At 44.6% G+C, this 230,686-nt stretch carries 222 protein-coding genes, 4 pseudogenes and 2 riboswitches (2 of these 228 only partly in view); of the genes and pseudogenes, 113 read left to right on the forward strand and 113 right to left on the reverse strand.

Annotation, left to right across the window (positions count from 1 at the left end; all coding sequences use genetic code 11):
- Together R8O10_RS04530 and R8O10_RS04535 are read left to right on the forward strand one after the other, a co-directional pair.
- On the forward strand, window positions 1-61 hold the 3' end of the coding sequence (locus R8O10_RS04530) for a LysE family translocator (protein WP_258475559.1). 560 nt of this gene lie to the left of the window's left edge; 61 of the gene's 621 nt are visible here — the last part of the coding sequence; its start codon lies off the left edge, out of view; it ends in the stop codon at window positions 59-61.
- Between the two features lie 15 nt (window positions 62-76).
- Entirely contained in the window at window positions 77-343 is a 267-nt protein-coding gene (locus R8O10_RS04535; RefSeq protein WP_005373566.1) for a hypothetical protein, read from the forward strand.
- Window positions 344-401: 58 nt separating this feature from the next.
- Here the strand turns inward: R8O10_RS04535 and secF are convergent, their stop codons facing one another.
- The 4 genes from secF to R8O10_RS04555 form a co-directional block, all read right to left on the reverse strand.
- The gene (gene secF / locus R8O10_RS04540) at window positions 402-1,304 is read right to left on the reverse strand and encodes a protein translocase subunit SecF (protein WP_054577769.1); all 903 of its coding nucleotides are present in this window, start codon (window positions 1,302-1,304) and stop codon (window positions 402-404) included.
- A 2-nt stretch (window positions 1,305-1,306) separates the two neighbouring features.
- Window positions 1,307-3,145, reverse strand: a complete 1,839-nt coding sequence (gene secD / locus R8O10_RS04545) for a protein translocase subunit SecD (RefSeq protein ID WP_005373570.1) — start codon at window positions 3,143-3,145, stop codon at window positions 1,307-1,309.
- A gap of 164 nt (window positions 3,146-3,309) precedes the next feature.
- Window positions 3,310-3,789: a hypothetical protein gene (locus R8O10_RS04550; protein WP_005373572.1), complete on the reverse strand. Its 480-nt coding sequence runs from the start codon at window positions 3,787-3,789 to the stop codon at window positions 3,310-3,312.
- A gap of 168 nt (window positions 3,790-3,957) precedes the next feature.
- Window positions 3,958-4,626 (reverse strand): SH3 domain-containing protein, encoded by a 669-nt coding sequence (locus tag R8O10_RS04555; protein ID WP_005373574.1) that lies wholly within the window; start codon window positions 4,624-4,626, stop codon window positions 3,958-3,960.
- A 103-nt stretch (window positions 4,627-4,729) separates the two neighbouring features.
- Here R8O10_RS04555 and R8O10_RS04560 point away from each other — a divergent pair, with 103 nt between their 5' ends.
- Window positions 4,730-5,278, forward strand: a complete 549-nt coding sequence (locus R8O10_RS04560; RefSeq protein ID WP_256900110.1) for an ATPase — start codon at window positions 4,730-4,732, stop codon at window positions 5,276-5,278.
- A 516-nt stretch (window positions 5,279-5,794) separates the two neighbouring features.
- On the opposite strand, the gene R8O10_RS04570 is transcribed toward R8O10_RS04560, so the two are convergent.
- Both R8O10_RS04570 and R8O10_RS04575 read right to left on the reverse strand, forming a co-directional pair.
- Entirely contained in the window at window positions 5,795-6,418 is a 624-nt protein-coding gene (locus R8O10_RS04570; RefSeq protein WP_170893131.1) for a class I SAM-dependent methyltransferase, read from the reverse strand.
- A 5-nt stretch (window positions 6,419-6,423) separates the two neighbouring features.
- Window positions 6,424-6,879: an Lrp/AsnC family transcriptional regulator gene (locus R8O10_RS04575; protein ID WP_005373581.1), complete on the reverse strand. Its 456-nt coding sequence runs from the start codon at window positions 6,877-6,879 to the stop codon at window positions 6,424-6,426.
- A gap of 148 nt (window positions 6,880-7,027) precedes the next feature.
- Between R8O10_RS04575 and R8O10_RS04580 the strand changes: the two genes are divergently transcribed.
- Complete coding sequence (locus R8O10_RS04580; protein ID WP_025767932.1) at window positions 7,028-7,954, forward strand: DMT family transporter; 927 nt, start codon at window positions 7,028-7,030, stop codon at window positions 7,952-7,954.
- Window positions 7,955-8,049: 95 nt separating this feature from the next.
- Complete coding sequence (locus tag R8O10_RS04585) at window positions 8,050-8,712, forward strand: flagellar brake protein (RefSeq protein WP_005373585.1); 663 nt, start codon at window positions 8,050-8,052, stop codon at window positions 8,710-8,712.
- 2 nt (window positions 8,713-8,714) lie between these two features.
- On the opposite strand, the gene R8O10_RS04590 is transcribed toward R8O10_RS04585, so the two are convergent.
- The 8 genes from R8O10_RS04590 to R8O10_RS04625 form a co-directional block, all read right to left on the reverse strand.
- Window positions 8,715-9,752, reverse strand: a complete 1,038-nt coding sequence (locus R8O10_RS04590; protein ID WP_017635179.1) for a DUF2955 domain-containing protein — start codon at window positions 9,750-9,752, stop codon at window positions 8,715-8,717.
- A 12-nt stretch (window positions 9,753-9,764) separates the two neighbouring features.
- Window positions 9,765-10,823 carry an HlyD family secretion protein gene (locus R8O10_RS04595; RefSeq protein ID WP_017635178.1) on the reverse strand — a complete coding sequence of 353 codons (1,059 nt, stop codon included), beginning with the start codon at window positions 10,821-10,823 and terminating at the stop codon, window positions 9,765-9,767.
- Between the two features lie 35 nt (window positions 10,824-10,858).
- Window positions 10,859-11,314, reverse strand: coding sequence for a transcriptional regulator SlyA (slyA, locus tag R8O10_RS04600; RefSeq protein ID WP_017635177.1), 456 nt, complete (start codon window positions 11,312-11,314; stop codon window positions 10,859-10,861).
- Window positions 11,315-11,609: 295 nt separating this feature from the next.
- Entirely contained in the window at window positions 11,610-14,186 is a 2,577-nt protein-coding gene (gene luxQ / locus R8O10_RS04605) for a quorum-sensing autoinducer 2 sensor kinase/phosphatase LuxQ (RefSeq protein ID WP_318191145.1), read from the reverse strand.
- Window positions 14,186-15,283 (reverse strand): autoinducer 2-binding periplasmic protein LuxP, encoded by a 1,098-nt coding sequence (locus tag R8O10_RS04610; RefSeq protein WP_005385634.1) that lies wholly within the window; start codon window positions 15,281-15,283, stop codon window positions 14,186-14,188. Before R8O10_RS04610 ends, luxQ begins: the two co-directional genes overlap by 1 nt.
- Before the next feature lie 331 nt (window positions 15,284-15,614).
- Window positions 15,615-15,932: a GIY-YIG nuclease family protein gene (locus tag R8O10_RS04615; RefSeq protein ID WP_005373593.1), complete on the reverse strand. Its 318-nt coding sequence runs from the start codon at window positions 15,930-15,932 to the stop codon at window positions 15,615-15,617.
- Window positions 15,929-16,579: a YceH family protein gene (locus R8O10_RS04620; protein WP_005373594.1), complete on the reverse strand. Its 651-nt coding sequence runs from the start codon at window positions 16,577-16,579 to the stop codon at window positions 15,929-15,931. Before R8O10_RS04620 ends, R8O10_RS04615 begins: the two co-directional genes overlap by 4 nt.
- Before the next feature lie 165 nt (window positions 16,580-16,744).
- Window positions 16,745-16,948, reverse strand: coding sequence for a hypothetical protein (locus tag R8O10_RS04625; RefSeq protein WP_031777159.1), 204 nt, complete (start codon window positions 16,946-16,948; stop codon window positions 16,745-16,747).
- 241 nt (window positions 16,949-17,189) lie between these two features.
- On the opposite strand from R8O10_RS04625, the gene R8O10_RS04630 reads away from it, so the two are divergent.
- Both R8O10_RS04630 and R8O10_RS04635 read left to right on the forward strand, forming a co-directional pair.
- Complete coding sequence (locus R8O10_RS04630) at window positions 17,190-17,504, forward strand: DUF496 family protein (RefSeq protein WP_005373603.1); 315 nt, start codon at window positions 17,190-17,192, stop codon at window positions 17,502-17,504.
- Window positions 17,505-17,625: 121 nt separating this feature from the next.
- A complete protein-coding gene (locus tag R8O10_RS04635; protein ID WP_025767935.1) occupies window positions 17,626-18,969 on the forward strand; it encodes an MATE family efflux transporter in 1,344 nt (447 codons plus the stop codon).
- A 68-nt stretch (window positions 18,970-19,037) separates the two neighbouring features.
- Here R8O10_RS04635 and R8O10_RS04640 read toward each other — a convergent pair.
- Window positions 19,038-21,673, reverse strand: a pseudogene (locus R8O10_RS04640) (ATP-binding protein).
- A 615-nt stretch (window positions 21,674-22,288) separates the two neighbouring features.
- On the opposite strand from R8O10_RS04640, the gene R8O10_RS04645 reads away from it, so the two are divergent.
- Together R8O10_RS04645 and R8O10_RS04650 are read left to right on the forward strand one after the other, a co-directional pair.
- Window positions 22,289-23,722 carry a glyceraldehyde-3-phosphate dehydrogenase gene (locus R8O10_RS04645; RefSeq protein ID WP_025767937.1) on the forward strand — a complete coding sequence of 478 codons (1,434 nt, stop codon included), beginning with the start codon at window positions 22,289-22,291 and terminating at the stop codon, window positions 23,720-23,722.
- Between the two features lie 240 nt (window positions 23,723-23,962).
- Complete coding sequence (locus R8O10_RS04650) at window positions 23,963-24,184, forward strand: hypothetical protein (RefSeq protein WP_005373607.1); 222 nt, start codon at window positions 23,963-23,965, stop codon at window positions 24,182-24,184.
- Between the two features lie 125 nt (window positions 24,185-24,309).
- Here the strand turns inward: R8O10_RS04650 and R8O10_RS04655 are convergent, their stop codons facing one another.
- The 4 genes from R8O10_RS04655 to R8O10_RS04670 all read right to left on the reverse strand — a co-directional run bounded on the left by R8O10_RS04655 (window position 24,310) and on the right by R8O10_RS04670 (window position 27,103).
- A complete protein-coding gene (locus R8O10_RS04655) occupies window positions 24,310-24,639 on the reverse strand; it encodes a hypothetical protein (RefSeq protein WP_318191146.1) in 330 nt (109 codons plus the stop codon).
- Between the two features lie 329 nt (window positions 24,640-24,968).
- Entirely contained in the window at window positions 24,969-25,583 is a 615-nt protein-coding gene (locus R8O10_RS04660) for a LysE family translocator (RefSeq protein ID WP_005385618.1), read from the reverse strand.
- Window positions 25,584-25,692: 109 nt separating this feature from the next.
- Window positions 25,693-26,607: a LysR family transcriptional regulator gene (locus tag R8O10_RS04665; protein ID WP_005385616.1), complete on the reverse strand. Its 915-nt coding sequence runs from the start codon at window positions 26,605-26,607 to the stop codon at window positions 25,693-25,695.
- Window positions 26,608-26,647: 40 nt separating this feature from the next.
- Entirely contained in the window at window positions 26,648-27,103 is a 456-nt protein-coding gene (locus R8O10_RS04670; protein ID WP_005373615.1) for an Lrp/AsnC family transcriptional regulator, read from the reverse strand.
- A gap of 327 nt (window positions 27,104-27,430) precedes the next feature.
- Between R8O10_RS04670 and yjeH the strand changes: the two genes are divergently transcribed.
- Complete coding sequence (gene yjeH / locus R8O10_RS04675; RefSeq protein WP_017635168.1) at window positions 27,431-28,693, forward strand: L-methionine/branched-chain amino acid transporter; 1,263 nt, start codon at window positions 27,431-27,433, stop codon at window positions 28,691-28,693.
- Here the strand turns inward: yjeH and R8O10_RS04680 are convergent, their stop codons facing one another.
- On the reverse strand, window positions 28,694-30,139 hold the full coding sequence (locus R8O10_RS04680; protein ID WP_318191147.1) for a PLP-dependent aminotransferase family protein: 1,446 nt from the start codon (window positions 30,137-30,139) through the stop codon (window positions 28,694-28,696).
- A 100-nt stretch (window positions 30,140-30,239) separates the two neighbouring features.
- On the opposite strand from R8O10_RS04680, the gene R8O10_RS04685 reads away from it, so the two are divergent.
- Window positions 30,240-30,896 (forward strand): pyridoxamine 5'-phosphate oxidase family protein, encoded by a 657-nt coding sequence (locus R8O10_RS04685; protein WP_005385609.1) that lies wholly within the window; start codon window positions 30,240-30,242, stop codon window positions 30,894-30,896.
- Here the strand turns inward: R8O10_RS04685 and R8O10_RS04690 are convergent.
- Window positions 30,877-32,199 carry an ATP-binding protein gene (locus tag R8O10_RS04690; protein ID WP_318191148.1) on the reverse strand — a complete coding sequence of 441 codons (1,323 nt, stop codon included), beginning with the start codon at window positions 32,197-32,199 and terminating at the stop codon, window positions 30,877-30,879. The genes R8O10_RS04685 and R8O10_RS04690 overlap by 20 nt on opposite strands.
- A 3-nt stretch (window positions 32,200-32,202) precedes the next feature.
- Window positions 32,203-32,895 carry a response regulator transcription factor gene (locus tag R8O10_RS04695; protein WP_171342616.1) on the reverse strand — a complete coding sequence of 231 codons (693 nt, stop codon included), beginning with the start codon at window positions 32,893-32,895 and terminating at the stop codon, window positions 32,203-32,205.
- Window positions 32,896-33,261: 366 nt separating this feature from the next.
- Here R8O10_RS04695 and R8O10_RS04700 point away from each other — a divergent pair, with 366 nt between their 5' ends.
- Together R8O10_RS04700 and R8O10_RS04705 are read left to right on the forward strand one after the other, a co-directional pair.
- Window positions 33,262-34,803, forward strand: a complete 1,542-nt coding sequence (locus tag R8O10_RS04700) for a hypothetical protein (RefSeq protein WP_031778832.1) — start codon at window positions 33,262-33,264, stop codon at window positions 34,801-34,803.
- Window positions 34,804-34,815: 12 nt separating this feature from the next.
- Complete coding sequence (locus R8O10_RS04705) at window positions 34,816-35,505, forward strand: hypothetical protein (RefSeq protein WP_031778833.1); 690 nt, start codon at window positions 34,816-34,818, stop codon at window positions 35,503-35,505.
- 86 nt (window positions 35,506-35,591) lie between these two features.
- Here R8O10_RS04705 and R8O10_RS04710 read toward each other — a convergent pair whose 3' ends face one another.
- On the reverse strand, window positions 35,592-36,593 hold the full coding sequence (locus tag R8O10_RS04710; RefSeq protein WP_053304538.1) for an AraC family transcriptional regulator: 1,002 nt from the start codon (window positions 36,591-36,593) through the stop codon (window positions 35,592-35,594).
- Window positions 36,594-36,700: 107 nt separating this feature from the next.
- Between R8O10_RS04710 and R8O10_RS04715 the strand changes: the two genes are divergently transcribed.
- The 14 genes and pseudogenes from R8O10_RS04715 to R8O10_RS04780 all read left to right on the forward strand — a co-directional run bounded on the left by R8O10_RS04715 (window position 36,701) and on the right by R8O10_RS04780 (window position 51,361).
- The gene (locus tag R8O10_RS04715; protein WP_017635162.1) at window positions 36,701-37,027 is read left to right on the forward strand and encodes an MFS transporter; all 327 of its coding nucleotides are present in this window, start codon (window positions 36,701-36,703) and stop codon (window positions 37,025-37,027) included.
- Window positions 37,027-38,250, forward strand: coding sequence for an HlyD family secretion protein (locus tag R8O10_RS04720; protein ID WP_047101169.1), 1,224 nt, complete (start codon window positions 37,027-37,029; stop codon window positions 38,248-38,250). Before R8O10_RS04715 ends, R8O10_RS04720 begins: the two co-directional genes overlap by 1 nt.
- A gap of 101 nt (window positions 38,251-38,351) precedes the next feature.
- On the forward strand, window positions 38,352-39,674 hold the full coding sequence (locus R8O10_RS04725; protein WP_258458158.1) for an ABC1 kinase family protein: 1,323 nt from the start codon (window positions 38,352-38,354) through the stop codon (window positions 39,672-39,674).
- A gap of 112 nt (window positions 39,675-39,786) precedes the next feature.
- Window positions 39,787-41,133, forward strand: a complete 1,347-nt coding sequence (locus tag R8O10_RS04730) for a magnesium transporter (protein ID WP_132937197.1) — start codon at window positions 39,787-39,789, stop codon at window positions 41,131-41,133.
- Window positions 41,134-41,938: 805 nt separating this feature from the next.
- Entirely contained in the window at window positions 41,939-43,177 is a 1,239-nt protein-coding gene (gene codB / locus R8O10_RS04735) for a cytosine permease (RefSeq protein ID WP_318191149.1), read from the forward strand.
- A 9-nt stretch (window positions 43,178-43,186) separates the two neighbouring features.
- Window positions 43,187-44,464 carry a cytosine deaminase gene (locus R8O10_RS04740; RefSeq protein ID WP_047101162.1) on the forward strand — a complete coding sequence of 426 codons (1,278 nt, stop codon included), beginning with the start codon at window positions 43,187-43,189 and terminating at the stop codon, window positions 44,462-44,464.
- Window positions 44,465-44,712: 248 nt separating this feature from the next.
- Window positions 44,713-45,351, forward strand: coding sequence for an HD domain-containing protein (locus R8O10_RS04745; RefSeq protein WP_047102732.1), 639 nt, complete (start codon window positions 44,713-44,715; stop codon window positions 45,349-45,351).
- Entirely contained in the window at window positions 45,352-46,110 is a 759-nt protein-coding gene (locus tag R8O10_RS04750) for a helix-turn-helix domain-containing protein (RefSeq protein WP_047102733.1), read from the forward strand.
- A 146-nt stretch (window positions 46,111-46,256) separates the two neighbouring features.
- Complete coding sequence (locus tag R8O10_RS04755) at window positions 46,257-48,110, forward strand: MFS transporter (RefSeq protein ID WP_318191150.1); 1,854 nt, start codon at window positions 46,257-46,259, stop codon at window positions 48,108-48,110.
- A gap of 117 nt (window positions 48,111-48,227) precedes the next feature.
- Window positions 48,228-48,845, forward strand: coding sequence for a hypothetical protein (locus R8O10_RS04760; protein ID WP_005373653.1), 618 nt, complete (start codon window positions 48,228-48,230; stop codon window positions 48,843-48,845).
- 104 nt (window positions 48,846-48,949) lie between these two features.
- Window positions 48,950-49,090: riboswitch (FMN riboswitch) on the forward strand.
- A 113-nt stretch (window positions 49,091-49,203) separates the two neighbouring features.
- Window positions 49,204-49,860 (forward strand): 3,4-dihydroxy-2-butanone-4-phosphate synthase, encoded by a 657-nt coding sequence (gene ribB, locus R8O10_RS04765; RefSeq protein ID WP_005373655.1) that lies wholly within the window; start codon window positions 49,204-49,206, stop codon window positions 49,858-49,860.
- 104 nt (window positions 49,861-49,964) lie between these two features.
- Window positions 49,965-50,510, forward strand: coding sequence for a glutathione peroxidase (locus R8O10_RS04770; protein ID WP_005373657.1), 546 nt, complete (start codon window positions 49,965-49,967; stop codon window positions 50,508-50,510).
- A 10-nt stretch (window positions 50,511-50,520) separates the two neighbouring features.
- Window positions 50,521-50,963, forward strand: a pseudogene (locus R8O10_RS04775) (DUF3429 domain-containing protein).
- A 152-nt stretch (window positions 50,964-51,115) separates the two neighbouring features.
- Window positions 51,116-51,361 (forward strand): hypothetical protein, encoded by a 246-nt coding sequence (locus R8O10_RS04780; protein ID WP_005373664.1) that lies wholly within the window; start codon window positions 51,116-51,118, stop codon window positions 51,359-51,361.
- A gap of 69 nt (window positions 51,362-51,430) precedes the next feature.
- Here R8O10_RS04780 and R8O10_RS04785 read toward each other — a convergent pair whose 3' ends face one another.
- Together R8O10_RS04785 and R8O10_RS04790 are read right to left on the reverse strand one after the other, a co-directional pair.
- Window positions 51,431-52,030, reverse strand: coding sequence for a thiol:disulfide interchange protein DsbA/DsbL (locus tag R8O10_RS04785; RefSeq protein WP_005373667.1), 600 nt, complete (start codon window positions 52,028-52,030; stop codon window positions 51,431-51,433).
- An 83-nt stretch (window positions 52,031-52,113) separates the two neighbouring features.
- Entirely contained in the window at window positions 52,114-52,494 is a 381-nt protein-coding gene (locus tag R8O10_RS04790) for a hypothetical protein (RefSeq protein ID WP_054577748.1), read from the reverse strand.
- Between the two features lie 278 nt (window positions 52,495-52,772).
- Between R8O10_RS04790 and R8O10_RS04795 the strand changes: the two genes are divergently transcribed.
- The 10 genes from R8O10_RS04795 (at window position 52,773) to R8O10_RS04840 (ending at window position 61,819) form a co-directional block, all read left to right on the forward strand.
- Complete coding sequence (locus R8O10_RS04795; RefSeq protein WP_005373671.1) at window positions 52,773-53,069, forward strand: isoamylase early set domain-containing protein; 297 nt, start codon at window positions 52,773-52,775, stop codon at window positions 53,067-53,069.
- A 213-nt stretch (window positions 53,070-53,282) separates the two neighbouring features.
- Window positions 53,283-53,996, forward strand: coding sequence for a response regulator (locus R8O10_RS04800; protein WP_005373673.1), 714 nt, complete (start codon window positions 53,283-53,285; stop codon window positions 53,994-53,996).
- On the forward strand, window positions 53,996-55,303 hold the full coding sequence (locus R8O10_RS04805; RefSeq protein ID WP_318191151.1) for an ATP-binding protein: 1,308 nt from the start codon (window positions 53,996-53,998) through the stop codon (window positions 55,301-55,303). Before R8O10_RS04800 ends, R8O10_RS04805 begins: the two co-directional genes overlap by 1 nt.
- A 119-nt stretch (window positions 55,304-55,422) precedes the next feature.
- Window positions 55,423-55,815 (forward strand): hypothetical protein, encoded by a 393-nt coding sequence (locus tag R8O10_RS04810; RefSeq protein WP_005385575.1) that lies wholly within the window; start codon window positions 55,423-55,425, stop codon window positions 55,813-55,815.
- A 127-nt stretch (window positions 55,816-55,942) separates the two neighbouring features.
- Window positions 55,943-56,299 carry a diacylglycerol kinase gene (locus R8O10_RS04815; RefSeq protein ID WP_017635149.1) on the forward strand — a complete coding sequence of 119 codons (357 nt, stop codon included), beginning with the start codon at window positions 55,943-55,945 and terminating at the stop codon, window positions 56,297-56,299.
- Window positions 56,300-56,320: 21 nt separating this feature from the next.
- Entirely contained in the window at window positions 56,321-57,976 is a 1,656-nt protein-coding gene (locus R8O10_RS04820) for a phosphoethanolamine--lipid A transferase (protein WP_318191152.1), read from the forward strand.
- A gap of 123 nt (window positions 57,977-58,099) precedes the next feature.
- Window positions 58,100-59,032, forward strand: coding sequence for a Gfo/Idh/MocA family protein (locus R8O10_RS04825; RefSeq protein ID WP_017635148.1), 933 nt, complete (start codon window positions 58,100-58,102; stop codon window positions 59,030-59,032).
- A gap of 218 nt (window positions 59,033-59,250) precedes the next feature.
- The gene (locus R8O10_RS04830; RefSeq protein ID WP_005373685.1) at window positions 59,251-59,682 is read left to right on the forward strand and encodes a YccF domain-containing protein; all 432 of its coding nucleotides are present in this window, start codon (window positions 59,251-59,253) and stop codon (window positions 59,680-59,682) included.
- Window positions 59,683-60,374: 692 nt separating this feature from the next.
- Window positions 60,375-60,713, forward strand: coding sequence for a hypothetical protein (locus R8O10_RS04835; protein WP_017635147.1), 339 nt, complete (start codon window positions 60,375-60,377; stop codon window positions 60,711-60,713).
- 257 nt (window positions 60,714-60,970) lie between these two features.
- Window positions 60,971-61,819, forward strand: coding sequence for a patatin family protein (locus R8O10_RS04840; RefSeq protein ID WP_005373688.1), 849 nt, complete (start codon window positions 60,971-60,973; stop codon window positions 61,817-61,819).
- Between the two features lie 142 nt (window positions 61,820-61,961).
- On the opposite strand, the gene R8O10_RS04845 is transcribed toward R8O10_RS04840, so the two are convergent.
- Window positions 61,962-62,810, reverse strand: coding sequence for a pirin family protein (locus R8O10_RS04845; protein ID WP_017635146.1), 849 nt, complete (start codon window positions 62,808-62,810; stop codon window positions 61,962-61,964).
- Window positions 62,811-63,211: 401 nt separating this feature from the next.
- Here R8O10_RS04845 and R8O10_RS04850 point away from each other — a divergent pair, with 401 nt between their 5' ends.
- The 5 genes from R8O10_RS04850 (at window position 63,212) to R8O10_RS04870 (ending at window position 66,105) form a co-directional block, all read left to right on the forward strand.
- Window positions 63,212-63,421, forward strand: coding sequence for a cold-shock protein (locus tag R8O10_RS04850; RefSeq protein ID WP_005373691.1), 210 nt, complete (start codon window positions 63,212-63,214; stop codon window positions 63,419-63,421).
- Window positions 63,422-63,661: 240 nt separating this feature from the next.
- A complete protein-coding gene (locus R8O10_RS04855; protein ID WP_005373692.1) occupies window positions 63,662-63,871 on the forward strand; it encodes a hypothetical protein in 210 nt (69 codons plus the stop codon).
- 50 nt (window positions 63,872-63,921) lie between these two features.
- Entirely contained in the window at window positions 63,922-64,062 is a 141-nt protein-coding gene (locus R8O10_RS04860) for a PA3496 family putative envelope integrity protein (protein ID WP_017633782.1), read from the forward strand.
- Window positions 64,063-64,299: 237 nt separating this feature from the next.
- A riboswitch (purine riboswitch) is annotated at window positions 64,300-64,399 on the forward strand.
- Between the two features lie 89 nt (window positions 64,400-64,488).
- Window positions 64,489-65,505, forward strand: coding sequence for an adenosine deaminase (locus R8O10_RS04865; protein ID WP_017819853.1), 1,017 nt, complete (start codon window positions 64,489-64,491; stop codon window positions 65,503-65,505).
- A 126-nt stretch (window positions 65,506-65,631) separates the two neighbouring features.
- Window positions 65,632-66,105, forward strand: coding sequence for a peroxiredoxin (locus R8O10_RS04870; protein ID WP_258662863.1), 474 nt, complete (start codon window positions 65,632-65,634; stop codon window positions 66,103-66,105).
- Window positions 66,106-66,155: 50 nt separating this feature from the next.
- Here the strand turns inward: R8O10_RS04870 and R8O10_RS04875 are convergent, their stop codons facing one another.
- The 3 genes from R8O10_RS04875 to yghU form a co-directional block, all read right to left on the reverse strand.
- The gene (locus R8O10_RS04875) at window positions 66,156-66,563 is read right to left on the reverse strand and encodes an SPOR domain-containing protein (protein ID WP_005373701.1); all 408 of its coding nucleotides are present in this window, start codon (window positions 66,561-66,563) and stop codon (window positions 66,156-66,158) included.
- A 212-nt stretch (window positions 66,564-66,775) separates the two neighbouring features.
- On the reverse strand, window positions 66,776-67,945 hold the full coding sequence (locus tag R8O10_RS04880) for a D-alanyl-D-alanine carboxypeptidase family protein (RefSeq protein WP_017819852.1): 1,170 nt from the start codon (window positions 67,943-67,945) through the stop codon (window positions 66,776-66,778).
- Between the two features lie 1,183 nt (window positions 67,946-69,128).
- Window positions 69,129-69,986, reverse strand: a complete 858-nt coding sequence (gene yghU / locus R8O10_RS04885; RefSeq protein ID WP_318191153.1) for a glutathione-dependent disulfide-bond oxidoreductase — start codon at window positions 69,984-69,986, stop codon at window positions 69,129-69,131.
- Between the two features lie 253 nt (window positions 69,987-70,239).
- Here yghU and R8O10_RS04890 point away from each other — a divergent pair.
- A pseudogene (locus R8O10_RS04890) lies at window positions 70,240-70,359 on the forward strand (dihydrofolate reductase); the annotation flags it as partial.
- 64 nt (window positions 70,360-70,423) lie between these two features.
- On the opposite strand, the gene R8O10_RS04895 reads toward R8O10_RS04890, so the two are convergent.
- The 3 genes from R8O10_RS04895 to R8O10_RS04905 all read right to left on the reverse strand — a co-directional run bounded on the left by R8O10_RS04895 (window position 70,424) and on the right by R8O10_RS04905 (window position 74,438).
- The gene (locus tag R8O10_RS04895) at window positions 70,424-71,878 is read right to left on the reverse strand and encodes a sucrose-6-phosphate hydrolase (RefSeq protein ID WP_318191154.1); all 1,455 of its coding nucleotides are present in this window, start codon (window positions 71,876-71,878) and stop codon (window positions 70,424-70,426) included.
- A gap of 31 nt (window positions 71,879-71,909) precedes the next feature.
- Window positions 71,910-72,833 carry an aminoimidazole riboside kinase gene (locus R8O10_RS04900; protein ID WP_053307218.1) on the reverse strand — a complete coding sequence of 308 codons (924 nt, stop codon included), beginning with the start codon at window positions 72,831-72,833 and terminating at the stop codon, window positions 71,910-71,912.
- Window positions 72,834-72,998: 165 nt separating this feature from the next.
- A complete protein-coding gene (locus R8O10_RS04905) occupies window positions 72,999-74,438 on the reverse strand; it encodes a sucrose-specific PTS transporter subunit IIBC (RefSeq protein ID WP_053307217.1) in 1,440 nt (479 codons plus the stop codon).
- 235 nt (window positions 74,439-74,673) lie between these two features.
- On the opposite strand from R8O10_RS04905, the gene R8O10_RS04910 reads away from it, so the two are divergent.
- A complete protein-coding gene (locus R8O10_RS04910) occupies window positions 74,674-75,660 on the forward strand; it encodes a LacI family DNA-binding transcriptional regulator (protein WP_005373712.1) in 987 nt (328 codons plus the stop codon).
- 63 nt (window positions 75,661-75,723) lie between these two features.
- On the opposite strand, the gene R8O10_RS04915 is transcribed toward R8O10_RS04910, so the two are convergent.
- From R8O10_RS04915 to R8O10_RS04940, 6 genes are all read right to left on the reverse strand, one after another.
- Window positions 75,724-77,097 (reverse strand): carbohydrate porin, encoded by a 1,374-nt coding sequence (locus R8O10_RS04915; RefSeq protein WP_318191212.1) that lies wholly within the window; start codon window positions 77,095-77,097, stop codon window positions 75,724-75,726.
- Between the two features lie 519 nt (window positions 77,098-77,616).
- Entirely contained in the window at window positions 77,617-78,345 is a 729-nt protein-coding gene (locus R8O10_RS04920) for a hypothetical protein (protein ID WP_025767960.1), read from the reverse strand.
- Between the two features lie 313 nt (window positions 78,346-78,658).
- Window positions 78,659-79,378: a 3-oxoacyl-ACP reductase FabG gene (fabG, locus tag R8O10_RS04925; RefSeq protein ID WP_318191155.1), complete on the reverse strand. Its 720-nt coding sequence runs from the start codon at window positions 79,376-79,378 to the stop codon at window positions 78,659-78,661.
- A gap of 300 nt (window positions 79,379-79,678) precedes the next feature.
- Window positions 79,679-80,473: a metal ABC transporter permease gene (locus R8O10_RS04930; RefSeq protein WP_318191156.1), complete on the reverse strand. Its 795-nt coding sequence runs from the start codon at window positions 80,471-80,473 to the stop codon at window positions 79,679-79,681.
- Between the two features lie 2 nt (window positions 80,474-80,475).
- Window positions 80,476-81,402: a metal ABC transporter solute-binding protein, Zn/Mn family gene (locus R8O10_RS04935; protein ID WP_258645519.1), complete on the reverse strand. Its 927-nt coding sequence runs from the start codon at window positions 81,400-81,402 to the stop codon at window positions 80,476-80,478.
- A complete protein-coding gene (locus R8O10_RS04940) occupies window positions 81,392-82,534 on the reverse strand; it encodes a hypothetical protein (RefSeq protein ID WP_318191157.1) in 1,143 nt (380 codons plus the stop codon). Before R8O10_RS04940 ends, R8O10_RS04935 begins: the two co-directional genes overlap by 11 nt.
- 208 nt (window positions 82,535-82,742) lie before the next feature.
- Between R8O10_RS04940 and R8O10_RS04945 the strand changes: the two genes are divergently transcribed.
- A complete protein-coding gene (locus R8O10_RS04945) occupies window positions 82,743-83,414 on the forward strand; it encodes a cupin domain-containing protein (protein ID WP_171345898.1) in 672 nt (223 codons plus the stop codon).
- Between the two features lie 73 nt (window positions 83,415-83,487).
- Here R8O10_RS04945 and R8O10_RS04950 read toward each other — a convergent pair whose 3' ends face one another.
- Window positions 83,488-83,727, reverse strand: a complete 240-nt coding sequence (locus R8O10_RS04950) for a YdcH family protein (RefSeq protein WP_053304577.1) — start codon at window positions 83,725-83,727, stop codon at window positions 83,488-83,490.
- A 227-nt stretch (window positions 83,728-83,954) separates the two neighbouring features.
- On the opposite strand from R8O10_RS04950, the gene R8O10_RS04955 reads away from it, so the two are divergent.
- Window positions 83,955-84,758 (forward strand): SDR family NAD(P)-dependent oxidoreductase, encoded by an 804-nt coding sequence (locus R8O10_RS04955; protein ID WP_318191158.1) that lies wholly within the window; start codon window positions 83,955-83,957, stop codon window positions 84,756-84,758.
- A gap of 77 nt (window positions 84,759-84,835) precedes the next feature.
- Here the strand turns inward: R8O10_RS04955 and R8O10_RS04960 are convergent, their stop codons facing one another.
- Entirely contained in the window at window positions 84,836-85,738 is a 903-nt protein-coding gene (locus R8O10_RS04960; protein ID WP_318191159.1) for a LysR family transcriptional regulator, read from the reverse strand.
- 80 nt (window positions 85,739-85,818) lie between these two features.
- Entirely contained in the window at window positions 85,819-86,688 is an 870-nt protein-coding gene (locus R8O10_RS04965; RefSeq protein WP_005387011.1) for an AraC family transcriptional regulator, read from the reverse strand.
- A gap of 125 nt (window positions 86,689-86,813) precedes the next feature.
- On the opposite strand from R8O10_RS04965, the gene R8O10_RS04970 reads away from it, so the two are divergent.
- Together R8O10_RS04970 and R8O10_RS04975 are read left to right on the forward strand one after the other, a co-directional pair.
- Window positions 86,814-87,962 (forward strand): PLP-dependent aminotransferase family protein, encoded by a 1,149-nt coding sequence (locus R8O10_RS04970; RefSeq protein ID WP_262657029.1) that lies wholly within the window; start codon window positions 86,814-86,816, stop codon window positions 87,960-87,962.
- A gap of 411 nt (window positions 87,963-88,373) precedes the next feature.
- Window positions 88,374-89,402 carry a hypothetical protein gene (locus R8O10_RS04975; RefSeq protein ID WP_318191160.1) on the forward strand — a complete coding sequence of 343 codons (1,029 nt, stop codon included), beginning with the start codon at window positions 88,374-88,376 and terminating at the stop codon, window positions 89,400-89,402.
- Between the two features lie 79 nt (window positions 89,403-89,481).
- On the opposite strand, the gene R8O10_RS04980 is transcribed toward R8O10_RS04975, so the two are convergent.
- Complete coding sequence (locus R8O10_RS04980; RefSeq protein WP_025767966.1) at window positions 89,482-89,808, reverse strand: DUF4156 domain-containing protein; 327 nt, start codon at window positions 89,806-89,808, stop codon at window positions 89,482-89,484.
- A gap of 42 nt (window positions 89,809-89,850) precedes the next feature.
- Between R8O10_RS04980 and R8O10_RS04985 the strand changes: the two genes are divergently transcribed.
- The 3 genes from R8O10_RS04985 to R8O10_RS04995 all read left to right on the forward strand — a co-directional run bounded on the left by R8O10_RS04985 (window position 89,851) and on the right by R8O10_RS04995 (window position 92,598).
- Window positions 89,851-90,006, forward strand: a complete 156-nt coding sequence (locus R8O10_RS04985; RefSeq protein ID WP_162171729.1) for a hypothetical protein — start codon at window positions 89,851-89,853, stop codon at window positions 90,004-90,006.
- A 27-nt stretch (window positions 90,007-90,033) separates the two neighbouring features.
- Window positions 90,034-90,744: a biotin/lipoate A/B protein ligase family protein gene (locus R8O10_RS04990; protein WP_005373753.1), complete on the forward strand. Its 711-nt coding sequence runs from the start codon at window positions 90,034-90,036 to the stop codon at window positions 90,742-90,744.
- Window positions 90,745-91,029: 285 nt separating this feature from the next.
- Window positions 91,030-92,598, forward strand: a complete 1,569-nt coding sequence (locus tag R8O10_RS04995) for a DEAD/DEAH box helicase (RefSeq protein ID WP_318191161.1) — start codon at window positions 91,030-91,032, stop codon at window positions 92,596-92,598.
- Between the two features lie 106 nt (window positions 92,599-92,704).
- Here the strand turns inward: R8O10_RS04995 and R8O10_RS05000 are convergent, their stop codons facing one another.
- Window positions 92,705-95,584, reverse strand: a complete 2,880-nt coding sequence (locus R8O10_RS05000; protein ID WP_318191162.1) for an MGH1-like glycoside hydrolase domain-containing protein — start codon at window positions 95,582-95,584, stop codon at window positions 92,705-92,707.
- Between the two features lie 220 nt (window positions 95,585-95,804).
- Between R8O10_RS05000 and R8O10_RS05005 the strand changes: the two genes are divergently transcribed.
- A complete protein-coding gene (locus R8O10_RS05005) occupies window positions 95,805-96,716 on the forward strand; it encodes a LysR family transcriptional regulator (RefSeq protein WP_158173387.1) in 912 nt (303 codons plus the stop codon).
- Here the strand turns inward: R8O10_RS05005 and R8O10_RS05010 are convergent.
- Entirely contained in the window at window positions 96,669-97,604 is a 936-nt protein-coding gene (locus R8O10_RS05010) for a LysR family transcriptional regulator (protein ID WP_053304585.1), read from the reverse strand. The genes R8O10_RS05005 and R8O10_RS05010 overlap by 48 nt on opposite strands.
- A gap of 199 nt (window positions 97,605-97,803) precedes the next feature.
- Here R8O10_RS05010 and grxB point away from each other — a divergent pair, with 199 nt between their 5' ends.
- Window positions 97,804-98,433 carry a glutaredoxin 2 gene (gene grxB / locus R8O10_RS05015; RefSeq protein WP_054729335.1) on the forward strand — a complete coding sequence of 210 codons (630 nt, stop codon included), beginning with the start codon at window positions 97,804-97,806 and terminating at the stop codon, window positions 98,431-98,433.
- 10 nt (window positions 98,434-98,443) lie between these two features.
- Window positions 98,444-99,568, forward strand: a complete 1,125-nt coding sequence (locus R8O10_RS05020; protein ID WP_171342634.1) for an alkene reductase — start codon at window positions 98,444-98,446, stop codon at window positions 99,566-99,568.
- An 82-nt stretch (window positions 99,569-99,650) separates the two neighbouring features.
- Here the strand turns inward: R8O10_RS05020 and R8O10_RS05025 are convergent, their stop codons facing one another.
- The 3 genes from R8O10_RS05025 to R8O10_RS05035 are packed head-to-tail and all read right to left on the reverse strand — an operon-like array spanning window position 99,651 to window position 102,028.
- Window positions 99,651-100,709, reverse strand: a complete 1,059-nt coding sequence (locus tag R8O10_RS05025) for a zinc-binding dehydrogenase (RefSeq protein ID WP_064369391.1) — start codon at window positions 100,707-100,709, stop codon at window positions 99,651-99,653.
- Window positions 100,710-100,713: 4 nt separating this feature from the next.
- Window positions 100,714-101,226, reverse strand: a complete 513-nt coding sequence (locus R8O10_RS05030) for a 2,4'-dihydroxyacetophenone dioxygenase family protein (RefSeq protein WP_053304588.1) — start codon at window positions 101,224-101,226, stop codon at window positions 100,714-100,716.
- A gap of 40 nt (window positions 101,227-101,266) precedes the next feature.
- Window positions 101,267-102,028 carry an SDR family NAD(P)-dependent oxidoreductase gene (locus R8O10_RS05035; RefSeq protein WP_104980454.1) on the reverse strand — a complete coding sequence of 254 codons (762 nt, stop codon included), beginning with the start codon at window positions 102,026-102,028 and terminating at the stop codon, window positions 101,267-101,269.
- A gap of 131 nt (window positions 102,029-102,159) precedes the next feature.
- On the opposite strand from R8O10_RS05035, the gene R8O10_RS05040 reads away from it, so the two are divergent.
- Window positions 102,160-103,182 (forward strand): helix-turn-helix domain-containing protein, encoded by a 1,023-nt coding sequence (locus tag R8O10_RS05040; protein WP_053307197.1) that lies wholly within the window; start codon window positions 102,160-102,162, stop codon window positions 103,180-103,182.
- A 20-nt stretch (window positions 103,183-103,202) separates the two neighbouring features.
- Here the strand turns inward: R8O10_RS05040 and R8O10_RS05045 are convergent, their stop codons facing one another.
- The gene (locus R8O10_RS05045; RefSeq protein ID WP_318191163.1) at window positions 103,203-104,636 is read right to left on the reverse strand and encodes a PLP-dependent aminotransferase family protein; all 1,434 of its coding nucleotides are present in this window, start codon (window positions 104,634-104,636) and stop codon (window positions 103,203-103,205) included.
- Window positions 104,637-104,907: 271 nt separating this feature from the next.
- On the opposite strand from R8O10_RS05045, the gene doeA reads away from it, so the two are divergent.
- The 6 genes from doeA (at window position 104,908) to R8O10_RS05075 (ending at window position 111,575) form a co-directional block, all read left to right on the forward strand.
- Entirely contained in the window at window positions 104,908-106,095 is a 1,188-nt protein-coding gene (gene doeA / locus R8O10_RS05050) for an ectoine hydrolase DoeA (protein WP_005373780.1), read from the forward strand.
- A gap of 54 nt (window positions 106,096-106,149) precedes the next feature.
- Window positions 106,150-107,157: a N(2)-acetyl-L-2,4-diaminobutanoate deacetylase DoeB gene (gene doeB, locus R8O10_RS05055; RefSeq protein ID WP_115386511.1), complete on the forward strand. Its 1,008-nt coding sequence runs from the start codon at window positions 106,150-106,152 to the stop codon at window positions 107,155-107,157.
- 124 nt (window positions 107,158-107,281) lie between these two features.
- Window positions 107,282-107,761 carry an Lrp/AsnC family transcriptional regulator gene (locus R8O10_RS05060; protein ID WP_005373784.1) on the forward strand — a complete coding sequence of 160 codons (480 nt, stop codon included), beginning with the start codon at window positions 107,282-107,284 and terminating at the stop codon, window positions 107,759-107,761.
- Between the two features lie 154 nt (window positions 107,762-107,915).
- On the forward strand, window positions 107,916-109,436 hold the full coding sequence (locus R8O10_RS05065) for an NAD-dependent succinate-semialdehyde dehydrogenase (protein ID WP_318191164.1): 1,521 nt from the start codon (window positions 107,916-107,918) through the stop codon (window positions 109,434-109,436).
- 41 nt (window positions 109,437-109,477) lie between these two features.
- Entirely contained in the window at window positions 109,478-110,881 is a 1,404-nt protein-coding gene (locus tag R8O10_RS05070; RefSeq protein WP_318191165.1) for an aspartate aminotransferase family protein, read from the forward strand.
- 172 nt (window positions 110,882-111,053) lie between these two features.
- The gene (locus tag R8O10_RS05075) at window positions 111,054-111,575 is read left to right on the forward strand and encodes a DUF2058 domain-containing protein (RefSeq protein WP_053307193.1); all 522 of its coding nucleotides are present in this window, start codon (window positions 111,054-111,056) and stop codon (window positions 111,573-111,575) included.
- Between the two features lie 92 nt (window positions 111,576-111,667).
- On the opposite strand, the gene R8O10_RS05080 is transcribed toward R8O10_RS05075, so the two are convergent.
- From R8O10_RS05080 to R8O10_RS05090, 3 genes are all read right to left on the reverse strand, one after another.
- Window positions 111,668-112,282, reverse strand: coding sequence for a LysE family translocator (locus R8O10_RS05080; protein ID WP_318191166.1), 615 nt, complete (start codon window positions 112,280-112,282; stop codon window positions 111,668-111,670).
- 77 nt (window positions 112,283-112,359) lie between these two features.
- On the reverse strand, window positions 112,360-112,752 hold the full coding sequence (locus tag R8O10_RS05085; RefSeq protein ID WP_054577722.1) for a ribosome recycling factor family protein: 393 nt from the start codon (window positions 112,750-112,752) through the stop codon (window positions 112,360-112,362).
- Window positions 112,753-112,771: 19 nt separating this feature from the next.
- Window positions 112,772-113,641 carry a LysR family transcriptional regulator gene (locus R8O10_RS05090; protein WP_005373812.1) on the reverse strand — a complete coding sequence of 290 codons (870 nt, stop codon included), beginning with the start codon at window positions 113,639-113,641 and terminating at the stop codon, window positions 112,772-112,774.
- A gap of 105 nt (window positions 113,642-113,746) precedes the next feature.
- Between R8O10_RS05090 and R8O10_RS05095 the strand changes: the two genes are divergently transcribed.
- Window positions 113,747-115,003 carry an adenylosuccinate synthase gene (locus R8O10_RS05095; protein ID WP_047102761.1) on the forward strand — a complete coding sequence of 419 codons (1,257 nt, stop codon included), beginning with the start codon at window positions 113,747-113,749 and terminating at the stop codon, window positions 115,001-115,003.
- A 371-nt stretch (window positions 115,004-115,374) separates the two neighbouring features.
- Complete coding sequence (gene ansB, locus R8O10_RS05100; protein ID WP_318191167.1) at window positions 115,375-116,439, forward strand: L-asparaginase 2; 1,065 nt, start codon at window positions 115,375-115,377, stop codon at window positions 116,437-116,439.
- Window positions 116,440-116,515: 76 nt separating this feature from the next.
- On the opposite strand, the gene R8O10_RS05105 is transcribed toward ansB, so the two are convergent.
- Window positions 116,516-117,352: a pyruvate, water dikinase regulatory protein gene (locus R8O10_RS05105; protein ID WP_005373820.1), complete on the reverse strand. Its 837-nt coding sequence runs from the start codon at window positions 117,350-117,352 to the stop codon at window positions 116,516-116,518.
- 251 nt (window positions 117,353-117,603) lie between these two features.
- Between R8O10_RS05105 and ppsA the strand changes: the two genes are divergently transcribed.
- From ppsA to tyrS, 4 genes are all read left to right on the forward strand, one after another.
- Complete coding sequence (gene ppsA / locus R8O10_RS05110; protein ID WP_318146604.1) at window positions 117,604-119,976, forward strand: phosphoenolpyruvate synthase; 2,373 nt, start codon at window positions 117,604-117,606, stop codon at window positions 119,974-119,976.
- 170 nt (window positions 119,977-120,146) lie between these two features.
- Window positions 120,147-120,926 (forward strand): hypothetical protein, encoded by a 780-nt coding sequence (locus R8O10_RS05115; protein WP_005373824.1) that lies wholly within the window; start codon window positions 120,147-120,149, stop codon window positions 120,924-120,926.
- Window positions 120,927-121,119: 193 nt separating this feature from the next.
- Entirely contained in the window at window positions 121,120-121,926 is an 807-nt protein-coding gene (locus R8O10_RS05120; RefSeq protein WP_021707696.1) for a response regulator transcription factor, read from the forward strand.
- A gap of 81 nt (window positions 121,927-122,007) precedes the next feature.
- The gene (gene tyrS / locus R8O10_RS05125; protein WP_054577720.1) at window positions 122,008-123,267 is read left to right on the forward strand and encodes a tyrosine--tRNA ligase; all 1,260 of its coding nucleotides are present in this window, start codon (window positions 122,008-122,010) and stop codon (window positions 123,265-123,267) included.
- Between the two features lie 106 nt (window positions 123,268-123,373).
- Here tyrS and R8O10_RS05130 read toward each other — a convergent pair whose 3' ends face one another.
- Both R8O10_RS05130 and R8O10_RS05135 read right to left on the reverse strand, forming a co-directional pair.
- Window positions 123,374-124,408 (reverse strand): ABC transporter substrate-binding protein, encoded by a 1,035-nt coding sequence (locus tag R8O10_RS05130; RefSeq protein WP_047102765.1) that lies wholly within the window; start codon window positions 124,406-124,408, stop codon window positions 123,374-123,376.
- Window positions 124,409-124,545: 137 nt separating this feature from the next.
- Window positions 124,546-124,911 (reverse strand): DUF6559 family protein, encoded by a 366-nt coding sequence (locus R8O10_RS05135; RefSeq protein ID WP_054576155.1) that lies wholly within the window; start codon window positions 124,909-124,911, stop codon window positions 124,546-124,548.
- A 166-nt stretch (window positions 124,912-125,077) separates the two neighbouring features.
- On the opposite strand from R8O10_RS05135, the gene R8O10_RS05140 reads away from it, so the two are divergent.
- On the forward strand, window positions 125,078-125,332 hold the full coding sequence (locus R8O10_RS05140; RefSeq protein WP_086047535.1) for a hypothetical protein: 255 nt from the start codon (window positions 125,078-125,080) through the stop codon (window positions 125,330-125,332).
- Between the two features lie 101 nt (window positions 125,333-125,433).
- Here the strand turns inward: R8O10_RS05140 and R8O10_RS05145 are convergent, their stop codons facing one another.
- Window positions 125,434-127,842 (reverse strand): beta-mannosidase, encoded by a 2,409-nt coding sequence (locus tag R8O10_RS05145; RefSeq protein ID WP_318191168.1) that lies wholly within the window; start codon window positions 127,840-127,842, stop codon window positions 125,434-125,436.
- Window positions 127,843-128,145: 303 nt separating this feature from the next.
- Between R8O10_RS05145 and R8O10_RS05150 the strand changes: the two genes are divergently transcribed.
- Window positions 128,146-129,732 (forward strand): BCCT family transporter, encoded by a 1,587-nt coding sequence (locus R8O10_RS05150; RefSeq protein WP_005373846.1) that lies wholly within the window; start codon window positions 128,146-128,148, stop codon window positions 129,730-129,732.
- A gap of 62 nt (window positions 129,733-129,794) precedes the next feature.
- On the opposite strand, the gene R8O10_RS05155 is transcribed toward R8O10_RS05150, so the two are convergent.
- Window positions 129,795-130,523, reverse strand: coding sequence for a UTRA domain-containing protein (locus tag R8O10_RS05155; RefSeq protein WP_005387087.1), 729 nt, complete (start codon window positions 130,521-130,523; stop codon window positions 129,795-129,797).
- A gap of 210 nt (window positions 130,524-130,733) precedes the next feature.
- Here R8O10_RS05155 and R8O10_RS05160 point away from each other — a divergent pair, with 210 nt between their 5' ends.
- The 9 genes from R8O10_RS05160 (at window position 130,734) to R8O10_RS05200 (ending at window position 141,256) form a co-directional block, all read left to right on the forward strand.
- Window positions 130,734-131,801, forward strand: coding sequence for an ABC transporter substrate-binding protein (locus tag R8O10_RS05160; protein ID WP_005373851.1), 1,068 nt, complete (start codon window positions 130,734-130,736; stop codon window positions 131,799-131,801).
- Between the two features lie 12 nt (window positions 131,802-131,813).
- On the forward strand, window positions 131,814-132,638 hold the full coding sequence (locus R8O10_RS05165) for an alkaline phosphatase family protein (protein ID WP_005373854.1): 825 nt from the start codon (window positions 131,814-131,816) through the stop codon (window positions 132,636-132,638).
- On the forward strand, window positions 132,635-133,525 hold the full coding sequence (locus R8O10_RS05170) for an ABC transporter permease (protein ID WP_318191169.1): 891 nt from the start codon (window positions 132,635-132,637) through the stop codon (window positions 133,523-133,525). Before R8O10_RS05165 ends, R8O10_RS05170 begins: the two co-directional genes overlap by 4 nt.
- Before the next feature lie 2 nt (window positions 133,526-133,527).
- A complete protein-coding gene (locus tag R8O10_RS05175; protein ID WP_318191170.1) occupies window positions 133,528-134,316 on the forward strand; it encodes an ABC transporter permease in 789 nt (262 codons plus the stop codon).
- Window positions 134,313-135,332, forward strand: a complete 1,020-nt coding sequence (locus R8O10_RS05180; protein ID WP_005373862.1) for an ABC transporter ATP-binding protein — start codon at window positions 134,313-134,315, stop codon at window positions 135,330-135,332. Before R8O10_RS05175 ends, R8O10_RS05180 begins: the two co-directional genes overlap by 4 nt.
- A 2-nt stretch (window positions 135,333-135,334) precedes the next feature.
- Window positions 135,335-135,994, forward strand: coding sequence for an HAD family hydrolase (locus R8O10_RS05185; protein WP_238762630.1), 660 nt, complete (start codon window positions 135,335-135,337; stop codon window positions 135,992-135,994).
- A gap of 192 nt (window positions 135,995-136,186) precedes the next feature.
- A complete protein-coding gene (locus R8O10_RS05190) occupies window positions 136,187-136,843 on the forward strand; it encodes a TetR/AcrR family transcriptional regulator (RefSeq protein ID WP_021707693.1) in 657 nt (218 codons plus the stop codon).
- Window positions 136,830-138,158, forward strand: a complete 1,329-nt coding sequence (locus R8O10_RS05195; RefSeq protein WP_318191171.1) for an HlyD family secretion protein — start codon at window positions 136,830-136,832, stop codon at window positions 138,156-138,158. Before R8O10_RS05190 ends, R8O10_RS05195 begins: the two co-directional genes overlap by 14 nt.
- Complete coding sequence (locus R8O10_RS05200; RefSeq protein WP_318191172.1) at window positions 138,155-141,256, forward strand: efflux RND transporter permease subunit; 3,102 nt, start codon at window positions 138,155-138,157, stop codon at window positions 141,254-141,256. Before R8O10_RS05195 ends, R8O10_RS05200 begins: the two co-directional genes overlap by 4 nt.
- A gap of 505 nt (window positions 141,257-141,761) precedes the next feature.
- Here R8O10_RS05200 and R8O10_RS05205 read toward each other — a convergent pair.
- The 5 genes from R8O10_RS05205 to R8O10_RS05225 all read right to left on the reverse strand — a co-directional run bounded on the left by R8O10_RS05205 (window position 141,762) and on the right by R8O10_RS05225 (window position 148,930).
- The gene (locus R8O10_RS05205; RefSeq protein WP_318191173.1) at window positions 141,762-142,601 is read right to left on the reverse strand and encodes a DNAase; all 840 of its coding nucleotides are present in this window, start codon (window positions 142,599-142,601) and stop codon (window positions 141,762-141,764) included.
- A 164-nt stretch (window positions 142,602-142,765) separates the two neighbouring features.
- Window positions 142,766-143,614: a hypothetical protein gene (locus R8O10_RS05210; protein WP_005387103.1), complete on the reverse strand. Its 849-nt coding sequence runs from the start codon at window positions 143,612-143,614 to the stop codon at window positions 142,766-142,768.
- 395 nt (window positions 143,615-144,009) lie between these two features.
- Window positions 144,010-144,276: a hypothetical protein gene (locus tag R8O10_RS05215; RefSeq protein ID WP_005373876.1), complete on the reverse strand. Its 267-nt coding sequence runs from the start codon at window positions 144,274-144,276 to the stop codon at window positions 144,010-144,012.
- Window positions 144,277-144,600: 324 nt separating this feature from the next.
- Window positions 144,601-147,759, reverse strand: coding sequence for an efflux RND transporter permease subunit (locus tag R8O10_RS05220; protein WP_318191174.1), 3,159 nt, complete (start codon window positions 147,757-147,759; stop codon window positions 144,601-144,603).
- 13 nt (window positions 147,760-147,772) lie between these two features.
- Window positions 147,773-148,930 (reverse strand): efflux RND transporter periplasmic adaptor subunit, encoded by a 1,158-nt coding sequence (locus R8O10_RS05225; RefSeq protein ID WP_318071631.1) that lies wholly within the window; start codon window positions 148,928-148,930, stop codon window positions 147,773-147,775.
- Window positions 148,931-149,448: 518 nt separating this feature from the next.
- Here R8O10_RS05225 and R8O10_RS05230 point away from each other — a divergent pair.
- Together R8O10_RS05230 and R8O10_RS05235 are read left to right on the forward strand one after the other, a co-directional pair.
- Window positions 149,449-150,966 carry a phospholipase D family protein gene (locus tag R8O10_RS05230; RefSeq protein WP_222716441.1) on the forward strand — a complete coding sequence of 506 codons (1,518 nt, stop codon included), beginning with the start codon at window positions 149,449-149,451 and terminating at the stop codon, window positions 150,964-150,966.
- A gap of 90 nt (window positions 150,967-151,056) precedes the next feature.
- Complete coding sequence (locus tag R8O10_RS05235) at window positions 151,057-151,644, forward strand: class I SAM-dependent methyltransferase (RefSeq protein WP_222716442.1); 588 nt, start codon at window positions 151,057-151,059, stop codon at window positions 151,642-151,644.
- Window positions 151,645-151,698: 54 nt separating this feature from the next.
- On the opposite strand, the gene R8O10_RS05240 is transcribed toward R8O10_RS05235, so the two are convergent.
- Window positions 151,699-152,169 carry an ASCH domain-containing protein gene (locus R8O10_RS05240; protein ID WP_318191175.1) on the reverse strand — a complete coding sequence of 157 codons (471 nt, stop codon included), beginning with the start codon at window positions 152,167-152,169 and terminating at the stop codon, window positions 151,699-151,701.
- Between the two features lie 200 nt (window positions 152,170-152,369).
- Here R8O10_RS05240 and R8O10_RS05245 point away from each other — a divergent pair, with 200 nt between their 5' ends.
- Entirely contained in the window at window positions 152,370-153,215 is an 846-nt protein-coding gene (locus R8O10_RS05245; RefSeq protein WP_005373890.1) for a tetratricopeptide repeat protein, read from the forward strand.
- 13 nt (window positions 153,216-153,228) lie between these two features.
- On the forward strand, window positions 153,229-153,624 hold the full coding sequence (locus R8O10_RS05250; RefSeq protein ID WP_005373896.1) for a DUF2391 family protein: 396 nt from the start codon (window positions 153,229-153,231) through the stop codon (window positions 153,622-153,624).
- 9 nt (window positions 153,625-153,633) lie between these two features.
- Here the strand turns inward: R8O10_RS05250 and soxR are convergent, their stop codons facing one another.
- On the reverse strand, window positions 153,634-154,068 hold the full coding sequence (gene soxR, locus R8O10_RS05255) for a redox-sensitive transcriptional activator SoxR (protein ID WP_005373898.1): 435 nt from the start codon (window positions 154,066-154,068) through the stop codon (window positions 153,634-153,636).
- 201 nt (window positions 154,069-154,269) lie between these two features.
- Between soxR and R8O10_RS05260 the strand changes: the two genes are divergently transcribed.
- The 5 genes from R8O10_RS05260 (at window position 154,270) to fusA (ending at window position 160,981) form a co-directional block, all read left to right on the forward strand.
- On the forward strand, window positions 154,270-155,478 hold the full coding sequence (locus R8O10_RS05260) for an MFS transporter (RefSeq protein ID WP_042523295.1): 1,209 nt from the start codon (window positions 154,270-154,272) through the stop codon (window positions 155,476-155,478).
- 154 nt (window positions 155,479-155,632) lie between these two features.
- On the forward strand, window positions 155,633-156,514 hold the full coding sequence (locus R8O10_RS05265; protein WP_085569193.1) for a LysR family transcriptional regulator: 882 nt from the start codon (window positions 155,633-155,635) through the stop codon (window positions 156,512-156,514).
- 101 nt (window positions 156,515-156,615) lie between these two features.
- Window positions 156,616-157,620, forward strand: a complete 1,005-nt coding sequence (dgcN, locus tag R8O10_RS05270; protein WP_158159504.1) for an N-acetyltransferase DgcN — start codon at window positions 156,616-156,618, stop codon at window positions 157,618-157,620.
- A 50-nt stretch (window positions 157,621-157,670) separates the two neighbouring features.
- Window positions 157,671-158,663, forward strand: a complete 993-nt coding sequence (dgcA, locus tag R8O10_RS05275) for an N-acetyl-D-Glu racemase DgcA (protein WP_318191176.1) — start codon at window positions 157,671-157,673, stop codon at window positions 158,661-158,663.
- 293 nt (window positions 158,664-158,956) lie between these two features.
- A complete protein-coding gene (fusA, locus tag R8O10_RS05280) occupies window positions 158,957-160,981 on the forward strand; it encodes an elongation factor G (protein WP_104980430.1) in 2,025 nt (674 codons plus the stop codon).
- A 75-nt stretch (window positions 160,982-161,056) separates the two neighbouring features.
- On the opposite strand, the gene R8O10_RS05285 is transcribed toward fusA, so the two are convergent.
- Window positions 161,057-161,251, reverse strand: coding sequence for a hypothetical protein (locus tag R8O10_RS05285; protein WP_005373920.1), 195 nt, complete (start codon window positions 161,249-161,251; stop codon window positions 161,057-161,059).
- A gap of 187 nt (window positions 161,252-161,438) precedes the next feature.
- Between R8O10_RS05285 and R8O10_RS05290 the strand changes: the two genes are divergently transcribed.
- Window positions 161,439-162,251 (forward strand): aminoglycoside phosphotransferase family protein, encoded by an 813-nt coding sequence (locus R8O10_RS05290; RefSeq protein WP_318191177.1) that lies wholly within the window; start codon window positions 161,439-161,441, stop codon window positions 162,249-162,251.
- On the opposite strand, the gene nqrM is transcribed toward R8O10_RS05290, so the two are convergent.
- The 3 genes from nqrM to R8O10_RS05305 are packed head-to-tail and all read right to left on the reverse strand — an operon-like array spanning window position 162,229 to window position 163,233.
- The gene (nqrM, locus tag R8O10_RS05295; RefSeq protein WP_025768002.1) at window positions 162,229-162,438 is read right to left on the reverse strand and encodes a (Na+)-NQR maturation NqrM; all 210 of its coding nucleotides are present in this window, start codon (window positions 162,436-162,438) and stop codon (window positions 162,229-162,231) included. The two genes, R8O10_RS05290 and nqrM, sit on opposite strands and share 23 nt — an antisense overlap.
- A 1-nt stretch (window position 162,439) precedes the next feature.
- Window positions 162,440-162,946 (reverse strand): NifB/NifX family molybdenum-iron cluster-binding protein, encoded by a 507-nt coding sequence (locus R8O10_RS05300; protein ID WP_005373923.1) that lies wholly within the window; start codon window positions 162,944-162,946, stop codon window positions 162,440-162,442.
- Window positions 162,943-163,233, reverse strand: coding sequence for a DUF134 domain-containing protein (locus R8O10_RS05305; RefSeq protein ID WP_005373924.1), 291 nt, complete (start codon window positions 163,231-163,233; stop codon window positions 162,943-162,945). Before R8O10_RS05305 ends, R8O10_RS05300 begins: the two co-directional genes overlap by 4 nt.
- Before the next feature lie 500 nt (window positions 163,234-163,733).
- Between R8O10_RS05305 and R8O10_RS05310 the strand changes: the two genes are divergently transcribed.
- The 4 genes from R8O10_RS05310 (at window position 163,734) to ompV (ending at window position 167,648) form a co-directional block, all read left to right on the forward strand.
- Entirely contained in the window at window positions 163,734-164,633 is a 900-nt protein-coding gene (locus tag R8O10_RS05310) for an ABC transporter permease (protein WP_005373926.1), read from the forward strand.
- Window positions 164,626-165,855, forward strand: coding sequence for a quaternary amine ABC transporter ATP-binding protein (locus tag R8O10_RS05315; RefSeq protein WP_005387213.1), 1,230 nt, complete (start codon window positions 164,626-164,628; stop codon window positions 165,853-165,855). Before R8O10_RS05310 ends, R8O10_RS05315 begins: the two co-directional genes overlap by 8 nt.
- 261 nt (window positions 165,856-166,116) lie before the next feature.
- Entirely contained in the window at window positions 166,117-166,650 is a 534-nt protein-coding gene (locus R8O10_RS05320) for a copper resistance protein NlpE (protein WP_158155736.1), read from the forward strand.
- 221 nt (window positions 166,651-166,871) lie between these two features.
- Entirely contained in the window at window positions 166,872-167,648 is a 777-nt protein-coding gene (gene ompV / locus R8O10_RS05325) for an outer membrane protein OmpV (protein ID WP_318191178.1), read from the forward strand.
- Window positions 167,649-167,723: 75 nt separating this feature from the next.
- Here the strand turns inward: ompV and R8O10_RS05330 are convergent, their stop codons facing one another.
- The 3 genes from R8O10_RS05330 to R8O10_RS05340 form a co-directional block, all read right to left on the reverse strand.
- Window positions 167,724-169,391, reverse strand: coding sequence for an ABC transporter substrate-binding protein (locus tag R8O10_RS05330; protein ID WP_158155732.1), 1,668 nt, complete (start codon window positions 169,389-169,391; stop codon window positions 167,724-167,726).
- A gap of 160 nt (window positions 169,392-169,551) precedes the next feature.
- The gene (locus R8O10_RS05335) at window positions 169,552-170,166 is read right to left on the reverse strand and encodes an outer membrane beta-barrel protein (RefSeq protein ID WP_318191179.1); all 615 of its coding nucleotides are present in this window, start codon (window positions 170,164-170,166) and stop codon (window positions 169,552-169,554) included.
- A gap of 180 nt (window positions 170,167-170,346) precedes the next feature.
- Window positions 170,347-171,231, reverse strand: coding sequence for a LysR family transcriptional regulator (locus tag R8O10_RS05340; RefSeq protein WP_005387224.1), 885 nt, complete (start codon window positions 171,229-171,231; stop codon window positions 170,347-170,349).
- A gap of 93 nt (window positions 171,232-171,324) precedes the next feature.
- Here R8O10_RS05340 and R8O10_RS05345 point away from each other — a divergent pair, with 93 nt between their 5' ends.
- Entirely contained in the window at window positions 171,325-172,206 is an 882-nt protein-coding gene (locus R8O10_RS05345; RefSeq protein WP_005373940.1) for a DMT family transporter, read from the forward strand.
- A 63-nt stretch (window positions 172,207-172,269) separates the two neighbouring features.
- Here the strand turns inward: R8O10_RS05345 and R8O10_RS05350 are convergent, their stop codons facing one another.
- The 4 genes from R8O10_RS05350 to pncB all read right to left on the reverse strand — a co-directional run bounded on the left by R8O10_RS05350 (window position 172,270) and on the right by pncB (window position 175,943).
- Window positions 172,270-173,049 carry a methyltransferase domain-containing protein gene (locus R8O10_RS05350; RefSeq protein WP_054730619.1) on the reverse strand — a complete coding sequence of 260 codons (780 nt, stop codon included), beginning with the start codon at window positions 173,047-173,049 and terminating at the stop codon, window positions 172,270-172,272.
- A gap of 170 nt (window positions 173,050-173,219) precedes the next feature.
- Window positions 173,220-173,738, reverse strand: a complete 519-nt coding sequence (locus R8O10_RS05355) for a glycine zipper 2TM domain-containing protein (protein WP_064369415.1) — start codon at window positions 173,736-173,738, stop codon at window positions 173,220-173,222.
- 214 nt (window positions 173,739-173,952) lie between these two features.
- On the reverse strand, window positions 173,953-174,312 hold the full coding sequence (locus R8O10_RS05360) for a hypothetical protein (protein WP_005373947.1): 360 nt from the start codon (window positions 174,310-174,312) through the stop codon (window positions 173,953-173,955).
- 320 nt (window positions 174,313-174,632) lie between these two features.
- The gene (pncB, locus tag R8O10_RS05365; protein ID WP_021035923.1) at window positions 174,633-175,943 is read right to left on the reverse strand and encodes a nicotinate phosphoribosyltransferase; all 1,311 of its coding nucleotides are present in this window, start codon (window positions 175,941-175,943) and stop codon (window positions 174,633-174,635) included.
- A gap of 298 nt (window positions 175,944-176,241) precedes the next feature.
- On the opposite strand from pncB, the gene R8O10_RS05370 reads away from it, so the two are divergent.
- The 4 genes from R8O10_RS05370 to R8O10_RS05385 all read left to right on the forward strand — a co-directional run bounded on the left by R8O10_RS05370 (window position 176,242) and on the right by R8O10_RS05385 (window position 179,087).
- Window positions 176,242-176,967 (forward strand): NUDIX domain-containing protein, encoded by a 726-nt coding sequence (locus R8O10_RS05370; protein WP_005373953.1) that lies wholly within the window; start codon window positions 176,242-176,244, stop codon window positions 176,965-176,967.
- 32 nt (window positions 176,968-176,999) lie between these two features.
- Window positions 177,000-177,653, forward strand: a complete 654-nt coding sequence (locus R8O10_RS05375) for an isochorismatase family protein (protein ID WP_033906301.1) — start codon at window positions 177,000-177,002, stop codon at window positions 177,651-177,653.
- Window positions 177,654-177,682: 29 nt separating this feature from the next.
- On the forward strand, window positions 177,683-178,039 hold the full coding sequence (locus tag R8O10_RS05380; RefSeq protein WP_042523322.1) for a VOC family protein: 357 nt from the start codon (window positions 177,683-177,685) through the stop codon (window positions 178,037-178,039).
- A 154-nt stretch (window positions 178,040-178,193) separates the two neighbouring features.
- The gene (locus R8O10_RS05385) at window positions 178,194-179,087 is read left to right on the forward strand and encodes a DMT family transporter (RefSeq protein WP_025768008.1); all 894 of its coding nucleotides are present in this window, start codon (window positions 178,194-178,196) and stop codon (window positions 179,085-179,087) included.
- Here the strand turns inward: R8O10_RS05385 and R8O10_RS05390 are convergent, their stop codons facing one another.
- On the reverse strand, window positions 179,088-179,828 hold the full coding sequence (locus R8O10_RS05390; RefSeq protein WP_017635127.1) for a DNA-binding transcriptional regulator YciT: 741 nt from the start codon (window positions 179,826-179,828) through the stop codon (window positions 179,088-179,090).
- Window positions 179,829-180,045: 217 nt separating this feature from the next.
- Here R8O10_RS05390 and R8O10_RS05395 point away from each other — a divergent pair, with 217 nt between their 5' ends.
- Window positions 180,046-180,525, forward strand: a complete 480-nt coding sequence (locus tag R8O10_RS05395) for a peptide-methionine (S)-S-oxide reductase (RefSeq protein ID WP_054579244.1) — start codon at window positions 180,046-180,048, stop codon at window positions 180,523-180,525.
- Window positions 180,526-180,563: 38 nt separating this feature from the next.
- Here the strand turns inward: R8O10_RS05395 and R8O10_RS05400 are convergent, their stop codons facing one another.
- The 4 genes from R8O10_RS05400 to R8O10_RS05415 all read right to left on the reverse strand — a co-directional run bounded on the left by R8O10_RS05400 (window position 180,564) and on the right by R8O10_RS05415 (window position 185,511).
- On the reverse strand, window positions 180,564-181,619 hold the full coding sequence (locus tag R8O10_RS05400) for an NAD(P)H-dependent flavin oxidoreductase (RefSeq protein ID WP_054579243.1): 1,056 nt from the start codon (window positions 181,617-181,619) through the stop codon (window positions 180,564-180,566).
- Between the two features lie 187 nt (window positions 181,620-181,806).
- Complete coding sequence (eat, locus tag R8O10_RS05405) at window positions 181,807-183,210, reverse strand: ethanolamine permease (protein ID WP_213872737.1); 1,404 nt, start codon at window positions 183,208-183,210, stop codon at window positions 181,807-181,809.
- A gap of 11 nt (window positions 183,211-183,221) precedes the next feature.
- A complete protein-coding gene (gene eutC, locus R8O10_RS05410) occupies window positions 183,222-184,106 on the reverse strand; it encodes an ethanolamine ammonia-lyase subunit EutC (RefSeq protein ID WP_104980409.1) in 885 nt (294 codons plus the stop codon).
- Entirely contained in the window at window positions 184,099-185,511 is a 1,413-nt protein-coding gene (locus R8O10_RS05415) for an ethanolamine ammonia-lyase subunit EutB (protein WP_005388715.1), read from the reverse strand. The genes eutC and R8O10_RS05415 overlap by 8 nt, the downstream gene beginning before the upstream one ends.
- Window positions 185,512-185,695: 184 nt before the next feature.
- Here R8O10_RS05415 and R8O10_RS05420 point away from each other — a divergent pair, with 184 nt between their 5' ends.
- Window positions 185,696-186,646 carry a helix-turn-helix domain-containing protein gene (locus R8O10_RS05420; protein ID WP_318191180.1) on the forward strand — a complete coding sequence of 317 codons (951 nt, stop codon included), beginning with the start codon at window positions 185,696-185,698 and terminating at the stop codon, window positions 186,644-186,646.
- A 44-nt stretch (window positions 186,647-186,690) separates the two neighbouring features.
- Here R8O10_RS05420 and R8O10_RS05425 read toward each other — a convergent pair whose 3' ends face one another.
- Window positions 186,691-187,218 carry a TetR/AcrR family transcriptional regulator gene (locus tag R8O10_RS05425; RefSeq protein WP_005373975.1) on the reverse strand — a complete coding sequence of 176 codons (528 nt, stop codon included), beginning with the start codon at window positions 187,216-187,218 and terminating at the stop codon, window positions 186,691-186,693.
- Between the two features lie 122 nt (window positions 187,219-187,340).
- On the opposite strand from R8O10_RS05425, the gene R8O10_RS05430 reads away from it, so the two are divergent.
- Window positions 187,341-187,562 (forward strand): hypothetical protein, encoded by a 222-nt coding sequence (locus R8O10_RS05430; protein ID WP_017635120.1) that lies wholly within the window; start codon window positions 187,341-187,343, stop codon window positions 187,560-187,562.
- Between the two features lie 98 nt (window positions 187,563-187,660).
- Here the strand turns inward: R8O10_RS05430 and R8O10_RS05435 are convergent, their stop codons facing one another.
- Both R8O10_RS05435 and R8O10_RS05440 read right to left on the reverse strand, forming a co-directional pair.
- The gene (locus tag R8O10_RS05435) at window positions 187,661-188,032 is read right to left on the reverse strand and encodes a VOC family protein (protein WP_005373979.1); all 372 of its coding nucleotides are present in this window, start codon (window positions 188,030-188,032) and stop codon (window positions 187,661-187,663) included.
- A gap of 59 nt (window positions 188,033-188,091) precedes the next feature.
- Complete coding sequence (locus R8O10_RS05440; RefSeq protein WP_064369418.1) at window positions 188,092-188,982, reverse strand: LysR family transcriptional regulator; 891 nt, start codon at window positions 188,980-188,982, stop codon at window positions 188,092-188,094.
- Window positions 188,983-189,080: 98 nt separating this feature from the next.
- Between R8O10_RS05440 and R8O10_RS05445 the strand changes: the two genes are divergently transcribed.
- Entirely contained in the window at window positions 189,081-189,692 is a 612-nt protein-coding gene (locus tag R8O10_RS05445) for a LysE family translocator (protein WP_318191181.1), read from the forward strand.
- A gap of 131 nt (window positions 189,693-189,823) precedes the next feature.
- Here R8O10_RS05445 and R8O10_RS05450 read toward each other — a convergent pair whose 3' ends face one another.
- From R8O10_RS05450 to R8O10_RS05460, 3 genes are all read right to left on the reverse strand, one after another.
- Complete coding sequence (locus tag R8O10_RS05450) at window positions 189,824-190,033, reverse strand: hypothetical protein (RefSeq protein ID WP_005373984.1); 210 nt, start codon at window positions 190,031-190,033, stop codon at window positions 189,824-189,826.
- Between the two features lie 105 nt (window positions 190,034-190,138).
- A complete protein-coding gene (gene groL / locus R8O10_RS05455; RefSeq protein WP_005388702.1) occupies window positions 190,139-191,737 on the reverse strand; it encodes a chaperonin GroEL in 1,599 nt (532 codons plus the stop codon).
- Window positions 191,738-191,770: 33 nt separating this feature from the next.
- Window positions 191,771-192,061, reverse strand: a complete 291-nt coding sequence (locus tag R8O10_RS05460) for a co-chaperone GroES (RefSeq protein ID WP_005373989.1) — start codon at window positions 192,059-192,061, stop codon at window positions 191,771-191,773.
- Window positions 192,062-192,328: 267 nt separating this feature from the next.
- Here R8O10_RS05460 and R8O10_RS05465 point away from each other — a divergent pair, with 267 nt between their 5' ends.
- On the forward strand, window positions 192,329-192,679 hold the full coding sequence (locus R8O10_RS05465; RefSeq protein ID WP_151515805.1) for a rhodanese-like domain-containing protein: 351 nt from the start codon (window positions 192,329-192,331) through the stop codon (window positions 192,677-192,679).
- Window positions 192,680-192,775: 96 nt separating this feature from the next.
- On the opposite strand, the gene R8O10_RS05470 is transcribed toward R8O10_RS05465, so the two are convergent.
- The 4 genes from R8O10_RS05470 to R8O10_RS05485 form a co-directional block, all read right to left on the reverse strand.
- Window positions 192,776-193,174 (reverse strand): GFA family protein, encoded by a 399-nt coding sequence (locus R8O10_RS05470; protein WP_005373991.1) that lies wholly within the window; start codon window positions 193,172-193,174, stop codon window positions 192,776-192,778.
- A 252-nt stretch (window positions 193,175-193,426) separates the two neighbouring features.
- A complete protein-coding gene (locus R8O10_RS05475; protein WP_005373992.1) occupies window positions 193,427-193,690 on the reverse strand; it encodes a DUF3012 domain-containing protein in 264 nt (87 codons plus the stop codon).
- Window positions 193,691-193,884: 194 nt separating this feature from the next.
- A complete protein-coding gene (fni, locus tag R8O10_RS05480; RefSeq protein WP_318191182.1) occupies window positions 193,885-194,904 on the reverse strand; it encodes a type 2 isopentenyl-diphosphate Delta-isomerase in 1,020 nt (339 codons plus the stop codon).
- 238 nt (window positions 194,905-195,142) lie between these two features.
- Window positions 195,143-196,942, reverse strand: a complete 1,800-nt coding sequence (locus R8O10_RS05485) for a cation:proton antiporter (protein WP_169628649.1) — start codon at window positions 196,940-196,942, stop codon at window positions 195,143-195,145.
- Window positions 196,943-197,382: 440 nt separating this feature from the next.
- Between R8O10_RS05485 and R8O10_RS05490 the strand changes: the two genes are divergently transcribed.
- The gene (locus R8O10_RS05490) at window positions 197,383-200,046 is read left to right on the forward strand and encodes a DUF2339 domain-containing protein (protein WP_412035159.1); all 2,664 of its coding nucleotides are present in this window, start codon (window positions 197,383-197,385) and stop codon (window positions 200,044-200,046) included.
- 88 nt (window positions 200,047-200,134) lie between these two features.
- Here R8O10_RS05490 and R8O10_RS05495 read toward each other — a convergent pair whose 3' ends face one another.
- Genes R8O10_RS05495 through flgB form a run of 12 tightly spaced genes read right to left on the reverse strand, consistent with a single transcriptional unit; the run spans window position 200,135 to window position 210,125 of the window.
- Window positions 200,135-201,175, reverse strand: coding sequence for a flagellin (locus tag R8O10_RS05495; RefSeq protein WP_005373996.1), 1,041 nt, complete (start codon window positions 201,173-201,175; stop codon window positions 200,135-200,137).
- Window positions 201,176-201,193: 18 nt separating this feature from the next.
- The gene (gene flgL, locus R8O10_RS05500) at window positions 201,194-202,093 is read right to left on the reverse strand and encodes a flagellar hook-associated protein FlgL (RefSeq protein ID WP_005373998.1); all 900 of its coding nucleotides are present in this window, start codon (window positions 202,091-202,093) and stop codon (window positions 201,194-201,196) included.
- Window positions 202,094-202,106: 13 nt separating this feature from the next.
- Window positions 202,107-203,480 carry a flagellar hook-associated protein FlgK gene (gene flgK / locus R8O10_RS05505; protein WP_318191184.1) on the reverse strand — a complete coding sequence of 458 codons (1,374 nt, stop codon included), beginning with the start codon at window positions 203,478-203,480 and terminating at the stop codon, window positions 202,107-202,109.
- Window positions 203,481-204,029, reverse strand: a complete 549-nt coding sequence (locus R8O10_RS05510; protein ID WP_005374002.1) for a rod-binding protein — start codon at window positions 204,027-204,029, stop codon at window positions 203,481-203,483.
- A gap of 10 nt (window positions 204,030-204,039) precedes the next feature.
- On the reverse strand, window positions 204,040-205,176 hold the full coding sequence (locus R8O10_RS05515) for a flagellar basal body P-ring protein FlgI (RefSeq protein ID WP_086026720.1): 1,137 nt from the start codon (window positions 205,174-205,176) through the stop codon (window positions 204,040-204,042).
- A complete protein-coding gene (gene flgH, locus R8O10_RS05520; RefSeq protein ID WP_017635111.1) occupies window positions 205,161-205,832 on the reverse strand; it encodes a flagellar basal body L-ring protein FlgH in 672 nt (223 codons plus the stop codon). The genes R8O10_RS05515 and flgH overlap by 16 nt, the downstream gene beginning before the upstream one ends.
- A gap of 32 nt (window positions 205,833-205,864) precedes the next feature.
- Window positions 205,865-206,650, reverse strand: coding sequence for a flagellar basal-body rod protein FlgG (gene flgG / locus R8O10_RS05525; protein WP_005374008.1), 786 nt, complete (start codon window positions 206,648-206,650; stop codon window positions 205,865-205,867).
- Between the two features lie 24 nt (window positions 206,651-206,674).
- Entirely contained in the window at window positions 206,675-207,406 is a 732-nt protein-coding gene (gene flgF / locus R8O10_RS05530; RefSeq protein ID WP_318191185.1) for a flagellar basal-body rod protein FlgF, read from the reverse strand.
- Between the two features lie 12 nt (window positions 207,407-207,418).
- Entirely contained in the window at window positions 207,419-208,615 is a 1,197-nt protein-coding gene (gene flgE, locus R8O10_RS05535) for a flagellar hook protein FlgE (RefSeq protein ID WP_005374010.1), read from the reverse strand.
- Between the two features lie 27 nt (window positions 208,616-208,642).
- Window positions 208,643-209,326, reverse strand: a complete 684-nt coding sequence (gene flgD / locus R8O10_RS05540) for a flagellar hook assembly protein FlgD (protein ID WP_005384410.1) — start codon at window positions 209,324-209,326, stop codon at window positions 208,643-208,645.
- Complete coding sequence (flgC, locus tag R8O10_RS05545) at window positions 209,326-209,760, reverse strand: flagellar basal body rod protein FlgC (RefSeq protein ID WP_005374012.1); 435 nt, start codon at window positions 209,758-209,760, stop codon at window positions 209,326-209,328. The genes flgD and flgC overlap by 1 nt, the downstream gene beginning before the upstream one ends.
- A gap of 2 nt (window positions 209,761-209,762) precedes the next feature.
- Window positions 209,763-210,125, reverse strand: a complete 363-nt coding sequence (flgB, locus tag R8O10_RS05550) for a flagellar basal body rod protein FlgB (RefSeq protein ID WP_005374013.1) — start codon at window positions 210,123-210,125, stop codon at window positions 209,763-209,765.
- Between the two features lie 77 nt (window positions 210,126-210,202).
- Between flgB and flgA the strand changes: the two genes are divergently transcribed.
- The 4 genes from flgA to R8O10_RS05570 all read left to right on the forward strand — a co-directional run bounded on the left by flgA (window position 210,203) and on the right by R8O10_RS05570 (window position 212,597).
- A complete protein-coding gene (gene flgA, locus R8O10_RS05555; RefSeq protein ID WP_053304631.1) occupies window positions 210,203-211,000 on the forward strand; it encodes a flagellar basal body P-ring formation chaperone FlgA in 798 nt (265 codons plus the stop codon).
- Between the two features lie 136 nt (window positions 211,001-211,136).
- On the forward strand, window positions 211,137-211,418 hold the full coding sequence (gene flgM / locus R8O10_RS05560; protein ID WP_005374016.1) for a flagellar biosynthesis anti-sigma factor FlgM: 282 nt from the start codon (window positions 211,137-211,139) through the stop codon (window positions 211,416-211,418).
- Between the two features lie 20 nt (window positions 211,419-211,438).
- The gene (flgN, locus tag R8O10_RS05565) at window positions 211,439-211,876 is read left to right on the forward strand and encodes a flagellar export chaperone FlgN (protein WP_005374018.1); all 438 of its coding nucleotides are present in this window, start codon (window positions 211,439-211,441) and stop codon (window positions 211,874-211,876) included.
- Complete coding sequence (locus tag R8O10_RS05570; protein ID WP_318191186.1) at window positions 211,857-212,597, forward strand: lytic transglycosylase domain-containing protein; 741 nt, start codon at window positions 211,857-211,859, stop codon at window positions 212,595-212,597. The genes flgN and R8O10_RS05570 overlap by 20 nt, the downstream gene beginning before the upstream one ends.
- Window positions 212,598-213,032: 435 nt before the next feature.
- Here the strand turns inward: R8O10_RS05570 and R8O10_RS05575 are convergent, their stop codons facing one another.
- Window positions 213,033-213,551, reverse strand: a complete 519-nt coding sequence (locus R8O10_RS05575) for an NUDIX hydrolase (protein ID WP_005374021.1) — start codon at window positions 213,549-213,551, stop codon at window positions 213,033-213,035.
- Window positions 213,552-213,828: 277 nt separating this feature from the next.
- Between R8O10_RS05575 and R8O10_RS05580 the strand changes: the two genes are divergently transcribed.
- Both R8O10_RS05580 and R8O10_RS05585 read left to right on the forward strand, forming a co-directional pair.
- Entirely contained in the window at window positions 213,829-214,095 is a 267-nt protein-coding gene (locus R8O10_RS05580; RefSeq protein WP_005374023.1) for a DUF333 domain-containing protein, read from the forward strand.
- Window positions 214,096-214,344: 249 nt separating this feature from the next.
- Window positions 214,345-215,001 (forward strand): hypothetical protein, encoded by a 657-nt coding sequence (locus R8O10_RS05585; protein WP_005374025.1) that lies wholly within the window; start codon window positions 214,345-214,347, stop codon window positions 214,999-215,001.
- On the opposite strand, the gene R8O10_RS05590 is transcribed toward R8O10_RS05585, so the two are convergent.
- Window positions 214,991-215,833, reverse strand: a complete 843-nt coding sequence (locus R8O10_RS05590; RefSeq protein ID WP_054579234.1) for a YdcF family protein — start codon at window positions 215,831-215,833, stop codon at window positions 214,991-214,993. The two genes, R8O10_RS05585 and R8O10_RS05590, sit on opposite strands and share 11 nt — an antisense overlap.
- A gap of 131 nt (window positions 215,834-215,964) precedes the next feature.
- On the opposite strand from R8O10_RS05590, the gene R8O10_RS05595 reads away from it, so the two are divergent.
- Window positions 215,965-217,335 (forward strand): L-serine ammonia-lyase, encoded by a 1,371-nt coding sequence (locus R8O10_RS05595; RefSeq protein WP_005374028.1) that lies wholly within the window; start codon window positions 215,965-215,967, stop codon window positions 217,333-217,335.
- Window positions 217,336-217,456: 121 nt separating this feature from the next.
- Here R8O10_RS05595 and R8O10_RS05600 read toward each other — a convergent pair whose 3' ends face one another.
- On the reverse strand, window positions 217,457-217,693 hold the full coding sequence (locus tag R8O10_RS05600) for a hypothetical protein (RefSeq protein WP_054579233.1): 237 nt from the start codon (window positions 217,691-217,693) through the stop codon (window positions 217,457-217,459).
- A 248-nt stretch (window positions 217,694-217,941) separates the two neighbouring features.
- Between R8O10_RS05600 and R8O10_RS05605 the strand changes: the two genes are divergently transcribed.
- On the forward strand, window positions 217,942-218,817 hold the full coding sequence (locus R8O10_RS05605; protein WP_005384388.1) for a LysR family transcriptional regulator: 876 nt from the start codon (window positions 217,942-217,944) through the stop codon (window positions 218,815-218,817).
- Window positions 218,818-218,885: 68 nt separating this feature from the next.
- On the opposite strand, the gene R8O10_RS05610 is transcribed toward R8O10_RS05605, so the two are convergent.
- The 5 genes from R8O10_RS05610 to R8O10_RS05630 form a co-directional block, all read right to left on the reverse strand.
- On the reverse strand, window positions 218,886-219,755 hold the full coding sequence (locus R8O10_RS05610) for a LysR substrate-binding domain-containing protein (protein ID WP_115386473.1): 870 nt from the start codon (window positions 219,753-219,755) through the stop codon (window positions 218,886-218,888).
- A gap of 136 nt (window positions 219,756-219,891) precedes the next feature.
- Window positions 219,892-220,872, reverse strand: a complete 981-nt coding sequence (locus R8O10_RS05615) for an OmpA family protein (protein ID WP_065275126.1) — start codon at window positions 220,870-220,872, stop codon at window positions 219,892-219,894.
- A 455-nt stretch (window positions 220,873-221,327) separates the two neighbouring features.
- Complete coding sequence (locus R8O10_RS05620; RefSeq protein WP_115386472.1) at window positions 221,328-222,452, reverse strand: M14-type cytosolic carboxypeptidase; 1,125 nt, start codon at window positions 222,450-222,452, stop codon at window positions 221,328-221,330.
- A 113-nt stretch (window positions 222,453-222,565) separates the two neighbouring features.
- On the reverse strand, window positions 222,566-223,966 hold the full coding sequence (locus tag R8O10_RS05625; RefSeq protein ID WP_115386471.1) for an FAD-dependent oxidoreductase: 1,401 nt from the start codon (window positions 223,964-223,966) through the stop codon (window positions 222,566-222,568).
- A 218-nt stretch (window positions 223,967-224,184) separates the two neighbouring features.
- Window positions 224,185-224,544, reverse strand: coding sequence for a DUF3316 domain-containing protein (locus tag R8O10_RS05630; RefSeq protein WP_064369428.1), 360 nt, complete (start codon window positions 224,542-224,544; stop codon window positions 224,185-224,187).
- 412 nt (window positions 224,545-224,956) lie between these two features.
- On the opposite strand from R8O10_RS05630, the pseudogene R8O10_RS05635 reads away from it, so the two are divergent.
- Window positions 224,957-225,884: pseudogene (locus tag R8O10_RS05635) on the forward strand (VirK/YbjX family protein).
- A 12-nt stretch (window positions 225,885-225,896) separates the two neighbouring features.
- On the forward strand, window positions 225,897-226,448 hold the full coding sequence (locus tag R8O10_RS05640) for an outer membrane beta-barrel protein (protein WP_085569210.1): 552 nt from the start codon (window positions 225,897-225,899) through the stop codon (window positions 226,446-226,448).
- Between the two features lie 68 nt (window positions 226,449-226,516).
- On the opposite strand, the gene R8O10_RS05645 is transcribed toward R8O10_RS05640, so the two are convergent.
- The 4 genes from R8O10_RS05645 to R8O10_RS05660 all read right to left on the reverse strand — a co-directional run.
- On the reverse strand, window positions 226,517-227,422 hold the full coding sequence (locus tag R8O10_RS05645; RefSeq protein ID WP_085569211.1) for an EamA family transporter: 906 nt from the start codon (window positions 227,420-227,422) through the stop codon (window positions 226,517-226,519).
- 66 nt (window positions 227,423-227,488) lie between these two features.
- Window positions 227,489-228,193 carry a phosphonate utilization transcriptional regulator PhnR gene (gene phnR / locus R8O10_RS05650; protein ID WP_005442366.1) on the reverse strand — a complete coding sequence of 235 codons (705 nt, stop codon included), beginning with the start codon at window positions 228,191-228,193 and terminating at the stop codon, window positions 227,489-227,491.
- A 9-nt stretch (window positions 228,194-228,202) separates the two neighbouring features.
- A complete protein-coding gene (locus R8O10_RS05655) occupies window positions 228,203-229,927 on the reverse strand; it encodes a putative 2-aminoethylphosphonate ABC transporter permease subunit (protein ID WP_318191187.1) in 1,725 nt (574 codons plus the stop codon).
- 8 nt (window positions 229,928-229,935) lie between these two features.
- Window positions 229,936-230,686, reverse strand: the 3' portion of a protein-coding gene (locus R8O10_RS05660) for a putative 2-aminoethylphosphonate ABC transporter ATP-binding protein (protein WP_318191188.1). Its footprint extends 356 nt past the window's final position; only the last 751 of its 1,107 coding nucleotides appear in the window; its start codon lies off the right edge, out of view — the gene reads right to left on this strand; it ends in the stop codon at window positions 229,936-229,938.

Consider the following 230,686-nt stretch of genomic DNA (forward strand, 5'->3'; position numbering starts at 1 on the left):
AATGAACCGTATCGCAGGCACTTTAATGATGGGAGTTGGTGTCTGGTTGCTACTAAGCTAAGGCAAACTGGAAACAATGAAAAATATTCTGAATAAAATCGCTAAAGTCATGGGTGAAGTATTGGACTTTCAAGCCCGAGTTTGGGTTGTGAACGTCTATAGCGGTGAGCATAAAGGCGAGTCTTATGTCGTTAATGAAGATGCTTTCTCTGTACCTCTTCAGTGGATGAAGAAGAAAGGCTACCAAGAGCCAATGTTGAATAAAGTCGAAGCAATGAAGCGCTCACAAGTCTTAGAGTTCGATTTGGGACTTGTGAAACATCGCTTGATGCGCGTGAAATAAGCACAAAAAAGCGCCACTCAAGATGAGTGGCGCAAGCACTTTTACCTTAAAAATAATGCTACGGCGCAGCGTCGATCTCAACTGGAAGATAATGTTTCGGCTCCAGTTTCAACCACTCAGGCAGCACAGTACCAATCGAAATCGAAGACCATGTCCCCGACAGAACGCCAATAAACATGGCGGTTGAGAAACCAGCCAAAGGCGCTCCTCCCATAATCCATAATGCACCAACAGTGATCAATGTCGTACCAGATGTCACCATAGTGCGTGAAAACGTCGCGATAACAGCTTGGTCATTGATGTCTTCTGTTTTCCAACTCTGTTTCGCAATCAACAGCTCACGGATTCGGTCTGCAATGATGATAGAGTCATTCAATGAGTAACCTAAAATTGCTAACACCGCTGCAAAAACGGTTAAGTTGAACTCCATTTGAGTAACTGCAAAAAAACCAAGCACTAAGATCACATCATGGGCCAAAGCAAACAGTGAACCACTGGCCAAACGCCACTCAAAACGGAAACACAAGTAACCGAGAATACTCAACACACAAATCAACAATGCTAAGCCACCTTGTTCAAACAAGTCTTGGCCAACTTGAGCGCCAACTATACTGTTGCTGACAACATCAACTTGGTGAGAGATTGGCTTCAACACCTCTTCTACACTTGGCAACGTTTGTCCATCTTCCGGCGCAGAGTAACGAATCACCCAACGGCCATCTTCACCAGAGCGTGTCACTGACGCAGATTCACCAAGCTTTGGTTGCAGAACGTCAAGCAGATCATGGTTAGTTAGCTGCTTATCTACCTTTACTTCTGTCACCATACCGCCAGTGAAGTCCAAACCTAGGTTCAACCCTTTAAAGCCTAGAGCGACGATCGCGATCACCGTTAAAATGATGGAAACTAGCGTAGTAAAGTAGCGAATTTTACGAATATTTTGTTTTAGCATTTCGACCATGATTAAACCCTCACATCACGACGGGCATCGCGGCCCCAAATTAAATTGATCATTGCTCGAGAGGCAAATACGCCTGTAAACATACTGGTTAACAAACCTAATCCGAGTGTTAAGGCAAAGCCTTGGATTGGGCCATTACCGATGGCGTACAAAATCACGGCGGTGATCATGGTAGTAATGTTGGCATCAAGGATGGTCGAGAATGCGCTGTCAAAGCCAAGGTCAATCGCTTGAGCGAAGCTGCGACCTTCACGCATTTTGTCCTTAATACGTTCGAAAATAATAACGTTGGTGTCCACTGCCATACCGACGGTTAACACTAAACCGGCAATACCCGGAAGCGTTAGAACCGCTCCTGGTAACAAGGCGATTAAGCCAAGCAAACAAAGCATGTTGGCACAAAGCGCCACGTTTGCTACCCAACCTAAGCGGCGGTACCAAAGTGCCATAAAGGTCAGTGTTAAACCCATACCTAAAGCCAGTGCTGCAAAACCGTTTTCAATGTTTTCTGCACCCAGAGAAGCACCGATTGTTCGCTCTTCCACAATAGTAACCGGCGCAGTTAGTGAACCCGCTCGAAGTAATAGCGCTAACTGCTGTGCATCGTCCATGCTACCTGCACCAGTAATACGGAACTGGCTACCAAGTTGAGATTGAATAGTTGCGACGCTGATAACGCGCTCACTACGCTCAGTTACACCGCGATCGTTTGTTTTGTACTCTCGGTAAACGGTCGCCATTGGCTTGCCGATGTGAGTTGCTGAGAAGTCACTCATTTTCTTACCACCAGCGTGGTCAAGAGAAATATTTACCTCTGACATGCCCATTTTGTCGACACCAGCACGAGCGTTCACGATGTGCTCGCCCGTTAGAACTGGTCGTTTTGCCAAAATCACCGTACGACCGTCATTGTCTTGAAGAACAAGATCTTGGCTGCTGTGTGCTTGGCTCGCATCTTTCACTTCATAAAACGCCAAGCTTGCTGTTGCACCAATAACGTTTTTCGCTTGAGCAGGATCTTGTACACCAGGGAGTTCAATTCGAATGCTCTCTTTACCTTGGCGTTGCACTAGTGCTTCTGTGATACCAAGTTCTTCAATACGACCACGCATGATCTTCAGGTTTTGTTGAAGAGTCGACGATTGAAATTCTTGGATATTTTGTTCACTCGGTTCAAGCACAAAGCCACGAGATGAACTTTTTGAAATCCAGCCCGGGTAATTTTGACGCAAGAACTTGTTCACTTCCGACAATGCTTGCTCGCTGTCACTGTTTACCGTAATTCGGTTGCCGCTTTCTGCTCGAACTTGCACACCACGAACACGTTGATCACGTAGGTTCGCTTTGATTTCATCAATCAATGCATCACGTTGTTCTTCAAACGCTTTATTCACATCAACATTCAACAAGAACTGAACGCCACCACGAAGGTCAAGACCGAGCTTAATTGGGCTAAAGCCCATCTCATTCAACCATTCTGGCGCAACCGATACGTATGAGAAAGTGATGCTGTCGTCTTTATTTAGCTCTTTGTTTAACAACGCACGAGCTTTACTTTGCGCATCTTCACCATCGAATACAATGGTTGTTTTGCCGTCTTTTTCGATGATTTTGTCGGCTGAAATATGGTTGGTTTTTAGCAGTTGATTCAGATGAACAACCGACATTTCGCTGTTGTTTTGATCCGCAAACGTCAACTGGATAGAAGGCTGTTCACCAAACCAAGTTGGTATAGCACTTAGGGTTAAAATAATGACTGTCGTGATTAATACGACATATTTCCAAGCTGAGTAGTGATTCATCAGCTTTCTGTTCTTTTGCTGCTTTGGTGTTTTTTTCATGTAAACATCATCCCTTCACAATGAAGTGAAGCTTTTAATAACAAGGCTTAACACACGACAGATGCTCCCAGAATAAATTCAGGGTATGAAATGCTCAGAACGCTCACGTCCTGTCGAATACAATCGTCGTGCTAAGAGTGCACAATGGTGCAAATAGATGGTGTTTAGGCAGAAAACTGACTATTGAGTGCGACGTACATGGCATTGGTCTCTTTCCAACCAGAAATGCGATGATCGCTTGTGAAATGATAAAATGTGGACTGGTTGTGACGCCAGTTAATGTCCATCAAGCTGTATGCGTAACCCGCATCAGCGTAAAACGGAGTAGTGAGATCGCCGACAAAATCTACGTGCTCGTCATCAAGCCCTTCCCGTAAGTAAGACGTCCAGCGCTGAGAGTTAAACAAAGCAACGGAATCGAGACTTGCATGGCCTTCAGATACTGGAGATTGAGAGCTTTCTTCTGAAACTTCAGAAAAATCGACGGAAGAGTTTGGCGATACACTTACGGCTACAAAAGGTTGTAGCTTAGAAAAGTGCGGTACGTGAGCCTTGTGGTCGATTTGCGCAGCAGATACATGCACTGGTAGCAATACCATTGCAAATAGCAGCAAAATCAACTTTCTAAGGTAAATCCAAGGCATAGGAACTCACTAAAAACACAAAGAGCCAAGTTAGGTCACTTGACTCGTTGATAGTATTCCTATTGATTATGGTTCACAACTAAAAAGTTATAAATCTCTGATTTCAGGTTTGCATCGTTATTGCATTTATCAAAACGTCTTTAGAGAACGAGTGTAATTGGTGGTGAGTTATCGATAAAAAATATCGCCCTTATCAACATCTAAGTAGATCTTATTCTCTTGCTCCAAACCGCCACAATAGATGAAGTAAACGTTGCGCTTTTTGAACGTCACAGAACGCACCCAACCCCCGAGCTCCTCAAAATCACTCGGATCACAGGTTTCATCGTCTAACAATTGCTGTGTTTTCTTACGGAAAATATCCAAGTGAACTTTTAAATCATCCGACTTCTGTAGGTATTCATCCAATATCTCTAAGCGCTCTTGCTCTTTAATAACTGGCTCTGCATCCGATAACCCTTCAGCATTCAACCATTCGGCTTTTTCTTCTCCACCCTCTTCATAGACAAGATAGCCGGAGATTCGGTACCACCCATCTACTTTTTCTAACACCGATACTTTTTCTCCCTTATAGAGCGTATCGACAACTAAAGCATTAAGGTTAGGCTTGTTGTAAACATTGACACGACGCTCAATAACGTAGTACTCGGTAACTTCCGGGGGAGCGGCTTCTAAATCCAGAATCGGTTTGGATGTTTCTTTTTGCAGTGACGATTGCTCGACTTGTGTAGCCTTTGGTGCTTCAGGTTCATCTTTCTGCATAAAGAAGAAATAGTATCCAGCCCCCGCTCCGCCGAGCAACAGCATGACAATCAATGCGACGAGAATTTTCTTCATGCCCTTTTCCTTTTCATTCTTTATTCTTATCCCACTAGCAGCACGCATGTCGTAGAAATTTGGGTATATACTCAAAAGAGCAGGTCAACTAACGCGAGCAATAATGGTCAACAGACTCAATTGGATACTACTATTTCTTCTGTTCCCGATAACGGGGCACGCCAATATTCAATGTAACCCATCGTCGTGGAATGACAATCTTACCCAATTCAATCGTTTAGAGTCCAATTACAATCAGCATGTTGAGGTATTCAATACACTTTTAACCGAACATAAACAGCGTCAGTTATTGTCCGAAACCTTTTCACTGCATGAGCTCGTGCTACTTTGGCGTGCCAAGTCGAACCAAAATGTGTTCAAAGCGCAATTAAAAGCATCGATTCAATACAAAGAAGAGCTCACAACTAAAGCGAATCAGCTGCTTAAATTGAGCACACAATCCCAATGGTCAGCAAATGGGTGGGAGATACTGGCCCAAAAGTGCCGCGAGTCAAACAAAATAGCCAATCAAATAACCGCGGAATGGTATAACACCAACGCTTTGGAACTTGCTGAAGATTACAAGAGCCTCTCTTCACAATATCAAACTCTGTCACAAGTCTATGATAAAGAAGCTCGAGCACTCCAATACGCTCAAGATGTTTCGAAGTAAAAACAGAGCCAGTTTTGAATAGACGATGTTGGTTTTTCACTCCAATATTGGACGTTATTCGTGCTTTTTATCTTTCCTTAGTCGTGAATAATATCAAATGTAAATAATGGGATTGTTCCCTTTGACAAACTTGACTAAACCATGACCAAGACAATCAATTTATAGAGACATACGTCACATTAATGCTTTACTTATGGACATTTTTTGGTTAGTTTAGCCATTAATAAAAAGTCACATTTGGCTGGAGATGATGCTACAAACATGGTTATCAATCGATTAAGTAACAGGGAATGTCCTAATGCTACCAAAGCCAAGTTTTTGTCAGTAGTTAGGCACGTAAAAGAGTTCGGTTCAATCAGTGATTTGGATCTTTGTAAAATCTTCGGAGAAACAATATGGAGTGATGGGAGGGAATACCATTCAGCCGCTTTCTCATTCAAGGTTGATAGATACACAGGTAACTGTGAAATCTCACAATACAAAAACCAATAAGGCTTAAGAATTTATAAGGCGGAGTCAGGAAACGGACTCCTCTTTTTTGATCATGGCAATCGTAAAGTCGTGCTCGGAGTACCCCTCAATCAATCGTGTATTCGGACACAGCAACCGACAATAGCGAAAGACACCTTCTTTATTGTGCGACGCTAACATTTTCATGCTGGGTAGTTTGGATTCATCCAACAAGTTAAACACACAACCTTTCTCTGTCGCTCGGTACATTTTATCAATCATTTCAATGGTATGATTTGGGTTGGTGGATTGATAGTTCAATGATCCGGAAGCAAAAACAAAGTCGCAACGAGGCAATACCAACGTTGAAAAGTCGCCACATATAAACTTACTTTGCGTACGAAAATCTCGTTTTCTGGCTTCAGAGATAAACTGTTTTTGCTGATCAATGCCAATATAGCTTTGAGGAAGCCCCCCCGTAAGTTCGATAAACGCTAACAAGTCTCCGTAGCCGCACCCAATATCTAAAATACTTGAACCGTCTAACGTTAACCCTCGGCACAACGCCTCAAAACGGCTGATCTGACTATACTTATCTGCCCATCCCAGAGTTCGGGCTCTGTCTTTACCAAACTGTCTATATCGCTTTCGATGATAGTGGGCAATCTTAAGTCTATCGAAAAATTTCATCTTTCTTATGCATAAATCGGTAAACTGCCATTTCCTTTCACTTGTCTAATCGCCAGGTGGGTATGAATATCTTTCACATTTTCTAATCGCTGTAACTTTCTAGTAAATGTTTCATAACCAGCGAGATCTTTACTGACCACCTCTAACAGGTAATCATAGGCCCCTGATACGACATGGCATGAGATCACTTCATCCATCTCAACAACGGCATGTTCAAACTCATCAATCGAAGAAGCTTGGTGGTTATTTAAACTCACTTCAACAAATACAGTCATCGCGATGCCTACAGTGTCTCTGGACACAATAGCTCGATAACCACTTATTACACCTTCCTGCTCCAAACGCTTAATGCGTCTTGCACAAGGTGATGCCGATAGCCCTACTTGGTCAGCAAGTTCTGCCGTTGTCAGAGTGGCATCCTTCTGCATTAGGTTGATAAGTTGCCTGTCAATTTTATCCATTTATTCTTCCGTGCCTTTAATCACCAACAATTAACACTTATACGCAATTTATCACCAACATCAAGCCTAATTACGTCAAACTTTGCCTCCCTTTGGCAAGAGTTTTATTCAACAATTAACACATCATTTACAAATGGACATGTCGATAATGATCTTGGGATACGCAGCTATATTAACGACCTTACTGCTTTGGTCTGGTTTCTTTATTTCTTTAAAAGGGGGCGCAATTTCTGCCTTGCAGCCAGCCGATATCGCGTTAGTTCGCTTTCTAATCCCAAGTATAATTTTATTACCATTTGTGATTAAGCATAAACAGTCGCTGCGCGTAGTGCCTAAACGCTACCTGGTTGGTGTTGTGGTTGGAAGCGGCCTTCCCTATCTTCTGGTCGTCGGAACGGCTATGCATTTCGCTCCCGTGGCGCACGGCAGTGCATTAGTACCTGGCACTTTGCCATTGTTTGTTTCTGCTATCGCGGTACTTTGTTATCAACAGTCGCTGAGTGCTCACCGCTTAATCGGGCTTTCTACGGTGCTGTTAGGGATTTTCGTATTCCTTCTTTCTAATAGCGGCGCAGAGTACAACTGGTCTCAATTACAAGGGCATATCCTGTTTCTAACTGGCAGCATCATGTGGGCTGCTTTCACCATCAGCGCTCGTGTCGCCAATCTTAATGCACACGTCTGTGCAGGATTCGTTGCAATCGCGTCTTTGGCTCTGCTCATCATCGCCGTTGGTTTCGGGTGGGTAGACAGTTATTTGGTGGTAACACCGTTCAGCCAGTGGCCATGGGAGGAGTTATTTGGCCACGCGATGCTACAAGGTGTTGGCGCAGGTTTAATCGCTTCGTTCACTTTCATTTATGCAATTAGGATCATCGGTGCCGAAGCCAGCGCTGCTTTTGGTTCATTAACTCCAGTCGTCGCGACACTTCTTGCCGTTCCAATTTTTGGTGAACAACCAGATTCTCTCACTTGGTTAGCGCTGATGTTGGTCACATGCGGCAGTATTGTGGCAAGCCAAATCTTTATGAAAGATGGAATGAACCAAACTTATCGCCCACCACTTCACAGATAGCGATGATTTTACAAAAACTTATGCCTTACTATCTTGAATAACAAAATGGCGTTTTGATAGCCTCAGCTTAACTAAAAAATTAAAACGCCAATGTGATGCCAGCCACTCATACTAAAGATGAACTGCATAGGTTTCTCAAACCGGGAATGAAGCTTTCTACTAATTTCGAATTTGGGCCTAAGGATCAATATACGTATTCCACCACCTATCTGGGGATGAAAGAAAATGCTTATTTGATTCTTGATATACCAATGCGTTTGCTTGAAGAGCAAGTGATGAGAAAACTCCCCAACGCCGATGTCATCGTGCGTGGTGTATCAGATACGGAGTTAGGCCATGTCATTGCGTTTAAGTCCAGCGTGCTGACGACGACCGTTCGACCATCCCCCCTTTTGTTTATCCGCATTCCAGGAACATTTGCAACCAAACCAGTTCGGGAACATGAGCGTTACAAGTTGCAAATGGACTGTAACGTTATTCATGCAGGGAATGTCTACGACGGTAGCCTTATCGATTTCTCTCTAGCAGGTGTTGGTATATCAACCTTGATTGAGCCCGAATTCAACGTGGGTGAGAGTGTTACCATCGAATGCCCGTTAAGCCACTATATCGGAGAAGAAAATCGATGTGTCATTGCCAACATTAAGAAATTGGTGAAGGGATGGGTAGTTGGAATTAAGTTTGCTAGTTCCATTGAGATGACTCACGAACTAAAAACAGAGTTACTGGAGCAATCCTTTCTAACCAGTAACGTCTGAACTTACTGCTCGCTAAAGCGCGTCGCCTCAAAGCTGTTGAGTATTCTGTGAACCGTATAGGTCACAAGCAGCGTCGCAACAATAGCAAACAAAATACTGCTCACGCGATACAGCGCACTGAACATTAAGTCACCATCCGGAGTAAGGTATTGGCCGAAAAGAATACCTAACGTGGTTAAGCCGCCAAATCCGGCTCCCGAACCGCTAGACTCTTTCACGTGCATATAACTGAACATCATAGCCCCAATCCAAAGCAATGGAACGATAAACAATAAGGTATCCGACCAATCGTATAATACAAGTTGTCCTACAATACCAAAGGTCACCCCCATCAAGGTCCCCATTGCTCTTTTTCGCGCATACCCTAAAGCACCGTTCCAATGCATAGGAAACAATAAAAGTAAGGTTGTCGCCTGAGCAGACATAGAGTCACTGAGGTCAAATAGCTGGAATACAAGGAAAGACATTGTAGCGATACTCGCCCCCATAAGGGCTTCATGACGCATGCGATGACTCTGTTTAGGCTGCGACGGTTTCGCTGGTGGCTGACGAGGTTCCGCATCGGGAATCAAAAATGTCACCACATAAGCAACGATCACTGAAATAACATTCGCTTGCAGATTGCTAAAGATTAGGTCATTTAAGTCAGTGGTTGGATAACTCGCAAAGTGCAGCATGATGCTTAAGCTCAGTACGCTGTTCGCTCCAAATAAGAATAAGCTCCCTTTTGACATACAGGCGAATTTATACAGGAACAACCCGAATGCAATGATTGTCATCATGCCTGGGTGCCCACCAAATAACCCACCAAGCACACCAACTTCTAATCCACACACAACCGCTGAAAAAATCAGTTGTCGTGCGGCATGTAGACTCATGACTGGCACCATTCCAAGTAACAGCATCGGGGTTACAGTAAAGAATACGCCATAGTTCCAACCAAATACTTTACATAAAGTGAAACCAATGGTCGCACCAGTTGCAATGCGCAAACACTGACGGAAGTCGTTTTCCGACATGGGGTGGTCCCATAACTTCATATCGCCTCCTCGTTAATAAATATAATGAAGAAGACTCAAGAATTGGATCTGGCACCTCGCTAACCAACCAGATAATGAGTTTTCTGGCAACAACTGCACGGTTGCTCGTGCCCCTGCTGGAAATGCGCGCTGCTGAGGTTCATCGATAGCTAAATGTAAACGTAAGCGCTGCGCGTCTCTCACCCAACGGTTTGAGTCAGTTGGTGTTGCTAAGCGACCATCCGCATCGAATTGACCCGAGCTGACCCCGGCATCCACACTCGTAATACGAGCTTCAAATACATCACCAGGTAAGCTATCAAAAGCCACTAACGCACGGCTGTTCTGATTAAAGTGTCGTAAACTCTTTTCACGAAAGTCGGCAATGATATCCACGTCATCGGAGACTAAAGCGACAAGAGGTGTACCAGCTGCCGCATAGGCCCCCGTCTCCAGCTGCAAGTTAGCGACAACGCCATCATGTTCCGCCGAGACTTGAGTGTAAGACAGATTAAGTTCCGCTTGTTTTAGCTGGTTTTGCGCCACGCGGATATTCACATTCGTTGCGCCTAAATCACCGCGGTTTACTTCCAACTCTTTTAAACGAGCACGTGCGGCCAGTAAGTTCGCTTTAGCTGCCGTTGCACTGCTCTGTGCGTCATCGCGCTGCTGTTGCGAAGTACCATTACGGTGAAACAGAGTATTAAGACGTTTTGCTTCGCGAACTTTTTGTTCCGCCACGATTTTGCTCGCTTCAACGTCTGCTTTTGCCGCAGCAATAGAAGCATCAAGTTGTTCGTTGTTTTGAATCACACGCTCAAGGTTAAGTTGAGCCTTTTCTACGGCGAGCTGATAAGGCTGGGGATCAATCTGAAATAGTAGATCGCCTTGGCTTATTTCTTGGTTGTTGGCAACATAAAGATGCGTAATCTGCCCACTCACACGGGGGGCCACTTTAGTTACCACACGCGTTGCCATTGCCTGAGGCGTCAACGGCATGGCGAGATCTGCAACTAGAAAATAGGCAAAGACAAGGACAAACGCGACGCAAGAATATTTGATCCAACGTGCGAATTTTTGATCTGGAGTCATAGGCGTTTACTTCTCTTTTTATTCGGTTTTCTGACTTATTCGCTAAGTGAATCAAGCGCATTGTGAGCAATCTGATCAAGAATCAATGAAAGCTGCTGAAGCTCCTGGTCGTTGATGTCCGTTAGGAGCTTGCTTCGAACTTGAAGAATTCGAGCCTCCATTTGCTTTAGTAGGGTTTTCCCCTCTTCTGTGAGGCTAACAATACGTGCTCGCTTATCGTGTTCACAGCAATGGCGAACGATCAGAGATTGCTCTTCTAATAATTTTAATGTTCGCATCAACGACGCTAACTCGATCTCAAGCGCTTCAGCCAAATGCTTCTGACTGATGTTGTCACCCATTCGATAAAGCTTCCATAACGCAGTCCAACGCGGATACGTTAGGTTTAAAGGCTCTAACTCGCGATCTGCAACCATTTTCCACAAACGAGCAACACGAGATAATTTTTCAGCCAGAGAAAGGTCTCGCAAACTGTTGATGTCTTGAATCATAAGATCTACTTAATTACTTAGCGTGCTAAGTAATATAAAATAGTTAGCACGCTAAGTAAATATCTTTTTGTGATTGAAATCACGTTGGGTGTGTCAGTGAAGGGGCAGAAATCTAAGTAACACAACACTATGTTTGAACTTGAAATGCAGCGATGTACACAACAAACGTCGAGACCAATAAAGTCTGATTTGTATAAGAGTAAAAGGGTCAGATACAAAAAAGCACAACCCACTGTCATGGTGTTGTGCTTTTCAGATAATGAATAATTGGGTTATCTCGTAGTGAGCCAATTCCTTATGTTCGCTCAACTAAGAACCGCTGCTTAAAATCCACAAATGCTTCATGGAGCGCATTTTCTTTAATCGGCTTGAGAAGCACGTAATTCGCACCCGATTCCATAAAGGCGTCACTGGTTTCTTTCGCGGTGTCAGCAGTACACGCATAAATTGGCGTGCCTAGTTTTAGCTTTTGTCGGATCTCTTTGGTCGTTTCAATTCCACCAAGATGCGGAAGTTGGTTGTCCATCAGTATCAAATCGTAAGTATGATCTTTTAAGAATTCCATTGCTTCTAACCCATCTTTCGCCCAATCAACCTGCATTTTGTACTTGTTACAAAACGCTTTTAGAATGAATGCGTTAGTATGGTTATCCTCTACCAACAACACTTTGAGACTCTCTGCAAATAGTTCAGCTGGCTTAACTCGCAAACTCGAATCAAGAGGGGTGAGTACTCGCTCACGATCTTTCACTGGCATTGTAATGACAAAAGTCGTTCCTAAGCCTTTCTGACTGCGGACTTGAACATCACCTTCCAGCATGTCGACGAGGCTCTTCACAATGGTCAGCCCTAAGCCACTGCCGCCGTATTCTCGAGTCGTTGTTGCTTCTTCTTGAACAAAAGGTTCGAACATTTGGTCGAGTTTGTCAGACTCGATGCCGATACCTGTATCCGTAATTTCCACGACCAGCACGCTATTGTCAGCGCCATAGAACTGCTCAAGTTCAGCATGCAAGCGCACGCTACCCGAGGGCGTAAACTTTACTGAGTTACTGACTAGGTTGAATAAAATTTGGTTCAGACGAACTTGGTCAGTAAAGATTTCAACATTGGGATCTATTTTGTTTTCAATGACAAGGTTGACGCCTTTACTTTCACAAATAGGACGATAAATGTTTTCTAACGTTCGAATTGTATCAGTGAAAGAAAACGGGTGCTTTTGGATATTAAACTTACCCTGCTCAATCTTCGAAAAGTCCAAAATATCATTCAAAACAGCAAGTAAGTGCTCACCACTATGTCGAAGTACGTCAATTTGGTTATTCTGCTCTTCTGTTTCCACAGAGTCTTTTAGCAATTGAGCAACCCCTAAAATTCCATTGATTGGTGTTCGGATCTCATGGCTCATTTTAGCCAGAAAGTCGGCACGGGCTTGAGCAGATTTTTCCGCTTCTTTGCGCGCCAAGTTACTCTGTTTTTCCGCCTCAATAAGTGTGGTTATATCCTGACCTTGAACAATAATACCGCTAATATCTCCATCAACTCGAATCGGCGATAAGTTCCAGCGATATACTTTGTCTCCAATTGGCACATTAACGCCTGTCAACGTAGCTCCCTGAGCCGCCATGCGAAGGTGTGGCATCAACTTTTCTTTGAAACCTTTGAACACTGGGTGCATGGTTTCAACATCGTTTTCCATGACTAACTCTTTGCGTGCTGCCGGATTGATTTGGACAAGCACACCCGATTCAGACCACACCATAATAGGAGATAACGCAAAGTTAAACAGGTCGCGGAAAGAGCGCTTTTGTGCTTCAAGCTCTTCAAAAGTGTTTTCTAGTGTCGAACCAATATGATCGAATTCCTCAATATCTGACCCCTCAAAACGCTCAAATCCTTTTTCTTCACGAGCCGAGCGGGTATATGCCATCAGGGATCCTAACTCTTCAACTACTCGATTCTCGATCCATTCTTTAGTCATCAGCGCAATCATGACCATACCGATAACTGAGGCTAGCATTGCTAGCAGGTGTTGGATTTGCAATGTCACCACGCTCTGATTGTCTTGCACAGTAAGCAAGCACAAGTCAGTCTCGGCGGCATTTACCTCAATAGGGGTTTTGATGATCAATAATTGGTCAAGCTTGTGCTGGGACTCTCGTCGTTTGAGTACGTCAAATATTTGATAAGCCTCATCTCCTACTAATGAGCTTGCCAATGGTGTGTTGTTAGCGACCAACACAACATTGTCGACGTTGCCTTCATTTTTTAACCTTTCCATCAACCCAAAGTTATTATCTAAAACAACAACATTGTAAGAGTACCCCATCACTTCACCGGTTTTAGGTTGTAAAACGGGTACACGACGAAGTAAAAGATGGCGAGTTCCCATCGGGGTCTGTGAGGGTAGATAATACCAGTTGTTGCTAAAGGTCACTTGACTGGCAAGTCGGCTAAGTATCAGGTTGTTGATGCCATAGAAATGCGCGTTGCCATCGTCCCAAATAATACCTTGATGATCGGTTAGGAAACGAAACTCCGGTGTATGGGAAGGATCACTCTGGTCAATACTCATGAAAAAGTAATTGAGTGCCTCTTCATCACGTTCTGTATAAAAATCCAATACAACATCACTTTTCGAATTGCTGTTGTGATGAATCTGAATCGCTGCAAAATGGCTATCAAAAATGTTCAGGATCAGGGCAGAGGTCTGCTGCTTGGTTCGGTCGACTTCCTGCCAAATAATCTGCTTCGAGAAGTAATAACTCTGAACAAAGATGCCTAGAATGATCGGAGCAAGTACGAGAATAATTATTTTGGTAATAAGCGTCGACAGTGAGCGACGCTTTCTTATTTTTGATGTAGTTGTCATCAATTATCTGAGTATCTAAATGCACGTTTTCTTAATGCTTCAATTCTTTCTGGAGAGTCCGATTTTGTAACGACTTCAAAATCACCAGAGTAAACAGTGGGAACTGGCTTTCCTTCTAAATCCCACTTAATGGCCTCAGCCATTGCAATACCTGTATCATCGTTCATACGCATAACGGTAACGTCTAACTCCCCTTTAGAAAGCGCCTCTAACTCTGCTGAACCGCCGCCCCAACCATTGATCATGACATCATCACGACCTAACTCTTTAAGAGCGTCAACAGCACCTAATGCTACATCGGTAGAACACGCGTAAATGAAGTCAACGTCCGGATACTTCTCCAAACTGGCTTTTGCAGCTTCATACCCAGATTGCTTTGTTGCTTTGGTGTAGTAAGCAGATTGTAGTTCAAATTGATTATCGCGGTTCACTTGGTTGATAAAAGTGTTGCCTCTGATGTCACTAATGTAGCCCTCTGAGAAGTAGAGAACACTATAGTGGCTATGTTTAGGGAAACGCTTGCCAAACTCAACGGCCAATTCACGACTTCCTTCTGCGTGGTCGAAACCAACATAAAGAAACGGCTGATGATGTTCCCAATCCCTAACAGGTGTGGTGATATTTTGTAAAATTAACTTGGTTTTCTTTGAATCTAAGACATGCTCAACAAACTTACGATGTCTTGTGGTATCTAGAGTAAAGATCAAGTAATCGGAGTTGCTTTTCAGCGCCTCCATTAAAGACAAACTTTGCTGCTTTATATCTGCATTAGGACGAGTAAACACTTGATTTAGTTGATAGTCGATATCAAGCTTATCTAGGCGTTTTTCAAACGCATCGATGTTTCGAATCCAATAATCAGAGATCTGCTGCCCTGGATAAACAACAGAAATTTTCAGTGGACGCTTTTTGTCTTTTGCTACGGGTACAGGGGTTTCTCTTACCACTTCAGCCAACGCACTAGTTAACTGCTTCTGTTGTGGAAACTGGTCTAAAAACTCTTGATATGCCCAATACCCATTAAGAACTTGGGTGGCCTGCACATTCGGCGCAAAAGCGGCCATTGAAATCAGGGAGAATACTAACGCTTTTTTCATCTACTGCTCTTTTAGCTTTTTTATGAGCCTAATTCAGCTCTATTCATTACCTAGCCGAGTCATCCTATACTCTTGTAATCTACCTTCCTCTTAGTGCCTGTTTCAATAGTAAATTAGTTCTTGGTCTGAGTGGATGCAAATGAAAGTACATTGAGTCGCTTCCTTTGTCTCGATGACGTAGAGACATTTCGCGCTTTTCATACTCAGGACCTTTAAACAGAACACCAGCCCATTATGCGTCAGTTTATTCCTACATGGTACTCCAAAAACAAAAAGAAACCGCCAATGTGACATAGGCGGTTTCCGTGTATCTTTGCGTAACAAGGGCTTATCAGAGTGCCACTATCTCTAACATCATTTGTTGATGTTCGTCGACGACAATATTTGCTTTTGACATAACGAGCAGCTCTTTTTTCGCTTTAGTTAGTTGCTTAATATAGTACTCTGCTCGCATGGCAAGCGTCTTTGAGTCAAAATCCGATGACCATTCCAATACCAAAGGGCCTTTTCCCTTCAAAGCTTTCGCTCCTTTTCCGGTTTGGTGCTGATTGAATCTTCGTTCAACATCATTGGTAACACCACAATACAACGCGTTGCGGTTATTTCGTATCAGGTAGACACTCCAACGCTGCGTTGTATTTTCCATCATGAAAGCAGTGACTCAACCTTAGCTTTTAATTCATCCAGCTCTTCTTTCAGCTGAGCGACTTCGAGCTCTAGCTGGCTTACTCGATCGGAGCTCGAGCTTGCAGCAGACACAGGCGCTGCAAGTTCGGACGCATCAACATCACCACAGAACAAATGCATATAACGCGACTCCCGCTTACCAGCCTCACGTGGTAATTTGACCACTAATGGTCCTTTCTCTTCGCTTGCTAAATGCTCAAGGACCGTTTCCACTTCTTTTACATCATGAAATGTCGCGAGACGATTAGTACGAGTACGAATTTCCCCAGGTGTTTGAGCACCGCGCAAAAGCATACAGCATACAATGCCCTTCTCCTGCTCTGTCAGCTTTAAATCACCAAATTCCGTATTACAGAAACGGTGTTGATACTTGCTGACGCGGCTGTTGAACGCACTTTCGTCACTGACGAGCCTGCGCTCAATAAGAGCATCAACGGCATCGAGAACGTCTGACTCAGAGAGTGACATCACGGGATCACGGTTGCTTTTTTGATTACACGCGTTGGTTAATGCGTTTAGGCTGAGGGGGTAAAGATCTGGGGTAGTGACTTCTTTTTCGATCAAGCAACCAATAACTCGTGCTTCAATTGCCGTTAGCTCAACTTTCATAATGCATTTCCTTATTATTTTTGCATTTGACTTTGTACCTAAATCGCTTCGAAATCATACGCCATAAATTCACACAGCAGTGCAAGAAGCGTTAGCGGTTCAGGTGTTGGTGTCAGGCTAAAGCATAGCGTAAGACCTGACACCCCTTACGAATAGGGTCAGGTATCAATGCTCCGAGAGAATCGGCACTCTCGTCAAATTGCCATCTTGGTCGACCATCATTATTTTTGAACGATTAAGCTCAACTTCGATGATTTCGAGTTGCTCACGGGCGTTGATATACGCCGTTTTTAACTTTTCAGCCACAGAGCGAGTGACTTGCTCATTATCTTGACTATTTACTTGCTCCGCAGTGTTACCAGAGTCCATATCAAGTTCATCATTTTGCATTCAATGGTGTTGATAATATAGTGAAGGCCACGTTATGACAATGAATCGATGGATTCTACGATGTTGGCCAAAACTCGAAGAAAGCAGCACGATTATATGTACACAGCGCAATTGGTTGAGAAATGTTCAACTCTGCATTGCTATTGATCTAAAGACTGTTATGCCACTGGATGTTGTGCTTTAATCGAGGAAGATATTCATAAAATTAGGAAAGAGAACTATGAGTAGCGTATTTGAAATCGTTAACCAAGCTCGTCGTAAAAACAAACTAAAACGTGAGCTTCTTGATAACGAAAAGAAAGTTCGTGATAACCGCAAACGTGTTGATCTTCTAGAAAACCTTCTAGACTACATCAAACCAGAAATGACTCACGATGAAATCGTCGCAATCATCAAAAATATGAAAGCAGACTATGAAGATCGTGTAGATGACCACATCATTAAAAGCGCTGAGATCTCTAAAGCACGTCGTGACATCAGCCGTCGCATTCGTGAGCTGACTGAAGAAGACAAGCAAACTAGCGGCAAAAAATAAACGCGTAAGCTAGATTTTCGAACCCCGAGCAAGAATATCTTCCTCGGGGTTTATTTTTGTCTCTAAACTAACCGCCGTGTACAATCAATCTAACTCTTATTCCTAACGCATTCAGCTTTCTATGTCTTCAACTACGACAAGTACACAACCAACGCTTGCAAAACAATTATTTACGATGACCTGGCCAATGCTTTTTGGCGTTCTGTCTTTAATGAGCTTTCAGCTTGTGGATAGCGCGTTTATCGGTCAGCTCGGCGTTTTACCGTTAGCCGCTCAAGGTTTCACTCTGCCTTTGCAAATGGTCATTATCGGCATTCAAGTTGGTTTAGGGATCGCAACGACAGCGGTCATTTCTAAAGCTCTTGGGGCGAATGAAAGTCGGTATGCCAAACAACTTGGCGGATTGGTATTGATGATCGGCTCAATCGGTGTCGCTATTTTTGGCGGGCTAATTTGGCTTTTGCGCTACCCCATTTTAGCTCTATTAAGCGCTCCAGAATCTGTTATGCCGATAATCGACAGTTACTGGCCTTGGTGGTTATTAAGCTCATGGACTGGTGCGGTTTTGTATTTTTACTACAGTATCTGCCGAGCTAATGGCAATACAATGTTACCTGGCACAATGATGATGATAACCAGCGGCGTGAACCTTGTGCTCGATCCGCTATTTATTTTCACGTTTGACTTGGGTATTAACGGAGCGGCAATAGCAACCATCGTCGCTTTTGGGTTTGGTATTTTAGTCGTCGCTCCTCGCGTGAAGAAGAATCACTGGGCAACGACACAATGGCAAGATCTTAACGTAGCCAAAAGTGTTGCATCTATCGGTAACATTATGGGCCCTGCGATGATTAGCCAACTGCTGCCACCGTTGTCTTCCATGCTAGCAACAAAATTATTGGCAAGCTTTGGAACCGCAGCAGTCGCCGCTTGGGCGCTTGGTTCACGCTATGAGTTCTTTGCTATCGTTTCGGTCTTGGCGCTGACAATGTCTATGCCTCCAATGGTTGGACGCTTACTTGGAGCAAAGAACTATGAAGATATCCAAAGGCTCGTCAGTATTGCCGTAAAATTCATTCTAGGTTTCCAACTTTTGATTGCTGCCATTACATTTGCCGTCGCAAACCCACTCGCATTATTGATGACAAGTGATGTGCAAGTGGAGCAAGTCTTGGAAATGCATTTACTGATAGTGCCGATCAGTTTGGGTTCATTAGGGGTTTGTATGCTAATGGTTTCTCTTTGTAATGCATTAGGCAAATCTTACACCGCGCTCACCATTTCAGCGCTGCGCTTGTTTGTCTTTTTCCTACCGTGCTTGTGGGTTGGCGCTCAAATGGATGGAATCCGAGGTTTACTCTTAGGCGCTTGTATCGGCAACCTGTTAGCTGGTGTTTCCGCATACCTAACCTATCGCCAAACCATACGCAAACTCGCAGGCGCGCAAGCCAACGCACAACAATGAATAATCAGAACTAAGCCCCTGAAGTGGGGCTTTATCGTTTTGACGCCTTGTCTAAGTTGAAATGTTAGCTAGGCGAGTTTTAATTCACTAAAGAGCTCAAATAACTGGTTCGATTTATACGGCTTAGGTAAATAAGCATCCATGCCTGCCGCAAAACAGTTGTGGATGTCTTCTTCCAAAACACTCGCAGTGAGTGCGATAATCATCGTTTTTTAAGTCCTGCTTTCTTTTCCCAACGACGAATTTCTTTCGTCGCGGTCAGTCCATCCATCACGGGCATCATGCAGTCCATTAAAATTGCATCGAATTCTTCTCCCTTTGTGATGGCTTCTAACGCTTCTTGACCGTTGCTTGTTATCAAATAGTCATAACCTGCTTTATCCAGAAAGAAACTCGCTATTTTCTGGTTCATCAAGTTATCCTCCGCAATTAAGATCCTCCGATGAGAGCGCGACGCTCGATATTCAGAGCTGACAACATTATTGGTGACATTGTCACTTGATATAGTCTTTTCAACCTTAGCTAAATCATCAATGACATGCTTAAATCGATTGCCAAGGAAAGGTAATGTGAGTACGGCATGTACTTTTTCTGCATTTTCGTAGGGAGTGGATAAATGATGCTGGCAAATAATCACACGGCGAAGATCGTAATTAAATGATAGATTATCCAAGATTTCATCGGTATTAGCGTCGTTACTGTGGCACAGAAATATGACATCAAAGTCATCATTTATCGCTTGCACTTCATTCACATTATTAACACCAAAGAGATTGATTTTCGCTAAGCGACACTCTTTTAATACTTGGTCGGCGTAGTCGTAATTTGAGCAGATCAAAAGCCCTTTATTAATCACCTCAGAACGCCAGCCAAACACAGGAATTGCTTCAACCTCAATCGAGAATTCAAAGCATGTGCCCACTCCTTTTGTAGATGTTGCTACGAGCTTGCCCCCCATCATCGACACAAGCTGACAACAAATTGCCAAACCCAACCCTGTGCCGCCAAATTGCCTCGACACTCCTTCATCTTCCTGAGTAAAGGGTTCAAAAATCGTGGTTAACTTATCTTGATCAATGCCTATTCCGGTATCTTCTACTTTAAACGTCAGCACTCCACGTTCTTTCTCAAGTAACTCCTCATAACTAACATCAACGCATACATGCCCACTTTCGGTAAACTTAACCGCATTCGATACCAGATTCGTAACTACCTGTTTGACACGATGATCATCGACCATCACGCGAATGGGGATATTTTCAGCTAAATTAATACCTAACTTTAGCTGTTTAGATGTTGCTTTGGATTGGAATAAAATCATCGACTGATACACGACTTCTCGGATATCCGCTTCTACTAGTGACAGCTCCAATCGTCCAGACTCGATTTTAGAGAGATCCAATATATCGTTAAGTAAAGTAAGCAGTGTTTGAGATGAGGAGTCAATGTCATCAACAACTTCTTGTTGATGCGAAGACAACTCACTTTGAGAGAGTATTTCTGTCATGCCCATGATCCCGTTAAGGGGCGTGCGTATTTCATGTGACATGTTGGCAAGAAACACAGATTTTGCACGATTAGCCGATACTGCTGACTCTTTTGCATGCAGTATTTCTTCAGTTTGTCTCTGCATTTCTTCAACCACTCGATTCACTTGCTGAGCAAAAATGGTCAGTTCATCACTTCCATCAACTTTGACTTTTGTTTGCTTCTCTTCGGAGTTGATCAACGCGTTTAAAGTATGAATGATCGCATCGAGTTTGCTGTTAACTCGGAACCAAGTACTAAATCCGAGCCAACAAAGCAGGATAACCACTAAGGCAACGCCAAAACTGATCATCGCTATATTGGCCTTTTGTTCATGAACCTGCGTGAGAAGCGACTGCTCAGTTTGTTTGGTGAACCCATCAATGAGCACTTGTAAGCGCTGCACACGAAAATCGAGTTCTTTTAAATACGCGGCGTAGTCACTTTGTGACATGTCTCCTGACATTAATTGTCCGCGAGACGCCAAGTTTCTCTGATATCTCGGCGAAGTAAACAAGCCAAGCAATTTATCCACTTGCTCGTATGACCCACCTAAGTTTAAAAACGCATCCAAATTTTGCTGCTGTCGGTCAATCGCCTGATAAAACATGCTTTGACTTAGCCGACTCTTAGGGTCTTGGACTAAACGGTTCGTCAGCCAAGCTTCTTTCTGTGTCCAAAAAGAGAGCTGAGCAAGGTAGGCAATAAAATTTTGCATGCGAATGCCATCGTCGCTGCCATACCATTGATGATTTTGCAACAAAGAGCGCGACATATTTTGGAGCTGTTTAAATGCCCAATCACCCAGGTCGTTCATCTCACTCAATCTACCTGACAATACCCCCAGCATGGCTTCTTTCAGTTCATCAGCATACTCAGCAGTATTAGGGTTACTCACAAACTTTTGATGCAAAGAAGAAATAACTTCACCTTGTTCTTCAATATTAATGGCTGCAGAGACTTGAAGATCAGGCTGTCGGCGTACTTTCTCTATGGAGTAAATAAAGTGGGAGGCCTTGGATATCAATTGGAAACCTTGAATATTGCTAACCGTTTGATTGAGACGGCTCACGCGCAACGCATTATCAGAAAACTGCTGAACTGCAAATACCACTATTACCACAGCGGGTAATAGTGCGAGGAGTGCTAAGCGTGTTTTTATTGATAATCTCAACATCCATCAGCCTAATGGTTGATTTCATCCGTTTATTTAATATTAGACTAGTTTCTTGCATTGAAAGGCATATACGACATTGTTACTTTCAAACAACATTCACCTACCTAGACTATGGTTATTGTGAGTGTTTTATCATCGGCTAATGCAGTAAAAATTGTGATTTAAGTCATATTTTTTGATCTTAAAGTTGGATGCAAACAATAAAGTTTCACTCACAACTAAGAGTCGCATCACTTTTCAGGAAATCATCTATTGTATGTTTACCTATTGAGTTGCCTTATCGAGTTAAATCACACAAAAATGCAAAATATCCATTTTTGTCAACAAAACTAATTTGAAAGCAAACGTTATCATCGCAAAAAAAGTAAGTTACTTTCTAAATGTCAATACGTGAAAACCACTGCTTTAGTCACATTAATCCACCACTAACGTCCCCTTAAGTAGTGTTTTACACTGGATTTAATTTTCCTAGCAGAATAAGGACTCCGACCTTAGAATCCGCACACACAACTATTACAACCCGATTACATAACCCACCACACTCTTGCACGCTGCCGAAGAGGCAACAGCAGAGAGTATGGTTAGCCCCCAAAACGTGAAAGGTCTAATACAACAATGAGTCCAGAGAAATATCTCCAAGACTGGCAAACTAGCCAAACGATTGCTGAATCTATTTCCCCTCTAATTGGTAAGCTATATCGTCAAAAAGGAATCGAAGTGGTTCTGTTTGGTAAAACGCTTATTAATGCTACTACTATAGACATTCTCAAAACTCATCGCGTTGCAAGACGTTATACCGGTAACCCACTTTCGCTTGAGCACACGATGCCTATTATTCAAGCGCTTTGTGAAATGAGCATTTCTTCATGCCGTGTCGATGTTGGCCAATTGGCAACTATGTACTGGAATGAACATGACGATACAAGCTCTCTAAACGATTTCCTTATCACTGCACTTGATGGCGCTCGCGACGCAGATTCTTCATTGAAAGCGCGTGATGTGGTTCTTTACGGGTTCGGTCGCATTGGTCGACTACTTACTCGCCTTCTCATTGAGAAAAGTGGTCCAGGTTACCCACTAAGACTACGTGCGATTGTGGTTCGTGGCGGTAAAAAAGGCGATTTGGAGAAGCGTGCTAGCTTGCTGCGTCGTGACTCAGTTCACGGTCAGTTCAACGGTAGCATTGTTATCGATGAAGAGCGTAAAGCACTGATCGTTAACGGCAACTACATCCAAATCATCTACGCAAATAACCCAAGCGAAGTGGATTACTCAGCTTTCGGTATCAATAACGCGCTAGTTGTTGATAACACAGGTGTTTGGCGTGATTCTGAAGGCCTGAGCCAACACTTAGCGTGTAAAGGCGCAGAGAAAGTACTGCTAACAGCACCAGGTAAAGGTGACATCAAAAACGTTGTATTCGGTGTAAATGAGTCGGTAATTAAAGAAGATGACACCATCATCTCTGCGGCAAGCTGTACAACAAATGCAATCACGCCAGTCCTTAAGGCTCTGAACGATAAATATGGTGTTCTTTCTGGCCATATTGAAACCGTGCACTCATACACAAACGACCAAAATTTGATCGACAACTTCCACTCTGGTGACCGTCGCGGACGTAGTGCTTCACTAAACATGGTTCTGACTTCAACAGGTGCGGCAAAAGCAGTTGCTAAAGCATTGCCAGAGCTTGCAGGCAAGCTAACAGGCAACGCGATACGCGTACCGACACCAAACGTTTCTATGGCAGTCGCTAATCTAAACTTAGGTGAAGACGTAGACCGTGATTCACTGAACGATTACTTGCGTGAAATGGCGTTGAACTCTGAGCTTTCGGCACAGATTGACTACACCGATTCAACAGAAATTGTATCAACTGACTTAGTTGGTTCTCGTCATGCAGGCGTCGTAGATGGTCAAGCGACTATCGCACAAGACAAGCGTTGTGTACTTTACATCTGGTACGACAACGAATTCGGTTACAGCTGCCAAGTTGTGCACTGTATGGAACAAATGATGGGTGTTCGTTACCAAACATTCCCTCGATAGGTGAACTTTGCTCCACAACGTTAACCACATAGCGTAGCGGACAATATCTCATATTTGTTCTAAATAATAAGCGCCATGCGCATTACTAATATTTTTCCCCGTTTATACGCCTGATCACCCTCAGGCGTTTTTTCGTTTCATTCATTTGACACTCTCCGGACAAAGTGAACGTCAGCATTCATGTTTTGTTCATGTTCACAGCATTAATCTGAGCACATAAATTACAGAGAGGTCATGATTATGAATCGGATTATTGTAACTGCACTAGCACTGATTACCGGCTTTTTTACGTTAGTATTTAGCTTGATCATTGCGATTCCGTTGACCATCGCAGCATTAATTACCGGTAAACGTATTGAAAAGCGCGTCAAGAAAATGCAGAGAGAAATGCACGAAGAGTATGAGTTTAATACAGGTAAAGCAGATGCGATTGAAGGTGAATTTGAAGAGGTTCGCCGGTAAGTAAATAAGATTTAGATGAGTTTCTCTCCCCCAACCGCTCCTGAGAAACTTCTTGCTTTCACCCTGTCCTTAAAATGGCAGGGTGCTTTTTTGAAAAGCACAATATTGAATAAGCACCTAGCGGTTTATTGCTTTATCTTTTTGTTGTAGGAGGCTGTGTAACCAGCCTCCCATAAATCACCATCGACACCAGAGTATGGGTTGGATTCTTTCGGAGCGCCGCTTTGGCAAGCATCTTTGCCTTCCTTCTTAATTTCATCGATGTGGTTTAAAACAAAGTCAAAGTGTTTAGGATCAGCCTTTTGTAGTAACCCGTACAAAAGGCCAAAGCCAAGCATCGTAAATACAAACAGTTCAAAAAACACCCAAATGCTCTTTGTTGAAAAGAATATCCAAGCAACGCTGCAAACACTGGTCAAAATTACTACTGGAGCTAAATCTACTATTCTTTGCATATTGCTCTCACCTTCTAAACGGTCATGGAGTCTCTACCCCTTTCATAGGGTAAGTAAGAGGAAAGTCCGTTTTTATCCAATAAAGCACTCTCGACTTAATATGCGACACTGTTAGTATTAACGTTAAGTGGCTATCGTTCTCATTATAACAATGCGTTGGAAAGTAGCTTTCACAGCAAATGAGAATATGAACCAAAGTAACACTATTGATAATATTAATTTTAGCAACGTTTAGCGTCAGAGTTACGTAAATTGTGTAAGGTTTACTGAGAGTAGACAAAAAAGCAGCCACACGGGCTGCTTTTAGTATTTCTGTCTTGCGAGCTTGTCTATACCGTTACGACCACTCTAAGAGCCAGCAGCATGAGTACTACCCCTGACAAACGATCAATCAACACTGCCTTAGAGCGAATTCTGTCAACGACTTTAGAGCTCGATAGCACTAGGGTAATAAAGGTGTACCAAAGCCCATCCACAACAAACGGCGTGGCAACAATGATCATCTGATTACTCAAATCATTACCGAGCGCGACAAACTGACTGAATAATGCGATAAAAAACAAAGCAATTTTGGGACTTAAAATCGAGATAAAAAAGCCTTCTCGCGCAGACTGGATTACCGTTGTCTCCTCACCTGACTCCAACTTCGCAGCCACACCACCTTTTGAACGCAAAGCATTAAACCCTAAATACGCAAGATATGCCGCACCCACAAGGCTAATCGTCTTGAACAGCATCGGGCTTTGCTGCAAAACAACAGCGAGACCAATCAAGGTAATAAGCGCATATATACCAATGCCAAACGCATGAGCCCAAGCCGTAGCTAATCCATTGATACGTCCACCAGCCAACGAGTGCTTAGCGACAATAGCTAAACTGGGACCTGGTGACATAGCCCCTAATAAACACACGGTAAAAAGTGATAACCAAACTGTTAGTGTCATAAGAATCTCCCCTCTTTGACGCTCACTCTATCAACGGAAGAGGTATAATTAGAAATCAAAGTTATTCATACTAATCATGACTTCAAGTCATGGCTAAACGGTGTACGTATTAGCGAATGGAATATTCAGAGATTTGCATTACTGAGCGAATCTCTTCTCGCACCCATTTATGCGCAGGATCCGTGTCGTATTTGGGGTGCCACATTAACCAATATTGATGAATAGGTGTTTCGAGTGGTAATGCTTTATGGGTTAAGTCCCAATGCTTAGCGAGGTTAACGGCAATATGTTCAGGAGCCACCATCAGGTGCTCACTTGCAACTAAGCGATTGATCGCAGCAGAGAAGAATGGAACCTTAAAGGTAACGTGGCGGGTGTGCCCTAGCTCTTTCAATGCTAAATCAGTGTAGGAATCTTTGTCTCCGCCGCCAGTCACTTTGATGTGTGAATATGAAATCAAGTCTTCAATACTGATCTGGTCCTGCTTTGCTAACGGATGAGAAGATTTCATCAAACAAACTGATGAATCCTCACCAATTTTAACGCTCGACACACTCTGTGGTTTTTCTGGATACATAGAAGACGCGATATGGATGCCCGTCTCATGAAGTTTATCAAGAAAGTTGGGTTGCCACAGTCGGTACGCCATATCTAGCTGTGGCGCTTGTTCACCCAAGTGAGAGGCAATATCGGGCAATACGTATTGCGCCACGTAGTCACTAGAAGCAATAACAAGCTCACCTTGCCACTGCCGCGGCTCAAAAGGTTGGTCATCGAGTAAATGGTCAAACTCAGCCAGTAATGCATCAAGCTTTGATTTTAACGCTATTGCTCGTGGCGTTGGTATCAGTTGATTACCTTGACGAATAAGCAGTGGGTCACCACACAGATCGCGCAATTGTGCAAGCTGTCGACTGACGGCAGACTGCGTAATGTGCAAACGTTCTGCGGTCCGGCTGACATGACACTCCTCTAAAAGTACATGCAAGGATCTAAGTAGATTCAAATTAATGTTGTTTAACATATTCGCTCAGAAGGGTTTTCAACATGGCATCCATTCATGGTCACTTCACAAACAGGTTCCCAGTCGTGTTAAAGAATTCAGCTAAGACGGTATGAGTCATCAGGTTTCGAAGCTCTGGATATCGTTGAATTTGATCTCTGATTTCGTTCAAGCGAGCCATCGTAGGCACTTCGACAAAAACCATCATGTCCGTCTCACCGCTGATCGCATGACACCATTTTACGCCATCAATTTTGTATAACTCGTCCGCGTATGATTCGCAATAATACGTAGAGGTTGATTTATCGAACTTTAAGGCAAAATAGGCGCAAATCGAATCCCCACCCGAAGGCGCAATTTCAGCGTGATACCCTAGAATCACTTTGTCATGCTCTAGCTTGCGAATACGGGCCGTTACCGCAGAACGAGAAAGGTTTACTTTATCCGCAATTTCAGTCACCGACAGCCGAGCGTTGTGCCTGAGCAGATCCACAATCTTATGATCAAACTTGTCCATACCGTTACCAAGCTTTCCTTATTTTTCTCATTCTATACCGATTCTAACTGCATAAGAAACCAACATTTTGTTGGAATTATTTAAAACAACCGTCATATTGACGGTTTAGTAAATCATTTTGTTATTAACATTTTGGATATGCTATTTGGCGGGCATGAGATGAGTGCTGTTATCCATTTCAACAGAAAATAGATAACACATTGAAATCAAATTCCCACCTTATACACTCAACACATAAATAGCATCGCTTAAACACATAAAACGAAATAACCAGAAGCCACAAGCTTTTTCGTAATAAGCCTCATAACATTGGATGAATCAATTCGCATGGAAGAGCTCAAAAAAGACATTTCACTCACATCAGGTATCGCACAGTTATCCACCACATTAATGGGAACGGGGCTGTTTATGATCCCGGCTATCGCAGCAGGTATAGCTGGCCATTTTTCACTATGGGCTTGGATTTTATTGTTCATCGCGATTTGTCCTATTGCGCTGACTTTTGCTCAACTGGGTAAACGATACCCCAACGCGGGCGGAACAGCCTTTTTTGTACGCAAAGCCTTTAACGCCAAGCTGGAAAGTAGTGTCGCTTGGCTATTTGTTAGTGTCATTCCGGTAGGGGTTCCGGCCGCGATTGCACTCGCCGCAGGCTTTCTACAACAAATATTGCCAGAGCCTATTAGTAACAATCTGTTTGCACAAGTTCTCACAGTAGTACTTCTTGTGTTCGTCAACTTGATGGGCACGAAATCATCAGGTCATTTACAAACTCTTATTGCTTTGAGTGTCTTCGCACTTGTTGGCGCATTTTTATGGAAAGGCGACGTTAACAGCGCCGATCTTGTGATGCCCGCCATCACACAAGAGTCAATTTGGCCTATTACCGCAGCGTTAGGCGTGATGTTCTGGTGTTTTGTTGGCATAGAGGCTTTTGCCCATATGGGGGAAGAGTTCAAAAACCCTCAAAGAGATTTCCCTATTGCCATTGTGGTCGGTTGTTTTGTAGCAGGGGCTACCTATTGGGCATGCTCTGTCGTTATTTTAAAATTTGGCGCGTATGGTAACGCTCAATTTGATAACGCATCCATCCCCTGGCTTAGTGCCCAACTACTAGGCGATGGAGCCAAATGGATAATCAGCTTGATAGGTTTCTCCGCTTGTTTCGCGAGCGTTAACTTATACACACAGAGCCTAGCGCGAATGGTCTGGGCTCAAGCTCGTGAACATCGTCCTTCTAGTCCACTAGCCAAGATTTCACGTCGTGGTGTCCCTTTCTCAGCCACCATATTAGTTGGCGGCATATTATTGATATCTTGTGTGATAGGAACCCTATCACAGCTCGATCTGGAGTTTTTCCTAAAACTCGCAAACAGTGTATTCGTTCTGGTTTACATGTTGGCGATGTTAGCCGCTTTCAAATTGCTTCGAGGATTTGGTAAAACACTTGCGGGACTGTCCCTACTGCTTTGTACCGGTGTTTTTATATGTTTAGGCTGGTCAATGTTTTATGCACTTGGCATTTTTACTCTACTTTTACTGCCTTGGAAACAGTGGCGACATAAGCGACAAACACGTGTAGTTGAATAGTCATCGCTTCCCATTTCGAAATATGTGAGCTAAACGTTGGATACCAGCGTCTATGTTCTCTAACGCGATATTGCCGTAACCAAGCACGGCACCATGCCAGTGACGTGCTTGAAAATCTGGGTGTTCATAATAGCTCAAAGGTCGCAAGATGATCCCTTCATGCTCTGCTAGTTTTATAAAACGCTGCTCATCCATACCGCCTTGCCATTTCAACGTAACATGAAGCCCCGCCGCTTGGCTAACGACGCAAACACGGTCGCCAAAATGCTGTTGAATGGATACATGCATCTGTTCATGCTTAGTTTTGTACAGTCGACGCATTTTTCGAATATGACGTAATAACCCACCTTCAGTAATAAAGTCTGCCAATGCTTCTTGTGTATGCGTCGGCGAATCACCACTTAACGCATCCTTAACCACTAAGCATTGCTCTACTAAGCGTTCAGGAACTACAAGGTAGCCAAGCCGCAATCCGTTAAACATCACTTTACTGAAGGAACCCACATACAACACACGATCATCTCGACCCATTTGAGCTGCTAGCCCCTGTAAGCTGGTATAGGGACGATGAGCAAACTGAAATTCGCTGTCATAATCATCCTCGATGATCCAACTTGATTGTTCGACCGCCCAGTTGATGATCTTTCCTCTTTGCTCGGTATTGAGTGTGGTACCCATCGGATATTGATTACTTGGTGTAATATACAGCGCATCGGCATCGCTTGAGGTCACCGCTTCCACATCAAAACCTAATTTCTCTGTTACGAACAAAGGCTCAAATTGATAGTTTTGGAACTGAATCAACTTCCGCATTTGCGCGTAACCTGGTTGCTCCATCAGAACCTTATCACCTTGTTTGAGCACTACCATCGTCGCAATCGACAACGCTTGCTGCGCCCCAGAGGTAATAATAATGCGCTCTGGAGAACAATTCACTGAACGGCTTGATGCGAGGTAGTCAGCTAAAGCACAGCGCAATGCCCAACTACCCTGAATATCTTGATTCCCCAACAAGCAAGTACGAGACATATGGCGAGTGAGTAACTTTTGCCATTGCGCCATCGGAAATGCGTCCAAATCCGGCACACCCGGTGCAAATGCGCGGTTGATATCAAAGTGAGCTTTCGGTGATGAGTCTCTCTGAACTGAACTAGGTTCAGGCAAGTACTGCTCTGGCAGTTCTACGGCAACATAAAAACCAGAACCTTTTTGGCTGTTCAAGTACCCTTCCGCCACTAACTGTTCGTAGGCAGAAATCACGGTGTTCCTACTTAGATTAAGCTCTTGTGAAAGCTTCCGCGTAGAAGGCAGCTTCCCATTCTTCATCCACAGTCCTTGAACAATTTTCTTGCGAATAGCAAAAAACAACGCTTGCTGACGCGTTCCATCACTGTCTTTTAAATGCAGGTCACCGATATCAATCAAAGACAAACTGGATCCATCCATTAGTTAAAACTGGCTCTCTTTAAGCTACCAGTTAAACGCTACATTGCAATCAAAGAATGAGGATCAATCGCTCGTAATCGTGAGCAAATAAGGAGAGAAAATGCTATCCAACACCAATAGAACGGAAATTAAGAAAGGCGCACATAAAGCCGTCTCTGATGTTAGCAAACTGCACGCCATCATAGATGAAAGCCTAATCGCTCATATTGCGATAACCAACGAGTCAGGCCCTGTGGTCATCCCTATGCTGGCATGGCGCGTCGATGATTACGTGTATATCCATGGTGCCAACAACAGTCGACTGTTACGCTCACTCAAACAAGGAGTGCAAACGTGCTTAACCTTTACTTTGTTTGATGGTTGGGTATTGGCTCGAAGTGCGTTTCACCACAGTGCGCATTATCGCAGTGCTGTGGTCTTTGGCCAGTTTGAGGTGGTGGAAGATAACCAAGAGAAAGACAGGTTGCTGAATCACTTTATTGAACAGATCGCTCCGGGGAGAACAGAACAAGTCCGTTTGAGTAATGAAAAAGAACTCAAAGCCACCATGCTACTGCGTATCCCGCTCACGGAGGCATCAGTGAAAATCAGCAATTTTGGCGTCAACGACGATGCGGAAGACATGGACATCCCTGTTTGGGCAGGTGTCCTACCCTACCGAACCGTCGTAGGTCCACTGCAAGCTTGTGACGATTTGTATGAAGGTATCGCAGAGCCAGACTACCGCAGTGCCTACTCTAACCGTTGGCAGGAATAAGCACCGTAAAACGTGCGCCGCCTAAGTGACTCTCGCCGACAGAAAGCTCCCACCCCAGTTGCCGCGCTGCACTGGTAGCGATGGCAAGCCCTAAACCAAAGCCTTTCATGTCGGCGTTGCGGCTTTTGTCTAAGCGCGAAAATGGCATAAATACTTCTTCTCGCATCGCCTCAGGGATGCCCGGACCATCGTCCTCAATATCGATGCTCCAGCAATCCGCTACCGTTCGAATCGTCACCTCAACGCAGGATTCACCATAACGCTTGGCGTTTTGCAGTAAATTATCGAGGACGAGGTTACCCAAAGTAGGCTGAAAGTGAATCAATTGGTTCGCGAGTTCATTCTCTGCTCTCAACATGGCGGACTCTAAGCCTAGGTAACTCATGCGGCTTTTACACCAAAGTGGCAGTTCCATGGTTTCAACAGAATCGATCCATGAGTGGTTTTTCACACTCAAGCGAGACAGCATGACGATGTCGGATGTTAAATCCGTCACTACATCAACGTATCGTTCAATATCGTCATGTAACTCTGCCTGCATTTCACCACTCGTTCGTCGAGCTAAATCCGTCGCTAGCTGAATACGACTCAGCGGAGTGCGCACTTCATGAGGAATAGCTTGAGTAAAGATGTGTGTTTGGCGTACTCGTCTCTCAATCTCTTCAGACATGCAGTTGAAGCCTTGGGCGAGCTCTTTCACGGGTTGCGAAAATTGCTTTAGATCGACTCGCGTATTCAACTCACCAGAACCAAATTGTTGTTGCGCAGCCGTTAGTTGCCGAATTTGGCGGTCAAGACGTCGTACAGGTATGTAAACCATAATGCCTAAACTGCATACAACAACCAAAAGCAGAGTAAGTATAAATACAATCTCAGAATCTTCATTCCAATCAACGTGTGGGCTAAAGAAGTCCGTTTTTTCTTTGAAAACTAAACTCTTCGAAGTGTTAGGCAAAGGGAATACCGCAGCATAGGTACTGCCGTCAATAAGATAAACAGGTATCCCTTGCATTCGGTACAGCAGATTACAATCTCGACAAGGCGGTGATCCGTCCCAGTTTTCAACCAATGTTAAATCAAAGATAAAGAAATCTTGCTTGCCGTTTTCGGTTAACTTCTTGTAGAGAGAATCCGGAGTACCTCGTTGCTCAATGTATTGATCGACAAAATAAGCACCATCGTTCAAAAAAACACCGACTTCTGTTTTGCGCATGTACTCTTCCCCTATAAAGAGAAACAAAGCAACTGTCAGCGCAAGGCCGGTTACTAACCCCACATATAGACGAGTAAACAGGGAAAACACGCGTCATTTACCTGTCAGCATGTAGCCGTGGTGACGTATGGTTTTAATGGTAGCCGTATGGATATGAGCCTTGGAGAATTTCTTCCTTAGCGAGGATATACGCATATCAATCGAACGATCAGTAATGCAGTATTCAATGCCTCGGGCAAGACGACAACATGATTCACGAGATACTGGCTTATCGACATTCAGCATCAGGAGCTCTAAAATTTCAAACTCAGAACTCGTTAAACCAATATCTTTTTGCAAATAAAATGCTTGGGAGCGACGAAGACAAAGACTAATGCCATATCGACTCAGCTTTTCTTCTTCAACGATATCAACTTGACGACAATAGCGACGCAACGCTGCTTCAATACGGGCGAGAAGGATATTGCCTTTTATCGGTTTGGTAAGGTAATCATCAGCACCGAACTTAAATAAGCTCACCTCGCTCATTTCATCATCGGTCGCAGTCAAAACAATGATAACACCATGATAAAACTTACGCGCCTCTTGGCATATTTCTGCGCCATTCTTTCCTGGTAACATCAAATCTAACAGCACTAGGTCAGGCTTGAGTCCCCTAATCGTTTCTAATGCATTTTGACCGTTATCGATGACAGTTACCGTATACCCCTCGGCTTCGAGGTACATTTTGGTTAATCGAGCAATCTCAGAGTCGTCTTCTATCAGTAAGATTGTATTACCCACCATGAATCATTTACTCCACCAATATGATGGAGGGAGTATATCGCTCGTCCTATACTGCGCAACCTACTTAAATGATAATTTTAATAAAACGCAGGCTTACATACGCTTACAAACCATACATATACGATAATCCTAATCATTCTATACCCCTAAAGCCATGCAATAACCTGAGGTTTTATTCATTATCAGAATATAGCTTCACATAGAAAATAAAATTCGGAATAAAAATCCACTATATTTTTAAATATATCGAATAATAGGTCTTACCAAAAAACAATATCAACATATATGACTTAGTTTGCTTATATAGACAGGACTTTATGTTGCTTCTAAGTTTCTTGCTCTAATAAAGTCTACGAGTAACATGAAATGAGATATTCCAAATTAACACCTTTAGCCATATTTTGCGCGATAAGTCTAACTGCTTGTGGCGGCAGTGAATCTAATTCGAAACCATCGACAACGACACCTCCAACACCACCAATGCCAACATTGAGCACTGTCACAATCCCAACTGTCGTTTCTACAAAGTTTCCAGCCAAGTTAAAAGTGGCTGCTGATTCGGGCTTCACCCACTATGTGAAAATCTCCCTTTCCGAAGCAAACAACAACGATACATTTCACATTGTGGCTGTTGATGACGGTGCGAATAATGAAAAAATCTTTCGTGCAGCCAAAATCATCCAACACCTTCTCACAAACCAACCAGACTCTAAGTACGGTGCTGACAAGTCTCGTATCGCTAAGACATTAGCCGAGCGTGATGCCACACTAATGCTGACCGAAAACGACGAACAGAATGATGAGATGTTAACCAAAATCTTTATCAACGAACTGATTCGCCAAGACAAACTGAACGACGCAGTTACAAACTCGGGCTTAGCACACTCTTTTGATACGAGTTCTCTAGAAAAGTTTGTTGTAAGCATGATGGTACTTAACGAAGATGATATGGATACACTTGTCACATCTATCGCGTCAACATTAGTAACTAGTAAAGAAACACCAAACTGGCTAAGGAATAGCCAATCTTTAATGTATCGAGAACTGACAGTTGAAGGCGATTGCCATTACATGAGTAATTTTGCCGATTACTGCGCCAATCTTGGCAAAAAAGCCGAACGAGACGCCGCTTTTGAAGAAATTTTACACTTGGTCCAAGCGCAAGGTATTGCACCTAACACGGCGACTGCGGCACTGCAAAATGACATTCAAGCTCATGCGTTAAGCATCTATAACGATATTCAATCGGGCAAACCGACGGTGTGGCGCCCTACTCAGTATGACTGGGACGATTGGAAATCAGACGACTTCGATCCTGAAAGTGTTAAACAAACGGGCCCTTCATATTCTCACGAATATTTTGCTGCCGCTTTTGAAGCTTACATGGGTGTAGCAAAAGCAAACGGACATGGTTTAGATGGCTACCAAGCGTTAACGCGTGAAGAAATGCAAACCCAAGATCCACAAGCCGTTGATTGGATCAGTGGCTTATTCCACGGATACTTGCAATATACCGCGAATATCGACTCTGCGGGCGTCAAGCTCTACACAGAAAAGACAAATCCAGGCACAGTACCTACCTTCCGTATGGCTCCCAACAAAGACGGTTTGATAGAAGCGTACACCTACAAATCTCAGTGGTTAACAAAAGTGAAGATCATTGGCGACGACGCGATGAATGTGATCGGTAATGATCAAAACAATACTTTTGAAGGCAACAGCAAAGACAACAGCATTTATGGTGAAGGCGGTATCAACACCTATATCGTGCCACACAAACTGGCGGAATGTACTGTTATCAAAGCAAAGAGCGTTTCTGTTGAGTGCCCAAATACAGGCACTGACGAGTTGTACGACATTCAGAACATCCAATTCACCGACCAAACCCTAGATGTAACCAAGCTATAAACAATGAAAAACATGAAGAAACTTATTCTATTCGCTCCCTTGCTCCTTGCTGGTTGTGGTGGCCTAGCCGTCATGGATCGTACTGATGCCGTAAAAGCACAACCAGAAATGCTGATCAAAACCGACGGTGATTTTTGGGGATTCGGTGCAGATGGCCATTTTGATTTTGCTGGTAAGTACAAAGGCAAGTATTCACGCAGTGCTTCTAACTCAAGTTGGTTTAACCGTATCTCTTTCAAAGAAGGTTCAATGGGCGCAGAAGTGACTCGTATCGACAGCGGAGAAACTTGGCTTTTGAACTGCACCGGAGGCGGTATGTCGGTTAACTACATGGGCGTCGATTTTGGTGGGAATGATCCTTACACCTGTGACATTACTCAAGATGGTAAAAAAGTCGGTGAGTTTGCGATGGAGCCAAAATCGGCTCTCATCGACATCAGCTTTGAAAAAAAAGAGACAGGCGTAGTGCGTATTGGTAGCACCCACTTTAATGTAGAAACTGTACATACTAGTCCTGACGCCATGATGGCGGTAGACATTCCATTGGGTTATAGCTTTAAGGAGGGCACACAAGAAATTGCCGCAGTGCAGACGAACGGTACCATTGCGGTACAGATGCTCCCTGAACTTAGCGAACAAAAAAAGGATGTAATTGCCATCGGCGCTGTTGCAAGTGCACTAAGTTGGCGTCCTAAGAAATAGCCACCACATAAAACGACACAAAAAAATAACAAAGCCCTCAACTTTGAGGGCTTTTATTGCTTGTACTCATAGAGATAAGTGGAGCACTACTTCTCTAATCTTCCCGTATACTGCTTGGGCGTTAATCCACGATGTTTCTTAAACATACGATTGAAGCTCGCCACATTGGTGTAACCAAGGCGCGTGGCAATGTCATCAATACTCACGCGCTTACTCAACAAACCAGCTGCAATATTACTCAATACATAGCCAGAAACCGTCGAAAAATTGAGCCCTAATTTATGCAAACGACGTTGAAACTGCTGTTCAGATAAATCAAGCAGAGAAGACACGCGCTCTAACGTTGGCAATCCATAATGGCTGCTGTAATTCACCACTTCATAAATCACTTTCAACTCATCTTCTGGGTCGGGCATATTAAGCAAATCATCCAAATCGGAAAAACTCATCGCTAGACGGCTGTCTTCTCGATGGCTCACTTGGCGAGAAGCTAGTCGGTCATCTCCCGGGATCCATATCTCTGTTTTTGGCTGACTCCATTCCACCTCGCAGCCGAAATATTCCCGGTATCGCTCAGTATTTTTTCTCGAGCCTGAAACCTTGACACGTAAAGGCTGGTAATCTTTGCCAAGAAATTCGCGTAACACCTTAATCATAAATACCGCACAGCGGATACTATCGTGCACCTTTACTGACGTTTCTATAAACGGGTTGTGGTAAGTCCATTTGATGATTTTACCCGACTGTTCGCCAGCAAAAAACGCCCCTGATTGTAGGTTGCTCACACCATAATTCACTCGCCGAATGGTACTGGCTAAATCATTGCCGGAGAATAACCAGCGTCCCACTGGCCCTAGCTTTTGCAGTTCAATACCTCGGCTGAGACTCAACACCACATCCGGGTCACCACTGGCTTGTTCAACACAACGGTACCATTCCGCAACGGCTTTTAGCGGGATCAGTGTCATTGGGTTGCGAAACACCGATGCTGGGATCCCTAACTCATCCGAGTCCAAATTGTATTTAGATAACGCGAGGTTATGCATGTTTAGAATGCCCATCGCACGAATAAACCGAACCGTTTTCATAACCAATCACATCAAATTTAATCCTATAGTGATTGAATCTGTCACAAAGAAAGCCGCAAATCAAATTCAGATCACAATACGCCAACAGTTTGATAGAGGAGTGTTTAATGAGTTTACTGAGTGTCCCATTTGTCGGTACAGGCGCAGATACGGCGTTACATGTTGTCGCTGCTGTCGTTTTAATCGCGAGTGTCGCGGGCGCGTGTTACGGCTTTTGGAAAATCCATGAATTACCTATCAATAAAGCACACAGCAAAGACCATCATCAGATAGGGCTCATCACTGCGCTGACCTGGATAGGGTTTGTCTGGCACTGGGTTTGGGTGCTAGCCGTGATCTTTGCATTCGTTGATATGGAAAAAGCCATCATCAATCTGCGTGATACATGGAAAAGTAAACCGCAAACAGAAACACAGCCAAAAGAGGAAGCATAATGTTAGAAGGTTTAGCGGTATGGGCACTCTTCATCTATCTGTTGCGTTTGGTTGGCATGCCTTGGAACAAAGCAACCAAATCGTTCGCTTATCTTGGCGGCTTGGGTTGGCTAATGTTCGTCTGGGTAGGTTTGATTAACTTCACCCCGATGGATTTATCCGGCGGTTCTGTCGTGCAGTCACCACACATCCAATTGCGTCCAGATTCAACCAATGTAAAAGGTAAAGTTGACCACATTTACATTGAGCCGAATCAGCAAGTTAAAGAAGGTCAGCTCATTTATGAACTTGACCCAACGCAATACAAAATCGCATTAAATCAAGCGAACGTATCCGCTGATTCTGCTCGCGTTGCATTAGCTACAGCAAAAGGCGACATCGAGATTGAAGAAGCTAACCACGAAGCGCTAGTGCAAGATCTAGAAACATCAAAGAGCCAGTTGGAAGCGGCGAAAGTTGACTACAAATTGCAGAAAAAAATGCTAGATCGTTATGTTGAGCAAAACCGAGTGGTGCACAACACCATCACGGAAAGCGATATCGACAAACAATCGAGTGCGGTTGATATGGCACGTCACAACGTGTTGACCCTTGAGTCTCAAATCAAGAAGAAACAAGTCGATATTTCCCGTGCAAAACTGGCGATTCATAAAGCGGAACTTGCAGTTGAAACCAAACAAGCCGAACTGCGCCAAGCGAAAGAGCAAATTGCAAAAGCGCAATGGGATTTGAATAGCACAAAAGTTCATGCCCCAACAGATGGCTTTGTCACCAACTTTATCCTGCGTGAAGGTCAGCGTGTATCGATGATGCCGCGTATCAACATGTACACTAACGAGAAGTACGTGCTGATGCGAGTCAACCACCAGGCGATTCGTAACATCAAACCGGGTCAGCCAGCGGAATTCTCTTCGTCCGTTTACCCAGGTAAGATCTTCTCAGCGACCGTCGAAGGCATTGTTGAAGCAACAGGTGAGTCACAAGGTAATCTACTGGGTTTCGATGATTCCGTACGTGTCACCACTGGAAAGAACTTACAGAACAAACACCACTTTGTTCGTCTTAAGATTGATGAGCCAGAAGGCTACGACATCCCTGTTGGCTCTGTTGGCCTCGCATGGGTCAGCGGTGAAAAACCGATAGGCTTCATGGCCTTCTTGGATGTGATTCGCGGGATCATCATCCGAATGAAGTCTCAACTGTACTTCTTCTACTCTATCTAAACTCGCAAACCGCCAGTTACGCTGGCGGTTTTCTTTTCATTTGTATCCAAACATATCCTTTTCCCGTATAACAATTAGTTAGTAAATAGCGGAGAAGATTCATGTCGGCAAAGGAAAGAAGCCTACCTACCCATCGCATCTCAAGATTCAGCAAGTTCGCTTCACTTGCTACCCGTGTCGCAGGCAATGTGATTACAGAAGGCACGAAGCAGATAGCCAAAGGCAACAAACCAAAAGCGAAAGACCTCTTGCTGACGCCACAGAACATCGCGCGTTTAACTGACCAACTTGCTCACCTACGTGGCGCTGCAATGAAGCTTGGTCAAATGCTGTCAATGGATGCTGGTGATGTTTTAGAACCTGAACTTGCCGATATTCTTTCCCGTCTTCGTTCCAACGCAGACCCAATGCCTGCAAAACAACTCAACGCAGTAATGGAAAGTTCGCTAGGAACGAATTGGAAAGCTGAGTTTCTGTCATTTAACTTCAAACCAATCGCCAGTGCATCAATAGGACAAGTGCACCAAGCTTACAGCGATGCGGGCGATAACCTAGCCGTCAAAGTGCAATATCCGGGCATACGGAAAAGTATCGATAGCGACGTCGATAATGTCGGTACACTGCTCAAGGTCGTTGGGTTGATTCCCGAGTCTGTCGACTACAAAGGATTGCTCGAAGAAGCGAAAAAGCAGCTACATGACGAGGCCGATTACGCACGAGAGGCACAATTTGCCATTCGTTATCATGACGCTTTGAAGGAGCACCCTCATTTTGTGGTGCCCAAGATTCATACTGAAAGTTGCTCAGACTCCGTTCTCGCGATGGAATTCATTGATGGCAGTCCGATTGAGCAAATCGAACATTATGATCAGAGTACGCGAGATTTTGTCATGCACAGCCTACTCGAATTACTGTTTCGAGAGCTGTTCGAATTTAAGATGGTACAAACCGACCCAAATTTCGCCAACTACTTATATATCGAAAACACTCGTCAAATCGGCTTGCTAGATTTCGGGGCCACTCGCGAGTACAACGAACGGTTCAGTACCGGCTATCGCCAAGCTTTTGCATCTGTCGTGAATAATGACGAACAAGGCTTGAATGATGCGCTTGAACAAATAGGCTTCTTCAGCCAAACCATCCTTCCAGACCAACGCCAAGCGATTCTCGACTTAGTAAAAATGGCATGTGAACCGATGTTAGTTGATGAGCCTTATGACTTTAAAGCCAGCGACTTAGCACAAAAGCTTCGCGAGGCTGGCACCATTCTAAGCATGGAGCAAGAATACTGGCATACTCCACCAGCAGATGCCCTATTTTTACACAGAAAAATCGGCGGAATGTACTTGCTGGCAGCCCGTATTGGCGCAAAAGTGAACATTCGCCAATTGGTACAGCCATATCTCACCATCAACAGCGAATAGCCTATTGTTTTTCTGTTACTTTCAAGTACCTTGAGCAAGGTTAAGATGCATAGTTGTGCATCTCAATAACATGCCATACTTCCATAAAACGAATTCACTATCGGGGTACTCGGTGAGCAAGTTTCAAGATCTCTCCACTCTAATCCAGCAAATTGGCCAAGCCGAAGAAGCGGATCAAGTCGCAACGCTCAATGAATCTATTGAAGCGGGCCTCGAGCCCGGCGCGGTTGCCCTGATTCTAGAAGCCTTTCCAATCGACGATCGTGTTCGCTTATGGCGAGCTTTACCACTAGAGCTACATATCGACGTGTTAACGGAAATGCGTGCGGACGTACGTTTCTCTATCATCAATGCGTTATCTGAAGTCGAGCTAAAGCTCACTCTCGCTAAACTCGACAACTTGTCGCTCATCGAATGGGCCGATTCGTTGCCAGAGTCGATCATCAACGAAGCGCTCTCGTTGATAGAAAAAGATGAGTTGGAACTTTACGATCAAGCAAACGAGTATGCTGATGAAGAACTCGGCCACTGGGCTGAACGTAAGATCATCACCCTGCCCTTCAACATTACGATTGGGACAGCTAAGCAGTTAATGGAGCGCTATAGCTACGACACGCCTCAACAGGTGTATCTGATTAATCGTAATAAACAGTATCGTGGAACGGTCAACTACTTCGATATCTTACGTGGTGAGCCCGATACTCGCTTAAAAACACTCGTTATTGAGGCTGTGACGGTTCTAGACAGTAAAATGATGCTTCCTGAAGCGGTAGAGGCATTAGAACACAGCACACTGCCCGCTCTCCCTGTAACTGATGCAGACCAAACACTGATCGGTGAAGTCGATTGGCAGTTTGCATTGAGTACACAGCGTGAAATCTACGAAGCACGTTTGATGGCCGGTACAGGTATGGATGAAGGCGATGACTTGTTTGCGCCAGTATTAAAAAGCTCGCAAAAGCGCGGGGTTTGGTTAGGCATCAATTTGCTTACTGCTATTTTGGCGTCTGTCACTATCGGACTGTTTGAAGATGTAATTGCTCAGGTAGTGGCTTTGGCGGTGCTCATGCCAATTGTTGCATCCATGGGGGGCATTGCTGGCAGCCAAACGCTCACTCTAATGATTCGTGCGATGGCGCTTAATCAGATCACCCCAGGTAACCGCTTCAAGCTTTTGAAAAATGAGTTGGGTATTGGCTCTCTGAACGGCATTGCTTGGGCGTTAATCATCGGCGGGCTCGCCGGATTGTGGTTTCAATCTCCGGTTCTAGGGGGAACCATCGCGCTCGCCATTATCGTCAATATTATTACCGCAGCTTTATTTGGTGTGCTGATTCCCATTATTCTGGATAAGTTTAAATTGGACCCCGCTTTGGCTGGCTCGGTGATTCTAACAACAGTGACAGATGTAGTTGGTTTTTTCGCCTTTTTAGGAACGGCGAGTTTAGTCATGCTTTAAAAGGTTCATTGTTTATTAATCAATCATTAGCATAATAGAGTCAAATTGCATAACGCAGTTGCAAATTGCAAACATACTCAAACTTTAAGCAACGCATGTCACAGAAACTACGTATTTTAGGGCATATTAAAGTTGGCACAGTAACTGCATTATATAAATCGACCCTTCTTAAGCCGAGGGTCACCTAGCCAACTGACGTTGTTAGTGAACTTGATTTTGTTCACATGTATATAAGCCAATCGCACTCTTTGCGGTTGGTTATTTTTTTATGTGGCTATTGCCCTCTTATCCTCTGACCGAGCTCGGTTGTACTTTTCTTACCCACAACAGATTGTTTACTGTTTATAAAATTCAAATATTCGCCCACTAAACCATTAGAAATGCCAGCTTCAACAAAAATAAATCACCTACATAAAATAAAACCAAGAAAACACACCCAAGAAAAGAACAAATAACGTCCAAACCAAAAACCTCATCATGAAATCGTTTTCCTTTAATAGAAATCGACTGAACAATCCAGAGTTATAGATAAATTTAATCCATAAAAACAAATAGCAATTCAAAACATTAATTTCACATAGAAAACCTGTCTATAAATCATAGAAAATACGTAAAAACAAACTTTCCACTTTTAGAATTTAAAAACCAAACCATTGTTATTAAAAGAAAAAATACACATAAAAAACCAAGCAAACGTTTAAATTTCAATTTTATCATTGACTATTAAATTTACATCACGATAATACGCGCCGTTTGCCTGAAAATCAGGTGCTATAATTTAATATTTCAATGTGCGGAGGCAATAATGGCTGGAGACAATAACTACAGTCTTGGACCAGTTCCCAACACGGCCAGAAAAGGCGTGGCGTCACTAACCATGGTGATGTTAGGACTCACTTTTTTCTCCGCAAGTATGTGGACAGGTGGTTCTCTCGGTACTGGGCTCTCCTTTAATGATTTTTTCCTCGCTGTTCTCATCGGTAACCTAATCCTCGGTATTTACACTTCTTTCCTCGGTTACATCGGCGCTTCTACTGGTCTCTCTACCCACCTTCTTGCTCGTTTCTCTTTTGGTTCTAAAGGCTCTTGGCTTCCTTCTGCTCTTCTTGGCGGAACTCAAGTTGGGTGGTTTGGAGTTGGTGTCGCGATGTTTGCGATTCCGGTGCATAAAGCAACGGGCATCGATACCAATACTTTGATCCTTGTCTCCGGTTTGCTCATGACCGTGACCGTTTACTTTGGAATCTCAGCACTGATGGTGCTGTCAGCAATCGCCGTTCCCGCGATTGCACTACTTGGCGGCTACTCTGTCATCGAGGCAGTAAAGAGCGTTGGCGGTATTGGCGAACTACAACAAGTTCAACCAAGCGAGCCACTCGATTTTTCAATAGCTCTCGCGATGGTTGTCGGCTCTTTTGTCAGTGCTGGTACATTAACGGCGGATTTCGTACGCTTTGGTAAAAAGCCGCGCAGCGCCGTGATGATCACCATGGTGGCATTTTTCATCGGTAACTCGTTAATGTTTATCTTTGGCGCGGCAGGTGCGTCGGTGACGGGTCAATCAGACATTTCTGAAGTGATGATCGCGCAAGGTCTTCTTATTCCAGCTATCATCGTTCTTGGCTTGAACATCTGGACGACCAACGACAACGCGCTCTACGCATCGGGTCTTGGATTTTCCAACATCACAGGCTTACCAAGTAAATACATCTCAATGGCGAACGGTCTTGTTGGCACACTTTGCGCTCTCTGGCTCTACAATAACTTTGTTGGCTGGCTGACCTTCTTATCTTTGGCAATTCCACCGATTGGCGGTGTGATCATCGCTGACTTCTTCACGAACCGTAAACGCTACGCAAACTTTGAAGCCGCCCAATTCCAAAACGTTAACTGGGCTGGCATTATCGCTGTCGTGATTGGCGTTGGTGCGGGACACTTCCTGCCTGGCGTAGTGCCGATTAACGCTGTACTTGGCGGCGCAATTAGCTTCCTGATTCTTAATCCTATTCTTAACAAAAAAGCACTGGCTACACAGCCAGCGTAAGGAACCATCATGACAACACTACTGATCAAAAACGTAAAGCTAAAAGGACAAGAAGGTCTGCAGCAAATTTTGATTGAAGATGGTCAATTCAAGCGCATTGAAAGCAACGATGTGGAGCTTAGTCATAACGGTGACATCATCGATGCTGAAGGCGGTATGGCGGTTGCGCCTTTCTGCGAGCCACACATTCACTTAGATACAACTCAAACCGCAGGCGAGCCTAGCTGGAACATCTCTGGCACATTGTTTGAAGGTATTGAACGTTGGGCTGAGCGCAAAGAAATGCTGTCGATTGAAGACGTGAAAGCGCGCGCAAAACAAACCTTAAAATGGCAGATAGCAAACGGCGTACAACACGTTCGTACCCACGTCGATGTTTCAGACCCTACCCTAATTGCCCTAAAAGCGATGGTAGAAGTGCGTGAAGAGATGAAAGAGTGGGTAGATATCCAAATCGTCGCCTTCCCGCAGGAAGGAATTCTCTCTTACCCAAATGGCAAAGAGCTGCTAGAAGAAGCCGTCAAATTAGGTGCGGACGTGATTGGCGCGATTCCACACTTTGAATTCACACGCGAATATGGCATTGAATCGCTGCACTACGTATTCGAGTTAGCGCAAAAATACGACCGCCTGATCGACGTGCATTGTGATGAAATCGATGACGAACAATCTCGCTTCGTTGAAACACTGGCAGCATTAGCGCACAAGTTTGATATGGGGAATAAAGTCACGGCCAGTCACACCACAGCGATGGGTTCCTACAACGGTGCATACGCATCTCGCCTGTTCCGTTTATTACGCATGTCCGGTATCAACTTCGTGGCAAATCCATTGGTGAACATTCACTTACAAGGCCGTTTTGATGATTACCCAAAACGTCGCGGCGTAACACGAGTGAAAGAGATGCTGAATGCCAACATCAACGTCTGCTTTGGACACGATGATGTATTTGACCCTTGGTACCCACTAGGCACTGCAAACATGCTGCAAGTGCTGCATATGGGTCTGCACGTGTGTCAGGTGATGGGTTACGACCAAATCAACAACTCACTGGATCTGATCAGCACCAATTCAGCACGTACACTGAACATTCAAGACAAGCACGGCATTGAAGAAGGCAAACCAGGTAGTTTACTGATTCTTCCCGCAGAAAATGGTTTTGACGCAGTACGTCGCCAAGTGCCGGTTCGCTACTCTGTTCGTCACGGTAAAGTGATCGCAGAAACACAGCCTGCGACAACTCATATTCATCTTGAACAAGCAGAGCAAGTAACGTTCAAACGCTAAAAAGATCGGCGTGACGAAAAAGGCCTGACGACATCGTCAGGCCTTTTTTCTACTGGTAAACATCACTGCTCGCTCTGTCTATTCTTGTCTCATAAACCGCTGAACACATTGAAAGGCCATATAAAACGGCTCAGTACCAAACGTTGCACAAGGTTCTGGTGGCTGAATCTCAATTACACCATCGCACTTGGAAATTATTCTAAGCGTTGGGCATACTTCTGACTTCATTTTAGTTGTAGATATGAACCATGACGTCATTAAGCCAGATAGAACCGCAATTTTTGGAATTTATGCAGCAAGAGATGCAAGTGGATGCAGCTCATGATCTTAAACACGTAAAACGCGTGGTCAAAACAGCGAAACAGCTCTGCAAAGAAGAAAGTGCAGACATCGCGATTGTATTACCGGCTGCCTATTTGCATGATTGCTTTACTTATCCGAAAGATCACCCAAATCGCAAAGAGAGCTCAATCATCGCAGCCAAAAAAGCGGTCGCATTTTTAGAGAGTATCGATTATCCGCAGCGATATCATGATGCCATTGCTCATGCGATAGAGGCACACAGCTTTAGCGCAAACATCAGGCCAAATACGTTGGAAGCCAAAATCGTCCAAGATGCCGACCGTCTGGACGCTTTAGGCGCAATTGGCGTGACGCGATGCATTCAAGTCAGCACTCAATTTAACGCGCAACTTTACAACGACAGCGATATATTTGCCGAAGAACGTGAACTTAACGATAAACAATTCACTCTGGATCACTTTCAGACCAAGTTATTCAAAATCGCTGAAACTATGAACACAGAGTCAGCAAGACGCGAAGCGCAAAAACGCAAAACCTTTATGCAAACGTACCTAGAGCAGTTACACGACGAGGTAACAGCGTAAATGTCAGAAAGCTATACGTTAATTAAAGAGCTTAAACGCCAACTAAAGTTAGCTGGGCTGCATTATGCCGATGTTGCACAACACCTTGATTTAAGTGAAGGAAGCGTCAAACGTTTACTCGCTGAAGGTCAACACATTAGTCTTGAACGCTTAGAACGCATTTGCCAATTGATTGGTTTAGAAATGGCGGAACTGTTTAAGCTTGCGGCTGCGCACAATAAAGGTCTAGAGTCGCTAACGTTAGAGCAAGAAAAGCAGTTGGTTAACGATAAAGCCCTGCTACTCGTGGCAATCTGTGTTGTAAATGGCTATCAGTTTGAACAAATCGTTCAGCAATACACCTTCAATGAGTTGGAACTGGTGCAAAAGCTTGCTCATTTGGATCGTCTGAACATCATCAACTTGCAGCCAAATAACAAAATTCGTTTGCGTATATCTCCGACATTTAAGTGGCAGATGGGCGGCCCTATTCAACGGTTCTTCCAACAGCAAGTTCAAGACGCCTTTTTCCAAAGCTACTTTTCTGGTGAAGATGAAAAGTTCTCCATGGCAACAGGATTGATGAGTGTACCAACCAACAAGAAGCTACAACAGAAGCTGCAAAAGGTCATCGATGAGTTTTATCAGGCTTGCCAAAGTGATAGCTCTCTCGATATGGACGAAAAACACGGCACCTCTCTGATTATTGCGATGCGTCGCTGGACGTTCCCTTTATTTGAACCATGGGAAAGAAAACTCACCAATAAGTCTCGCAATTAGTAACTCAATAAACAAATGGAAATAAAAGTAACGAATTTCGTTACTTTTGGTGGCATACAACGTCACTAGAAAGAGAAAGCTGGTTTAATCGTTCATTGAGCATAAAGTGCTCCCATCTCATTCGACTTTGTTTAATCGGGGCCCGTATGTTTTTCTCAAAACGCTTTTTTCCTTACTTTGTGACGCAATGCCTTGGCGCACTCAATGACAACATCTACAAAAACGTTCTGTTATTGATGGTGACATACAGCCAAATTGATAACCTACCAATATCTGTCAATCTATTCGTTAATTTGGCGGCAGGCTTAGTCATCCTACCTTTCTTTCTATTCTCAGCGCATGCTGGTGCCGTCGCTGACAGCATGGACAAAGCCAAATTAATCCGACGTCTAAAGCTCATCGAACTAGCTATCATGTCTTGCGCAGCAACCGCTATTGCCACCCAAAGTGCCATGCTGATGCTGGTTCTGCTGTTTATGACAGGCACTCAATCGGCCTATTTTGGTCCCGTGAAATACGCCTTGCTACCACAAGCGCTCAAACCAAATGAGCTTGTTAAAGGAAATGCTTGGGTTGAAATGGGCACGTTTCTTTCGATTCTTATAGGTACGCTTAGCGCAGGCCTGCTGCTAGCCATTCCTAATGGTACCTTGATTGCTTCTTGTACCGTGATTGCCTTGTCTTTGCTTGGGTTCATGAGCAGCGTGAATATTCCAGCGATGCCTAGCCAATCAAATGACAAAGCGAAATTTGAACCGATTTCTGGTTTAAAGAACACGTTAAAAGTGGCAAAAAAGCAGAGAGGCATTTGGATGTCTATTCTTGCCATCAGTTGGTTCTGGTTCATGGGTGCGACTTACCTAACTCAATTCCCTAACTTCGCACGCGAACATTTGTTCGCAGATAGCACTGTCGTTTCTTTACTGTTGGCATTGTTTTCCATTGGTATCGCGACAGGCTCTTGGTTGTGTGAAAAGCTCTCTTTCAACCACGTTGAGCTTGGTATTTTGCCATTCGGTATCCTTGGTCTGACAGTCTTTGGCGTCGACTCGCTATGGGCAGTCCCAAGTTATCCATCACTTCCGGTGCACTTTTATGATGTGCAAAGCTTCGTTGCTGAATCAAAACATCTGCGCGTCATGATTGACCTGTTCCTTGTTGGTGTAAGCGGCGGTGTCTTTATTGTTCCTCTTTATGCGTTCATCCAATCGCGTTCAAACAAAGGGGAGTGTGCACGTGCCATTGCTGCTAACAACATCATGAATGCGTTGTTTATGGTGGTGTCTGCTTTGGTTTCGATCGTTGTACTCAGCGTACTAGAGCTTTCTATTGTGGAACTGTTTGCCATGATGGCAATAGGTAACTTCTTCGTGGCGATCTATGTCTATCGCCAAGTACCGGAATTTACACAACGCTTTATCAGTTATTTACTCAGCCATTGTATGTATCGTGTGTCCGTAAAGGGGCGCCAACATATTCCTGAACAAGGCGCTGCGTTAATCGTGGCTAACCATGTTAGCTATGTCGATGCATTGATTTTGATGGGAACCTCTACTCGCCCGGTTCGTTTTGTGATGGACAAGTCCATCAGCGAGCTACCTGTTCTTAAATATGTATTCCGTCATGCCGGTGTTATCCCGATCTGTTCTCCACGTAAGTGTGCCGACACTTACCGACGAGCATTTGAGCAGATTGAACAAGCACTTAACGACGGTGAGGTTGTCTGTATCTTCCCTGAGGGTCGTTTAACGTCTAACGGTCAATTGGGTGAGTTTCGCCCTGGTGTAGAGAAAATCCTCGAACGTAACCCTGTACTTGTCATCCCTATGGCGTTAAAAGGGCTTTGGGGTTCTTTTTTCAGCCACAAAGGCGGACATGCTCTCACAAAACGACCGACTCGTTTTTGGTCAAAAGTGGATGTTGTTATCGGTGAAGTGTTAAGTCCTGCGTCTTTAAATCGTCATCAATTGCAACAACAAGTACAGGATTTACTGGGCTGAGTCGCTTGCTACAGCAGTCAAACTTTGCAGCAAAACGTAAATATGCACCACAAAGCACAAGTAGTTCTTTGTTAATTAGAGTAGGATATCTACGACGTCATAAATCTAGGAGGTATTATGAAAATCATCATCTTACATGGTCTTTATATGCATGGGCTGGTCATGCAGCCTCTTAGCCAAAAGCTGAGAAAACTCGGATACGAAACGCAAGTACTCAGCTATAACACTGTTGCTATCGATGAGTCTTCACTGTTTGATTCTATTGATCATTCGCTTAATCCACTGACCACAAACGTGCTCGTGGGACACAGCTTGGGAGGCTTGATGATTAAGCGCTATCTCGCCAACAGAAAACCGAGTACTAACTTAATCTCTCATGTTGTCGCTATCGGTTCGCCTCTTAAAGGCGCGTCCATTGTAGGTCGAATTCAAGATCTCGGATTGGGTGCAATTTTAGGCAATTCGCCACACCACGGATTAAACAAACATGATGACGCCTGGGATTTCCCTCAAAAACTCGGCAGTATCGCAGGAACGATGCCGATTGGCGCTCGCCCATTGTTGATCCGTAATGACAACACCATGTCGGACGGTACCGTTACCGTAGAAGAGACAAGACTGGACGGTATGCAAGATCATATCGAAGTGAAGCAAACGCATACGAGCCTGATTTACAACACCTTCGTGCCGCAGCAGATTGATCACTTTATTCGCACAGATTATTTCCGTCGATAGCACACTTTTCCATCATACAGATGGAATCGACTTTCCAAGCTATTCAGTTCGCAGTACTATCCTAGCTCCACTTCTTCACAACTTGGATGAAGTGGTACATTTTTAATTGTTCTCAGGGCGGGGCGAAATTCCCCACCGGCGGTATACTTTTTCAAGTGAGCCCGCGAGCGCTCGATTCGTCGAGGTCAGCAGATCTGGTGAGATGCCAGAGCCGACGGTTATAGTCCGGATGAAAGAGAATAAGAATACACCAGCATAGCGAGTCAGATCGCTAAGAATGCTGGTGCACTTCTTTTTGATCGTATTTTACGGCGATCTCTCATACCGCCCTGATTCTGGTGAAATTTAGGAGTTAACCATGAATCAGTCATCACTACTTGCCGAATTCGGCGACCCAATTACTCGCGTTGAAAACGCACTTATCGCTTTAAAAGAAGGCCGTGGCGTACTGCTTCTTGATGATGAAGATCGCGAAAACGAAGGCGATATCATTTATTCAGTCGAGCACCTCACTAACGAGCAAATGGCATTGATGATCCGCGAATGTAGCGGCATCGTTTGTTTGTGCTTAACAGATGCTCAAGCAGACAAACTGGAACTGCCTCCAATGGTGGTAAACAACAACAGCGCAAACCAAACCGCATTTACGGTTTCTATTGAAGCGAAAGTTGGTGTAACAACGGGTGTTTCAGCAGCAGACCGCGTAACGACCATTAAAACGGCGGCAAACCCGCACGCAAAACCGGAAGATCTTGCTCGCCCGGGTCACGTATTCCCTCTGCGCGCACGTCCAGGTGGTGTAATGACTCGCCGTGGTCACACAGAAGGTACGATTGATCTGATGCAAATGGCAGGGCTTCAACCCGCTGGCGTACTGTGTGAAGTGACCAATCCAGATGGCACGATGGCAAAGGCACCGGAGATCGTAGCATTCGGTCGCCTGCACAACATGCCGGTACTGACGATTGAAGACATGGTAATGTACCTGAACCAGTTCGAGTTGAAACTGGCATAGTCAGATCTCAGCTCTTGAAAAAGCCGCGCATTTGTGCGGCTTTTTTGATCGATCCTCTTTGCACTTAAGTAGTTATACTTATTGAAAACAAGGGGAACAACACCATGAAAGGATTACTGAACTTCGCCGCTCTCGTTAGCTTTCTCTCCATGAATTCGCTTGCTCTTGCATCTGAGTGCCCTGATATTCTTCAAGGTAAGCAAAGGTTGTTAAACTCAACGGAAGAAGTCGATCTATGCGAAAGCTTTAAGGGAAAGACACTACTAATCGTCAATACAGCAAGCCAGTGCGGCTTCACTCCTCAGTTTGAACAGTTAGAAACCCTCTATCAAACTTACAAAGACCAAAACTTCACCGTTATCGGTTTCCCGAGCAATGACTTTCGACAAGATAGAGGAAGCGAAACAAACACAGCGAAAGTCTGTTATCTCGATTACGGGGTCACCTTTCCAATGATGGCTCGCTCTTCAGTATTAGGTGTAGATGCGAACCCAGTCTTCAACCAGATTACTAACCAAGCAGGCATAAAACCAAAATGGAACTTCTACAAGTTTCTAATTAGCTCTGAAGGTAAAGTTATTGCTACTTTTCCAAGCTCCACATCACCGACAAGTACTACGCTTACCAATATGATAGAGCAACAATTATAAGGTGACGACCATGACAACACGCTCAACCATGCTACAACTCGGTTACTTAGGCCTGGTTCCATTTGTGTTTAGTTTAGGGCTGCTTTCACTGACATCTCATTCTTCAATTTAAGTGGTCAGCAATTTTTCATCGCATATAGCGCCGTTATATTAAGTTTTTTATCCGGCATCCTTTGGGGTAATGGCATTGAGCATTACTACCATCGCCTTAGCCGAAATATATTAATTCTCAGCAACCTTTTTGTCTTACTGGCTTGGGGCGCATTACTGCAGGGCCACAAACATTACGCAGTCGCAACCCTACTCTTAGCAATTGGGTACCTTGCTGTTTGGTATGCAGAAAAGCTCGTGAGGAAAGTCGAACAAGACGCCGAGCCCAAGGGATATCAAGGAATGAGGAGCAAACTGACCTTCGGCGTAATCGTAATGCACGGATTGGCTTTAGTTTCATAACCTGGTCTGTCCAGTACTAAGATCACAAAAAAACGTCTTTTTATAAAACAATGTTTATTTCGTGAATGCACACATATTTTGAACACTGTTTTGTTTCATTTATGAATCAATCCACATATAAGTAATTCAAAGCATTCACAAAGGATATGAATATGTTTTTTCGCAAACTTTTGTTTAGCACTGCGATGATCAATGCAACGACAGGTTGCGTGTCTTACCAGGCACAACAAGCCGCCGCTCAAACAGTAAATAATACAGGCGCTGTGCTTACCAATGTGATTAAAACCACGATTGCTCAGCCATGTAATGTTGCAATCACTGCTGCTAGCTTGTTTTATCCGCATGCCATATTTATGACTAGTGTTCCGACTCAAGCATGTACAAGCGTTCTTAGATAATACGAAAGTGATAAGCATAAAAATGGCGACTCTACCGTCGCCATTTTTAAGCTTCAATGCTATTTACAGTTACAGCGTCAATAAGTAATTAACTAATTGATTGTACTCGTCGTAAGTACGAATTTCGTTGGCCAAAACAATGTATTTATTGTTCACAACCACACCCGGAACCCCTCTTAACGTGCTGGCAGAGAATTGCTTATCAAAACCTTTCTGCATTGAGTTTACGGCGAAACTGTTGTACGCCGCATCAAACTTCTTACCTTCTACGCCATTATCAACGAAGAGTTGTTTCAGCTCAGCTTCGTCTTTTGGCGCTTGTCGCTTTTGATGAATTTGGGCAAACATGGCAGGAATCATTGTATCTTCAACTCCTAGCGACACCATCGTCGCGTAGGACTTGGCCATCGGAATCGCCATATCTCCGCCCATGAACCCCACATGCACCTTTTCAAACTTTGCCTCTTTTGGCAGAGCAGGTTTTAAACGCTCAATAAGCGACTCAAACTTGTAGCAATGTGGGCAATAAAAAGAAAAGAATTCCGTCACAACAGGTTTCGATGCTTTCTTTACATCCAGAACTTTGTAGTGCTTCCCTTCTTCAAATTGCGCTGCATGAGCGGTAAAAGTCAGTAAAAGTGCACTACATAAGGCAAGTAGTTTTTTCATTGTTTATTTCCTTGTGGCATTCAAATGCCAAATCATTTCATTTGGTAAAAAGGGGTAAACCCCAAGTAATTTGAGATGAGGAATTAAACAATCGGAGGACGATAAAGCTTGGTGATCACTGTCACTACTTTTTCGACTAGAGGCCTATCAATCAAAGCAAGGCTATAAGGAAGAAGCAGTAAGTCGTTTTGAGATAAGTTGGCGGGAATTTTGACCATGCAGGAAGAGCTACAACTCGTGTGAGATTGTTGTGCCTTATTGATGGCTGACTCATCGTGATGTGATTCTACGCAGTCGTCATTGACGCCAAGTTGTTTGTGCAGAGCAGCCTGTTGAACAATAAGATCGCGTACTTCAATTGTTTTCATCGGAGCGGAAGCCTCCGCCACAGGAGCGACACTACTCAAAAGCATAGCAACTAAGCAAACTATCGCAGTCAACAATGTACGGTTAAACTTCAACATAGCTACATCAAGGAAAATGGTGATTTAAGATAATACATGATAACGATTTGACTTCAAGATACGGACTCTCGGCTCGCTAACAAACTCTGTTCTTTGACCATTTTAGGCTAGTGAATTTTCTCTCTAACGCTCCCTCAGTACACGAAACCAGCACAACGAGCTATTCACCGTTCGGATACTCCCCTCATCAGATACCAGCAACAATTCGATAAAACTTGAAATCATTATGAAACACGAGTAATAGTTAGAACGGTTTTTGTACGAACAAGGAAAGATCAATGCTTAAAAAAAGATTCTTTAAGACAAAAGATGAAGTCGAAGTCACGTTCGAGCTAGATAAAGATCAGTGGGACTCTGTCCAAATTGCTGGAGACTTCAACAACTGGCAGCCAGAACCGATGAAATTAGTGAAGAAAAGTCGTCAGTTTAAATTTAAAACCCGCTTACCTAAAGCGCAGAATGTTCAGTTCCGTTACTTGCTCGATGACGCGAAGTGGGAAAATGACCCACAAGCTGATGCTTACGTTCCAAATGCATTTGGCAGCGACAACAGCGTCGTATGTACCACCGAATAAGCGGTAATTTCGCTTTAAGATTCCATACCTAGGCGCAAACGTTGCGCCTTTTTACATCTCTCGAAATGTGATTGGTGATTAGATTTAAATCATTAATTGGCAATTTTATCCAGTTAACTCATCCGATAACCTTATTCTGAGAAAGCTTTATTTGAAATAATTCGTAAATTTGTTTAAGTTCCATTGATATTAAATATTGTATACATCACTTAAATGAACGCACAACAAATCAAACCATCTCTAATCATTGTGGAAGACGATCCCAAATTACAAACTATGTTGGGAGAGTATTTTGTTGAACAAGGTTTTCAGGTCAAATGTATCGACAATGGGACGGACGCACCCAATGCGATTATTGACACACAACCAGACGTGGTGCTGTTAGATTTGATGCTACCCGGGCAAGATGGTCTGAGTGTATGTCGTCAAATCCGAGAATGCTACAAAGGCAAAGTGTTGATGCTGACAGCAAGTGATGATGACTTCGATCATGTCGCCGCATTAGAAATAGGCGCAGATGACTTTGTTACTAAACCCATCAAACCTCGCGTATTGCTGGCTCGTATTCGCATGCTATTAAGAAGAAAAGAGGCGGCGCCTACCGAGTCCGAAAACGGCCTACAAATTGGTGTTCTGTGTTTAAACCGATTGCGTAAATCGTGCGTAATGAACCAAGAAGAAATTGCGCTGACAGACGGCGAGTTCGATTTGTTGTGGGTTCTTGCAACGCATGCTGAAAAAACACTATCACGCGAGTGGCTGACCAAAACACTGCGTGGTATTGAATACGATGGAACAGACCGCACCATTGATAATCGCATAGTGACACTGAGAAAGAAGCTAGGCGATGCTTCTTGCTCACCACAAAAAATCATTACCGTTCGCGGCAAAGGCTACCTATTTATGCCTGATGCATGGAATGAATAATGAGACGGATTTATCTGGAAAGCTTTGTTGGCCTTATCATTCTGTTTATGGCTAGCTTGTGGGGATACGAGTTCTTAGTTTATGAGATCAACACAGATTATGACTACCTGTTACAAGAGCATGAGGGTCAAGCTTTTCACGATCTGATCTACCCTATCTATAAAGAACACGGATTAGAATATACTCAACAACAGTTGGAACAATTTGCCACATCAAGCCATCGTTTGTTGGTGCCTCATACGCTTGAAGAGCTTCCAACAGACATCAAAAAGGCGTTTGAAAGTGATACCTCCGTTAACGTCGCTTACGATGAAGAAAGGGATATCTGGTTCCGCCTAGATGCGAGCACGCCTATCTTTAAAATGAGCGATAATCCGAATAGCCCTGTGGTTAAAGCTGCCAACTTTGATGACAATATCGTTTGGTTGTTCTTTTTAGCTGGATTTGCTCTGTATTGCATATTGTTGATCTGGTTCTTAAGCCGTCGGATTCGAGAGCTAGAGAGAGTGACCGTTGAGTTTGCCTCAGGTAACTTCAAGGCTCGAGCTAGTACCTCAAGCGCTAAGTCTGTTGGGACGTTAAACAAAAGCTTTAACACGATGGCCGATAAAGTATCTCGCTTGATCACTAGCAATAAAATGCTAACTAACGCCGTTGCACATGAATTGCGTACCCCAATCTTCCGCTTACAATGGCAAGCAGATTTGTTATCGGATTCAACCTTAACTGAACAACAGAAAAAGTATGTTTACAGTATCGTCGAAGACATTGACGAGATGGAAGAAATGGTTGAAGAATTGCTTTACTACGCAAAGATGGAGCGTCCTGACACAGCATTACAAACTCAAGAAGAAGTCGTCCTAGTCAACTTAGTCAACTTAGTCAAAGAATTACGACAGAGATGGCAAAAAGAGACTACGCTCGCTATCTCGCTTCAAGAAGTAAACTCAGAAAACGTTCTCGCGTTTGCTGACCCAAAATTGTTAAAGCGAGCCTTAGATAACTTGCTGCGCAATGCAATGCGGTACGCGGATAAGCAGATTTTAGTAGAGATAAAACACGATCAGCACCGCTGCTTCATCAATGTTCATGATGATGGCATAGGTATTGAAGAAAAGCATTGGCCTCATCTATTCGAACCATTTTACAGCGCGGATGAATCTCGCAACAAAAAGACGAGCGGGTTTGGGCTCGGTTTGGCGATTGTCAGACAGATAATGGAGCTTCAACGTGGAGAAGTTTCGATTTGCCATAGCCCACTTGGAGGAGCTTGCTTCACACTTAGCCTCAAAAAATCAGACAGTTAACTTAACCTTCCTACCCCATTTACAGAAGACGACACTTCAATACACTCAAGCGACAGATACCAACAATAAAACAGTGTACATTTAATCCATAAGATTCACACACTAAATGGATAGTACTCATGTATAAATCTTTTATCCTGATTATGGCGCTTACTTCTACGCTTACAGCTTGCGCCTACAACCAAAAACCTGTCGTCGACATGACCAATGTTGACCCTAGTACATATGAACAAGACTTTCTTTACTGCCAAGGCTATGCAGAAAATGTCGACAAATCAGAGGCAGCGAAATCTGAAGCCACTAATGGGGCAGTTACAGGCGCATTGATCGGCGCAGCTGCTGGCGCGCTAGAAGACGGATTAGGTGGAGCGGCTGTCGGTGCTGCTGCCGGCGGTGCTGTAGGAGCTGGAGCTGGTGCTTTGAGTGGAACAAATGATTCAACCAAAACCCAATCTCTCGTATTGCGTAAATGTCTCCAGCACAAAGGCTATACCGTCTACGATCTTGATTAAATAAGCACTTTTCTTAAATTATCGCGCGAAGGATTCTATTCACAAATGTTTCACGCTGTAACGATTAATCTCGTTACCTCTCTGGGATATGTGTTCCATCCCAATGCTTAAATAGTAAGGTCATATTTTGAAGCCAGGTAAAACAGGTATACGCCGTGTCATGGATGCGACCGGCTATTCATTTCAAGGATTGAAAGCCGCATGGACACACGAAGCCGCTTTTAGACAAGAATTGATTCTCGCCTTGGTGCTTTCCGTCTGTGCTTTTTTCCTTCCTGTCACCACATACGAAAGAGTGCTGATGATCAGTAGCCTGTTCTTGGTATTGATCGTCGAACTCATTAATTCCGCCGTAGAAGCGGTTGTCGACCGTGTTAGCGATGACTGGCACGAGCTCAGTGGTAGAGCCAAAGATATTGGCTCAGCAGCAGTATTTGTTGCGTTAACTCTTGCCCTTTTTATTTGGGCTTCGTTCTTGCTCTAATTTTTATTCAAGACACTCATTATGAAGACACATGATTTACAACAGAGAGGTATCTCTTACGTTACCTTTACTTTCCTGTTGGCGCTGTATTTCGCTCTCGTCGTAAATATCCCTATTTATAAAGAACTGATCGGCATCTTTACACACTTAGATAATGTCAAGATTGGATTTATTATCACAATACCAATTTTCTTTCTTGCCGCGCTCAATTTCCTTTTTAATTTATTTAGTTGGCCTTGGATCGGCAAGCCGTTCTTTATAATTTTAATCATTGTTTCAAGTATGGTGAGCTACGCAAGCTATAACTATGGCACACTTTTCGATTCTGGAATGATTGCCAATATTGTTGAAACCGATTCGAGCGAGGCGAGTTCTTACCTGAGTGCTCACTCTGTAATTTGGACGCTGATTATGGGAGTTATCCCAGCGATAATTGTCTTTAAGGTCAAGCTGCAATCTCAACGTCACCAATTACTGTACTTCTCTGTTACCAAATTAGTATCGATGCTGTCGTCGCTAGCTGTCATCGCCGTCATTGCCAGCGTGTACTATCAAGACTACGCATCTGTAGGGCGCAACAATAGCCACCTGAAAAAAATCATCATACCCACCCAGTTCGTTTACAGCGCGACCGGGTATGTGAAGGAAAAATATTTCACCACGCCAGAGCCATATCGAGAAATCGGCACAGATGCAAAGCAGTCAAATAGCGCCGTACAGCAAGCACAGAGCAAACCAACACTACTGGTTTTTGTCGTAGGAGAAACCGCTCGAACTCAGAACTACCAACTCAATGGCTATACACGAGAGACAAACCCTTATACTAGTAAACTGGATGTTATCTCATTTCAAGACGTCGCGTCTTGTGGCACCGCGACTGCTGTATCTGTGCCTTGTATGTTTTCACAGCTCACGCGAAACGAGTTTGAACGCGCCAAAGCGGATAATCAGGACAATGCTCTCGATATAATGCAGCGCGCCGGGGTTGACCTCATTTGGAAAGAAAATGACGGTGGGGATAAAGAAGTAGCCCACAAGATCAAGAAAATCGAAGTTGATCGAAAGCAAGTAAGCCCTATGTGTAATGGCCAAACTTGTTACGACATGGCGCTATTAGATCATTTTGATCAGGAAGTCGCGGATATGCACGGTAACCGAGTGGTCGCCATGCACCTTATAGGAAGCCACGGTCCGACCTACTTTCAGCGTTACCCAAGAGACAACGCCTCCTTTAAACCAGACTGTCCACGTGCAGATATCGAAAACTGTAGCATCGAACAAATAGTGAACACATATGACAATACAATACGCTACACCGATCTTGTATTGGCAGAAACCATCAAAAAACTTAAAGCGTTAGAGTCTGAGTATAATACTGCGCTAATTTACATATCGGATCACGGTGAGTCACTAGGCGAAAACGGATTGTTCTTACATGGTATGCCTTATGGCCTTGCACCAGATTTCCAAAAACGCGTTCCTTTGATTATGTGGCTGTCTTCGGGCTTTAAACAAGCGAAGCAGATCAATACCGACTGTTTGTATAAACAAGCACAGAATGCAGGCCAATACTCACATGATAACGTGTTCCACTCTTTATTAGGCATTATGGATGTACAAACTCAAGCCTACGATAGCAAGTTAGATATATTCAAAGCCTGCCGAGCCGTTTCCTAAACCATTCAATAAAGCCTGGCTCAAAGTGTGAATCAGGCTTTTTCTAACAAGGTATTTAAACTCATCGCCGCGCCAAGCGTTATACTGACAGTCCGCGATCCATACATCGAGATAAGGACTAGGATGAAAATTGGTATTATTGGTCTAGGGGATATCGCTCAGAAAGCATACCTTCCTGTTATCACTCAGCTTCCAAATATCGAACTTGTATTTTGTACCCGCAACCCAAACACACTTGAGAGCCTGGCTAAGCAGTATCGAATCTCAGAGATCTGCCAAGACTACCAGCAACTTCTGCACTTTGGCGTCGATGCCGTCATGATTCATGCGGCAACAAGCGTACACCCTCAAATAGCGGCATTTTTTCTGCAGCATGGAATTCCAACCTTTGTCGACAAACCATTAGCGAATAGTGCTGATGACGTAGAAAAGCTGTACGACATTGCCGAAAAAGAGAGACAGCCACTCTATGTGGGCTTTAACCGTCGTCACATTCCACTTTACAACCAACATATGCCACAAGTGCAGCAAGGCAACATATCTGACTTAAAGTCGCTACGCTGGGAAAAGAACCGTCACCAACTACCGGGGGATGTTCGTACCTTTATATTTGATGATTTTATTCACCCATTAGACAGCGTTAACGTCACAGCCAAAGCCGATCTAAAAGATGCTTATGTAACTCATCAACTTGAAGGTAGTCAGTTGGCGCGTTTAGATATTCAGTGGCAACATGGAGATACTTTGCTCCACGCCTCGATGAATCGCCACTTCGGTATCACTACAGAGCGCGTTCAAGCTTGTTATGCAAACAAGGCAGTTGAGTTCGACTCCTTCGTTGAAGGCAAACTATGGCAAGCTAACCAAGAGCAAAAAATCAATTTGAAAGACTGGACGCCAATGCTAACGAGTAAAGGTTTCCATTCGATGTTGCTCGACTGGTTTGGCGTCGTTGAGTCTGGAAATATTGCTAATGAAGTAGTAAAACGCAACATTGCCAGCCATCGATTGGCAGAGCAAATTTGTCAATATATCGAGAAAGTTGTCTCTAGATAATGCGATTCTTGGCTATATGCTTGATTGAGTATTACGCTCTATACTAAAAAGACTTGCCTTAGGGAAGGCATTCATTCTCTGTTAAGACTACAGCGATTATTCTATCAATCAGGTGAATGAGGGCACAAAAGCACACATCGACAAAACAGACGGTTTAGATTTGTTTTACGCTGCTCTCAGGTATCTGAATCATCACATTCAAGAATAAAGGAAATAGAATGAGAACACTTGGTAACATCATTTGGTTTGTATTTGGTGGCGTATTTATGGGGTTGCTATGGTGGTTTTTTGGTATTTTGGCCTTTATTAGCATCATCGGAATACCTTGGGGGCGTGCGTGTATCGTTATGGGTAATTTTTCCTTTTTCCCATTCGGTAAAGAGGCCATCTCACGCGATGAATTGACCAATGAAATGGACATTGGCACGAGTCCGCTCGGCGTTATTGGTAACGTCCTTTGGTTTGTATTTGCAGGCCTTTGGTTAGCTATCGGTCACGTACTTTCTGCAGCAGCATGCTTTGTCACCATAATCGGCATTCCGTTTGCGCTCCAACACCTCAAGCTAGCGGTTATTTCACTCGCACCAATTGGTAAAACGGTTGTATCGTCAGAAGAAGCTGCAATGGCTCGATACAACATCAATCGTTAGCAAAAAGCTAATGCGCTTTCTATCCTCTGGGCAGTCATGCTCAGAGGGTAACGCCCGTCAAAAGTAAGCCTATAATCGCTATCGCATATTCAATAATGGCTGATTGTATATTCATACCGTCACCTTTACGTTGAAGTTTATCCTAGCTCAGCACTGCTTTACTTTTATAATTAATTAATACACCCAAGTGAGTTCAAGATGCTAGACTCATAGCGTCGTCACTGATTCAAACTCCAAGAACGACGTAACGAAAAAGCGAGCTATCCTATGCTCGAAATATGGGTTCTTTCCCCCTCGAAGTAGAGTTCAACAACAAAAAAGACGAACTATAAGCGTAGCCAAAATTAATGCTTTTCGACCTAAAATATCTCACATCAATCAAAGAAAGCTTCTAAGATTTTCTCTTTTTGAGTAAATATAGACAGTTACAGTAGCGAAATTCTTCTCGGTAAAAATCCCCACTCAATCTCATGATCAGTTTTAAAAAAAAACAACAAAAATTCGTTGTTATCTAGAGTAATTATTTTATTTGTCGCAGAGCAATTCCATCAATATCATTTGCGACATCGGAGTGCTAGAGCATTGAAATTTTTAGCATTTATCACAGGTATAGAACGTAAAAAACCTTTTATTACTTATTTTTCTTTTTTACATATGTTCTAACTCAACGTCTATTCAGACAGGAATATACCGTGGATAAATATCAAGCAGCTTATGCTAAACGTCTAGAGAAACTAAATGGGGATCCATCTCCTAAAACGATAGCCCGCCTTTCGGCTTGGGATGCGTTTTTTAACAAGGAGTACGAGCTCCAAGACTTGGAATACCAGCTATCGGACGCTGCGCACCAGCACTATGAACAGTCGCATGCGAAGAGCGACATTAGCTTCAAAGAATTCAAACGAGCGTTCTATAATGAATCCATCAAAATTTACAATTTAACTGATGGCGCTTCTATCCAGAAAGTATTCACCCCATTACTTTTGCTTACAACGCTCTGGATAGTGTTTGTATGCCTATTTAACAAGTGATCATCAAACTATTCCAACAACGATCAGTATGGGACTACAGGTATGGCTCTATGTAAGGGGGCTAATTGGCTCGGTCTCCTTCACTAAATTAGCGACTCAATTACCCGCAATTCCATAGGCTAAAAGTGACAAGGGCATCCGTTGATGCCCTTTTTATTCAAAGGAACGCAACCTAGACCTTTGGCCCACTTGGGTATAAAACCATTATGCGTTAAGCTGCACGCTATTATCCGATTGATAAAGAGTGGAGCGAAGTGATGGAAAAAGTAGGCTCTCGAGCATTGATTGTCGAAGGTGGAGCCATGCGAGGCGTATTTTCATGCGGCATACTCGATCATTTTCTTGCTAGCGAGTTCTCTCCATTTGATAGCTTTTGGGGAGTGTCTGCGGGTGCTAGCAACTTGGCTGCCTACTTAGCTAAAATGCCCGGACGTAACTTAAAAATCTACCTCGATTACAGCTTAAGAAAAGAATTTATCTCTCCATCTCAACTTCTACGTGGTGGTGATATGATGAACTTAGACTGGATGTGGAATGTCACCCTCGAAGAACTTGGCATCGATAAATCTGCGCTCAAAGCTGATTCACGACCTTTCTTTTTAGGCGTGACGCGTCAAGACAATGGGCAAGCGGAGTACCACCTTCCTGATGTCGACGACTTGGCAGAAACAATGAAAGCCAGCAGCGCACTGCCTGTACTTTACCGAAATGGCGTATCACTGAACGGAATTCAATACGTTGATGGTGGCGTCTCAGACGCACTTCCTGTTGCAGAAGCAATAAAGCGAGGAGCCAAAAAGATTATGGTTTTACGCAGCCAGCCCGCAAGCTATCAAAAGCCAAGAGGAAGATTCAGCGCCCTAACTAGGAGGATGTTGAAAGAAACGCCCGGATTAATTGAACCGATGTTGACACGTGAAGTTCGCTACAATCAGACCTTAGCGCTGATCAACAACCCACCACCTGGTATCGAAATCATTCAAGTGTGTCCTCCTGAAACATTCAAGTTGAAACGGCTGAGTCGATCGCCAGCACCACTGCGTCATGCTTATGAGTTAGGAATTGAAGCAGGAAAGGAAGCCATCATACGATGGAGTCAGAAGTAGAAAAAAGCCACGTGGATTAAACGTGGCTAACGCAAATTCGATGGCAGTGGATTATCGTATTTGCTTCTGGTCGAGCCCAATATTCAGGCTCAAAACTGTTTTAATTTGCTCGCTAACTGAAAAAGCGAGTAGGCAGTCCAAACTAGTAAGTTTCAAACAACCCAGAGTTGTAATCTTGGATGGCTTGTTCTATCTCTTCCATGCTATTCATGACAAAAGGGCCATAATGCACCACGGGTTCATTAATTGGCTCACCAATAAAGATCAGTGCACCACTCTCTTTTTCGGCCTGCAATTCAACCCATTCACCTTTCGATAAAATGGCCATTTCGCCTTGATTGATCTCACGACCTTTTAATTGAATACGACCTTTATAGACATAGAGCATCATGTTGTTGTCTTGATCCGTGTTCAAATTCAAAGCTTGCCCCCCCATCGCTCTCCAATCGGCTACCGTGGCAGCAACACCTGTCTCTGTTAGCGGCCCCTGAATTCGTTCGTTGTTTATAGTCATATGACCCGCAATCAAACGTACAACCCCCGTATTCGGAGTATCAAACTCAGTGATCGTTTCAGGTTGAAAGTCATGATATTGAGCTGGCTGCATCTTATTTTTCGCAGGCTGGTTAATCCAAATTTGGAAACCATGCAATTCGCCTTCCTTCATAATAGGCATTTCGCTATGGATGACGCCTCTTCCTGCCGCCATCCACTGTGCACCACCGGAACGAAGCTCACCAACATTATCCATATGATCACGATGCTGGAAATGACCTTTCAACATATAAGTAAGCGTCTCAATACCGCGGTGCGGATGCGGAGGGAAACCGCCGATATAGTCAGCGCGGTCTTCTGATTTGAGTTCATCCATCATCAAAAATGGAGAAAAGCTAGCATGATTGAAACCCGCTACACGGCGAATTTTCACTCCATCACCATCAGCAGTAGGTTGTGCAGGAATAAGCTGACGAATTTCTCTGAATGTACTCATACTAGTTCTCCTAGTTTATCTTTGTGACCGCTTGCAAGTCGCATGTTCAATCTATGGCTATCGATAAGGTTCTATTTTAGGTTGATGAGCTAAAATTATGAGCCATACTATTCGTTCTACTTATTCAACTTTTTCGAACAATACAATTTATCGAGTTAATAATGAGCACATTTAATTTATCTAAAATAAATGTAGCTATTTTCTAAACAAGGTGTATAGTGTGCCTTGGCTCTTAGAAGAGAGCTGTTAATGCAACATTTAGTTTAAGTTTCCTCTCAGTAAAATCTTGAATCCCCAATTCAGACACCTGCGTACAACTTCCTCTTGATTGAACATTCAATAGCTTAGAAAAGATCCACAAAACAAATCATAATTTTAATGTTTAATTCAAAGGTATTTTTATGTCTAAAGTAACTGGTTCAGTAAAATGGTTTAACGAAACTAAAGGCTTCGGTTTTCTATCTCAAGACAACGGCGGCCAAGATGTATTCGTACACTTTAACGCTATCGTTTCTGACGGTTTCAAAACACTGACTGAAGGTCAGAAAGTAAGCTTCAATGTAGAGCAAGGTAAAAAAGGTCCTCAAGCGACTGAAGTAACTCCTCTATAAGACTGCTTTTCTTGGTGTAGCATGCCCATGCTGCACCAAACCTCTCTCCTTCAAAAATATTCTTTCATCAATCACTCAGCCTAATTTTAGGCATTGCTTTGTGCTATCTAAAATAAACTGAATAGTACTGCTTAATTTATTATTTATAGGAAAAATCATGTCCTCAAAAAGAACTGGCCGTCAAAGGCATTGGTATCAATTACTTAACAAAGAGAAAATCACTAAAAAACAGGAGAATAAATGTTAGAAATTGAATTTAATTTAGAACAACCTCAAACCTCTTGGAACGCTAAAATACATCAATTAAATGGTGATATTTTACGAAGGCACGTATTACCGAAACTTCTTTCTCATAGCTTCATGATCGATTTTGAATATTGTGAGAAAACGCAATCTGGAACTATTCTCTGTGATTCAGGTTCAAAGTTAGGAAGTTTTACTGTTAACTGATTCAGTTTTCATGCATTAATGGATAATGCAACTAATTTGGAAGGTATCCAATGGCTAGAAAAAGTAAGAAGCAGTCAGAAAAAGACAAAAAAGAGTCTGAACAAAACGCGGCGGCGGTAAAGCAGAAAACTCGACGCCGCATAGAAGACATTATGGAACAAAGAGAATTTGATAAGTTATTCGATCTATAAATGCTCTCTAGTGCTTTCTCTGCCTTTATCGTTGTGCAAGGTACCGCCACCTACCTTTGCTCAAACGAATCTCCACTCTTTTAGACTACTCTTCTAATTACACGTGCCTCTCACACACGCAAAAACAACTGGCTCCTCTATACTCAAGTGACTTGCAAATAGTCGTTTCGCTCACAGGAAAACCCGTGACTAATGACAGTTAGGTTATTTGCGTATAGCCAAAGCGATATTTTTGCGTATAATCCCTCTCGTTTGCTTCGTATAACCCCAATGATATGGTTTGGGGGTCTCTACCAGTTCCCGCAAAGTGCTGATTACGAAGAGTTGAGATCATCGTGGGTCTTACTCTTTGTGATAGCGTTCGATTTATTTCTATCTATACCTATTCTTAGAGTAACTGCATCCACAATACACATAAGGTGGAATATGAACGCATTTATTCAAGGTCTTCCAAAAGTAGAGCTGCACTTACATATCGAAGGTTCACTTGAGCCGGAACTCTTATTCAAATTAGCAAAACGAAACGGCATCGAGATCCCTTACTCTTCTCCGAGTGAACTACGCAGCGCATATCAGTTTACAGACTTACAATCATTTCTCGACCTCTATTACCAAGGAGCGGGAGTTCTGCGTACGGAGCAAGATTTTTACGATCTCACTTGGGAATACTTACTGCACTGTAAAGAAGACAACGTTATTCATACCGAAATCTTTTTTGACCCTCAAACACACACAGAACGCGGCATAGACTTTGACACTGTTATCAATGGAATCGCTCGTGCGCTAAAAGATGGTCACGAAAAACTTGGCATTACCTCGCAAATTATTGCGTGTTTTCTCCGTCACCTTTCAGAAGAGAGCGCCATAGAGACCCTACAGGCTATTCTGAAACACCGTGATAAGATCATTGGTGTTGGACTAGATTCTTCAGAACAAGGTCATCCGCCAGCTAAATTCAAGCGCGTATTTAAACAAGCAGTAGAAGAAGGCTTACTTACCGTTGCTCACGCAGGTGAAGAAGGCCCCGCACAAAATATTAGCGATGCAATTGAAATGCTTTACGTGAGCCGCGTGGATCACGGTGTTCGCTGTGTTGATGATGAAGCATTAGTTGAATCCTTAATCGAAAGCCAAATGCCACTGACAGTGTGTCCGTTATCGAATCTTAAGCTATGTGTATTCGACGATATGAAAGATCACAATATTGTGGATTTGCTACGAAAAGGTGTCGCTGTAACGATTAACTCAGACGATCCTGTGTACTTTGGTGGCTACATGACGGATAACTTTCTGGCCGTCAACAACGCACATCCAATGAGTAAGAGTGAACTTGCCCAATTTACAATGAACGCGATTGATGCCAGCTTTATCGATAACGAGTTAAAGGCGAAATATCGTCACCTTGTTAGCCAATACGTAAACCAGCACGAAGCTTTGCAATAAAGGCATCAGTTCCACGCCTTAGGCCAAACGCGTAGGTATTAAAACCCTACAAAAACTCTGTGGTTAACCGCATTTATAAACGCTAGACTGAGAAAGCTAAACTAGCACACAAAAAGGAATAGAATCATGATTCAACAAGGCCAAGCTCTACCAGTTGCAACTCTAAGTGAGTTGACTGCCGATGGTATGGTGAACCACGACGTTACAGAACTGTTTGCGAACAAGAAAGTCGTACTCTTTGCTGTACCTGGCGCATTCACCCCTACCTGTTCAGAAGCCCATCTACCAGGCTATGTGGTATTAGCTGATGAGCTAAAGGCAAAAGGTGTTGATTTTATTGCGTGCGTTTCTGTAAACGATGCATTTGTGATGCAAGCGTGGGGCGAAGCTCAAAACGCTTCTGAGATTTTGATGTTGGGTGATGGCGACGCTAGCTTTACTAAAGCATTAGGTCTTGAAATGGATACAGGCGGCTTTGGTGGTATTCGCTCACAACGTTACGCAATGATCATTGAAAACGGCACAGTGACTAAGCTAAACGTTGAAGAGCCAAAAGAGTTTGAAGCAAGCAAAGCAGAAACGATTTTAGCGGCGCTTTAAGCTTACTCCTAAATACAAAAACGGAAGCCATCGCTTCCGTTTTTTGTTGGTTAACGCATTCTCACAACACTCGTTTGTTGCTTACGCTGCATTTCCGCAAAAGTCAGCACAAACGGGGATGACTGCTTTACACGGCTTGGTAATGAAGAAAGCGCATTGTAGGCATCCTGCTTCGTTTTAAAATCACCAACAGTTACCGTATACCAACGCGTGCCTCGGCTGTTTTTCCAGTTAACCCAAACCGGATGCTTAGGATCGATATAGCGAATATAATCTTTCACATCTTTTTCTTGCTTTAGCGCGAGTACCTGCATCGTGTAATGGTTTGGGTTTAAATAACCATATGCATCCTGAGAGGTCATGACTCCAACACATTGGCCGCTATCGACCTCCTGCTGGTAAGGCATAGCGCAGCCCATGAGCGATAAAATCAATGTCAAAGATAAAATCTTGTGCACGTGTCACTCCATTCTTGTTCTAGTTTCTTTTCTCTCGCACCCAAAAACACAAAACGCTCTTGGTCAGGTAAAAACACACCCTTACAAGAGGGCCTGTGTTTTAACGCAACGAGTATTCCAAAAACGTAAGGCGACCACGTTGGTCGCCTTAGTAAATTGATTTAATAGAACATTAACAAGATAGAGTGATATAGACAGAAGTTCGCTACTGTTTAGAACCAGCTAGCGACCAATTGCTTAAACCAGTCTAAAATTCGCTTGAATAAACTGCCTTCCTCCACGGACTCCAATGCAACGAGCTCGGCTTCATTTACGACCTTACCGTCGACTTTGTAAAGCACTTTACCAACCACTTGTTGCTCAGAAATTGGCGCAACTAAATCACCGTTGTATTCAACTTCCGCTTGCAGATTTTTTACATCTCCTTTTGGCAAAGTGAGATAAACATCGTTAGCTACGCCGACAGTAAGCTCGTCTTTTTCGCCCATCCAAACTCGAGCTTTCGCAAGTTCCGCACCCGCCTCAGTCGGCATTACCGTATCGTAAAAGCGGAAGCCATAACTCAACAGCTGCTTGCTTTCTGATTCACGAACATTCTCACTCTTCGCTCCCATCACTACGGCAATCAAACGCATATCACCTTGTGTTGCAGAAGTCGCTAGACTATAACCCGCGCCGCTTGTATAACCAGTTTTCATGCCATCGACATTCATACTACGATCACGAAGCAAGCCATTACGGTTGTATTGAGTGATGCCATTGTAAGTAAACGAGGTTTCGCTATACAGCGGATAGATATCAGGTAAGTCACGAATAATCGCTTGGCCCAACTTGGCAATATCATAAGGTGTCGAATATAAACCGTCACTGTCTAGGCCGTGAGGGTTGGTGAATGCCGTGTTAGACAATTCAAGCTTGGCGGCCCAACTATTCATCAAACTCACAAACCCTGATTCACTTCCCGCAACATGCTCAGCAATAGCGACACTGGCATCGTTACCAGATTGAACAATCAGACCACGGTATAAGTCAGACAAAGAAACGGAAGTATTGACTTCAATAAACATTTTTGAAGAATCTGGGAAATTTTTTGCCCAAGCATTTCGGCTGATGACAACCTCATCATTCAACGTAATATTGCCTGTATTAATTTCTTGACCAGCTACATAAGCAGTCATCAACTTCGTTAAACTCGCGGGGTTTAAACGTTTGTGGGCATCACGTTCAACCAGTACTTTCCCCGTATGGAAGTCCATCAAAACATAACCACGAGAACTGAGTTCCGGCGCATTTGGCACAACTGAAGGCGCAGCATAAGCCAACGAGGATACAGCAGCGAACCCTGTAATTAACACTGTGTGTAATATAGTACTTTTTCTCATCATGACATCTTATCTTAGTAGCATTTAAGGCTTACAAACGGTACCCGAATGAATTCAAAGCGCGGGATTACCTAGTTAAAAAACGAGTATATTGAAACGGCGCTCAGTTACAGCCACCTTGTTACGATTGGTTACTTTTACTCAATGTTTGTCGAAAATAATGAGAGGTAGGTAGAGCTTTCGTCTTGAAGAATGAAACAGGAGCGAAAATAATTCCGTAACGCTATGTTTTTTTAGAGGGGAGAAAAAGCGCGCAAGCCAATTCAGGGAGTAAGCTGGTATAGGAAAAGTAGTTGAGCTTTTATCCATATCTAAATAGGAAACAACAAAAACAATCAACAATAAGCCCAGCTAATTATTTACCAAGAAAACATATTGAAAACGCATCATAAAATCGTAATTAATTATCGATAAATTTAAAAACCTAATATTATAATTTATGCAAATTTCATTTATTATTAAACTGGAGAAAAATACAGCTTTCCTTTTTTAAAACTAAGAGACGATTTTTTCGATGTTTTTAGGTTTATCTCATCAGAGAACTTGGTATAACAGTGAGGAATAAGGCATCCGGACTTAGCGCGAAAGGATAACCCACTGTTATTTAAGTTCACACGCTGCTTTTTAATGACTAGAGACTTTAAACTGCGGTTACCTTCGGTTTGTGCGGCTATTCTTTGACGTATCCCAACCCAGTACGACTCAAACGACGACATCATACATATCCTCTTTCATGATATAAGCATTAATAATTAAACATCGCTAAAAGCTAAGCTTGTCTTAAATAAAAGTACTAGAAATTGATTTTATTTCTTCAAAACAAATCAACCCGCATATTCCACATAAATTTAGTGGTTATGTCAAATATTAATTATCATTAATTTTATTTATAATGGATATAAAATCAGTTTATAATTTTTAAATAATTTAATTATTAGAAAGCAGTATGACCAGTCCATATTTAACATGGAAATATGAGCTTTGTTTTGCATCATAATATATAAATACATTAAAGATTCATCTACGAACTAAATGCTCTTCAAGAGGTGATATAAATTAGCATTTCGAGACTAAATGAGAATAAAAATAGCGCACCGTATATGGTGCGCTATAGATTTGATTAAGGTCACTGTATAAGCATAGATAAAACTAAACTCATTTGACGTAGCTAGGCCAAGATTGCTTATGGTTTAAGTTTCAATACTTTATCAATATCTTCTGCGCTGTGGCGCTCAGGTAACTGCTCCCATTCTTCACCCCATGAACGGTTCACAATTCGACCACGTTTTACCGCTTCACGCTCATCAATTACTTTTGCCCAACGCACAACGTTTTTGTAGCTTTCTACGTCTAAGAATTCAGCCGCATCGTAAGCACGACCCAACACAAGGTTGCCGTACCATGGCCATGTTGCGATATCAGCGATGCTGTACTCATCGCCACCTAGGAATTCATTGTTCGCAAGACGCTTGTCTAATACATCTAACTGACGTTTTGCTTCCATTGTAAAGCGGTTGATTGGGTACTCGAACTTCTCTGTTGCGTACGCGTAGAAGTGACCAAAACCACCGCCTAGGTATGGCGCAGAACCTTGCAGCCAGAATAACCAGTTCATTACCTCAGCACGCTTAGCGCCTTCTTTTGGTAAGAAATGATCAAATTTCTCTGCTAGATAAAACAAGATGTTGCCAGATTCAAACACGTTCACTGGCTCAGAACCCGAACGGTCAACCAATGCCGGAATTTTTGAGTTTGGGTTAACAGCTACAAAGCCAGAGCCAAACTGGTCGCCATCGCCAATCTTAATCAGGTATGCATCGTATTCTGCTGCCGTTACGCCAGCCGCCAAAAGCTCTTCAAACATGATCGTCACTTTCTGACCATTTGGGGTACCCATTGAGTAAAGTTGGAATGGGTGCTCACCAACTGGAAGCTCTTGCTCATGACGTGCGCCAGAATCCGGACGGTTGATGCTCGCCCACTGACCGCCGTTTTCATTATCGTTTGTCCAAACTTTTGGTGGAATGTATTCGTTAGCCATTGTTTTCCCTTATTGTGTTTGAATGCATCTTCAAACTGACGGGTCTTACGCGCCAGCAAGCATTATTAACATCACCTCTTCGCCAACTGCGATTAGGCATACTCAAGATATTAGGTCGAATTCGCTAAATAAAAGTCCTGTAATCTCTTTTAGTTAGAACCTTTGGTTATGGGATTTTCTTTCACGCTATAAGTAAAAACGTCACGGTAATGTAAACTAGGTTCGAGATGCCAACGATGAGTAAGCTACACTCGGCGGCGCACCTCTATTTGGGGATTTAGAACAACCGCTAAACTTCAAAGTCACCAAGAATGAAGTTGTTCTGGATACCTTAGTTCAAACAACTTACGTGCGTGATAGGCAGTTAAGTTAGATAGTTAGAAAGAAAAACGCCCTTCACTAAATCAATGAAGGGCGTTTTAATGTATTCGAAACCGTTACTTAGCTGATTCAAACAAACCAGTTATACCTTTCAAAGGGAAAAGCCTTGCTTGTTCCAAACCTATCAACGTTACTTTACTAAGGTCATCAATAAAGAAACGACTGGTCATCGTGTGTTTGCCACCATTAATGAAAATCTCGATGACAGAATTGTCGATATATATATCAATCGTCTGCTTAGCGTCCAATCTTGGTGCTTTTCGAATGCTACCAAATTCTTCTGCGTACAAATGAGACATGTGACGACGGTCCAGCATAAACTCGTGCTTTGTCGCACTAAAGACGATGTTGTCACCTTTGAGGTTACTCAGCTCAAGTTCAAAGCCATCGCCCTCAAGGTCTAGTTGGATCAAACAACTGGTGCTTTCCAGTGTATGGGATTGTGCAAAGACCACCTCTTCTTTTCTTAAATTCTTCAGCTCAGGGAGCGGAGTTTGAACAAGAAAACCATCTTTCAACGTTAGTTCTCTAGGAAGAGACAACATTCCTGCCCACTGGTGTGTGACCGATGGTGTATCGATTTCTGGCAACCCTATCCATGCAATAAGAATGCGACGCCCATTCTCATCTAAATAGGTTTGTGGGGCGTAGAAATCAAACCCATAATCTGGCTGCAAAATATCTTGGTGGTTTTCTAAAGTCATCGACTCTAGGTTCAACTGATCACCCACGATATATGCGACAGAATAGATGTTTTTGAAATCATAAGGATTACTACTGCTCACGCCCTGTGGAGAAAACAGCATCACCGATTGACCATTAATCTCAAAGAAATCAGGACACTCCCACATGTACCCAAGGTCAGAAAACTTGGTCTTAATTGGACCTTTATGCTGCCACGTTTTCAAATCTTTGCTTTGATAGAGCGCCATTGAACCATGCTCGGTTTTGGTTTGAGCTCCCACCACCATCAAATAGTCGTCGCCTTTCTTCCAAACTTTTGGATCACGAAAGTGCTCCGTGTAATGTTCGTTCTCAATGACCACACCGTGCTTTTCAATGTTGCCGTCTGAATCCATGGTGGCAAAGCACTGTGTTGGAATTCGATTCCAGTTTTGGTCACGCTTATTACCAGTAAAAAACAGCAAAGCCTTGTTGTTTTCCACCAAAGCACCGCCCGAATAGACACCATGTGAATCGTAGTCTTGGTCGGGATGAAGACCCACACCATGATCAGTAAAATGGATGAAGTCTTTAGTAGAAAGGTGGTACCAATACTTCATTCCATGGACTGGTCCCACAGGCGTCCACTGGTAAAAGATGTGGTGCTCACCATTGAAATAGCACAACCCATTTGGGTCATTTAACAGCCCAAATCTAGGGGCGATATGAAAACTAGGAAAGCCTTTATCTTGCTGACGTAAAAGTGTCATTTCCTCGATATCACACTGAGGGATTTGCTCAAGTCGGCGATATCTTTGCTCTACAGTCCAACGGTTGTTTAAGCTCATAATTTTTCTCAACTGAAATTGGATCTGAAGATCATTGCCCAATAAATTGCAGCAACTCTGTCTGGGTCGGAAGCGCGGTCATTGCGCCTTTTTGCGTCGTCGCTAATGCACCACAGCCATTTGCCCATTGAATCGCAGAGCTAACAACAGGATGATTTTTCCAATCGTCATGCCGAGACAGGCATGCCAGTAGCCCTCCGACAAAAGCATCACCCGCACCTGTGGTATCAATCGGACTAACGACTTGACCAGTGATCAGCTCACTCTGATTTTCAAAGACGCGCCAAACGCCTTTAGCACCTTGTGTCACCAAGACCAAAGCAATATTCAAAGCGGCTATTTGTTGTAAACCTTGCGCCATCGATGTTGAGTCAGTTAAGAACAAAAGCTCCTCTTCAGAGAACTTAACCACATCGGCCATCGCTACAGCCTTCATCACGACAGCTTGGATTTCTGATTGGTCTTGCCACACTTCATCGCGCAAGTTAGGGTCAAAGCTAATGAAACCACCAGCGACTTTTGCTCTTTTGATCGCCTCAAATGTGCTGCTTCTACTTGGCTCATTTGCCAGTGAAATTGAGCAAACGTGTAGCCAGTCACCTTGCTTAAAGTTTGGGATGTCTTCAACAGACATAAACTGATCAGCGCTCGGTTTTACCATAAACGTAAAGCTGCGCTCACCTTGCTCGTCTAAATCCACCACCACTGTTGATGTTCTTTGCTCTGGGTCTTTAACGAGAAACTCAGTGCTCACGCCCTCTTGATCGAGCGTTGATTGCATGAAGCGACCAAATGGGTCATCACCTACACGTCCAAAAAACGCACTCTTACCAGATAGACGAGCAATTGCTACGGCGACATTCGCTGGTGCACCACCGGGACATTTGAGTAAAGAAGTCTCAGATTCCGGTATTAGATCGACAACAGCATCACCAGTTACCCACACTTGATTCATCTTGCTTACCTTGAAATTAAAGCCCTGATAGTCCAACGTGTTGAACACCTTCACTACCAAGTAAAAATTGAAAAAGGCTAGCCAAGCCATTAGTGCTTGGCTAGCACCCCAAACATTTAGGAAAAGAAGTGGATTTTGGGGGACTCCACCCCTAAGGAGTTCAGATTAAGCCGCTGCTTTTCTACCGACTTTAGCGCGGTCACGCATACCAAGAACAATGGTGAGAACAAATGCGGTCAAGAACGCGATCACCATACCCGCGATGTAGTACCCAATCTTCTCTGGCGTAATGGAAATGATGCCTGGAAGACCAGCTGCGCCCAATGCCTGAGCTTTCACATTAAACATTGTGATGAACGCACTTGATAACGCCGCAGCGCAAACTGCCGCAATAAATGGGTAACGTAGTTTTAAGTTAACACCAAACATAGCCGGTTCTGTAATACCCAGCAAACCCGTAACACCAGATGGAATCGCAATACCTTTCATCTTCTTATCTTTGCTCATCACGCCCACCGCCAACGCTGCCGCTCCTTGAGAAACGTTAGACATCGCCGCAATAGGAAAGATAAAGGTGCCGCCCGTCGTCGCAATATCCGCAAGAAGTTGAGTTTCAATCGCAATGAAGCTGTGATGCATACCAGTAATAACAAACGGAGCATAAATAAGACCAAATACCGCACCACCAACAAAGCCAGCAGTGTTGTATAGCCAGTTCAGACCATCACCCAATAGGAAACCGATATCACGCGTGAACGGACCGACGACAGTAAACGTCAGCAAACCCGCTATGAAAATCGCCAGTAATGGCGTTAAAAGGTTGTCTAAAACAGAAGGTATGACTTTACGTAAGCCTAGCTCAACCTTCGCAAGAATGAATGCCGATACCAAAACCGGTAACACCGAACCTTGGTAACCCACTTTTTGGATTTCAAAGCCAAGAATATTCCAAACCGGAATGTTGCCAGACACAGATGCGCCGCCGAATCCCCAACCATTCAGCAAGTCAGGGTGAACCATCAACATACCTAGCGCCGCCCCTAAATATGGGTTACCGCCAAACTTCTTACTGGCTGAAAATGCCAGCAGAATAGGCAGGTAAACAAACGGCGCGTTCGCAAACGTGTTGATCATGTTCGCCAAGTCTGTCAGTCCTGGGTTGACATCAATCAAAGATTTTCCATCAATGAACAAGCCTTGGGCAGTCAATAGGTTATAGATACCCATCAACAAACCGCCAGCGACGATTGCTGGAATGATTGGAACGAAAATATCAGACAGCCCTTTCACCGCGCGCTGAACAATGTTTTGTTTCTCTGCGCCAGCAGACGCAACGTCGTTGGTGGACATTTCACTCATCCCCGTCAACTTCGCCATTTCTGCATAAACTTGGTTTACGATGCCAGATCCAAAAATGATTTGGTACTGACCCGCAACTTTGAACTGCCCTTTTACTCCTTCAAGGCTATCAATCGCTTGTTCATCTATTTTTTGCTCATCTGCAACGGCAAGGCGTAAGCGTGTCGCACAATGCGCAAGTGCGGTGATGTTGCTTTTACCACCTAATAGAGTTACCAACTCTTTTGCTACTGCCGGATAATTCATTTCATACCCCATTGGATTATTATCTGAGCTTGCGAAATTTTCGGGAACGTTTGCAAAACAGATTTTTGCTCAATAGAACCAAATGTTCAAAGATAAAGCAGAGAGAATGTGAGAATGATCGTCAAATTCTCTCCCTAAGAGCAGTATAGGAGGTTAGAATCGCTACTTATCAAAGAGCTTTTCATCTTCTCTTTGCAAACAATCCCAAAAACGAAAAACAGAATGGATAGGAACAATGGCGAGTCTGCATGATGTCGCCCGTCTGGCTGGCGTATCAAAATCAACAGTGTCACGGGTTATAAACGATGAATATGGCGTAAAAGAAGCGACAAAACTGAAAGTCCGCCAAGCAGTAGCGGAGTGTGGCTATGTGCCAAACCAAGTCGCTAAAGATCTAAAATCTCAAAAGACCAATCTGGTTGGTGTCATTGTTCCTCGGGTTTCCTCTCATGCCACATCCCAAGGTGTCGATGGATTAACCGATGTCCTTGAAAAAGCAGGGAAACATGTCTTACTTGCTAGCACTCACCAAGCCCACGAAAAAGAACTGGAATACATTCAGATCTTTAACCAAAAACGGGTTGAAGGGATCATTCTTTACGCCACCCACCTCGATTCCAAGCTGGTAAAAGCAATTCAAAACTCAGCCGTTCCAGTTGTGCTCGTCGGTCAAGATGGTTCCATGTTTAATATTCCAAGCATCATTCATGATGACGCACGAGTAGGGTTTGAAGCGGGAAATAGACTGGTTGCAAAAGGTTGCCAAACCATGGGTTTTATTGGCGTGCAAGGTGACGATATCGCGGTAGATAAGCAACGCTCTGAAGGATTTGTTCAAGCGCTGCAACACCATGGTTTTGAGATCGCCTTCCATGCTCGTGGTGACTTTACAATCGATTCTGGCTATTCATTGGCAAAACAACACTTAACAAAGAACCCTAAGCTAGATGGCTTGTTCTGTGCGACAGACCGTATTGCTATCGGTGCGATGAGAGCGATTCAAGAGCTCGGGTTAACACCGGGTAAAGACGTTTTAGTGCTAGGAGTTGGTGATGATGAGCTCGCATCAGTGTGCACCCCAACCTTATCAACATTTAACTATGCATTTGATAAAGCGGGTGAAAATGGTGCGAAACTGCTACTAGATAGAATTGCCAACAGAAGTTTTGAAATGAGTAAGATGGTACTAACCTTCAAAACAATTGAGCGTCAGTCCTGTTAATGAAAAAGCGCCAACTGAAATCAGTTGGCGCTTTTCTTATTACTCTTTGTCGGTTAGATCCCTTTAGAACCAAGTTTCCATTTGCAGTGCAAACAGAACTTCACCACCATCACCCATCGTTGCAGCACCCGCATCCTGGCTAATCGAGTAGCCATTCAAGTCTTCGCTCCAATCAACGTAGCTAACTGCAAAACGTAGCTCCGGACGGTCAAAGAAACCTGCAGCGGTAGACATCTTAAGCGTTGGTGCGATTGTCGCTTTGTAAAAACTGCCACTTGCTTTATCAATCGCATTGTCTAGGTCCATGTATTGGTATGAGCCTTCATAAACCATCTCAAAGTTCTGCGTAAACTCTTGCGCTAAGCGGATGTTGAACGATGCCCACGTAAATTCATCATTTTCAGCAAAGCGATCTTGGCTGTGTTCTGCTAGCAACGCAGGTGCTACACGCCAGTTGTCGCCGATGCGTGTTACACCATAGCTGAACAAGCGTACGGCTTTTGCGTCTTCTAACAAATCTCCGTTTGAACCGATGCCTTTAAGTTCCGCACCCAGTCCATCACCCATCAAAATACCGGTTTTAGAGAAGCCTTCACTCATGCCAAAGAAGTTATCGCCATGGTAGGCAAACATCGCATGTAAACCTTTGTCCGCTGCTCCTTCTACGCGATCATTGTTATCAGCTGACGTCATGCCGCTCAGCATCAATTGCCAATTACCGAAGCGGTTGTTCATTGTCGCGATATAGTTTTCAACATCCGTTGACGAGCTATCAATCTCACCAAAATCACGACCATAGATCGAGAAGTTTGCTTTCCATGATTCGCTCATTTGGACGTCATACACACCAGCACCAGTGCCAGATAAGAAAACAATATCCGAGTCAAAGAAGTGAATGTCAAAGTTATCACGGTCAAATCGTTTACCAGCCCAAAACGTCGCGTCAGCAAACGCACTTGATTCAGAGAACATACTCAACTTGTTTAGCTCAGCATATACCTGACGAACGTTTAATTGACTCTCGCTCGCCGTCCATTCGTTATTGGTTTCCGTACTATCTGCCAACATGATTCGGAACAATGCGCTGGAACCATCATCTGCAAAACGTTTGTGAATAAGGTTTGCTTCCACATAATGATCATCCTCTACCCCTAATCGCCCAACTGGAGCGCCAATAGCACCAGCTGCCGTCATGTAAGGACCAGTACCCACTGCACCATTCAGATCGTCATTAATCAGTAGCCCGGAACGAGCGTAGCCATGAAACTCAAAGCTTGAGGCTTTCTCATTTGCTTCTGTGGATGCTTTTTCTGTCTGTTCAAGTCTCTGTTCTAATTCATTAATTCGCTTTTCAAGAGCGTCAACATCTGTTGTTGCGAATGCAGGTGCTGTAACCAGCCCAAGCGCTACTGCCATCGTCAAAGTGTGTAGTTTCATTTCCATAGTCTCACGTAAATTTATACTTAGGTTACTTGCAAACGTTCCCAAGTAAAATTGCAAACTTATGGTGACTTTAAATACCCATCTAAAGTCTGAATTTCAGAGCGCTCAGACTCAGAGCGTCTCTACCACTTGTATCAATGAGGGCGATAATATATAAACTTTTCGGGAACGTTACCGTTAAGAGGCCATTTTGTTACTTCTATCACGTTCAATTGTGTTACTTACAGAAAAATCATTAACCAGCGCACATTTGAATAGTAATGAGAAAGAGGCATTGAAAGCCTTATTAACAGGTGGCATTGTGGCAAAGACGTTGGCTCAACGTCTTTTATAGATTGTCTTGTGGTTAGAGCGCACAAAAACTTCATAGAATCAGTGAGAGAATTTGGCTCCATGCATTTTAATATCTACAAAACTCATTTTTTGAACATAAATGAGTTTTGTAAAATCTAATAATCTTGCTCATGGTCACTTCGGCTTCGAAAAGCCACTCATTACCAAAAAGTAATCAAGCTAATGCATCTCAACGTTATTCTCTTCGACTAGTAAGTATTTAATTTGATGTTGAAAATCTGCCTCAATTATATCTTCTCGACCTTTGGACATAACGGTGTCGTAAACCATGTTTACATATTCATACGACAGATATTTATCAAAAACATGAACTATATCGTCGTTAATTAAAATTTCACCGTAACAAGCTAAGTCTTCATCAAACGTATTTTGGTAACAAGATATTTTAGAACTATCCCATCCAGAGTAAAATTCGACACTCTTGACATCGTCATACATCGCAATTACTAACTTTTCGATTCCAAGCTGTCCTTCAGCCTCAAACCTCGACTCAAAGTTAACATAACCGATAGCAATACCTTCATTAGAAGCTGAGTAATCTTTATTAACTCCGTAGTGGACTTGATTTTCTCTAAGTTTAGCATTGCCAATAGCTTTCCAAGTTAGGCGGTTCCCGTCAATATTTTCACCAAATGTAAGCTCTTCTTTGACCTCAATAATTTGGTTCGCTAGTTGGTAAGTTAAAGGCAGGTCAAGATCCGGAACGTTAGTGGCAAGACTTAGACCTTTCCTGCTATGTTTTTCGTAAATTACCTGATGCTTTCTTGGCTCGGAGTGAGAGCTTACAACTATCCATCCGCTTTCTTCAGTAGATGGGTTAGTTGATTCGGAGTTACAACCCAAAATAAGAAGAGTTGACGCGCTAAACAGTACAGTTTTTAAGTACATAGTGAGTATTCAAAGTTAATTATTTCTTGGCATTATCATTTAAATTAATACCATGGGCAACAAAATCATACTTTAATACCTCAACAGCTATTCTATTTCGAAGTTAATATTTTTGATTAGCTACATATCTAGGTTAATAACAGAGAACGATGTAAAAGTGAATTATGTGTACTCACTCTATACTTAATCATACAAGTCCGGCAGTGCGAAACGAATAAAGTGAAAGTGTCAAAAGCCCGAATAACATTCCTCAAACAAAAAAGCCCTTCATATAAGTAAAGGGCGTTTGTTATTTGACGTTTTGATTAGCGAGCTATAATACCAACCCACCGTCAATCTTGAGCACTTGGCCTGTAATGTAGGCGCTCTTGTCTGAGGTTAGGAAAGAGACGCCATTGGCAATATCTTGAACTGAGCCCATGCGCCCTAATGGGGTTTTGCCTTCCATCATTTGAATGACTTTCTCTGGCAGGTTCTTGGTCATGTCGGTGGCGATAAAGCCTGGCGCGACACAGTTGACGCGTATCTGTGCACCCTTTCTTGAAAGTTCTTTCGCCCAGCCTTTGCTCATTGAGATGACGCCGCCTTTACTTGCGCCGTAGTTGCTCTGGCCGATATTACCATCCGTTCCCACTATAGAAGAAATGCTGACAATACTACCTGCACCCTGCTCTAGCATGACAGGAGCAACGCGCTGGGTGAGTAAGAACACCGCTTTTAGGTTCACGTCGATCACGCAGTCCCAATCTTGCTCTAACATGTCTGGCAACAGTGCATCTCGAGTGATGCCCGCGTTGTTAACCAGAGCATCGATTCTTCCGTGCTGCTCTACAACACTTTCTACTACTTCACTGACGGCTTCGGCATCACACAAGTTGACTTGATAACTGCTTAGCTGCGCCGACTGACTCCATTCCACGGGAGATATGTCTAGCCCGATTACGTGGAATCCATCCTCCAGTAATTGCTCACAAATCGCTTGGCCAATACCACGAGCCGCACCAGTGACTACTGCTACTTTTTCCGGTTTCATCTTGGTCTTCCTTAAATGTTGAGATTACAAATTCGCTTGTATCCCTAGCGTTTTTTGTTTTTATGCCTAGTCGCGTTACAGCTGCGCTTCTCATACGCAGGGTCTTTTATATCTTATAAAAACTATAGAAACAGTCTGGGAGTCGAATGTGAACTAATCAAGGCAACTTGATGACTATGGCAAGATCAACGTAAGAAAGTGTGTTGGAAGGCGCAAAGTTACACGATTGGAGGACTTGGATAGAAAAGTATTGGTCTGATTAATCAAATACTACTTCATCAGACCAATATTACTTGTCTCTTAATCTCTTACAAAAGCTGGTTTTGTTACTTTCACCAGAAAAGGCTGAAGCAAGAGATTAAAGAACATGCCAGCAATAAACAGGGTGATCACAATACTCGCACCACTCGGTAAGTCATAGCGAGCCGATGCGGCAATACCCGATAAGATCCCAACAATACCAATGCTGATACTAGCGACAAAGAATCGAGTTCCCTTCAATGCTGCCGCACATAAAGCTGGAATAACCAACAAAGCAAATTCTAAATAAATGCCGGTTAACTTGACCGTAATGGGCATCAGGATTGCAAAGATCAGATAAAAACCACTACCGCGCATAAACGCAGGTTTTAACCAAACCAATAGCAACATCGCAGCGGTAATGAGTGCCAGAGGCCAAACGTCTGCCCAAGTCGCCCATAACAATTGCCCATTAAGAATGCCTTGAATAAAGTCTCCGCCGTGTGGGTCTTTACTCACCAGCAGGATCGCCAGCGATGCAGACACGACAAACAAGCTGCCAATCATGGGCTCTAAATGTTGCTGGTATCGTTTCTCCATTAAGGCAATCAAACCGCAAAGCATCAAAGACATCACCCAAGGGCCAATCATTTCGCCAAAGAATGAGCCTGAGAACAGCGCGTATTGGCTCAACCAGTAGTGGCTTAGTGCTGCCCCCAATGCCGCAACTTGCGCCACCGCCAAATCTATAAAGATGATCTGACGATTAAGAACTTGTTGCCCCAGAACGATGTTGCCGACCAACGCAATTAAACCACACAAAACCGCAGGTAAAAGCCATGCATAATCCGCCATACTTAGATCCTCACAGGAACGGGCGGCACTAACACATCCAGTAAATCATCAATGACCTGATCGTACATCTCATCCAAGCTTTCACCCTCAGAAACGGTCAATGGCAGTTGAATCACAGGTTTGTCAGTATGATCTTGCAACCAGTTCGCTGGACGCTGATCCTGATGAGAGGAGTAAACAATCGCATCAAAACTGTCGGCATTTAACTTGGTGAGTGATTGCAGGTGAGATGTGGTCGGTGAAATGCCCGGTTTAGGTTCGAGATCGGCAATCTGCTTCATTCCGAGCCAATCGTACAAATAACGATACGTCGCGTGATAACCGACAACTTGCTTACCCTTTAAAGCAGCCCCTTTCTCATTCCATTCTTTAAGCTTTTTACGCCAATGAGCACGAAACTTCATACCATTCACTTGGTAACTTGGTGCGTTGTCGGGATCAATCGCTTTTAGGCGCTCTGTGACTTTACGAGATAACGGAATCATGTCATTTGCCGCAAATTGAACATGTGGGTTACCGTGAGCATGTATATCTCCCATGCTACGGTCAACGTGAGCATGAGTATCTAACATGCGCACGAAGTCCGTCGCGTAGATCATGCTCGGCGCACCATTTTGCACCGCCGCATTGCTGCTACGAACTTGCAGCATAGGTAACCACCCCACCTCTAGCTCTGCGCCCGAACACATTGCCATGTCCGCTTGGCGCATCTTCGCAATCAAAGAAGGACGAGCTTGTACGTAATGTGGGTCTTGCTTAGCCGTTGTCGCTGAATAAATACTGGCATCTGGCGCGTGGCTTTCAAGAAAGGCTTTCCATTCTGGCTCACAAACGAAAATGTTTAGAGCCAAAGCAGGCGAAGAGATGATGGCAGCTCCTGCTGCCATCATCACCAAGCTGCATTTATTCAATGTCAGCTTAGAACGCATGAGCACCGTGCGCTCCAAATGTCATCACATATTGCAGAGTGAACACGTTGTCTGTCTCGCTGTCTTGGTTATCAATGCGAGTGTATTGCGCACGGATAGTACCGAAATGAGAAGAATCCCATGCGATCATCGCATCCATTTCTTTGTCATTCAGCTCAGTGAAATGCATGTGGTCGCCGTGTGCATGACCATCGTAGCTTTCTGCTTCACCGTAACGTAAACCTGCTGACCAGCTTGGGTTAAAGCGATAAACACCCGAAACATAGTAAGCGCTTAAGTTGTCTGGTGACTCTGCATCGTTTTTATATTTGCTGTCTACCACACCGTCTAACAGCATGTATTCAGCCGATAGCGTGAAGTTGCTGTATTTGTAATTACCGTCTGGTGCCCATTTCCAAACAAAATCAGCACCGTAAAGGTTCGCACCTGTCACTGCTGCGCCATGATGGTGATCGTGCTCATGCTCTTCTTCATGACCGTGGTCGTGATCTTCGAATTCTTTAACCTTACCGTTTTCGTTACGTAGGTAGCTCAGGCCAAACTGCCAGCTTGAAGACTCTGAGAAATCGCTGCCAAGCTTAAGTGTTGTCGTGTAAACGCCAACTTCAGAACCATCTTCAACAGAAGACATCTTGCTGCCGCTTAACGCTTCTACACCCAACTTCACATATAGGTCTGTTGGAAGAACGATGTTTGCGCGCACACCGTCATCGTAGTAATGCGAGCCAAGGAAAGTACGGTAAGCAATTGGACGCTCAACAAAGCTGTCTGTGTGCATGTGTTGGTTGTTCAGGTAACCAAAGTCAGATAGGAATCGGCCAGCGCGCACGTTTACACCATATGGCAATGCCAAAGTTTCGATGAATGCCTCTTCAAGCTCTAATTCTGTATCATCACCATGACTTTCAAGAACCGCGGTCAATGCGCCGTAAAACTTGTCGTCGATATTTGATGAGAAGCTTAATTCCGTATGGCCTAGACCAAAGCCTTCTTCGCGCTCAGAATTATGACGTTGACCATCTTGGTAATAGCCATCAACAACAACACCAATCTGTGGGTTCGATAGTGTGTCGGCAAAAACAGGGGATGCAAAAATGCTACCGATCACGAGAGACACCAATTTCTTATTCACTACTTTTTCCTTTTTGTTATGTTATAACATTTAATTTTGCGATGTTATAATATAACAATTCTCATTACACAAGCGGAAATTTAAATTAGGCTCCGATTTCATGTTCGTACTCAATCCATGAATTGGGCTATCAACAAATGAATCAATTGATGTTTTTTATACGTATACTAATGAGAATTAGTAATTAAATAAGTAACGGAATTTCAATATGTTGAATATGGATTTTTCAAAAAGAATCGTGATAGATACTGCTCAACAGGAATGGATCGCCAGCCCTTCCAAAGGTGTGTGGCGCAAACCTTTGGAACGAGAAGCCGAAGAATCAGGACATACCACCAGCGTCGTTAAGTACGAGCCAAATTCGCAGTTTTCGACTCATCCTCACCCTCAAGGAGAAGAAATATTGGTGCTCGAGGGGGTATTCTCTGACGAATACGGTGACTACCCTGCCGGCACTTACCTTCGTAACCCTCCAGGAAGTCAACACGCACCATTTAGCGAAGAAGGCTGTGTGATTTTAGTTAAACTAAATCAGTTCGAATCTGAGGATCTTGAAACAGTTCGCATTAATACAAACCAAGCGAGCTGGCAGAGTGGTGTCGGTGGGTTGCAAGTCATGCCGCTGCATAATTTTGAGCACGAACATGTCGCGTTGGTTAAGTGGCCAAAAGGTGAGAAATTTCAACCACACCGTCACTTTGGTGGTGAAGAGATTTTCGTATTGTCAGGAGAGTTTAGAGACGAGCTAGGTACCTATCCCGCTCTCTCTTGGATCCGAAGCCCACATATGAGCGAGCATTTTCCTTTTGTAGAGCAAGAAACGATCATTTGGGTAAAAACTGGTCACCTGCCGCTCCAAGCTCCTGCTCAGCACTCCTAATGTTTGCACACTTGGCATCGTCCATTGGAACTAAAATCGGCCCGCTATTTACGAGCCGATGATCATTTCGTCACTAAGAACCCATTATTCGCGAGTGGAGCCAGTCTTTGAGCTCAGCCCGGTTATGTTTTAACACGTTCATTTCGTGATCATCAATCGGGCTTCCTTGAAGTTCTAGTACGCGGATTTCCTTATCTAAAGCATTGTAGTTCTTAACGGTTTCAGCAAATGATGCATCGCTTTCGGTAAGCTGAGTAATGGTATCCAAATGTTCTGGGAATTCATGAGTTAATGAGTGATTTTCACCTAACATAGAGACCTCTTGGCTATTATTTGAGTACAAAACAGTGCCTAATTTTTGAGCACCACATGTATAACCGTAGCATCTAATGAGACGTTAATTCGTCGCACCGTCCACAAAAAGAACAACAAAGTTATTTTCAATTTTTCCTAGAAATGTTTTCTTTTTAGTCTCAATAGTCGAATGCAAAAGATGCCACTATGATCGATCTATAATAACCCTCAACAATGAAAGCGATCATGCGAAAGACAATTCTAGTTACTGGATCTACTGACGGTATTGGTTTAGAAACCGGGAAAATGTTAATTAACCGTGAACAACACGTAATAATCCATGGCCGGAATATAGAGAAAGTTCAACAAGTTGAGCAAAGTTTGAGGGAGATGAAAAGTGGTAAAGTTGAAAGCCTTGTTGCTGATTTATCCTCTCCCAATGCGGTAAAACAGATAGTGATGGAGATAACAGAACGGTTCAATCATTTAGACGTCATCATTAACAATGCTGGTGTGTACGCAACACCAAATCCAAGAACTAAAGAGGGTCTTGATGTACGCTTCGCAGTCAACACCATTGCTCCCTACTTACTCACTAGAGAGCTATTGCCGTTGCTCGGTGATACGGGTCGTGTGGTTAATTTGTCTTCAGCTGCACAAACAACAGTAAACACTAGCGCTTTACTCGGTAGCAAACCATTGTCAGATGGCGAAGCATATGCCCAAAGCAAATTGGCATTAACGATGTGGTCACGAGCAATCGGACTAAAGCTTAAGAACACTGGCCCTATGTTGGTATCAGTAAACCCAAAATCATTCCTAGGTAGTAAGATGGTTAAAGATGCTTATGGGGTTGCTGGTGGTGATATCCGCTTAGGAGCAGATATTCTAACTCGCGCTGCGCTATCAGAAGAGTTTGCTCAAGCGCATGGTATGTACTTCGATAATGACATTGAAGCATTCGCGCCCCCACACCCTGATGCATTAGATCAAAGCAAAACACAGCAGATAATTGATACTATTGAATTAATCTTAAGCAAACTCTATTAATAACAATTAAGAATTATCTTGAGGTTCGTTTTTATTCGGACCTTAAAAACAATGTATTCGATAAGTGAAACTTGTTATCACTTTTCCGCAAACTCCCAATAAGGTGGCGTGCCATAGTATTCAGCAAAGAAATCAATAAAGGCACGCACCTTAGGCGCAATTAAACGAGAGCTTGGGTACACAGCCCAAATCCCAGCATCCATCGCTAAAGGGTGATCTTCGAGTACTTCCACTAGCTGACCACTTTGTAATTCTTGATAAACACTCCAAACCGAGTTGATAGAAATACCTAACCCGTTTACCGTCGCGTCTCTCATCGCATCACCATTATCAGTTTTAAAACGACCAGAAGTTCTTACATTGAGCATTCCATCTTTTGTATTGAATGACCAATTATTCATTCCAACTAAGTTAATACATTGATGATTCGTCAAGTCTTGGGGCTTGTTAGGTCTCCCAAATTGTTCAATATAATCTGGTGATGCAACGATAATACGACGATCTGGCGCAAGCTTTCTTGCGACCAATGAAGAATCTTTCAACTCAGCGACACGAATGGCGACATCGAAACCTCCCTCAACCAGATCAATAATGGAATCAGAAAATCGGCAGTCCACGGTTAACCCTGGGTAACGCGCCATAAAACCTTTTAATGCGGGCACAATATGCAAGCGACCAAAAGTTGCAGAGGCGGTTATACGTAATACTCCCGTTGGCGCACTCTGCCCTGAGCCAACAGCTCCCCTTGCTGCCTCCACTGTTGCAAGGACCTCCTCCGCGTGAGGTAAAAAAGCCTGCCCTTCTTCAGTTAAGGAAACTTTGCGTGTGGTGCGATGAACTAAACGAACTCCTAAGCTGTCCTCAAGTTTGTTGATGTGCGCACTAGCGACAGCAGGAGAAAGTCCAAGCTCCTGACCAGCCATGCTGATGTTGTGTGTCGAAGCCAAACGGACAAATAGCTTTACATGATCGATGTTCATTTAATTTTCAATTATTTGTAACAAATCACCATATAGAGCTTAGCATTTTCTTCCTTACGGATAGTAAATAAATACTCCAGTTAGAAAAAACTGATGGGCAGATAGAAGTCCAGCTCAAACGCCTCATCATGGCTAAGGAAATGGTTTTTATGATAGTGAACATAAGCGGGAGTAGAACGCTGCTTAAAGCCTGAATTCGGCAACCACTTTTCTAACACCATACTCAATTGAGGAAGAAGCTCTCCATATACCCCTGTTAAGCGAAAAACAGCATGCAAACCACCCGGAATCGTCATTTGATTCACGACACCGCGTACTTTAAGCGGCTTATCAATCGCCATACAAGCCACATAGCGACACTTATCGAGCTCAACCCAAGCGGGGTTGGAGTGATGCAAACCGTATTGAACCGAAAAGTCCCGATTCTCAGAGCTTGCCCACGCCTTCAAAATCAGCCACGCATTACGAATGGAACGGCTATAACCCTCATGCCGCACATAAGCCGCAAAGCGTTGTGGAACCTCCATAATTTTAGGTTCTGGCAACTCGCGTTTAGCAACCCGATGATAACCCGCAGCCACTTCTGGATCTTTTAGATACGGCTTTTCTGCGACTTGTAAATCATGCTTTCGCCACGCGCCAGGAGACATAGCGAACGTTGCTTTAAACGCTCGGCTAAAAGAAGATACCGAGCTAAAGCCGCACTTGTTAGCAATGTCTAACACCGATGAGCTGGTATCAAACATCAGTTGATTGGCGGCGTATTCCATTCTTGTTCGACGGATATATTGATGGACAGACTCCCCTACCACATCTTTAAAAATACGATGGAAGTGCTGTTCAGAATAGGCTGCTACATCTGCTAGCTCTTTAGCCGATAAATCTCTGCTAATGTCCTGGTGAATGTAAAACAGCACGTCATTGATTCTGGAAACTTGTTGATGGCTCACGGAGTAAACTTTCGCTTAAATAGCATAAATGGACATGTTTAACAGCATAAATAGACACACCAAGCTTGGCAATTTACCTATACTATTTCTGACATAAAAAAAGACAATTACGAGAAGCACAGCACATGGAAATCGCACAGTCATTACAACAAACTAAGTCATCCTACATCCGAGAGATCCTCGCAGCAGCGAGCGATAAGAACGTCATTTCTCTTGCAGGTGGCTTGCCGGACGAAAAAACCTTCCCGATCGACTTAATGAAACCGACGCTCGAAAACCTCGCTAATATGCCAGAGGTGTTTCAATATGGCGCAACAGCAGGCTACGCCCCGCTACTTAACTTTTTGACCGATTATTACCAGCTGCCGGAATCTCATTTGGCTATGATCACAACGGGCTCTCAGCAAGGGCTAGATTTGATTGCGCGTGCGTACGTAAATCCGGGCGATAAAGTGGTGATGGAAGCACCGAGCTACCTTGGTGCTATGCAAGTATTCGGTCTAGTGCAAGCCAACATCGTGACCGTTTCACAAACCGAGTGTGGCCCAAACCTAGAAGAACTCGAACAATGCTTTGCCACGCAGCAACCAAAAATGTTCTACGCCGTACCCGATTTTCACAACCCGACGGGCGTATGCTGGGCGCTAGAGACTCGCCAAAAAGTTGCCGAGCTTTGTATCCAATACGACGTTGCATTCATTGAAGACGCACCATACCGTGAGCTGCGTTTTTCTGGTGAAGCACTACCGCTAGTTTCAGATTTCTGCCCGCAACACTCCATCGTATTGCGCTCTTTCTCCAAAATAGCTTCACCAGGCTTGCGTATTGGTGTAGTTACGGGCAAAAGCAGCTACCTTGAGCCACTTATCAAAATTAAACAAGGTGCCGATCTGCACTCTAGTATTCCTATGCAAGCTTTGCTGCATGGTCTACTGCAACATGACAACTTCGAAACGCACATTTCAACCATCTGTGCTCTTTACAAATCACGTTACGATGTCATGTTTGCTGAACTGCAAAAACAGCTGCCAGAAAGTTGCGAACTCAAACCCGTCGATGGTGGTATGTTCGTTTGGGTCGAGATTCCAGAATGCGACACCTTCGAACTGGCGAAAAACCTTCTCGCAAACTGGGTTGCTGTAGTGCCGAGCCCGGTCTTTTATCCAGAAGGTTCAAAGGTAAAAGCCGCTCTGCGTCTTAACTTTACCAATGCTACACCAGAAGAACTGACGACAGCTGTCTCTCGACTCGCGGATGTCCTCAACACATTGTAATTGAACGCGAGTGTAAGAACCTGCCTTTGAGATTCAAAAAAAGTCTCAAAGGCAGCATCAAAAAAGTTCCCCAAAAAAATTTATATTTTTCCTTCAAATCAACTCTCTACAGTAAGTGCCTGTTTTCTCTTGAACCTCTCACTCATATAAAAATGAGAACTCAATCACGTATTTGATGGTTAGAAAAGTTACGTCTATCTTTCAGTCAAAGACATCAACTTCGCAGCGTTAATGCTCTCAATTTCAGACACTTTATCAATCGTGGCTTAGCGGTTGATAAACGACTAAAAAAGCATCTGTGGGCATACCCACTACGAAGGGTTGACCAGAACCATTCTGAATGTCGCGAGCCAATCTTTTGATTGGCAATTACGTCAGTGAATCGCACCAAATGACAGAGGGGTTATCAGGATGAATACTCGAACCACGACAGGACTCGTCACCATCGGCTGGTCCGTTACACTTTCACTTTTTACCGCATTCGCCGTGTATGCCAATACGTCGCCAAACTGTAGTGACGTATTAGCGGGCAACACAACTGCCGCATCGCAAAAAATGATGGTTTTATTGGGCGAAGACATCACCAAATCCAACCGTATCACTACGGTGATTCCAGCCGAAAACAATCCATTTGTGACCGAAGAACTGGTTTCGGTTTCTAACGACGTATCGCCAAACGGTCGTCTTTCACAAAAGAGTTTGGAAGAGATTCGGAAAGTCCGCTCAAATCTAGAGAAAGCAGCACAGGAAGTAAGCCGATTACAGGGCACTTTTGAAGTGGCTTTAATCAGTTTGATTGATGGTTACTGCCAATTTTCTAATCATAAACGTACTCAACATGCCAAAATCGACTTTGACCATTTGGAAGGCCTCACTTTGTATTCAATCCCCGCTTTAATAGCAATGGTCGATCAGTCGTACTACATGGCAAAGAATCGAATCGCTAATGAGCAGAAACAGTTAAGCGACATTGAAAAAGAGAAACAGAGGCAGAAACAGCAAGCAACTGCGGCTGTAGCCGCTCGTTACCAAGACAGTAACGTACTTGTAAGAGTCGAGAACTTTGATGGCGCTAATGTGACATTTTCCGTTACTAACATTGGTTCACAAGGATCATTGCAACCAAATTTCAACTCGTTTAATGCATATCGCACAGAAAGTGGAGAATTAATCTACAAGTCAGAATCTTTATTACACCTGGCGGATACTGCAGGTAACACACTTGAAACAATGGGTATCGCTGAGCTCTCATCACAAGGTGGAAGTGACATATCGATCTCTCCTGGAGAAACCCGAAAATTCGTTACTAGCATTGCTTCAGAAGTCGCGCCACATACGCAGTTGAGCTTAGAGTTTCCAGCCAAAGTGCTTAATACTGAGCGAGACTTTACATTGTCGTTTTCTGATACATCAGCGGTGGCGACAGCAAACGTTAATTAACGCAAAGTAGCCAGTATTTGTAGAACGCATCAAAGACAGGCGAGCAGCGCCTGTCTTTCAATTATGATCAAGCCAATAGCTACTGTTTGCACTTGTAAGCATTTGCAAACATCGTCACTGACGTAGAAAAGCTCAACGGTTGATACAAGTACAAGGTATCTGCGCCTAAATCCGCCGCCTTGATGCGCATTTGGTTTAGCGTCCCCCAAACCATGTCTTTATCTGCATGAAGCCAGTAGTCGTAAAAGTGTCCTTCTGAGCCGATCACGGTACCCATTAGTTCACAGTTTTCAATCGCATTCACATTGTCCCAAAGCACCTGTACTTGCTCAGATTCTTGCGTTGGGAAAGTCACACATCCCGTTAATGATGCCGCTAACGCGAGAGTCATCACTCGCTTTTTCATACTTATATCGCCAAAATTTTTCATAGATGGCAGATTTTATGAATGGCTGATGTGATGACTAGCAAAAACTTTTTATCGCGTGTTCAAGCAAACTTAATGGACAACGGAAAAGATCCAAAAGGTGATCATGCAGCTAGCGAGCAAAAACCTAATAATCACAGACCTAGCAATAAAGCTGTATCTGAGATACAACAGTAATGATTAAATAGCCGCGAGGGATAGAGTTTGGTTGCTAAAAATAAGCTAATTCGCTACACAGCTACGGAAGTCGCTGATGCATTTGACAAAGAAGATGAGCTCATTAAACAAGTTCAGTCCAACCAACTCTCGCAAGTGCTATTGCTTTGGCAAGTAAAAAGTCCAACGCTCGTGCTTCCCGCGGGTAAGAAATGGCCAGTGTCTAATGAGTTAGAACATGCGTTAAATACGTCTGGCTGGAAGCTCTTTTCTCGTAAAACCGGTGGTGCCCCAGTCCCTCAGGTGCCAGGTATTATCAATCTATCCCACATTTACCACTGGCCAGAAGGCGAGCCTTACAACATCAAAAAAGCGTATCTCGATTTATGTGCGATATTAACGGTTTTCTTTAAACAGCTCGGCGTGAAAGTGGATGTTCATGCTACGCCTTATTCCTACTGCGATGGCGAGTACAACCTCAACATTGGCGGGCAAAAAGTCGTGGGAACCGCGCAGCGTGTTTTACTTAAAAAAGGCGGCGGACAAGTGGTATTGTCACAAGCATGCATTCTGATTGATGCCGACGTCGAGAAGATTGTCGAACCAGTACGAATGTGTAATCAGCTTTGCGGTCACAGCGATGATATTCGTGGTGATGTCCACACACCGCTCTTCCATCATGTATCCGACCGCCCATCGGTAGATTCGCTCTTTCAGCAATTGACGAGTGCGTTTTTAACGCATGCAAAAGCGGAGTAATGAAAGGAGCAAGCCTCCCCCACACTCCGAACAGCATTTGATAAACTAAAACTGCATGCCGTGATAACGATGTAAGAATGGGCATCGCCAACGTAAAACCATTCAATCGATCGACCAAACCAGTTATCAGTTTTGCCTGCCAAAAAGAAATGAGATCCAGTTCAAATATTTATCCATGACGGAATTAGTTGAAGCCTGCGCGTAAAAGCCTCAGAATGTCGCACTTTTCGCACCGATTTGTTTTCGGCGCGTTGTTATCTAACTCTACAATTGAGAATCATACATATGGGTTTTACCTCGTTAGGTCTATCTGCTCCAATCCTTAAAGCTATTCAAGAGAAAGGCTACGACACCCCTTCGCCAATTCAGGCAAAAGCAATTCCTGCTATTTTGGAAGGGAAAGACGTAATGGCAGCAGCGCAGACTGGTACAGGTAAAACCGCAGGCTTTACGCTACCGATTCTTGAGCGTTTATCGAACGGCCCTCGCGTTCGTGCTAACCAAGTTCGTGCACTTATCCTGGCGCCAACGCGTGAACTTGCGGCTCAGGTGCAAGAAAACGTGTTTATGTACGGCCGTCATCTTCCACTAAGCAGTGCGGTGGTTTTTGGTGGTGTGAAGATCAACCCGCAAATGCAGCGTCTTCGCAAAGGTGCGGATGTGTTGGTCGCGACACCAGGCCGCCTGATGGATTTGTACAACCAAAATGCGGTGAAGTTCGACCAACTGGAAGTGCTAGTGCTGGATGAAGCAGACCGTATGTTGGATATGGGCTTTATCCGTGACATTCGTAAGATCCTAGCTCTGCTACCAAAACAGCGTCAGAACCTACTTTTCTCGGCAACTTTCTCGGATGAAATCCGCGACCTTGCGAAAGGCTTGGTGAACAACCCGGTTGAGATTTCAGTGAACCCGGCGAACTCGACGGCGAGAACGGTTGAGCAAAGCATCTACCCAGCAGACGTGAAGAAAAAAGCACCGATGTTGGTTAAATTGATCAAAGACGGCGATTGGAAGCAAGTGCTGGTGTTTACGAAAACGAAACACGGCGCAAACCGTCTAGCGAAGTTCCTGATCGAACAAAATCTACCGGCTGCTGCCATCCACGGCAACAAGAGCCAAGGCGCACGTACCAAAGCACTGGCGGATTTCAAATCGGGTGAAATTCGTGTTTTGGTCGCGACGGACATTGCTGCGCGCGGTATTGATATTCCGCAATTACCGCAAGTGGTGAACTTTGAGCTACCGAAAGTGGCAGAAGACTACGTTCACCGTATTGGTCGTACTGGCCGCGCGGGCGAAGTAGGTAAAGCGATTTCACTGGTGTGTGCGCTAGAAGCATCTGAGTTGTTTGCGATTGAACGTTTGATTCAAGAAGTACTACCACGTAAAGAGTTGGAAGGTTTTGCGCCAACCAATGTGGTGCCAGAATCTAAACTGGATACTCGCCCAATCAAACCGAAAAAACCTAAGAAGCCGAAAAAACCAAAAGCGCCAAATGCTGCAAGTGAAAACGCCCCAGCAGCCGAAAAGAAAGCAGGCAATGGTGCAAACAAACCTAAACGTCGCTTCAACGGTGGTAACAACGGCAACAAAAACAGCACCAACCAAGGCGGTGCGGGCAAGCCTAAAGGCAACCGTGAAGGCCAAGGTCGTGCAAACAGTAAACCAGATGACCGTAAACCTAACGGCAACAAGCCAAATGGCAATAAACCGAGTGGAAATAAACCAAACGGTAATAAGAGTGGCAACGCTGGTAAACCGTCTGGTAACCGCAAGCCAAACAATGCTAAGCCTGCAGGAAACAAACCGTCAGGTCAGCGCCGTAAACCTCGTCCGCAGGCTGCAAACTAATCTGTAAACGGCCACCGATAGCAAATACAACAAAGCCGCTGATAATCTCAGCGGCTTTGTCTTTCTTAGAACACAGTTTTCTAAAACACAGCTTTGTTAAAACAGCCTACATTAAAGGTGTGATTCGAATATCTGCGATTTGTGCTTCGTTCTTTTCACCCTCAATACCACCAGCGTAGATGTAGGTTTCATTCGATGTGAGGTAACTCATATTGAAGTGGTCCTTCAGCGCGATCTGATAGGTTTCCCCCTGCTCCAACGCCACTTCAATTGGCGTTGAGTAACGCATACCTTGGTTTTCACCAATATGGCCCATCTGCAAGTAACCTTGGCCAACCACCTTACCTGCATCATCCAATACCTCTAACAATTTCACGGTGTTCGTGATGCCAGTATTAAGTTGTCCTAGGTTATTGTTGTACCAAGCATCGAACTGGTAAGTGCCCGTTACAGGAGCTGTAAACGACTCTGCACCTTTTACGATGCCACTGTCTTTGCTCACCGTAACCACTGAGACATTGTCTTTGAGTGGCTGATATTCGCCATCAAGTTTGATGCGGATCTCTTCACCGACACAAACCGGTTGGCTTGGGTTAGAACGGAAGCCTTTATCGTTAATGCTTTCAGCCAAATAACAAGCAAAACCTGTTGGCGTATCGGAATAAGATTGAGCAATCACGTTCTTTTGAATCAGCTCGCCATTGCGATACAAGTTCACGTTGTACTTGCTCGTCACGTCAATCGAAACCGAATTATCAACGCTTTTTACCACCAATGTTGGCTCTTGCGGAGAATAAACGCGACTGTCTTCACTCACATACGGTTTCACCCCAGAAACTAAAGTAATGCTGCTATCTACATTCACAAGCGCGCCCAGTGTCACGTGGAAATGCCCCTCTTCGTCCATCGTGACATTTTCAACTGGGTAGTAACCTGTGTCATCTTTGCTTACTTCAGGCAAGTCAATCGTTACCGAGTAGTTCTTTCCTTTGAAGGCAAAGTTTTCCAACGTGATTTGTTCAGACTGAGCCAACAAGTTATTGCGCACCCAACTTGTGATAAACGGCTTCACTTCCAACTTGCCCGTTTCGGTATGGATGCCGAATAGGGTCTCTACCACCATGTTCAAGTAGCCACCCACAGACCAAAGCTGACGCTGAGAGTTAATAACTGGGCCATCCATGCTTGGATCTTCACCATGATCACTATGGATGATGAATGACTTACCAGAAAGCCACTCTAAGTTTTCCATGTTGGATAAATTAGTTGCCGTACCACGAACCAACGATTGAATGGCATTGTTCGCTGCTGCCACATTTTGTGTTTGATGCGCGGCGCGCAAGCTGTACGCGGTAACAAATGGCCAAATTGCGCGATTATGGTACACAGGCACGTCCGGTTGTTGAGGGAAGTAAACCGGCACGCCAAACTCACTGTGTGGGTAATTGGCCATGATTTGTTTCGCCTGCGCATCACTTGCCACGCCACTGATGATTGCCAACGCTTCGCCCAACATATCGTATTTGTCGACCGCAATGTCTTTGCCATTGTCAAACAAATAGCTTACGTACATACCGCGTTCGGCATTCCAAAACTGATCGTTGATAGCGGTTTTTAACTGCTCAGCCCACTCGGTGTATTTGACCGCGTTGGTTGAGTCGTACTTCTCTGCCAACTTAGCCGCGAGCTGAATCGCGCGGTAGTGAACCACGTTTGTCGATAACGCTTTGCTGCTACCAATCGCATTGACATCGTTTGGCGTCCACGTTGAGTAAGTTTGCTCACGCCAATCGAGGAATGATTGCTCACCAGTGTATAAACCGGATTTCGCATCAAAAGCCGCCAGGCGATCGGCTTCAAGTGTATTACTGATCGCTTTATATGCGCGCTCTGCAAACTGGTTGTACTCTTCCCCATCCAATGCCGAAAGTAAGCGTTCTGCACCAAGCGCCCAAGTCGTACGGTCGGTACTGATTGGCCAACTGCCGCCCGTGCCCGTGTCTTGCACAATCTGCTCGCCATCGTATTGCTGATCGGTCGTGTCGCGGAAAGCAGACAATTTGAAATTCAAACCATTTTGCACGCGAGTTGGATTCATCAATGCAAGCGAAAGGTCTGCTGCGTACGCCAAATCACGCGTCCATACGTAATGCCACTTCGCGCCCGTCTCAAAAACTTCCGCTTTGATTGGGTTGTTGTAGTTGTAATTGCCGTCTTTGATTTCAGAAACGGCAAGCTGGTCTAGCTCTTTCATCGTCAATGCAAACAACGCGTCAAACGCGACATCACCCGACACCACTCGCGGCCCTGTTTGCTCATTAATCACTAAGCCTTGGTCGAGCGCATCACGCAATTCTGTCGTCGTTGAAATACCAAATTCACGCAGCTCCGCTTTAGGATCTTTCACCGAGAAAATCACGGTATCACTCGAGTCATCGTAATTGGCGAACAGTTTCACTTCTTTGCTCTGATGCCCTTCATGCACCATTGCAGGGTCGAGAATCGCATCAGAGTAGTATTTTTCCGCTTCTTCTTGTGTTGCTTTCGTCACAGTCATTGACGCGCGACTTTCATCGGCAAAGCTCACAGAAAACTTGTAATACCCTTTGTCTTCAAACGTGATCTCAGAGTTGCAATCATCGTTCATACACGCTTCATTCGTGTCTGGTTTTGGCAGGTACTCCTGAGCTTTATCGAACGCCGCGGGCTCCTCAAAGTAGGTGTATTGGATCTGCCAACCCGGATCAGCAATCTTGAACTGATTACTACCTCGAGCGACGCGCAGTACGGTTTCGTACTCGTTATTACCCAAATAGTTTAGCTTGGCATGCTCTGCCGTGCCCCAATCCCCATTTAAACCACGTAAATATAAGTCGGCTGAAATAATTGGTTTGTCGACCGGCACTGGCGCATCAGAAGAATCTGACCCACATCCAGCAAGACCAATACAAGACGCGACAGCAAGCGCAATAAAACTCGGTTTCATGTTCATCCCTTAGATTGTTGTTTTGGCGACAGTCTAAAGAACACCTTTTTGAGGGGAAAATAGGAAGTCAGGAGCGAGCTATAGATAACATCTATACGTCAAACCCCAACAGTGATGTAGATCTATGAAATGCGCATAATTTCAATCAAATGAGATTACAGATTTGTGATTTATAAATGAAATTGTGCAAAATACCCCTCGTTCTTAGAGGGGAAAGAAAATGGACAAATCTCTGCAGCAATTTTTACTGGTTGCACGCTGCCAAAGCATCAGCGCTGCGGCAAGAATGGCAGGGTTAAGCCAGCCAACGGTAACAAGCAATTTAAAGAAGCTGGAAGAGAATCTCGGCGTGACGCTGTTTGAACGTCATCCTAATGGCATGGTGTTGACCGAATACGGACGCATCCTCTATCGCCATAGCAACGCGATGCAGCATGAATACAACCAAATGATGCAAAGCATTGATGAACGGAAACAGTACCAAGTCGGAAAAATTAAAATGGGCACTGGCGATGCGTGGTGGCCGCTGTTCGTCAAACAAGCACTCAATCAACATCTGACCAAGCAGCCATCGGCATCTACGCACGTCGAATTTGGCAACCACTTAGGCTTGATGGATTCATTAATCAACGAACAGATTGAATTCTTCATCGGCCACGAGATTGTCGGCTTGTCGTCTAAATGTGATGTTACGTTTATTCCGCTATTTCAAACGGTTGATGCCTATTTTGTTTCCCCAAACCACCCACTTCTAGGGAAAACCGTCACCGAAGATATGCTGCACGAATACCCAGCTCTTTCGGTCACTTATGATGCTAAGAAATTCGCTCACGTCATCGATAACCCAATCCCGAAGCAAAATGAACGCGAAAGGCAGCAACTGGATGACAGACCGACTTACGAAGTGGATTCTCTGCTCGCCAGTATTGATGTACTGAAAGAAAGCGTCGCGGTGATGTCTTATACCGGGCACCTCAAACCGTATTTGGAATCCTTTGGCTTACGATGCTTAACCATGGAAAACGAACCAAACCCTGGCACCGTCGGGATTTATCGCCACCGCCGAGAAACCTCTGAATCGCATCTAGATCTGATTGCTGGCATCACTCAGCGCGCTAAATTGCTCAACTAGAAAGTCCAAAAACAGGCGAACTCTTTTCGGTTGATATTGGCGGCTTTGATAAATGACATGTAGATCCGCTTCAGCGCCTTGCGAAAAGGCGCTGAAGTTTTTCATATACCCATCCAAAACCGTTACTAAACGTTGTTTTTTGAGGTCTTGCTGAATATCTAAAATCGATTTCAACGCAATCCCCGCACCGTCCAACGCCCATTGTCGAATCACTTCACCATCATCAGAAAATCGCTTTGGCGTGACCGTGATCGATTGGTGAGACTCTTCATCTTTAAAGTGCCACGTTTTTAATTCTTCATTGCTGCGCACCATGGCTAAGCAGCGATGGTCCGCGAGATCTTGTGGACAGTTTGGGACACCTTGCTTCGACAAATAGTCAGGTGATGCGCACAGCACGCGTTGACTCGACGCCAGCCTGCGCGAAATGAGATTGCTGTCCGCTAACTCGCCATAACGAATCACCAAATCGAGCCCCGATTCAGCCAAGTTCGATAAATTGTCATTAAGATAAAGATAAGGCGTCACATCCGGATATTGCTCAGAAAAAGCCGACACCATCGGCGAAATAATTTGTTTGCCAATATCTCGTGGAGCTGAAATTTTCAACGTTCCGCGCACTTGCGAAATACCCGTTTGCAGCAAGTTTTCCGTCTCTTTCACGCTATCAATGATGTTAAGACAAGCTTGATGGTACATTGCCCCTGCGTCCGTGAGTGATACGTGGCGTGTGCTTCGGTTGAGCAGCTTTACGCCATAGCGTTCTTCTATCGCTTGCAGCCTTGCCGTTACCGTCGCCGGAGACAAACCTAACTCCCTTCCCGCCGCCGCCAGACCTTGATGTTTAACGATGCTGACAAACAACGTCATATCCGAAAACTTATCCATCTTCGTGCTCTTATTATTTGGAAAAACTGAATAATCAATTTAGATATTACCCAATTATCAAATTAAGTCGAATCCATATACTGACCCTATCGACATTGTTTAGACCCAGAACGTTATGTGACAGGGAAAAGTTAAACGCCGTAACGCTGTACAACGCACAACAACACGCCCTGCCCAGCCAAGAGATAGGAAACAAAAAATGAAACTGTACATTTATGAACATTGCCCCTTTAGCGCCCGCGTCCGTTTTGTTGCAGGCATGCTGAATATTAAGCTGGATGTCATCAACATTGCTTATAACGACGAGAGCACCACCACAAACCTCATCGGCGCAAAACAAGTTCCTCTTTTGATCAAAGACGATGGTGAAGCCATGGCGGAAAGCTTAGACATCATCAACTACTTCCTTGAATTGGCATCTTCCAGCGAAAACAGCCAACCCTCCAAACCGGTTTTAGACTGGCAAAAACAAGCGTTTTTACCGCTACAAAAAGTCGGGTATCCGCGTTGGTCAAACATGACGTTACCGGAATTTGCAACAGAAACCGCTAAACAAGCATGGCGTGCAAAAAAAGAAACCGAAGCGTTAAATTTTGAAGCTTTGATTAACGATACACCTGCGATTGCGAAAGAAGTCGCCGCTTTGATAGAACAAACCAAACCCTTGCTCAACCTAAGTTCAGAAAAGCAAACGTCACTGGTTGATCAAGCCATTATGTTTTCCATTCTACGCGGCTTTTTCAGTGCGCCCGAAGTGCAATGGGATCCAGCCGTACTTCACTGGATGGCAATCGCTCGTAAAGCGACCAACGTGCCTGTACTTATCTAAGGAGCGCAACATGCAACAAAGAACAAATAAGCTGTTTGAGCCAGCTCAACTGAAATCGTTGTCACTACAAAACCGTATTGTCATGGCACCAATGACTCGCGCACGCACCACTCAGCCGGGCAACATCCCGAATGAGATGATGGCAACGTATTATCAACAGCGCGCTTCTGCCGGGCTGATCATTTCCGAAGCCACGCAAATTTCGGACGATTCTCAAGGCTATTCGTTCACCCCTGGCGTTTACACCGATGCGCAAGTGGCGGGCTGGCAAGGTGTGACCCAAGCGGTCAAATCACAAGGCGCAGCGATGTTTTGTCAGCTATGGCATGTGGGCAGAGTGTCTCACCCAACATTCCAAAATGGTGAACAGCCTATCGCGCCATCTGCGCTCGCTCCGGTAGAGACGCAAGTTTGGATTGCAGATGAACAAGGCAACGGCAATATGGTCGATTGTGTTGAGCCTCGCGCCATGACACAAGCAGATATCAACCGAGTTGTCGGTGATTTCGCGAACGCAGCCAAACGCGCCATTGAATCGGGTTTTGATGGTGTAGAAATCCACGGCGGGAATGGGTATCTGATCGATCAGTTCTTAAGAACCAACTCAAACCATCGAACAGACAACTACGGCGGTTCACGAGAAAATCGTATCCGTTTTCTTATCGAAGTAGTGGAGGCAGTTATCGCCGCTGTTGGTGCGCATCGAGTTGGAGTGAGATTGGCACCATTCATTACCTTTAAAGATATGGACTGCCCAGATATCGTGCCAACGATCTTAGAGGCATCAAAACAGCTACAGGAGCGCGACATTGCCTACTTGCACTTGTCCGAGGCCGATTGGGCCGATGCACCAACGATTCCAGAGACGTTCCGAATCGAACTTAGAAAGCGCTTTCGCAACGCTATCATTGTCGCAGGTCGCTACAATCCTCAACGAGCAAACGAAGTGTTAGAGAAAGGCTACGCGGATCTTGTCGCATTCGGACGGCCATTCGTAGCAAACCCAGACTTAGTCTCTCGCTTGCAACATCACCATCCGTTGGCAGAACTCGATGGCTCAACGTTGTTTGGCGGAAACGAACGAGGCTACACCGATTACCCTGCTCTGCAACAGGAATGCGCAGAACAGGCCTAACAAAAAAGCCCCAACCTAGCTGCTACGGTTGGGGCTGTCACCAAACTAAAATTGGTTTTAGCTAGCTTAATCTGGCTAAGAGTTAAATCACTTCTAACGCGCCGCTGCGCCAAGGTTCGATAACGACTTTGATGTGATCATTTGGCGTCATTAACTTTGTAAATGCGTCTTCGACACCATCGATTCCCACTTTGGCGGTGAGCATTTTCTGCCAAGGCAACTTATGTTCGGCAATCGCTTGTAGGCATTGCTCAAACTCGTGCGGTTGGTAGTAGTAAGAGAATCTCAAATCGAGCTCTTTTACCGTCGCGTACGCGTAGTTAATGATTGCGGGTGTCGTATGGATACCCGAGATGACGATTCGCGCTCGGGCAGGAGCGCGGCGCAGAAAATCGTCAATCAAGGTATGCTTGCCAACACACTCATAAATGACCAGGCGTGAATTCATCGCGTACTGCTCACCAACGGCGATCTCGTCTTCCTTGGTCGGGTTGATCAATCGATTTGCGCCAAACTCGCTGGCAAGTTGCAGCTTTTCTTCCTGAAGATCGACCGCAAGAATATTGCTGACGCCACGTTGTTTCAGTGCAGCAATCACCGCCAGCCCTATAGGGCCGCAACCGACAACCAGCGCTGTTTCTTCCGTTTCGATTTCACTGCGGTTGACCGCGTGCAAACCGACCGCTAGTGGTTCGGTTAATGCCGCCGCCTCAGACGGCATTCCGTCTGGCACAGGTAGCAATAACGCTTCATCAAGCAGGAAATACTCAGAGTAAGCGCCATAAGTACCCGGAGTAACACCAACGCCCGCGCCATTTTGGCTGAGCAACATCGGCACTGAGGTGACTCGGCTACCAACGGACAACGTTTGCTGCGTATCGGCACCGTATTCGATAATTTCCGCACAGAACTCATGCCCCAACATCACTTGAGCGTGCTCACCGGCTTCATCAGGCATCAACCCGAGCTGGTGGAATACATCAAATACCTCATCCGCGTGTCGAGTAATGTGAAGGTCGGAGCCACAAATGCCACAAGCTAGACTACGAACCAACACTTGTCCCGCTGCAGGTTTGGGGATTTCGACTTGCTTCAGGCGGACACTACCATCCTGCATTATGATACTGTTCATCTGTTGCATGGGGTTACTCCGCTAGCTCATCGCTTAGGCCAGCAATCGCACCCGGTTTGATGTAGCGCGCAGTGAAGCCTTGTGCTTTCGCTGTTGCAATAACAACTTGCTCAATCCAACCTGCATCCATGATGTTGATGAAGTTACCCTCGTCGTCAAAGTTAATGTTCGCACCTTGGATCACCATAAAGCCATCTGCACCACCCGACTCTTCTGGACAGTGAAAGGTATGAATCGAACCACCTGGCTCATACAAATAACTACCAGCGGTTTGGACTTGGTTTGGGTATTCAATGTAGTGCCAAGCGCCACTCAGTGTATAGAAATGCACCACACCAGTGTGGAAGTGCTTAGGTAAAGTCACGCCCGGTTTGAACTTGGCGCGTATCACCCAAGTTCCGTTTTCTGGATCAAGAAACAGGGGATAAACATCCACACCCGGTAATGCGTCTTTGATGATCGACTCTTCATTGGTATTAAGAGTTAATAAAAAATCTTGGTGCTGAATAACTTCTGGTAATGACATAACTTACATCCTCGCTGTTGCTGTAATGTGGCGTACTCGCCTATCCCATAAGTGGGTACTTAAAATTCTCGAAACCGTCAGATGCGCTGATGGTACAACCGTTGATACAGTTGGCTTTCTCGCTGACCAGAAACGCCACCACATCAGCAATCTCTTCTGGTTGTGTGAAGTTTTGACGCATCTGTTCTTTGCGGATGTGGTCCCACAGGCCAATCTCTTCGTATTGCCTTAACATCGGAGTATCAACGCGTCCCGGAGCGACAGCGCAAACACGAATACCCAATGGTGCGAGTTCTAATGCGGCGCATTTGGTCATCATATCGACTGCGGCTTTACTGACGTTGTAGGTAAAGGTCATCTCAGACGCCATTCGTGCGTAAACAGAAGAAGTATTGAGGATCACGCCCGGCGTGCCTTGCGCTTGGAATTGTCGCCCAGCGGCGAGAATTCCGTAGTAGACACCATTTTGGTTGACCTTTGAGATCGGCTCAAAATCAGCAATTGGGTCGTGGTCAAGCAGAGGTTTCGGTGCACCGATGCCCGCGTTGTTGACCATGATGTCAAGTGAGCCAAATAGTTCGACCGCGTACTTCACCATGGCTTCGACTTGTTGGTAATCGGTGACGTCCGCAACAAAGGTTTCCAACTGCTTAGGGCCAAAACTTGCGTACATTTGCAGTGATTGCTCTGAAATATCGACAGCAAGCACTTTGGCTCCTTGCTCTCTTAGCTTTGCAATAATAGCTTGCCCAATTCCACCCGCAGCGCCAGTCACGATGGCCGTTTTATTGATAAGTTCCATACACCTTCTCATTCATGCGTTTTTGTTATCAAAATGTAACCTAGATCAACTCACTGACACTCACTTGACCTTTTGCGAAGTAAATTTGATACATTGCGATTTACAACCTGTTAACATTTAAAAATCGAGACATGTATATCGTACGAAGTGGCGCTGCCGATAAATTTGATAGCTTGGTTTCCGAACTGGGGCAGAATCCGGTTGAGATTATGGCTGCCGTCGGGCTGTCTGCGGCGCAGTTTCGCAATCCCGATACGTATCTCGCCTACCCTAGGCTGGCTGAATTGCTGGAGGAAGCGGCTGCTCGTTGTCAGCAACCGTTGTTTGGTGCGTTACTCGCTGAGCGTCAAAACCTACAAAGCTTGGGGGACTTACCAATGCTGGTTTCTCGCGCGGAAACGGTTGGTGATGCCTTGGCGCGGGTGAATGATTTTCTCTATCTACATTCGTCAGGGGTAACTCTCAACATGACGCCACAAGATGATTGGGTACGGTTGTCGCTCAATATTGATGTGCACAGCGAACGAGGTATCGCGCAGTTGATGCAGCTCAGTGTGTCGCATCTGGCGATGTTTGTTGCGAGCTTACTTGATATTGAAGCAAGTCACTTCGCGCTACATTTGACTCAACACGCAACATTGGAAGTAGAAAAAAGCAAGTTTGCCCAGCAGAACAAACTGCGTTTCGGTGATAAGTTTGACGGTATCCTACTTAAAGCGACTCTGCTTAACGCTAAGAACCACCAAGATGAAGACGCACTAGAGCGCCATTTTCAACAGCACCTCAAAGAGCTGCAAACCCGTTACCCCAACAATCTCAGTGACCAAGCAGCAAACATGATTGGCCGTCTGCTCTCAACCGGAGAATGCAGCGTTGAGCGCGTTGCAAGAGCATTGGATCTGCATCCGAGAATGCTGCAAAACAAGCTGAAACAACAGGGCACAAATTATCGGCAGCTTTTACAACAAGTGCGTCAGGATTTCGCCGAACAGCGATTGCATGAGAATATTCAGAGTATTACCGATATCGCGTTGCAACTGGGCTATGCAGAAACTGCGGTCTTCAGCCGCCACTTTCGTCGCTGGACGGGAAAATCGCCAAGGCAATGGCGACAAGAAAAAACTCAGTTACAAACGTTTAAGCCCATCAGATAAAAGCATAAATAACCTATCGCTCAAACTAAAAAGTGTGAGGTGGGAGGGTTGGTATCGAGAATTTCAGCAATCACAGATAACCCGTGTTTGATGTAGCCTCGGTTTGTTTCTGCTCCCAAACTGATTCGCACGTAAGGCATTGGCTGATTAGTATCGAGAACAAACGGTTTGTATCCCGTGATCTGCACCCCTGAACGCTTAGCCGAAGCAACCAGGTCATCGCTATTCCACTGCTCGGGTAGTCTCAACCAAATGTGCTGTCCATTCGGGTGCGAGCTATAAACATGCCCTTCTAAAGCGGCTTTTGCTATTCGTTGTCGCTTAGCAAACTCATTGACTTGAAAGCGAATAAGTCGATTTAACGTACCGTTCTCGATCCACAAATGAGCAACTTCAAATGGTAATGGAGTCGCAGACCAACTCGTTGCGGCTAAACGACCAATCGCGTGCTGCAAAAAATGACGTGGGACCGTCAGATAGCCAGTGCGCATGCCTGGCGCTACAACTTTGGTTAAACTGGTTACATAGAAAGCTTGTTCGGGTAACAATGTGGCAAGGGGTGGGACACGGTTAGGTTCTAGTGCTCCATACACGTCATCTTCAATGACATAGATGTCGTATTGCTGCGCAATATTCGCTATCGCCTCTCGGCGTGCAAGATCCATATGCGCACTAGTCGGGTTAGCCATGCTAGGTGTGCAACACAATACCTTGATTGGTTTGTGTTTACATGCCCATTCAAATGCATCCGGCGTTATACCAAACTCATCCATTTCAAGTGGTTGCAACTTAAATCCAAGCATTCTCGAGCGAGAGATCAAGCCATGATCAACCAAGTGACCACAAGCAACTACATCACCGTGTTCAACAACTGTGCTTAAAGCCAACGTTAAACCATGGCATGCACCATTTGTGAGTAATATCTGATCGGCACCCACATCCAGCCCTTGGCTACTTAGAAATCGTGCCCCTGACTCAATATGATGAGGCTGACCTGTTACCGGCTTTGCTTTACTGATCAAACCACGATTGTTTGTTTGCCCAGCAATCTCCATTAACGCCTGATTAAAAAGCGTAATGTGGCGATCGGTCACCACTGGATGTGCAATCGACATATCAATTTCATCCGGCGTTTCTTTCATCTCTTGTGTCAGCATGAACTCCGTGTCCGTACTTTCATCCACAAAACCTGATTTGACAAAAGTACCATTCCCAACCCAAGACTCGATCGCCCCTTTTTTCTCTGCATAACCATATGAATGGCTCACCGTTTGTACGCTGACGCCAATTTGCTCTGCAAACTCACGATGTGTGGGTAATCGAGTCCCCGGTTTTAGATAACCACTGCGGACACATTCGACAAGATAGTTACCAATGGAGATGTATTTAGCGGTGCCTGGCCGAATGATCGGGTTCAAAGAAATTGTCATGACACAATATTTTAATTGATTCATTTTTAACGCTCATTGTAACTTCCATTTAACAAACAGCGAACTTTAACTCACAAAATGAGGTGAAATGCACAAAAATAAACCACAATTGTAATGATTGACATGAAATGTATGGGTTAAACAAACATGTTAAACAGCATCGTTCAATCCAAATACAACCCCAGAGGTAAATTGCAATCATTTTTAACGCAGATCTGGCTAGCTGGTAGAAGGTAGAAATACCTCAGCGTCTCCGAAGGCCCATAAGGCGTCGGATTTCTAACAAGGAGAAAATATGAGAGGCGTTGCTTTGCATTTTACACTGGATGAGTTCCAGGATCGGTTAACGAAAGTTCGGCAATCGATGGAAGAAAGAGAATTGGATGTCCTTATCATTCATGACCCTTCTAACATGGCGTGGCTGACAGGCTATGATGGGTGGTCTTTTTACGTGCCACAATGTGTCGTTGTTGGTCCATCTGATGAACCTGTTTGGTTTGGACGCTGCCAAGATGCCAACGGAGCATACAGGACTGCGTATATGTCGGCAGAAAACATTACCTACTATCCAGACCATTATGTAATGAACCCGCCGTTACACCCGATGGATTTCCTAGTCGAAGCCGTACTGGCTCCGCGCCTTTGGGATCGTGGTCGCATCGGCGTAGAAAAAGATAACTATTACTTTAGCGCCACCGCTTACGAATCACTCACTACGCACCTACCGAATGCTCAACTTCTCGATGCAACTGGACTAGTCAACTGGTGCCGCGCCGTTAAATCCGATCAAGAACTGGCGTACATGTACCGTGCCGCTCGCATTGTTGAAAATATGCACCGCGTCGCGTTCGACATGATTGAACCTGGATTACCGAAACACCACCTTGTTGCCGAGATTAACCGCCAAGCCGTGCTCGGGCATGAAGACCACTTTGGCGATTACACCGCGATTGTGCCGCTTTTGCCATCAGGTTCTGATGCTTCCGCACCTCACCTGACTTGGGATGACAGACCCTTCAAGAAAGGCGAAGGGACGTTTTTTGAAATCGCAGGGGCGCACCGCCGTTACCATTGCCCACTCTCACGCACTATTTTTCTTGGCGAGCCTGACGACAAGTTTAAACGAGCCGACGAAGCCCTGACTCTAGGACTTGAAGCGGGCTTGAAAGTGGCAAAGCCCGGAAATACCTGCGCCGACATCGCCAATGCACTAAACCAGGTTCTCGATAAAGCGGGATTCTCACGCGAAGGTGCCCGTTGTGGCTACCCAATAGGTTTGAGCTACCCACCAGATTGGGGGGAACGAACCATGAGTTTGCGAGACACCGATAAAACCATCTTGAGAGAAGGCATGACATTCCATTTTATGCCGGGGCTGTGGTTCAAAGATTGGGGGTTAGAAACAACGGAAAGTATCGTCATTACCCATGATGGAGCAAAAACATTGTGTGATTTTCCACGCCACTTATTTGTTAAACACTAATTTTTCAAACCTTAAGCTCTGTTGAGCCAGGTCTGAGAACTAAAAGGACTTGATATGCAAAAAAGCTCGATCACAGCCACCATAGACTTTGACCGAGAAGGTGTACAGCACGGCTTTTTAACGCTGCCCTATTCACATGACGACTCCGCTTGGGGCAGTATTATGATACCTATCACCGTGATCAAAAATGGTCACGGACCAACCGCACTGCTTACTGGCGGTAATCACGGAGACGAATACGAAGGCATCACCAGCCTGCTAAAATTGACGAACTCGCTTCAGGCAGATCAAATCCAAGGTCGTGTCATTATTGTACCCATGATGAACTTACCTGCGGTACAAAATGCCTCACGTACGTCGTTTATCGATAAAGGGAATTTAAATCGCAGCTTTCCTGGCAACCCCATAGGCACAGTGACCGAGAAAATTGCGGATTATTTTACTCGTTACCTAGTTCCTAAGTGCGATTTTGCGTTAGACATTCACTCAGGTGGTAAAACGTTAGATATCGTTCCGTTCGCCGCTGCCCATCGTCTCAACAATCTCGATCAAGAAGAAGCCTGCATATTAGGTGCAAAACTGTTTGGCGCGCCTTACACCATGATCTTGCTCGAAATGGACGCCACCAGCCTGTATGACACTGCCGTGGAGTCTCAGGGAAAAATCTTTGTTACCACCGAACTAAGAGGAGGCGGAACCAGCACTCCAGAAACCATCGCTTATTCCGACCGTGGCATTCGCAACTTCTTACGCTTCTCAGGCAACTTGCCCGGTGACTACGAACAACCAACCCAACCAACTAAGTTATTAGATATGCCTGATGCAAGTTGTTATGTGCAAAGCCAACACCACGGCATCACAGAATACTTATTTGATCTTGGCGATACCGTCAAAAAGGGCGATGTATTAGTGAGAATCTTCTCGACCGAGCGCACAGGTACCGCCCCCGTTGAGTACAAGTCACAGCGCAATGGTATTTTCGCGGCGCGTCGTTTTCCTGCTATGGTGAATATCGGTGACACTATCGCAGTTATAGCCGAAGACTGCGGCGAGATAGGCTGATTGAAAAACCAACTAAAGAAATCAAAACAAATGGCATACCAGAAGCAAACTGGAAAGCAACTTATAACAGCGACCAGTCATCAGCCTTTCATGAAATGATTAGTATTCTACAGGGAGACTCATTATGCGCCTCGATCGCTACGACGTAAAAATTCTACAAATACTTCATGATAATGGTCGTATCACCAAATCTCACCTTGCCGAGGCCATCAACCTATCCGTGAGCCCTTGTTGGGAGCGTGTCAAAAAACTGGAAGAAGCAGGCATCATTGAAGGCTACGGAGCAAAAGTAAATACCGATATTTTGTTCAAACGAACGTCAGTTATGGTTGAAGTTACGCTCAAAGAACACAACGCCCAAGCGTTCAAACGCTTCGAGCAACTGGTACAACATTCACCAGAAGTCACTGATTGCTATGCCACGGGCGGTGGTGTCGATTACATCCTTAAAATTCAGTCAGAAGATATCGACCAATATCAGCGGCTTATCGACAACTGGTTAGACTCAGATGTGGGCATTGAGCGCTACTTTACTTACATTGTGACAAAAACAATCAAACGTGATGCGGGCACATTCGAAGTAAACCAAAACGCTTTGTTATAAAGGGAAAATGCGCATCAGGCGTGAACAGAAAAAACACCATATTTAACGGCACTAAAAAGAAAGTTCTGACGTTTTAAACCTCGGTATCAGAAATTATTTCGGTCACTTCTCCATTACAGTTTCATTATGGACAACGATGCTGGGAGAAGGACTCATGGCAGCACTGCACAGCTTACACGCTGAAGAATTAAAAGCCTCGCACGACATGATGGCGATAATGAAAGACGTACGTTTGGTGAGAGGTTTAGCGTACGTGAATGGCAAATGGGTAAGTGGTGATCAATTTCATCCGGTGGATAATCCAGCAGATGGCACGGTCATCGGTTACATCACTAAGCTATCTCAGCAACAACTCTATCAAGCGATTGATGAAGCCGACCAAGCCTTTCGTCAATGGCGAAAAATGCAAGCAGAAGAGCGCGCTGAAATTCTCATGCGTTGGCACGACCTGATTCTAGAATCAAAGCAAGATCTTGCTCATTTGATGGTGATGGAGCAAGGAAAAACACTAGGTGATGCTGTAGGTGAGATTGACTACGGCGCATCCTTTGTTCGTTGGTTTGCCGAAGAAGCACGCCGCTGTTATGGCGAAACCATCCCAAGTCATATTCCGAATGCGCAGCTATCAACGGTGCGCGAGCCAATTGGTGTCGCAGCACTGATTACGCCATGGAACTTTCCTAATGCCATGATCACACGCAAAGCCGCAGCCGCACTAGCAATAGGCTGTCCGGTGCTCATTAAGCCCGCCAGTGAAACGCCTTTTTCTGCGTTAGCGTTGGCAGAGTTAGCAGACCGAGCTGGCTTTCCACCTGGTGTATTTAACGTGATCACTGGCGATGCGGTGATGGTGTCACAAACCTTGTGTCACTCCGATAAAGTCAAAGCGCTCTCGTTCACAGGCTCAACTCGAGTAGGCAAACTATTGCTACGCGACGCGGCACAAACCGTGAAGAAGTGCAGTATGGAGCTCGGTGGTAACGCCCCTTTCATCGTGCTGCCAGATATGGATGTCGAGCAAGCAGCCAAAGCCGCCGTGGATGCGAAGTTTCAAACCGCAGGACAAGACTGCTTGGCCGCAAACCGTATTTTCGTCCCTGACGATAAGTACGAAGCGTTTTTGGAAGCGTTTGCCAAAGAAATGAGCCAAATCGTTTTGGGCAATGGCTTAGACGAAAAAACCACCATGGGACCGCTTATTAATCGCACTGCGGTGGATAAAGCGCATGATTTGGTGCGTGACGCGCTCGACAAAGGCGCGCGATTGGTAGCGGGATACCACCAGCCCGAACCAGGCGAAAACTTCTTCGCGCCGACATTGCTAGCCGATGTAACCCCTGAAATGGCGGTGTATCGCGAAGAGAATTTTTGTCCTGTGGCAGGCGTATTGCCTTACCAAGACTTAGATACCGTGATTGAAATGAGCAACGACACTGAGTACGGCTTAGCTGCCTATGTTTATGGTCACGATATTCACCAAATTTGGCACTGCATGCGCGGTTTGGAGTTTGGCATGGTGAGCGTGAACTCCGTCAAAATGACAGGGCACCCTATCCCATTCGGCGGCGTGAAACAGTCTGGTCTTGGACGAGAAGGAAGCCGTCACGGATTTGAAGAATACAGCGAAATCAAATACTGCTGCTTAGGCGCTTTACCAACCGTCAGTGGCAGTTGAGACACGAAATATGGATATCCAATTATTCGAGGAGAAGGATCATGAGTAACAAAACCCAACAACTTTTAGAGATCGATCGTCAGAGAGTATTTCATGCCTCAACCCACCTGAAGCAGTATGCGGCTGGGGAGCTTTCGGGAAGAATTATCTCGAACGGAAGCGGAATACGCATCACCGATTCAGAAGGCATCGAGCTGATAGACGGCTTTGCCGGGTTGTATTGTGTGAACATTGGCTATGGCAGGACTGAAATGGCCGATGCGATTTATGAACAAGCCAAAGAACTGGCGTACTACCACACTTACGTCGGCCATACGAACGAAGCGCTCGTGACACTGTCAGATCGCATCATCAAAATGGCGCCTGAAGGCATGAGCAAAGTTTACTACGGCATGTCAGGCAGCGACGCGAACGAAACTCAACTTAAGTTGGTGTGGTATTACAACAATGCTCGTGGTCTACCAGAGAAGAAAAAAATCATTTCGCGTGACCGCGGCTACCATGGTTCAAGTATCGCGTCCGGTTCACTGACAGGTTTACCGTTGTTCCACGCCCATTTTGATTTACCACTTGAGCGTATCAAACACACCATCGCGCCATATTATTATCGCCGTGAAGACGAGAGTATGTCTGAGCTTGAATTCTCTCAATATTGCGCAGATCAACTCGAAGCGATGATCTTGGAAGAAGGCCCAGAAACGGTAGCAGCAATGATTGCGGAACCAGTGCTCGGTACTGGCGGTATTGTGCCACCACCAGCAGGGTACTGGCAGGCGATTCGCAAAGTACTCGACAAATACGATGTACTCTTGATTGCGGATGAAGTGGTGTGTGGCTTTGGTCGCCTCGGCTCCGATTTTGGCTCACTCCACTACGACATGAAACCAGATCTCATCACGGTAGCGAAAGGGTTAACCTCAGCGTATCAACCGCTGTCTGGCGTGATCGTCGGTGAACGAGTTTGGAGTGTGCTAGAAAACGGCACCGACCAATGGGGCGCTATCGGACACGGTTATACCTACTCTGGTCACCCAATGGGGGCGGCAGCCGCGAACTGCAACCTCGATATCATTGAACGTGAAGGCTTAGTGCAAAACGCGGCCGAAGTCGGCGCTTACTTGCAGCAACGTATGGCAGAGACGTTTAACGATCATCCATTAGTCGGTGATACTCGTGGCGTTGGCTTGTTGCATGCGTTGGAGTTTTCTTCAGACAAGCTTCGCCGAGCACACTTTGATCCAAACTTGAAAGTAGGCCCGCAAATCGCGGCGGCCTGTTTAGAGCAAGGCTTAATCGCTCGCGCTATGCCACATGGTGACATCCTCGGTTTTGCTCCACCGCTTATCGCGAATCGTAACGATATAGACACCATTGTCGACAAAGCGCATCAAGCGGTAAACAAAGTGATGGATAACCTCGTCACATCTAAACAGTGGCAGCCATAACCCACCTAGATTTCAGTAATGCTCGCGGGCTTTGGAGAAGACCCGCTTTGCACTTTCCATTAAAGAGACAACAAGCCAACCAAACATTTTAGACCCATAGAAAGCACTATTATTTACTACAAGTGGCAATAGTGGGTAAAATGCCCAAAATTGCGCACTAACTGGATGAAACATGGCAAAACTTACCCTTCAAGAACAAATGCTGAAAGCTGGCTTAGTTAATGAAAAGAAACTAAAGAAAGCGAAGAAAGGCTCAAAAAAATCACGCGTTCAAGCACGCGAAGTAAAAGCGGCGGTTGAAGAGAATAAACGCCAACAGTTAGAGCGTGATAAACAATTGAGCGAGCAACAAAATGCTGAGCGATTAAATAAAGAGATCAAAGCGCAGATCAATCAATTGATTGAGATGAACAAGATCGACTTAAAAGATGGCGACATCAAATACAACTTCACTCACGGTACGCTAGTGAAATCACTTTATGTAGATTCACTTATCCGCGAGCAGTTGATCAAAGGTATTTTGGCAATCGCAATTGTTGGTGAAAGCTATGTTGTCATTCCACGTGGAGTAGCGAATAAAATTGCTCAACGTGATGAGTCCGTCATCATCGAACAGAAAGAAGCAGAATCTGACATTCCAGCAGAAGACGATCCATACGCAGATTTCGTCGTGCCTGACGATTTGATGTGGTAACAATAAATAATCGATGCATCAACGAAAAGAGCCGCTGATGTAACATCAGCGGCTCTTTTTATAGAAAAATAATCTACGGAGATGATGTGTTGTTATTGCTTACTTAGTAGCAAATTCGCACCTGATGCGGCTAAAAACAACGAACATCCGCGATTGAAACGTTTCGCCATTTTTGGATTTGAAAACCAGTGCCTCAAGTACAAACCAAAGATGGCATAGATTGAAATGGCGACCATTTCTAATATCAAAAACGTCGAGCCAAGGGCAAAAAACTGCTCTTGAACGTTGGCATTGGCATCAACAAATTGCGGCAAGAATGCAGTAAAAATAAGTATCGCTTTCGGGTTGCCAGCAGCAAGCGTAAATTCTTGCTTCGCAAGTCCTGCGTAATTGCGCGAATTGTCCAAGTCAGAGATCGGGCTGGACTCTGAACGCCAAAGGCTAAACGCAATCCACAGTAGATACAGCGCCCCTACCAGCTTTATTGCCAAAAATAGCATTTCTGACGTATACAAAATCACAGCCAGACCTGATGCAGACAACGCAATCATTGCTGAAAAAGCGGCAATTCTGCCTAAACTAGCCGTAAACGCGGCCCTAAAGCCGTAACAACGCGCATTATTCATTGCCAATAAATTGTTTGGGCCTGGAGCCATATTTAGAGCAAAGCAAGCAGGGATAAAAAGGAGAAGCTGCCAAATATCCATAATAAAATGGTCTTAGTGAGTGATTTTGATCGGTACCCTAACATCTGTTAATAAAGTGAGTAAACCACAAACCGATCTTAAAGCAACTCAGCATCAAATCGTGCCGTGCGAGCTTGAACTAACGTGCAGTTCGTTTCAGCCATCAGCTCCGCTAAGGTGATGTTTGGGTTTTGTCTCACCAAACGTATCAACTTCACGTCCAAAGGTTCCAATTTGTCTTGGTGAGCAAGTAGAGCTTGTTCGATTTTGTTGATCGCAAATCGCATCGTCTCTGCTTCTTCGTTTTTGAGAAGCTCTAAAAACGCTTTTACATCCAAAGCCTCGCCCGAGATTTGCCAGTGACGAGATCGTCTAATTCGCTTAAGATCGCACTGTTTTTCTGCTGCGAGTGTTTTCGCTCGCTTGGCATGGTCGCCCCCAATACGGTGAATCAAGGATGGGAGCGAAATCGTAATCTTCGTCTCTTTCATGGCCTTTTCTTTCATCGTCTTAGCCCTCAACCACCGACACATTCTCGCCAACCCAAGCCAGCAACTGTTTTGCCGCTTTGGATAACACCTGATTTTGACGCACGATGTAGCCGAAATCAGTGTTTGGAAAACTTGGCAAAGGCGTAACTTCACGAGAAAGCTTTAATCTCGGATCGAGCGAGAAATCCGGCACAATAGCAGTCCCAAACCCCGCTTCCGCCCAGTCGATTTGTGCTTCCACACTGCCCACTTCCATCACGCGATGCTTAGGCAGATTTAGCTCAGGTAAAGACGCATCAATCAGCTCTCGGGTTCGAGTATCGTGCCCTAGCAGGATCAGCGTCTGGCTCTCTTTTCGATTGTCTTGCCACTCAAAAATGTTATCGCCAAACGCACACCAATGAATCTGCGTGAGAGGCGTAAAATGCAGCGGTTGACTCTCTTTTTGTGCGATAACAAAGCCGATATCGGCACGCGCACTTTTCACCAAATCCACCGCTTGAGAAGATGTGGTATTGAACAATGCCAAGTCGATCCCCGGATATTCACTTTTGAATTGCTGAAATGGTTTGATAAGCAGTAAACGTGAAACAATATCGCTCGCCGCAATAGAAAGCGTCCCCTGCGTAAGATCGTTGATGGCATTGAGATCCGACTGACAAATTTGCAGCTCATTGAGCATCCGCTGCGCCGTAGCTAACAAACGCTTCCCCGCCTGCGTCAGCTGTACAGGGTTTCGCTCAATCAATTTCGTGCGCGTGGCCTGCTCCAACTGCTTGATATGCAAACTTACGTTCGGCTGTGTCATGTGCAGTTCCGTCGCTGTTTTGCCGAAATGTTTTACCTCTGCAAGAGTGACGAAGGTTCGCAGCCAGTTCAAATCTAACATTGCCAATTCCGATATGAGATTCTTATCAAGTTAATGAGTATAATTAATTTCTCTTATTATGGCGAACACCTTAAGATTTTTGCATCTGTTTTTGGAGATTAAATTATGTCGTCTATCGTTGTTGTGGGTGCAAACTGGGGTGATGAAGGCAAAGGCCGCATCGTTGACTTTTTGGCAGAGCAAGCTTCTGCGAGCATTCGTTTCCAAGGTGGTAACAACGCGGGTCACACCGTGGTTAACGATCTAGGTACGTTCAAGCTGCACCAGCTACCAAGTGGCGTATTCAACCCAGACTGTTTGGCAGTGTTAGGTCCGGGTATGGTTATCAGCCCTGCGTTGCTGTCTCAGGAGATTGCGGAAGTTGAAGAAGCAGGCGTAAAAGTGAATATGTGCATCTCTGATCGCGCAACACTGTGTCTACCTCTACACGCACTAGAAGATACGCTAGAAGAACAGCGTTTAGGCGACAAAGCATACGGTTCAACTCGTCAAGGTATTGCACCTGCGTACGGTGACCGCGTAATGAAGAAAGGCATCCTAGTTGGTTGGTTGAAGCAACCAGAAGTATTAGTTGAACGCCTTCAATTCATGATGGATTGGAAACTGCCGCAACTGCGTGCACTTTACCCGACGTTCGAGTTTGAACAAACCGCTGAAGAACTGGCGAACTGGCTGCTAGAAGTCTCTGCACCTTGGCGCGATTCAATTTGCAACGTAACGCTTCCTCTAAAAGAACTACAAGCGAAAGACAAAACTCTATTGTTCGAAGCGCAGCTTGGCGCGGGTCGTGACCTTGTTTACGGTGAGTACCCTTGGACAACATCTTCTAACGTTGTATCAATGTACGCGGGTATCGGTAGTGGCCTTCCGGCACTTCGTCCTGAACGCGTTATTGCTGTTGCAAAAGCCTTCAGCTCATCAGTGGGTACTGGTACGTTGATCACTGCAATGGAAGAGCAAGACGCTTTCCGCGAACTTGCTGGCGAGTTCGGTGCAACTACGGGTCGTCCACGCGACATGGGCTACTTCGACGCAGTCGCTACGAAGAATGGCGTTGAACTGCAAGCCGCAACTGAAATTGCACTAACGAAAGTAGACTGTTTGACTGGCCTTAACGATCTGAAAATCTGTGTTGGCTACGAAGGCGACCACAGCGAAAACCCAATCTGGCCTCAAACTGCCTCTCTTGCGCCAATCTACGAGAAGATGGAAAGCTGGAGCGAGGACATCACAGGTTGTCGTAAGTTTGAAGAGCTTCCAGTAGCAGCACAGAAATACGTTCAACGCATTGAGGAACTCATGGGCGTACCAGTAAAAATGGTGTCTGTGGGTCCTGGTCGTGAACAAATGATTATGCGATAAGATGTGAATTAACACATCATTGGCAAGCGGCTTTTATCTGTTCCGGGGTAAAGCCGCTTTTTTTTTACACTGTAAACTTTGGAAAATTGCACGGCTAAATTCATGTTTAATAACCTCATCACGAGACTCCTACCTCCTTTATTTACAAATCAATAAATTATAGGACTTAACACGTTGTGCACGTTACTAGCACATCTCACTTGTTAAAGAAGCACGTCAATTAGGTTAACTGGTTGATTTGATATTCTTTAAGTGATTAGTTGATCACGATCTTCATCTGCAATTTGTTGAACTAGTACTCAAAAAATCTAACCCGCTGTTTTTAGGATAGATGAGTTCCCCAACATCCAACCTAACAGCAGGTGATTCCCATGACGAAAAATCTTTTCCGCCTCAGTACGATAACTCTCGGTTTATGCATCAGTTCGTTCTCTTTTGCGCAATCCGATCTTCCGAACATTAAAATCCTTGCCACTGGTGGCACCATAGCAGGCGCAGGTCAATCTGCAACAGAATCAAACTACACAGCAGGTAAAGTCGGCGTTGAATCATTGATTTCTGCGGTGCCGAGTATGACCAAGATTGCCGATATTTCTGGAGAGCAAGTGGTCAGTATCGGTTCACAAGATATGAATGATGAAGTGTGGCTAAAATTATCGAAAAGAGTTAATGAGCTACTCGATCAAGATGATGTTGACGGCATCGTCATTACTCATGGTACGGATACGTTAGAGGAAACCGCTTACTTCCTTGATCTGACCGTCAAGAGCAAAAAGCCTGTCGTGATCGTCGGTGCAATGCGTCCTTCCACCGCAATGAGTGCTGATGGACCAGTCAACTTATACAATGCAGTCGTAACAGCCACCGATGAAGATTCAGAAGGACGTGGCGTGCTAGTCGCAATGAATGACACGATTTTCGATGCGCGAGATGTGACAAAAACCAATACAACCTCCGTCAGCACTTTCCAGTCACCCAACTTTGGTGCTATCGGCTACATTCATAATAGCGATGCCAAATATCAACGAAGCCCAGAACGTAAACATACGACAGAAACCCCATTCGATGTATCAAAGCTTACTAAGTTGCCTAAGGTCGGTATTGTTTATAACTATGCAAATGCCTCCAGTTTGCCGGTGAAAGCCTTTGTGGATGCGAAGTTTGACGGCATCGTAAGTGCTGGTGTCGGTAATGGTAACTTGTACCACACTGTGTTTGATGAGCTAGAGAAAGCGAGTAAAGATGGCGTTGTTGTTGTAAGAAGCTCCCGAACGCCTAGCGGCTCAACCACTTTGGATGCTGAAATTGATGACGAAAAATACGGCTTTGTCGCAGCAGGTACATTGAACCCACAAAAAGCACGTATCTTACTGATGCTGTCACTGACTCAGACCAAAAACTATCAAGACATCCAAAAGATGTTCCAATACTATTAATTCTGTCTAAGGTTCATTCGATAGAGGAGGTATACATCTTACCTCCTCTTACACATAGCGACATGAGCGTCTCTTGTTAGCCAAACAAGCGACGCTTCATTCCTGCTTTTTCCAGAATACGCGTAGTAATTTCCTCAACAGACAGAGAGGACGTATTGATATATGGGATCGCCTCTCTTCTAAACAACGCCTCAACAGTGTCTAGCTCGAGCTTGCACTGCTCTGTGCTAGCGTAATCACTTCCAGACAAACGATTTTCACGGATTTCAGTCAAGCGCTCGGGATCGATAGTCAGCCCAAACAACTTATGACGATGGATCTCAAATTCAGGCAACAAACGCATCATCTTCACATCTTCCGCAATGAACGGATAGTTCACAACACGTAAACCAAATTGCATCGCCATATACAAGCTAGTCGGCGTTTTTCCACTACGCGACACGCCAAGTAAGATGATATCAGCTTGCTCCAACCCTTTTAGTGTGATGCCATCATCATGCGCCAATGTGTATTCAATAGCCGCAATACGGTCAAAATAGGTGTCGGAATCTTTCCCCACGCTGCGAGAACGCTGCAACTTAGGCTTTGGTGCCATCTGAATGTCGTCTTGCACTTTCTGCACAATACTCTCCAACACATCGTAACTGTATGCTGGCGCTTCAAGCAGCATTTCACGTACTTCTGGAACGACAATTGAGAAAAAGACCAGAGGTTTGACGCCATTGCGCTGGTAGGAAGTTTCAATTTCTTTGACTACGTCAGTAGCTTTGTCCTGGCTTTCAACAAACGGAAAGGTTTTTTCGTTAGGAATGAACGGAAATTGACCGAGAACAACATGCCCTAATGTCTCACATGTTATCGCCGTACCGTCAGAAACATAGAACACATCACGACTTTGGTTATTTATTTGCATTTCTGTTTAATTTTTCAAAATCTTTTGAGTAGGATGGTACACATAATATTAATAAATCAGTTTGGCTTTCAGTTAGGTTCACCACAGCTTTAAAAATTCGTTTGAATTTTTTTCAGCCAGAACGTAATCGTTTGCCTTTGATATCAATCTGAATGAAGCAATGTATGGTCAACGTGTAATAACAGCCAACATGCGATTGTTTAGATCGATTTAAGTCCCCCTACTAAGCTGCAATGTTTCTGGAGAAAGACATGCAAAAGAACACCCTCTGGTTCAATGGCCTATCCATGGATGATGTCGACAAAGTCGGCGGTAAGAATGCTTCACTTGGCGAAATGGTTTCTAACCTAGCAAACGCAGGCGTTTCTGTACCAAATGGTTTTGCGACAACCTCATACGCGTTTAACCAATTCCTTGACCACGAAGGTTTGGATGAGCGTATTCACCAATTACTCGATGAACTAGACGTTGAAGATGTAGAAGCTCTGCGTAAGACAGGTGCAAACATTCGTCAATGGGTATTAGAGGCCCCTTTCCCTGCGGACCTTGAACAAGAAATTCGTGAAAATTACCAAGAACTGATCGAAGGCAATCCTGAGCTTTCAGTCGCAGTTCGTTCATCTGCTACGGCAGAAGACCTACCTGATGCTTCTTTTGCTGGTCAGCAAGAAACGTTTTTGAACGTGAAAGGCATCGACGCAGTACTAGAAGCAACTAAGCACGTTTACGCTTCTCTATTTAACGACCGTGCGATTTCTTACCGCGTTCACCAAGGGTTCGACCACCGTGGCATTTCGCTATCTGCGGGTATCCAACGTATGGTGCGTTCAGATAAAGCCTCGTCGGGTGTTATGTTTACACTAGACACTGAATCGGGTTTCGACCAAGTTGTCTTCATCACCTCTTCATGGGGTCTAGGCGAGATGGTCGTTCAAGGTGCAGTAAACCCTGACGAGTTCTACGTTCACAAGCCAATGCTTGAAGTAGGCGAACACCCAATCGTTAAGAAAACATTTGGTTCTAAGTTGATCAAAATGATCTACTCAGATAACCAAGAAATCGGCAAACAAGTTGATATCGTTGATACTTCTGATGAAGAACGCAACACGTTCTCATTGAACGACGACGAGATCAAAGAGCTCGCAAAACAAGCAATGATCATCGAAAAGCACTATCAGCGTCCAATGGACATTGAATGGGCAAAAGATGGTATTGATGGCAAGCTGTACATTGTTCAAGCGCGTCCTGAAACCGTATGTTCACAAACGGAACAAAACGTGATTGAGCGCTACGAGCTACAAAACAAAGCAGATGTTTTGGTTGAAGGTCGTGCAATCGGTCAGCGCATCGGTAAAGGCGTGGTTCGCTTGGTTGACTCTCTGGACCAAATGTCTTTAGTCCAAGAAGGTGACGTGCTAGTTACAGACATGACTGACCCAGATTGGGAACCAGTGATGAAAAAAGCATCTGCAATCGTAACCAACCGTGGTGGCCGTACTTGCCACGCTGCCATCATCGCTCGTGAGCTTGGTATTCCTGCAATCGTTGGCTGTGGCGATGCGACAAGCAAGTTAACCGATGGTGCAACCGTGACCGTATCTTGTTCTGAAGGTGAAACGGGCTACGTTTACCAAGGTGAACTTGAGTTTGATGTAAAACGCTCTTCTGTTGATGAACTGCCACTGCTACCAACAAAAGTGATGATGAACGTGGGTAACCCTGATCGCGCGTTTGACTTCGCACAAATTCCAAATGAGGGTGTTGGTCTTGCGCGCCTTGAATTCATCATCAATAAGATGATTGGTATCCACCCGAAAGCATTACTTAACTTTGATGCACAAAGCGATGAGCTAAAAACAGAAATCACTCAGCGTATTCGTGGTTACAAAGATCCTATCGATTTCTACGTAAGCAAACTGACAGAAGGTATCGCAACCATTGCTGCGGCATTTTGGCCGAAACGCGTTATTGTTCGTATGTCTGACTTTAAGTCTAACGAATACAGCAACTTGGTTGGCGGTAAAGCATACGAACCGCATGAAGAAAACCCAATGCTTGGCTTCCGTGGCGCGTCTCGTTACATTTCTCCAGTGTTTGAAGACTGCTTCGAGTTAGAAACTCAAGCAATCAAACGCGTTCGTAACGAAATGGGTCTGAAAAACGTTGAAATCATGATCCCATTTGTTCGTACACCAAGCGAAGCAGCATCAGTGATTGATTTGCTAGCGAAGTTTGATCTGCGCCGTGGCGATCAGGGCCTTAAAGTCATCATGATGTGCGAACTGCCATCCAACGCGGTCCTTGCCGATGAGTTCTTAAAGTACTTTGATGGCTTCTCGATTGGCTCAAACGACATGACTCAGCTAACGCTTGGTCTTGACCGTGACTCTGGCGATGTTGCACATCTATTTGATGAGCGTAACCCAGCGGTTAAGGTGATGCTTCAGATGGCGATTGATGCAGCAACAAAAGCAGGCAAATACGTTGGTATTTGTGGTCAAGGCCCATCAGACCACGACGACTTAGCGGAATGGCTAATGGATCAAGGTATTAGCTCTGTATCACTAAACCCAGATACGGTTATCGATACTTGGTTAAAACTCGGTAAAGTTAGCAGCAAGTAACACACGATAAACTCTAGCCCTCACACTCCCCTTGTGAGGGCTTTGTTATTCACACGTCATTTCACAATCAGTTCGTGATTCCTCTCTCAAGTTCGTCATTTAGTCAATTTCATTATCAAAGTCTGATGACCTAAAATGAATGGTATATCGATAACTCCAGAGAGAATTTGATGAAAAAGCCTATCGCACTCCTTACTACATTGATGCTCCTGGCATCCCCTGCTTATGCCGATTGGGATGAAATTTCCAATAAAATGTCTGAGCTTGGCGACGCAGTTTCTGATACTGCACAAGATGCTTGGGACGATACCAAAGCGTTTTCAAAACAAGCGTGGCAAGATTTCACGAACTGGTCCGAGGAAGCGATCAATACCGCAGGCGAATGGACAGAAGCCAGCATCGAGAAAAGCAAAGAATGGATAGATGCTGCCGACAAAAAAATTGATGAGCTGATGGAAGGCGATACGCCAGAAGAAGCTCGCCAAGCCGTGGACTTAATGGCAGATAGCGCTTTGCTCAAGTTATTTAATGAAAAGCCGGAGGCAAAAGCTATTTACGACAACGCGTACGGCTACGCGGTCTTTGATTCTCGTAAATTATCTTTGCTGTTTCACACCAACTCAGGGTCAGGAGTCGCAGTGAATAAGGAAACAGAAGAACGCACTTATATGAATATGTTTGGTTTGGGCGTTGCACTTGGGGCTGGCGGCAAATTTTACCAACAAGTGGTTCTGTTTGAGAGCAAAGAAGATTTTGATACGTTCGTCAACGAAGGATGGGAGGCCACAAGTGAAGCCTCTGCTGTTGCGGGCGAAGATTCAGAGCAACTTTCAAAACAATTTAACAGCGGCGTCGCCGTCTATCAGTTGAACGCTAAAGGTTTACTCATCGATGCTAACGTGTCTGGTTCTAAATACTGGGTTAACGAAGAGCTCACTAACTCGCAGTAATGCATAGCAACTAATCGCTTAAATAAAACCGTTGTTATGCACCCTTATCAATAAGTTAACGGGGATATGATTCCTCAAAACTGAGCACTTACGCAACTTTCTCTATGGAAGTCACCAGAAGATGGCGACTTCCCTTTCTCGTTGGATTGCTTTTGGTTATGCTTGCGCAAAACCACCTGCAATTCGGTATCCCATGCCTGACAATAACTTTAATAATCTGCTAGCAGAAGCAATTTCTGCTCTTAACACGCCTAACTTTACTCCTAAACTTATGCGTGTCATTCGCACTCTTTTTCATTTTGATTGCGCAGTTATTTTAGGTTACCGAGAAGGTAAACATCCTATTTATCTCTACGACTCAATTGAGAACGAGCGAGAGTTACTTTTTCAACGCTACCTTACTGACTCATTTCAAAATGACCCTTTTTTTCTCAAACTAAACGAGACAAAGCAACAAGGCGTATTTACGCTCAAAGACGTGGCGCGTAAAGGCGTTGACTTCACCTCATACTGCGAGCAGTTCTATCATCAAACAGGGTGGAAAGACGAGCTTAGCATGCTAGTCGAAGTTGAATCTGGCCGTTGGGTCATGCTGTACTTCGGATATATGACTGATGGAAAATACTTTTCTCAGCAACAAATCAATAAGCTAAAGCCCTATTTCCCGATAATTCAGTCGCTTTGTCAGCAGCATTGGAAACAAACGGAATTTACCTTTTCTGAGCCTGTTTTTGCACAGAGTGCTTATTCTGGCAGTATGCGATTAGCCATTGAGCAAGCTTTAGCAACGTTTGGCGTAGAATCACTCACCCGTCGCGAACAAGAGGTGGCTTCGCTTCTCGCTCAAGGGTTTGACACCAAAGAAATTGCCGCGCGGTTACACTTAGTTCAAGGCACGGTCAAAAATCATCGAAAGCGAATTTACTCGCAATTAAATGTGTCTTCATTGAGTGAGTTATTCCAGCTTTTCCTCAATCACCTCATTCTCCATTCAAGATAAAAACTGTCCCTTAAGGGATATATCGAGAAAAGGTGTCGCGTTTTAGTCTAAATGTAACAACCACTAAGACAGACAAAAAGAATGACGACACCATTACTGCAAGATTTACAAGATCGTGGCTTGATTGCACAAGCCAGCGATTTGGAAGAAATTCAGACACTTCTCTCACAGCCACAAACCGTTTACTGCGGCTTCGATCCTACAGCTGGCAGCTTGCATATCGGCCACCTCGTGCCTTTGATTATGCTTAAGCGCTTTCAAGATGCCGGACACCAAGCTGTTGCCTTGATTGGCGGTGCAACGGGCATGATTGGCGACCCAAGCTTTAAAGCGACTGAGCGCAGTCTGAACTCAGAGGAAATCGTCTCAGGCTGGGTTAACGATCTTTCTAATCAAATTCAGCAGTTGATGAACCACCAACTGACCAAGCCGATGATCATGGTGAACAACGCTGACTGGATGAAAGCGATCAATGTGATCGACTTCTTCCGCGATGTGGGTAAGCACTTCTCGATCAATACTATGGTCAACCGAGAATCGGTAAAACAACGCCTGCAACGACCTGACCAAGGTATCTCCTTCACCGAATTTAGCTACGCCCTACTGCAATCGTACGATTTTGCCGAGCTAAACCGTCGATACGGTTGCCGTTTGCAAATCGGTGGCAATGACCAATGGGGAAACATCGTCAGCGGGATCGATTTAACTCGCCGTCAAAATGGTGAGCAAGTATTTGGCTTAACTCTGCCGCTGATCACCAAATCCGATGGTACCAAATTTGGCAAAACCGAAGGCGGTGCAGTATGGCTAGATCCTAGCAAAACCTCTCCTTACGCGTTCTACCAGTTCTGGCTTGGCGCAGAAGACGCAGACGTTTACCACTTCTTGCGTTACTACACATTCTTGAGCTGCGAAGAAATTGCCAGCATTGAAGCGCAAGACCAAGCAAGCCAAGGTAAGCCACAAGCACAACGTATCCTCGCTGAGGAAATGACGCGATTTGTTCATGGCGAAGAAGGCCTAGCTAGCGCCGAGCGCATCACTCAAGCTTTATTCAGCGGTAATGTGCAACAACTGAGTTTGGGTGAATTAAAACAATTGGAGTTGGATGGTTTACCAAGCATTGAGAGCGCACAACAAGATTTGGTTGAGCTGTTGATTGAGTCGGGTTTAGCAAGTTCGAAGCGTGTTGCACGCGAACACATCAGCAACAACGCCATCAGTGTAAACGGTGAAAAAGTGTCGGCTGATAACCCAAGTTTGAGCTTCCCACTGTTTGATCAATATTGGTTACTGCAACGCGGTAAAAAGCACTTCTGCCTCGTGAAGCGTGCCGCGTAGTAACACTCGCAGTACAAAGCCCATAAAAAATTCCCCTCACCGCTTTCGTGATGAGGGGAATTCAAATTTGAACGATTTTAAGCCTAACAATAGGCAAAGGCGTTGCTTATTGCGTTCTTAAACGTTGCCAGTACTTTTCGTAAATCGCTAACGTTTCTGCGCCAACATCATTAATAAACTCGCCTTTTTTCATGTCTTCTGATGAAGGGAAAATAGTACGGTTATTTTTCAACTCTTCTGGCAATTTGTCACGCCCAGCGTTCGTTGCCGACGCATAACCCAAACTGGTCACGATTTCCGCTTGGTTCTCTGATTGGTACATGAAGTTAATAAATTTATGCGCCAATGCTTTGTTTTTACTGCCAGACGGAATAGTGAAGTTGTCCATCCACAATACCGCGCCCTCTTCCGGCATCACGAACTTCAGCTCAGGCATTTCAACCTGTCCTTGGAATGCGTTGCCGTTCCATTGCATGCCGACCGATGTTTCACCGGACACGTAAGGGACTTGCGGCGCATCTGAGTTGTACAGTAATACGTTGTTTTTCAGCGCTACTAGAGAATCAAAAGCCTGCTCGATTTCAGCTTCGTCTTTTGTATTCACGCTATGGCCATTTTTCTTCAGCGCCATACCGAACACGTCGCGGACGTCATCAATCAACATGACTTGTTGTTCGTATTGAGACTCCCATAAGTCTGCCCATTTGGTCACTGGTTGCTCAACCATGGATTCGTTGTAGCTGATCCCGGTAATGCCCCAAATATAAGGCAGCGAGTAATCATTTTTAGGATCGTGCGCTTGGCCAAGTAAACCGTCCATTGTGTCTTGCATGTTTGGCACTTGAGCGTGATCTATTTTCGAAAGCAGCCCTTCTCGCCCCATTTTTTCAATGAAGTACGCAGAAGCAAAAACCACATCGTAACCAGAACCTTTTAGCAATTTTAGCTTGGTATACATTGATTCATTATTCTCAAAGGTCGAATAATTAATCGTAACGCCTTCTTGTTTTTCAAACGCTTTTAACGATGCTTCCGGCAAATAGCCACCCCATGCATAAACGTTCAACGTTTTGCTATCTGCATGAGCAAACATGCTGAGCACAAGAGCACTCAGCCCCAATCCTTTGATGATTAATTTCATGGTATGCGATCCAACCAGTCCAGCGACGCGCTGGGATTCGGGTGCATAATTAGGTAATTATTACCCAATTGAAAGAAAATTTAATTAATCTTTAACAGCAAAAATATTTATCGAATTTATAAAATTAACGCATGTTTTTAATATCGACTGTGCATACCAAAATGATGAGACATTCCATCTTCCATTCGACCGCCTTTCCAGCCACCAGAGCCGAGTAAATTAAGCACATCTTGAGCGGTATAATCGGCACCAGAAAAGAAATCATGCGCCACGTCTGAGCGTATTGCTTGCAATTCTGGTTGGTTTTCCAAATCAAGATCTTGCGGATTCGCATACAACGCCAACGCAATTTTTTGTTGGCACGCGCTTAAGCTTAACTCGCTGGTGCTCGTCTTTACCTGACCAACCGAAAAGTACTCACGACTGCCGTATCCCACTATCAATCTGGTACTCATTAGCTTAATCACTTTCTTAATGCGGCGACGTTGTATAAATCTCAACATGTTTTGTTATTCCTGTATTAAGTTGGCTATGTCGTATTCTTCTGTTCGAATTAAAACACTCTGTTTTATCCGCGAAATTTCTCTAGCGCTTTTCGCGATGATCGGTTGTATAATACGATCCTGAAATATTTTGTTACGTTACCTCGGTAACCCCTGAGACTGCAACATGAACAACAGCAGATGGGTCGGCTTTATAGGCGGCACGATTGTCTTACTTAATACCTTTATCCTCTTCGGATCTTCCGTCCACTCTGCTTGGTACCGAATCCCTGCGGAAGCCATTCATGGTATCGCCTTCACTTTGGCTTTTGGTTTAGGGTTAAACAGCCTGCTGGCGTACGCGACGGCAGTGATTACTCTTGCTGCACTATTCTACATTGGCTTTGTCGTTAGCTATCGGGTCCATCAGAAACTTAAATAAACTTCTGTCTCAACCTGAGCTTAATAACGGATACTTGGTAACTAAAAAGGGAGCAAACGCTCCCTTTTTAGTTATCAGCATGTAGATGTTCTATGCCCGCTTTAATCATTAAGGTGGCATACCCTCAACGACTGCTGCATACCTGAAACATCATCACCTAAATACTCAACCGTCATTGGAACCTTGGCCAACAGAGTAAAACTAGAGTCACTGAACCTTCCATCAGCATCACTCTCCAAATGAACAAAAAACGCAGGCTTATCCGCAATCAATGTAATTTTCCTCCCTTCAATAGAGACACCTATATTGGCTTTCGCTATCGGCAAGGTTTTTAGCTCGTGAGTACTAAACCATGTGTTGCTTATTCTGTCTTCACCGATTTGCGCTTCAACATACAAGAAGCCTGACGTAAGTTCGTCCTTCTCGATCGATTCATCCAATTGCCACAAAATCGTATTGCTGTCTGCTATGACTGTTTGTTCTAAGCTCCAACATTGCTTTTCTTCCCCTTGCCAATCTACCCACTTAAGCAGTGTGTTGACGCTTGCGGACTCTTTGGCATCATTGAGCAAATGTAGGCTCAACTTGCCTGTATGCTCGGAAAATACCAAATACTGTGGCGCAAAAAATCGCTTCGCATGGTAGTGCAACTGCTTCCATCGACCACTGTATTCCAAACTAGACCAAGAACTGACAGGCCAGTTATCGTTGAGTTGCCAGTACAGCATGCCGCGACAAACTGGAGAAATGGCACGCCAATGATCGCATGCAGTTTTGATCGCGATTGCCTGCTGAACTTGACTTAAATACAGCATGTTCTCGAATCCAGAGGGAAAACGGAAATAGCGCGTGAACATCTCTGTAATAATACTATGACCTCGAGGGTTCTTCTGATGTTGTTCAAAAGTTGGGGATGTAATATTCCAGTCTTGCTCAGGGAAAAACCGCTTAACTTCAGCAAAAGATGGCCAAGATTGAAAACCAAACTCAGAGCAAAAGCGAGGATTCACGTCAACGTAGGCACTGAATGATTTTCCTGAATGCCAAACGTCCCAAAAGTGCATATCGCCTTTACTATCATCATGCCACGCATCACCGAAATCCAGTTCACCATTACACGGGGAACTGGGCCAGAAACGGCGAGTGCTATCTTGCTCGGTAATCTCCTTCTCAATCATGCGGTTGAGGCGATCGTAGTTAACCGTGTATTTGACTTTACTGCGCTTAGATTCGTCATACCAACCAATAGCTCCAATCACTTCATTGTCACCACACCAAAGTGCGATTGATGGGTGCTCTTTGAGCCTCGGGATTTGGAATCTAAGTTCTTCTTCTACGTCTTTTAAAAACTCGTCGTTTGATGGGTACAACGAGCAGGCGAACATCATGTCTTGCCACACCAACAAGCCAAGTTCATCACAAAGGTTATAAAAGGTTTCAGTCTCGTACTGACCACCGCCCCATACGCGAATCATGTTCATGTTGGCATCAACCGCACTTTGCAAAAGGTTGCGATAACGTGTTTCGCACTCTCGCCCCGGCATTGCGTCAATAGGGATCCAGTTGGCACCTTTAGCATTAATAGGTACGCCATTGACGATAAATTCCATTGCAGAGCCGTGCTCATCAGCTTGGTTATTTAGGGTTAACTGACGCAAACCAATGTTGTGCGTTAACTTTTGCTCTCTGCAAGAAATGGTAATGGGATAGAGATACGCTTCGCCATAACCCGATGGCCACCAGCGTTGAGGCTCCAAAATGTGGAACTGGCAATGATAGTGACCACTTCCTTTTGTTTGAATACATTGACGCTCACCATTAAATTCAACCATCATTTCATGGCGTTGACTGTCCGTTTCCACTTCAACTACTACATCAAGAAACACACTCCCATCGGCTTGCCATTGCTGCTCTGTCGAGAAGCCTTTGAGCCAAAGCTCATTCACAATGTCGATTTGAATGGGGTCGTAAATACCCGATACCATCAAGCAAATGCCCCAGTCCCATCCGGAATGGCATTGTGTTTTGCGGATCAAGTTCATGTGTGGAATTTGGTTGTTGCCCATTGCCGATGGAATAGGAAATGGCAGTTTTTTTGCTCTTGCGATACCTTCTAAATCCACCCGAGCAAACTCAACCCGAATCGTGTTAGTACCTTGCTTTAAATGCGGTTTAATATCCACACGTCGCTGGGTAAACATGTTGCTGCAAGTTAGTGCTAACTCACCATTAACATAGAAGGTTGCCAAGGTATCTACACGAGTTAGCGTCATCCAAATTTGCTTGGCAGACAACGTAAACGCGTCGACTTCAAACTCACGTGAGATATGCCACTCACACTCTTCAATCCATCGAACTTTGTTTTCATTATCGGCAAAATAAGGATCTGGAATCTGCTCTGCTTGTAAAAGCGCCGACACATTATCGCCCGGAATAAACATTGGAATTTCAAGATTGGTACGCTGTGGCGAGGTAAGCATCCACTGCCCGTTAAGTTCGAAGTGAGTCATCGAGTTAAACCTTAGCTTGGGAAAAACATATTTTCTCAATGTAATCCTGATAATCCCATGCAAAAACAAGGGAAATGTTAATTACATACGAAATGCGGTGCATTTCACGTAAAAACTCTTTCTTTTGATCTCTACCCAAAAATCAGCAACTTGGCTAACCTGTTAAAAATTAATCGAAATCTAAGGTTATATTTGCAACTTCGACATGTTAACATCATCGGCTTTTTGAACATCCTCACACTTTTCGTTGAAACGATGTGAGGGGAAATGCACGGCTTCATAGCCCTAAAAAGCGAAGTAATTATGTCAAATATGACGAATGCCGCCTCCCACACAGCGCCTATTCAGGATGCTGACTATTCTGCTATTCATCCCCCATCTTTACTCAAGCGCCTCGAACTCACCAATCCTGTCTTTTGGTTAAGTGGTAGCTTCCTCACTCTATTCGTTTTACTTGCTCTAACGAATACCGACTCTCTAACCGCAATGGTTAACACCGGCTTCGGCTTTGCTACTAAATATTTCGGAGCTTACTGGCAAGTACTGCTTCTTCTGAATTTCCTAATTGGTTTGGCTCTTGCGTTTGGTCGCACTGGTTATGTGCGCCTAGGTGGTCTAGCGAAACCTGATATTGATAACTTTAAGTGGTTGTCAATCGTACTCTGTACTCTACTTGCAGGTGGTGGTGTGTTCTGGGCCGCAGCTGAGCCTATCGCGCACTTTGTGACTGCTCCGCCTCTATACGGGGAAGCCTCACCGAAAACTGCCGCAATCAATGCCCTATCTCAGTCTTTTATGCACTGGGGCTTCTTAGCTTGGGCGATCCTTGGTGGTCTATCTTCCATTGTCTTAATGCACTTGCATTACGATAAAGGCCTGCCTCTTAAGCCGCGTACTCTGCTTTACCCTGTTTTTGGTGATAAAGCCATTAAAGGCTGGATTGGTGATGTTGCTGACGCATGTAGCATCATTGCAGTAGCAGCAGGAACCATCGGTCCTATCGGCTTCTTAGGTTTACAAATTAGCTACGCGCTAAACTCATTGTTTGGCCTGCCAGATACGTTCGTAACGCAAAGCATGGTTATCATGGCGGCGATCCTGATGTATACCCTTTCCGCACTGAGCGGTTTGAGCAAGGGTATTCAAATCGTCAGTCGTTACAACATCATTTTGTCTGTACTATTAATTGGTTACATCCTGTTCTTCGGGCCGACAAGCTTTATCGTTGATGGCTACGTGCAAGGCGTTGGTCGTATGGTGGATAACTTCTTCCCTATGGCACTTTACCGTGGTGATACAGGCTGGCTAAGTTGGTGGACAGTATTCTTCTGGGGTTGGTTTATCGGTTATGGCCCAATGATGGCGATCTTTATTGCTCGTATCTCTCGTGGTCGTACAATTCGCCAATTAATCATGTCTATTAGCATCGCGGCACCGCTGATTACTTGCTTCTGGTTTAGTATCGTTGGTGGCAGTGGCCTTGCGTTTGAACTTGATAACCCTGGTTTGATTTCATCTGCGTTTGAAGGCTTTAACTTGCCTGCAGCACTGCTAGCGATTACTGGTGAATTACCTTACCCAATGATCATTTCGGTTCTGTTCCTGATCTTAACGACAACATTTATCGTGACGACGGGTGACTCGATGACTTACACAATCAGTGTAGTGATGACGGGCTCAACAGAACCAAACGCAGTGATTCGCTCGTTCTGGGGTCTGATTATGGGTATTGTCGCTATTGCGCTCATCTCAATGGGCTCTGGTGGTATTTCTGCATTGCAGTCTTTCATTGTAATTACTGCCGTACCTGTGTCTTTCATTTTGCTGCCAAGCATTTGGAAAGCACCCGGCATTGCAAGCAGAATGGCGAAAGAGCAAGGCCTCGTTTAAACCGCCTCTCTAACCAATATGCGAAAAAGAGCCCTTCATTGGGCTCTTTTTAATTCTGCGCTTTATCCTACGCTATCAATGCGAATCATCACTGCGTCTGGACGCCAATACTCGAATTCGCAGTCCATTAAATGCCCATCTTGTTTGTAGTTTACCCGCCGAATTTTCAGAACGGGTTGTCCTTCAGCTAGGTTCAACGCCTTAGCGACATGAGCAGGAGCTGACGTGGGAATCACATCAAAACGAGAGCGCTTTGTCTCGTAACCATACTTCTCACGATAAATGCCTGTCAGGGACATGGTGAGGTTCTCAGACAATATACCCTCAAACAGTGCCGCTTTGAGCACGTTCTCAACAAACAATACCGCTCGCCCATCAATAAAACGTAACCGTTCAATTACATAAATTGGGGTAATTCGCTCCACCTCTAACGATTTGGCATACTCACCTGCGGCCATTTCACTTCGCACGTTGAGTAGCTTAGTTTCTGCAATACGATGCTGCTCTCGAATCATCTGATGGAAGTGAGAACGAGACAACGGGTTGTAACAGATACGCTCAGGAGATACATACCAACCCCGGCGCTCTTCTCGATAAATAAGACCTTCCGTTTCCAAAGACACCAACGCATCTTTGATTGTGATTCGAGTCGTAGAAAACAGCTCACTGAGCTCTCTCTCTGACGGCAGTTTTTGTCCTTCCGACATGATGCCGGAAAGAATCTGCTGTTTTAAGCTGCTTCTAATTTTTCCTAATTGGGTACCAAATTGTCCGGTGCCTGTCGCTCTCATTCTGATCTAGTCCAAGGATAATTTGACGAATAACATAAGGCGTTTACGTAACAAAAATATGACATTAATCAACAGAACACATACTGAACGTATGAAATATAAGTGCCATATAAAATCAGCAAAACTGTCAAATTACTTGCGCTAAATCGTCACATTCCATCCATAGCATACAAAGCGAACTTACTGACCTAGTCCAGAAGGATGGAGACAATGAAAACTTTGCTAAGTCGTTCAATTACCGCACCAGCGGCAATCATTGCGGTAACGCTCGCTACGCCAACAGTAGCGAAAGAAGCCGATATTGAATCTTTGGTAGCAGCAGCACAAAAAGAAGGGGCGGTTTACAGTGTGGGTATGCCTGACAGTTGGGCAAACTGGAAAGACACTTGGGCTGATTTAAAGTCAAATTACAACCTTAAGCACCAAGACACGGATATGAGCTCGGCTCAAGAAATCGCAAAATTCGAAGCTGAGAAGAAAAACGCGACCGCAGACATTGGTGACGTAGGCTTTGCCTTCGCACGTGTAGCGGTTAAAAAAGGCGTCACTCAGCCATATAAACCAACAACTTGGAATGACATCCCAGATTGGGCAAAAGACGAAGATGGTCATTGGGCACTTGCTTACACTGGCACTATTTCTTTTATCTCCAACAATAACCTCGTAAAAGACGCGCCAAAAACGTGGGATGACCTATTAAAAGGCGACTACAAAGTGACCGTAGGTGACGTAGGCGTAGCAGCACAGGCAAACAACGCGGTTCTCGCCGCAGCGTTCGCCAACGGTGGGGACGAATCCAACCTCAAGCCTGCGCTCAAATTCTTTTCTGAACTCGCGAAGCAAGGTCGTCTTTCATTTACCGATCCGAACATCGCCAACCTAGAAAAAGGCGAAGTGGAAGTGGCGATCATGTGGGACTTCAATGCATTGAACTACCGCGACAAAATTGACCGCGACCGCTTTACAGTGAGCATTCCTCAAGATGGCTCTGTGATTTCTGGTTATACAACCATAATCAATAAATACGCGAAGAACCCTAATGCAGCAAAGCTTGCTCGTGAATACATCTTCAGCGATCAAGGGCAAATCAACTTAGCAGAAGGTTATGCGCGTCCAATCCGCACCAACATCACACTGCCTCAAGCAGTGCAAGACAAGCTAATTGCTAATGACCAATACAGCAATGTACACCCAGTGACTGACTTCTCAGCTTGGGAAAAGTCCGCACGTAAGCTGCCACGTCAATGGCAAGAAAGTGTCTTAATCCACCAGCAATAAGAGTAAATCGTTATGAGCAATAAGGTCATCCTTGTTGTTCTAGATGGACTGAACTATCAGGTAGCCCGTGATTGCATGGGCTACCTCAATGGTCTTCTAGAACAAAGTCGTTCCCAACAAGAAACTCGCGCAACGCTTTATCCTGTGCAGTGTGAGCTGCCCTCTATGTCTCGCCCACTTTATGAGTGCATTTTAACGGGCGTTCGCCCTGTAGAAAGCGGCATCGTAAACAACAATATCGTTCGTCTATCCAAACACGATTCCATTTTCAGTTTGGCAAAAGCCCAAGGAAAAGTGACCGCTGCGGCTGCCTACCACTGGGTAAGTGAGCTTTATAATCGCGCGCCATTTGAACCTGTTCGCGATCGTTTCACGCATGATGAAACCCTGAATATCCAGCACGGCTGCTTTTACCATTGGGATCATTATCCTGATGAAGCCTTGTTCCTGGACGCAGAGTATTTACGCCGCAACTATCAACCTGATTTCTTACTGATCCATCCGATGAATATCGACGATACAGGACATAAGTTTGGCCTAGACTCTCGCCAATACCGCAATTGTGCGCGAGGTGCAGACATTATTCTTTCCAACTACATCGATCAATGGCTTGCTGATGGGTATCAAATCATTGTGACTAGCGATCATGGCATGAACAACGATCTTTCTCACGGTGGGATTTTACCTGAAGAGCGAGAAGTTCCCCTGTTTGTCATTGGTGATAAGTTTACCCATCAAGATTGTCATATTAAGCAAACTGATATTTGTGGCACCGTTTGTCAATTGCTAAACCTTGACCACACGAAGCCATACACTCAGGAATTGTTAGCACTATGAGCAGTTCAGTCCTCTTCCCAAGCTCCAGCGAATCACGCTCAAATTTGGCAAGTACTTGGTTAAAGCGCTTTAAGCCAGCCATTTGGTTGGTGCCTTTCGCGCTGTTTTTCTACCTATTTCAACTCGCACCGATGATTTGGGTACTGTTAAACAGCTTTATCTACGATGGCGAGTTTGCCTTCGATAACTACATTGAAGTGCTCGACTCCGCCTTTATGATGCAGGCGTTTGGCAACAGTTTGTGGTTAGCTGTATGGTCGAGCATTTTTGGCTTAGCCATTGCGACTCTGTTGGTCTCTTCTCTACGCAGAGTCGATTCTAAAGTCCGCGACGGTGTGATTGCGTTTACGAACATGAGCAGCAACTTTGCAGGCGTACCTCTGTCATTCGCTTTTATCATTATTTTGGGCACCAATGGGGCGATTACCCTTTTGCTCAAGCAGTATGGCTTACTCGGTGATTTCGACCTTTATGGTAAATGGGGCCTGCTGGCCATTTACATCTACTTCCAAATCCCGCTGGCGGTGTTGTTGCTCTACCCTGCGTTCGACGCGTTGAGTGATGATTGGCAAGCAGCAGCTGCGCTACTGGGAGCCAAAACATCACAGTATTGGGCGAAAATCGCGCTGCCAGTGCTCTCACCAGCCTTATTCGGTACCTTTATTATCTTAATAGCCAACACAATTGGCGCATATGCGAGTGTTTATGCGCTGACCTCCGGTAACTATAACGTCATCACAATTCGAATTGCGAGCCTGGTATCGGGAGACCTGTTCCTTGAACCTAATCTCGCAGCTGCAATTTCGGTGATTCTAATGGCGTTACTTGCCTTTATCACAGTGATTAACCAATGGCTCATTTCGAAAAGCTATGCAGGTAGGAAGTAGTCATGAACAACGTTAATACGCGACTCCATAAAACAGTGGTTTATTCCATTGTTGGGATCATGCTCATCCCGATTTTAGCGACCTTTGTCTATTCGCTTTCATCACGCTGGGGCGCTACAGTGCTTCCGGATGGTTTCACTTTTGATTGGTACGTTAAATTGCTGACCGACCCACGTTTTTTGCAAGCATTTGGGCGTTCGCTGTTTATTTGTATTGCTTCGCTAACCCTCAGTGTGATTCTGGTTCTTCCAGCGATATTCGTGGTGTTTTACTACTTTCCGAAGCTCGATAAGCTCATGAACGTATTGATTTTGCTACCATTCGCTGTACCACCAGTGGTGTCCTCCGTCGGCTTGCTTCAACTTTATGCTGACAGTGAAATCTCCCTTATCGGTACTCCTTGGATTCTAGTAGGTACTTACTTCACCATCGCGTTACCGTTCATGTATCGTGCGATTTCTAATAGCTTCGAAGCAATTAACCTTAACGATTTAATGGACGCTGCACACTTGCTAGGGGCAAGCACAACCAAAGCGTTTTTGATGGTCATTTTACCTAACCTCAAAAAAGGACTGATGGCATCGCTTTTCCTTTCATTTTCATTTCTATTGGGAGAGTTTGTGTTCGCCAATATTTTAGTCGGCACACGTTATGAAACCCTGCAAATCTACTTGTATAACATGCGTCAGACGAGCGGCCACTTTGCGTCTGCCTTAGTGATGACCTACTTCCTATTTATTTTTTTACTGACTTGGTTGGCAAGTCGTTTCAGCCGAGGAGTCAAACAATGAGCTACGTAACAGCGAAAAATCTGACTAAACGTTTTGGTGATAACACCGTATTTGAGGACATTCACTTTAACATCGAGCAAGGTGAATTCATTACGCTTTTGGGCCCTAGCGGTTGTGGTAAATCGACACTACTTCGCAGCCTTGCTGGGCTTAACCCTGTCGATGGAGGCGAGATTTGGGTAAACGGAGAAGATATCACGCATCAAGTCCCGCAAGAGCGTGGTATTGGGATGGTCTTTCAATCGTATGCGCTGTTTCCCAATATGACCGTCGAAGGCAACATTGCATTTGGCTTAAAAATGAAAAAGCTTGCGAATGATGATATTCGACGTGAAGTGGCTAAAGTCATCAAACTGGTGGATCTGGCAGGTAAAGAAAAACACTATCCGCATCAACTTTCTGGTGGTCAGCGCCAGCGTGTCGCACTCGCTCGAGCGTTGGTGGTGAAACCTCGCATATTATTGCTTGATGAACCACTTTCTGCGCTTGATGCCAAAATCCGCAAACACCTTCGTCAGCAAATCCGAGATATTCAGAAAGAGATGAATCTCACCACCATCTTCGTAACTCATGACCAAGAAGAGGCGATGATTATGTCTGATCGTATCTTCCTAATGAGTAAAGGAGAAATTGTTCAAGCAGGAACACCTGAAGAAATTTATACTCATCCTGCTAACGAGTTTGTGGCCGGTTTCATGGGGCACTACAACCTTGTAGAGGCCAATAAAGCCAAGCAACTCTTCAACATTGATACCGAATGGAAAGTGGCGATTCGCCCAGAGTCTATATATGTAAAAGAGCAAGGTCGTCAATATGATAGCCACATCTCAGCGCCACAAGTAGGTACGATCACCAACCACCAGCTTCTAGGTAATGTTATTCGCTATCAAGTGAACGTTGAAGAGTGTGAGCTCACTGTTGACTTGCTTAACCGCTCTTCAGAACGCTTACTAGCGAATGGCAGCCAACTAGAGCTACTCTTTAACCTAAACGAAATTCAACCAGTGAGAGCCTAAACATGTCCAAACCTTTGTATGTTTTTGATATGGATGAAACCCTAATAAACGCTGACTGCGCAATGATTTGGAACGAGTTTATGGTTGAGAAAGGCATCGCGACTGATCCTTTATTTATTATGGAAGATCAGCGTCTAATGGCCTTGTACTCTGAAGGCAAAATGGACATGGAAGATTACCTAGCGTTCTCCATGAAACCACTAGAAAACATGCCGATTGAAGAAGTAAACGCCTTGGTTGAAGAATGTGTTGAAAGCCATATTTTGCCTAAACAGTTCCCTCAAGCCAAAACCCTGATTGAGCAACTGTCTCGTGATGGTATAGATATGGTTATCATCTCTGCCAGCGTCACTTTTTTGGTGGAAGCCGTTGGTCGCCGTCTTAATATTCCAACCGCACTCGGAATTGATTTAATCGAGAAAGACAACTGTTATACCGCTGAAATCGAGGGTATCCCGAGTTATCGTGAAGGTAAAGTCACGCGCTTAAAACAGTGGCTAGAAAATCAGCCTGGGCCTTATTCAGAAATCCATTTCTATACTGATTCAATCAACGATTTACCGCTTTGTGAATACGCGAACTACGCTTATCTGGTAAATCCATGCCCACAACTAAAAGAACACGCCAACAGACCGAATTGGAGTGTGTTAAGTTGGGGGTGATCTAGCCTCACAAGACCGTTCTTCCTAAGTAAATACTTTTCTATTTGTTCAAAGAGCAGTTCTTTCTGCTCTTTTTTACTTCTCTTCATCACAAATTAATCACTTGATTAAATACTGATTAATTTTTCACATGTCGCATGAGAAATCAGCGTCTTATAATTAATCAAATGTTTAATATTTTGAGAGAAGATTGTGACGGAAGCACATCGAAGGGCGGGAAGACCCACAGATAATATCGACGCACGGGAAAAACTGATTTTCCACGCGCGCGAACTCTTCACCATTATGGCTTACGACAAGGTGTCTACTCGCCTAGTTGCGCAGAAAGCAGGTGTGAACGTTGCGATGATTCGCTACTACTTTGGCAACAAAGAAGGCTTGTTCGAGACCATGTTGCGCGAAACACTGTCACCGATGCAAAAGCAGATGCAGACGTTGGTATCCAACAGTAACGAGCAAAACTTTCTCGATCTAATGCGCACCTACTACCGCGAAATGATCAAGGTACCACAGTTCCCACGCTTAGTTGCCCAAGTTATGAATATGCCCCCATCGGAAACCCAACGCAAACTGCTCGAAAAAGTCTTCGCAGATATCAGCAAGCCAATGCAAGGCGTGATCTTTGATAAGTTGATCGACAGTGGCGTTTTACGAAAAGACGCCGACCCTCAACTTTGTCGCGTCTCTTACATCAGCTTGATGGTGTTTCCTTTTATGGCACCACCAGCACTGCTCGCCATTCATGGCATTGAACTTTCTGAAGCCTTCTTGAACCGATTATTCGAACACAACATACAACTGATGAAACATGGATTTTTAGACTCGGGCGACCAATATGAAGATAAATAAAAAGCTGCTGTTCTTTCCTACTCTTGCGGTGGGGGTCGTCATTCTGTTTTTGGCGATTAGCCTCAAACCAGATTTGCCCGTAAAACCCGCTGGAGATCGTGCACGGTTGGTCGAGACGATTCCACTTGAGCTCAAAGCCATTGCTCCAGTAGCCATAGGGTTTGGCAAGATCGCCCCAAAAGTCGAATGGAAAGCGATAGCCGAAGTGACGGGGAAAGTGGTCTACCGCCATCCGCAGCTGGAAAAAGGACAAGTGTTGCAAGCAGGGACAGAAATCTTGCGAATCGACCCACTCGATTACGAACTGAAACTGGTTCAAGCTCAAGCCGATCTCAAATCTGCTCAAACCTCTCTGGCTAAGCTGAACCAAGAAGAAGCGAATCTCAAAAGCACACTCAAGATAGAAGCCAACCGTCTGGTTATCGCCAACAAAGAGTTAGACCGTAAACAAAACCTACGTAAGAAAGGCTTAACCTCGCAATCGGATGTAGATCAGCAAGAGCAAAGCGCGCTCTCTCAACGTAAGTTAGTACTGGATATTGAAAATCAAATTGGTTTGATGCCGGATGAGAAACGAGTCGCGGAAGCCCTAGTTAAAGTTAATGCATCAAAAGTGGATGAGGCCGAACGCTCGCTTGATAAAACCATCATCACGCTTCCTTACGATTTGCGTATTGCTGACGTAGAAATTGAGAAAAAGCAAGTGGTTAACCTCCAACAAACCATGGTGACAGGACATGGTATTGATGTCATGGAAGTGGAAGCTCAACTGTCCATTCATGACATGCAAACTTTGGCTGCGAGCATCGGTGAGTTTGTTCGTGATGAATCTGGTATTCCACAACCTGATATGAATGCGATTCATGCCAACATTGAACTCAGCAGCGGTAACCTCTCTGCAAGCTGGCCTGCGAAAGTTGCACGCATCAGTGAAACGGTTGATCCAAGCCAAGCGACTGCCGGTGTGATTCTGGAAATTGAACAAGACTACCGTGCATTAAACCCAACCTCTGCGCCTCCACTAGTGAACGGCATGTTTGTGCGAGCCTTGATTGAGGGACAAGAGAACCCGAGTTGGGTCATCCCAGAGCGTGCGCTTCATGGCGATAAGATTTACCTGATGGGAGATGACAACCGTCTGCAAGTCGTGACGGTTGAAGTGTTATATCGCCGCAATAACCAAGTGGTGATCGATGGTGAACTAGAGCAAGGTCAGAAGCTGATCATCAACGATTTGCTGCCTGCGATTAACGGCATGCTATTGAAAGAGTCACCTGAACAGTCAGAAGCCACTATTGAGGAGTCTGATTCATGATCCGATTCTTCGCCAAGCATCCAACAGCAGCCAACTTGCTGATGCTAACGCTGTTGATATTGGGGATTTCTTCACTTTCCACGATTAAGCGTGAAACTTTTCCTGAGTTTGATCCACCCTACATCCTAGCTGGTGTGGTTTACCCCGGCGCTTCCCCTCAAGAGGTAGAAGAGAGCATCTGTATCCGAATGGAAGATGCTGTCGATGGCCTTGCCAACATTAAAGAAACTCAGTGTGAAGCGATTGAGGGTTCTGCGCGTCTTATCTTAAAACTGAATGAAGAAGCCGACATTGGGCGCATGTTGGTTGATGTTCAAACCCAGATCAACTCGATAAACGACTTCCCACAAGAGATTGAATCTCCTGTGGTCCAAGAGCTCGATTGGAACGAGCCAGTTGTGGATGTCGCCATCACCGCAGATACCACATGGCCAGAGCTAAAAGCGTATGCCGAACAGCTTAAACGCACGTTAAAAATCGATTACGATGTGTCTTTGGTTGAAGTTGCAGGCTTCTCTGACCACCAATACCGAGTAGAACTAGATACTCAAGCTATTCGACAACTTGGCTTGAGTGTTGGTGATATTGCTGAGCAGATTGGTCGTCAGAACGTCAAGTTGCCAAGTGGTAATGTCGAAACGCCAGATAAGAACTTTCTGATCCGCTTTGACGAACGACGCGTGACGCCAGAAGAGCTTGAGACTATCGTCGTGGGCTCTGGTCCAAATGGGTCAATCATCCGTCTAAGAGACATTGCGACGATTACCGACCGATTTGAATTGGACGAACAGAAAGTCCTCTTTGATGGTCACCCTTCTGCCCTACTAAAAGTCAGCAAAAACAAAGAAGACGATGCGCTGCGCATTAAAGAACGTGTTGCTCAATTTGTCGAAGAACAACAAGCCATCGCGCCAGACGGTGTGATGCTACACATGACCAATGACCTTTCATCCGTGCTTTGGGATCGCCTGACCATGATGGTCAAAAACGGTTGGCAAGGTATCATTCTGGTCTTCGCCACCATGTGGTTGTTCTTTAGTTTTCGCTACTCTTTTTGGGTCGCAGCTGGTTTACCTGTTGCCTTCTTAGGTGGGTTATTTTTGATGGCGCAACTTGGCCTGTCCATCAACATCATGTCTTTGGTCGGGTTACTCATGGCCATCGGTATCATGATGGATGACGCCATCGTTATTGCCGAATCGATTGCCGCTCACCTCGACCGAGGAGAAGAGATCGATGATGCCGTTATCAAAGGAGTGAAAAAGGTACTGCCAGGGGTAATTTCTTCCTTCCTAACTACGGTGTGTATTTTTGGTAGCTTGTTATTCCTGCAAGGTGAAATGGGTGCGGTACTTAAAGCAGTTCCTCAAGTTCTGATCCTCGTTTTGAGTTTGAGTTTGGTGGAAGCCTTCTTGATCCTACCTAACCACCTTTCTCATTCGCTACATAAACAAAAGCAAGAGCGAAAAACACCGAAGTTCAAACAAAAGCTGCTCGCTTCTTTTGAAAACTTTCGCAACACCACCTTGGTCAACGCAGTGGATAAAGTGGTCGAGTATCGCTATGCCTTTATGGGTGGTGTGGTTGCCTTGCTTCTTATCTCCGCTGCCACGTTAGTAGGTGGTTTGCTCAAGTTTCAACCCTTCCCTGAGTTGGATGGCGATATTGCAGAAGCGCGCATTATTCTTCCTCCGGGTTCTTCTCTGTCTCAAACGGAAGCTGTCGTCGATAAGATCGTCGCTTCCGCTCAAAAGCTAGATAAAGAATGGACAGAGAAAGTGGAAGACGGCAATCCATTGGTTCTACACATCACCAGTCAATTCAACGCTAACGCCGACGCGAATGAATCTGGCCCTCACATTGCCACGGTACGTCTGGATTTGCTGGGTGCAGAGAGTCGTAACACACTCATCGATGAATTTATCGATGCATGGCGTGAAGACATTGGTGAACTTGCCGATCCTATCTCGCTGGTATTTAAACAACCGACCATGGGGCCGGGTGGACGAGCGATTGAAATTCGAGCGAAGCATGATGAACTGGATGCGCTCAAAGCCGCCTCTATCGACATTCAACAATACTTAAATGAGTTTGACGGTGTCCATGGCGTGTTGGATGACATGCGTATGGGTAAAGAAGAAGTCTTGGTAAAACTGCGTCCGGGCGCAGAAGCTTACGGGATTAACGGCCAACTCATCGCCAATCAATTGCGTGCGGCTTTCTTTGGCCAAACCGCAGACGAGATCCAAGTTGGGGTAGAAAATATTTCCATCGAAGTTCGCCTCGATAAAGCACAAGCCGGTGACTTACAGCAATTGGCAAACTTTCCGATTATCTTGTCCGATGGCAGTCAAATCCCCCTCGCAACCATTGCGACTTTGGATTTCCAACGTAATTACGTAAGAATCCAGCGCATTGATGGCTTGAGGACTGTGAGCGTATTCGGCGATATCGACAATACGAAAGCCAACTCAACCGCCATTATTCGTCAGTTCCAACAGGATGAGGCGCCAAAGCTTATGCAAAAGTATCCTGGTCTTCGCTTTGATTTTGAAGGTGAAGCCAAAGATACCGCTGAAACTGGCGCATCAATGGGTAAAGGCTTCTTGCTTGGTTTGTTTGGCGTGTTTGCGATTCTGAGTTACCAATTCCGCAGTTATTTGGAACCATTCGTCGTCATGCTTGCGATTCCCCTCGCCTTTATTGGCGTGGTATGGGGACACATCCTACTCGGTCACTCATTAAGTATGCCAAGTATGATGGGCTTCGTCTCATTAGCAGGGATTGTGGTGAATGACTCGATTCTGTTAGTTCAGTACATACGCCATCATGTGGGTGAAGGGGATAATGTGCATGACTCGGTAGTCAAAGCCAGTCGAGAACGCTTTAGAGCAGTATTCCTAACATCAATGACCACTGCAGCAGGTTTGCTTCCGTTACTGACTGAAACCAGTTTGCAAGCACAGGTTATTCAGCCACTGGTTATCTCCATCGTGTTTGGTATCTTTGCATCCACTCTTCTGGTGTTGTTTATGATCCCTGCCGCGTATGCCATTTTAGCTGACTTCGGCCTAGTCCATAAGCATGAAGAGATCTAAAACGACTGATAAGTAAACTTATCAAAATGAACAAGAGCGACTTAGGTCGCTTTTTGTTCAACACCAACACGTTAAAAAACACAATCACTTAACAAACAGAGAGTTATTGTGTCTCATTAAGTGTGAATATGAACAGTTAAGGATTAAGTATGTTGAGTTTTATATAACCAAATCAAATAACCAACACAAGATTTATAATATGTCTTATTGTCAAAAACGGAATTTCACAGAGTAAAAATACACGTAGGCAACACATTCACAATTTAAACTCACGATAATGAAAACATTGATTGAAGAATTAACATTTTAACAATCATTACAACAATGTTAACTTTAGCCTCGTTGGTCGCGCTGGTGGTAAGCCTCTCACCAAGCCTATTGTCAGTTTTATATGGACGTTCGACCACCTCCAAAATGAATAGACACCCAATTTGGTGCCCTTTTTTCGCCCGTGAAAGCATTCTTCGCGGGCTTTTTTCTTTAAGTTAAGTATGAACGCTCTGGATCAACTTTTTTTTGTCAACCTTTCGGATTTGGAGGTAGTATGTGAATCAATAAGCGGAGACAGTGCTAGCAACTCTAAAACATTTTTTTCAAAGATTTCATCCGCGTGTCTTACCCAATCTAAAAACTTTTTTTGAGCAAACATAGGCTCGATTTCATATAAAAATTCAATACTAAAGTAAAACTCATTTTTGATAGGCAAATTGTACACTCTTCGATAGTCTTTTTTATACTCCAAATTTCCTTCTACATATTTTGAAAATGTATTTCCACCAATCTTGATATCTTGGCATTTGATTGGAGGGTAACCACGAAGAAACTCTCCTACAAGGAACTCTTCTTTCGCTCTCTTTTTTTCTTCGTTTATCGGGTCCATTCCCCAACGATGATTTGCATACGCAATGGCATCATTCATCAACTCTGTATGATCACCTTTTTGAGAACCGTCAGGTGACTCTACAGCATGATAAAAATCTACGTACTCTTTCTCTATAAATGAAGATAGTTGATTAACACTAGTAATATATTTATCTGAAGATTTAATCCTTAACCGAATATATAAGCTACCTTGTTTATTGATTGGTAATAGTGGATTTATTATTTTATTTTGAAAAGAGAAATAAATCGTGGCCAAGTTTATAAACTTTTCATGCCGCTCTACTTTTGAATCAATATTGAATCGTTGTAATTCAATAAAATCTTGGTATACATGACCTTCATATATATTGTTCGGACATTCAAATGATAGTACTAAGTCATCTATCTGGAATACATTATGTAACAAGTGTGCAAAATCTGGTTTCCCTCTAAACCCATCTTTAAAGATTTTGATAAAATTCATATTTATATCTCTTGTTATTTAAATATGTATTGATATTTGTGATAGGCTCTATACTAAATCCATTGGCTTTATATGCGCCATGGCGTACAAAGGTAAATAGACATCCAATTTGATTCATTTTTCTCTCATGGCTACATACTTTGCTAGCTTTTCTTGACGCTGTGTTACTCTGCCTTAGTTTTTTCGTTCAATCCCTTTACCGCTTTGGCTGTATACGAGTCGATGAGCGGAGACAAATCCAGTAATTCCAATACTTTTTTTTCAAAGGTTTCATCCGCACTTCTCACCCAATCTAAAAACTTCTGCTTAGCAAACATCGATTCGTACTTATACCAAAACTCGATGCTCAGGTAGAATTCATTTTTTATGGGTAAATTGTATACTCTTCGTAATTCACTCTTATACTTAAGATTACCTTCTGAGTATTTTGAGTATTTGTTTTTTCCAACTTCAACTATCTCACACTTTATTGGTGGATAACCACTTAAGAAACCTCTAATTAAATATTCTTCTTTTTCTCTTTTTCGGTGTTCACTTTCTGGAATTTCTCCCCATTGTTTATTCGCACGCTTAGTCAATTCTTTCATCAAGTCTGTATGATACCCCCTCATAGAGCCTTCACTTTGCTCCGGGGCATGATAAAAATCATAATATTCTCTCTCTAAAAATGAGGACAATTGACTAATATTATCAATATCTTCTCCAGTAGATTTAACCCGTAGCCTAATATATAATCCACCTTGTTTGTTAATAGGAAGCAAAGGGTTCAATATTTTCTTCTGAAACAAAAAATATACCGTAGCTAACTTTACAAACCTTTCATGCCTCTCTATTTTTGATTCAACATCGAACTGTTCTAAATTAACAAGATCCTGGTATACATGTCCTTCATATATGTTGTTCGGACACTCAAATGACAGCACTAAGTCATCTATCTGGAACGCATTATGTAATAAGTCAGAGAAATCCGGCTTTCCTCTAAAACCATCTTTACACATTTTAATAAAACTCATATGTCTATCTCTTACTCTTCAAATATGCATCAATACCTTTAAACGAACGCCTGCAATATGAGTTCTAATTCAAGTAAAGGTAAGCCACATACTAAGGTATTATGAAGGTCAAAAAGGAGATCGGATCTTTTCAAAATTTTAAATATCTAACATCACCTCCACTTTACTGAAATCTACACTTTTAAAAGTTACATCCGCTCCATCCAGCAATAGCTCATCAAACACGCCAACTATTGATAATAGGCTTGAGGATCTGATCTCCACCCATGAAATGAGAAACAAAAAAGCCAGCCTTAAAAGGCTGGCAAGTAGAGCAACAAGGTCAGTGCTTACTGCTAACTAACACCGAACTCGTATTGGATTCATTTTCGTCTGTTAGTCTCTTTTATCGGCGTTTATGACTTGCTTGCTTTCTCTTTGTGGCACGTTACCTTTACTAACTGTTCTTGCTCATCTTTAATGTTTTTCACGATACGCTCATCACGTGCGTGAATGGCATCCATGTTCATTTGCTGAATATCTGCTATAGCTTCATGTTTCATTTCAGAAAAGTCCTGACGTAAATCTGAGCTCCACTCCTCTTTGTCTAAAGTGTTAGCAGCAGCGATTGGTGATGACATTACAGCAATAAGACTTAGAGTAGATAGAAATACGCTTTTCATAATAAGCTCCTTGAGGATTAGCAGTTAATTTTAATTACAATTCATATATTGCACATACGATGCCAACTTTTATTTTGTTATTTTTCAACAACTTAAATAAAACCTCATATTCAACGTTATCTTCGTCTGGTAAATTTCGCTAACCAAGTGTCAAATTAACCATGCGAATTTAAAACATTAGAAACATACATATTAGAAATGCTTTGTCAGGCAGTTTTCTCATCAGATAATTACGTAACTGCCCACTAAAAAATCACTTTGAATCAAAATGCGGAAACAAAAAAGCAGCCCGAAGGCTGCTCCTAATCGTTAACATCAAGCTTGTTAACTCGATACGCTTGCTTCAACGCTCGACGTCACTGGCGACTTTCTGAAACGATTAATCAAACGATGGATAAACCTCTTAATCGATCTGAAAATATTTTTAATATCTTCAAGCATTAAATACAAACAAGACACCAACACTAAAGTCAGAACCGTTGCGTACAACACCGCAAAGCCCAAAGCGACAGCCATCGGTATGACAAAACGCGCCTGCAAACTCGTTTCAAACATTATCGGCAATACACCCGCAAACGTCGTTATTGAGGTGAGCGTGATAGCTCGAAAACGAGCACAACCCGCCTCAACAACCGCTTGTTTGATGTTCATACCCTTTTCTCTCACTTGGTTTACGTAATCTGTCATAACCAGAGAGTCGTTGATAACCACGCCAGCAGCGGCGATCAAACCAAATGTCGACATCATACTGATGTCTAAACCTAGCCAGAAATGGCCCCAAATCGCCCCCGTCAGACTAAACGGAATGACGGACATTACAATCAAAGGTTGGGTATAACTTTTTAACGGTACAGCTAACAAGATGTAGACGATGATCATGCCTGCAATAAAGAACAAAATCTGTTCATTACGCTGCGCAGCCTGCTCTTCAATATCACCGCCCAATTCTGTTTTCACAGTTGGGAAGGCTTGCTTCATGTCCGGTAAGATATTGTCGTCAATGACCTTCACGATTTCTTGAGGTTCAACCAATTCTTCGTCTATGGAACCATAAACATAAACGGTTTGATACCCGCCTTCACGTCGAATGCTACTCACGCCCGGCTGCTCGTTGATCTTCACCACATCACCTAGCATGACCTTCTTACCTGCTGGTGTTGTAATCACGGCGTAACGCAATGATGAGAATGCTTCACGCGTCAGTTGCGGGTAACGCACCATAACTTTAATTTCTTCACCATCACGAATAATGCGCTGTGCTTCGCCACCATAAAAGCTGCCACCAACTTGCTCTGCGATCATGGTGAGATCCAGACCGAGATCGTACGCTACAGGCGCAAGAGACAGGAGTACTTCTTTGCTTCCAGAATCAATAGAAGATGAAATATCATATAACCCTTCTTCCAGCTGTAAACGCTCTATCAAGTAACGCCCAGCCTCGTTGAGCTCATTGATGTTAGAACCAAACAACAAGTAGCCAAACTCATCTCTGTCACCACCACCCGCACTCTGCTCGCGGATTTTGATGCTCTTCATACCTGGAATAACAGGCATAGCTTCACGCCAACGTCGAGCCAGTTCAAATGTATTGAACGGGCGTAACTCTTCATCAACCAGAGGTACTAATACACGACCTTCGGTGCGGCTTCTGTTGTACGACAGCACATCACGAATCATTCCTTGACCATGTTCTGCAATGGTCTCAGATTCGATCTTTTGCATGACACGTTCAATAGTCTTGAGTGCACTGATTGTCTGCTCACTTGAAACGGTATCATTCATTTCAATAGTGATCGCAGGATAGTCAGTCGGCACTTTAGGGTTGGGGATCACCCGAACATAATTCGCGTTGATCAAAGCCGCGCTGATCAGCAGTAAACCACAGAACACCGCAAACACTGTCCAGCGCCAATGGGTGCATGTTGTTACAAAGTTCCGATATGGACCATTTACAAAACCAAAAAAACGTTGGTTAAATCGGTCACGCCAACCACCTGGTTTAACTGGCTTAAAATGAGTATGCGCAAGGTGTGCAGGAAGGATCAGCTTCGATTCAATCAAACTGAAGATCAAACACAGAATCACGACCCCCGCGATACCATAAAAGAAGGCACTATCAATACCACTAGACAACAAGAATGGTGCGAATACAGCAATCGTTGTCAGAACACCAAATGTCGCTGGCGTAGCAACACGTTTGACACCGCGTACCACGTTATCGACACCGCCGCCCTTTTCTTCGATTTCACTGTACGCACTTTCTCCCATGACGATGGCGTCATCCACCACAATTCCGAGCACCATGATGAAAGCAAACAGCGAGACGATGTTCACTGTAATACCCAAAGCTGGCATCATCATTACGGCACCGAGAAAACAGACAGGTAGCCCAATCATTACCCACATAGCCAAGCGGAAACGTAGGAAAATGGTCAGCATAATCGCGACTAATGCAGCGCCTTGCAGCAAGTTTTTCAACATCATGTCGAGACGCCCATTTAAATAGTAAGTCGTATCAACTAAGACTTTGAGCTTAACATCCTGCGGCAATGTCTTGTTTTTTGCTTCAATATAATTACGAACGGACTGTGCAACAGGGATAATGTTCTGGTCACGAGTTGCTTCAACAGACATGTAGATCGCATTCTGACCTGAGTATTCAAAGTAGCGCTCTTCTTCCGTAAAGCCATCTTTTATTGTGGCAATATCTTGCAACAGAACCTTTGCACCATTTGCGCCAAGCTTTACAGGAATATTTCTAAACTCATCACCACGGTAGTATTGGTTTTCAATCCTTACTGCAATCATCCCTGAGTTTGTTTTTACTTCGCCCGCAGAAAAGTTGGCTGAGTAACGGCTGATCGCGCTGCTGATATCGCTCAACGTCAGGTCGTATTTACGAAGAACAAGTGGGTCAACTTCAATCGCTATTTCTTCTTCTGGCGCACTCAGATACACCAGCATGACGTTTTCTAACTGAAGTAATTCATCTTCGATTTGCTTAGCAAGCAGTTTAAGCTCCTCGAGCGGTCGGTCCCCAACTAACCCCATTTCGATTACATCTTGGCGCCATTCAACTTGGTAGACATTGATTGGTTCCATACCCGCTGGTAAGTTAGACAAGGTATCAATACGTTGGTTTACATCATCCAAGACACGCTTGATATCGGCATTAACGTCTACCTCGATGGAAACATACGCGCTACCTCTAGAGGCCGTTGAGACTGCTTTTTTAATCCCGGTGACGTCTTTAATCGATTCCTCGACCTTAACGAGAATACTCTCTTCTATCTCTTGAGGAGAAGCGCCAGGATAAGTCGCACGAACATCAATGTAGTTCACCTCAATATTCGGAAACATCTGCCTTTGAATAAAGAGAAAACTCACCACACCCATGATAATGATGAACACCATCAAAAGGTTGGCAGCGACGGGATTATTCGCAAAATAGGCAATTAAGCCCTTTTGTTTAGTATCTTCCATGACATACTCCTACTTACTGTACGACGGTTTCGGAGTCGTCACTCTTTTTTGCGATTTGTACCGCCATGCCTTTTTGAGGGTACTCTGGTAAGGTCAGTACCAACTTATCACTTTGCTCTAAACCTTCGCCAACCAGCAAAAACTCACCTTCTGCTCTCAAAACCGTGACGGTTCTGGGTTGAAGTTGATTATCGCCATTCACCACCCACACGGTACGGTTTTTAACTAATTCCTGTGGCAAGCGGTAGATGTGCTTAAGTTCCTTACCAGTGAAGCTCACTTCAACGTAGGAGCCGAATTTAATTGGAGGCAGCTGGTTATCGACACCGTATGGGTCCGCGATTTGAATGACCATGTTAATCATTCGGGTAGCGCTATCAATCATGCCTAGATCACGAACTACTCGACCTTCTCTAGTGGTAGAAAACACACCTTGCTGCGTCACTGTCGCAGTGAGTTCACCAATGGATTCAGGTAAAAATGCACTATCAAAACCGGCAATGGGTACGTGCACCTCTGCCACTTCGATGTTGTTTAACGTGGCAACTCGAGAACCAGATGTAACAAATTGACCAACACCAATATCACGCTCAACAACCAGCGCATCGTAAGGTGCAACGACTTTGCAATTTTCTAACTCTCTTTTTGCTCGTTTGAGTGCCGCTTGAGCCGACTTCACTTGCGCTTGTGCGCTCAAAACGTGAGGCTTGCGTAAATACAGATCCGTCACTTGCTTATCGCTCAGTCTCTTTGCCTGACGTTTTGCCACTTCGGCTTTCGCTTGTTCCTCAATCAAGTTTGCGCGTGCACTAGCTAAATCGGCTTCAGCTTGTAAAACCGACGCTTCATAGTTGTCACTTTCAATTGTGAAAAGAACCTCTCCTCGTTTTACGATGCCACCCGTCACAAAATTCGGGTGCCAACTTGTAACTTCACCACTAACTTGCGCGGAAAGGTGTGTTTTTTCAAAAGGGACTAATTCACCGTGACTGGTAATCACCACTTTGTGATCGGTAGGAAAAAGAGAAGAAGCCTGAACAGTAGGCTCTGTAATTGCATCTTTGGTTGACTCTTTTTCCGGCGCAGTTGCGGCAATTGCAGCATATCCTGCATAAGAGCCTCCAACGACGACGAAGGGTAAAAGCCAACGTAATATGGGTTTTGCTAACATCGAAAATCCTTTTTTATTGTTGTTTTCAACACCACACTTTTATTCAGTCCATTGCTCCCGGTAAGCATGGTGGTGAGAGAATTGAATTTGAATAAACATCAAAGCGGCACTTGCCTAGTCTTTTAAGCAGCGAACTAGATAGTTATTGCCAATTCAAAGTTAATAAAATTAACAAAAAATTAACCAACTGCGCAAGTTGCTCTGACTTAACTTTTATTCTAAACAGCAAATGACATGCCAAGCATTTATTTATTAAAAATCATATGGTTATATAAAAATCATTATTTTATCCAGTGTGCTATTGGTCATAATCACCAGATATTAGTGATTATGACCAATACGGCCATAATGATAATTAAAATAAATGATTATCTGCGCTCTAAAAGTTGAACTTAGTGCAGGCTCTATGGCAATTCATTGATTAATCGCTCGTTATCAAACGGTTCTGGGTGCATGTGGCGTCAGCTTAAGTCTATAATTTGGAGTAGGTAACACTCTGTAAGACAAGGAAATGTGCTTTGTTACAAACGCTCGCCAAGTTGCTCTTCCCCTCGCTGCTCACTATTTTATCGGCATGCTCATCCGTATCGTTGAATGACGCCAGTGAAAAGTCCACCAGCTTTCAGCTCGGTTATCAAAAGGATTCTGTTCTTGCGAAGTACTTTGAAGCTTACGGGAGAGACCCTAAGTCCATTACTGGCTTTGCACCGTTAAATCAGGGACACGATGCCCTTCTTGCTCGAACCTCTTTGATCGAGTCCGCCCAGAAAAGCCTTGATCTTCAATACTATATTTACCGTGGTGACGAAACGAGTCAGCTAATAACGTGGCGCTTGTATGAAGCGGCAAAGAGTGGTGTTCGAGTAAGGCTGTTGCTTGACGATATGCAAAAGCGAAACGACGATGTGATGGCTGCCCTCAATGCACATCCTAATATAGAAATCCGCTTATTTAACCCGCATCAGTATCGCGACTCCCGTTGGTTCGCTCTTGCTAGCGATTTTGAACGCCTTAATCGTCGTATGCACAATAAGTCTCTGATTGCAGACAGTGTTTCCGCCATTGTCGGAGGTAGAAATATCGGCAATGAATACTTCTCTTTTGAATCGCAAGTTGAGTTTGGTGATTTTGATCTTCTGCTCTATGGTGAGGCGGTACAACAAACTGCCGATCAGTTCGACCTCTACTGGAATAGCGCCTATTCGATACCAATGGAATGGATTACACCGAATTCACAGCAAATTACCGACCAAGCGATTCAAAAGCAGGTCAATAAACTCCGGTTAGAGGAAAAGTTTTCAACCGGCCGCTATGACTTCACTCAACTGGATATGTACCAAGATCTAAAACAAGGCAAACTCAAGCTCTACTGGGGAGAAGCGAAAGTATGGTTTGATCTGCCCGATAAAGTCGCGACCCGAGAGAGCCAACTTATTGATAATTTAACGGAGCTGGTTAAAAGTGTTGAGGATTCATTTGTGCTCATCTCTCCCTATTTCGTTCCAACTGAAGTAGGTACTCAAGCATTAAGTAACGCGGCCAAGCGAGGCGTTGATATCACGATTGTGACCAATAGCCTCGCGTCTAACGATGTGTTTGCCGTGCATGGTTGGTACGCAAAATATCGAAAAGATCTACTCGAAGCTGGAATAAAGCTTTGGGAAGTAAAAGCGAGCGCGAAACTCAAAAGTAAGTGGAGCCTCACGGGGAGTAGCAGAGCAAGTTTACACGCTAAAGCAATGACGATTGATAACAAAACACTTTTCGTTGGTTCGATGAACTGGGACCCACGTTCGGCCGCTTTGAATACCGAAATGGCCGTTGTTATCGAACAGCCAGAATATGTGCAAATGTTTCTAGAACAACTGCCGAGTCAACTGTCGAGTAACGCCTATGCCTTAACTCTGCGCGACGGGGACATTGTCTGGACCGACGTAAAAACAGGCGAAGAATACGACTCCGAACCAGAAGCAGGAGTATGGCGAAAAATGGGCGCTTGGTTCTCCGGAATATTACCAATTGAAGATCAGCTATAACAGCTGCCAATACTACAAACCTCCCCAGTCAAGCAAAACAAAATGGACGCTAGTTTTGGGCAGGGGACACAACCAACATAAGGAAGTTCAATGCCAGCGCAATGGAATGAATACTATCAGAAAATTTTAAGCCAACCTCACCGCCCAAACGTGGAAAATGCCCTAAACCGACTTAAGATAGAAGGCAAAGTCGCTCTTGATATTGGCTGCGGAATAGGTCGAGACAGCCACTTTCTACTCGAACAGGGATTTAAGGTTCACGCATGTGATAGCAATGAAGATGCAGTAAAAACTTGTTTAACACGCTTTGAAGGTAATAAACGATTTTCGGTTTCGCAGTGCTGTTTTACTGAATTTAATTACCCTCAGTGCAGCTTGGTTATCGCAAATGCCAGTTTGTTCTTTTGCCCTGACACAGGCTTCAAACAAGTCTGGACAAAAATAGACAGCGCATTACAACCGGGCGGTATCTTCTGCGGCGATTTCTTGGGAGTGAAAGACTCCTGGGTTACCTCCGAAATGCACCCAAACATTACCGCATTAACAAAAAAGGAAGTGGAAAGCTTATTCGAAGGTTACGACCTCATTTCATTGCATGAAAGAGATGAAGGCGGGACCACTGTAGTCGGAAGCCAAAAACATTGGCACATGTTTAGTGTGACCGCTCGAAAGCGCTAAAAATGGTCTCTCAGTAAAGAAAGCAGCACTTCAAATCAGTGCTGCTATCAGAGATTAATTGACGGGATACACCACTTCAAAACGCTCTAAAACCAGCGCACGTTTCTCATGCCAATCGATGTTCAACTCATCGCATTCAGCTTTAAAAAATGCAGTATGAGCATCACGCCACCAGTTTAAGGTTCTATCACCTTCGCCTTCTGCGAAGGCAAACTCTGCGGTTACATCCTCATATTTGCATGTACTTACGTCAGTAATTCGTATCACGCAAACCGGGTCCCCATCCCAATTCGTCACTACTTGTAAATGACCGACTTGGGGCATGGTTTCACCATGTTCTCGATACCAAAGCTCCAAACTGCACGATGCAGTTTTCTGTCCAATACGAACCAAATCTGCGCATACATTCGCGTTGTATTCGTCGGCACAATAATAGTCAGCACTGACTGATGGTACAGCTTCCCTTTGTTCTGGTGATAATAATTCTAGGAATTGTTCTAAGTAATCCTTAGCTCGCGCGTCCATGCTCACTCCATTAATCATAAATTCGCAAGGAGGATAAAAGATATCACAACAAATAACCACCAGGAACAAACTGAAAAACAACAAGAATATGACTTCTACGTAGACGACTGTTATTTCTTTTGTAATAACTTTGCTAAACGTTTGTGCTATTTGCTATTGTTGCATGGTCTATCTGTACTCTTCTCGTGAAAGGACGTTATATGCGCTTATTTATTGGTATTTTTTTCTCGCTGATACTTGCCTTGCCAACAATGGCATCGGAGGAAAAGTATTCAGAATCGGATCTGTTAGATAGACCATTAATGGAACGCTATATTTTAGATGAACTAAAAGCGCTACGTCAGGACTATCAAAGCCTAGAAAAGCGAATGATCACAGAGATCACCGATCGCGAGCTAACGGTCGCAGATAAATCGTTGAACTATGCCAACGTGACCGTTACATACTTCTTCTACATCATTGCTGGTGTCGCATCGCTGATTGCCTTTGTCGGATGGCAATCTCTGCGCGAGTTTAAACACAACACCAAAGAGATGGCTGATAAACGATTGGAGAAGATCGCCCAAGAATACGAGAAAAAGTTTGTCGCCCTTGAGCGAGATTTAAAACGCAAAACTCGCATTATCAGTGAAAACAACAAAGAGATTGAGAAAATCAACGAGATCCATAACTTATGGCTACGTGCACAAAGCTCTCAAACTCCAGAACAACGTATTGAAATCTATGATGAAATCTTATTAATTCGTCCAGGTGATTTAGAAGCGTTGACTTACAAAGCCGACGCAGCGATGGAAATCAACGAATACCATTGGGCACTTAGCATTTGTAACCGCGTACTTGAAGTCGATTACACCAACGGCCCTGCACTGTATCAACGCGCGTGTGCATACTCTCGCCTTGGTATCGAAGAGCAAGCTATTGAAGACTTGGAACGCGCAATTGAATACAGCCCATCCATTCGTGATTTACTTGCCGAAGAACGAGACCTCGAATTGCTGCACGGTAATGAGCGTTTTGAAAAGCTCTTACATCTAGCAAGCGAATAATGGAATAAACAGCATGAGCAGCCACTTTAATCTAGAAGACGCTAGCCAAGTATTGGTTGGTGCTTTTGCCCTAGCAGTCCCGATCTCATTTTCGGAGGAGGCGTGGCGATTGGGTGAGAGCCTACCAATGGCAAACTTGCTCATGCTGTTAAGTCTTTCTGTCATTTTCCTCAGTTTTTTCGCGTATCAAAGCGTGTTTCAAAGCCACATCAAGAATCGCGTATCCATCTTTATTTTTCGTGTGGTTATCGCGTACCTCATTGCGGCCGTTGTGGTAGCGTTAGTTCTTTTCTGTCTTGATAAGCTGCCACTCATGAATGAGCCTTTGGTTGCGATAAAGCGCGTTATCGTCATCACAATGCCTGCTTCGATGGGCGCGATCGTAGTCGACAGTTTCGACAAAGAATAGAGATAATCGCTACTCTTCTTCTAACGTTAAGTTCGACCCCGAGTGGTCTTTCCCTAATACATCTTCTGGGTTTCGCAGTGCGCAGGTTTCTAACGACAAGCACCCGCAGCCAATGCATCCGCCTAAATCGTTTTGCAACGCTTTAAGTTTTTGAATCTTTTGTTCTAACTGTTCATGCCAATGGCTTGCCATTTCTTCCCATTGCGCTTTGTTAGGGGCTTGGTGTTTCGGCAGTTCATCTAACGCATGTTTAATTTCTTCTAACGACAACCCAACTTGCTGCGCTGCTTTGATCACCGCAACACGGCGCAACACACTGCGATGGTAGCGACGCTGATTACCTTGATTTCTCCAACTCGAAATCAGTCCTTTTTGCTCGTAAAAATGTAGGGCAGATACTTTCACTCCAGAACGTTTTGCCACTTCTCCTACGCTGATTTCCATCCTTGACTCCCTGTGTATCAATTTTGTTAAAAAAATGCTTTACCTCAAGTTTACTTGAGGTTTTAAAGTTGCACCATCTTAATTAACGCTAAACCCCGGCGATCTCAAGATAATGTGTTCAGCGCGAACGACTTGGTTGTTAAACACAAGACAGTTGGACATCAACCTTTTGAAATCCATCGGGAGTTAGAGGCAAACATAATGAAAAATAAAACTCAGCCGTACTTAGCTGGCCGCTTCTTCGACAGTATCTCCTCTGGCTTATTCATGATGGCACTGCCATGGGTCATGCTTTCCGAACCTAACATGGGTACATTCGTCGCTTTAGTTTCTCTGAGCTGCACCGCGATTTCTTTTCTAGCAACGCCTTTCTTTTCCACTTTAATTGACCGACATTCACGCAAAGTACTACTCGTGCTCAATCAATGGATTCAATCGGGTATGGCTTTGGTGGTGTTCATTGCTTATTGGTTAGGGTTCGAGTCACACTGGTTGCTGGCTTTTGCACAATTGGTGTATTGGGTTTCGAGTAATTTTGCATGGACGACCAACAACGCTTTCACCCAAGAAAATTATCAGCACCATGAGTATGCGAAAATTTCGGGTCAGCAAGAAATTGTAATGCAATCCACAACCCTCGGAGCTGGCGCGTTGGGTATTGTTTTGCTTGAAATGTGGGGTATGAAAGAGTTTGCTTTGTTTGCGGCCAGCGCCTCTGCGTTAGCAGCGATGTTCTATATTCTGACGCCTTATACCCAACAATTAAGGGCATCAAAATCCGTTGCTTTCATCGCGCAACTCAAAGAGAGCAAACAAATATTCCGTCTCGAACCCCGATTTTATGGCTTTATTCTGCTCTCTTGCCTCTCTTATCCTGCATTGACGTATTTGAGCAAACTGGTGCCGATTTGGTTTTCTGAACAAGGCATCTCTGGCGATTGGTTTGCAGGGTTCAACATCAGTTTTGGCCTCGGCTCGTTGCTAACCGGCTTTATTGTCACCAAAGTGCTAAGCCGTTCCTCCCATAGCCACATTATGTTCGCTTCGATGGTTATGGTCTCTTTTGCGCTTATCGGGATGAGTTTTGCGATGAGCCCGCTGACCATCTTATTGTTTACGGCGCTGTTTGGCGTATTTAACGCGCTAAATCGCATTGCGAGAGTCAACTGGATGCATCACACCGTAGCGGTTCATCAACGAGGTCGCGTCGATGGCGGCATCAGCATGTTTGCCACCACCATTCAATCTCTCAGTTACGTCCTGATTGCAATATTGAGTCATTACGAACTAACACAATACGGTTTTGCAATCGCAGCTGCTGTCATGGTATTAGCAGTGATTTTGATGGGATTACTCAGCCGAGACGTCGAGCCGTTTAACGACCTGCCCCTTCATGCAGCAGCAAAGTGAAGCATAGAAATTGAGAAGTTGAGAAATTGAAAAAGCGAGATAGGAAGGCAACCAACATCGTCTTCCTATTTTTTACGCCAGCACTTTTGCCTCTATCGCTTATCAGCAAGGTTGGGTATTCTGAGGTGACCAACATGAGCAGAGAGAAATCGCAGTGAACTTAAGGCAATTAGAAGTCTTTTACGCCATTATGCAAGCAGGAACGGTGTCAGGCGCGGCTCGCTTACTGCACGTTTCCCAACCTAATGTCACTCGAGTTCTCGCCCATACAGAACAACAACTGAGCTTCGCTTTATTTGAGCGTGTAAAGGGCCGTCTCGTTCCAACTCAAGAAGCCAAAGCCTTATTGCCAGAGGCTGAAAAAGTCTATCAACAACTCGGACAATTTCGCTCTCTGACCAACAAAGTCAAACAGGGAACTCAACATTTACGAGTTGGTGCTCCGCCTGTTTTGGCCGCACACTTGTTAACGCCGACTGTCGCGTTGTTGTCGAAAGAGCACAGCATCTCCTTTGAGCTCTTAACGGCCAATCGCGATGAGCTGTGCTCAGGTTTACTGAAACATGAATTGGATGTCGCCATTGCGTTCGGTGAAGAAACGCCACCAGCGATCATGGGACACATGTTATTAAAAGAAAACTTGGCGCTAATTGCCCCTAAAAGCGCAGCGATACCCACAGAAAAAACCGTCACTTTAGAAGAACTCATCAGTCACGATTTACCCATTATCGGTTTAGATAGCCGAGACCCTCTGGGCTTATTGCTGCATCAAACCTTATCGGCGCGTGACGAACATTATCAACATGCCATCACCGTCCGCAGCTACTCCGCGGCGGCTGAACTGGTGAAAAACGAAGCAGGATTCGCGATTGTAGACCCTTGGACTGCAAAACAATATCGCCAAGATAATGCCGTTTCCGTGCATGCTTTGGAGCCAAATATGTCCTTCTCCGTCTCTGTTTTATTCGCAGAGCACACACCTCAATCCATTGCGACAAAGCAATTTATCACCGCCCTAAAACAACAAATGGTTTAAAGGTATAACCTGAAGTTATGCCTGCCTAACAAATAAGCATTCGGTTTCCTAAATTAGTCTGGCTACATTAATGAGCAATAACGATGACGAAGGGAACCATCATGCAAATTGCTCAACCTTACCTACTCTTTCTTGGCGATGTAACCGATCCACTCGCAGCAAAAACCGCGCGTGGCATATACCAATGGCGACCTGAGATTTGTCTTGGCCAAATCCGCCTGACGCCAGAAACCGTATCGCTTGGTTTAACCGACATGACACTACAACAAGCGCAGCAGCAAGGAGCAAAAACGCTGGTGCTCGGCACGGCAAATCCAGGAGGCGTCATTCCCGAAGCTTGGCAAGCAACCTTACTTGAAGCGGCAGAGATGGGATTTGAAATTGCATCGGGCATGCACCAACGTTTGGCGGAATTTGATCCTCTTGCCGATCTAGAACAACGCGGATTAACCAAACTGTATGATGTTCGCCATTATGATGCCCCGCTCAAGGTCGGCAATGGCAAAGCTCGTGCAGGCAAGCGAGTACTTACTGTAGGAACAGATTGCTCCGTTGGCAAAATGTACTCTGCCCTTGCCATTGAGTATGCATTGAAGCGTAAAAACTGTCGTGCAGAGTTCAAAGCAACGGGTCAAACCGGAATTCTCATCGCAGGCAGTGGCATTTCGATTGATGCTGTAGTTGCCGATTTTATCTCCGGCGCAGTAGAAGCGATCAGCCCTGAGTTCACCGATCACGATTGGGACATCATCGAAGGGCAAGGTTCATTGTTTAACCCTTCATTTGCTGGCGTAAGTTTGGGCTTACTTCACGGCGCACAAGCTGACGCTCTGATACTGTGCCATGAGATTGGTCGCCCGCACATCCGCAACTTACCACATGCGAGCTTGCCAACCATTGAACAAACGATAGAAGCGAATCTGGCCGCTGCTCGCCTAACAAATCCAAACGCTCAATTAGTGGGTATTTGCTTAAACACTTCGGCGCTCAGCGAAGAAGATGCAGCCCAGTTATGCCAGGATTGGAGCGACAAATACCAAGTGCCCGTCACCGACCCTGTACGTTTTGGCGTTGATGCGGTTGCAGATAGGCTCCTTACGATTTAAGAAACATTTACGGTTTAGAAAATAACTGTGGTTTAGGGAAAACTAGTGAGATGAAAATTCATGTAGAACCTGTCACGCTTGCCATGGCGACACCATTTCGCATCTCTCGCGGCAGTCGGACAGAGTGCCACGTAGTCCGAGTGACAATTGAACATCGAGGCATGACCGCCCAAGGTGAATGCACGCCATACCCTCGTTATGGTGAATCGGTTGAATCGGTGATTAAGGCGATTTCTCACGCCGCACATGAACTGCAAAGTTTGTATGCCAAAGGCGAAGCTGATGTCATGGTTCTCAAAAGCCAGCTTCAATCGTTATTGCCCGCGGGGGCGGCAAGAAATGCATTGGATTGCGCCCTTTGGCATCTTCACGCGCTTTTGAGCCACAAGCAACAGGTTCACGACCTCTTTACGTTACCAGAGGCGATTGTGACGGCGATGACGGTTTCTATCGACACGCCGCAAGCGATGGCAAAACAGGCACAAGCTTATCTTAGCCAAGGCGCAAAACTGCTTAAGGTAAAACTGGATGGTGAACACGTGCTTGAGCGCGTTGCAGCAGTACGCGATGCTGCGCCGCACGCGCAAATTGTTTTAGATGCGAATGAAGCGTGGCAAGGCCTCGACCTCGCGACGGTATTTGCTCAACTCGAACCGCTAGACATCACCATGATCGAACAACCGTTGCCACAAGACTGCGATAACGTACTCGCCAGCATTCCGCACCCCATTCCACTTTGCGCCGATGAAAGTTGTCACACCAGAGAGCAATTGCATCAGTTGGTTGGCAAATATGAAATGGTGAATATTAAGCTAGATAAAACTGGCGGGCTCACTGAAGCACTATTATTAGCCGACGACGCCCAAAAACTCGGTTTTAGCCTCATGTCCGGTTGTATGTTGGGGACGTCGCTGGCGATGCGAGCCGCGTTACCTATTGCTGCTCAGGCAAGCGTTGTCGATCTTGATGGCCCGGTGTTACTAGGACAAGATGTAACGCCAAGCTTGGTTTATCGCGACGGCGAAATCGTTTTTTCCAAATAGCCTAAACAATCCAGAGGTTTTGCTCCAAAAGTCAGAACCTCTGAGTTTATGATCTCGATTAAAAAACAATCAGCCCCATCATGAAATAAATCACATAAATTATATGGTTATTGAGGCATGCTAAGATTCCAGTAGTCCAAGAAGGTGGTCTTATGCATCGAGTCATCCGGAAAATGACGTGGAAAACGAATAGGCGGTAATCCCGCCCTACTCCAATGCAGTGCGTGGGTTTCTATAACAACCCACTTCCTAGCAATTCGTAGGTTTTTCACGCCATCTTGCAAGGAGGCTTTATGCCTATCAATAAAATACGCAATATCGCTTTTGTCGGTCAAACCGGGACCGGTAAAACCACACTGATAGAAAAACTGCTCTTCACCTGCGATGCCACCCACCATTTAGGCAGCGTAGAAAAAGGCGATACTGTTACCGACTTCGACCCTCAATCCATCCAATATCAACACAGTATTGAAGCAACGCCAGTCGCACTGCGCTGGAATAAACACCGGCTCAATATCATCGACACTCCGGGACAAAACGAGTTACTTGGCCGTACTATCAGCGTTTTTCCTGCCGTTGAAACATCCGCCCTTGTCATCGACCCTCAAACACCGCTTAACCAAACTTCCGATCGCTTATTCACCTTTGCAAAAGAGCAGCAAAAATGTCAGATGATCATCATCAATAAGCTCGATAACCACGGTAATCAGTTAGAGAGATTGATGGAGAACATCGTTGAGCATTTTGGTGACCACTGCTTGCCGATCAACTTACCTTCGACTGACGGGGAATCTGTAGTTGACTGCTATTTCGAACCAGAATTGGGACGAGAAACCTTACTTGCAACAGTAGATGAAGCTCATGAGACCTTAATTGACCAAGTCATCGAAGTCGATGAAGAACTGATGGAACTGTATCTGGAACAAGGCTCTGAACTCACCGCAGAGCAACTGCATGATCCGTTTGAAGAAGCACTGAGAACTGGACATGTGATTCCGGTCTGTTTTGTCTCAGCACAAACCGGCGCGGGCGTCGAGTTGCTGCTGCGCACCTTGGCGGAGATCATGCCCATGCCAAACGAGGGTAACCCTCCTCTACTGGAAAAGAACGGCAAAAAAATCAAAGTAAATTGCGAAACCTTAGAGCACACCGTCGCACACGTGTACAAAGTCAGCGTCGACCCATATATGGGAAAACTTGCCTACTTACGTGTGTATCAGGGTGAAATCAATGCGGGCAGCCAGCTTTATATTGGCGAAAGCAACAAGGCATTTAAAGTTGGGCACTTATATCAACTGCAGGGCAAAGATAGAACCGAGATCCCTCGCGCGCTTGCAGGCGACTTCTGCGTTTTAGCCAAAGTGGATGATCTCGAATTCGATTCAATCGTTCATGACTCTCACGAAGAAGATGGTGTTCAACTCAAAACGTTGGACCTTCCTGACTCCATGTATTCTTTGTGCTTGAAGCCTCTTAAGCGTGGAGATGAGCAAAAATTAGGAGATGTGCTGAATAAAATTGCCAGTGAAGATCCTTCGCTGCGCATCGAACATCGCGCTCGCACCAACGAAACCATCATCAGCGGCCAAGGGGAGTTTCACCTCAAAGTCGCATTAGAAAAGATGGCGAACGTGTACAAACTGGACGTCGAAACCTGCCAACCAAGCGTCGAATACTTTGAAACCATCACCAAACCTGCCGAAGGGCATTATCGACACAAAAAACAAAGTGGCGGTGCAGGCCAATTTGGTGAAGTGCAATTGAAGGTTCGTCCACTCGAACGTGGTGCCGGATTTAAGTTCATCAACAAAGTGGTGGGTGGCGCCATTCCAACCGCGCTCATTCCTGCTGTTGAAAAAGGTATTTTGCAAGCGTTAGAGGAAGGCGCGATTTCTGGCAACCCAATTAAGGATGTGGAAGTCACCGTTTATGACGGTAAATATCACTCCGTCGATTCGAAAGAAATAGCGTTTGTCATCGCAGGTAAGAAAGCCTTTTTAGATGCGATTAACAACGCAGATCCTATTGTGCTAGAACCCATTGTCCAGATGGAACTGCACATCCCAACCGCGAATGTTGGCGATGTTTCTGGTGATTTATCTGGAAACCGAGGCTTAATCGAAGGCTCCGAGCCAATAGACAGCAGCTTCACTTTACTCAGAGCCAAGTCACCAGTAAATGAGCTGCAAGATTACGCTCGTCGATTGCGCTCCATCACGGGTGGTGAAGGCAGTTTTAGTATGACTTTAAGCCATTACGAGCCCGCGCCACCAGCAGTGCAAAAACAGGTCTGCCAAGGCAGTGCACAACAAGGTTAATTCCCTAAGATTCAAATCAATCACATAAACAAAAAAGCGCCCTCATTTTGAGGGCGCTTTTAGGTAAAAGAAAAATTATTTATCGAGAGACAAACCTATCTGACTGATTTTGCTTTCAAACTCTTCGATGCTGTTCGCTTTGTAAGTCGGAGCACCGTTAAAGTAGCGCGGTTTCTCTGGCAGCATCGCATTTTTCAGCTCTTGTTCTTGATCGATATTGTCATGGTAAACCGTTACACGATTTGGAATATCCTGCTTCATTACAGCCATTTTGGTTCTCCTTTATTAAGACGAATAGTAAGCGTAGAACGAATTTATCGGAGTACAGGCGAGACTGTGTAAAATTTAGACACTCACAGCAAAATCATATTTAAACAGTTGCATTTAATATTTTTGAGGCACTTTGTCGTGGCTATTGGCAAACGTGAGTACAGCGATTAAGGTGAGATTTCTCTACATGAAGACAGGAAGTCCGGTGTCGCAACAAGAACTCAATCAAATGGGCAGTGCCAAAGTTTTTCTCATCGAAAAAGATGGCGTTCAAGTAATAGAAAAACGTAACCCTACTCAAATAGAAGTGGCGTTTTATCAACGCTATGCCGAGCAGTTTAACGCGCTTGGAATACACGTACCGCGCTTGATTCAACTCGACGACCAGAAAAACGTTCTGCACATTGAATACGTTCCCCACGCAGTCGAGCAAGCATTCTTACTTGAAGATCCTCGAGTCATTGAACAGCTCGTCAAACTGCACCGACTTCCACCAACATCAGATGGTGTTTATCACCGCCACCAGTGGACACCACAAGCGACTCAACAAGCACTCACTACACTTAAACTGGGCTCAGAGACAGAACAGTTCTTCCACCAACTACAACAACGAGCGGCGCACCTTTTTGATAGGCAGAACTTGATCTCCGGAGACTCGAATGCTGGAAACTGGGGACAGCGTAGAAATGGCGAGCTGGTGCTGTTCGACTGGGAGCGCTTCTCTACAGGGCATGTCGCGATAGATTTAGCGCCGCTCATCGAGGGCATGGGCACATTTGATGATTACTTGAACGTAGCAGGCAAGTATATAAAGTGCGCAGAGAAAGGTGAAACAACAGCATTGGCGCGCGATATCGGACTAGCAAAAGCGTGGATCGTTGTCGAGGTAGTCAACATACTGGTCTCCAGAGAGAATCCGCAGACCAGCAAGTATTTGGACTGGTTTCGGCAAACCTTGCCGCAATGGGCCAAAAGCCTTAGTGCTCAGGTGATGAGTTAGGCTCTGAGATTTGATGTAAACGCCTTTCAGGTTCTGCGCATGAGGTTTCGCAGTTGCATACTTTATCAACACCGACGTTGTTTAAACCGCCGCAACTTCCTTGAATACGCTTGTTATGAAAAATGACACCAAGTGACATCAACAAAATGATTGCGAGAAAACCAAGAAAGGTAAATAACCAAACCATATTAACCTGCCTTATTAGCCATCGACTCTAGCTTAAGTATAGCAGGGCTAGATGTTGCTTTGAGTAGCGCTTTAGGTCTTGCCAACAAGGAGGTTTTTGATTTTTGGCCACCACAACCACAGGAGCCGCAGCCGCCTTTTTGTTTGTGAACACTTTTCTTATGATTGTTTGATGGGCGTCCTTGAGAGGGCTCAATCAAAGGCTCTCTTGGAACCGCAAGCACATCTTCCAAGGAACTACGAGTAGACAGCCTAAATACTGGCGTGCCACTGCTAAGTAGCTTTGCCAATACACGTTCACCGATATTTCGCACAAGAACAGCATCCACGTTGTACCCTTGTAGAGACTGAATCAACTGAGACTTCGCATTACAACCCGCTTGTGGCATAGAAGCAATGTTCGCTAAGTTTTTTAGCATACCGTCAGTATCAGAATAAATAGCAATGTATGGTGCTTTTACAAAGTGGTTTGCCACCCGCTCACCATCATTAGGAATAGCATAAATCATAAGTTTGACTCCTCATTCGGAAAAACTAATGCATGACCTTCAACTAAACTTTTTGCGACTTTCAATCTTGCACTTTTTACTGTGTTACCAAAAGTTTGTCTAGAAACGCCCATCTGCTCCGCAGCTTGCTGCTGGCTAAGCCCCTCTAAGTCGGCTAAACGTAGCGCTTCTAACTCTTCTGGTAATATGGCGACTTGCTCCAACTGATTAAATGGAATGCCATTGGGCTTAAAGCAATGGTGAGCCGCACGTCCGCATATTCGTCTTTCTATCTTTGGTCTTGCCATCATTGTCCCTCAAAAACACAGAGTCAAATTACGCCTTAAACTGGCATATGCCAATAACATTTTTAGCATATGCCAATAAACTAAGTTTGCAAAAATCAACACGACAAATACGTAATACATCAGCATTAATTAGACATCTAATAATTTAGGAATTTTGATGACAAACGAACAAAAAGATCAATTCTAATTAACCGGATAATAAAAACGTTAGTTTGCGCAGATTTTTCATACAAATACACGCTAATGTGTTCATTTTATTGAAGAAGAAAAACTATAATCCAAGCAAATCATTAGTTTGAACACTAATGATTGTTTTATTTAAAAGGATGTATACCTAAGGAACGAAAAAGAGAAGTTTGACGACATCGGCCTGAGCTTAAAGGGTAATACTTTCGATACAGAACCTGTCGAACGACCATTACTTGGCCTAGGCGCCCTACTCTTCTTGCCAAATTAAGTTTCTTGAAAGCGCTTAGGTATATCAGAAAAAGGAAGTACATATGTCTGACTCAAATTGGCTCAGCGAATTCCCGGAAATGGATGCCTCTGATCTCAGGGCGATTCGCAAAACACTCGACGGCGCCTACAGAGATTTCTCTCGCGAGTATGGTGAACTCATTGAGTCTCTGTTTGATCCGCTCCTTGCGTTTCTTGTCTGGTTTGAAAAACTTCTGATTTCTACACCTTGGTTCATTATTTTAGGTGTCTGCACCACTCTCGTTTATGCCGCCAGCCGCTCTTGGAAACTGGCCGCTGCATGTTTTGGTTCGCTGATTCTGATTGGCTATTTTGGAATGTGGGAAGACACTATGCGTACGCTCAGTATCATCACTGTATGTACTATGCTTGCCATCGCACTTGGTATCCCTATCGGCATCGCTATGGCGCGCTCTAATCGCATTCAGTCGGTGGTAACACCATTACTCGACGTCATGCAAACCATGCCGGCATTTGTGTATCTCATTCCAGTTGTGATGTTATTGGGCATCGGGAAAATTCCTGGCCTTATCGCAGTAGTGATCTACGCGATTCCACCGGTTATTCGTTTAACCAATTTGGGCATTCGTCTAGTTGATAAAGAAGTATTGGAAGCCGCAACCGCATTTGGTGCCAGCACTCGGCAACGGCTTTTTGGGGTTCAGCTTCCGCTTGCAATGCCAACCATCATGGCGGGAATTAACCAAACGATCATGATGGCACTGTCAATGGTGGTCATCGCATCAATGATTGGGGTAAAAGGTTTAGGTCAGCCTGTTCTAAAGTCTATTACCAATCAATATTTCACTCTTGGTCTTCTCAATGGTTTAGCAATTGTCGCCCTAGCAATCCTTTTTGATCGTGCTTCACAAGCGTATGCGAAACGCACTCAAGCTCATTTAGGAGACTCAAAACATGACTAGTCCACTTATCGAAATCAGCGGTCTGTATAAAATCTTCGGTACCAGACCCAATAGCGTGATTGAGCGCGTTAAGTTGGGACATAGTAAAGAGCAGGTTTTAGCGGAAACGGGCCACACGGTCGGACTAAAAGACATCAACCTGCAAATTCAAAAGGGTGAAATTTTTGTCATTATGGGATTATCCGGTTCTGGAAAATCCACCATGATTCGCCACTTCAATCGATTAATCGATCCAACCATGGGGCAGATCTTGGTAGAAGGGGTGGATGTCATGCAACTTTCTAACAAAGAGCTTGAACAGTTTCGCCGTCACAAGATGTCTATGGTGTTCCAACGCTTTGGCTTGCTGCCTCATCGCACTGTTATCGACAACATCGCATATGGTTTGGAAGTTCAGGGAATGAATAAAGAGGCGCGCTTAGAAAAAGCAAATGAATGGTTAGAAACCGTTGGACTGACGGGTTATGAGCACCAGTATCCTGCTCAACTATCGGGTGGACAGCAACAGCGTGTGGGCCTTGCACGGGCACTGGCTACCGACGCCGAAATACTGTTGATGGACGAGGCTTTCTCGGCATTGGACCCTCTGATTCGGAGCGAAATGCAAGATCAGCTGGTAGAGCTGCAACAGAAGCTGCACAAAACCATTATTTTCATTACTCATGATTTAGATGAAGCGCTTCGACTTGGCGATCGCATCGCGATTCTTAAAGACGGTGAACTTGTCCAACAAGGCTCACCAGACGAAATTTTACTGCATCCTGCCGATGAGTACGTTGAAGCCTTTGTAAAAGACGTCAATAGAGCGCGAGCACTGACAGTCGAAACGCTGATGCAGCCACCTTCATACTGTGTTCGCGCTGAAACCATTGAAGATGCGCTGAGTGAAATGAAACGTGTTAAACGTGATTATGCCTACCATGAGACCAATGCAGGCTATCAAGGCGTGATAACACAGCAAGGATTGCTAAACGCAGCGAAGTTAACTCATATATCAGATTGGCGTGATGATATCTATGAAGAGGTGCCTATCATCTCTCCACATTTAGCCATTGAGCAAGTGCTGACTGAAGTCATGTCGTGTGAACATTCACTGCCCGTCATCGATGAGCACGGCCATTTGAAAGGCGAATTAAATCGTCAGGTTATTGCGGAGCTGTTTTCTGATCAACGAAGCACAAAACGAGGCACTTCACGCTCAAGCTTCAATAACGTTTCTTAGATGATGTTGATAATACAGCTCACAACAATGTGGGCTGTTATCAATTAACTCACTCCCACTCCCCTTTTTAGATATTTATCTGTGGGCTCAAGCTTGATACCCAAAGCAACATTTACATTGTTCTGATTTTCCTGACAATTTCATGCTCATATCCGGTTTTATTGACATAGTTAGATCATTCTATTGCTTTTTGATGACGCAAATCCTCGATAAATGTCTACTATTACTCTCATACAAAATCTTGATTTAAAGAGGGATAAAATGAAAAAGACAATGTTGGCACTAACAGGCGCGGTAATCATTCTTGCAGGCTGTCAAGATGAGAAACCTGCCGAAACAAGCGCAGTTGAAGTACCTCAGGCAACGGAAACTGAAGTCACCACCAGTGCAGACGTTACGACTGAGACAATTGACACGTTACCAGTAGAAGAAGAACAAGTAATTACTGAAGAGACTTTTGTAGACTCTGAACACAACGCACAAAGTGCTCTGGACTGGAACGGCACCTACAAAGGAACACTACCTTGCGCGGATTGTGCTGGTATCGATATGACCATCACACTAAATCAAGATGGCACTTACGTACTTGAAGAAAGCTACCAAGGCAAAGAAGACGGTCAATCAAAATCTGAAGGTCAATTCACTTGGGACGCAAATGGCAGCATCGTAACGTTGACAAATGAAGATGCACCAAACCAATACTTTGTTGGTGAAAACGTACTTATGAAGCTAGACATGAATGGCGAAAAAGTAACGGGTGACCTAGCACCACTATACAACTTAACGAAACAGTAAGAAGTTAGTATCAATACCTGATAAATACCCCAAATCCGAGCCACCCCAGCTCGGATTTTTCGTTATTTTAACGAAAGCTATTCCAGCAACCTTTCTATTCTGAAGCAACATTCTGCTTCTTACCCTGATTGTTCATTACATTTCCATACGCTTTGCCGATAGATGCTTACAACGTTATTTTGTACAGTGTTCAAAACAAAACAGAACAACTCGGAAAAATGATGAAAAAAACATTAATTGCACTACTTACTCTGACAGCTGCTGGCTCAGCTTTCGCTGGCGATACTTACATTCGTAACGGTAACATCTACAACAACGAAGGCGGTTGGAACGTAGAAGCTGGTGTGGCTCAAGGCAGCGATCTTTTCAAAGATCAAAAGCATAATACAGCACCAATTCTCAACGGTGGTTACCATGGTGACGACTTTAATGCCGACCTAAGTGGCATTAACTACCGCTTCTTCGGTAACACCAATGAGTTAATCAACATGAGTACCTACCTTGTAGGTAGCGGTGTAATGCGCGACGATGATACAGCGAAAAGCCTGAAAGGCACAGATAAACGCCGCTTCGCCGTCGATCTAGGTTTAAACGCAGACTTTACACTGGATCAAAACAACGTCATTTCTACGTACCTTCAGCACGATATCAGTGGCGCTTACAAAGGTTACTTAGCGGGCGCGACTTACTTCCACATCATGAAATTCGGTAGTGTTGATTTTGTTCCTTTTGCTAACCTAACTTATCAAAGTGAAGACTACGTAGATTACTACTTTGGTGTAAAACAACGCGAAGCAAACGCAAACCGCAAAGCATACAAAGGTGATTCAACGGTAAGCTATGGTGTGGGCTACAAACTTGTTATGCCAATCAACGACAACTGGCAAGTAAGCCAAATGACACAATACACGCGCCTAGGCAGCGGTATCAGCGACTCATCTATCGTTGATAGTGCAAACCAATGGGTTGTTGGCGCAAGTGTGTCGTACAACTTCTAATCCGATACGCCCTTATAAAGCCATCATTTCGATGGCTTTATGCGTTGGACATTTGCTTAATCTTGAACACAGACTCTAGTGTGAATGAGCAATCCATAACCTATGTAAATCGCTATAGCCTGTATTCTTCACCTGCACACCTCGCACTTGCTGTGTTTTTGTCACTTCTTCGTAGCCAACAAACAAAGGCAAATATAGGTACTGATCGCGCAGCGCTTTCTCTAGGTTTAATAAAGACTGTAGCGAGTGATCATCTGCCATCGCCCTGCGAACCTTTTCTCTGTGCCTTAACATCTGGCTTTGATCAAAACTAAAACGCAGTCCAGTTGCTATCGACAGCCATTCGAAGATGCCATATTCAAATGGTGCTTCCATGACTTCCTCAATGAAGAGCAAATCTGCTTGGTGAGACACTACCTCAGGAAAACTAATGTCATCAATAACGACGATCTCCAACTCCAATCCCGTTGCACGAATCACACTGTGCAACCATTCGGAATGACGAATTAAACTCGGTATCGTCCAGACAGGTTCAGCTAATACCACTTTACCTTTCAGTTTAGGTATCACAACACCATCTGTTATTGATAAATCTTGCTCGTGAGTCTCTAACTGAATGCTGTCAACGGCACTTGGCGCATCATAAATTCGCTTTTGCACATGGATGTAATCAGCGAGTTGATACCAAGTTTCTTTTGTGAGTTGGGATTCCGCACGTTCGCGGTAGGTCAGATATGAAAATGCGCTAATTTTTTCCACTTCAACGTGATCGGAGCTTTGGTTAAAGCTCAACATATTTAAGGTTTTAACATCACCATGAGACAGCGTTATTTGATCTAACAATGCGCGTGCTGAAAAATACTCTTTGTGCGCTTCAAGAGTCATACTCTCCTGGTTCCAGCCGCTGATTTTAAATGGCCCAGTCCCTATGTGGTAGGAATAACTAGAACCGAAAGAGACGACATCTCGACACAGAATAGACGCATGAGGAGTTGCTAGCATGTATGGAAACAACTTGTTCGGATGCTTCAATATGATTTTTAAGCAGTTAGATGTTTCTGCAACCACGCTATCAATGCATTGCCAGAGCTCGTGAACTGGTCCTTTTATCTCCCTGAGTCTTTCTATACTCCAAACCACATCCTGTATGTTAAGGGGCTCGCCATCATGGCGATATATGCCTGGCCGCAACCATAACGTCATTACCTTGCCTTCCATTTTCCATTCATGTGCTAACGATGGCTCGATACCACCATTGGAATTTTGGGTCAGCAATACGTCATAAACGCTTTTCGCGACGTGTAATTCAGTGTGACGGTAAGTATTCGCAGGGTCGATTTTGGATACCCAAGGGTAAGAAGAAATCAAAATAGCGTTATTTGATTCATTCAATCGATTCACTTTTTCAGAAGCGATGGTTAGTGCTCTAACCGCGGTTTGACCGAACCAATCAATAAGTTTCGTTATTGAGTTCATTCTTCCTCTGCCAAGCTCCTCAACCAAAAACTCGGTCATCGCTTGTTGGAGGGAAATATTAATACTGAGACGGCTAGCGTTACTTCGGCCAATCGCAGGTTGCCAATCGACCCAATCGTAAGTGGCAAGCTTTTTCATCACAATAGAAACATTGCGCCTCGACGTGCAAATCACCGCTTCTAGCTCAGAAAGCGTAACAAGGTGATACTGGTGAGGTTCAAAGTGCTTTAACAGTAGATCCAGATACCTAAGATTGACATCGTTCACAAAGATTCCTAAGAGTTATTCCAAAGCAAAAAAATAGCACAGGACGCTTAGCAACTAAACTTCCTGTGCTATATCTAAACAAATTCAAAGCTTGGACTCAGCTCGACCAACAGAAGTCAAAAACGTTTACTAAGCCAAGAGGTAACTTGAATAAGTATACTTAGAAACGGTAGCTCATACCTACAGAGAATACATTGATGTCTGCATCAACCGTTACTTTTTCATTGCCAAATTTCGCAATGTCTAGCTCAGGCATCATGTATTCCCATTCAACTTGTAGAGCAAAGTTTTCAGTAATAGCGAACTTTGCACCTAAACCGTACATGCCTGTTACAGTGCTGTCAGAAATGGTGGTATGGCCTGCGCTACCGTCAATCACAGAGTTGCTAATTTTGAATTCAGCATTGAAGTAAGAAAGACCAGCTTTAGCAAAAAGGTTGAAACGATCGCCAATCGGTAGAGTCGCTTTTGGCTGAATCGATAGATACTTCATATCACCAACAGTAACAACTTTGCCGTCTAAAGCATCGTAGCCACCAATGGCTGCTTCTAGAGAAATGTATTCGTTGAATTTGTAACCACCGAATACTTTGCCTGAAAGGCTTGAGTCATCTTCAAGTTTAAGTTTAGTGCTAGCGTTAGTACCACCACCATTGATAGAGCCATTAACATCACCAAACGATGCTTGACCTACAGATGCACCAACGTAAGGAGCTGCGTTTGCAACAGAACATGTTGCTAGAAGGGCTGTCATTAGCCATGTTTTTTTAAACATTGTATTTCACTGCCTGTTAATTATTGAGGTTGTGTTTTGCCCATCCTTAAGCATGCCATGCTGTCCATTTCACTTGGTTTCAAAACCAAGTGGATGTTAATGAATAAAAACTCAATAAAACATGAAATATTTAGACACAACTTTGCCACTTTCTTTCTTAATTTTGACAATTTAGTCATTTCACAAGCATTGCTGCTTCAACCAGTTAGTGAGCTTGATGATTTCCGCTTGCTTGGCTCGACTCTTTTTATGAATAAAATAAAAGCTGTCTCCGGTTTCCAATCCATGAGAAGGGATGTACACCAAATCGTGCGCTTTATCTCTTTCATTGAGCATAAAATCATTCGCAAATGCGATGCCTTGGTCATAACGCGCCGCCTCTATTGCCAACAACATATGACTAAAATGTTGAACATCGACATCTTTCGGCAAGGTGTAACCGCCCGCTCTGCACCACTCTGCCCAATCTTTTCCTCTCTCTCGATAAATTGAGTCTGTCGACAAAATAGGGTATCGCCAAAGCGCTTCTGGAATCGGTTGATCTTGCAACTCTTTCCAAATTTTATGGCTGCAGACCGGATACAACGTCTCCGCGTATAACTTTACCGACATGTAGTTTCGCTTTGGCTTCTCTACCGTGATAAAACAATCGCCAACGCTGTCTGTCTGTTCAGGATCACCAACGACCATATTGAGTGTCAGATCGATTTCTGGATGTAGGCGCTTAAAATCAGACAAACGCGGAATAAGCCACTTTACGGCGAGCGAGCTATAAATCGCCAACCGTATGCTGCCTTTGTCCCCTTCTCGCACCTTTTGGCTGGCCATCGCAATTGAGCTAATTGCTGGGCTAATATCCTCTAAATAGCGGGTGCCCGTATCGGACAAAGAGAGCTTTCTGCCTTGGCGGATAAATAATGATTCACCCAAGTAATCTTCTAATAATCGTATCTGGTGGCTAACGGCACTTTGCGTCACATTGAGTTCTTCAGCAGCAAGCGAAAAGCTAGAGTTTCTGGCAACAGATTCAAAACAGTGAACCGCTCTGAGTGGTGGCAATTTCATTATCTAAAAATCTCATACTTAAACTAATAAATATCACTTCACTTCATCCTATGACATCACCTACTCTTTGGCAAAGAAAGAGGAGAGGAAAAAGTGAAAGTTACATCGGTCGGAGCAGCGATGCTGCTATTAATTGTTGGAAATCTCATTGCGGTGCTTTCGGACTCTTTAATTAAAAGTGTCGGAAATGAAGTGCCTATTTTTCAATTTGTCTTTTTCCGACAAATATCAGCGGTGCTTTTCCTGCTGCCAGTCTACCTGCTAACAAAAAATGCGCCTTTTCTTGAAGGGTTTAAGTGGCATGCTGTTCGCGCTCACGTATGGTTACTTGGTGCAATATTCATGGTTTTGGCGATCTCATCTTTACCGCTCGCAACTGCGAACGCGATCTTTTACGCCGCGCCATTGATCATGTTGCCGCTTGCAGCAATCTTTTTTGGAGAACAGTTGTCTAAGCAATCGGTCGCCGCAGCGATAATGGGCTTTGCCGGTGTATTGGTCATCATTCGTCCAGACCAAATCGATTGGGCAGCCATTTCAGCTTTAGTTGTTGCAATTACTTTAGCAATCAATAACTTGCTCATTCGAAAACTGCCAAAAAATCAGTCTGTGATGCAAACGTTATTGATGACAAACTTGGCAGGTATTCCAGTAGCCTTCTTGCTTGTTCTGATCGAAGCAGAACCTTGGGACTGGAGTGCTTTCCCTGTTGCTGCTGGCTCAAGTTTGTTCATCATGATTTATGCAGCAACATGTGTCATCGCTTACCGCTCGATCGATAGCAACAAAATTGCCAGCGCTGAATACAGTGGCTTAATTGGTGCCGTGTTTGTGGGATTGATTTGGTTTGGAGAAGTGCCAGACATATTTATGGCAATAGGAACCATTATGATTGTTGTGCCTCTGGTTTGGCTTTCTAAACGAGAGCGTCGCAAGAAAAAGTTGCAAGAGCAACAAGAAGCGCACGTTACTTAAAGTTGTGCTCTAACCCAAAGACTAAAAAACCGAGCCGTAAGTGCTCGGTTTTTTTATGTGGCTCTAATCGGTTTTTACGTAAGCGACTACGTGAGATAAAAACTGCCTTGCAAAGCGATCATTAAACCGGATGCGATATTCATGCTCGGCTTCCGACACTAGACGCCAGCCTTCAGCAAAGTATTCTTTGATATCATCAACCGCCTCTTCTTTATTTTTGATGTGTTTCGCGTTCCACTGATAAGTGCAAGAGACAACGATCAGCCCACCCACCTTGGTGGTTTTTTTTAGAGCATTGATCACGCTAAGTGGCGACTCACATTGATCAATCACATTTAAACATACGACTAAATCAAAGCGAGATTGGAGAGTATCGAGCTCAAAAGGCTGGTTAATTAGCGTCAAATCAACATGAGCACATTTCTGTACGATATCTCTATTCTCAACCTCTAAAGTGTTTAAGGTGTTCACATCGTGAAGGTAAGTAAGCTCGACGCGTTGTTCTTCTATTAACAGTTGCTTCAAGCCATCCATTAACCTATTTGAAGGCTCCACAAGCGTCGCTTCTTTAAGGTTAGGTAAGCGTTGCACTAACTCATAATAATTTCTTCCCAGCGCCGCCCCAACCTCAAGTAGGGAATACGGCTGAACGCTGCTTTCGATTACCGCCTGCGCAATAAAATCAGCAACTTGGGAGCAGTGAGGTGATGACAAAAAAGAAAGTGGGACTTGTTTTGAGCGACTGGTTATCATCTCAATCTGTTGATCCTCAATGAACTTGTCGAACCATTGAGCTTCGAAATAACCAGCCAGACCGTGCTCGGTCAGGTAAAAATCTTCCATGTTTTTTCCGTTCGTACTTTTAGAAAAGTGATTGTATCGAACGCGGAAATTAACGGGTATTTCTGGCCGCACATTCCAATAGGAAAACAGATGAAAACGCCGCGTATGTGAAAAAGCCCTTTCATCTCAAAGATAAAAGGGCTTGTTAATCGCTTCGGTTAAGTCGCTAACTATTGTGGTAGAACAACGTTACCATCTTGAATTGGGAACGTTTTTGTCGCTGGTTTGCTCGCCAAACGAACCGTCGTTGGTGCACCTGAAACTTCGTAAGTGACGTCGTAACCCACTACTTTATCAGATGTCGTATATTCTGTATGACACTGTTTTTTCGTCGTTGTTACTACATCACCTTTTTGCACATTCTCCTGGATCTTACGACCTGTCAGTGCACCAGCAATCGTACCAGCTGCAGTTGCAATCACTTTACCTGAGCCACCACCGATTTGGTTGCCCAGCGCAGCTCCAGCTGCTGCGCCACCAACCGTACCAATAATTTTATTGTCATCCGCAGGGGTAACTTGCTCGGTTACTACCACGTCTTTACATACTTGGTGCGGCTTTTTCACCGTTTCAGTCACCGCTTCAACCAAAGTAATGTTTGCTTGAGTTGGAGCTGGTGGCGTTTTGTCTTTACAGCCTGCTAGTACAGCAACAACTGCCGTTGCAATTGCGATAGATTTCATATTCATGATTTACATCCCAGTATGGTTTGCTTTGATGAGCGTTATGGTAAATCGCAAAAGGGAAATCACATCAGACGAAAACAAACCCTTTGTTATTAACAAGTAAAGAAACACTGTTTTATAAGAGGTACGTCAAGAAACACTCAGCAGAATGTCAACAGAGCTAAAACTGTATCACTACTGATTATGATTGGGCTGGACTAGTCTATGAGATTTATTTTTAAGCCAAGCTCAAAAATAGTTCGTCATCCGTTAAATACTTATGGCGGTGGCTTAGATTACGCACGTGCATAAACATAAAATCAGGGAAACCAGGCGCTATAATGTTATTTGGTTCCCAGCATACACCGCCAACAAACACATATCGCCCCTGCTTGTCATCTTCGTGAAGGGGGTTATTAAGAGGAGAAGAAAACTCTGCTCGGCAACCTTCAACCACACAAACAATTTGTCCTTTAAAAAGGCCAATCACGCGCTTTACAAGATTTGCCTTGATACCACACTTCCATGCTTGGCGAGTGGCCATCTCATAGCCATATTTTCGGATCGCTTTCTTTTGCAAATGTACTACTAGGTTCATTTTGACTCCTGATTCAAGCAACTACGTGAAGCCCAAAGTCATAAAAGCAGATAGACGTCTATACCCGAGTGAGCTCATGGTACGTGGGAATAAACTACGTGATTAGACTGAGTTTAGTGTCGGATGAGATACACCGTCCACGATGCTGTAACGTATCGATTTACACCAATCAAAGGCAGATAACACATCAACTTTTGAGTGCTTTCCTGCGCTGTATCTGGTTACTTCTGTATATTACTATAACGAAATCACCCTCCACGTTTACCTATATAAATTTGTCGTAACGATAGAGGGTGCTTATCATGGAGAGAGGATAACGCCTACGCGTCGATGAGATAATTTTGACCTTCAGTTTCTAAACGATCAATCATTTTACGACACTCATTTAAATCAAGAGGTTGTTCAAAGCGGCGCTTGAGATTCATCAAAAAGAAGATATCTTCACACATGGCTTTCTCAGGTTCGTCACTGATTTTGGCGACCGGTGAACCATTGCACGTGACCATTTTTATCACGATAGAAAGTGGCTGGTAGGCTTCACCATCTTTATTGACATAATCACCCATATCATTGGCAAGAAAAGTACCGATACCAAAACTCACCTGAATACGTCCTTGGAAATACTCGCAAATATCTAACGCTTGTTCGAAGTTAAGTCCGTCGGTAAACACCAGTGTTTTTGTTAATGGGTCTATATTCAGTGACTGGTAGTGTGCAATCATTTTTTCACCCCAGCTATAAGGGCAACCACTATCGTGACGTACACCGAAGTACGCGTTACTTAGTTCTTCATCAAAGTCTTTAAGGAAAGCATCGATACCAATCGTATCGGTTAACGCAATGCCTAGTGCACCATTAAACATTTTTTGCCAACGTTGCAACGCCACTTTTTGCGAATCTCGCACATTCACCAGAGCTTGGTGTCCCATAAACCATTCATGAGCAACGGTGCCGATAGGCGTCAAGTTTAGCTCTTTTGCTAAGTGATAGTTGCTTGTTCCTGTCAAACATTCCGGCACTTCCTGGCACAAATATTCCAGCATAGTGCGCTGAGCTTGGAAGGAAAAACGTCGACGCGTCGACATGTCAGAAAATTTAAAGTTAGTGATGTTACGACGTTTTAGTTCCGACTTTAGGTGCCGAACTTTCTCTTCTAAAACAGTGGTAAATTGCACAACAGGGATATCTGACCAACGCTGACGGCTACGAACTTCAGACACGATGCTCATGATGATCGTTTCGTACAAGATGGTATCTCGCCACAAACCGTTAATGGTAATTCTTAACTGGCTTGAGCCATCAGCCATGGCTTTATTATGGAAAGAGACATCACTTTGTGGGTTGAAACGGAAATGGCGCAGTGCATCAACAAAGTCAGGGTTCAGGTAAGGCGCGACACGCTTAATATATTCAATTTCTTCTTGCGTAAATTGAATATCTTGCAGTTTAAGGACTTCGGCTTTTACCTCGGGCAAAAGCTCAGAGAGGTCTTCCTCACTGCGCACGATAAACTTATATGACACCATCGCATCAGGGTAAAGCGCTGTTACAGCGCTCATCATATTGACTTTGTAGACATCGAAATCCAAAGCGCTTTGAATGATGCGGGAAGAAAATAGTTTGGTGGTCATTAGGTGCCCTTCTACATGCCCTTCCTGGGTATATAACTTTTTGTTACTAACTAATTTGCGTAAACAATAAACACCCATCTATAGTTTGTCAACTTTTGTTACTAACCACTCATTTTTATAAGGTTTTTTTGTCTAGAATTCGAGCAAGCATTGTGAATAAGTCAGAGTCATCCGTAAATTTATGCTCAAACCGTATTACTAACACTACCAAAGACGTTTCTAACAACTCGTTACTTACCCATTGATTGACCACTTGTTATGCGCTAGATTACTTACAAATCAATATTAGGACCCAACCATGATCGTATCTGTCGACATTATTCCATTCAGGCTATCTGGCTGTGCCGATAAGGGATTGGAAGTGTTGTTGATTAAACGTTCAAATCCAAATCGGCCATACCATGGAGTCTGGGCACTACCGGGCGGATTTGTCTTTGATAAAGACTTAACCAGTGAAGGCGGACGCCCGGCCGATGAAAACTTTGAAGCGGCGCGTCGCCGAATTTGCCGTGAGAAAATCCATACCTACCCTCGCCATTTTAGCGAAGCGTTTATCGACGGTGATCCAAAGCGCGATCCAGAAGACTGGAGCTTAAACATTACGCACTACGCCTTAGTTGATCGTAACAATGTAGAGCAAATAAATAATGCAGGTGTACCGGAATGCCAACTTAAATGGTTTTCGCTACAGGCTATTCTCAATGGAGAAGAAACCCTCGCATTTGATCATCAAAAAACCATTGAAAAAGCGTGGCAAAAGCTTCGTGCATCCATTGAATACACATCGGTTCTTTTGTTTGCATTAGACAAAGAGTTTTTGGTTGCGGACATCATTTCTGCTTATCAAGAGTTTGGTATTGATATCAGCCGAATGACGATTAAGCGCCGCTTGATAGATTCAGGCGTACTAAAACCCACTAATAAAGTCGCTTCAACCAACAAAGGCAAAGGTGGAAAACCCGCAATGGTATATACGCTGACTAGCGACGAAGTAACCTTTTTTCAAAACTGTTTGCGTGGATAAACGCAGACAATCAGACAGACAAGGAGTCTGCCATGACTGTTCGAGTAAACTATCAAACTACAGCAGTGATCGACGTTGATCCAGAGAAAGGCTTTAGTGAGTTATGTCCAAATGAACTGCCCGTTGCAGGTGCGTTGGAAATCGTACCGGAGCTTTTGAACAATCATGCCAAAGGCCGATTAAAGCTGGTCAGTCGTGACTTGCACCCACCGAAAGCAAAATGGGATGCAGAATCGCCAGCCAATATGCTTGAGCCCGTTGGTTTACCGAATGTGGATATAAAGTGGAACCGTCACTGTGTGCTTGGCACAACAGGTTCTGAGCTGCTAGATGGCTTACCACCCGTGTTGGACTACGATTTTCAAGTTAATAAAGGTATGGATCCTGACGCGCACCCTTACGGTATTTTTTTCCATGATATTGCCGACACCAAAACGACAGGCGCGCATGAATTTCTAAAGTTCAACGGGATTGATACCTTAGTTATCGGTGGCCTTGCCTTAGACTTTTGTGTGAAAAAATCCGTCATGCAAGCGCTGGAACTTGGCTACAATGTGGTAGTTAATCTTGCTTCAACTCGTGCGGTGCTGCCTGATAATGTAGAGAATGTGCTGACAGAGCTCAGAGATAATGGCGCATTATTTGTCGAAAAAGCGGACGACATCATCGTAGAAAAGTTCGCCTAGAAACGATAGTAACCGAGAAGGATTTCACCATGCATCAACATGAAAAATTGAATTACGTTGAATTTGGTTCCACTAATGTCAGTGCGACCAAACAATTTTTTGAGCGTGCTTTTGACTGGAGCTTTACCGATTATGGTCCAGAATATTCTGCATTTTCAGGACAAGGATTGGATGGCGGATTCTTCAAATCTGAGTTTATAAACCAAACCGCAAATGGTGGCGCACTTTTAGTATTTTATAGCTCAGACATTCAGGCCACTCAGACAAAAGTAGAGCAGCATGGTGGAAAAATTATCCGCCCTATTTTCGAATTCCCCGGCGGCTGTCGATTCCACTTCACTGAACCGAGTGGAAATGAATTCGCAGTATGGTCAGAGAGCCATTAAGTCATCACACATCAACAACACACCATCAACGTGAGTCCAAGCTAGCCAGATCCGGAACTGGCATTACATTTCTGGTTGACCTCATCCTTGGTTTAATTCACTGTTAGCGCAACAATTAATCGATGAGGCGCTAGACCTCGACCAAGGATGTCAAATGACTGCCGTCAGTTTTTTTCGCTTACTCTGCCTCGCTGCTATTTGGGGTGGCTCGTTTCTGTTTATGCGAGTCGCCGCCAACACATTCGGGCCAGCTTACTTAATCGAATTTCGAGTTACATTTGCCGCCGTCGCTTTGTTATTGATCGCCGTATATTTGAAGAAGAAACTCACGTTAACTGCGCATACTAAACACTTCTTTATTATTGGCTTATTCAATAGCGCAGTTCCATTTTTACTCTTTGCGTACGCAGCCCAGACCCTGAATGCATCAACTTTAGCAATATTGAACTCAACCGCCCCAATATGGGGAGCACTAGTTGGCTTTGCTTGGTACCGCAGCCCACTCACAGCAAAACCTGTTCTCGGTATGCTAATAGGCATTGGAGGCGTTGCAGTCTTGGTCGGCTTAGATACTTCAACCATAGGTGAAGAAGCCATGCTCCCTATTGCCGCCAGTTTGATGGCTTCTTTCAGCTATGGCATTGCTACCAACTACACTAAAAATGCGCCACAAGTACCAGCTTTTGACAATGCTCACGGCAGCATGTGGGCGGCGGTTATTTGGGTACTGCCGCTGCTACCATTCTTACCAATGCGTGCAGAACCAAGTCATTTCGAATGGAGCTCTGTTGTCACGCTCGGCGTTGTATGCACAGGGTTCGCTTATTTGCTCTATTTCCGCTTAGTTTCTGATATCGGCCCAGCGTCAGCACTGACTGTCACTTTTCTTGTTCCTGTTTTTGGTATCTTATGGGGCTACTTGGTGCTAGATGAGCCCGTCGGCTCTAACACCATCATAGGAACAATTCTAGTGCTTAGCGGCACTATGCTAGTCACCGGTTTCTCCCCAACAGCAATGCTCGCGAAGCGAAAACGAAGCGTGGCTTAATCAGCCTAATATAACTTCCACACCTCGCTTTTTGATTTGTTCAAGGTCGCTTTTCGGAGCGGCTTTGTCAGTCAGCAGCACTGATATTTCGTCAGTCTTACCAATTGATGAGGGATAAATTTGCCCAAATTTACTAGAATCCGTTAGAACAATATTGCGCCTTTTTTTCGCAATGATGGTTTCTGCGATCTCAGCGCGCATCATGTCGCGGCTAGTAAAGCCAGTGTCTTGATGGAAGCCGTCAATACCCAAGAAGGCCGTGCTGAAATGAATGTTCTCAATACACAACTTAGTCAGCGGTCCGACCAAGCTCTCGCCTTGGTGCTGATACACGCCACCAAGCAAGATAATGTTGGCAGAAGTGTTACGGATGAGATGGGCGATATACGCCGATGGCGTAATAATGGTCACATCGCCGCGCTCAGCCAATGTCCGAGCCAACAACGCATTGGCACTGCCTCCTTCAATCAGCACTGTCTCATTAGGTGCGACCAAATCCGCAGCTTGGTTTGCGAGCGATTGTTTAATATCGAAACGTACTTCTAGGCGGGCATCAATGTCATCACTTTGCAACGCGGTAGCTGCGCCGTGAACGCGCTTTAGGTAGCCCTGCTGCTCCAGAAAGTTCAAATCCTGTCTGATGGTCACACCCGACACGCCAATGATGTCAGAAAGCTCTGTGACTTGAACGCGTTTACGGTCGTTCACTAATTGCAGGATTTCATTTTGTCTTGGGTTCACAGGTTCGCTCCTTATTGATGAGCTTACAGTATACTCACCTGATGTTTCATATGAAAAGAACTTGAAAGTAAAAAGGAAAAAACGCGTGGTCTGATTAGCCAAGCTGTACCTTGCGAATATCGCTCCCATCAACAGATAATAGGGCAACGAAAATGGGATGGAAGAAGAGGGGTTAACTCCCTACATCCCAACAACGGTAAAGACTAGGATAAAAGTAATGGAAGAAATTTACTTCGCAGGCGGTTGCCTTTGGGGCGTGCAAGAATTTATGCGCCACCTTCCGGGCGTAATCAACACAGAAGCCGGGCGAGCAAATGGCACAACGGATAACACTCAATCCGAATACGATGGCTACGCAGAGTGCGTGAAAACCCAGTTCGACCCTGAGCAAGTTTCGGTTGAAACTTTAATGGGGTATTTGTTTGAGATAATCGACCCTTACAGCGTTAACAAGCAAGGTGAAGACGTAGGTGAGAAGTACCGTACTGGTGTTTATAGCCAAAACGAACAGCATCTCACCATGGCGAAAGCGTGTATCGCAGTACGACCGGACGCCGACAAGATCGCCGTAGAAGTACTGCCACTCACAAATTATGTGTCAAGTGATGATGAGCACCAAGACAGACTCACAAACTTTCCGAATGATTACTGCCACATCCCATTAGATTTACTACATAAATACAGGGATAACTCGTAACCATTCAGTCAGCATCGCTTTAAAAGGCAAGATGCATATCAGTTTAAATCGATGCCTTCCACTAATGACAATGTCATTTCTGCCGCCGATATTTCCTTACAACCCGACGAGTTTTGTCCGCACCACAACGGTGTGAATTCATCTCGGTTTTGCTTTTCCATAAGCGCTCTAAGTTGAGCCATTTCAATGGAGGCGTATGGGAATTTCGGCGCAAACTCACTGATGTAGCCTAGCTCCGACATCGCGCGATTCACAATGCCTCTCGCTGGTCGGCCCGAGAAAACATTGGTCAAAGCGGTATGTTGAGCGCGTTCACTGGCAATGGCATATCGATGTAAAGACGATGTTTTCGCCTCATCGCACAACAAATAGGCGCTGCCAACTTGAACGGCACTCGCTCCTAATCTCAACGCGGCTTCCACCCCACTTCTATCAGCGATTCCGCCTGCAGCAATAACAGGCAAATTCACCCGTTTGGCGATTTGTGGTAATAACGCCATCAAACTTAATTGAGTAGTTAAATCATCCGATAAAAACATACCTCGGTGTCCACCAGCCTCCAAGCCTTGGGCGATAATACCGTCAACGCCTTTTGCTTCTAGCCAAAGTGCTTCGTCCACCGTGGTCGCTGACGAAAGGATCTTCCCTCCCCACCCTCTAATTCGAGCTAACAGATCATCGTCTGGCAAACCAAAGTGGAAACTGATCACTGGCGGTGCAAATGGTTCAATCGCGTCAGCAATAGCATGATTGAAAGGCATCCTTGTCGGAGCGTTTGGCTGAGCCTGAACGGTTGCATCAACCTCGGAAAAATACGGTTGCAGCGTTTTTTGCCACTTTTCGTGCTTGTTGGCGTCATACTCCGGCATTTCATGGCAAAAGAAATTGAGGTTAAACGGTCGGTTAGTTGCCTGCTTGATAAGTTGAAGTTCTTTTACGATGGCGTCTTTGTTCAGCATTCCACAAGGTAACGAGCCAAGCCCGCCAACATTACTGACGGCTATGGTCATTTGGCTGTCTTGCACACCAGCCATTGGCGCTTGAATAATCGGTAACTCTGTTCCCAAAAGTGTATTAAATACCTTGTTTATCATGCTCTTTCCTTGAAAACTTAACCTTTACCTGTGATGGATCTTCGCCATCGTTATCCAGACTAGACTTTCACATGATTAACCGCTTATAAAGTTAAAGTGATGCATTTGTGCGCTATGCACTTTTGATAGAAATGACAAAGGGAGCCTATGGCTCCCTTAATATGCTGAATAACAAGAATCAAAGTGACTATCGTACGACATCTGATTCAAGCTCTAGCTCTGCTACAGACAGCATGGCAAACTCTTCCTCGGCGGTTGCTGCCACCAGTTTGTTGCGGCTGTATAACCCATAATAAACACCACCGATAAGAAACAATCCCATTGTCATGAAAAAGGCTGAGGGATCAAAAGCATAAACACCTGTCATTGCGATCAAAGAAAGCACCAGAGAAATACTCGACGTAATTATCCCACCAGGCGTTTTATATGGACGAGTTAATTCCGGCTGTTTAATTCGCAATAAAATATGGCTCAAGGACATTAATGCGTACGATACAGTCGCACCGACAACAGCCATCGCCAAGATTAAGTCCCCCTCACCCGTAAGTGAAACCAAGAACCCAAAAACGCCCGGAACCAAAAGCGCACGAGAAGGCACTTTTTTGTCACTGGTTAATGACAAAGTTTGCGGTAAATAACCCGCGCGGGAAAGCGCAAACACCAAGCGACTGTAACCATAAATGATTGAAAAGAAAGAAGCGATAAGGCCAGCCAATCCAAGTAAGTTCACGGCCATTGCTACCGTTGAATTGCCCGTAAGCTTTAGGGCGTCAACTAATGGCACCGCGCTATCGCCTATGACCTTTGAGCCAACCGCACCAGCCAAAAGGACGACTACGATAGTTGCGGTTAGCAATAAAAACAGCATCGCACCAATGATGCCTTTGGGAACATCTTTTGCCGGATTTTTTGCCTCCTCTGCCGCTAAAGGCACACCTTCAACCGCAAGAAACAACCACATTGCAAATGGCAACGCAGCCCATACGCCATACCACCCAAACGGCAAGATTTCTGTTGCCTGAGCCGTCGCCGGAGCAATATCGAATAAGTTGTTAACATCAAAATGACCAATAAGCACAGCAGCAGTAATTAGAATAGCTAGCACAGCCAAACCGCTGATGACCATCATTACTTTGAGAGCTTCGCCTACCCCTGCCATATGAATAGCGATAAAGACGGCGTAGAAAAGTGCGTAAACAACAGGGCCATCAATACCAACCAATTCATTCACTGCTGAGCCAATAAAAATTACTATCGCAGCAGGTGCGAGCGCATATTCAATCAAAACTGATAAGCCAGTGAAAAAGCCACCTGTCGGCCCCATCGCCTGTCTTGCGAAGCTGTAACCACCACCCGCAGCAGGAATCGCCGCAGACATTTCAGCTAAAGACAATACTAGCGTGAAATACATTATTGCCATCGCGATAGCAGCAATAAGAAATCCTCCCCATCCTGCTTGAGCGATGCCAAAGTTCCAACCGGCAAAGTCACCAGATATAACATACGAGACACCTAAGCCAGCAAGTAAAATCCAACCTGCGGTGCCTCTTTTTAGCTGCCTTTTGGCCAAGTACTCCTGATGTTTAGACATAGTAAATCCTTCTACTTTGATGAAATTAAAAAGTTGTCGCTGTGTTTATCTTCAACGCTTGCGCCACTTGGCTCATTGATATCGGAGCGATCTTTCAGGTTCACTCCTGACAGTTGTAATTTTCGAGCCTCCTTGAGCAAGTAAAATGCGCGTTCACAGGCATCGTCATAGTTGAGCCCCTGAGGGCGCACATTGGAAATGCAGTTTCTTTGGGAATCTTTAGAGCCTCGTTTAGCCCCCCAAGTGAGATACATACCCATGCTATCCGGAGAAGTTAGACCGGGTCTCTCTCCAATTAAAACCAGCACGGCCTTGGCGTTAAAACATTCACCAACATCATCCCCTACCGCTACTCTTCCTTGCTTTACGATTGTGATAGGTGCGAATTTCCATTGATGTTCATCATCAGCGCTTAAAAGAGAAATCAATCGAGTAACAACAGGCACGGCATGGTTTTGAATTGCGACGGAAGAAAGTCCATCAGCAATAACAATCGCAAGATCAATGTCAGTGTTATGCTCATTTGCTATCAAGTTGAGCGTTTGCCAAGAAGATTCATCAAGCAGCCTTCCTAAATCGGGCCTTTGCAGGTACATAAGCCGGTCACTCACTTGACTGCTCACTACCACTGGAGGTTCTAAGGTATTTTCAAGAATCGAGTAAGAGTCCGACAAACCAGCAACGAGAGACTCAATATTCAAACTGCAATGCACTGCATCCATAGCTTGGGCGTGATCCAGCTGAAATGAGAGTAACTCGTTGGTTGGTACACTGTTCCCGCTGCGACCCAGAGCGATCCGAGCAGAGGTGAAGTCGCGTAACTTGCCCCAAGGGTTATGTGTGACAACTTCAGACTCATCTTGTGGGGACTGAGCAATGGTGATTACTTTACCCATGAGAATACCCCTTATTCAGTTGGTTAATTGCTCCCGAAAACGAGCGAGAGATTTGCTCACTTAACCGAACGTCTTGCACGCTCTCGAAAATCTGCATCTCCATTAACCATTGTTCAAACTCTGGTGCTGGCTTCAAACCGAGTACTTTTCTTGCGTAAAGGGCATCGTGAAATGAGGTAGTTTGATAGTTGAGCATGATGTCATCAGACCCTGGAATACCCATGATGAACGAGCACTCGGCCACACCTAATAGTGTCAGCAAGTTATCCATGTCATTCTGATCGGCATAGGCATGATTGGTGTAACAGATATCGCAACCCATAGGTAAACCAAGCAACTTCCCACAGAAATGATCTTCAAGCCCAGCACGAATGATCTGTTTGCCATCAAACAGATACTCAGGGCCAATAAACCCAACGACAGTATTAACCAACAAAGGATCGAACTGTTTCGCGACAGCATAAGCGCGGGCTTCACAAGTCTGCTGATCGACCCCATGAAACGCATTCGCAGACAGCGCTGTACCTTGTCCGGTCTCAAAATACATCACATTGTTTCCTACGCTACCTCGATTCAAAGACAACGCGGCTTCATGGGCCTCTTTCAAAATCGACAAGTCGATTCCGAAGGTATCATTCGTCCCTTGCGTGCCGCCTATCGACTGAAAAACGAGATCGACTGGTGCACCCATTTCAATGGCTTCGATCGTGTTCGTGACATGAGTTAACACACAAGACTGAGTCGGTATTTGATAGTGTTGAATCACCTCATCCATTAAGTTCATTAACTTAATAGCTTGAGGTACATTATCTGTTGCCGGATTGATACCGATAACCGCATCGCCATTTCCGTACATCAGACCATCAAAAATGGTCGCTGCGATACCGTTGAGAGAATCAGTGGGATGATTCGGCTGTAAGCGAGTAGACAGGCGACTCGGCAAACCAATCGTATTCCGAAAAGCCGTGACAACTTGGCATTTTTTAGCAACGAGAATCAAATCCTGGTTGCGCATAATCTTACTGACTGCGGCCACCATTTCTGGTGTTAAACCTTGACGAATTTTAGCCAACGTTTCACCATCGGCTTCTTCACTCAGCAGCCAATTTCGAAAATCTCCGACCGTCAAGTGCTCAATCGGCTTAAAGGCTTCAAGGTCATGCGTATCGATAATTAGGCGAGTGATATCGTCGCTTTCGTATGGAATAACCGCCTCGTTAAGAAACGTTTTAAGTGGTAACTCAGACAGCGCCATTTGTGCGACTACACGTTCTGCCGCTGACTGAGCACAAACCCCGGCTAACGCATCGCCTGAGCGCTCCGGTGTCGCTTTCGCCATCAAGTCAGCTAATGACTTAAAGGTATAGACTTTACTTCCTTGTTGCCGACGATAAGTTGCCGTCATTGCTCTTCCTCTTCACTATTTGGTTCGCTTTTTGCTGAACTATCAATAAGCTTTAAGAAAGTATTGCCAAATGTGTTCCGTAGCGTTATCAAAAACTGGCAACATTTATAAACCAATAATAAACAATGAGTTATGTAAATACTGATCCAACATGACTCACAAAAAAGGAATGAGCATCACAAGGATGAGTAACCAAATGCCCCAAACTGCACCAATGCTGTGCATCCATCACACTAAGGATGCAAACCAACAAGCTGCGAGTCTGATAAACTGGCAACAGGAATATGACCAACTCAGCGATGGTCGATTTTTAGGTCAAATTCGAGAACGACGATTTCCCAATTTCCATGTGTTTCGTGAAGACAGTAACCGCTCGCTAAGACAGCAATGCAGGGTTGAAGAGGGAGGTATTTGGTTGGGTTTGAGTGCGGAAAATAAGCCGCTACACCTAAATCACAGTCAGTTTAATTCAAGCCAACTTTTGCTTAGGCAAGGTGGCGCTGATTTTGAGTTAATGACACCGGAGCAGTTTTCTATCTATGGAATAGTGCTCGACAAAAACTTCGTTCACATCATAGAAAATCAACTTGAGCTTGGGAGTATCCAAAACAACACATTACACTTAACGGGTTTGACGGAAAAACACATTCAACAACTTAAATACTACTTAGGCACGTTACTTGGTTCCGCCGAGCCAAGATGGTCTGAAACCACACATCAAGCAATCTTAAAAGATATTGTGCTGGAGTTGTTCTCACTCAGTTCACTGCACACGAGCCATCCGATATCAATCTCTCATCGTCAACACGTGATGCACCGTATAAAACAACAGCTACAGGATCTAGACTACCGTACACCGATAACCGTCAGTGAACTGTGTGACGCAGTACACGTCAGTCGTCGCACACTACAGTACACCTTTGAACATTGCTGTAATACTTCCCCAAAGCAGTTCATACATCGAATGCGCCTGAATCAAGTACGTAGAGTGCTACAAAGCCCTGAAGATAATCGAACAATTGCAGAAATCGCTTTTGACTTTGGTTTTTTCCATCTCGGGCAGTTCAGTCAAAGCTACAAGCGGCTATTTGGTGAGACGCCAACTGAAACGAGAAAATGGGAGCCCACCAAATAAAATGACAGGCAGTATATTCTTTCAGATCCTGCGTTGGGGCCATGTTATGCAGTCGCAATGATTTGCTGAAACTTAGCATGAAGCTCTTCAAGTGCCGCTTCAACATCCGGTTCTGCACGGCTCAAGTGCGAGATTAACGTCATAAAATAGCAGTCAAAAATCAGCGGTATTTTTCCCTCAAGGACGGAGCTTCCGTTTACAGATTGAAACAAAGCTTGGTTAAACGACTGATAATAATCCAAATCCCAAATCACCTCTTTCAACAAAGCTCGGCTCAGTTCAACGTTCGCAAAATAGTAGCGATAGTATTTCTCCGTCAGCGCCAAACCAATGTCGATATCGGTTTTACCTTCCACACTGACTAGCGTTTCTTGGCTGATCTGTTGCAGTTGCGCCAGCATCCCTTCGCGCAAAATCGACAGTTTAGTCGGGAAATGGCTAAACACTGTGCCATCGGCTACTCCTGCTTCTCTCGCTATCTGCCTTGTGGTCGTCATGTCATAGCCATTTTGAGCAAAAGATGCCCATGCGGCTTTTAGAATTTTATCTCTGGTTTGTTGTCGCTTCGTCATTGATGTGTCTGCTTAATGAGCCTGAAAGGATCATACCTTGCGTGGTTGAGATTGACAAATTGAGCACGCTCATTTATAAAATTGAGCATGCTCATTTTATATAAAAACAAAAGGAATCGCTCATGTACGTATTAAACAAACTAGGCCAAGGATTGATTTTCTTCCCGACCATCTTCTGCTTTTCGTATATTTTAAGACCGATATTAATGGTCATCCTTATTCCAGGAGGGCTCGCACTTTTGGCGTTAATCGGTGGCGCAGAAGTCAGAGCAGAACTCAAAGCCATGCTGCTTGAGGAGTTTTTTGGCGTTAGCCCATCGCACACCACCTCGAAAAAGGCGTGAGTGCGCTACAAACGTTGGCAAGGCTAAGTAAAAAAGAAAACGCGCAGATATCGAGATCTCAATACCTGCGCGTAGATGTGGTGAAAATAAGACTGGCGTTAGTCAGTATTCATGTTCTGACCAATTCGCCATAAAACGCCGCTAGGGTCAAACAAACAACATTCGCGCATGCCCCAAGGTTGCTCGACCAGCTCAGTCAAACGCGAACCAAATTCTTCATGACCCACTTTGGATAAGTGCTGATGCCAGCTTTCTGCGTCTTCTACGAGCAAGTGCATCATGAAGTTATTGCCGTGTTCTGGCTCATAAAAATTCTGTAAAAGAAACGCGCAGCTACCTTGAGAGAAGTATGCTACATCACCGAAGTCCGATGCCATTTCAAAGCCAATCGCCTCATAAAAGCGTTTTGATAGCGCGTAATCTTTCGCCGGAACAAATGATTTGATTTCAACAATATTGAGGTTTTCCATTTCCAATTTCCTAAGCCTTTTTCCATAAAACTGACTGACGTAATCTCGCTCTATGCCTTCTATTCGCCTTGCGTAATCTGCTGTGATGACAGTGGCACACACTCTGCCATTTGCGTTTGTAACCACGTGATAAATTTATGTTCGAGTTCTGTACGCTTTTTATCTTGACTCAATAAAACGTAATTGCAACTTGATGGAGAAAACCCAAATGGTGCGACCAAATTACCACGCTTAATATCGTCCATGACAAAAGGATACGATCCCATTGCGACGCCTAAGCCGTCCACCGCTGCTTGTATGCAAAAATAAAAATGCGCGAATGATTGCTGAGTGTTGCCGTTGAAAGTTTCACAACGTGTTGATTGCTGCCAATCCGCCCAAGCATTCGGTCTGGTTTGGCTATTCAACAATCGAGCTGCTTTCAAATTGTCTTTAATGGATTGCCAATACTCAGGAGAAAATACCGGCCCCACCCACTCTTCCACAAGAATGGTTTTGTCATAATCGTGATGCTGCGCAAAATCGTCTCGACGAATCGCCATCGAAAGCCCAGTTGATCCTAATGTTACCGGGCCACCAGCCGTCGACAAACGAACATCAGCACGGTGTTCATCATTAAACGCGGCCAACCTTGGCATCAACCAGCGCATGGTTAATGTCGGTTCACAAGACACTTCAAGATGCTGATGCTTCTCTTGCATAAGCGTATTCACGCCTGTTTCTAGCGTTTGGAATGCCGTTTCTGTGTATGTCTTGAGTAATTCGCCTTCTGCCGTCAACACGACTTTCCTGCCCTCTTTGAAGAACAAAGGTTGAGACAGATATTGCTCAAGTTGCTTGATCTGCTTACTCACGGCTCCGTGGGTAATGTTCAGTTTGTCAGCCGCTTCAGTGTAGCTTGAAGAACTCGCCGCAACGTGGAAGACATAAAAAGATTTCAGGTGACGCATCTGTGAGTTTTTCTCACCAATATGGGAATATTTTTCGATTATAGTCAGTAATAAAGACGCCTACAATTCCGCTACCATCATTCAAACAGGAAATCGATATGGAATTTGTAACTCTTGCGTTATTAGGTGTGCTTATTGTTATTAGCCCTGGCGCAGACTTTGTTTTGGTATTAAGAAATAGCTTAAATCAAGGACGAAAAGCAGGCGTGTACAGTGCGATTGGTATCAGCATGGCGATCAGCATCCACATCGCTTACTCCATGCTGGGGATCAGTTACTTAATTTCACAAAATGAATGGTTGTTTAATCTCGTGCGCTATCTTGGGGCCGCTTATCTTGTCTACCTTGGGATTAAAGGAATATTCTCCTCGCAGCCTGCGTCAAACTCAGAAACCATTCAACAGAGCGAGTATTCAATGTGGCGATTTTTCATGCAGGGATTTCTGTGTAATTTACTCAATCCCAAGACGATGCTGTTTTTTCTGAGTATTTTTAGCCAAGTGATTTCTCCCGACTCTAATCAGCAACACATCGCCTTTTTTTACGGGATTTGTATGATTGCGCTGCATGGTATTTGGTTTTCTATCGTTGCTGTTTTATTCACGTCATCCCAGCTACAAGCTTTCTTGTTGAAGATTAAGCATCGACTCAATCAAGCATGTGGGGCGGGATTGATCATTTTCGGCGCGATGCTGGGCTTAAAGGTGTAGTACGCTTGCGGTCCGATTATCCCAATTCAAATTGATCATTGAACAAGTGGCAGTAATCAATTAAAAATCTACATTTTCAATACTTTAAATTAGAAAAAAACAGCCAACGTGCGCTGGCTGTTTCGATACAGTTAATGGATGACCCGAGCGTCCCCTTTAAATAACTGAGACAGATCGATAGTGAATATCGTCACTGTCGGACGTTTAGGCAGAGCATTTTCGATCGAAAACTCTGGCCCAGCTGGAACGAGGGGGAAGTGAATAGCAGTCGGCCACGTTGACGAAGCTTCATTACCGCCCGGCTCAGATATTGAGAAAGAAAACGCAGGTAAACGGGTCATAACACTTACCTCAAATGACTGATTAGCGGGCTCAAGCGAGCCCGCTTAGGTTTTGCAATGTTATTGTTATTTTAACGCTTACTTAATCACTAACGGTTGATGACGTTAGATATCAAGTTCTTTGTCTTCAACGTGGTTGGTGATCATCGCTTCAGTGGTGATCATCAAGCCAGCAACAGACGCTGCGAATTGAAGCGCTGAACGTGTTACTTTCGCAGGGTCCAAGATGCCCATTTCGATCATGTTGCCGTATTCACCTGTTGCAGCGTTGTAACCGTAATCGGCATCACCAGCTTTGACAGCGTTCGCCACAACAGAAGCTTCGTCACCTGCGTTAGTTGCGATTTGACGAAGAGGCTCTTCCATTGCACGTAGCGCAACTCGGATACCCACGTTTTGGTCATCATTGTCGCCTTTTAGATCCGCCAATTCTTTCGCGATCTTAGTTAGGGCAACACCACCACCAGCAACAATACCTTCTTCAACCGCTGCGCGAGTAGCGTGTAGTGCATCGTCCACGCGATCTTTCTTCTCTTTCATCTCAACTTCGGTTGCAGCGCCGATCTTGATCACCGCTACGCCGCCAGAAAGCTTCGCAACACGTTGTTGAAGCTTGTCTTTATCGTATTGAGAGGTGGTTGTTTCGATTTGTTTTTCAATCGAAGCCACACGATCAGCAATCGCGCTTGCTTCTGCTGCGCCACCCACAATGGTTGTTGTGTCTTTGGTGATGGTCACTTTCTTCGCACTACCTAGTTGCTCTAACGTTGCTTTTTCGAGCTCTAGGCCGATTTCTTCAGAGATGACCGTACCAGCAGTTAGTACCGCAATGTCTTCCATCATCGCTTTACGGTTGTCACCAAAGCCAGGCGCTTTCACCGCGGTCGCACGCACGATGCCGCGCATGTTGTTCACAACCAATGTCGCTAGCGCTTCACCTTCGATGTCTTCAGCAATGATCAATAGCGAGCGAGAAGATTTCGCCACTTCTTCTAGTACAGGCAATAGCTCGCGGATGCTGCTGACTTTTTTGTCCACCAATAGGATGTAAGGGTTGTCTAGCTCTACGCTGCCATTTTCTTGGTTAGTGATGAAGTATGGCGACAAGTAACCGCGGTCAAATTGCATACCTTCAACCACAGACAATTCGTTGTTTAGACCTTGGCCTTCTTCAACCGTAATCACGCCATTGCGACCCACTTTCTCCATCGCTTCTGCAATGATTTCACCGATCGCGCGATCGCTGTTTGCAGAAATGCTACCCACTTGGGTGATGGATTCTTTGTCGCTGCATGGCTTAGACATTTCACGTAGTTTCTCAACCGCCGCTTCAGTGGCTTTGTCGATACCACGTTTTAGGTCCATTGGGTTCATGCCAGAGGCTACCGCTTTAAGACCTTCATTGATGAAAGATTGCGCCAGTACGGTAGCCGTCGTTGTACCGTCACCCGCTTCATCATTCGCTTTGGACGCCACTTGTTTCACCATTTGTGCGCCCATGTTTTCGAACTTATCTTTCAGTTCGATTTCTTTCGCTACAGACACGCCATCTTTGGTGATGGTTGGCGCGCCGTAAGATTTATCAAGCACAACGTTGCGGCCTTTCGGGCCTAGTGTCACTTTTACTGCGTCCGCCAGTAAGTTCACACCTTTCAGCATTTTTTGACGTGCGTCATTAGCAAATAATACGTCTTTTGCAGCCATGGTTATCTCCTCAAAAAACTACTACAAAAATAATTACTCAACGATTGCTAACACATCAGATTCGGACAGAATTAAGTATTCTGCGCCGTCAATTTTCTCGGTTTTCACGCCGTAACCGTCATTGAAAATGATTTGGTCGCCCACTTTGACTTCCATCGCAGCGCGTTCGCCATTTTCAAGACGTTTACCTAAACCAACAGCAATGACTTTCCCGCGGTTTGATTTTTTCACCGACTGAGAAGTTAAAACGATTCCCCCTTCAGATTTATTTTCCACCTCTTGTCTTTCAACAATTAGCTTGTCATTTAAAGGACGAATTTTCATTTTTAAGTGCCTCCTACTTGGAACCAAAAATAAAAGACAAAATAAACATCAAGATGGATTTGCGAGTCGACAGCTCGCTTTCGATGAAAATAATAAGGTCGAAAAATGAGAGTTCAAGAGGTAAATTTGATAAAAATTTTTTATTAAATTAAATAAAGTTTTCTATCGAATTATCGCATTCACAACCACTTAGCATCTCTTTATGATGGAAAATGTGCTCAATCAAATCTAGAGTGGTTACGTACTCTTAAAAAGGATAATCAAACAATGAAAAAGGCCGTATCTCTATTTCTTGCAACGTTGTGCGTGAGCTTCCTCTCACCCAACGTGTCGGCTTCTGAACGCGCTGAACAAGGGTGGCAATTGATTGACAAGGGCGCGATGATTGTCGATGTGCGCACGCCGCAAGAGTTTTCTGAAGGGCATTTGGATAATGCCGTCAACTTCCCTTTATCTGAACTTGATAAACATTTTCAAGACGTCGATAAAGATCAAGCTATCGTGTTGTACTGTCGCAGTGGTAACCGCTCTGGCAAAGCGTATCAATACTTACAATCACAAGGCTTTACGAATCTGCACAATGCAGGTGGCTTAGAAGAACTACAAGACGCCAAATAGTCGTCTCCGTTCTAATATACAAAGTAAAAGCACAGAGCGTGTCGCAAGCGTATTGTAACGCGCTCTGTTTCTAAATACTTATCTACAACAACTCTACTATCTGGGCCCTGCATCAAATTGAGTCAGGTTGTCCGATATCTCGATCCATGGCGCTTTCGATGCGACAAAAATATGGAAATCAGGCTTGTGAGAAGGTGTGTCATCCAAGATACCAAGGCGAATATTGACGATCCCATTGTTCTTTTTCGAATACAGGCTCGATCCGCAGTGGCGACAAAAGCATAGCATGGTATTTTCGCTTTTCTGATAAGTTTGAATATCTTCTTTCCCTTGGATAATAAGCAGTTTATCCAACGCAATACCACCGGCAGATGAATAGTCAGAACCTGTGAACTTGCGGCATTCAGAGCAATGGCAATTTCCCATGTACTTAAATTCATCTGCCACTTCCAACTTTACCTTGCCGCACAGACATGAGCCTTTTAGTACTTCCATTTGAATTCCTTTTTGTTATGAATCTAATTGAATTAGATGGCTATCTCGACACCATGCCATTGCAATACGAAAAATTAAAGACAGGCAATACAGGTTTTCAAAAATGAAACGAAAATGTAAAACATTCCATTCAGAGGGAAGTGCGCTCGACACGTGAAAAATCGAGCTATTTTAGATACAAAAACACCAAGCAATAACGCTTGGTGTTTCCCTCACAGAATGTCGCCTCAGAAAAGGCGCTTTCCGCTGTGCTTAAAAAATGCAGTGTTTAGTAAAGCTGGTCGCTTCGTTTGCAGTCCAGTCACCTTTCGGCTTATCTTTCAGGTTTTCACACCATTGCTCGCTGCCGACACCATCTTGCAGAACACAATGCTTTGCAAAGTCTACCGCGTTGTCTGCTGTCCATTCTGTTTTTGGCTTATCGCGCATGTCGTTACACCAGCCTTCAGTGCCCACTTCATCACTACAAGCGGTCAAAGCAGAAGCCGCCAACATCAGCATGACTAGTTTTTTCATAAATTTAAGGTTCCAGTTGCAAACAATAGTAAAATTAAACTCAATCTCTTCAACACATGCCCATTCAAGTGTCTGAATAAAGGCGTCACTAGCTGAAGTGACTTTTGTATCAACTATAACGAAATTATCAGTCTACGTGTTAAGACACCGAAAAATTATTGAGCGACACTGTGTAAAGCGCGCCATTCTAAAAGCTATAGGCAGCGCGCTTTTGTTAGCTCACCAACCTTAAAAGAGCCAGTACCAAAGCACGCTAAACGCAGCTCTAATGCCATTTGTTCAAAGTGATCGACGACAGACTGCGTGCTGATCGTCGCAGCTTTTAATACCGCACCAGCTTGCCCAATGAGATTAGCACCCAAATGAATGGCTTTCGCCGCTTCAAGTCCGTTATGAACACCTCCCGAGGCGATCAAGGGTAATGTAGGATGCAGTGCGCGGATTTGAGCCAAACATGTTGCTGTAGGGACACCCCAATCGCGGAAAAGCTCGGCTGCACGCTGCATTCTCGGATTATCTTGGCAATACCCTTCAACCGCACTCCAGCTTGTACCACCCGCGCCCGCAACGTCAATTGCATCCACACCAGCATCAATTAATCGCTGCGCAACGTGTCCGCTAATACCAAAACCGACTTCTTTGATAATGATAGGAACCTTCACGCGAGATTTAAGCATCTCAATTGCCTGGAAAACACCAACCCAATTGTGGTCGCCATTTTTCTGAAACGCTTCCTGCATTGGATTAACGTGCACAAACAAGGCATCTGCTTGAATCGCCTCTACCGCACGTTGCGCATTATCGAGTTTACCTTTATCGAGCAATTGAGCGGCTCCAAGATTGGAATACAACGGTACTTCTTTCGCCAACTCACGAATGGTTTTACCCAAGCCCGAATGCTGACTTTCTTCTAAGCTAATCCGTTGCGAGCCGACACCCATGGCAATACCTAATTCACTTGCGGCTTCAGCCAAACGACAATTGATCGTTTCTGCGTCTTTTGCTCCGCCAGTCATCGAGCTAATCAAAAATGGTAGCGCTAATTGATGACCAAGAAACTCTGTCGATAAATCGATCGCGTGAAAGTCACATTCTGGCAGCGCACAGTGTTCAAACTCGACAGACTCAAAACCCGCCGTTTTATGCTTCATGCTCATATCATGATGTAAAACAGCATCTAGGTGTAAATCTTTTCGGTTAGTTTGCGGAGCCATAATGTCACCCTAAAGTAAAACAGTCGCGCAGTATTGCGATCCTTATCAGTAACGTCAATGCGAATTTTGTGAATTTGCCGGATTACTTTTCCGAAACGAGTAATGAATCTCGACTGCCCCTGACATTATAAGAAAAGAAACTCGCTTTCCGTTTTAAACAAGCCGGCAAGTTTCTCTTCAAATTGAGATAATCAGCGTACGATACCCATGATGCAAATGGATCACATTGCTCTGTAGTTTACTTTACGCTGTCCGACAGAATTAGCGACACAACAGTGCTTGTCGTCGTTGGTTCAAACTGTTCGGGATCATCACAGAATTGAATTTTTCCTTTTTCTTCTACATGGAACAGCGGTACAACTGAACTACCTTTGTGATGCGCTAAATAATCTTGATACGTGAAGTTATCGCTCAATTTCGTGTGTTTAACCTCTGCACCACGACTTAACATACTGGCTAGCTGGGTATAGCTTACATTGCCGCCCATCAGCAATTTACCATGGTACTCCTGAGCCACGGAGTGCTTCTCGCTGCCATTGCTGTTGGTTTTCACTTTTTGTAAGCAGTGAACTTTATCTTCCCCAAACTCGTCGACGAATTGCATGCAAGCCATAATGTTGAAATGCTGATCGGGCGTTAATGCAACCACTTGACCTATTCCTATCAAGTTCAAGTTGTCGTCCGCGTGACTAGAAATAGGGTTGCCGTAATAGTAATCCAATCCCAACATACGAACCTGACTGATGTACTCCCAGTTTGAGTCAGTCATTAATACGCGACGGTCATAACGCGCCAGCGCCTGCCCTATTTCTCTTGCTACTCGGTTAGCACCAATCAACAAGAAGCCGCGTGGTGCTGGCTCTGCGACGCCCAACGTCAGCGCTACAGGACGTGCCGTCGCACTTTGTAACACGACCGTTCCTATAATCACCATGAAGGTCATAGGGACCAGTAAAATCGCTTCATCAATGCCGTATTCGGTCAATTTGATCGCGAAAAGAGACGAAATCGAAGCAGCAACAATACCGCGCGGTGCAACCCAAGACAAAAACAGCTTATCTTTAAGACGCAAGTTACTGCGGAAGGTTGAAAGAAAAATCGATAACGGACGCGACACTAACTGCATAAATACAAACAACAATAACGCACCGCTACCTAGCGCAGCAAAATCATCCAGACTGATTCGAGCCGCAAGGAAGATGAACAATCCGGTGATCAGTAAAATGGTTAAATGCTCTTTGAAGTGCAGAATTTGCTGAATATTGATGTCTTTAGCGTTTGCGAGCCACATACCCATTACGGTGACGGTTAGTAACCCAGCTTCAGACTCAATGTGGTTAGAGACCGAAAATACACCTAGAACCACCATCAAAACCGCAAATGGCTGCAAATATTCCGGTAGCCAAGAACGACGCATGATCGTCGCAACTGCATAGCCTGAGGCCGCACCTAGCATGACACCGACAGCAATGATCGTCCCAAACACTTCGACGCTATTTATTGCACTGTGAGATACGATAAACTCGTAAACCATCACAACAAAAAGCGCACCGAGCGGGTCAATCAAAATCCCTTCCCAGCGCAAAATGTTAGCAAGCGTACTGTTAGGTCTTACGGTTCGTAGAAGTGGCACGATGACCGTCGGCCCTGTTACTACGGTTAAGCTGCCGAACAACATGGCAAGCTCCCAAGTAAAGCCGAGGAAATAGTGTGTTGCAATACTGGTCGCTGCCCATGAAATGATCGCCCCGATGGAAACGATGCTCCATACCGAACCACTCACGCCACGAATTTCTTTAAAATTTAAGGTCAAACTGCCTTCAAATAAAATCACTGCCACCGCTAAAGAAACCAACGGAAAGAGCAAATTACCTAATATCTCATCAGGATTTAACCACTGCATAAATGGCCCGACGATCAGCCCTGCCAACAACAAAAATAAAATCGCTGGCAAACGCAATCGCCAAGCTAACCATTGGCAACCTAAACCAATAACCCCAACCGCTGACAGCACCAGCGCTTCATTACCCACTTGCATCAATAATTACCTGTTTTTGTCTTTTTTCGCGTGAATGCGCTATACCCGAATACATTCAGCCTTACGGTCAAATAGAAACAACCGAACGTGCAAATCAAACGACTGACCTTCGATGACATCGCTACGAAACGCACATGTTTGAAGTCCTTTGGCGATCGCATCAGAACTATGAATATAGTTGACCCCCAATGACTTAACGACTCATTTTTGTTCATCAGGTCTTAAAGTGGCACACAAGTGTGCGACTTTGTCGAATTCATCATTACGCATTGAGTTTCATTATGTAGAATGATTTCTGAAGAAAGCGCGGAACCTAGCACTATATGAGGCTAAGGCATAGAGCATGAACTAAGCTTTAGCGTAAGTGCTCAAAGTTAAGAATCGTGGGTCACGCGACGTACGCAAGGAGAAATGGATTGTACGTAATACTAGCACTGTTCATGGCGTGTCTCGCCATCCTCATCGGAGTGAAAGCCGCCAACCGAGCTGCACTTTTAGAAAAAGAACTAACCAAACTTCGTGAGGAAGTCACATCACTACGAGCCAGTGTCCATGGGGGCTCACACCCACAAGCGCACCAACAATCCAGCATCGAAAAAGACACACCATCTGTAGCGACGTCACCTCACATAGAATCACCACAGAAAAATGTCTCATCCTCTGGGGAACATGATCCAGCTGCCAACCTAGACTTGGACCAGAGCGCTGCGAATCAAGGGTACGCCCAGACAAGAGAAGTGCAACTGGATGTTTTTAGTCAAGAAAATGAGTCATTCCTTCAGAGTAAAGTTCAGAGCCTGCTTAGCAACATTCAAGAAAATTGGTTGGTTTGGGTAGGCGCATTGGCCATGCTGATCGGTGGAGGTTATCTCGTACAGGTGATTGGTAGTCACATCCAGTTTTCGCCATTTATGCGAGTGTCCTTTGCCTTTGTGATCTCATTACTTATGGTGCTTGTTGGCGAGTGGTTTCACCGTAAAGAACAACAGAATCCGCAACGGGCAGCACGAGCCCAAGGCTTTACGTATGTTCCTGCTGCTGTTACCGGTACGGGATTAACGGGCATTTACTGCACCGTCATTTTTGCCTTTGTGGTTTATCAAATGCTAACGCCGAGTATCTCGTTGATCATCTTGGCTTCAGCGGCATTTTTCAGTTTAGCATTATCATTGCGACAAGGGCCGTTAATGGCCGTGCTTGGCTTAATTGGTGGCTACACAGCACCACTGTGGATTGGGGGTAATGAACCCAACTACTTTTTGTTAGCCGGATACATCTGCGCAATTTCGTTCGCGGCGACCTTATTGATGCAAAAAGTGCGTAGGTCATGGATTACGCCAAGTATCGCGATTCCACATGTCATTTGGATGTTGCTGTTGATTGAGAGTACACCAACAGAACGGTTGTTCTCGTGGCTCGCGATTTATCTCTCCATCACTTTGTATCTCATTTTCGCGGTTCCGAGAATGGGTTGGATGCTCAATCCTCGCTTTCGTCACTATCAAAGCAAGTGGACAAACTCGCCGACCGCTACCGCTCTCGCAACTGCTTTATTGACCTTTTCTGCCGTCACCAGAATGCCGGATCTGAACACTCTACAAATGGCGTACTGTTATACGCTGCTTGTTGCGATCATCTGGCTACCAGCACTTCGTACAGGCTGGTCATTACGTGTATTTTTGCCATCCATTCTCGTCTCAGCAACCGCGCTGATTGTTCTTACCATCGCTTTTAATGCGCTGTATATGTTAGAGCTAGAAGCTAGCATCCTATTCGCATTGGCGGTGAGTATTGCGCTGATCTGCTATCGAACATATTGCCAATCACTTAGTGACCGTTCGCAACTCAGTGGGCTGCTTCTGCTGGTACTGGCTCCCGCGATGAGCTTAATTACGTTGTTTTATATTGACGAATTTATGCAAGGCTACCTGTGGTATTGGACTGCATTCTGCGCATTGATGGCCACTTACTACGTTGTGCTTGGTCAGCGTGCACGTTCGTTGGCATTAGAATGCTCTGCCGTTATGCATGCTTTAATCGTAGGTATCGCTTTTGTTTGGTTGAGTGATACTTGGTTAACAACAGCAATCTCAATACAAGTTGCGATAATGGCCTTACAGGCTCAAGTCGGGTTATTTCGACCTGCGAGTTGGGCGATTAAAGTGGCAATGGGAATACTGGTTATCCGACTCACGCTGCTACCTTTCATACCCGAATGGCAACCGGTAGAAGCTGGGCATTGGGCTTGGGTTCTGGTGAGTTATCTGCCTTCTCTCTTCATCTTGTCTTATGCTCGTTCAACACTAAAACAAGTGGACCGAGAACTGACCAACTGGTTTGAAGGGGCGTTTTTACATGTATTCTTAATGGCATTGTTCACCCAAACTAACTACTGGTTAACGGGGCAATATGGTTACTTGGGGAACATCGACTTCACAAGTGCGGCAGTCTTTGCCAATCAAGCATTAGTTATGGGTTTGGTATACAGCTACCGCAGCCAATTTGCGCAACGCTTAAGCCGTATCTACGAAATCTATAGTTACTTGCTTTGGTGCGCGTTCGCTATATTGATTATTTTGCTTAATACGGCAGAATCGCCGTTGGTGACTGATAACGTCTCGGCACAAGCACTTCCCATCTTTAACATGCTGAGTATCGGCTGGCTGTTACCAGCTTGCATCCTGCTTATCGCAACCTTTAAACGCTGGAATACGTTGCAAGTTCATCGATTTGCGATTGCTAGTCTAGGCTTTTTACTTGCAGCCATTTGGTTGGGGATGTCTATCCGTCAATTCTGGCAAACCACATCGATGATGCTGTATCAGCCAACCAGCATGGCAGAGTTGTTCAGTTATTCAGTGGCTGGCTTGCTCGTAGGTGGATTGCTGACTTGGCGCGGCGTGACCCAACAGGGGCTGATGATGCAGCGTGTCGGTCTAGCGGTCCTTGCCGGTGTCGCACTGAAAGTATTCTTATGGGATGTGAGCTCTCTGGATGGGTTCTGGCGAGCAATAAGCTTCTTAGGCTTAGGTGCATCTTTGATAGCACTTGGATGGCTATTCCAGAAATTGAATCGTTCGGTGGCAAAAGCACTCGAGCCCTAGACGAGTCAAAGAGAGATTCCCGACAGTGCGCTGTTTTCGTTATTGGGGGACGATAACAGTGTAAAGCCGGGAATCATTGGAGTGTTCGTTACTTCAGTAAAGCGACCACGGTATGACGACGCACGTTTGCTTGCGCATTCAATGCCTGAAAAGTCGAAGTAAACTCGCCAGACTTTTGCATGAATCCATCCAGTTTTGCATTCACCTCATTGACTGAAAGCTGTGCGGTTTTGGTTTGGATAGAACGCATTTGAGTATTCAGTTCACCATGAAAAGCTTTCGCTTCCTGCAAGCTCGTTTGAACTTGTTTCAGATGCTGATTTACTTTGGCAATCGTCTGCTTGATGCCGTCGCGTGAGCCTAGATCAAACCCGAGCTCCGCAATACCATCTGGCTCAGACTTTAAGTTCAAAACGTTAGGCTGTCCCGCAGGGAATCGGTGCCCTTCCCCCGTTACCATCACCTTTTGCTGCATTTGTTGATAAGCGTTGTCTCTGGCTTCAAATAAAATGCTGCCATCATCGGCTAATGAGGCTCGCATTCCTAACGCAATCAAGCTGCGATCCAGCATTTTGACCGTTCGCTCACCGTCTGATTGTCCATCAAACTGAATCATCACCGCTTGACCTTGAGGAAAATCCAAACGGATTTGCTCGGCCTTGTCGCTTAAGCGATGAACATTCAAACCTGGAATAGAAAAGCGACGAATATCCGCTTTATCCAGTTTTAAGTGCAGTTCGTTATTTAGGACTTTCTGGCCATCGAAACGTGCTTGCTCAACGACTTTTTGGATGGTGGCTTTAGAACGAACCAATGTATCCTGCAAACCAGGAACATTTTGTACGCCTTGATTAATAGCTTGCGTCAAACCACGTTTAATTTGCGTGAGCTCTTTGCCAATCACCTGCAGCGATTTGGACGCGATCTGAACCGCCGTGGCTTGCTGCTGACCCTGCGTAAGCTGAATACCAGATACAGAGTAGGCTGACGCAGTGTCAGCCTGAATTTGCGCCGGGCGCGGTTTAATTGCCGTACTTGAGTCTGCAGAACGGGTCGGCATGATAGAGGCTTGTTCTTGTCCACCTAAGCGTATGCTATGGGGTCTAACCTCTACTGTACTCATTACCATAAAAAGAACTTCCTAACCTTATAAACGGTCAAACAGCGACAAACCATCGATCTTCACATAGCTTGCTTGCGTTGCTTGCAAAGCGGCCATGTAATTACTCAATCGTACCGACGCTTCACCATAGTCCAGAGCAGAGAGGTCTCCAGATACTTTGTCAACGAACAGCTTGTTTTCACTGTGCGCGCCACCAACAAGATCTAAGTTGTTGTGTCGACCACCAATCTCAGTCATGGTCCCTAGTACGTTTGAAAAAGTATCGTCGATAGCGCTGATACTCGCCTCAACTTCAGCTCTGAAGTTGGCGGTAGGGCTCTCAAACTCTTTGATCAGCGCATCAATTTGGTTAAGCACGTTATGGCCTCCCCCAAGGTCCAATATTTCTTTTGCAGTCATATTGGAATCCATCGTGACACCTTTAGCAATTGTTACTACGCGCTTGTCACTATTACCTTCAATTACGTAGCTGCCGCTCGCTTTACTTACAGCCGCAGTATCCGTTTTAGTACCAGAGAAAAGGTAGTGCCCTTCTTCATCCTGCGCGTTAAAAGACGACTCAATAGAGTCACGGTAACTCTTAAGCTCTGTAATCATACCGCCACGACTTTCGTCAGTAAGAGAGCCGTTCGCACCCCAAAGCGCGATGTCTCGCATGCTTTTTAAGCTTTCTTTGATCGAATCTAAATGGGTTTCTTGACTCGATAGCGTCGTTTTTACGTTTTCAATATTGTTTTTGTACTGAGCAATCGCACTGGTTTCTCGGTCTAAGTTAAGCAACTTGATCGAAGCCATTGGATCATCAGACAGCTTGGTCAAGCGCTTGCCAGTAGACATCTGTTGCAGAGCTTCGCCTAATCCCGCGCTATTGCTCTGCAAGCTGTGCAACATCATTTGACTAAATTGATTGTCACTAATTCGCATCTAAACTTTCCTCTTAGAATAACCGCAGAATAGAATCGAGCAGTTGATTTGCTGTGCTGATCACTTTCATGTTGGCATTGTGCGCATTAGCAAACATCATTAGGTTAGCCGCTTCTTCATCGCTGTTTACGGAACTAACATTATCGCGAGCTGCGTGCGCTTGCTTGTTCATGGCTAACTTCGCTTGATAATCAGCGTTAGCTTGGCGTGCTTTAATTGCGGTTTGACCCACCATTGAACTAAAGGCATCGTTCAAGCTTACTGAGCCGTAACCTGATACCGCCACTGGCTTGTTGCTTAACTCGATCAATGATTGCAACGCATCTGCGTTACCAGGTGTTCCATCACTTGAGAACGCAAGCTCATCTGGAGTTAGCTTGGTAATATCCAAACTGGCTGCAGGGTTTGCTGGGTCATAGCTGAACAAAGGTTTACCTGGGTTGCCATTTAAGTCTTTGCCAGTTGCAAGCACGGCGTTGTATTCATCCGCGAGAGCTTTCGCCATGTCATTCAGAGCCAGTTGGTTTGGTTTCAACACTTCGGTTTGATAGTCATTAATCGCACCTAATTTGCCACCAAGCGAGTCACCAATCGCAAAGCTTTGATTCGAGAACGTGACGTGTAAGTCCGCTAAGTAAGGATCACTCGGGTCAGGAATGGCTTCCAGTTTGCCATGGTCCGTACCCATCACAAGCGGTTGACCAGAGGTTAGTGTGACCTGAACACTGCCGTCATGCTGCTGTGTTGTTTTGATTTCAATGGTTTGAGATAACTCACCGATTAACCTATCTCGTTCATCCATTAACTGTGATGGGTTACCACCTGTACCTTGCATCTCTACCAGTTGCTTGTTCACCTTCGCGATATTTTCCATAAGGCTATTCGCGTGGTTAAGCGCTGCATTACGTTGGTCGCTCATGTCTTTATGTTGATTGTATAAAGACTCGGTAAGCGTATTAAAACGGCGGGCCAAAGCTTCAGATTCGTTAATGATCTGCTGGCGGTAAGGTATGGATTCCGGCTTAACGGTCGCATCGTTAAGCGCAGCGTTTAGCGAGTCCAAGCCAGCCGATATACTGAAACCATCGGCACCAAGCGTATTCTCCAGCTGACTCATGTTACTGGTGTATCCAGATGCGTATGCCGCCATACTGTTAGTCGACCACGTTTGCTTAATCAGAAATTGATCAGTAACGCGGCGAATGCTAGTGACTTCTACCCCTAAACCTGGACTTAAGCGATTGGCTTTACCATCATCGACAGACGCCATCAACGCTTGTTGACGACTGTAACCCACGGTATTCACGTTTGCCACGTTTTGCGCGGTTACGTCTAGGGCCACACGGTTCGCGCCTAAACCTGAAAGGGCAATATTAACTAGGTTCATTTACAGCTCCATTTTTCTGATCAACGGCTGAGAAAACGCGGTAGTCATACCGGCCTCACCGAATACCTGTTTAACAGAGGCGACGGCTTGAGAAGCGGTATTAAATAGGCTTGAATTCTTCTCCACCTCTTTAGAATCTACTTGTGAGATAGATTCAGAATTCGAAGCTTTACCATCGTTAGCGGATGAGATGTTGCGCGCAGCATCGAAAGCAACCTCACGCATAGACGGGCTCAGCTGTTGGATGAGCATATTGGCAATGCCTGAGCTCTGTTTCTTTGCTAGTTCCATCGCCAGCTGACCGTCATACATATCACGGAATACCCCTTGTTGCTGACTGGCAAACGGGCTGTCTTTATCAGCAAGAGCATCACTACTGCTGCGCATTTGGCGTAACACCATTTGTAAGAACATTGCCTCAAATTGACCTGCGACGACTTCAAGTGCGCCTTCTTGATCACGACTATGCTTGATGTTAGCCAATGCACTGTTGTCGTGATAAAGCATCGAATTTAACTGAGTTTGTTCATTGGTACTGTCTAGCTTCATCCTTAACTCCTTATATCACGACCAATTCAGCGTTCAATGCACCCGCTTCACTCAAAGCTTGCAGGATAGACATCAAGTCTGTAGGCGTGGCACCTAAACTATTTACCGCATTAACTATGGTGTTAAGTTCCGTGCCTGGAGGCCAAATCACCATCTGAGCGAGATCTTCATTCACATCAAGATCCGTTTGGTTAACGACTTTCGTATCGCCATTTGCAAACGCATTAGGCTGACTAACTTGTTGTGATTCAGAAATTCGCACGGTTAAGTTACCGTGACTTACTGCTGCTTCACTCACTTTGACACTCTTACCGATCACCACGGTGCCAGTGCGAGAGTTAAAGACAATACGAGCTGGTTTACGGCCTTCAACGACGCTCATTTCTTCAAGCATCGACATCATGACGACACGCTGCTGTGTATCTTTTGGTGCACGCATATCAATGCGCGCTTTATTGATCGCAACTGCAACGTTAGGTCCAAAAGTGTTGTTAATTTCACGCGCAATATTTTTTGCTGTAGTGAAGCTAGGCTTGCGCAGGTTTAGGGTGATTTCATCACGTTGGTTGAAATCGGTTTTGATTTCTCTCTCTAAAGTCGCACCATTCGGAACGCGACCCGCCGTTGGTGTGTTCACTTCTACTTTGGAGCCACTTCGCCCCTCTGCAGATAAGCCCCCCACAACCACGTTGCCTTGCGCAATCGCGTACACTTCGCCATCAATACCACGTAAAGGCGTTAGCAATAACGTACCACCGCGAAGGCTCTTTGCATCACCGATTGAAGACACAACCACATCCAACGTTTGTCCTGGGCCTGCCATTGGATCAACGGACGCTGTCACACTCACAGAAGCCACATTTCGTAGCTTAGGGTTCATACTGTCATCAATTTGAACCCCAAACTGACGTAGCATGTTGGTAATAGATTGAGAGGTAAATTTCACTTGGTTTCGGTCACCTTGGCCGGCTAAGCCAACCACCAAACCATAACCAACCAGTTGGTTTTCTCGAATGCCGCGAACATCGACCAAGTCCATGATCGGAATTTCCGCTTCAGCACGTGAAGTGCCTGGTAGTCCCAAGGTCAACACCAATAGGAGAGACATAAAGAAAGATTGCATTGTCTTCATTAGAAAGGTACCCATGGGCTGTTGAAGAACTGAGTTAGCCACCCGGCTGCGTTGCTGTCAGCTAGGGCTCCGCGACCTGCGTAGGTAATTCTTGCATCAGCAATTCGTTGAGAAGAAACTTGGTTACTGCGGTTAATATCATCCACACGGACGATACCGGTTAGGCGAATAAACTCGTCGCCTTGATTAAGACGAAGCCATTTTTCACCGCTGATACGCAATACGCCATTAGGTAATACTTCGTGTACCGTTACCGTAATGGCACCTTGAAGCTTGTTGCCTTGTGAACTTGATGCACTGCCATCGAAGTTACGTTTGCCATCCACGCTAACCCCTAACTCATCGATAGTTTTCGTGCCTATGGTCGGCGCCACAAAGTTAATTGCTGAACTTTTACCGAACTTAGTACCCGCATTTTTACTCGATGAGGTTTCTTCTGATAGTTGAACCGTTAATACATCGCCAACTCGGTAAGCACGACGATCCTGAAACAGGGTCATCGTGTATTGGTGACGATAAAGGCTACCAGATTGGGTTTCCGGCAGCGTGTAATCGAGCGTTGGTGGTGCATATTCCTCAGCATTCGGCTCAGGCGGAATAAATTCCTGACGGCCAGCACATCCCACCAGCAACACGGCGGCTACTGCCCAACTCTTAGAAAGCCATTTCATTGCTTTTTCCTTCATCATCACCAATTTCATACTTACATTGATTGCGAAACAAACTTCAGCATGTCATCTGCAGCAGAGACCACTTTCGCATTCATCTCATACGCACGTTGAGTGGTGATCATGTCGACCATCTCTTCTACTACTTGTACGTTTGACCCTTCCAGTGCACCTTGCTTGATAATGCCGGCACCATCAGCTCCTGCAATCAGCTCATCAGCTGGACCGCTGGCTTCCGTTTCACGGAATAAGTTGCCACCCATGGCCTCTAAGCCGGCTGGATTGATGAATTTTGCAAGTGTAATTTGACCAAGCTGCTGAGGTGTTGGATCGTCTGCTGTTGTTGTAGTCACGGTGCCATCAACACCCACAGAGAAAGAGACCGCATTGTCAGGGATCTGGATTTGAGGCTCTAAAGGCAGGCCCTGACTGTTCACCATTAAGCCTTCTGAGTTTCGATGGAACTGACCATTACGTGTATACATGATCTGTCCGTCCGAGTTTTCTATTTGGAAGAAACCCTGACCCATTACAGCAAGATCCAACTCTTGCGTTGTGTTTTGGGTATTACCTTGCGTGAACACTTTTTGTGTGCCAACAACGCGAACACCGCTACCTAGCTGAATACCACTTGGTAGTTCGTTAACTTGGTCTACTTGAGCGCCTGGTTGACGCTGAATGCTGTAGAAAAGATCTTCAAATACGACTCGGTCACGCTTAAAGCCAACCGTGTTTACGTTTGCTAGGTTGTTAGAAATGGCAGTCATCTTCGTGTCTTGCGCTGCCATGCCTGTCTTACTTACCCATAATGCTGAATGCATTTTTTACTCCTTGCGGGGCGAGACTTAGCTCGCCGCCATTAATTTGTTACCAGCTTTTGCTAGAGTTTCCGCCGTTTTCATCATGCGAACTTGCATTTCAAAGTTGCGCGTCAGCGACATCACACTAACTAATTCATCAATAGCAGATACGTTACTGCCCTCAATGTGCTCAGGAGAGAGTTGCACGGTTTCATCTGCCGCGAATGGCACGCCATCTACGCTGTGCAGCAAGCTATCGCTCTCTTTTTGCAGTTGATTAATTTCCGGTTTAACCAACTTCAAAGTGCCTGCCACAATTTCTGCGCCGCCACCTGGTGGGATCACTGAGACTTGACCACGCTCGCTGATTTCAATCTTTTGATAATCCGGCACAACCAAAGGACCATTGTCACCGAGGACAGGGAACCCATTGATTGTTAGAGCGCCAAAAGTATCGACCTGAATATTGCCTGCACGGGTGTAAGCTTCGTTACCCGCTGGGGTTTCTACAGAGAGATATCCCTCCCCCATAACCGCAACGTCCAACGGACGTCCTGTTTTCACAATATCGCCAGCGTCGAAACGTGTTGAGGCAGAGTTGGTCACAACCATAGTGCGACCATCAAAACCTGGGCCTTGCATCTCTACACTACGCACACGCTCCATATCCGCTCGAAAACCCGCAGTATCAGCATTTGATAAGTTGTCTGAACGAACGTGCTGCGCTTTAAGAACTCGGCTGGCACCCGACGTTGCCGTAAATAACAAACTATCCATGCAAAACTCCCATTACACCGCGTTAAACAAAGCTTGAGTAAGCTTGTCGCTGGTAGAAATTGTCTTTGCGTTTGCTTGGTAGTTGCGTTGTGCAGTCATTAGAGCAACAAGCTCGCTGGTTAAGTCAACGTTAGAACCTTCTAATGCACCCGGAGTTAGGTCACCCATCGTACCTGAACCCGGAACACCCATAATTGGAGCACCTGAGCTAAAGCTTTGAGTCCATGATGTTCCACTCACTTTCGCTAAGCCTTGTGTGTTTGCAAAATCAGCAAGAACAACCTGACCTTGTAGCTGTGATTGGCCGTTAGTGTAAGTCGCGTAAACCATGCCGTTACCTTCAACGCGTACACCTGCAAGTTCACCTGATGTGTAACCGTTAGGACTATTAGTACTTACGCCAAAAGCTGCACCAAATTGCGTGCTGCCTTTCAGGTTAATGTCTACACTCATCGCGTTCGCGCCTGCAGCAGGGAATGAAACATTAAACGGCGCAGTTGGTGCTGAAAGCGAGCCGTCTTTACCAAACGTTACAGGCACAGTTGCTACTGGCGTCGTACCGCCATCTACTTGAACGTTCACTTCCCACGAGTTAGAAGCAGTCTTAGTAAAGTACTGAGTTACCGTGTGCGAGTTACCCAGTGAGTCGTAGACTTTTGTTGTGTAAGACGAGTTAAATGAGCTTGGATCTTTTGGATTGAATGGCGTTACGGCTTTATCAATAACAGACGCACTTGCGTCGAAGTTCGCAACAAAATCTAAGCTGTCTGTTGCTTTAGCATTCAGTGAGGAAGTCGATACCTGAATATTACCCACAGAACCTGTCATTAGGTTGTTGTTGCTATCGACACTGTAACCTTGAAGCTTTGCACCGCTGTTAGCCGTAACAAAGTTGTTCTTATCCGTTGAGAACACACCTGAACGTGTGTACAACATTTGACCCATATTATCTTTAGTAACAAAAAAGCCACCGCCATTAATAGCTAGGTCCATCGCACGGCCAGTTCCTGTGATACTGCCGTCTTTGTCGAAGTTCTGTGAAATTGACGCGACTTCCACACCACCAGGTTGCATGCCGTTATATACAGCGGAGAATTCTGTGCGGCCACCTTTAAAACCATACGTTGATGCGTTGGCAATGTTGTGACTGATTGTGTTTAGCTCTGTGTTGGTCGCGTCCAGACCACTTAGTGCGATGTTAAAACTCATAAATAGACCTCTGATTTCCGTATTTGGTTAAGCACCAAACTGAGTGATTTGATAGAAAGGAACGTTGCCAACGCCATGGACATTGACTAATGCTGCGCCACCGGTATTAGGAATGCGCACTTGCTCAACAGTGCCTGCCATCAGCACATTTGGACTTGCTTGCCCTTCTTGCACTTCTACGGCCACTGAGTATTTGCCTGGTTTAAGACCAAGTTCTTCAGGATTAATTGAAAAGTCGACGTCACCTTTGCCGTGAGCACCTAGTGGCACTTTAGTTGATTGACCAAATTCATCTTTAACAACTAACGTGACTTGGTTTGAGCTATGAGCGAGTTCGATTTTTCCGTTTTGTACGTCTTCACCAAGCTGAAATTCATCCGCATTGACGTAAACCGTTTGCCCAACAAGGCCCGCTGTTGATAGCACTTGCATGTTGTCCAGTAACACCATGCTCTGTTGCATTGTCTTAGACATATTCTCGGTACTTTGTACCTGCGAGAACTGAGCCAATTGACCAACGTATTCCGTACCATCAAGGGGATTAAGTGGGTCTTGGTTTTGAATTTGAGCCACCATCAAAGAAATAAACTCATTCTCCAATGAAGAAGCGCTGTTCATGTCTTTAGGGTTTGGTGAGATACCGTTGCTGTCTTTTGCTTTTGTATTTACTGGAGCGTCAGACGATAAAGGGGTGTATTGTGCAATACTCATTAGCTGCCCTGCCCTAATCTAAGCAGACCTTGCTGCATACTTTTTACATTGGCTAATACTTCAACATTCGTTTCGAAGCTGCGTGTTGCGGACATCATGTCTGCCATTTCAGCAACTACATCAATATCTGGGTAAAACACATAGCCTTCATCATTAGCCAGTGGGTTGTTCGGCTCAAAACGCTTCTCTGCATCTCCAGCATTTTTAACAACGTCAACAATGCGAACTTCTGCATTGGGATAAGCTCCATTTTCTGTTGTCATTTGCGTTTTTTGGTACACAGTCGCAAATACTGGCTTAAGCGCTTTATAAGCATCTTCTGGATTTGCAGATACTGCATCTGCGTTTGCTAAGTTACTGGCTACCGTATTCAGACGCACAGTTTGTGCTGTCATCGCGGAACCAGTGATCGAGTAAATATCAGTGAATGACATAATTAACGTCCCTCAATCGCTTTCGCTAAGCCATTAAATTTCATGTTGAGAAACGTCAGGCTAGTTTGAAAGTCCATGTTGTTTTGCGTGAATTTTGCTTGTTCAACACCAAGCTCTACGGTGTTGCCATTTTTGCTATTCTGGTAAGGCACCGAGTATTGGGCCTGAACCTGGAACTTTGGCACCGGTTTGTTCACACCACCTGCCGTTACTTGGTTCATTACGGTGGTGAAACTTAGGTCTTTCGCCAAATACCCAGGGGTGTCAACATTTGCTAGGTTACTGGCGAGGACTTTGGTACGCTGAACGCGAAAATTAAGTGCCTCTGGATGTACTCCTAAAGCATTTTCAAATGTGATCGCCATGCATCTTCCTTACAGTTGGCTCGAATACGCCAACATACAAACAAGATACGTGCCATAAAAAATAGTTATATATATCAATGACTTATAAACAAGGATGGAAGCCAAACTTCCGGTTCTCGGAAAGCATTAAAAACAAGAGGAAAGTGTCCACTTCCTCAACAATAATGCTGACGTTACTCGCTTTGACATCAGAACAAGCATTCGCCAACACCAATGACAAAACCCTAAGCGTTGAAGAGATAAGGTCCGTTGTAGCAACGGATTTCGAACAAGAGGTGGATCGCGTAGCGCTCTCCAATCAGTGGGGGAAGTACAAACTGGACTTCGACATGTGGGTACCCGGTTCAGCCAATCACTTGCCAGAATGTGAATCTCCTTTAGTTATCACAGGTCGTGACAACAACACGTTGCCAGTCGGTAACCTCAAGCGCTCAGTCAGCTGCGACAATATCGCATCACCATGGCGAATTAACGTTACGATAAAGTCTTCGCTGACTCTGCCTGTTTTGGTCGCGACAACCACGGTTGGCCGAAATGAAGTCGTAACGGCTAAACACATAAAGCTTGAAACCCGAACCATCTCTCGCCAAGACGATTTTTATACTCGCCCCGAGCAAGCAGTAGGCTTAGAAACCTCTCGTCGTTTGCGGGCTGGACAAGTGGTTAATCCATCCAATTTGTCGGCCCCACCTCTAATCGAGAAAGGCAATGAAGTCATAGTCATTGCGAGCAAAAATGGATTTAGTGCCAGCACAAAAGGAGTCGCCTTAGAAGATGGAGCGAAAGGGCAACAAATTGACGTGGAAAACCCAAGTTCGGGCAAGGTCATAAGAGCAGTCGTAACTGGATTAAACCAGGTTCATACTCAATTTTGATTTTTTGACTCGGGGTAACATTTTTTAATTTTGGCTCTCGTCAGTAACACTGAACTTCGAGTACAAAAAAAATATTTAATGTTTATCACATTCTAACCGCCTACTTAATTTAGAACATGATGATGAGGACCACAGCATGAAAATCGACAAAGTCGCGGGCGGTCATGTCCCACAAACAAAATTACAGCAAGCAAGCAAACAGCCTGTCGACGTCGTCGAACAGAGCAAAGTACACGAGCCTGCATTTCAAGCGAATACCGTAGCGATAGATCGCGCTCAAGCTGAAATGGCATCACTACCTGATGTTGATATGGAAAAAGTAGAACAAGTACGCAACGCATTAGCGCGTGGTGAACTTAGCCTAGATACAAAAGTGCTATCCAAGGCAATCATGCAGTTCCATACAGGTCACGAGTAATAAAACGCTAGGAAGACATCATGGCAAGCGCAGTATCGCAGCGAATTCAACAATTTGTTCGCTCTATATCTGAGGATATTAAGCTTTATCAACAACTGCTTCCTTTGCTGCAGCAGCAAAAGGTATTGTACTTAAAGTTTGATGGAGAGGCACTGAACGACAATGTTCAGAAACAAATGCCGATACTCAATAAACTCAGCCGCTCCGCCAATGACAGAAGCCAGTGTATGCGAGCGCTGGGGTTAGCGTGTAATGACGCCAGCGTAAAACGAATTTTCAATGCTTTGCCTGCCCAAATAGGTATGCAAGCTAGAAAACAATGGGCGCTATTGGAAACGTTGGTAAGTCAGTGCCAACAATACAATCAGAGCAATGGCCACAGCTCTGCGGCGTTCCATGAGTTGGTCAGTCAACTCAAACAACCTGTGCAACACACTTATGAAGATAAATCGTTCTAAACGATGTTCGTCTTGCCTACAGATTCAGTCGCCATCTCGGCTGAGTACTGTAGGCCTTTTTATTGCCTTTCTGTCCTACCTTCCATTCACATGCCCGGCAAAACCAAATGCTGTCGATATTCAAACGCAGTATCAAATATTAGCCCCATACAAGCCACAAATTGCCAAGCGTCTCGATTCATACAAGCCGGTAATTAACCACATTTTCAAACAGCTTCAAAACCACTCATTACCAAATAGCCTAGCCTTAGTGCCAATGTTAGAATCTTCTTACAACCCCAAAGCCGTTTCTCACGCTAACGCCGCCGGACTTTGGCAACTGATACCAGCCACAGCGAAACGTTTCGGATTAACGATAAATACAAAACAAGACGATCGCTTTGACACAGAAGCTAGCACAACGGCCGCGCTCAAGTACCTGGCGTTTTTATACAACAAATTCGATCAAAATATGGCTCTCACTTTAGCTGCATACAATGCCGGAGAAGGACGTGTTGCACGTGCTATTCAGCGAGCAGGAAGTCGAGATTTCCAACAACTCACGCTGCCTAACGAGACTCGCCAATATGTCAGCCGCTTCTATGCATTGGAAAAGTTGATAGATATCGGTCAGTTACAATCCTCATCATTTCAACCTTTACTCTTATTTGCTCCAGACGCTCCTATGATTTCACAACCGCTGGTCGACTTTAGCCGACTGCCTCCGCTAGTTAATTTGTGATAAAAGCTACGACAGAGCTCAATGTCAGAGAAACGTAAAATTACAAGATCCTGTTCGGCGAATTTGAAAACTCGTGATCTCTATGCAAACGTGTGCAAAAAAGTTGAGGTAAGGTATCTCAAAGATAAGAAAGAGTAGTGGTTTACTAAAAAGCGCCCCAATTGCGCTTGGCAATTGGGTAGATATGCGTCACATTGCGTTTGCAAAAAAACATGAAAACCAATGGTCAGACCTAATAATTATTTACACACTAAATGTAAAACAGCTATTGTTTTCATAGTTCGAAACAAATCTAACATATCAAGATGACGCTTCGCTTGCGCGTCTGGAATAAGTCCGGGTTCCGGGGGGGAGTCCGGACTTTTTTATTGCTCTAAAATCTTTGCCCACAATAGAGCCAACAGAAGCTAAGTCGTAATGATGCAAACTAACTGTTTATAGTAATTCTTTAGAAATCAACTGAAGTAAAAACGTTTCGCGCTCAATGCTCATGCCTTTTTTCGGGCTTTCTGCCATCGTTTTTTCATTGTGTGCAATTGCTTCGTGTATGTTCATCCATACCGGGCGCATTCCATTTTTAACTTCGTAATCTTCATACGCCGTTTCGCCTAGCTCACGTTCGATTTTACATGTATAACAATACGACACCATGTGCATCACGTCAGCGTCATCCTTGTACCACGGACGAAACTCCTCAAAGATTCCGAAAGGCTTAATACCATGTATATTTTGGGCGCCCGTTTCTTCCTCTAATTCACGGACTAATCCAGCAATGACATCTTCACCATCATCAATACCACCGCCTGGTAGCGTGTAGTCATGGTAACGTTCTGTATAGAGCAACAGCACATCTTCACCATCAAGTACAATGGCTCGCGCTGCATTGCGCTGAAAAACAATTTTGTCATCCAAATGCTCTATGTCTGGATGAACGGTCGATTTTAAATGTCTCATCGAAAATACCACGGTCAATGTTTTGTGCGCATATTACCGAATTTCACACTTTAAATCATTGTTGTAGGCCAGGTACGTTCGAGCGCTTGTCAGGAAGTGATTGATATGACCTTCACAACAATACGCCAAGAACAGAAGTGTGACGTGCTAATCAGCAATAAATGAGAATATCTAAATTCTTATACGTCCCTCTTACTTTTAACATCGATAAGACAATAATCTCTTAAAGTTGCCTATAATCAATACAATACTCGCCCACCCCATGCGGAGATAAAGAATGAAAAAGACAAATTTAATGATGGCTATGGCTGCAACATTGGTACTGGCTGGTTGTTCAACTTACGAGGGAGCGACCCGATCAACTGAGTATACCTCCGTTGCAAATCCCGCAGCCGTATACTGTGTTCAGCAAGGTGGTGAGCTGGATACCGTGTCGGAAAACGGCGAACGTGTCACTTACTGTGTGCTGTCGGACAATGAACGCGTCGAGCAATGGGAATACTATCGCGAGAATCACAAAGAAAATGAGGGTGACAACTACTAATTATTTTTATCGATACGTCACCTTCCCTCTATCACTTAGGAGCCTTTGGGCTCCTTTTTTATTTGATTTATCAAAGTGTTCTTACGTTGTTTTTACATATCTCTGACTTTACCGCACATCGACCCTATATCGAACAGTGTTCTATTCTTGACATTCCCCTGACATAACTTTCCACTTGGACAATAAAATTCCAAACACAGATCACACTAATTCACATTTCTTCCACATTTTCTGGGACAGGTGAGCAAGATGAAAACACAAATAGTAAAAGAAGCCGAGTCAGCCCCAAGCAACGTTGTTACTGAAAAATCAAAGCGCATTATTTATAAATCGAGTTTAAACGCCTTGATGATTGTCGCTATAAGTATTCTCGTTAACCTTAGTCTTCGTCTTGATTATGTCGTGTTGGGATCAAGCCTTGGCGAGCTTTCCGTTACAGAAACGCTCCAGCTTGTGATGCTTGCTATTGCATCATGGTCGTTTTTCAGCTTATCGAAACAACAGCCTCAGCTAAAGCATGCGGCTATTTTGATTGCAGGATTTTTTGCAGTACTGATTATTCGCGAAACGGACTATTGGACAGACATGATTCATCATGGCTCTTGGGTTTTCCCAGCACTTGCTGTCACCGCACTGGCTTGCGCCAAAGCTTACCAAGGTGGTAAAGGTACCATGAACGAAATGGCGACCATTTTAACGGTGCCACATATGAAGCTATTAGTTGGTGCTGTAATGCTATTATTAGTCTTCTCTCGTTTGTATGGTATGGGTAGTTTTTGGCAACAAGTGATGGACGAAAATTACATCCGTGATGTTAAAAATATCTCAGAAGAAGGTATAGAACTGCTTTGCTACTGTTTGATCGCATTAAGCGCCGTCCGCACAAAACGCGAGCTTAATGAATAGACTCTGGGTCAAAGCGACGGTTCAATGCCGTCAGTATCGGATGGAAGATACTTAATGCCTTTTCCGCAGCACCTACAGATTCATCCAAGGCCGTCATTTCGACGGCCTTTTTCATTTCTTCAATATGTTGCAAAGCCTCTTTATCGAGCGGTAAAGAGAGCAATTTGTGAATAGTATCTCTTGCGATCATAAGTGGCTTTTTTCGGACAATTGATAAATCTCGGAAAAATACGCCATGCTTGACCCCTTCTAAATAAACTCGGTAGGTTGTGAGTTCATCGAGTAGCAAGAATGTGTCCGCCATAAGCCCTTTATGTGGGTATGGCACGCTAATATGTTTGCTGATATCCAGTGGAATATTGAGGGTCACCCCCATGGATTCGCAATCGGATTTAAGTACTCGTAATAAGCCTTGCTCATCCATCAAATTCTGGATATCAATGATTCGTTCGAGGTGGTAGTCATTAGACAGCAAGATAACCTCAACCGGATGCCCCAACCATAACTCGAACAACCCACTTTTGCACAAAACTTGGGAAACATAACGCATGTTTTGAAACGTGTTCAACGACTCCGTTTCTAAGAGTATATGACGTTCAGGGAACGGATTCACAGAGTCTGCGTTTAGGGTTCTAAAATACGCGTACATCGCCTCTGCTTCAGAAACACTTTGTCCTTGCGTTACTCCGCCACAAAAAACAATCACCGTTCGCTCTATCGGTAGTGATGCAGTCCTACAAGACAAAGCTTCGACTCTGGTTATGCCCTCAGAGGTCAACCTGTTATTGACGAGGCGTTTACCTAAAACGATGACGATGTTGTCTAACTTCATTTTAAAATCTCGCGCTTAGTTGGCAGTGTTACAAAAATCTTCTTTCACTCCCGACCCACAAGCTTTAACATCTAGTTAACAACACTGTTCTAGAGACCTTTATAAAGGTTCACTGCTAAAGGAAGTCAATTATGCTGTCGATTTTCGATATATTTAAAATTGGTGTCGGGCCATCCAGCTCCCACACTAATGGTCCTATGCTTGCCGGATTCCATTTCACTCAGCTAGTTAGCGACTCTATGGCGAAAGTGCATCGGGTGCAAGTGGACCTTTATGGCTCATTGTCACTGACAGGTCGAGGGCACCATACAGACCGAGCCACGGTCCTTGGTTTGATGGGAAATAAACCTGATACCATCAAAATGAGCAGTGCCAAAAGTGCGCTACAAAATACCATAGACAATAATACGCTCATGCTCGCCGGTACACACCAGATTGAGTTTAGCTACGACCATGACATCGTCTTTCATAGCGACAACCTTCCCCTGCATGAAAATGGTATGACGATTACGGCATTAGACGCAGCTGGAGATCAAGTAGCGTTTGAAATTTATTACTCCATTGGGGGCGGATTCATCGCCACCGCCGACGAACTAGAGAACGGCACGCAGCAAAATGAGGTCGCAGTACCATTTCCGTTTACATCCGCAGATGAGATGCTGGAAAAAGCCGAGACGAACGGTTTCAGCTTGGGAGGCATGATCCTCCAAAACGAACTCGCATTTCGCTCAGACGAAGAAATTAACCAAAGAGCAGAGCAAATTTGGAAAGTGATGTCGCTCTGCATGCAACGTGGCTTCGATACGGAAGGGATTTTGGAAGGTGGTCTAAATGTCACTCGTCGAGCACCAAACCTTTTGAAAAAGCTCGAAGCCAACGCTGCAGTTGAAAACGATCCGATGGAGATCATGGATTGGATCAATCTCTTCGCCTTTGCGGTTAGTGAAGAAAATGCAGCAGGAGGGCAAGTCGTCACTTCTCCAACGAATGGTGCAGCAGGGGTGATTCCGGCGGTATTGATGTACTACCATCGCTTCATCAAAGAGCTCGATGTTAAACAGCTAAAAGACTTTCTCGCAGTCGCCGGCGCTATCGGCATCTTATATAAAACTAACGCGTCAATTTCTGGTGCAGAAGTGGGGTGTCAGGGAGAAGTTGGGGTTTCTTCATCCATGGCTGCCGCTGGCTTAACAGCGCTAAGAGGGGGCAGTAACGAGCAGATTTGTATTGCTGCGGAAATTGCGATGGAGCATTCATTGGGTATGACTTGTGACCCGATTGGCGGCTTGGTTCAAGTACCTTGTATTGAAAGAAATGCCATGGGAGCAATGAAAGCGATTAATGCATCGCGTATGGCATTAAAGCGCACAAGTAAATGTTTAATTTCTTTAGATAAAGTTATCGAAACCATGTATCAGACTGGTAAAGATATGAATAAAAAATACCGTGAAACCTCTTTGGGGGGCTTAGCTGTCATTCATATGGCACCGCCATGCGAATAATGGCAGGTGGTCATTGCGCTTAGCTTCTCACCATACGCTTATCTGGTAATTATGATCTGATGATATTACATATAGAAATGCCGCGTTCTTCGCGGCATTTTCTTAACAAGAAACTATTCGATTAATCACGTCGACCACGAAGTTCAATTTTTTGAGTTGCAGCATCCGAATGGATTGTTACACCGCCATAGGCCATTTCATTGCGACCCTTCAGCGTCAATTGAGAATCTGAACGCTCTACGTCAACCTGATTTTTCGTTGCCATCGTCATATCAATCGTGCCCGTGTATGACCCATCACCAGCAAATGCTACGTTTGTTGAGCAAACCATCAAAACAAGTGCGATTAGTTTTTTCATACATCACCTCTATTATCGTTCTTACTTTCTGTCGGTGGAAAAACTGTAACAACAGAAACGCGCTCATACGAGGAAAGCCATTATTTACCAAATGGAAATCCATGCTAATAAACTGATGTAACCAAGAATAACTTATCGTTACCTTCAATAAATCAGGGATAAGGCAGCAACTTAAATTGACCGAGCGTTGTCTTTTCTTAAGAAATTCAGCGATATGATTTGTCGACAAAAGCCAAGCGAGACAATGTATGAGCGTTAATCTGGATATTCAAAATATTTTGGTATTAAAACGGATGTATGAGTTACGTAACGTCCGGTTAGTCGCAGAATCACTCGGTAAAACGTCAGGAGCAATCAGCAAAAATCTGACAAAGATGAAAACTCAGCTCAATGATCCGCTATTCGTTCAGACCAAAAATGGCTTTGAACCAACAGCTTTTGTGGAAGCGAACATTGCGCATTTTGAGCAAATAATCAACAGTATTGATTCCATCAAACCACAGCATTTTTCACCAGCTCATTTTGACGGTTCAATCACTATTTATGCCAACACATTGTTTTGGGAGTACTTTGGTGACAAGTTTTACTTGGAGTTACTAAAGCACGCCCCAAACGCAAAATTCTCATGTTTGCGCTGGGGTAGCGAAGCAAAAAAACGATTAATTGACGGTGAAAACGCCATTGCGATTCATTACTTTGATGAAGATCTGCCACAGTCAATTGTTCAGACCGAACTAGGGCGAGGAAAAGCGGTATTTTTTGTTCGACAAGATCATCCCGCTCAAAACTCCCAAGAACTAGAAGAATACCCTTTTATACTTTTTAAAACGCCGGGATGGAACGACTACCGATACCCAGTGTTGGAAAGGCTCAAACATATGGGTTTTAGAACCACACCTAAAGTGGAAATTGAGCATCCAGCGATGATTCAAAAAGTGCTTCTGCAAACGAATCATTTTGGCATAACGATGAGTGGACATGTTCCTAAGGGTTGCCGGAGTATCGCGCTTCCTGCTGGGCTAGAGCTTGATGTTCGCTACGTGATGAGCTGTCGTCGCTCTCAACAGCAAGCTCCGGTAAATCAGTGGTTATTAGATGTCATTAAGCATGTCGCTCAGTCCTAGACTGATGACTTGCTACTGCTAATAATAGCCAAACCACACATGCGCTCTACTTACTCGCTGAACGAACATTAAAGACTCTGTATTAACCATTGAGCAAAGGTGTTTACGTGTGATTTTTCGGATGCTCGAACCACCATATAATGTGCACCAGAACTTGGCATATGCCAATTTCCAGCCTGGACTAATACGCCCTGTTGCAGCTCATCCTCAACAAGAAAGTCTCTTACCAGCAACACGCCAAGTTGATTAATCGCAGCATGAATAGCAAGCAATGAGTGTTCAAACTCGGCGACGACTTTGCTCACCTTCCCTTGGTAACCTTGGTGTGAAAGCCACTCTTGCCAAGATTCATGATAACCACTAGTACAGATTTTAGGCGCTTTAGCTAACTGCGAGAGGTCATTTATCGGGTTTAAATGCATAAAGCCGGGGCTTGCGACAACAATCCAGTTTTCTTGGGTTAATCGTATGGCTTCTTGCTCTTGCCAATCTCCATCTCCGTTAATAATTTCGATATCCGCAATCGCACTGGCGTTTGGAACTGTATTAGCAGTTGTCGAGACTTTAAAGGAAATGTCTGGGAATTGTCGCTGAAAATCAGCCAATCTTGGCATTAACCACTGAGAGCAAAAGCTGTGAGCGACATGTAAGTTAACTTGCGTATTCTTGGGACGAGTAAATAAATGCTGCGTCGTGGTCGATAATGTTTGAAGCACATGGTTAACCACAGGCCAGTATTCTTTTGCTGAGCTGGTCAGCGTAAGATGCGTACCCTTGCGCTCGAATAATGTTGCATTTAACTGCAGTTCTAGCGATTTCACCTGCTGACTGACGGCCGCACGGGTCACATTTAGCTCCTCTGCGGCTTTAGTGAAGCTCTGTAATCGCGCCGTGGCTTCAAACGCTCGGAGCAAATTAAGCGGCGGTAAACTTTGCATAACACTCTCCCAAACACTTGGCAGCCATGGTATGAACTGGTGATGACAAATTGATGAAAGTGCTGAGTTTGTTAAGCGGGATCAAAAAAGCCAGCGTGATACACGCTGGCTTTTGGAACTTTATCTTAAGCAGGAATTATTCTGCTTTCTCAGTGGTTTGGTATTCAAACGCAGGGACAACTACTTCAACACGACGGTTCATTTGACGACCTTGACGTGTTTCGTTGCTTGCTACTGGGTTAGCTTCACCCATGCCTTTCACTGTCATACGCTCAGCCGCAATACCTTTTGCTTGGAACTCGTCAGCAACGGCTTTCGCACGTTTTTCTGTGAGTTGCTTGTTGTAAGCAGCAGAACCTGTCGTATCGCTGTAACCCGTGATCTCAACTTGAGCTTGTGGGTAAGTATTCATCAAATCAACGGTACCAGAAAGGTTCGACGCGTCTTTCACTTCTGCACTTTCTAAGTCGAATTGTACTGTCGCTGTTGTTTGAGCAGGGTAAACGTGATCTACAATGCGGGTTGCAGGACGTGCTTCTACCACCTCTTCAACGGCTTTTTCTTGAACGACTGGCTCAGAACCAAACTTGTAGTTGAAACCGATACCGAAGAAATCTGAATCCATGTCTTCAATTACATCATCAGACATATCTTGGTAGCGTTGGTATTCAGCACGTAGGCTCCAGTTGTAGTTGATTTGGTATTCAGCACCCAGAGAGCCAGTTGGTACGAAATCTTTCTCGTCACCAGCCATCATGTATGCAGCACCAACTTTCGCGAATAGATTCCAAGAATCCGTTAGTGGTAGGTTGAACTTAGGAGCTAGAGTTAGTGCCCATAGGTCACCGTCAACTGTGTTTAGGCCAGGCTTTTTGAAGTTTGCAGTGAAGTCACCAAGGTAATCAACACCATACTCTGCTGCAACGTACTTGTTGAAGCTGTAGCCTAAGTGCATAGATGCTGCAAAACTGTCGTCGTCACAAGGTTCGTTTAGGTAACACGCATCGTTTAGAGAGTTGTAACCTATTTTACCGCCCATGTAAGTGTCAGCAAGTGCAACGTTTGAGATCACACCACCAGCAAGTACAGTAGCCACTGCTATAGCGATTTTTTTCATTATTCTTTTCCTTTTTCTTGTACACAAAGCAACACATCGCGGCAGCATACTGCCGTAAAATATGAAGCCGTAACTTTCTCTTTTCTTCGAATAGAAATAGCTAAATAGCGTAGGAAAGAATCAAAAATGATATTCAAACGCCAATGACGTAAAACGGAAAAAGGTAACCTCAAGACCATCTATTCATGAGCTTCATCCGCATACCCAACCGAAAAATAAAGTTCGTTGCGTTGGTTTAGCCATAGTCAATTCGTTGCGGAAAATATCACAAAGAAGCCAACTTTCTGTGACGCAAATCACCATAAAAAGCCACTTTCTCAAATTTAAGAATCATCATTTAAGCTTGTGAATGGCAACAAATTTTTACAGGGGAGCGTGGATATGGAGAGCACAAAAAAACAGCTCATTTAAAATGAGCTGTTTTCGAAATAATGAAAAAGCGTTAACTCGTCGCGCTAAATTTTATCCGCTACGGTTAACGTTGCAGCTAATACATCTTGTCCAAACAAGACACTACGCTCAGGAGACCAACCGTAAAGTGGATCTGGGTGATTGTTGTTATCTTTAAATGGCATTTCGATTGTGTAAGACAAGCATTTGAACTGCTCTGCAACCCAATTTGAACCCACAGTCAAATTCGCTTTACCACGCTCATCTTTATCGTAACCAATCTCATCTTGGAACTCTGGCGTAATAGTCAATAACGCTTGCTTAAATGATGCCTCTAAAGCGGCAAGATTTTCATCGTAAGAAGGAATACCTTCTGAGCCAGCGACGAAGTTATACGGAATCGCTTCATCGCCATGGATATCTAAAAACATGTCAACACCCGTTTCCAGCATGCGCTGACGCACAAGGTAGACTTCTGGGCTCTTTTCCATTGATGGCGTTTGCCATTCACGATTTAGGTTTACACCTACTGCGTTGGTACGCAAGTGACCGCGAATACCACCGTCTGGGTTCATATTTGGTACGACGTAAAGCACCGCTTTTTCAAGCAATGCACGCGCAACCGTGTCGTTTTCATCTAACAGACGTTGGATCATACCTTCCATGAACCATTCCGCCATTGTCTCACCTGGGTGCTGACGTGCAATCATCCAGATTTTCTTTTTGCCTTCTTCTGGCTCACCGAAAGTAAGCAAGCTCATGTCATTGCCATCTAGCGTATGACCAAGCGTCTCTAGTTGGCAGTGGTGCGCGCTTTGTGCCATGTGTAACAAGTCTAAATGACGATCGTACGTGTATGGCGCAAAGTACGCGAAGTAAATTGAGCTGCGCTCAGGGATTACAGTGAAAGTCAGCGTGTCGCCATCGAACTCTGCCGGTAGTCGGAACCATTCTTCACGATCGTAAGACGCAACCACATCGTAACCTTGCCATCCTTCTGGATAAGCCGATTTAGCCAAATCAAGCAATTTGATGGTGTGTGATTGCTCGACTTCTGTCTCAAGACGGAAGTGGAACCACTGGTAGAATTCCGACATATTGTCGTTAGGAATTTTGAGTTGGATGTCGTTTTTGTCGTCCGCTTTCACTACGTGAATGCTGCCGCTATCGAAGTTGCTGAATACTTTCATTTTATGACTCACCTTTTAAATCTGAGCTTGAAAGACAGAGGCTAACACAAGGCTTCATCGCGCCCCAATGACTTTCACTGCAAACTGTCTCGTTTGTGGCTAAAGTCTTCAGTTTAGTCAAGCTTATCCGCTTTACCTGCTGGTCCTGCAAGTTTTGCTAGCCACTTATCCCAGATAAACGGCGTTTTCTCGTTATCTTCTGCTTCCTCTTTTCGACGTACCGCGTTGCGCACTATCATAGCCCCGGTCCAGCGAAGCGGTTCTGGTGGGAAACACCCCAACGGTCCTTTGGCTAAACCACTGTTCGTCCACTCGTTATCGATTCCCAATATCAATGAAGATAGGATCTTTCCGCCCATGCGAGTCTGCGCTACACCATTGCCTGAATAACCAAATCCGTAAAAGATATTGCTCTGTTTATCTAGATCGCCGAAAAAAGGGAAACCAGTAGCAGAACGATCAGAGCCCCCCGTCCATGAATAAGCAAACTCCTCGCCTCTCAAACGAGGAAACAACTTATCGAACGACTTACGCAGTAGACCTTGGTAGCGTGTTGGCTTGTTAAACATTGCGTCAACTTGGTTATTGAAAGAAAACTGATTGCCGCCTTTCCCCAACATCAAACGGCCATCTGGCGTATCTCGGTAATAGTGTACAAAAATACGAGAATCCAACACACTAGAACCTGCCTGCCAACCAGATTGAGGTAGTGCGTCACCAAGCGGCTTGGTGATCACCATGTCGGAAGAGACCACCACGATACTGTTTTTAAACTGTTTAAACTGCTCCACCATCCATGCGTTCAATGCCAACACCACCTGCTGCGCTTGAACATTTCCTTTAGGTGTACAGACAGTGGCAGGTTTTCCATAATCTAGACGCGTCATCGGCGTATTCTCATAGATTTCAACATCCAACTCCATTGCGACGCGTCTTAATCCTCTCGCCAATAAAGCAGGTTGAACGCTGGCTGCAACTGGAGAGTGAAAGCCTTCTATATTGCGCGGCGATCCCGCATTGGCACGCAGTTCCTCCACCGAGCAACGACGCCAACTGTTCACTTCTAATCGCTTTAACTCGTCCACAACTGGCTGCATTCCCCCAGTTTGAGCCTGATTGGTTGCAGTGTAATAAACCCCTTTCAACGATAATTGCGCATCGATGTTGTGCTGCTGACAAAAGTCGTCAATCTCTAGCACTGCTTGTTCCGACTCTTTTACCAACCAAGCAGCATGTTCTTCACCGAATAACCGTTTCAATGTCGGAAACTTTGTCGACCAAGTCAGCATACAACCGCCGTTTGCGCCCGATGCACCACTGCCACAAAGGCCTTTTTCAATCACGACTACCTTTTTTTCCGGAGATTGCTGCTTAATCATAATCGCGGTCCAAAGTCCGGTGTATCCGCCACCAACAATCGCAACGTCAGTATTAATGTTCTGCTGTAACGGTTGTGGCGTTTCTGGTTGCTCAGCTTCAATTGCCTGCTTGAACCAATATGAATGATGTGTCATCGGGTATCCTCGTTAGTGCGTTACATCCATTTCCGCAAACACTTTACAAACGATGATGACAATCAACGAGCAAGAAAATCTAACGCTGAGCGATAGAAAATGTTGCACTGAGAGTGTGCGAATTTTCGCTTCCAACAAAAACAAAATGGGGAGCTCGTGGCTCCCCAAAACAAACAGCAAAAATATTAGTGGTAAACAATTCGAGTCCGTCTTACTGGTTAATATTTACCGGTATCACGCATGCGGTACTCGTATTGAACATTGAGAATAGGCTGGTAAACAACTTGCCCGTCACTTTGCAAGAACTCATTTACCATGACTTTTGAGTCAGTGATAGAAAACGATTGGCGATCAACATACGTTGTAAGGCTCGTAAACTCATCACGGAGTTGTCCAGATGATTTATTTTGGTAGCTTTGGATCATGTCTCGGCCCATTTCATAAGCCGCTTGTTTGCTATCCATTACGTCGCCATGGATAGTTTCGGTATCGTTTGTCCAATGATAACCACCAGCAAGAGCCATAGAAGGTGCAGCAATCAGAGCAATCGTACTTGCTAAAGTTGTTAAGCGTTTCATAAACCTCTCCTTACTTACCTTTACATCGGGCCAAAATTGGCTCGATACTTATAAGGTACGTATAAAGACCTAAAACACGTCAAAACAATTTCAAATAATGTTCAATTTTCGTTCAACTTATTTCACATTAACTTAGCAACTCAACGTCATATTCAGCCGACATTCGCATTTTCTTCCTTTTGAACAATGGGTTTCAACCTGACATTTCCTTACCAAACCATACAATACCTAAGGTCAATTTTCTCTTAGAATTCCAGCAAAAGAACAGTGTTCAAAACCTTACAAAAACGTCGGACACAGCAAAAACCACCTCTTTTCAGTCGTGCTTTGCATTCCTCCTTTTCGGGTTCTTCGCTGCTCGTCCGTCGGTTCTTAATTGTCGCTATTGAGCACAAGTTAATCTGGAGTGAAAATGACCGCGAACAAATCTATTTTTTACCATAGCCAATCGATTTACTCAGATGATTATGCTGATGTCTACAAGCCAATTTGGACCTACAGAGCTAAGTTCATCTTACGTGCGCTTTATTACAAACGTGCATTTAAGCACCTTTCAAACAATATTGAATCGTCATTGTTAGAGTTGCTTTGTACACGTACGCATCGGTTTTTAGAGAAACCGTTTCGTCCGTATATCATCAAAAACAACTCAGCGTTCGATCGTTCTAACTTGGTAGTTGATCACTATAAAACTATTTCAGAACTGTTTTCTAAACAAACAATCGAAGAAATCTACACAGACTCGAAAGGCCTAACATTAGCCTCTTTTGAAATTGACGAAATACTGTACTCGGTGAGATTAGTATACGAAGCACGTTATCAAAAAGAAGGCGACATGAGCCTAGTGCTGCACAGCGCTGAAGATGGCAACTTCTACACGCTCTCTTTTACGCTAGGTCACATCGAATCTGGACGCAGCATTATGATTGGAGGCTTACAAGGACCGCGAAGCAGTGAAGAAAACAACGCGAAAATTAAAAAGCTAACTCGTAAGCTTTACGGACAGAGACCAAAAAGCTTGATGGTGAGCTTGCTCACTTTGCTCGCACAAATTTGGGAAGTAAATACGATTCTAGCGGTGAAAACGCAGTCCCATACTTACGCAGCTAAACGTTACAGCAAAGGGCGAATAAAAACGGATTACGATGCACTCTGGCAAGAATTGGGCGGCACCGAATACAATCGTCATTTTTTACTCAATTGATGTAAATGCACCCCGTAGAGATATCGAAGGCATGTCGCGCTCTAAGCGTTCGATGTATCGTCGCCGTTATGAATGGCTAGACAACACCAAGGTCACTTTCGAACAAATATTAAAAGGCGAGCAAGCTAAAAGCTAAGGAGAAGCGTTCATGCGTTATTCATTCATTACTGCTTTAGTGTTGTCGGCTTTTTCTTTGTCAGCCAATGCAGAAACCAGTGAGCACATCATAGGTACAAACATTGGCTATGGCGATGTGAACTACGATGCTCCGACAAGCAAAGAATCAGGCGACATGTTCTTAGGTGAAATATATTACCGCTACATGCCAACACATAACTTTGGTATCGAAGCAGGTTATAAAGGCGCGTTTGACGGTATCGGCTCGATACTCGTGAGTCCGATTTCAGAAGTCACCGATACGAGCTTCTCCGGACCTCGCTTGAGTGGCTATGCTAGCTATCCTCTGGGTTCAGGTTTCGAACTGTACGGCAAGGCAGGTGTCACTCTCTACACTCTCGAATACACTTATAGAGTGAACGGTCAGAGCAAGAACATCGAACACTCAAGTGTCGGAGGTGAAGCGGCTGGCGGTATCGGCTGGAGCTATAAACACTTTGGTTTGAATGCAGAATATGTGTACTCAAAAAACAGCGATTTTGACTCTAGCGGCGTGATGTTTGGTGCGCAACTGCGTTTTTAAACAAGGCTTACAAGTTAATACAAAAGGCAGCGAGAGGCTCATTCGCTGCCTTTTTTCGTGAATATAGGTCAATACGCAAGCGCAAGAATGATCCCTGCCACAATCGAAGTAACGCCTAGCCCTCGCGTGAGATACCATTTCTCAGACAGAAAGCAAATCCCCATAAACAATCCAAACACGATGCTGATTTGCCTTAGTGCCACCACCAAACTCACGTTGTCTGTCATGGTCATAGAAAACAACACCAAGCCGTAGGTAGATGCCATCATTACCCCTGCCATGCTAGCTGTTTTGCGGATCTGCCACGCAGTCTTAATCTCATCTGGCTTGCCCGTAACTAAGCACCATACAAGGGCTGGAATACCAATTGCCCAAAACTGCACGCCCAAGTAGAAGATCGCACTGTACTGATCATTCAAGATCTCTGATGCTTGTCCTGTGAGTAAACTCAGCGCTTCTTTGTCGACCACCGAGTAACCCGTTGTGCCTATTGCAGCAATCAATGCCCAGAACACACCAACGTTCAAATAAGAGCCCAATGTCATCTGACGAAAATTCGTCAGTGGTACCAGCATACAACCAAGGGTTATCAGCAAGAATCCAAGCCACTGCTGACTGGATAATTCATGCCCTAATGCCACACTGATTGCGCCGACCATCATCACAGGCAACGCCCGAGCAATGGGATAAACCACCCCCACGTCAGCGTGCTTATAAGCGACAATCAAGCCAACCAGATAAACCATTTGTGAAATGCCGCTAATGAACAGCAACCCCCAAAACTCACTCGGTAATGATGTCCAGCCAATGGTTGCCAAATACCAAATCAAATAAGGGGTAAGAATGAAACATGCAGAAAAGCTGGCCGCCATAGTAAACGCGAGTCCAGAGCCTGAGTTGCTTTTACCAAGGATATTCCAACCCGCATGGAGAACAGCAGAAAAAACGACGAGACCAATCGCCAACAAATCCATTTCAATGTTCCTGTCTGAATAAAATAAAGGCCCCGAGATGGAGCCTTAGATAATGAGAAAATCCACTTAACGATTGAGTTCCGCAAGAGATTCAATGCTGATGGCATCGTGTCGCCAATACTCGATATCGCAATCAATCAACTCACCGTGTTGGTTGTAGTTGATGCGCTCCACTACCATCGCGGGCGTACCGGCTGTCGCACGCAGTGCCTGAGCCATTTCACCCAATAAAGTGCTGGTTGAAATGCGGTAGCGAATCTTTTGATATGTCACGCCATAATGATCGCGGTAAATGTCCGTCAGTGAATTTGATAAATCGTAATCCAGCAGGTTCGGAAACAGCTCTGGACGAATGTAGTTTGTTACGAATACCACAGGTCTGTCTTCAAGGTATCGCACACGGTCGACTCGATACACATCCGAGAAAGGCTGCAAGTCCAGCAAGCGCGCGGCTTGTTTGTTTGCCAACGTCCCTTTTGCTGCGACCAACTCCGTTTTTGGCACACGATTTTGCGCTTTCGCCATGTTCGGGAAGTTCAGCGTTTGGGTTGGGTCGTAACGCAATGGCTCAGGTGAGATAAACCAACCTCGGCGATCTTCGCGATAGATTCGACCTTCCGCTTCTAGCAGTGATAAAGCTTCACGCAGAGTGACGCGTGTAGTATCGAACGACTCCGCCAACTTACGCTCTGCTGGCAGTTTTTGACGCGGCGATAGCATGCCCGCTTCAATCTGTTCAACAATCGAATCTTTAATTTTTACGTATTGCACGAAGTGTCCTTATCTTTTGCGCCAAGCTTGTGTGCGATTTTCTAACAATTTACCCAAAGTCATCTGAACAATCTTCGCAATTGCGGCAGCAATCATGATCATGACAGCCATTGCCGCTGCAGCGCCAGTTTGACCTGCATCATCCATATTCAGAATCGAGACCGAAGCCGGAATCGTATCGGTTGAGTAAAGGAATACTACCGCAGAAGTGGTGGTCAATGCATTAACAAACAAGTAAGTCGCAATGTCCAAAATCGCAGGTAAGCACACAGGTAATGTCACTTTAAAGAACAACTTGTATTGAGGAAGCTTCACCGATGCCGCAGTGGCTTCAATCTCCGATGGCAACTGCTTTAACGCTGTCAGGGCGGTCATGTGACCCACTGTGTAGTAATGCACTACCGTGTTAATTACCAAGAATGCCATGGTGCCATAAAGCACGTTCAGAGGATTGTTCGCATCGTTGAAGTAAAAGATGTAACCCAAGCCAAGCACCATACCCGGAACCGCCATTGGCACCACACTGAGCATTTGCATCACCTGACGAATTGGACCGAACGCACGCCCTTTCTCAATGCAGTAAGCACCGACAAAGATGATGGCTGTACCAATAACCGCTGTCCAACCTGCCAGTGTTAGCGAGTTGAAGAATGGGCTCCAACCGTAGGTGCTCATTTCAGCAAAGTTGTAGTTGTTTAGCGTCAGCGCTTTGTTCCAAGGCCAGAACGTCACTAACGAGCCATACACCGCCATGCCAAGCACAGCCAACACTGCGATAGAAATGATGCAGCAGTAAACCAAACAAATGCTGTCGCGCGCTTTATTAGGTTCTGGCTGATAAGGCACCGAGCGAGTGTCGAATAAGCTCTTTTGTTTTTTCTGTACCCAGCGGTCTGCGCCAAACGCCATTACCGCAGGGAATAACAACATAATGCTGGTCACCGCACCCATGGCAAAGTTTTGCTGTCCCACGACTTGCTTGAAGATGTCAGTCGCCAGAACGTTGTAGCTACCACCAATCACTTTCGGCACACCAAAGTCCGTGATAACTAGCGTAAAGACGACAATGAGCGTGCTGATCAAACCGTATTTCGCCGCAGGTAACGTCACCATAAAGAAAGTTTTGATGGGAGAGGTTTTAAGTGCACGAGCTGCTTCATACAAACGGGCATCTGAAGTACGCAGCGAAGTGGTCAAAATCATCAATGCATGAGGGAAGGTCCAGAAAATCAAACCCATCGAGATACCAATCACGCCATAAATCGAGTTTCCTAACAGCATCTCTTTAGCAATGCCTTGATTGCCGAAAAGGAAGATCAAACTGATCGCCGGCAACAACGAAGGCGCAAGGATCGGCGCAGTACCTAGAATTTGAAACAAACCTTTAAACGGCATGCATGAACGAGTCAGCGCGTAGGCATAGCCAAACGCAAGCGCACCCACTACCGAGGTCACAATCACGCCCAGAGTGAAGGTGTTGCCCACCGATACCCATAAGCTTGAAGAGGAAAAGTACGTCGCAAAGTTTGCCAAACCAACGAATTCGCCATTGGCATTTTGCACACTCTTGGTCAACATTGCCCAAAGCGGCATCAAGATGAACAGCACCATCATGGTCGACAAACCAGCGAGCAAACCAAACAACACAAGGTTGTCGCGGCTAACACGTCCGAGTAAGGATTTTGCTTTGTCTTGTGTGGTCAGGCTATTCATCGTCATTGTCTTCGCATCCATGTTTACACCTACGCTGCTAGCGCTTTATCAACCGAGGGCACGGCGTAACCATGCAGCCCTTCTTCAGCAAACTGGATGTAACGTACATCGCCCGCCTTGATATTGAGTTTTTGAACCGTTACCACAGGCACATCCACGACGATGGTTTTCGTTGAGCTGTCGTTTTGCAATACGCAATCAATGCGGAAAAACGCCCCTAGAAACTCGGTTGCCGTAACTCGCACAGGTAAAGAATTGGTGTAGTTTTCTACGAACTTGATGCTTTCAGGGCGCACCGCAAGGTCGAAGCGGTCACCTCGTTGAATCTTGCGATTGGTCAAGCTTGGCGCTGGCATCAGGGTTTCTGCAATTCGTACTTGGGAGTCCGTTGCGACTGAGGTTTCAATAAAGTTCATGCTGCCGACAAACTCAGCGACAAAGCGCGTTGCTGGTTGTTGGTAGATCTCTTGAGGTGTGCCGACTTGCTCAATCACGCCATGGTTCATCACCACAATGCGATCCGCCATCGACAATGCTTCGTCCTGATCGTGCGTAACCATGATGGTGGTGATGCCAAGCTTACGTTGCAGCTTACAAATCTCGTCACGTAAGTGAACACGTACTTTTGCATCCAGCGCTGACAGCGGCTCATCAAGTAGCAGTAGACCCGGAGACAACGCTAATGCGCGAGCGAGTGCTACACGCTGCTGTTGACCACCAGAAAGTTGGTTAGGGAATTTCTCGCCAGAGGTTGGAAGACCAATGGTTTCTAACCAGTAA

It is taken from the genome of Vibrio sp. 1727 (assembly GCF_033344415.1).
Lineage (GTDB): Bacteria > Pseudomonadota > Gammaproteobacteria > Enterobacterales > Vibrionaceae > Vibrio > Vibrio alginolyticus.

Coding starts and splice junctions, on each gene's coding strand:
- R8O10_RS05435 (WP_005373979.1), bottom strand. CDS start 188,032: ATGGAAAACCTCAATATTGTTGAAATCAAATCATTTGTTCCGGCGAAA.
- R8O10_RS04555 (WP_005373574.1), bottom strand. CDS start 4,626: ATGAAGAAAATTCTCGTCGCATTGATTGTCATGCTGTTGCTCGGCGGA.
- R8O10_RS04895 (WP_318191154.1), bottom strand. CDS start 71,878: ATGAGCTTAAACAACCGTTGGACTGTAGAGCAAAGATATCGCCGACTT.
- R8O10_RS05105 (WP_005373820.1), bottom strand. CDS start 117,352: ATGCAAATAAATAACCAAAGTCGTGATGTGTTCTATGTTTCTGACGGT.
- R8O10_RS05175 (WP_318191170.1), top strand. CDS start 133,528: ATGAACAACGTTAATACGCGACTCCATAAAACAGTGGTTTATTCCATT.
- R8O10_RS04935 (WP_258645519.1), bottom strand. CDS start 81,402: ATGCGTTCTAAGCTGACATTGAATAAATGCAGCTTGGTGATGATGGCA.
- R8O10_RS04865 (WP_017819853.1), top strand. CDS start 64,489: ATGAACGCATTTATTCAAGGTCTTCCAAAAGTAGAGCTGCACTTACAT.
- R8O10_RS05085 (WP_054577722.1), bottom strand. CDS start 112,752: ATGAAAGAGACGAAGATTACGATTTCGCTCCCATCCTTGATTCACCGT.
- R8O10_RS04790 (WP_054577748.1), bottom strand. CDS start 52,494: ATGTTGAAGTTTAACCGTACATTGTTGACTGCGATAGTTTGCTTAGTT.
- R8O10_RS04665 (WP_005385616.1), bottom strand. CDS start 26,607: ATGTTAAACAACATTAATTTGAATCTACTTAGATCCTTGCATGTACTT.
- R8O10_RS04760 (WP_005373653.1), top strand. CDS start 48,228: ATGAAAATCATCATCTTACATGGTCTTTATATGCATGGGCTGGTCATG.
- R8O10_RS05240 (WP_318191175.1), bottom strand. CDS start 152,169: ATGGACGCGCGAGCTAAGGATTACTTAGAACAATTCCTAGAATTATTA.
- R8O10_RS04700 (WP_031778832.1), top strand. CDS start 33,262: ATGAGATATTCCAAATTAACACCTTTAGCCATATTTTGCGCGATAAGT.
- R8O10_RS04560 (WP_256900110.1), top strand. CDS start 4,730: ATGGTCAACAGACTCAATTGGATACTACTATTTCTTCTGTTCCCGATA.
- R8O10_RS05600 (WP_054579233.1), bottom strand. CDS start 217,693: ATGAAAAAACTAATCGCACTTGTTTTGATGGTTTGCTCAACAAACGTA.
- R8O10_RS04680 (WP_318191147.1), bottom strand. CDS start 30,139: ATGGATGGATCCAGTTTGTCTTTGATTGATATCGGTGACCTGCATTTA.
- R8O10_RS05135 (WP_054576155.1), bottom strand. CDS start 124,911: ATGTTGAGATTTATACAACGTCGCCGCATTAAGAAAGTGATTAAGCTA.
- R8O10_RS05475 (WP_005373992.1), bottom strand. CDS start 193,690: ATGAAAAAACTAGTCATGCTGATGTTGGCGGCTTCTGCTTTGACCGCT.
- R8O10_RS04580 (WP_025767932.1), top strand. CDS start 7,028: ATGATCTTGGGATACGCAGCTATATTAACGACCTTACTGCTTTGGTCT.
- R8O10_RS05425 (WP_005373975.1), bottom strand. CDS start 187,218: ATGACGAAGCGACAACAAACCAGAGATAAAATTCTAAAAGCCGCATGG.
- R8O10_RS04625 (WP_031777159.1), bottom strand. CDS start 16,948: ATGGACTCTGGTAACACTGCGGAGCAAGTAAATAGTCAAGATAATGAG.
- R8O10_RS05490 (WP_412035159.1), top strand. CDS start 197,383: ATGGCGTGTCTCGCCATCCTCATCGGAGTGAAAGCCGCCAACCGAGCT.
- R8O10_RS05575 (WP_005374021.1), bottom strand. CDS start 213,551: ATGAGACATTTAAAATCGACCGTTCATCCAGACATAGAGCATTTGGAT.
- R8O10_RS05355 (WP_064369415.1), bottom strand. CDS start 173,738: ATGAATATGAAATCTATCGCAATTGCAACGGCAGTTGTTGCTGTACTA.
- R8O10_RS05200 (WP_318191172.1), top strand. CDS start 138,155: ATGATCCGATTCTTCGCCAAGCATCCAACAGCAGCCAACTTGCTGATG.
- flgM (WP_005374016.1), top strand. CDS start 211,137: ATGAAAATCGACAAAGTCGCGGGCGGTCATGTCCCACAAACAAAATTA.
- R8O10_RS05465 (WP_151515805.1), top strand. CDS start 192,329: ATGAAAAAGGCCGTATCTCTATTTCTTGCAACGTTGTGCGTGAGCTTC.
- R8O10_RS05215 (WP_005373876.1), bottom strand. CDS start 144,276: ATGAAAAGCGTATTTCTATCTACTCTAAGTCTTATTGCTGTAATGTCA.
- R8O10_RS05645 (WP_085569211.1), bottom strand. CDS start 227,422: ATGGATTTGTTGGCGATTGGTCTCGTCGTTTTTTCTGCTGTTCTCCAT.
- R8O10_RS04575 (WP_005373581.1), bottom strand. CDS start 6,879: ATGGATAAAATTGACAGGCAACTTATCAACCTAATGCAGAAGGATGCC.
- R8O10_RS05605 (WP_005384388.1), top strand. CDS start 217,942: ATGAGCGTTAATCTGGATATTCAAAATATTTTGGTATTAAAACGGATG.
- R8O10_RS04710 (WP_053304538.1), bottom strand. CDS start 36,593: ATGAAAACGGTTCGGTTTATTCGTGCGATGGGCATTCTAAACATGCAT.
- R8O10_RS04975 (WP_318191160.1), top strand. CDS start 88,374: ATGAATACTCGAACCACGACAGGACTCGTCACCATCGGCTGGTCCGTT.
- R8O10_RS04920 (WP_025767960.1), bottom strand. CDS start 78,345: ATGTACTTAAAAACTGTACTGTTTAGCGCGTCAACTCTTCTTATTTTG.
- dgcN (WP_158159504.1), top strand. CDS start 156,616: ATGCAAATTGCTCAACCTTACCTACTCTTTCTTGGCGATGTAACCGAT.
- R8O10_RS05115 (WP_005373824.1), top strand. CDS start 120,147: ATGAAAAAGCCTATCGCACTCCTTACTACATTGATGCTCCTGGCATCC.
- R8O10_RS04685 (WP_005385609.1), top strand. CDS start 30,240: ATGCTATCCAACACCAATAGAACGGAAATTAAGAAAGGCGCACATAAA.
- R8O10_RS05205 (WP_318191173.1), bottom strand. CDS start 142,601: ATGAATTTTATCAAAATCTTTAAAGATGGGTTTAGAGGGAAACCAGAT.
- R8O10_RS04650 (WP_005373607.1), top strand. CDS start 23,963: ATGAATCGGATTATTGTAACTGCACTAGCACTGATTACCGGCTTTTTT.
- ompV (WP_318191178.1), top strand. CDS start 166,872: ATGAAAAAAACATTAATTGCACTACTTACTCTGACAGCTGCTGGCTCA.
- R8O10_RS04870 (WP_258662863.1), top strand. CDS start 65,632: ATGATTCAACAAGGCCAAGCTCTACCAGTTGCAACTCTAAGTGAGTTG.
- R8O10_RS04550 (WP_005373572.1), bottom strand. CDS start 3,789: ATGCCTTGGATTTACCTTAGAAAGTTGATTTTGCTGCTATTTGCAATG.
- flgG (WP_005374008.1), bottom strand. CDS start 206,650: ATGCATTCAGCATTATGGGTAAGTAAGACAGGCATGGCAGCGCAAGAC.
- R8O10_RS05060 (WP_005373784.1), top strand. CDS start 107,282: ATGCGCCTCGATCGCTACGACGTAAAAATTCTACAAATACTTCATGAT.
- flgN (WP_005374018.1), top strand. CDS start 211,439: ATGGCAAGCGCAGTATCGCAGCGAATTCAACAATTTGTTCGCTCTATA.
- R8O10_RS05165 (WP_005373854.1), top strand. CDS start 131,814: ATGAGCAATAAGGTCATCCTTGTTGTTCTAGATGGACTGAACTATCAG.
- R8O10_RS04745 (WP_047102732.1), top strand. CDS start 44,713: ATGACGTCATTAAGCCAGATAGAACCGCAATTTTTGGAATTTATGCAG.
- R8O10_RS04850 (WP_005373691.1), top strand. CDS start 63,212: ATGTCTAAAGTAACTGGTTCAGTAAAATGGTTTAACGAAACTAAAGGC.
- R8O10_RS04610 (WP_005385634.1), bottom strand. CDS start 15,283: ATGAAAAAAGCGTTAGTATTCTCCCTGATTTCAATGGCCGCTTTTGCG.
- R8O10_RS05400 (WP_054579243.1), bottom strand. CDS start 181,619: ATGATAAACAAGGTATTTAATACACTTTTGGGAACAGAGTTACCGATT.
- R8O10_RS05335 (WP_318191179.1), bottom strand. CDS start 170,166: ATGTTTAAAAAAACATGGCTAATGACAGCCCTTCTAGCAACATGTTCT.
- R8O10_RS05120 (WP_021707696.1), top strand. CDS start 121,120: ATGCCTGACAATAACTTTAATAATCTGCTAGCAGAAGCAATTTCTGCT.
- nqrM (WP_025768002.1), bottom strand. CDS start 162,438: ATGGTTTGGTTATTTACCTTTCTTGGTTTTCTCGCAATCATTTTGTTG.
- groL (WP_005388702.1), bottom strand. CDS start 191,737: ATGGCTGCAAAAGACGTATTATTTGCTAATGACGCACGTCAAAAAATG.
- R8O10_RS05450 (WP_005373984.1), bottom strand. CDS start 190,033: ATGACCCGTTTACCTGCGTTTTCTTTCTCAATATCTGAGCCGGGCGGT.
- R8O10_RS04855 (WP_005373692.1), top strand. CDS start 63,662: ATGTTAGAAATTGAATTTAATTTAGAACAACCTCAAACCTCTTGGAAC.
- R8O10_RS04795 (WP_005373671.1), top strand. CDS start 52,773: ATGCTTAAAAAAAGATTCTTTAAGACAAAAGATGAAGTCGAAGTCACG.
- R8O10_RS04930 (WP_318191156.1), bottom strand. CDS start 80,473: ATGGCGGATTATGCATGGCTTTTACCTGCGGTTTTGTGTGGTTTAATT.
- R8O10_RS04570 (WP_170893131.1), bottom strand. CDS start 6,418: ATGAAATTTTTCGATAGACTTAAGATTGCCCACTATCATCGAAAGCGA.
- R8O10_RS05440 (WP_064369418.1), bottom strand. CDS start 188,982: ATGCGTCACCTGAAATCTTTTTATGTCTTCCACGTTGCGGCGAGTTCT.
- flgE (WP_005374010.1), bottom strand. CDS start 208,615: ATGAGTTTTAACATCGCACTAAGTGGTCTGGACGCGACCAACACAGAG.
- R8O10_RS05300 (WP_005373923.1), bottom strand. CDS start 162,946: ATGATTTATGCTATTCCTAATGATGGTGAGCGGGTGGCAAACCACTTT.
- R8O10_RS05070 (WP_318191165.1), top strand. CDS start 109,478: ATGAGTAACAAAACCCAACAACTTTTAGAGATCGATCGTCAGAGAGTA.
- R8O10_RS05285 (WP_005373920.1), bottom strand. CDS start 161,251: ATGGCTGTAATGAAGCAGGATATTCCAAATCGTGTAACGGTTTACCAT.
- flgD (WP_005384410.1), bottom strand. CDS start 209,326: ATGAGTATTGCACAATACACCCCTTTATCGTCTGACGCTCCAGTAAAT.
- R8O10_RS05595 (WP_005374028.1), top strand. CDS start 215,965: ATGCTGTCGATTTTCGATATATTTAAAATTGGTGTCGGGCCATCCAGC.
- R8O10_RS05350 (WP_054730619.1), bottom strand. CDS start 173,049: ATGGAAGATTTTTACCTGACCGAGCACGGTCTGGCTGGTTATTTCGAA.
- R8O10_RS05515 (WP_086026720.1), bottom strand. CDS start 205,176: ATGGGTACCTTTCTAATGAAGACAATGCAATCTTTCTTTATGTCTCTC.
- R8O10_RS05460 (WP_005373989.1), bottom strand. CDS start 192,061: ATGAAAATTCGTCCTTTAAATGACAAGCTAATTGTTGAAAGACAAGAG.
- R8O10_RS04585 (WP_005373585.1), top strand. CDS start 8,050: ATGCCAGCCACTCATACTAAAGATGAACTGCATAGGTTTCTCAAACCG.
- flgB (WP_005374013.1), bottom strand. CDS start 210,125: ATGGCGATCACATTTGAAAATGCTTTAGGAGTACATCCAGAGGCACTT.
- R8O10_RS05625 (WP_115386471.1), bottom strand. CDS start 223,966: ATGACACATCATTCATATTGGTTCAAGCAGGCAATTGAAGCTGAGCAA.
- R8O10_RS05075 (WP_053307193.1), top strand. CDS start 111,054: ATGGCAAAACTTACCCTTCAAGAACAAATGCTGAAAGCTGGCTTAGTT.
- R8O10_RS05000 (WP_318191162.1), bottom strand. CDS start 95,584: ATGAAACCGAGTTTTATTGCGCTTGCTGTCGCGTCTTGTATTGGTCTT.
- R8O10_RS05210 (WP_005387103.1), bottom strand. CDS start 143,614: ATGAGTTTTATTAAAATGTGTAAAGATGGTTTTAGAGGAAAGCCGGAT.
- R8O10_RS05370 (WP_005373953.1), top strand. CDS start 176,242: ATGATCGTATCTGTCGACATTATTCCATTCAGGCTATCTGGCTGTGCC.
- R8O10_RS04645 (WP_025767937.1), top strand. CDS start 22,289: ATGAGTCCAGAGAAATATCTCCAAGACTGGCAAACTAGCCAAACGATT.
- R8O10_RS05340 (WP_005387224.1), bottom strand. CDS start 171,231: ATGAAATTGCCACCACTCAGAGCGGTTCACTGTTTTGAATCTGTTGCC.
- R8O10_RS05585 (WP_005374025.1), top strand. CDS start 214,345: ATGAAAACACAAATAGTAAAAGAAGCCGAGTCAGCCCCAAGCAACGTT.
- slyA (WP_017635177.1), bottom strand. CDS start 11,314: ATGATTCAAGACATCAACAGTTTGCGAGACCTTTCTCTGGCTGAAAAA.
- R8O10_RS04590 (WP_017635179.1), bottom strand. CDS start 9,752: ATGAAGTTATGGGACCACCCCATGTCGGAAAACGACTTCCGTCAGTGT.
- R8O10_RS04780 (WP_005373664.1), top strand. CDS start 51,116: ATGTTTTTTCGCAAACTTTTGTTTAGCACTGCGATGATCAATGCAACG.
- R8O10_RS05620 (WP_115386472.1), bottom strand. CDS start 222,452: ATGAAAGTATTCAGCAACTTCGATAGCGGCAGCATTCACGTAGTGAAA.
- R8O10_RS04595 (WP_017635178.1), bottom strand. CDS start 10,823: ATGACTCCAGATCAAAAATTCGCACGTTGGATCAAATATTCTTGCGTC.
- soxR (WP_005373898.1), bottom strand. CDS start 154,068: ATGGAAATCAGCGTAGGAGAAGTGGCAAAACGTTCTGGAGTGAAAGTA.
- R8O10_RS05430 (WP_017635120.1), top strand. CDS start 187,341: ATGTACGTATTAAACAAACTAGGCCAAGGATTGATTTTCTTCCCGACC.
- fusA (WP_104980430.1), top strand. CDS start 158,957: ATGCCTATCAATAAAATACGCAATATCGCTTTTGTCGGTCAAACCGGG.
- R8O10_RS04955 (WP_318191158.1), top strand. CDS start 83,955: ATGCGAAAGACAATTCTAGTTACTGGATCTACTGACGGTATTGGTTTA.
- R8O10_RS05140 (WP_086047535.1), top strand. CDS start 125,078: ATGAACAACAGCAGATGGGTCGGCTTTATAGGCGGCACGATTGTCTTA.
- R8O10_RS04900 (WP_053307218.1), bottom strand. CDS start 72,833: ATGAATCAAGTGTGGGTAACTGGTGATGCTGTTGTCGATCTAATACCG.
- eutC (WP_104980409.1), bottom strand. CDS start 184,106: ATGGGTAAAGTAATCACCATTGCTCAGTCCCCACAAGATGAGTCTGAA.
- R8O10_RS04830 (WP_005373685.1), top strand. CDS start 59,251: ATGAGAACACTTGGTAACATCATTTGGTTTGTATTTGGTGGCGTATTT.
- R8O10_RS05470 (WP_005373991.1), bottom strand. CDS start 193,174: ATGGAAGTACTAAAAGGCTCATGTCTGTGCGGCAAGGTAAAGTTGGAA.
- R8O10_RS04630 (WP_005373603.1), top strand. CDS start 17,190: ATGAGTAGCGTATTTGAAATCGTTAACCAAGCTCGTCGTAAAAACAAA.
- ppsA (WP_318146604.1), top strand. CDS start 117,604: ATGCAAAAGAACACCCTCTGGTTCAATGGCCTATCCATGGATGATGTC.
- R8O10_RS04995 (WP_318191161.1), top strand. CDS start 91,030: ATGGGTTTTACCTCGTTAGGTCTATCTGCTCCAATCCTTAAAGCTATT.
- R8O10_RS04615 (WP_005373593.1), bottom strand. CDS start 15,932: ATGATGGAAAATACAACGCAGCGTTGGAGTGTCTACCTGATACGAAAT.
- R8O10_RS04720 (WP_047101169.1), top strand. CDS start 37,027: ATGTTAGAAGGTTTAGCGGTATGGGCACTCTTCATCTATCTGTTGCGT.
- R8O10_RS04660 (WP_005385618.1), bottom strand. CDS start 25,583: ATGACACTAACAGTTTGGTTATCACTTTTTACCGTGTGTTTATTAGGG.
- flgC (WP_005374012.1), bottom strand. CDS start 209,760: ATGTCATTCACTGATATTTACTCGATCACTGGTTCCGCGATGACAGCA.
- R8O10_RS05395 (WP_054579244.1), top strand. CDS start 180,046: ATGGAAGAAATTTACTTCGCAGGCGGTTGCCTTTGGGGCGTGCAAGAA.
- R8O10_RS04635 (WP_025767935.1), top strand. CDS start 17,626: ATGTCTTCAACTACGACAAGTACACAACCAACGCTTGCAAAACAATTA.
- R8O10_RS04980 (WP_025767966.1), bottom strand. CDS start 89,808: ATGAAAAAGCGAGTGATGACTCTCGCGTTAGCGGCATCATTAACGGGA.
- R8O10_RS05235 (WP_222716442.1), top strand. CDS start 151,057: ATGCCAGCGCAATGGAATGAATACTATCAGAAAATTTTAAGCCAACCT.
- R8O10_RS04715 (WP_017635162.1), top strand. CDS start 36,701: ATGAGTTTACTGAGTGTCCCATTTGTCGGTACAGGCGCAGATACGGCG.
- R8O10_RS05495 (WP_005373996.1), bottom strand. CDS start 201,175: ATGGTAATGAGTACAGTAGAGGTTAGACCCCATAGCATACGCTTAGGT.
- R8O10_RS05225 (WP_318071631.1), bottom strand. CDS start 148,930: ATGTTAGCAAAACCCATATTACGTTGGCTTTTACCCTTCGTCGTCGTT.
- R8O10_RS05245 (WP_005373890.1), top strand. CDS start 152,370: ATGCGCTTATTTATTGGTATTTTTTTCTCGCTGATACTTGCCTTGCCA.
- R8O10_RS05640 (WP_085569210.1), top strand. CDS start 225,897: ATGCGTTATTCATTCATTACTGCTTTAGTGTTGTCGGCTTTTTCTTTG.
- R8O10_RS04810 (WP_005385575.1), top strand. CDS start 55,423: ATGTATAAATCTTTTATCCTGATTATGGCGCTTACTTCTACGCTTACA.
- grxB (WP_054729335.1), top strand. CDS start 97,804: ATGAAACTGTACATTTATGAACATTGCCCCTTTAGCGCCCGCGTCCGT.
- R8O10_RS05170 (WP_318191169.1), top strand. CDS start 132,635: ATGAGCAGTTCAGTCCTCTTCCCAAGCTCCAGCGAATCACGCTCAAAT.
- codB (WP_318191149.1), top strand. CDS start 41,939: ATGGCTGGAGACAATAACTACAGTCTTGGACCAGTTCCCAACACGGCC.
- R8O10_RS05510 (WP_005374002.1), bottom strand. CDS start 204,029: ATGAAGCTAGACAGTACCAATGAACAAACTCAGTTAAATTCGATGCTT.
- R8O10_RS05610 (WP_115386473.1), bottom strand. CDS start 219,755: ATGCAAAGTTTACCGCCGCTTAATTTGCTCCGAGCGTTTGAAGCCACG.
- R8O10_RS05305 (WP_005373924.1), bottom strand. CDS start 163,233: ATGGCAAGACCAAAGATAGAAAGACGAATATGCGGACGTGCGGCTCAC.
- R8O10_RS05220 (WP_318191174.1), bottom strand. CDS start 147,759: ATGGAAGATACTAAACAAAAGGGCTTAATTGCCTATTTTGCGAATAAT.
- R8O10_RS05420 (WP_318191180.1), top strand. CDS start 185,696: ATGAGTAACCAAATGCCCCAAACTGCACCAATGCTGTGCATCCATCAC.
- R8O10_RS05570 (WP_318191186.1), top strand. CDS start 211,857: ATGAAGATAAATCGTTCTAAACGATGTTCGTCTTGCCTACAGATTCAG.
- R8O10_RS05010 (WP_053304585.1), bottom strand. CDS start 97,604: ATGGATAAGTTTTCGGATATGACGTTGTTTGTCAGCATCGTTAAACAT.
- flgK (WP_318191184.1), bottom strand. CDS start 203,480: ATGAACCTAGTTAATATTGCCCTTTCAGGTTTAGGCGCGAACCGTGTG.
- ansB (WP_318191167.1), top strand. CDS start 115,375: ATGACGAAAAATCTTTTCCGCCTCAGTACGATAACTCTCGGTTTATGC.
- luxQ (WP_318191145.1), bottom strand. CDS start 14,186: ATGACAACTACATCAAAAATAAGAAAGCGTCGCTCACTGTCGACGCTT.
- R8O10_RS04805 (WP_318191151.1), top strand. CDS start 53,996: ATGAGACGGATTTATCTGGAAAGCTTTGTTGGCCTTATCATTCTGTTT.
- fabG (WP_318191155.1), bottom strand. CDS start 79,378: ATGAAACCGGAAAAAGTAGCAGTAGTCACTGGTGCGGCTCGTGGTATT.
- secF (WP_054577769.1), bottom strand. CDS start 1,304: ATGGTCGAAATGCTAAAACAAAATATTCGTAAAATTCGCTACTTTACT.
- fni (WP_318191182.1), bottom strand. CDS start 194,904: ATGGCTCCGCAAACTAACCGAAAAGATTTACACCTAGATGCTGTTTTA.
- R8O10_RS04755 (WP_318191150.1), top strand. CDS start 46,257: ATGTTTTTCTCAAAACGCTTTTTTCCTTACTTTGTGACGCAATGCCTT.
- R8O10_RS04750 (WP_047102733.1), top strand. CDS start 45,352: ATGTCAGAAAGCTATACGTTAATTAAAGAGCTTAAACGCCAACTAAAG.
- R8O10_RS05160 (WP_005373851.1), top strand. CDS start 130,734: ATGAAAACTTTGCTAAGTCGTTCAATTACCGCACCAGCGGCAATCATT.
- flgL (WP_005373998.1), bottom strand. CDS start 202,093: ATGCGAATTAGTGACAATCAATTTAGTCAAATGATGTTGCACAGCTTG.
- R8O10_RS05185 (WP_238762630.1), top strand. CDS start 135,335: ATGTCCAAACCTTTGTATGTTTTTGATATGGATGAAACCCTAATAAAC.
- R8O10_RS05360 (WP_005373947.1), bottom strand. CDS start 174,312: ATGAACCTAGTAGTACATTTGCAAAAGAAAGCGATCCGAAAATATGGC.
- R8O10_RS05485 (WP_169628649.1), bottom strand. CDS start 196,942: ATGCAAGTGGGTAATGAAGCGCTGGTGCTGTCAGCGGTTGGGGTTATT.
- R8O10_RS04880 (WP_017819852.1), bottom strand. CDS start 67,945: ATGAGAAAAAGTACTATATTACACACAGTGTTAATTACAGGGTTCGCT.
- R8O10_RS04820 (WP_318191152.1), top strand. CDS start 56,321: ATGAAGACACATGATTTACAACAGAGAGGTATCTCTTACGTTACCTTT.
- R8O10_RS05315 (WP_005387213.1), top strand. CDS start 164,626: ATGACTAGTCCACTTATCGAAATCAGCGGTCTGTATAAAATCTTCGGT.
- R8O10_RS04705 (WP_031778833.1), top strand. CDS start 34,816: ATGAAGAAACTTATTCTATTCGCTCCCTTGCTCCTTGCTGGTTGTGGT.
- R8O10_RS05035 (WP_104980454.1), bottom strand. CDS start 102,028: ATGGAACTTATCAATAAAACGGCCATCGTGACTGGCGCTGCGGGTGGA.
- R8O10_RS04910 (WP_005373712.1), top strand. CDS start 74,674: ATGGCGAGTCTGCATGATGTCGCCCGTCTGGCTGGCGTATCAAAATCA.
- R8O10_RS05630 (WP_064369428.1), bottom strand. CDS start 224,544: ATGAAACGCTTAACAACTTTAGCAAGTACGATTGCTCTGATTGCTGCA.
- R8O10_RS05320 (WP_158155736.1), top strand. CDS start 166,117: ATGAAAAAGACAATGTTGGCACTAACAGGCGCGGTAATCATTCTTGCA.
- ribB (WP_005373655.1), top strand. CDS start 49,204: ATGAATCAGTCATCACTACTTGCCGAATTCGGCGACCCAATTACTCGC.
- R8O10_RS04655 (WP_318191146.1), bottom strand. CDS start 24,639: ATGCAAAGAATAGTAGATTTAGCTCCAGTAGTAATTTTGACCAGTGTT.
- R8O10_RS05615 (WP_065275126.1), bottom strand. CDS start 220,872: ATGAAAAAAATCGCTATAGCAGTGGCTACTGTACTTGCTGGTGGTGTG.
- R8O10_RS04970 (WP_262657029.1), top strand. CDS start 86,814: ATGGAAATCGCACAGTCATTACAACAAACTAAGTCATCCTACATCCGA.
- R8O10_RS04770 (WP_005373657.1), top strand. CDS start 49,965: ATGAAAGGATTACTGAACTTCGCCGCTCTCGTTAGCTTTCTCTCCATG.
- R8O10_RS05310 (WP_005373926.1), top strand. CDS start 163,734: ATGTCTGACTCAAATTGGCTCAGCGAATTCCCGGAAATGGATGCCTCT.
- R8O10_RS05180 (WP_005373862.1), top strand. CDS start 134,313: ATGAGCTACGTAACAGCGAAAAATCTGACTAAACGTTTTGGTGATAAC.
- R8O10_RS04725 (WP_258458158.1), top strand. CDS start 38,352: ATGTCGGCAAAGGAAAGAAGCCTACCTACCCATCGCATCTCAAGATTC.
- R8O10_RS05590 (WP_054579234.1), bottom strand. CDS start 215,833: ATGAAGTTAGACAACATCGTCATCGTTTTAGGTAAACGCCTCGTCAAT.
- R8O10_RS04785 (WP_005373667.1), bottom strand. CDS start 52,030: ATGAAAAAACTACTTGCCTTATGTAGTGCACTTTTACTGACTTTTACC.
- R8O10_RS05380 (WP_042523322.1), top strand. CDS start 177,683: ATGCATCAACATGAAAAATTGAATTACGTTGAATTTGGTTCCACTAAT.
- R8O10_RS05040 (WP_053307197.1), top strand. CDS start 102,160: ATGTATATCGTACGAAGTGGCGCTGCCGATAAATTTGATAGCTTGGTT.
- R8O10_RS04905 (WP_053307217.1), bottom strand. CDS start 74,438: ATGAATTATCCGGCAGTAGCAAAAGAGTTGGTAACTCTATTAGGTGGT.
- doeB (WP_115386511.1), top strand. CDS start 106,150: ATGCAAAAAAGCTCGATCACAGCCACCATAGACTTTGACCGAGAAGGT.
- R8O10_RS04620 (WP_005373594.1), bottom strand. CDS start 16,579: ATGAAAGTTGAGCTAACGGCAATTGAAGCACGAGTTATTGGTTGCTTG.
- R8O10_RS04695 (WP_171342616.1), bottom strand. CDS start 32,895: ATGGTGGGTAATACAATCTTACTGATAGAAGACGACTCTGAGATTGCT.
- R8O10_RS04950 (WP_053304577.1), bottom strand. CDS start 83,727: ATGTTAGGTGAAAATCACTCATTAACTCATGAATTCCCAGAACATTTG.
- R8O10_RS04945 (WP_171345898.1), top strand. CDS start 82,743: ATGTTGAATATGGATTTTTCAAAAAGAATCGTGATAGATACTGCTCAA.
- R8O10_RS05580 (WP_005374023.1), top strand. CDS start 213,829: ATGAAAAAGACAAATTTAATGATGGCTATGGCTGCAACATTGGTACTG.
- dgcA (WP_318191176.1), top strand. CDS start 157,671: ATGAAAATTCATGTAGAACCTGTCACGCTTGCCATGGCGACACCATTT.
- R8O10_RS05080 (WP_318191166.1), bottom strand. CDS start 112,282: ATGGATATTTGGCAGCTTCTCCTTTTTATCCCTGCTTGCTTTGCTCTA.
- R8O10_RS04985 (WP_162171729.1), top strand. CDS start 89,851: ATGGCTGATGTGATGACTAGCAAAAACTTTTTATCGCGTGTTCAAGCA.
- R8O10_RS04670 (WP_005373615.1), bottom strand. CDS start 27,103: ATGGACAAGTTTGATCATAAGATTGTGGATCTGCTCAGGCACAACGCT.
- yjeH (WP_017635168.1), top strand. CDS start 27,431: ATGGAAGAGCTCAAAAAAGACATTTCACTCACATCAGGTATCGCACAG.
- yghU (WP_318191153.1), bottom strand. CDS start 69,986: ATGGCTAACGAATACATTCCACCAAAAGTTTGGACAAACGATAATGAA.
- R8O10_RS05145 (WP_318191168.1), bottom strand. CDS start 127,842: ATGACTCACTTCGAACTTAACGGGCAGTGGATGCTTACCTCGCCACAG.
- tyrS (WP_054577720.1), top strand. CDS start 122,008: ATGACGACACCATTACTGCAAGATTTACAAGATCGTGGCTTGATTGCA.
- doeA (WP_005373780.1), top strand. CDS start 104,908: ATGAGAGGCGTTGCTTTGCATTTTACACTGGATGAGTTCCAGGATCGG.
- R8O10_RS04535 (WP_005373566.1), top strand. CDS start 77: ATGAAAAATATTCTGAATAAAATCGCTAAAGTCATGGGTGAAGTATTG.
- R8O10_RS05155 (WP_005387087.1), bottom strand. CDS start 130,523: ATGAGAGCGACAGGCACCGGACAATTTGGTACCCAATTAGGAAAAATT.
- R8O10_RS05290 (WP_318191177.1), top strand. CDS start 161,439: ATGAAGACAGGAAGTCCGGTGTCGCAACAAGAACTCAATCAAATGGGC.
- R8O10_RS04740 (WP_047101162.1), top strand. CDS start 43,187: ATGACAACACTACTGATCAAAAACGTAAAGCTAAAAGGACAAGAAGGT.
- R8O10_RS04960 (WP_318191159.1), bottom strand. CDS start 85,738: ATGAACATCGATCATGTAAAGCTATTTGTCCGTTTGGCTTCGACACAC.
- R8O10_RS05385 (WP_025768008.1), top strand. CDS start 178,194: ATGACTGCCGTCAGTTTTTTTCGCTTACTCTGCCTCGCTGCTATTTGG.
- R8O10_RS05005 (WP_158173387.1), top strand. CDS start 95,805: ATGGACAAATCTCTGCAGCAATTTTTACTGGTTGCACGCTGCCAAAGC.
- R8O10_RS05260 (WP_042523295.1), top strand. CDS start 154,270: ATGAAAAATAAAACTCAGCCGTACTTAGCTGGCCGCTTCTTCGACAGT.
- R8O10_RS04845 (WP_017635146.1), bottom strand. CDS start 62,810: ATGAGTACATTCAGAGAAATTCGTCAGCTTATTCCTGCACAACCTACT.
- R8O10_RS05150 (WP_005373846.1), top strand. CDS start 128,146: ATGTCAAATATGACGAATGCCGCCTCCCACACAGCGCCTATTCAGGAT.
- R8O10_RS04825 (WP_017635148.1), top strand. CDS start 58,100: ATGAAAATTGGTATTATTGGTCTAGGGGATATCGCTCAGAAAGCATAC.
- R8O10_RS05250 (WP_005373896.1), top strand. CDS start 153,229: ATGAGCAGCCACTTTAATCTAGAAGACGCTAGCCAAGTATTGGTTGGT.
- flgF (WP_318191185.1), bottom strand. CDS start 207,406: ATGGATAGTTTGTTATTTACGGCAACGTCGGGTGCCAGCCGAGTTCTT.
- R8O10_RS05415 (WP_005388715.1), bottom strand. CDS start 185,511: ATGACGGCAACTTATCGTCGGCAACAAGGAAGTAAAGTCTATACCTTT.
- R8O10_RS04800 (WP_005373673.1), top strand. CDS start 53,283: ATGAACGCACAACAAATCAAACCATCTCTAATCATTGTGGAAGACGAT.
- R8O10_RS05195 (WP_318191171.1), top strand. CDS start 136,830: ATGAAGATAAATAAAAAGCTGCTGTTCTTTCCTACTCTTGCGGTGGGG.
- R8O10_RS05445 (WP_318191181.1), top strand. CDS start 189,081: ATGGAATTTGTAACTCTTGCGTTATTAGGTGTGCTTATTGTTATTAGC.
- R8O10_RS05130 (WP_047102765.1), bottom strand. CDS start 124,408: ATGAAATTAATCATCAAAGGATTGGGGCTGAGTGCTCTTGTGCTCAGC.
- R8O10_RS04860 (WP_017633782.1), top strand. CDS start 63,922: ATGGCTAGAAAAAGTAAGAAGCAGTCAGAAAAAGACAAAAAAGAGTCT.
- eat (WP_213872737.1), bottom strand. CDS start 183,210: ATGTCTAAACATCAGGAGTACTTGGCCAAAAGGCAGCTAAAAAGAGGC.
- R8O10_RS05375 (WP_033906301.1), top strand. CDS start 177,000: ATGACTGTTCGAGTAAACTATCAAACTACAGCAGTGATCGACGTTGAT.
- R8O10_RS05090 (WP_005373812.1), bottom strand. CDS start 113,641: ATGTTAGATTTGAACTGGCTGCGAACCTTCGTCACTCTTGCAGAGGTA.
- R8O10_RS05065 (WP_318191164.1), top strand. CDS start 107,916: ATGGCAGCACTGCACAGCTTACACGCTGAAGAATTAAAAGCCTCGCAC.
- flgA (WP_053304631.1), top strand. CDS start 210,203: ATGACTTATAAACAAGGATGGAAGCCAAACTTCCGGTTCTCGGAAAGC.
- R8O10_RS04915 (WP_318191212.1), bottom strand. CDS start 77,097: ATGAAACTACACACTTTGACGATGGCAGTAGCGCTTGGGCTGGTTACA.
- R8O10_RS05655 (WP_318191187.1), bottom strand. CDS start 229,927: ATGGATGCGAAGACAATGACGATGAATAGCCTGACCACACAAGACAAA.
- R8O10_RS05045 (WP_318191163.1), bottom strand. CDS start 104,636: ATGAATCAATTAAAATATTGTGTCATGACAATTTCTTTGAACCCGATC.
- R8O10_RS05095 (WP_047102761.1), top strand. CDS start 113,747: ATGTCGTCTATCGTTGTTGTGGGTGCAAACTGGGGTGATGAAGGCAAA.
- R8O10_RS04840 (WP_005373688.1), top strand. CDS start 60,971: ATGGAAAAAGTAGGCTCTCGAGCATTGATTGTCGAAGGTGGAGCCATG.
- pncB (WP_021035923.1), bottom strand. CDS start 175,943: ATGACCACCAAACTATTTTCTTCCCGCATCATTCAAAGCGCTTTGGAT.
- flgH (WP_017635111.1), bottom strand. CDS start 205,832: ATGAAATGGCTTTCTAAGAGTTGGGCAGTAGCCGCCGTGTTGCTGGTG.
- R8O10_RS05025 (WP_064369391.1), bottom strand. CDS start 100,709: ATGCAACAGATGAACAGTATCATAATGCAGGATGGTAGTGTCCGCCTG.
- secD (WP_005373570.1), bottom strand. CDS start 3,145: ATGAAAAAAACACCAAAGCAGCAAAAGAACAGAAAGCTGATGAATCAC.
- R8O10_RS05020 (WP_171342634.1), top strand. CDS start 98,444: ATGCAACAAAGAACAAATAAGCTGTTTGAGCCAGCTCAACTGAAATCG.
- R8O10_RS05030 (WP_053304588.1), bottom strand. CDS start 101,226: ATGTCATTACCAGAAGTTATTCAGCACCAAGATTTTTTATTAACTCTT.